General features: G+C 77.2%; 182 protein-coding genes, 3 rRNA genes and 1 pseudogene. 90 read left to right on the top strand and 96 right to left on the bottom strand.

What is annotated here, in order from left to right:
* Positions 1-219: 219 nt before the first annotated feature.
* Positions 220-708 (top strand): DUF6325 family protein, encoded by a 489-nt coding sequence (locus tag ACI79L_RS02565; protein ID WP_456935259.1) that lies wholly within the window; start codon positions 220-222, stop codon positions 706-708.
* A gap of 12 nt (positions 709-720) precedes the next feature.
* Here ACI79L_RS02565 and ACI79L_RS02570 read toward each other — a convergent pair whose 3' ends face one another.
* The 4 genes from ACI79L_RS02570 to ACI79L_RS02585 form a co-directional block, all read right to left on the bottom strand.
* Positions 721-1,314, bottom strand: coding sequence for an Rv1733c family protein (locus ACI79L_RS02570; RefSeq protein ID WP_456935260.1), 594 nt, complete (start codon positions 1,312-1,314; stop codon positions 721-723).
* 15 nt (positions 1,315-1,329) lie between these two features.
* On the bottom strand, positions 1,330-2,748 hold the full coding sequence (locus ACI79L_RS02575) for an MFS transporter (RefSeq protein ID WP_456935261.1): 1,419 nt from the start codon (positions 2,746-2,748) through the stop codon (positions 1,330-1,332).
* Between the two features lie 42 nt (positions 2,749-2,790).
* Positions 2,791-3,153, bottom strand: a complete 363-nt coding sequence (locus ACI79L_RS02580; RefSeq protein WP_456927234.1) for a carboxymuconolactone decarboxylase family protein — start codon at positions 3,151-3,153, stop codon at positions 2,791-2,793.
* A 103-nt stretch (positions 3,154-3,256) separates the two neighbouring features.
* Entirely contained in the window at positions 3,257-5,134 is a 1,878-nt protein-coding gene (locus tag ACI79L_RS02585; protein WP_456935262.1) for a glycoside hydrolase family 15 protein, read from the bottom strand.
* Between the two features lie 133 nt (positions 5,135-5,267).
* Between ACI79L_RS02585 and ACI79L_RS02590 the strand changes: the two genes are divergently transcribed.
* On the top strand, positions 5,268-6,863 hold the full coding sequence (locus ACI79L_RS02590) for a hypothetical protein (RefSeq protein ID WP_456935263.1): 1,596 nt from the start codon (positions 5,268-5,270) through the stop codon (positions 6,861-6,863).
* A gap of 38 nt (positions 6,864-6,901) precedes the next feature.
* On the opposite strand, the gene ACI79L_RS02595 is transcribed toward ACI79L_RS02590, so the two are convergent.
* Both ACI79L_RS02595 and ACI79L_RS02600 read right to left on the bottom strand, forming a co-directional pair.
* On the bottom strand, positions 6,902-7,498 hold the full coding sequence (locus ACI79L_RS02595) for a potassium channel family protein (protein ID WP_456935264.1): 597 nt from the start codon (positions 7,496-7,498) through the stop codon (positions 6,902-6,904).
* 58 nt (positions 7,499-7,556) lie between these two features.
* Positions 7,557-9,104 (bottom strand): DUF2252 domain-containing protein, encoded by a 1,548-nt coding sequence (locus ACI79L_RS02600; RefSeq protein ID WP_456935265.1) that lies wholly within the window; start codon positions 9,102-9,104, stop codon positions 7,557-7,559.
* A gap of 113 nt (positions 9,105-9,217) precedes the next feature.
* Between ACI79L_RS02600 and ACI79L_RS02605 the strand changes: the two genes are divergently transcribed.
* Genes ACI79L_RS02605 through ACI79L_RS02615 form a run of 3 tightly spaced genes read left to right on the top strand, consistent with a single transcriptional unit; the run spans position 9,218 to position 10,683 of the window.
* On the top strand, positions 9,218-9,778 hold the full coding sequence (locus tag ACI79L_RS02605) for an HdeD family acid-resistance protein (protein WP_456935266.1): 561 nt from the start codon (positions 9,218-9,220) through the stop codon (positions 9,776-9,778).
* 56 nt (positions 9,779-9,834) lie between these two features.
* Positions 9,835-10,107 carry an SHOCT domain-containing protein gene (locus tag ACI79L_RS02610; protein WP_456935267.1) on the top strand — a complete coding sequence of 91 codons (273 nt, stop codon included), beginning with the start codon at positions 9,835-9,837 and terminating at the stop codon, positions 10,105-10,107.
* Positions 10,108-10,167: 60 nt separating this feature from the next.
* Positions 10,168-10,683 carry a DUF1269 domain-containing protein gene (locus ACI79L_RS02615; RefSeq protein WP_456935268.1) on the top strand — a complete coding sequence of 172 codons (516 nt, stop codon included), beginning with the start codon at positions 10,168-10,170 and terminating at the stop codon, positions 10,681-10,683.
* Positions 10,684-10,749: 66 nt separating this feature from the next.
* On the opposite strand, the gene ACI79L_RS02620 is transcribed toward ACI79L_RS02615, so the two are convergent.
* The gene (locus tag ACI79L_RS02620; protein ID WP_456935269.1) at positions 10,750-11,241 is read right to left on the bottom strand and encodes a hypothetical protein; all 492 of its coding nucleotides are present in this window, start codon (positions 11,239-11,241) and stop codon (positions 10,750-10,752) included.
* Between the two features lie 111 nt (positions 11,242-11,352).
* Here ACI79L_RS02620 and ACI79L_RS02625 point away from each other — a divergent pair, with 111 nt between their 5' ends.
* From ACI79L_RS02625 to ACI79L_RS02640, 4 genes are all read left to right on the top strand, one after another.
* Positions 11,353-13,083, top strand: a complete 1,731-nt coding sequence (locus tag ACI79L_RS02625) for an alpha/beta hydrolase (protein WP_456935270.1) — start codon at positions 11,353-11,355, stop codon at positions 13,081-13,083.
* Positions 13,084-13,101: 18 nt separating this feature from the next.
* On the top strand, positions 13,102-13,809 hold the full coding sequence (locus tag ACI79L_RS02630; RefSeq protein WP_456935271.1) for a CPBP family intramembrane glutamic endopeptidase: 708 nt from the start codon (positions 13,102-13,104) through the stop codon (positions 13,807-13,809).
* Between the two features lie 74 nt (positions 13,810-13,883).
* Complete coding sequence (locus ACI79L_RS02635) at positions 13,884-14,123, top strand: three-helix bundle dimerization domain-containing protein (RefSeq protein WP_456935272.1); 240 nt, start codon at positions 13,884-13,886, stop codon at positions 14,121-14,123.
* Positions 14,089-15,954, top strand: coding sequence for a SulP family inorganic anion transporter (locus ACI79L_RS02640; RefSeq protein WP_456935273.1), 1,866 nt, complete (start codon positions 14,089-14,091; stop codon positions 15,952-15,954). Before ACI79L_RS02635 ends, ACI79L_RS02640 begins: the two co-directional genes overlap by 35 nt.
* On the opposite strand, the gene ACI79L_RS02645 is transcribed toward ACI79L_RS02640, so the two are convergent.
* On the bottom strand, positions 15,930-17,309 hold the full coding sequence (locus ACI79L_RS02645) for a diacylglycerol/lipid kinase family protein (RefSeq protein WP_456935274.1): 1,380 nt from the start codon (positions 17,307-17,309) through the stop codon (positions 15,930-15,932). The genes ACI79L_RS02640 and ACI79L_RS02645 overlap by 25 nt on opposite strands.
* Positions 17,310-17,514: 205 nt before the next feature.
* On the opposite strand from ACI79L_RS02645, the gene ACI79L_RS02650 reads away from it, so the two are divergent.
* Positions 17,515-18,255, top strand: coding sequence for an HpcH/HpaI aldolase family protein (locus ACI79L_RS02650; RefSeq protein ID WP_456935275.1), 741 nt, complete (start codon positions 17,515-17,517; stop codon positions 18,253-18,255).
* Between the two features lie 78 nt (positions 18,256-18,333).
* The gene (gene serA, locus ACI79L_RS02655; protein WP_456935276.1) at positions 18,334-19,542 is read left to right on the top strand and encodes a phosphoglycerate dehydrogenase; all 1,209 of its coding nucleotides are present in this window, start codon (positions 18,334-18,336) and stop codon (positions 19,540-19,542) included.
* Positions 19,543-19,603: 61 nt separating this feature from the next.
* On the opposite strand, the gene ACI79L_RS02660 is transcribed toward serA, so the two are convergent.
* A complete protein-coding gene (locus ACI79L_RS02660) occupies positions 19,604-21,874 on the bottom strand; it encodes an immune inhibitor A domain-containing protein (protein ID WP_456935277.1) in 2,271 nt (756 codons plus the stop codon).
* A gap of 355 nt (positions 21,875-22,229) precedes the next feature.
* Here ACI79L_RS02660 and ACI79L_RS02665 point away from each other — a divergent pair, with 355 nt between their 5' ends.
* Complete coding sequence (locus ACI79L_RS02665) at positions 22,230-23,183, top strand: sugar phosphate isomerase/epimerase family protein (protein ID WP_456935278.1); 954 nt, start codon at positions 22,230-22,232, stop codon at positions 23,181-23,183.
* Between the two features lies 1 nt (position 23,184).
* Here ACI79L_RS02665 and ACI79L_RS02670 read toward each other — a convergent pair whose 3' ends face one another.
* Positions 23,185-24,588: an MFS transporter gene (locus ACI79L_RS02670; RefSeq protein ID WP_456935279.1), complete on the bottom strand. Its 1,404-nt coding sequence runs from the start codon at positions 24,586-24,588 to the stop codon at positions 23,185-23,187.
* A gap of 147 nt (positions 24,589-24,735) precedes the next feature.
* Between ACI79L_RS02670 and ACI79L_RS02675 the strand changes: the two genes are divergently transcribed.
* From ACI79L_RS02675 to ACI79L_RS02700, 6 genes are all read left to right on the top strand, one after another.
* Complete coding sequence (locus tag ACI79L_RS02675) at positions 24,736-25,887, top strand: beta-propeller fold lactonase family protein (protein ID WP_456935280.1); 1,152 nt, start codon at positions 24,736-24,738, stop codon at positions 25,885-25,887.
* Between the two features lie 159 nt (positions 25,888-26,046).
* Positions 26,047-26,838, top strand: a complete 792-nt coding sequence (locus ACI79L_RS02680; protein WP_456935281.1) for an ABC transporter ATP-binding protein — start codon at positions 26,047-26,049, stop codon at positions 26,836-26,838.
* Positions 26,826-27,779, top strand: a complete 954-nt coding sequence (locus ACI79L_RS02685; protein WP_456935282.1) for an ABC transporter ATP-binding protein — start codon at positions 26,826-26,828, stop codon at positions 27,777-27,779. Before ACI79L_RS02680 ends, ACI79L_RS02685 begins: the two co-directional genes overlap by 13 nt.
* On the top strand, positions 27,776-28,666 hold the full coding sequence (locus ACI79L_RS02690) for a branched-chain amino acid ABC transporter permease (RefSeq protein ID WP_456935283.1): 891 nt from the start codon (positions 27,776-27,778) through the stop codon (positions 28,664-28,666). The genes ACI79L_RS02685 and ACI79L_RS02690 overlap by 4 nt, the downstream gene beginning before the upstream one ends.
* Complete coding sequence (locus tag ACI79L_RS02695; RefSeq protein ID WP_456935284.1) at positions 28,659-29,897, top strand: branched-chain amino acid ABC transporter permease; 1,239 nt, start codon at positions 28,659-28,661, stop codon at positions 29,895-29,897. The genes ACI79L_RS02690 and ACI79L_RS02695 overlap by 8 nt, the downstream gene beginning before the upstream one ends.
* 8 nt (positions 29,898-29,905) lie before the next feature.
* Positions 29,906-31,135 (top strand): ABC transporter substrate-binding protein, encoded by a 1,230-nt coding sequence (locus tag ACI79L_RS02700; RefSeq protein WP_456935285.1) that lies wholly within the window; start codon positions 29,906-29,908, stop codon positions 31,133-31,135.
* A 54-nt stretch (positions 31,136-31,189) separates the two neighbouring features.
* Here ACI79L_RS02700 and ACI79L_RS02705 read toward each other — a convergent pair whose 3' ends face one another.
* Together ACI79L_RS02705 and ACI79L_RS02710 are read right to left on the bottom strand one after the other, a co-directional pair.
* Entirely contained in the window at positions 31,190-32,350 is a 1,161-nt protein-coding gene (locus ACI79L_RS02705; RefSeq protein WP_456935286.1) for an acyl-CoA dehydrogenase family protein, read from the bottom strand.
* Positions 32,347-33,894 (bottom strand): acyl-CoA synthetase, encoded by a 1,548-nt coding sequence (locus ACI79L_RS02710; protein ID WP_456935287.1) that lies wholly within the window; start codon positions 33,892-33,894, stop codon positions 32,347-32,349. The genes ACI79L_RS02705 and ACI79L_RS02710 overlap by 4 nt, the downstream gene beginning before the upstream one ends.
* Before the next feature lie 121 nt (positions 33,895-34,015).
* On the opposite strand from ACI79L_RS02710, the gene ACI79L_RS02715 reads away from it, so the two are divergent.
* On the top strand, positions 34,016-34,678 hold the full coding sequence (locus ACI79L_RS02715) for a TetR/AcrR family transcriptional regulator (RefSeq protein ID WP_456935288.1): 663 nt from the start codon (positions 34,016-34,018) through the stop codon (positions 34,676-34,678).
* Here the strand turns inward: ACI79L_RS02715 and ACI79L_RS02720 are convergent.
* From ACI79L_RS02720 to ACI79L_RS02750, 7 genes are read right to left on the bottom strand one after another with little or no spacing between them, the layout of a single operon-like run.
* A complete protein-coding gene (locus ACI79L_RS02720; protein WP_456935289.1) occupies positions 34,675-35,445 on the bottom strand; it encodes an enoyl-CoA hydratase-related protein in 771 nt (256 codons plus the stop codon). The genes ACI79L_RS02715 and ACI79L_RS02720 overlap by 4 nt on opposite strands.
* Complete coding sequence (locus tag ACI79L_RS02725) at positions 35,438-37,036, bottom strand: AMP-binding protein (RefSeq protein WP_456935290.1); 1,599 nt, start codon at positions 37,034-37,036, stop codon at positions 35,438-35,440. Before ACI79L_RS02725 ends, ACI79L_RS02720 begins: the two co-directional genes overlap by 8 nt.
* The gene (locus ACI79L_RS02730; protein ID WP_456935291.1) at positions 37,026-39,065 is read right to left on the bottom strand and encodes an ATP-binding protein; all 2,040 of its coding nucleotides are present in this window, start codon (positions 39,063-39,065) and stop codon (positions 37,026-37,028) included. The genes ACI79L_RS02725 and ACI79L_RS02730 overlap by 11 nt, the downstream gene beginning before the upstream one ends.
* The gene (locus ACI79L_RS02735; RefSeq protein WP_456935292.1) at positions 39,062-40,642 is read right to left on the bottom strand and encodes an acyl-CoA carboxylase subunit beta; all 1,581 of its coding nucleotides are present in this window, start codon (positions 40,640-40,642) and stop codon (positions 39,062-39,064) included. Before ACI79L_RS02735 ends, ACI79L_RS02730 begins: the two co-directional genes overlap by 4 nt.
* Complete coding sequence (locus ACI79L_RS02740; protein ID WP_456935293.1) at positions 40,639-42,423, bottom strand: acyclic terpene utilization AtuA family protein; 1,785 nt, start codon at positions 42,421-42,423, stop codon at positions 40,639-40,641. Before ACI79L_RS02740 ends, ACI79L_RS02735 begins: the two co-directional genes overlap by 4 nt.
* The gene (locus tag ACI79L_RS02745) at positions 42,420-43,214 is read right to left on the bottom strand and encodes a TIGR03084 family metal-binding protein (RefSeq protein ID WP_456935294.1); all 795 of its coding nucleotides are present in this window, start codon (positions 43,212-43,214) and stop codon (positions 42,420-42,422) included. Before ACI79L_RS02745 ends, ACI79L_RS02740 begins: the two co-directional genes overlap by 4 nt.
* A complete protein-coding gene (locus tag ACI79L_RS02750) occupies positions 43,211-44,356 on the bottom strand; it encodes an acyl-CoA dehydrogenase family protein (RefSeq protein WP_456935295.1) in 1,146 nt (381 codons plus the stop codon). Before ACI79L_RS02750 ends, ACI79L_RS02745 begins: the two co-directional genes overlap by 4 nt.
* A gap of 103 nt (positions 44,357-44,459) precedes the next feature.
* Here ACI79L_RS02750 and ACI79L_RS02755 point away from each other — a divergent pair, with 103 nt between their 5' ends.
* From ACI79L_RS02755 to ACI79L_RS02770, 4 genes are all read left to right on the top strand, one after another.
* Positions 44,460-45,482, top strand: coding sequence for an LLM class F420-dependent oxidoreductase (locus tag ACI79L_RS02755; protein ID WP_456935296.1), 1,023 nt, complete (start codon positions 44,460-44,462; stop codon positions 45,480-45,482).
* Between the two features lie 35 nt (positions 45,483-45,517).
* Positions 45,518-46,369 (top strand): patatin-like phospholipase family protein, encoded by an 852-nt coding sequence (locus ACI79L_RS02760; protein WP_456935297.1) that lies wholly within the window; start codon positions 45,518-45,520, stop codon positions 46,367-46,369.
* A 1-nt stretch (position 46,370) separates the two neighbouring features.
* Positions 46,371-47,399, top strand: a complete 1,029-nt coding sequence (locus tag ACI79L_RS02765; RefSeq protein ID WP_456935298.1) for a lysophospholipid acyltransferase family protein — start codon at positions 46,371-46,373, stop codon at positions 47,397-47,399.
* A 67-nt stretch (positions 47,400-47,466) separates the two neighbouring features.
* A complete protein-coding gene (locus tag ACI79L_RS02770) occupies positions 47,467-48,222 on the top strand; it encodes an alpha/beta fold hydrolase (RefSeq protein WP_456935299.1) in 756 nt (251 codons plus the stop codon).
* A 24-nt stretch (positions 48,223-48,246) separates the two neighbouring features.
* Here the strand turns inward: ACI79L_RS02770 and ACI79L_RS02775 are convergent, their stop codons facing one another.
* From ACI79L_RS02775 to ACI79L_RS02785, 3 genes are all read right to left on the bottom strand, one after another.
* On the bottom strand, positions 48,247-48,984 hold the full coding sequence (locus tag ACI79L_RS02775) for a ferredoxin reductase (protein ID WP_456935300.1): 738 nt from the start codon (positions 48,982-48,984) through the stop codon (positions 48,247-48,249).
* Positions 48,954-49,562, bottom strand: a complete 609-nt coding sequence (locus ACI79L_RS02780) for a molybdopterin-dependent oxidoreductase (RefSeq protein WP_456935301.1) — start codon at positions 49,560-49,562, stop codon at positions 48,954-48,956. Before ACI79L_RS02780 ends, ACI79L_RS02775 begins: the two co-directional genes overlap by 31 nt.
* Before the next feature lie 71 nt (positions 49,563-49,633).
* Positions 49,634-52,408, bottom strand: coding sequence for an AAA family ATPase (locus tag ACI79L_RS02785; RefSeq protein ID WP_456935302.1), 2,775 nt, complete (start codon positions 52,406-52,408; stop codon positions 49,634-49,636).
* A 187-nt stretch (positions 52,409-52,595) separates the two neighbouring features.
* Here ACI79L_RS02785 and ACI79L_RS02790 point away from each other — a divergent pair, with 187 nt between their 5' ends.
* The 5 genes from ACI79L_RS02790 (at position 52,596) to ACI79L_RS02810 (ending at position 57,401) form a co-directional block, all read left to right on the top strand.
* Positions 52,596-52,958: a DUF6510 family protein gene (locus ACI79L_RS02790; protein ID WP_456935303.1), complete on the top strand. Its 363-nt coding sequence runs from the start codon at positions 52,596-52,598 to the stop codon at positions 52,956-52,958.
* A 24-nt stretch (positions 52,959-52,982) separates the two neighbouring features.
* Positions 52,983-53,969 carry a thioredoxin gene (locus ACI79L_RS02795; protein ID WP_456935304.1) on the top strand — a complete coding sequence of 329 codons (987 nt, stop codon included), beginning with the start codon at positions 52,983-52,985 and terminating at the stop codon, positions 53,967-53,969.
* Positions 53,970-53,998: 29 nt separating this feature from the next.
* Positions 53,999-55,267, top strand: coding sequence for an epoxide hydrolase family protein (locus ACI79L_RS02800; protein ID WP_456935305.1), 1,269 nt, complete (start codon positions 53,999-54,001; stop codon positions 55,265-55,267).
* Between the two features lie 111 nt (positions 55,268-55,378).
* On the top strand, positions 55,379-55,846 hold the full coding sequence (locus ACI79L_RS02805) for a hypothetical protein (protein ID WP_456935306.1): 468 nt from the start codon (positions 55,379-55,381) through the stop codon (positions 55,844-55,846).
* Between the two features lie 85 nt (positions 55,847-55,931).
* Positions 55,932-57,401 carry a peptide ligase PGM1-related protein gene (locus ACI79L_RS02810; RefSeq protein WP_456935307.1) on the top strand — a complete coding sequence of 490 codons (1,470 nt, stop codon included), beginning with the start codon at positions 55,932-55,934 and terminating at the stop codon, positions 57,399-57,401.
* A 7-nt stretch (positions 57,402-57,408) separates the two neighbouring features.
* Here ACI79L_RS02810 and ACI79L_RS02815 read toward each other — a convergent pair whose 3' ends face one another.
* From ACI79L_RS02815 to ACI79L_RS02840, 6 genes are all read right to left on the bottom strand, one after another.
* Positions 57,409-58,029, bottom strand: coding sequence for a hypothetical protein (locus ACI79L_RS02815; RefSeq protein WP_456935308.1), 621 nt, complete (start codon positions 58,027-58,029; stop codon positions 57,409-57,411).
* Between the two features lie 108 nt (positions 58,030-58,137).
* Positions 58,138-58,950 carry a succinate dehydrogenase/fumarate reductase iron-sulfur subunit gene (locus ACI79L_RS02820; RefSeq protein ID WP_456935309.1) on the bottom strand — a complete coding sequence of 271 codons (813 nt, stop codon included), beginning with the start codon at positions 58,948-58,950 and terminating at the stop codon, positions 58,138-58,140.
* Positions 58,947-60,743: a fumarate reductase/succinate dehydrogenase flavoprotein subunit gene (locus ACI79L_RS02825; RefSeq protein WP_456935310.1), complete on the bottom strand. Its 1,797-nt coding sequence runs from the start codon at positions 60,741-60,743 to the stop codon at positions 58,947-58,949. The genes ACI79L_RS02820 and ACI79L_RS02825 overlap by 4 nt, the downstream gene beginning before the upstream one ends.
* A complete protein-coding gene (locus tag ACI79L_RS02830; protein ID WP_456935311.1) occupies positions 60,743-61,573 on the bottom strand; it encodes a hypothetical protein in 831 nt (276 codons plus the stop codon). The genes ACI79L_RS02825 and ACI79L_RS02830 overlap by 1 nt, the downstream gene beginning before the upstream one ends.
* Positions 61,570-61,821, bottom strand: a complete 252-nt coding sequence (locus ACI79L_RS02835) for a hypothetical protein (RefSeq protein ID WP_456935312.1) — start codon at positions 61,819-61,821, stop codon at positions 61,570-61,572. The genes ACI79L_RS02830 and ACI79L_RS02835 overlap by 4 nt, the downstream gene beginning before the upstream one ends.
* Before the next feature lie 96 nt (positions 61,822-61,917).
* Positions 61,918-62,862 carry a hypothetical protein gene (locus ACI79L_RS02840; RefSeq protein ID WP_456935313.1) on the bottom strand — a complete coding sequence of 315 codons (945 nt, stop codon included), beginning with the start codon at positions 62,860-62,862 and terminating at the stop codon, positions 61,918-61,920.
* A gap of 220 nt (positions 62,863-63,082) precedes the next feature.
* Here ACI79L_RS02840 and ACI79L_RS02845 point away from each other — a divergent pair, with 220 nt between their 5' ends.
* Positions 63,083-63,322 carry a hypothetical protein gene (locus ACI79L_RS02845; protein ID WP_456935314.1) on the top strand — a complete coding sequence of 80 codons (240 nt, stop codon included), beginning with the start codon at positions 63,083-63,085 and terminating at the stop codon, positions 63,320-63,322.
* Positions 63,323-65,970: 2,648 nt separating this feature from the next.
* Here ACI79L_RS02845 and ACI79L_RS02850 read toward each other — a convergent pair.
* The 8 genes from ACI79L_RS02850 to ACI79L_RS02885 all read right to left on the bottom strand — a co-directional run bounded on the left by ACI79L_RS02850 (position 65,971) and on the right by ACI79L_RS02885 (position 74,685).
* Positions 65,971-66,945: a zinc-binding dehydrogenase gene (locus tag ACI79L_RS02850; RefSeq protein WP_456935315.1), complete on the bottom strand. Its 975-nt coding sequence runs from the start codon at positions 66,943-66,945 to the stop codon at positions 65,971-65,973.
* A gap of 89 nt (positions 66,946-67,034) precedes the next feature.
* A complete protein-coding gene (locus ACI79L_RS02855) occupies positions 67,035-69,458 on the bottom strand; it encodes a glycoside hydrolase family 65 protein (RefSeq protein WP_456935316.1) in 2,424 nt (807 codons plus the stop codon).
* Positions 69,455-69,820 carry a DUF5655 domain-containing protein gene (locus ACI79L_RS02860; RefSeq protein WP_456935317.1) on the bottom strand — a complete coding sequence of 122 codons (366 nt, stop codon included), beginning with the start codon at positions 69,818-69,820 and terminating at the stop codon, positions 69,455-69,457. The genes ACI79L_RS02855 and ACI79L_RS02860 overlap by 4 nt, the downstream gene beginning before the upstream one ends.
* Before the next feature lie 28 nt (positions 69,821-69,848).
* Positions 69,849-70,043 (bottom strand): hypothetical protein, encoded by a 195-nt coding sequence (locus ACI79L_RS02865; RefSeq protein WP_456935318.1) that lies wholly within the window; start codon positions 70,041-70,043, stop codon positions 69,849-69,851.
* Positions 70,044-70,088: 45 nt separating this feature from the next.
* Positions 70,089-71,453, bottom strand: coding sequence for a WS/DGAT domain-containing protein (locus tag ACI79L_RS02870; protein ID WP_456935319.1), 1,365 nt, complete (start codon positions 71,451-71,453; stop codon positions 70,089-70,091).
* On the bottom strand, positions 71,446-72,879 hold the full coding sequence (locus ACI79L_RS02875) for a WS/DGAT/MGAT family O-acyltransferase (RefSeq protein ID WP_456935320.1): 1,434 nt from the start codon (positions 72,877-72,879) through the stop codon (positions 71,446-71,448). The genes ACI79L_RS02870 and ACI79L_RS02875 overlap by 8 nt, the downstream gene beginning before the upstream one ends.
* Complete coding sequence (locus ACI79L_RS02880; RefSeq protein WP_456935321.1) at positions 72,879-74,405, bottom strand: long-chain-fatty-acid--CoA ligase; 1,527 nt, start codon at positions 74,403-74,405, stop codon at positions 72,879-72,881. The genes ACI79L_RS02875 and ACI79L_RS02880 overlap by 1 nt, the downstream gene beginning before the upstream one ends.
* Positions 74,406-74,415: 10 nt before the next feature.
* Entirely contained in the window at positions 74,416-74,685 is a 270-nt protein-coding gene (locus tag ACI79L_RS02885) for a DUF1876 domain-containing protein (RefSeq protein WP_456935322.1), read from the bottom strand.
* 155 nt (positions 74,686-74,840) lie between these two features.
* On the opposite strand from ACI79L_RS02885, the gene ACI79L_RS02890 reads away from it, so the two are divergent.
* On the top strand, positions 74,841-76,361 hold the full coding sequence (locus ACI79L_RS02890) for a carboxylesterase/lipase family protein (protein ID WP_456935323.1): 1,521 nt from the start codon (positions 74,841-74,843) through the stop codon (positions 76,359-76,361).
* Here ACI79L_RS02890 and ACI79L_RS02895 read toward each other — a convergent pair.
* Positions 76,322-78,919 carry a cation-translocating P-type ATPase gene (locus ACI79L_RS02895; protein WP_456935324.1) on the bottom strand — a complete coding sequence of 866 codons (2,598 nt, stop codon included), beginning with the start codon at positions 78,917-78,919 and terminating at the stop codon, positions 76,322-76,324. The genes ACI79L_RS02890 and ACI79L_RS02895 overlap by 40 nt on opposite strands.
* Positions 78,920-79,026: 107 nt before the next feature.
* Here ACI79L_RS02895 and ACI79L_RS02900 point away from each other — a divergent pair, with 107 nt between their 5' ends.
* From ACI79L_RS02900 to ACI79L_RS02915, 4 genes and pseudogenes are all read left to right on the top strand, one after another.
* A complete protein-coding gene (locus ACI79L_RS02900; protein ID WP_456935325.1) occupies positions 79,027-79,455 on the top strand; it encodes a hypothetical protein in 429 nt (142 codons plus the stop codon).
* Between the two features lie 36 nt (positions 79,456-79,491).
* A complete protein-coding gene (locus ACI79L_RS02905; RefSeq protein ID WP_456935326.1) occupies positions 79,492-80,985 on the top strand; it encodes a pyridoxal phosphate-dependent decarboxylase family protein in 1,494 nt (497 codons plus the stop codon).
* Between the two features lie 34 nt (positions 80,986-81,019).
* The gene (locus tag ACI79L_RS02910; RefSeq protein WP_456935327.1) at positions 81,020-81,514 is read left to right on the top strand and encodes a hypothetical protein; all 495 of its coding nucleotides are present in this window, start codon (positions 81,020-81,022) and stop codon (positions 81,512-81,514) included.
* 40 nt (positions 81,515-81,554) lie between these two features.
* Positions 81,555-81,794: pseudogene (locus ACI79L_RS02915) on the top strand (nitroreductase/quinone reductase family protein); the annotation flags it as partial.
* 240 nt (positions 81,795-82,034) lie between these two features.
* On the opposite strand, the gene ACI79L_RS02920 reads toward ACI79L_RS02915, so the two are convergent.
* Complete coding sequence (locus tag ACI79L_RS02920; protein ID WP_456935328.1) at positions 82,035-83,246, bottom strand: metallophosphoesterase; 1,212 nt, start codon at positions 83,244-83,246, stop codon at positions 82,035-82,037.
* Between the two features lie 179 nt (positions 83,247-83,425).
* On the opposite strand from ACI79L_RS02920, the gene ACI79L_RS02925 reads away from it, so the two are divergent.
* The 3 genes from ACI79L_RS02925 to ACI79L_RS02935 are packed head-to-tail and all read left to right on the top strand — an operon-like array spanning position 83,426 to position 88,595.
* The gene (locus tag ACI79L_RS02925) at positions 83,426-84,610 is read left to right on the top strand and encodes a hypothetical protein (RefSeq protein ID WP_456935329.1); all 1,185 of its coding nucleotides are present in this window, start codon (positions 83,426-83,428) and stop codon (positions 84,608-84,610) included.
* Positions 84,607-87,246 carry a GNAT family N-acetyltransferase gene (locus ACI79L_RS02930; protein ID WP_456935330.1) on the top strand — a complete coding sequence of 880 codons (2,640 nt, stop codon included), beginning with the start codon at positions 84,607-84,609 and terminating at the stop codon, positions 87,244-87,246. Before ACI79L_RS02925 ends, ACI79L_RS02930 begins: the two co-directional genes overlap by 4 nt.
* A complete protein-coding gene (locus ACI79L_RS02935; RefSeq protein ID WP_456935331.1) occupies positions 87,243-88,595 on the top strand; it encodes a wax ester/triacylglycerol synthase domain-containing protein in 1,353 nt (450 codons plus the stop codon). Before ACI79L_RS02930 ends, ACI79L_RS02935 begins: the two co-directional genes overlap by 4 nt.
* Here ACI79L_RS02935 and ACI79L_RS02940 read toward each other — a convergent pair.
* Genes ACI79L_RS02940 through ACI79L_RS02950 form a run of 3 tightly spaced genes read right to left on the bottom strand, consistent with a single transcriptional unit; the run spans position 88,567 to position 94,078 of the window.
* On the bottom strand, positions 88,567-91,416 hold the full coding sequence (locus tag ACI79L_RS02940; RefSeq protein ID WP_456935332.1) for an alkaline phosphatase D family protein: 2,850 nt from the start codon (positions 91,414-91,416) through the stop codon (positions 88,567-88,569). The genes ACI79L_RS02935 and ACI79L_RS02940 overlap by 29 nt on opposite strands.
* On the bottom strand, positions 91,413-93,782 hold the full coding sequence (locus tag ACI79L_RS02945; protein WP_456935333.1) for a PEP/pyruvate-binding domain-containing protein: 2,370 nt from the start codon (positions 93,780-93,782) through the stop codon (positions 91,413-91,415). The genes ACI79L_RS02940 and ACI79L_RS02945 overlap by 4 nt, the downstream gene beginning before the upstream one ends.
* The gene (locus ACI79L_RS02950; RefSeq protein ID WP_456935334.1) at positions 93,779-94,078 is read right to left on the bottom strand and encodes a hypothetical protein; all 300 of its coding nucleotides are present in this window, start codon (positions 94,076-94,078) and stop codon (positions 93,779-93,781) included. The genes ACI79L_RS02945 and ACI79L_RS02950 overlap by 4 nt, the downstream gene beginning before the upstream one ends.
* 131 nt (positions 94,079-94,209) lie before the next feature.
* Between ACI79L_RS02950 and ACI79L_RS02955 the strand changes: the two genes are divergently transcribed.
* Positions 94,210-94,929 (top strand): ANTAR domain-containing protein, encoded by a 720-nt coding sequence (locus ACI79L_RS02955; RefSeq protein WP_456935335.1) that lies wholly within the window; start codon positions 94,210-94,212, stop codon positions 94,927-94,929.
* A 14-nt stretch (positions 94,930-94,943) separates the two neighbouring features.
* Here the strand turns inward: ACI79L_RS02955 and ACI79L_RS02960 are convergent, their stop codons facing one another.
* Positions 94,944-95,885 carry a universal stress protein gene (locus ACI79L_RS02960; protein ID WP_456935336.1) on the bottom strand — a complete coding sequence of 314 codons (942 nt, stop codon included), beginning with the start codon at positions 95,883-95,885 and terminating at the stop codon, positions 94,944-94,946.
* Positions 95,882-97,792, bottom strand: a complete 1,911-nt coding sequence (locus ACI79L_RS02965) for a PEP/pyruvate-binding domain-containing protein (RefSeq protein WP_456935337.1) — start codon at positions 97,790-97,792, stop codon at positions 95,882-95,884. Before ACI79L_RS02965 ends, ACI79L_RS02960 begins: the two co-directional genes overlap by 4 nt.
* A 187-nt stretch (positions 97,793-97,979) precedes the next feature.
* Here ACI79L_RS02965 and ACI79L_RS02970 point away from each other — a divergent pair, with 187 nt between their 5' ends.
* Entirely contained in the window at positions 97,980-100,514 is a 2,535-nt protein-coding gene (locus ACI79L_RS02970) for a cation-translocating P-type ATPase (protein WP_456935338.1), read from the top strand.
* 48 nt (positions 100,515-100,562) lie between these two features.
* Here ACI79L_RS02970 and ACI79L_RS02975 read toward each other — a convergent pair whose 3' ends face one another.
* Both ACI79L_RS02975 and ACI79L_RS02980 read right to left on the bottom strand, forming a co-directional pair.
* Positions 100,563-102,062 carry a DUF222 domain-containing protein gene (locus tag ACI79L_RS02975; RefSeq protein WP_456935339.1) on the bottom strand — a complete coding sequence of 500 codons (1,500 nt, stop codon included), beginning with the start codon at positions 102,060-102,062 and terminating at the stop codon, positions 100,563-100,565.
* A 73-nt stretch (positions 102,063-102,135) separates the two neighbouring features.
* Positions 102,136-104,547 carry a phosphoketolase family protein gene (locus ACI79L_RS02980; RefSeq protein ID WP_456935340.1) on the bottom strand — a complete coding sequence of 804 codons (2,412 nt, stop codon included), beginning with the start codon at positions 104,545-104,547 and terminating at the stop codon, positions 102,136-102,138.
* A gap of 181 nt (positions 104,548-104,728) precedes the next feature.
* Here ACI79L_RS02980 and ACI79L_RS02985 point away from each other — a divergent pair, with 181 nt between their 5' ends.
* Genes ACI79L_RS02985 through ACI79L_RS02995 form a run of 3 tightly spaced genes read left to right on the top strand, consistent with a single transcriptional unit; the run spans position 104,729 to position 107,125 of the window.
* Positions 104,729-105,646, top strand: coding sequence for a hypothetical protein (locus ACI79L_RS02985; protein WP_456935341.1), 918 nt, complete (start codon positions 104,729-104,731; stop codon positions 105,644-105,646).
* Positions 105,627-106,445: a DUF6544 family protein gene (locus ACI79L_RS02990; protein WP_456935342.1), complete on the top strand. Its 819-nt coding sequence runs from the start codon at positions 105,627-105,629 to the stop codon at positions 106,443-106,445. Before ACI79L_RS02985 ends, ACI79L_RS02990 begins: the two co-directional genes overlap by 20 nt.
* 5 nt (positions 106,446-106,450) lie before the next feature.
* Entirely contained in the window at positions 106,451-107,125 is a 675-nt protein-coding gene (locus ACI79L_RS02995; protein ID WP_456935343.1) for a hypothetical protein, read from the top strand.
* 203 nt (positions 107,126-107,328) lie between these two features.
* Here ACI79L_RS02995 and ACI79L_RS03000 read toward each other — a convergent pair whose 3' ends face one another.
* A complete protein-coding gene (locus ACI79L_RS03000) occupies positions 107,329-107,970 on the bottom strand; it encodes a CPBP family intramembrane glutamic endopeptidase (RefSeq protein ID WP_456935344.1) in 642 nt (213 codons plus the stop codon).
* The gene (locus ACI79L_RS03005; RefSeq protein WP_456935345.1) at positions 107,967-108,638 is read right to left on the bottom strand and encodes an SRPBCC family protein; all 672 of its coding nucleotides are present in this window, start codon (positions 108,636-108,638) and stop codon (positions 107,967-107,969) included. The genes ACI79L_RS03000 and ACI79L_RS03005 overlap by 4 nt, the downstream gene beginning before the upstream one ends.
* A 187-nt stretch (positions 108,639-108,825) precedes the next feature.
* Here ACI79L_RS03005 and ACI79L_RS03010 point away from each other — a divergent pair, with 187 nt between their 5' ends.
* The gene (locus tag ACI79L_RS03010) at positions 108,826-109,806 is read left to right on the top strand and encodes a universal stress protein (RefSeq protein WP_456935346.1); all 981 of its coding nucleotides are present in this window, start codon (positions 108,826-108,828) and stop codon (positions 109,804-109,806) included.
* Positions 109,807-110,044: 238 nt separating this feature from the next.
* The gene (locus tag ACI79L_RS03015; RefSeq protein ID WP_456935347.1) at positions 110,045-110,344 is read left to right on the top strand and encodes a hypothetical protein; all 300 of its coding nucleotides are present in this window, start codon (positions 110,045-110,047) and stop codon (positions 110,342-110,344) included.
* Positions 110,345-110,435: 91 nt separating this feature from the next.
* Here the strand turns inward: ACI79L_RS03015 and ACI79L_RS03020 are convergent, their stop codons facing one another.
* Both ACI79L_RS03020 and ACI79L_RS03025 read right to left on the bottom strand, forming a co-directional pair.
* Positions 110,436-111,965, bottom strand: a complete 1,530-nt coding sequence (locus ACI79L_RS03020) for a DUF222 domain-containing protein (RefSeq protein WP_456935348.1) — start codon at positions 111,963-111,965, stop codon at positions 110,436-110,438.
* Between the two features lie 73 nt (positions 111,966-112,038).
* Positions 112,039-114,444, bottom strand: coding sequence for a phosphatase PAP2 family protein (locus tag ACI79L_RS03025; RefSeq protein ID WP_456935349.1), 2,406 nt, complete (start codon positions 114,442-114,444; stop codon positions 112,039-112,041).
* A 257-nt stretch (positions 114,445-114,701) separates the two neighbouring features.
* Between ACI79L_RS03025 and ACI79L_RS03030 the strand changes: the two genes are divergently transcribed.
* Entirely contained in the window at positions 114,702-116,252 is a 1,551-nt protein-coding gene (locus tag ACI79L_RS03030; RefSeq protein WP_456935350.1) for an RIO1 family regulatory kinase/ATPase domain-containing protein, read from the top strand.
* The gene (locus tag ACI79L_RS03035) at positions 116,249-118,684 is read left to right on the top strand and encodes an HAD-IC family P-type ATPase (protein ID WP_456935351.1); all 2,436 of its coding nucleotides are present in this window, start codon (positions 116,249-116,251) and stop codon (positions 118,682-118,684) included. The genes ACI79L_RS03030 and ACI79L_RS03035 overlap by 4 nt, the downstream gene beginning before the upstream one ends.
* 90 nt (positions 118,685-118,774) lie before the next feature.
* Here the strand turns inward: ACI79L_RS03035 and ACI79L_RS03040 are convergent, their stop codons facing one another.
* The gene (locus ACI79L_RS03040) at positions 118,775-119,797 is read right to left on the bottom strand and encodes an Acg family FMN-binding oxidoreductase (RefSeq protein ID WP_456935352.1); all 1,023 of its coding nucleotides are present in this window, start codon (positions 119,795-119,797) and stop codon (positions 118,775-118,777) included.
* Complete coding sequence (locus tag ACI79L_RS03045) at positions 119,794-120,378, bottom strand: flavodoxin domain-containing protein (RefSeq protein ID WP_456935353.1); 585 nt, start codon at positions 120,376-120,378, stop codon at positions 119,794-119,796. Before ACI79L_RS03045 ends, ACI79L_RS03040 begins: the two co-directional genes overlap by 4 nt.
* A gap of 179 nt (positions 120,379-120,557) precedes the next feature.
* Between ACI79L_RS03045 and ACI79L_RS03050 the strand changes: the two genes are divergently transcribed.
* A complete protein-coding gene (locus ACI79L_RS03050; RefSeq protein WP_456935354.1) occupies positions 120,558-121,229 on the top strand; it encodes a response regulator in 672 nt (223 codons plus the stop codon).
* 4 nt (positions 121,230-121,233) lie between these two features.
* On the opposite strand, the gene ACI79L_RS03055 is transcribed toward ACI79L_RS03050, so the two are convergent.
* The 5 genes from ACI79L_RS03055 to ACI79L_RS03075 form a co-directional block, all read right to left on the bottom strand.
* Positions 121,234-122,961: a GAF domain-containing protein gene (locus ACI79L_RS03055; protein ID WP_456935355.1), complete on the bottom strand. Its 1,728-nt coding sequence runs from the start codon at positions 122,959-122,961 to the stop codon at positions 121,234-121,236.
* Positions 122,962-123,068: 107 nt separating this feature from the next.
* Complete coding sequence (locus tag ACI79L_RS03060; protein ID WP_456935356.1) at positions 123,069-123,482, bottom strand: pyridoxamine 5'-phosphate oxidase family protein; 414 nt, start codon at positions 123,480-123,482, stop codon at positions 123,069-123,071.
* Between the two features lie 190 nt (positions 123,483-123,672).
* Positions 123,673-124,227 carry a flavodoxin domain-containing protein gene (locus ACI79L_RS03065; protein WP_456935357.1) on the bottom strand — a complete coding sequence of 185 codons (555 nt, stop codon included), beginning with the start codon at positions 124,225-124,227 and terminating at the stop codon, positions 123,673-123,675.
* Complete coding sequence (locus tag ACI79L_RS03070) at positions 124,224-125,141, bottom strand: universal stress protein (RefSeq protein WP_456935358.1); 918 nt, start codon at positions 125,139-125,141, stop codon at positions 124,224-124,226. Before ACI79L_RS03070 ends, ACI79L_RS03065 begins: the two co-directional genes overlap by 4 nt.
* A complete protein-coding gene (locus tag ACI79L_RS03075) occupies positions 125,138-125,821 on the bottom strand; it encodes a CBS domain-containing protein (protein WP_456935359.1) in 684 nt (227 codons plus the stop codon). Before ACI79L_RS03075 ends, ACI79L_RS03070 begins: the two co-directional genes overlap by 4 nt.
* A 192-nt stretch (positions 125,822-126,013) precedes the next feature.
* On the opposite strand from ACI79L_RS03075, the gene ACI79L_RS03080 reads away from it, so the two are divergent.
* Positions 126,014-126,997: a universal stress protein gene (locus ACI79L_RS03080; RefSeq protein WP_456935360.1), complete on the top strand. Its 984-nt coding sequence runs from the start codon at positions 126,014-126,016 to the stop codon at positions 126,995-126,997.
* Between the two features lie 22 nt (positions 126,998-127,019).
* Here ACI79L_RS03080 and ACI79L_RS03085 read toward each other — a convergent pair whose 3' ends face one another.
* Positions 127,020-128,081, bottom strand: coding sequence for a TerC family protein (locus ACI79L_RS03085; RefSeq protein ID WP_456935361.1), 1,062 nt, complete (start codon positions 128,079-128,081; stop codon positions 127,020-127,022).
* Positions 128,082-128,356: 275 nt separating this feature from the next.
* On the opposite strand from ACI79L_RS03085, the gene ACI79L_RS03090 reads away from it, so the two are divergent.
* From ACI79L_RS03090 to ACI79L_RS03100, 3 genes are all read left to right on the top strand, one after another.
* Complete coding sequence (locus tag ACI79L_RS03090) at positions 128,357-129,247, top strand: universal stress protein (protein ID WP_456935362.1); 891 nt, start codon at positions 128,357-128,359, stop codon at positions 129,245-129,247.
* 10 nt (positions 129,248-129,257) lie between these two features.
* The gene (locus ACI79L_RS03095) at positions 129,258-130,256 is read left to right on the top strand and encodes a zinc-dependent alcohol dehydrogenase family protein (RefSeq protein ID WP_456935363.1); all 999 of its coding nucleotides are present in this window, start codon (positions 129,258-129,260) and stop codon (positions 130,254-130,256) included.
* A gap of 103 nt (positions 130,257-130,359) precedes the next feature.
* Entirely contained in the window at positions 130,360-130,647 is a 288-nt protein-coding gene (locus ACI79L_RS03100; protein ID WP_456935364.1) for a hypothetical protein, read from the top strand.
* A 15-nt stretch (positions 130,648-130,662) separates the two neighbouring features.
* On the opposite strand, the gene ACI79L_RS03105 is transcribed toward ACI79L_RS03100, so the two are convergent.
* Genes ACI79L_RS03105 through ACI79L_RS03115 form a run of 3 tightly spaced genes read right to left on the bottom strand, consistent with a single transcriptional unit; the run spans position 130,663 to position 133,241 of the window.
* A complete protein-coding gene (locus ACI79L_RS03105; RefSeq protein WP_456935365.1) occupies positions 130,663-131,265 on the bottom strand; it encodes an Rv1733c family protein in 603 nt (200 codons plus the stop codon).
* Positions 131,266-131,268: 3 nt separating this feature from the next.
* Complete coding sequence (locus ACI79L_RS03110) at positions 131,269-132,132, bottom strand: universal stress protein (RefSeq protein ID WP_456935366.1); 864 nt, start codon at positions 132,130-132,132, stop codon at positions 131,269-131,271.
* Positions 132,129-133,241: an Acg family FMN-binding oxidoreductase gene (locus ACI79L_RS03115; protein WP_456935367.1), complete on the bottom strand. Its 1,113-nt coding sequence runs from the start codon at positions 133,239-133,241 to the stop codon at positions 132,129-132,131. The genes ACI79L_RS03110 and ACI79L_RS03115 overlap by 4 nt, the downstream gene beginning before the upstream one ends.
* 212 nt (positions 133,242-133,453) lie before the next feature.
* Here ACI79L_RS03115 and ACI79L_RS03120 point away from each other — a divergent pair, with 212 nt between their 5' ends.
* Both ACI79L_RS03120 and trxA read left to right on the top strand, forming a co-directional pair.
* Complete coding sequence (locus tag ACI79L_RS03120; RefSeq protein WP_456935368.1) at positions 133,454-135,037, top strand: DUF4389 domain-containing protein; 1,584 nt, start codon at positions 133,454-133,456, stop codon at positions 135,035-135,037.
* Positions 135,038-135,118: 81 nt separating this feature from the next.
* Positions 135,119-135,571, top strand: a complete 453-nt coding sequence (trxA, locus tag ACI79L_RS03125; protein ID WP_456935369.1) for a thioredoxin — start codon at positions 135,119-135,121, stop codon at positions 135,569-135,571.
* Positions 135,572-135,601: 30 nt separating this feature from the next.
* On the opposite strand, the gene ACI79L_RS03130 is transcribed toward trxA, so the two are convergent.
* From ACI79L_RS03130 to ACI79L_RS03140, 3 genes are all read right to left on the bottom strand, one after another.
* Positions 135,602-136,288, bottom strand: coding sequence for a hypothetical protein (locus tag ACI79L_RS03130; protein WP_456935370.1), 687 nt, complete (start codon positions 136,286-136,288; stop codon positions 135,602-135,604).
* A gap of 27 nt (positions 136,289-136,315) precedes the next feature.
* On the bottom strand, positions 136,316-136,849 hold the full coding sequence (locus tag ACI79L_RS03135) for a hypothetical protein (RefSeq protein ID WP_456935371.1): 534 nt from the start codon (positions 136,847-136,849) through the stop codon (positions 136,316-136,318).
* Positions 136,850-136,964: 115 nt separating this feature from the next.
* The gene (locus ACI79L_RS03140) at positions 136,965-137,213 is read right to left on the bottom strand and encodes a PLD nuclease N-terminal domain-containing protein (protein ID WP_456935372.1); all 249 of its coding nucleotides are present in this window, start codon (positions 137,211-137,213) and stop codon (positions 136,965-136,967) included.
* 162 nt (positions 137,214-137,375) lie between these two features.
* Between ACI79L_RS03140 and ACI79L_RS03145 the strand changes: the two genes are divergently transcribed.
* From ACI79L_RS03145 to ACI79L_RS03155, 3 genes are read left to right on the top strand one after another with little or no spacing between them, the layout of a single operon-like run.
* Positions 137,376-138,413, top strand: a complete 1,038-nt coding sequence (locus ACI79L_RS03145; RefSeq protein ID WP_456935373.1) for an alcohol dehydrogenase catalytic domain-containing protein — start codon at positions 137,376-137,378, stop codon at positions 138,411-138,413.
* 16 nt (positions 138,414-138,429) lie between these two features.
* Positions 138,430-138,867, top strand: coding sequence for a DUF302 domain-containing protein (locus tag ACI79L_RS03150; protein WP_456935374.1), 438 nt, complete (start codon positions 138,430-138,432; stop codon positions 138,865-138,867).
* 10 nt (positions 138,868-138,877) lie between these two features.
* Entirely contained in the window at positions 138,878-139,537 is a 660-nt protein-coding gene (locus ACI79L_RS03155; protein ID WP_456935375.1) for a dihydrofolate reductase family protein, read from the top strand.
* A 10-nt stretch (positions 139,538-139,547) separates the two neighbouring features.
* On the opposite strand, the gene ACI79L_RS03160 is transcribed toward ACI79L_RS03155, so the two are convergent.
* The 3 genes from ACI79L_RS03160 to ACI79L_RS03170 form a co-directional block, all read right to left on the bottom strand.
* Entirely contained in the window at positions 139,548-139,853 is a 306-nt protein-coding gene (locus tag ACI79L_RS03160) for a zf-HC2 domain-containing protein (protein ID WP_456935376.1), read from the bottom strand.
* On the bottom strand, positions 139,846-140,562 hold the full coding sequence (locus ACI79L_RS03165) for an RNA polymerase sigma factor (RefSeq protein WP_456935377.1): 717 nt from the start codon (positions 140,560-140,562) through the stop codon (positions 139,846-139,848). The genes ACI79L_RS03160 and ACI79L_RS03165 overlap by 8 nt, the downstream gene beginning before the upstream one ends.
* A gap of 103 nt (positions 140,563-140,665) precedes the next feature.
* The gene (locus tag ACI79L_RS03170) at positions 140,666-142,495 is read right to left on the bottom strand and encodes a glycoside hydrolase family 15 protein (RefSeq protein ID WP_456935378.1); all 1,830 of its coding nucleotides are present in this window, start codon (positions 142,493-142,495) and stop codon (positions 140,666-140,668) included.
* Between the two features lie 116 nt (positions 142,496-142,611).
* Here ACI79L_RS03170 and ACI79L_RS03175 point away from each other — a divergent pair, with 116 nt between their 5' ends.
* From ACI79L_RS03175 to ACI79L_RS03185, 3 genes are all read left to right on the top strand, one after another.
* Entirely contained in the window at positions 142,612-144,015 is a 1,404-nt protein-coding gene (locus ACI79L_RS03175) for a dihydrolipoyl dehydrogenase family protein (RefSeq protein ID WP_456935379.1), read from the top strand.
* A gap of 11 nt (positions 144,016-144,026) precedes the next feature.
* On the top strand, positions 144,027-145,253 hold the full coding sequence (locus tag ACI79L_RS03180) for a cation:proton antiporter (RefSeq protein WP_456935380.1): 1,227 nt from the start codon (positions 144,027-144,029) through the stop codon (positions 145,251-145,253).
* A gap of 197 nt (positions 145,254-145,450) precedes the next feature.
* Positions 145,451-146,770, top strand: a complete 1,320-nt coding sequence (locus ACI79L_RS03185; RefSeq protein ID WP_456935381.1) for an NERD domain-containing protein — start codon at positions 145,451-145,453, stop codon at positions 146,768-146,770.
* Between the two features lie 430 nt (positions 146,771-147,200).
* Here the strand turns inward: ACI79L_RS03185 and ACI79L_RS03190 are convergent, their stop codons facing one another.
* The 4 genes from ACI79L_RS03190 to ACI79L_RS03205 are packed head-to-tail and all read right to left on the bottom strand — an operon-like array spanning position 147,201 to position 151,246.
* Positions 147,201-148,808, bottom strand: coding sequence for an FAD-dependent oxidoreductase (locus ACI79L_RS03190; RefSeq protein ID WP_456935382.1), 1,608 nt, complete (start codon positions 148,806-148,808; stop codon positions 147,201-147,203).
* 10 nt (positions 148,809-148,818) lie between these two features.
* Complete coding sequence (locus tag ACI79L_RS03195) at positions 148,819-149,754, bottom strand: cyclase family protein (RefSeq protein ID WP_456935383.1); 936 nt, start codon at positions 149,752-149,754, stop codon at positions 148,819-148,821.
* Positions 149,751-150,572: a glucose 1-dehydrogenase gene (locus ACI79L_RS03200; protein ID WP_456927122.1), complete on the bottom strand. Its 822-nt coding sequence runs from the start codon at positions 150,570-150,572 to the stop codon at positions 149,751-149,753. The genes ACI79L_RS03195 and ACI79L_RS03200 overlap by 4 nt, the downstream gene beginning before the upstream one ends.
* Entirely contained in the window at positions 150,569-151,246 is a 678-nt protein-coding gene (locus ACI79L_RS03205; protein WP_456935384.1) for a hypothetical protein, read from the bottom strand. Before ACI79L_RS03205 ends, ACI79L_RS03200 begins: the two co-directional genes overlap by 4 nt.
* Positions 151,247-151,461: 215 nt before the next feature.
* Here ACI79L_RS03205 and ACI79L_RS03210 point away from each other — a divergent pair, with 215 nt between their 5' ends.
* Complete coding sequence (locus ACI79L_RS03210) at positions 151,462-152,058, top strand: sensor histidine kinase (RefSeq protein ID WP_456935385.1); 597 nt, start codon at positions 151,462-151,464, stop codon at positions 152,056-152,058.
* A gap of 18 nt (positions 152,059-152,076) precedes the next feature.
* Here ACI79L_RS03210 and ACI79L_RS03215 read toward each other — a convergent pair whose 3' ends face one another.
* The 6 genes from ACI79L_RS03215 to ACI79L_RS03240 are packed head-to-tail and all read right to left on the bottom strand — an operon-like array spanning position 152,077 to position 157,193.
* Positions 152,077-153,642, bottom strand: coding sequence for an FAD-binding oxidoreductase (locus ACI79L_RS03215; RefSeq protein ID WP_456935386.1), 1,566 nt, complete (start codon positions 153,640-153,642; stop codon positions 152,077-152,079).
* A complete protein-coding gene (locus ACI79L_RS03220; RefSeq protein ID WP_456935387.1) occupies positions 153,639-154,544 on the bottom strand; it encodes an FAD:protein FMN transferase in 906 nt (301 codons plus the stop codon). The genes ACI79L_RS03215 and ACI79L_RS03220 overlap by 4 nt, the downstream gene beginning before the upstream one ends.
* Positions 154,534-154,758, bottom strand: a complete 225-nt coding sequence (locus ACI79L_RS03225) for a hypothetical protein (RefSeq protein ID WP_456935388.1) — start codon at positions 154,756-154,758, stop codon at positions 154,534-154,536. The genes ACI79L_RS03220 and ACI79L_RS03225 overlap by 11 nt, the downstream gene beginning before the upstream one ends.
* Complete coding sequence (locus ACI79L_RS03230; protein WP_456935389.1) at positions 154,751-155,065, bottom strand: hypothetical protein; 315 nt, start codon at positions 155,063-155,065, stop codon at positions 154,751-154,753. The genes ACI79L_RS03225 and ACI79L_RS03230 overlap by 8 nt, the downstream gene beginning before the upstream one ends.
* A gap of 56 nt (positions 155,066-155,121) precedes the next feature.
* The gene (locus ACI79L_RS03235; RefSeq protein WP_456935390.1) at positions 155,122-156,552 is read right to left on the bottom strand and encodes an ATP-binding protein; all 1,431 of its coding nucleotides are present in this window, start codon (positions 156,550-156,552) and stop codon (positions 155,122-155,124) included.
* Positions 156,549-157,193, bottom strand: coding sequence for a response regulator transcription factor (locus ACI79L_RS03240; protein ID WP_456935391.1), 645 nt, complete (start codon positions 157,191-157,193; stop codon positions 156,549-156,551). Before ACI79L_RS03240 ends, ACI79L_RS03235 begins: the two co-directional genes overlap by 4 nt.
* Positions 157,194-157,519: 326 nt before the next feature.
* Here ACI79L_RS03240 and ACI79L_RS03245 point away from each other — a divergent pair, with 326 nt between their 5' ends.
* Positions 157,520-158,269 (top strand): hypothetical protein, encoded by a 750-nt coding sequence (locus tag ACI79L_RS03245; RefSeq protein ID WP_456935392.1) that lies wholly within the window; start codon positions 157,520-157,522, stop codon positions 158,267-158,269.
* A gap of 45 nt (positions 158,270-158,314) precedes the next feature.
* On the opposite strand, the gene ACI79L_RS03250 is transcribed toward ACI79L_RS03245, so the two are convergent.
* Positions 158,315-159,238, bottom strand: coding sequence for an alpha/beta fold hydrolase (locus ACI79L_RS03250; protein WP_456935393.1), 924 nt, complete (start codon positions 159,236-159,238; stop codon positions 158,315-158,317).
* Positions 159,239-159,286: 48 nt separating this feature from the next.
* A complete protein-coding gene (locus ACI79L_RS03255) occupies positions 159,287-161,620 on the bottom strand; it encodes a heavy metal translocating P-type ATPase (RefSeq protein ID WP_456935394.1) in 2,334 nt (777 codons plus the stop codon).
* A gap of 148 nt (positions 161,621-161,768) precedes the next feature.
* Here ACI79L_RS03255 and ACI79L_RS03260 point away from each other — a divergent pair, with 148 nt between their 5' ends.
* The gene (locus ACI79L_RS03260; RefSeq protein WP_456935395.1) at positions 161,769-164,153 is read left to right on the top strand and encodes a phosphatase PAP2 family protein; all 2,385 of its coding nucleotides are present in this window, start codon (positions 161,769-161,771) and stop codon (positions 164,151-164,153) included.
* 56 nt (positions 164,154-164,209) lie between these two features.
* On the opposite strand, the gene ACI79L_RS03265 is transcribed toward ACI79L_RS03260, so the two are convergent.
* Positions 164,210-164,653 carry a DUF4383 domain-containing protein gene (locus tag ACI79L_RS03265; protein WP_456935396.1) on the bottom strand — a complete coding sequence of 148 codons (444 nt, stop codon included), beginning with the start codon at positions 164,651-164,653 and terminating at the stop codon, positions 164,210-164,212.
* Positions 164,654-164,891: 238 nt separating this feature from the next.
* Between ACI79L_RS03265 and ACI79L_RS03270 the strand changes: the two genes are divergently transcribed.
* Positions 164,892-165,587, top strand: coding sequence for an AMIN-like domain-containing (lipo)protein (locus tag ACI79L_RS03270; RefSeq protein ID WP_456935397.1), 696 nt, complete (start codon positions 164,892-164,894; stop codon positions 165,585-165,587).
* 932 nt (positions 165,588-166,519) lie between these two features.
* Here ACI79L_RS03270 and ACI79L_RS03275 read toward each other — a convergent pair.
* The 7 genes from ACI79L_RS03275 to ACI79L_RS03305 form a co-directional block, all read right to left on the bottom strand.
* Positions 166,520-167,284: an SDR family NAD(P)-dependent oxidoreductase gene (locus ACI79L_RS03275; protein WP_456935398.1), complete on the bottom strand. Its 765-nt coding sequence runs from the start codon at positions 167,282-167,284 to the stop codon at positions 166,520-166,522.
* 24 nt (positions 167,285-167,308) lie between these two features.
* On the bottom strand, positions 167,309-167,551 hold the full coding sequence (locus ACI79L_RS03280; protein ID WP_456935399.1) for an acyl carrier protein: 243 nt from the start codon (positions 167,549-167,551) through the stop codon (positions 167,309-167,311).
* Positions 167,548-169,023, bottom strand: coding sequence for a dihydrolipoamide acetyltransferase family protein (locus ACI79L_RS03285; protein ID WP_456935400.1), 1,476 nt, complete (start codon positions 169,021-169,023; stop codon positions 167,548-167,550). Before ACI79L_RS03285 ends, ACI79L_RS03280 begins: the two co-directional genes overlap by 4 nt.
* A complete protein-coding gene (locus ACI79L_RS03290) occupies positions 169,016-169,996 on the bottom strand; it encodes an alpha-ketoacid dehydrogenase subunit beta (protein ID WP_456935401.1) in 981 nt (326 codons plus the stop codon). Before ACI79L_RS03290 ends, ACI79L_RS03285 begins: the two co-directional genes overlap by 8 nt.
* A complete protein-coding gene (gene pdhA, locus ACI79L_RS03295; protein ID WP_456935402.1) occupies positions 169,993-170,970 on the bottom strand; it encodes a pyruvate dehydrogenase (acetyl-transferring) E1 component subunit alpha in 978 nt (325 codons plus the stop codon). Before pdhA ends, ACI79L_RS03290 begins: the two co-directional genes overlap by 4 nt.
* Entirely contained in the window at positions 170,967-172,769 is a 1,803-nt protein-coding gene (gene acsA, locus ACI79L_RS03300) for an acetate--CoA ligase (protein WP_456935403.1), read from the bottom strand. The genes pdhA and acsA overlap by 4 nt, the downstream gene beginning before the upstream one ends.
* An 84-nt stretch (positions 172,770-172,853) precedes the next feature.
* Complete coding sequence (locus ACI79L_RS03305) at positions 172,854-173,069, bottom strand: DUF1918 domain-containing protein (RefSeq protein WP_456935404.1); 216 nt, start codon at positions 173,067-173,069, stop codon at positions 172,854-172,856.
* Between the two features lie 218 nt (positions 173,070-173,287).
* On the opposite strand from ACI79L_RS03305, the gene ACI79L_RS03310 reads away from it, so the two are divergent.
* The 3 genes from ACI79L_RS03310 (at position 173,288) to ACI79L_RS03320 (ending at position 177,303) form a co-directional block, all read left to right on the top strand.
* A complete protein-coding gene (locus ACI79L_RS03310) occupies positions 173,288-174,694 on the top strand; it encodes a nicotinate phosphoribosyltransferase (RefSeq protein WP_456935405.1) in 1,407 nt (468 codons plus the stop codon).
* A 257-nt stretch (positions 174,695-174,951) separates the two neighbouring features.
* Entirely contained in the window at positions 174,952-175,992 is a 1,041-nt protein-coding gene (locus ACI79L_RS03315; RefSeq protein WP_456935406.1) for a class I fructose-bisphosphate aldolase, read from the top strand.
* 12 nt (positions 175,993-176,004) lie between these two features.
* On the top strand, positions 176,005-177,303 hold the full coding sequence (locus ACI79L_RS03320) for a phosphoribosyltransferase family protein (RefSeq protein WP_456935407.1): 1,299 nt from the start codon (positions 176,005-176,007) through the stop codon (positions 177,301-177,303).
* An 86-nt stretch (positions 177,304-177,389) separates the two neighbouring features.
* Here the strand turns inward: ACI79L_RS03320 and ACI79L_RS03325 are convergent, their stop codons facing one another.
* Positions 177,390-177,854, bottom strand: coding sequence for an Hsp20/alpha crystallin family protein (locus tag ACI79L_RS03325; protein ID WP_456935408.1), 465 nt, complete (start codon positions 177,852-177,854; stop codon positions 177,390-177,392).
* Between the two features lie 226 nt (positions 177,855-178,080).
* Here ACI79L_RS03325 and ACI79L_RS03330 point away from each other — a divergent pair, with 226 nt between their 5' ends.
* A complete protein-coding gene (locus ACI79L_RS03330; RefSeq protein ID WP_456935409.1) occupies positions 178,081-179,613 on the top strand; it encodes a serine hydrolase domain-containing protein in 1,533 nt (510 codons plus the stop codon).
* Between the two features lie 26 nt (positions 179,614-179,639).
* Here ACI79L_RS03330 and ACI79L_RS03335 read toward each other — a convergent pair whose 3' ends face one another.
* Positions 179,640-179,891, bottom strand: a complete 252-nt coding sequence (locus ACI79L_RS03335) for a hypothetical protein (protein ID WP_456935410.1) — start codon at positions 179,889-179,891, stop codon at positions 179,640-179,642.
* A gap of 305 nt (positions 179,892-180,196) precedes the next feature.
* On the opposite strand from ACI79L_RS03335, the gene ACI79L_RS03340 reads away from it, so the two are divergent.
* The 3 genes from ACI79L_RS03340 (at position 180,197) to ACI79L_RS03350 (ending at position 184,856) form a co-directional block, all read left to right on the top strand.
* On the top strand, positions 180,197-180,460 hold the full coding sequence (locus ACI79L_RS03340) for an SHOCT domain-containing protein (RefSeq protein WP_456935411.1): 264 nt from the start codon (positions 180,197-180,199) through the stop codon (positions 180,458-180,460).
* A 182-nt stretch (positions 180,461-180,642) separates the two neighbouring features.
* Entirely contained in the window at positions 180,643-181,785 is a 1,143-nt protein-coding gene (locus ACI79L_RS03345) for a hypothetical protein (protein ID WP_456935412.1), read from the top strand.
* Between the two features lie 17 nt (positions 181,786-181,802).
* The gene (locus ACI79L_RS03350) at positions 181,803-184,856 is read left to right on the top strand and encodes an FtsW/RodA/SpoVE family cell cycle protein (protein WP_456935413.1); all 3,054 of its coding nucleotides are present in this window, start codon (positions 181,803-181,805) and stop codon (positions 184,854-184,856) included.
* A gap of 21 nt (positions 184,857-184,877) precedes the next feature.
* Here the strand turns inward: ACI79L_RS03350 and ACI79L_RS03355 are convergent, their stop codons facing one another.
* Positions 184,878-185,867, bottom strand: a complete 990-nt coding sequence (locus ACI79L_RS03355; RefSeq protein WP_456935414.1) for a rod shape-determining protein — start codon at positions 185,865-185,867, stop codon at positions 184,878-184,880.
* A gap of 147 nt (positions 185,868-186,014) precedes the next feature.
* Between ACI79L_RS03355 and ACI79L_RS03360 the strand changes: the two genes are divergently transcribed.
* The gene (locus tag ACI79L_RS03360) at positions 186,015-187,277 is read left to right on the top strand and encodes an AI-2E family transporter (protein WP_456935415.1); all 1,263 of its coding nucleotides are present in this window, start codon (positions 186,015-186,017) and stop codon (positions 187,275-187,277) included.
* Positions 187,278-187,298: 21 nt separating this feature from the next.
* Here ACI79L_RS03360 and ACI79L_RS03365 read toward each other — a convergent pair whose 3' ends face one another.
* From ACI79L_RS03365 to ACI79L_RS03380, 4 genes are all read right to left on the bottom strand, one after another.
* Entirely contained in the window at positions 187,299-188,054 is a 756-nt protein-coding gene (locus tag ACI79L_RS03365) for a hypothetical protein (protein ID WP_456935416.1), read from the bottom strand.
* 125 nt (positions 188,055-188,179) lie between these two features.
* Positions 188,180-190,225, bottom strand: a complete 2,046-nt coding sequence (locus tag ACI79L_RS03370) for a SpoIIE family protein phosphatase (protein ID WP_456935417.1) — start codon at positions 190,223-190,225, stop codon at positions 188,180-188,182.
* 210 nt (positions 190,226-190,435) lie between these two features.
* Positions 190,436-191,515: a hypothetical protein gene (locus tag ACI79L_RS03375; protein ID WP_456935418.1), complete on the bottom strand. Its 1,080-nt coding sequence runs from the start codon at positions 191,513-191,515 to the stop codon at positions 190,436-190,438.
* Positions 191,516-191,638: 123 nt separating this feature from the next.
* A complete protein-coding gene (locus ACI79L_RS03380) occupies positions 191,639-193,759 on the bottom strand; it encodes an MMPL family transporter (protein ID WP_456935419.1) in 2,121 nt (706 codons plus the stop codon).
* Between the two features lie 242 nt (positions 193,760-194,001).
* Here ACI79L_RS03380 and ACI79L_RS03385 point away from each other — a divergent pair, with 242 nt between their 5' ends.
* The 6 genes from ACI79L_RS03385 (at position 194,002) to ACI79L_RS03410 (ending at position 202,075) form a co-directional block, all read left to right on the top strand.
* Positions 194,002-194,139: a hypothetical protein gene (locus ACI79L_RS03385; RefSeq protein WP_456935420.1), complete on the top strand. Its 138-nt coding sequence runs from the start codon at positions 194,002-194,004 to the stop codon at positions 194,137-194,139.
* Between the two features lie 361 nt (positions 194,140-194,500).
* Positions 194,501-196,024 (top strand): 16S ribosomal RNA (locus ACI79L_RS03390).
* A 426-nt stretch (positions 196,025-196,450) separates the two neighbouring features.
* Positions 196,451-199,592 (top strand): 23S ribosomal RNA (locus ACI79L_RS03395).
* A gap of 108 nt (positions 199,593-199,700) precedes the next feature.
* Positions 199,701-199,817: ribosomal RNA gene (gene rrf / locus ACI79L_RS03400) — 5S ribosomal RNA — on the top strand.
* The 16S, 23S and 5S rRNA genes sit together here, the layout of an rRNA operon.
* A gap of 926 nt (positions 199,818-200,743) precedes the next feature.
* Complete coding sequence (locus ACI79L_RS03405; protein ID WP_456935421.1) at positions 200,744-201,616, top strand: tetratricopeptide repeat protein; 873 nt, start codon at positions 200,744-200,746, stop codon at positions 201,614-201,616.
* Positions 201,617-201,715: 99 nt separating this feature from the next.
* Positions 201,716-202,075 carry a single-stranded DNA-binding protein gene (locus ACI79L_RS03410; protein WP_456935422.1) on the top strand — a complete coding sequence of 120 codons (360 nt, stop codon included), beginning with the start codon at positions 201,716-201,718 and terminating at the stop codon, positions 202,073-202,075.
* Positions 202,076-202,104: 29 nt separating this feature from the next.
* On the opposite strand, the gene ACI79L_RS03415 is transcribed toward ACI79L_RS03410, so the two are convergent.
* The gene (locus tag ACI79L_RS03415) at positions 202,105-203,430 is read right to left on the bottom strand and encodes a DUF1015 domain-containing protein (protein WP_456935423.1); all 1,326 of its coding nucleotides are present in this window, start codon (positions 203,428-203,430) and stop codon (positions 202,105-202,107) included.
* Between the two features lie 114 nt (positions 203,431-203,544).
* On the opposite strand from ACI79L_RS03415, the gene ACI79L_RS03420 reads away from it, so the two are divergent.
* From ACI79L_RS03420 to ACI79L_RS03450, 7 genes are all read left to right on the top strand, one after another.
* A complete protein-coding gene (locus tag ACI79L_RS03420; RefSeq protein ID WP_456935424.1) occupies positions 203,545-203,976 on the top strand; it encodes a tetratricopeptide repeat protein in 432 nt (143 codons plus the stop codon).
* Positions 203,973-205,049 carry an HAD-IIA family hydrolase gene (locus ACI79L_RS03425; RefSeq protein WP_456935425.1) on the top strand — a complete coding sequence of 359 codons (1,077 nt, stop codon included), beginning with the start codon at positions 203,973-203,975 and terminating at the stop codon, positions 205,047-205,049. The genes ACI79L_RS03420 and ACI79L_RS03425 overlap by 4 nt, the downstream gene beginning before the upstream one ends.
* Before the next feature lie 175 nt (positions 205,050-205,224).
* Complete coding sequence (locus tag ACI79L_RS03430) at positions 205,225-205,476, top strand: hypothetical protein (protein ID WP_456935426.1); 252 nt, start codon at positions 205,225-205,227, stop codon at positions 205,474-205,476.
* On the top strand, positions 205,476-206,273 hold the full coding sequence (locus ACI79L_RS03435; protein WP_456935427.1) for a TlyA family RNA methyltransferase: 798 nt from the start codon (positions 205,476-205,478) through the stop codon (positions 206,271-206,273). The genes ACI79L_RS03430 and ACI79L_RS03435 overlap by 1 nt, the downstream gene beginning before the upstream one ends.
* A gap of 112 nt (positions 206,274-206,385) precedes the next feature.
* Entirely contained in the window at positions 206,386-207,438 is a 1,053-nt protein-coding gene (locus ACI79L_RS03440; protein ID WP_456935428.1) for an NAD kinase, read from the top strand.
* Positions 207,413-209,287, top strand: coding sequence for a DNA repair protein RecN (gene recN / locus ACI79L_RS03445; protein WP_456935429.1), 1,875 nt, complete (start codon positions 207,413-207,415; stop codon positions 209,285-209,287). The genes ACI79L_RS03440 and recN overlap by 26 nt, the downstream gene beginning before the upstream one ends.
* 149 nt (positions 209,288-209,436) lie before the next feature.
* A complete protein-coding gene (locus ACI79L_RS03450) occupies positions 209,437-210,153 on the top strand; it encodes a methylase (protein ID WP_456935430.1) in 717 nt (238 codons plus the stop codon).
* A gap of 10 nt (positions 210,154-210,163) precedes the next feature.
* Here the strand turns inward: ACI79L_RS03450 and ACI79L_RS03455 are convergent, their stop codons facing one another.
* Together ACI79L_RS03455 and ACI79L_RS03460 are read right to left on the bottom strand one after the other, a co-directional pair.
* Positions 210,164-210,880, bottom strand: coding sequence for a hypothetical protein (locus ACI79L_RS03455; protein ID WP_456935431.1), 717 nt, complete (start codon positions 210,878-210,880; stop codon positions 210,164-210,166).
* A 45-nt stretch (positions 210,881-210,925) separates the two neighbouring features.
* On the bottom strand, positions 210,926-211,546 hold the full coding sequence (locus ACI79L_RS03460) for a TetR/AcrR family transcriptional regulator (protein WP_456902372.1): 621 nt from the start codon (positions 211,544-211,546) through the stop codon (positions 210,926-210,928).
* A gap of 441 nt (positions 211,547-211,987) precedes the next feature.
* On the opposite strand from ACI79L_RS03460, the gene steA reads away from it, so the two are divergent.
* The 6 genes from steA to ACI79L_RS03490 are packed head-to-tail and all read left to right on the top strand — an operon-like array spanning position 211,988 to position 219,136.
* Positions 211,988-213,124, top strand: coding sequence for a putative cytokinetic ring protein SteA (steA, locus tag ACI79L_RS03465; RefSeq protein ID WP_456935432.1), 1,137 nt, complete (start codon positions 211,988-211,990; stop codon positions 213,122-213,124).
* Positions 213,121-214,071, top strand: a complete 951-nt coding sequence (locus ACI79L_RS03470; protein WP_456935433.1) for a copper transporter — start codon at positions 213,121-213,123, stop codon at positions 214,069-214,071. Before steA ends, ACI79L_RS03470 begins: the two co-directional genes overlap by 4 nt.
* Complete coding sequence (locus ACI79L_RS03475) at positions 214,068-214,886, top strand: hypothetical protein (RefSeq protein ID WP_456935434.1); 819 nt, start codon at positions 214,068-214,070, stop codon at positions 214,884-214,886. Before ACI79L_RS03470 ends, ACI79L_RS03475 begins: the two co-directional genes overlap by 4 nt.
* Positions 214,883-216,529: a murein biosynthesis integral membrane protein MurJ gene (gene murJ / locus ACI79L_RS03480; protein ID WP_456935435.1), complete on the top strand. Its 1,647-nt coding sequence runs from the start codon at positions 214,883-214,885 to the stop codon at positions 216,527-216,529. Before ACI79L_RS03475 ends, murJ begins: the two co-directional genes overlap by 4 nt.
* Positions 216,522-217,649, top strand: a complete 1,128-nt coding sequence (locus ACI79L_RS03485) for a glycosyltransferase family 4 protein (RefSeq protein ID WP_456935436.1) — start codon at positions 216,522-216,524, stop codon at positions 217,647-217,649. Before murJ ends, ACI79L_RS03485 begins: the two co-directional genes overlap by 8 nt.
* On the top strand, positions 217,646-219,136 hold the full coding sequence (locus tag ACI79L_RS03490; RefSeq protein ID WP_456935437.1) for a hypothetical protein: 1,491 nt from the start codon (positions 217,646-217,648) through the stop codon (positions 219,134-219,136). The genes ACI79L_RS03485 and ACI79L_RS03490 overlap by 4 nt, the downstream gene beginning before the upstream one ends.
* The last annotated feature ends 23 nt before the right edge of the window (positions 219,137-219,159 follow it).

A 219,159-nucleotide genomic window follows, 5' to 3' on the forward strand; every position in this document is an offset into this window, starting at 1 on the left:
GGAGGGGCGGCGGGGGCGCCCCCCCCCCCCACCCGCCCTCCCCCCCCCCCCCCCGCACCCCCCCCCCCCCCCCCCCCGCCCCCCCGCCCGCCCCCCCCCCCCCCCCCCCCCCCCCCCCCCCCCGCCGTCGTGCGGATCGTCCGCGCGGGAGGACGTGGATCGGCGGCCCCCGCACCGACGCTGGGTCGACCGACGTCCACCCGCACCCCTGGGGCAGAGATGACCACGGACCTCCAGCAGCCGACCGACGCCGACCTCGACCAGATGGGACCGGTCGACTACCTCGTCGTCGCCTTCCCGGCCGACCGCATGACCGGCGAGGCCCTCCCGCTGCTGGTCGACCTCGTCGACCGCGGCGTCATCCGCATCCTGGACCTCGTGTTCCTGCGCAAGGACGCCGACGGCTCCGTCACGGCCCTCGAGCAGGCCGACCTCCGGCGGATGCAGGTCCTCGAGGCGGCGCTGTTCGACGGCGCGCGCTCCGGCCTCCTCGGCGACGACGACCTCGCCGAGGCCGCCGCGGCGCTGGACCCGGGCACCGCGGCGGGCATCCTCGTCTACGAGAACGTCTGGGCGGCGCCGTTCGCCCGCGCGCTGCGGCGCTCCGGCGGCCAGCTGGTCGCCTCCGGCCACGTCCCGGTCCAGGCGATCCTCGCGGCGCTCGACGCCCTCGAGGCGGAGCAGCCGGCCCCCGCCGAGGGGACCTGAGCACGCGGCCGCTCAGGGTCGGGTGCTCCACTCCCGCTCGGCGGCGGTCCAGCCCTCCGTCCACTGACGGTCCCGGCGGGCGTCCAGGGACCAGCACAGGACCACGTACAGCACCCCCGTCACGAGCGGCACGCCGACGAGGACCAGGCCCCCCGTCGCCACCGCCGACCCCGGGATGGTGGCGGGGTCGAGCGGTTCCCGGGTGACCCTGCCGCCGGCGTCCACCCACACGGACACCCCCGTCCCGGCCGGGGCGCCGGGGCGCACGTGCAGGACGCCCTCGCGCGGCTCCCCGTACGGCCCCGGCCAGGTGGCGCGCGCCGGCGCCGCCCCGGCCACGCGGTCCCCGGGTTCCTCCGGGTGGTCCACGCCGGGGGCGTCCTCGAGCAGCACGGCGCGCACGCGGTGCCGCTCGGCGGCCTGCGCCTCGGCCTGCGCCTCGAGGGAGTGCCGCGTGGCGGTCGTGGCGGCCACCGCCAGGGGTGCGGCGGCCAGCAGGGCGAGGACGACGGCGAGCCGGCCGAGCACCTGCAGCCGGTCGGTGCCGCGCTTGAGCGGCCCCGAGCCCAGGGTGAACCACCTGACGGGGTGCAGCGGGCCGTTCACGGCGGGTCCCGGGGATCACGCGGGCGGCGCGGGCGCCCGGCGCGGCGGGCGGGGGAGCAGGAAGGCGGCCAGCCACCCCACGACGGCGAACCCGCCGACCACCACGATCGCGGTGAGGAACGGGGGGTTGCCCGCGGCAGCCGCGCCCACGAGCACCGAGCCGGCGATCGCGACGCCGAGCGAGGACCCGAGGTTGGAGACGCTGCGCGAGACCCCGGAGATGTCGCCCTGGACGTGCTCCGGCCACGCCGACTGCACCACGTTGACCGACGCGGTCAGCATCGCGCCGACGCCGAAGCCCATGAGGAACAGTCCGGGCCAGAACGTCCAGATCGCGGAGTCCTGGCGGGCCAGCGCCAGCAGCAGCGCGAGCCCCGCGACGGTGAGCGTGAAGCCGGCCCGGATCAGCAGGCGCTGCGGGTGCCGGCTGGCCATCCGCTGCGCCGCGCCGGAGGACAGCAGGATGCCCACGGTGGCCGGCACCAGCATGAGCCCGGTCTGCACGGCCGAGTAGCCCCGCTCCTGCTGCAGGAAGACCGAGATCACGAAGAACGAGCCCTGCATGACCAGCCACTGCACGGTCTGGGTGGTCAGCCCCAGGTTCGACGTGCGGTTGCGGAACAGCGACGGCGAGACCAGCGGCGTGCGGCCGTGCCGCTCGCGGTTCTGCGCGTGGAGGAGGAAGACGGCCAGGAACACGCCGCCGAGGGCGACCAGGACCCACACCCGGGACGAGGTCCAGCCCTGGGTCCCGGTCTGCAGGATCCCGAAGACGACGAGGAACAGCCCGGCGGCCGACAGGACGGCACCCAGCAGGTCGAAGCGCGGGCGCTGCGCCGGCAGCGGCGGGTCGTCGATCCGGCGGGCCAGCAGCACGATCAGGGCCACGACGACGGCCTGCAGCACGAACGACGCCCGCCAGCTCACGTAGCTGGTGATCAGGCCGCCGATCAGCGGCCCGGCGGCGGCACCCAGCCCCGCGGCGCCGCTGACGACGCCGAACCACTTGGCGCGGGTCTTCACGTCGTCGAACACGACGGTGATGAGGATGTAGATCGGCGGGATGAGCAGCGCCGACCCGATCCCCTCGAGGAGCGAGTAGCCGACGGTCAGCAGGAGCAGCCCCGGCGCGAGCGCGGCCAGCAGGGCGCCGGCGCCGTAGACCGCCAGGCCGAGGACGAAGCAGCGCTTGCGCCCCCAGATGTCGGTGAGCTTGCTGCCGGGGATCATCAGCGCCGCCATCGTCAGCGTGAACAGCGTGATGGTGGTCTGGATCCCCGCGACGTCGGTGTCGAGGTCGTCGGCGATCGTGCTGATCGCGACGTTCATGTTCGACGCCGCGTAGCTGGCGATGAACTGCGCGAGGGCGAGCGGCAGGACGACCGCCCCGGCCGTCGCGGTGGCCGCCGCGCCCGCGGCGCCGGTCCTGGTCACGGGAGGACCTCCGGGTGGGGATCGGCGCCGCGGCGGACGGGGTCAGGACGTGCGCTGCTCGGGGATGGCGTCGGCCAGGGCCTCGGCACCCAGGACGGCGCGCAGGATGTTGCCGGCGGCCGCGGTGATGCGCGGGGTGCCCACCAGCGGGGCGATGGCGACGAGCACGGCCTGCGCCTGCTCGACGGTGACGCCCGAGTCCTGGGCCATGCCGAGGGTGACCGCGTAGGACGCCGGCGGCGCGCCGACGGCCACGAGCACGGCCAGGCGGACGAGCAGGTAGGTGTCGGGGTCCAGGCCGGAGCGCTCGAGCGCGTCGAGGTTCATGGCGAGGACGGTCTCGATGACCGGGGCGTCTCCCCGGGCGAGGCCGTCGAGGGTGTCGTCGGGGACGGTCTGGGTCATGGCTCCTCCTGGGGTGGGCCGACGGCGGGGGTGGACCGGCGGTGCCCAGCCTCGGCAGCGCGGGCGCCGCCGGACCTCCCCCTGCGCGGACGACCCGGCCGGCTCAGCCGGCGCCGACGACGTGCGGCGCGCGCCCGTCGAGAGCCGCGTCGAGGGTGACGGCCGCGTCGATGAGGGCCAGGTGGGTGAACGCCTGCGGGAAGTTGCCGATCTGCTCGCCGGTGAGGGCGATCTCCTCGGAGTACAGGCCCACGTGGTTGCCGTAGGTCAGCATCTTCTCGAAGGCGGTGCGGGCGTCCTCGAGCCGGCCGGCGCGGGTGAGCGCGTCGACGTAGGCGAACGTGCACAGCGAGAACGTCCCCTCCGACCCGCGCAGCCCGTCGGGGGAGGCCTCGGGGTCGTAGCGGTAGACCAGGCTGTCGGTCACCAGCTCGCGGTCCATCGCCCGCAGGGTCGACTCCCACATCGGGTCGCGGCCGTCGATGAACCCGACGGTGGGCATCCGCAGCAGCGCGGAGTCCAGGACGTCGGTGTCGTAGTGCTGGACGAAGGCGTTGCGGGTGCGGTGGAAGCCGCGGTCGAGCACCTGGCGGTAGACGGCGTCCCGCTCGGCGGTCCAGCGCCCGAGGGAGGCGGGCCGGCCGTGCTCGGTCGCCAGCCGGATGCCGCGGTCGAAGGCCACCCAGCTCATGACCCGCCCGTAGGTGAACGGCTCCCGCCCGCCGCGGGTCTCCCAGATGCCCTCCTCCGGCTGGTCCCAGTTGTCGGCCAGCCAGTCGAGCACCCGGGTGACCGCCGCCCAGCCCTGCGCGGGCAGCGGCAGGCCGGCCCGGATGCCGCTGTAGAGGCTGTCCAGCGCCTCGCCGTAGATGTCGAGCTGCAGCTGCTCGGCCGCGCCGTTGCCGATGCGCACCGGGGCCGAGCCCCGGTAGCCGCGCCAGTGCTCGAGCACGTCCTCCTTGAGGTCGGAGGAGCCGTCGATCCGGTACATGATGTTGAGCGGCCCGCTGTCGCTGCCCGCCCGCTCGCGGATCCGGTCGCCGAGCCAGCGCCCGAAGTGCCCCGCCTCCTCGCGCATCCCCAGCCGCAGCAGCGCGTGCACGGAGAACGACGCGTCCCGCACCCAGGTGAAGCGGTAGTCCCAGTTGCGCTCCCCGCCGACCTGCTCGGGCAGGGCCGCCGTCGGTGCGGCCACGATGCCGCCGCTGGGCGCGTAGGTCATGAGCTTCAGCGTGATCGCCGACCGCTGGACGTCCTCGCGCCAGCGGCCGCGGTAGGTGGACCGGTCCACCCAGGACCGCCAGCCGGCGATCGTCTCGGCGAGCAGCGCCCGGATCTCGGAGGGGCGGACCTCCCGCGGCCGGGCCTCCGCGCCGGTCTGCAGCACGACGCCGCGGAGCTGCCCCGCCTCCAGCGTGAGCGTGGCGTGCACGTCGGTGCCGTCCAGCCGGGCCTGCCCCAGCCGCTCGTCGTCGGGCTCGCGGACCAGGTGCAGCGTCATCCGGGCGCTGTCGGACGTGAAGACGGCGCCGCCGGAGGAGGCCTCCACCCGGTGGGCCTGCCGGCCGTAGTCGAAGCGCGGGGCGACGTCGATCTCGAAGTCCACCCGCCCCCGGACGCACTGGACCACGCGCACGATGCGGTGGTCGTCGGTGGCTGCGGTGCCGGCCATCGGCATGAAGTCGAGGACCTGCCCCATGCCGCCCGGGGTGAAGAAGCGGGTCACCAGGACGGCGGTGTCGGGCAGGTACATCTGCGAGGACGTGTACTCGGTGCCGGCCGGGCGGATGCGGAAGTGCCCGCCGCGCTCGTCGTCCAGGATCGCGCCGAAGACGCTCGGCGAGTCGAACCGGGGGGAGCAGAACCAGTCGATCGACCCGTCGGTGGTGACCAGCGCGGCGGTCTGCAGGTCGCCGATGATCCCGTGGTCGGCGATGGCCGTCTCGGGCCGGGCGGTCGCGGGCGGGAGGGTGTCGGTCATGGCGGCGACCGTGCTGCCGGGGACGGGCGGTCGCCTCATCCCCGGTGGGTGATGAACCCCGGACCCCCTGCCCCCCAGGGTGGGACGCCGTCGGCGGGCGCCCCGCCTCTGCCGCGGCAGGGAGGTGGGTCCCGTGCGCCGCTTCGCCACCGGTCTGCTGCTGCTCGTCAGCACCGTCGCCCTCGTCCTGGCGAGCACGTCGCTGTGGCTGCGCCAGAACGTGGTCGACACGCAGGCGTTCGTGACCAACGTGGAGACGGTCGTGGACCTCCCGGAGGTGGAGGCCCGCGTCACCGAGCAGGTCACGACGACGGTGATGGCCACCAGCGAGGTGCAGACCGCCATCGACGACGTCGTCGCGGCGCTGCCCGAGCGGCTGCAGACGTACCGGTCGACGGTGGAGGGCGGCGTCAGCTCGCTCGTGTCGGCCGGCGTGAGCCGGCTGCTGGCCTCCGACCCGTTCCGCCCGCTGACCGAGGCCGCGCTCACCTCCGCGCACGACCAGCTGGTCGCCGGCGAGGCGGTGCGGTTCACGCTCGGGCAGGCGAAGGACCGCATCCCCGCCTCGCTCCGGGACGGCCTCGCCGGCCAGGTCCTCGACCTCGTGCCCGACGACGTCGGCGTCACCCTGCTGACCCCGGCGCAGAACCCGGAGGTCTACAACGCCGTCGACCTGCTCCGGTCGGTCTGGTGGTGGCTGGGCCTGGTGTCGCTCGGCACGCTCGCGGGCGCGCTCGCCGTCTCCCGGCACCGGCGCGGCACCCTGCGGGCCTGGGCGGTGACCACGGCGGTCCTCGCCCTGCTGGTCCTGCTTGCCCTGCGGATCGGCCGCGGTCTGGTGGTCCAGGGAGCCCGGCCGGACAACCGGGACGCCGTGGGCGCGGTGTACGACGTCTTCGCCGGCGACCTGCGGTCCTGGACGCTGTGGCTGCTGGTCGGCGCCGTGCTCCTCGGCGTGCTGACCGTCGCGTGGGGGCGGCTCGGCCTCGTCGCCGGCGTGCGGCGGGGCGCGGCGTCGGCCCGGGACGAGCTGCGGCGCCGCCGGGAGCGGGCGCGGGCGGCGCGGGCGGCCACCGCCGGGGAGGCGGCCGACGGCACCGGGCCCGGGGCCGTGGTCACCGCCCGGGAGCCCTGGACGCGGCGGACCGTCGTCTGGGCGCGCGCGTTCGCCGACGGCCTGGACCTGCCCGGCCGGACCGCCCGGTGGGGCGCGGCGGTGCGCGACCACCTCGGCCCGGCGCGGTGGGCCGGGATCGCGCTCGGTGCCGTGGTGCTGCTGCTCTGGCCGTCGCCGACCCTGTCGGTGCTGATCTGGGTCGGCGCCCTGGTGGCGCTGTGGATCGGTGCCCTGGAGTGGCTGAGCGGCCGCGCGCCGGCCGCGGCCCCGGCCGCGCCGGGACCGGGCGTCCCCGCCGCGGACGGGGTGCCGGCCGGGGTGCCCGCCCCCCGCCCGGGGCCGGAGGTGGGCGGCGTGCTGGTCGGTGCCGCCGCCACGGCCCCCGGGACGGCGGCGGCGGGGACGGCCGGAGGGCCGGCGGGAGCCGGGCCGCTGCCCGCGCCCGCGCCGGTCCCCGAGGCCGAGCGGCTGGTCCCGGCGCTGCCCCCGGAGGCGATCTCCACCCTCGAGGACCGGCTCGACCTGCTGCTGCGCCTGGGCGCCGCCCGTGACGCCGGCGTGCTGTCCGAGGAGGAGTTCCTCCGGGTGAAGGGCCGGCTGCTGGCCTCGTGAGCGTGGCCTCGTGAGCGTGGCCTCGTGAGCGGGCCGGGTCAGCCGTCACCGCCGGGCGCGGCGGCACCCGTCTGGGCCGCCCGGCGGCGGTCCACGGCGCCGAGGAACAGCTTGAGCACGAGCCCGATGAGCACCAGGTCGCCGACCATCAGCAGCGTGGTGAGGACCCGGGCGACGGTGCTGACCGCGGTGATGTCGCCGAAGCCCACCGTGGTGAACACGGTGACCACGAAGTAGACGCCGTCGACGCGGTCCAGCGGCTCGCTGAACGCCCGCGGGTCGGTGCCGGACAGCTGCACGAACACGGTCGCGAACAGCAGCAGGAACAGCGGCAGCGACAGCGCGATGCCCTCGACCGCCTGCAGCCCCGGGTGCCGCGAACGCAGGATCGCCCGCACCTGCACGACGACCAGCACGCCGACGGCGAGGACCCCGGCACCGAGCGCGAGGACCGTGCCCGCGGTGAACGCCCGGTCGAGGGGGAGCAGGGCGTAGACGACGAGCAGCCCCGCCGTCGTGAGCAGCGTCCGCGCGACGCCCCGCAGCAGCGGGCCGCGCCCGGGCAGGCCGTGCGGCAGCTCCGCCGGCCCGGCGGTGGCGCCGGGTGGCCGGTCGGTGCTCGCCGGGCCTCCCACGCGCGCAGCGTCCCGGTGCCCGTCCGCGCCGCGGATCACCCGGCCCGGGTGACCCGGGTCAGACGTCGCGCTGCACGGGCACCCGGCCCGCGGCGGCCGCCTCGGCCAGCTGGCGGTGGTCGCCCTCGGTGACGTCGGCGCACGCCTCCGCGTAGTCGGCGAGCGCGTGCTCGAACGCCGGCGAGGAGCCCAGGTAGCCGGTGATCGCGATGCGGTCGCCGGTGCGGGCGTGCGCCCGGGCGAGGCACCAGGCGCACACCGTGCCGAGGGTCTGCAGCCCGTCGGGGCGCAGGTCGCCGAGCTCGATCGACCCCTTCCAGTCCCGCAGCTGCCGGAGGTAGAAGTCCCGCTCCACGCCGTCGACGCCGGCGGTCCGCTCCCAGCCGAGGAACACGTCGCTGGCCTGCTGCATGAGGCGCTGGCCGGCCACCACCCGCTCGCCCTGGTGGGTGTAGCGGCTGGGCCCGACGAACTCGGCGTGCACCGAGGGGCCGGCCTCCTTGACCTGGAGCAGCAGCGGGTCGTCGTCGTCGCGCCCGACGAGCAGGACCACCCAGCAGCGGGTGCCCACGCTGCCCACCCCGACGACCTTGCGGGCCATGTCGACGTACGCGTACCGCTCCAGCAGGGTGCGGCGGTCCACCTGCAGCGAGCTCCGGTACTGCCGGATCAGGCCGTGGAAGGCGCCGGCCGGGTCCGGTCCCTCCGCCCCGGGCACGAGGTCGCGCAACGGCGTCAGCAGCGGGGGCTCGGCCTTGATCCGCAGCCGGCCGTCGACCACCTCGGTGAGCTTGCCGAACGCCTGGAGGCTGTCGCGGGTCCGCGCCCGCTCCAGCGCGCGGGTCAGCCGCTTGCGCGCGCCCGGTCCCAGCTGCGGGGCCAGGTCCCGCTGCAGCGCCTCGGCGTCGAGGCCGGCGTACCAGACCTCGATGTCCCGCTGGGCGGCGAACTCCGCCATCGCCGTCCGGTAGCGCGCGCCGGCGGCGACGGTGACCGCCCGCCGCTGCTTGCGGGGGAGGCCGTTCTCCCGGGCGGCCAGCTCCAGGCTGGCGACCAGCCGCCGGACGTCGTGCTCGAACGGGCCGGGCAGGGTCTCGTCGAAGTCGTTGGTGTCGAACACCAGCCGCCGCTCGGGGGAGCCGAACAGCCCGAAGTTGGCCGCGTGCGCGTCCCCGCACATCTGCACGGTCAGCCCCGAGCGGGACGCCCCGGCCTGGTCGGAGGCCATGACGCGGGCGGCGCCGCGGTAGTAGGCGAAGGGGGACGCCAGCATCCGCCCCCAGCGGATGGGCACCAGCTCGGGCACCCGGCCGGCCGTCTGCTCCTCGAGCAGGGTGAGCGGGTCGCGGGTGCGGGTGGCCCGCGGGGACTCGGCGAGCGCGTCGAGCGGGGCGCCGGCGCGCAGCGCCTTCCCGGCGGCCCGCCGCTGCTGCGGCGTGGGCCGCGGCGGCCGCCCGGCCCCGTGCGGCGGCCGGTCCTCGACGACGACCGCCGTCCCGGTCAGCACCTCGTTGCCGTCCAGCACGGTGCCGCCGCCCCCGCGGCGCGCGTCCCGGGTCGTGGTGGTGGTCCGGGCCGTCCGGCGTCCGGCTGCGCCTGCGCTCATGGCCCGACGGTGCCGGGACGGGCGGCGCGGTGGCCTCATCCGGTGGGGATGAGGCCGTCCCGCTCCCGGACGGCGACCCTCGGCGCCGGAACTCAGCCCGTGAGGAGACCGCGATGAGCACCGACCTGTCCCGTCCCTCCGTGACCGCCCCGCCCCGGCGCAGCGGCGCGCGCGTGGTGGTCGGGCTGCTCGGCCTGGCCGTCGTGGTCCTCGGGGTCGTGCTGCTGGCCAACCCGGTGGCCGCCGCGCGCAGCCTCGCCCTGCTCGTCGGGATCTCGTTCATCGCCGGGGGGCTCCTGGAGATCGCCGTCGGGTGGGACTCGGGGCGCTCCCGCGGGGCGTCGGTGCTGCTGGGCGCCGTCCTCGTGGTCGGCGGCGTGCTGGCCGCGGTCTGGCCCGGCGTGACGCTGTGGACGCTCGTGCTGGTCACCGGGCTGTCGCTGATCGTCCACGGCGCCGGCCGGATCGCGCTGGCCGCCGTCGGGCGGGACCGGGTCGACGGGCGGGGCTGGCTGGCCGCGCTCGGCGTCGTCGACGTGGTCGTCGGCGTGCTGGCCCTCACCTGGCCGGAGGCCACGGTCCTGGTGCTGTGCGTCCTGTTCGGCATCCAGGTGCTGTTCCTCGGCCTGGCGCTGGTGGTCGTCGGCTTCCTGCGCCCCGCCGGCAGCCAGTGACGGGGCCCCGGGGACACCCGGGACGACGAGGACGGACGAGGAGGACGGGAGCCGACATGCCAGGACTGCTCCGCGGCGTCGCACGGACCGCCGCCATCGCCGGCACGGCCACCGCCGTGTCCAACCGCGTCTCCCGGCGCCAGGCCCACCGGTGGGCCGAGCAGCAGGCCCCGGAGGCGCCGCCGCAGGCGCCCGCGCCGGTGCCCCCGCCGCGCGTGGACACCGACACCAAGCTCGCCCAGCTGCGCGAGCTGGGCCGGCTGCACGAGTCCGGAGTCCTGGACGACGCCGAGTTCGCACTGCAGAAGAGCCGGGTCCTCGACTCCTGACCCTCTCCTCCTGACCCCGGGCCGCCGGCCCGGTGCACCCATCCCCGAGGGAGCAAGTACATGGCCACCATGACCGTCTGGACGTTCCCCACCGCCGACGGCGCCGAGCGGGCCCAGGCCACGCTCGGCGACCTGCAGCGGCGGGGCCTGATCAAGATCCACGACGCGGCGATCGTCACCTACCCGGAGGGGGCGCGGAAGCCGAAGACGCGTCAGCTGAACAACCTGGCCGGGGCCGGCGCCCTGGGCGGCGCGTTCTGGGGGATGCTGTTCGGCCTGATCTTCCTCGTCCCGCTGCTCGGCATGGCGGTCGGCGCGGCGATGGGTGCCCTCACCGGCAGCATGACCGACGTCGGCATCGACGACGCCTTCATCCGCCGGATGCGCGAGGAGATCCGGCCGGGGACCTCGGCGCTGTTCGTCCTCTCCTCGGACGCGGTCGTGGACCGGGTCCGGGAGGCGTTCGAGGGCCAGGACATGACCCTGGTGGAGAGCAACCTGAGCAACGACCAGGAGGCCAAGCTGCGCGAGGTCTTCGCCGACACGGAGGCGCCGGCGCCCGCGACGGCGGGCTGAGCTCTCCCTGGACGGGGCCCGGCCGCAGCCGCGTGCGGCCGGGCCCCTCCGCGTGCCGTCGGCCGGTCAGTGCACGAGCGCCTTGAGCACGACCAGCCCGGTGCCGACGAGGGCCACGAGCGCGCCCCGGAGAGCCGCGGAGCCGGGGGGCGACCCGGCGAAGCGGGCGGCCCAGTAGCCGTAGAACCCGATCAGGCCCACCCCGGACCACTTGGCGACGGTGAACGCGGTGCCGGTCGTGAGCACGCCGAGCGCGGCCAGCAGGAAGAACACGGCGGGGAACACCACGCCGAACCCGACCGCCCCGGCGTCCTCGGTCATGTGCACCACTTCGGTGCGGGTGACCCGCCGCCGCGTGCTGGTCTCGGTGCCCACCACGCCGCTGTAGACCTCGGCGAGCCCCACGGCCGCGGCGGTCCCGAGCAGCCACACGGCCATCACCCACGGCGACGGCGGGTGCTGCTCGACCGCGACCACCAGCGCCAGGCCGATGATCGAGCCGTAGACGACCCGGCCGACCTGCCGGGAGCCCAGGTGCGCCTCGAGTCCGGCTCGCATGGGCCGCAGCGTGGGGGGCCGCCCGCGGGCCGCACATCGTCCGCCCGGTGCGATCCCGGCGGCCCCGGGCGTCCGTAGCGTCGGCGCCCCCACGTGCGTGTGGAGCCGTCCATGACGACCGAACCGGTGACCCGAGACGCCTCGGTGGCGCCCGCCGTCCCCGCGCCGCGCCGGGCGCCGGAGGAGGGGCCCCCGCGCCGGCCGGGCCGCCGGTGGCTGCGCCGGCTGCCGCGGTACCGCTGGAGCGGGCTGGCCGGGGCCGTGCTGCTCGGCTGCCTGTCCCTGACGCCGTCGCTGCTGCCCCGCGGCTGGGTGGTCCAGGGCCTGGTCGCGGGGATCACCGCGGCGATCGGCTACGGGCTGGGGACCGGCCTCGCCTGGTTCGTCGCGGAGGCCACCGACCGCCGGATGTCCGCGCGCTTCCGGCGCCGCGCGTGGCAGGTGCTGGCCGTGGCCGGGACGGCGCTGGTCGTGGTCTCGCTGTGGCTCGGCGCGCGCTGGCAGCGCGAGGTCCACCTGCTCATGGGGCTCGACCCGCCGCGCGGGTACTCCTCCGCCGGCATCGTCGTCGTGGCGGTGCTGCTCTTCGTGGTCCTGGTCGCCCTGGGCCGGGGCGTCCGGTGGCTGGGCCGCGGGCTGGTGCGGCTGCTGGCCCGCGTGCTGCCGCGGCGGCTGGCCCGGCCGCTCGGCGTCGTGGGGATCGGGGCGCTGGTGCTGTTCCTGGTCAACGGCGTGCTGTTCCAGGGGCTGGTCGAGGCCGCGAACTCCGCGTTCAGCGTGCAGGACGACAGCACGGGGGAGGGCGCCGTCCGGCCCACCGGCGCCGAGCGGTCCGGTGGGCCGGGCTCGCTGCTGCGGTGGGAGGAGCTCGGCCGGCAGGGGCGGATCTTCGTGGGCACCGGCCCGACGCCGGAGGACCTCGCCGCGTTCTCGGGGCGGCCGGCGCTCCCGCCGGTGCGCGTGTACGCCGGGCTGGCGTCGGCCGAGGACGTCGAGGAGCGCGCGGACCTCGCCGTCCGCGACCTGGAGCGGGCCGGCGGCTTCGACCGGGCGGTGCTCGCCGTGGTCACCACCACCGGGACCGGCTGGGTCGACCCGGCGGCCGGCGCGGCGCTGGAGCACGTGTTCAACGGGGACACCGCGATGGTGTCCATGCAGTACTCCTACCTGCCCAGCTGGCTGTCCTTCCTCGTCGACCAGGCCAAGGCGCGGGACGCCGGGCGGGCGCTGTTCGACGCGGTGTACGGCACCTGGTCCCGGCTGCCGGTGGCCGAGCGGCCGGACCTGCTGGTGCTCGGCGAGAGCCTCGGCAGCTTCGGCGGGGAGGCCGCGTTCAGCGGCCTGGCCGACATCCAGAACCGGGCCTCCGGGGTCGTCTGGGCGGGGCCGCCGAACTTCAACGCGCTGTGGCGGGACCTGGTCGCCGACCGGGACGAGGGGTCGCCGGAGTGGCGCCCGGTGCTCGACGGCGGGCGGACCGCGCGGTTCGCCGACGAGGCCGCCGACCTGGCCGCGCCGCCCGCGCCGTGGGGGGACTCCCGGGTCGTCTACCTGCAGAACGCCTCGGACCCCATCGTCTGGTGGTCCCCCCAGCTGCTGCTGACCCGGCCGAGCTGGCTCGAGGGGCCGCGCGCGCCGGACGTGTCCGAGGCCATGACGTGGCTGCCGTTCGTCACCTTCTGGCAGGTCACCGCCGACATGGCGTTCTCCACGAGCGCCCCGGACGGGCACGGCCACCGGTACACGGCCGACTACGCCGACGCGTGGGCCGCGGTCGCGCAGCCGCCCGGGTGGACCGATGCCGACACCGCGCGGCTGCGGCCGCTGCTCGGCCGGTACTGACGCGGCCGGCGCGGGCACGTGACGGCGTCGGCCCGCGCCCGGCTGCGCAGCGGGACCGTCGTCGCGGCGATCGCCGTGCTGGCCGTGGCCGGCCCGCTGGTGCGCCCGCCGTGGTGGGTGCGCGGCCTCACCGGCGCCGCCCTGCTCGCGGGGGCGCGCCTGTCCGGGCTCGGCTGGACGGAGCTGGGCCTGGGCCGCGACCGGCTGGCGGCGGGCTGCCGGTGGGCGCTCGGGGCGGTGGGCGTCGTCGGCGCCGTCTACCTCGTGGGGGTCCTGGTCCCGCCGACCCGGCCGGCCTTCCTGGACGACCGCTACGACCTCCCGCTCCCCGGCGTGCTGGCGAAGGTGCTCCTCAGCATCCCGCTGGGCACGGTGGTCCTCGAGGAGGTCGCGTTCCGCTCGGTGCTCTGGGCGGCGCTGGCCCGGCACTGCCGGCCGTGGCCGGTGCTGGTCACCACCGCGGTGGCGTTCGGCCTGTGGCACGTCCCGACCGTGCTGGTCGCCGAGGGCGGCGACCGCGGCCTCCCCGCCGGCGTGGTCGCGGGCACCGTCGCGGTGACCACCGCGGGCGGCCTGGTGTTCGGCGGGCTGCGCCGGCGCAGCGGCAGCGTCGTCGCCGCGGCCGGCGCGCACTGGGCGACCAACGCGCTCGGCGTCCTCGCCGGGCCCCTGGCGCGGCGGCTGGACGCGGCGGGCGGGTCCCCGGGCCTCGTCCTCGGCGGGTGAGGCCCGGGACCGCCCCGTCCCGGGACCGTGGCACGGTCCCGGGAACGTCCGTCCCCCGGGGCGAGGAGGCGGAGATGAGCGTGGCCGTCGAGCCGGTCCCGGCGGACGGCGACGCCGTCCCCGGCGCGGACGCGGTCCTCGGGCCGCTCGTGGCCCGGCTGTCGCAGGAGTACGGCGCGGACCCGGTGGAGGTCCGGGCGCGGGCGGTGGCCGCGTTCGCGGCGTTCGCCGGCGCCCGCGTGCAGGTGTTCGTCCCGATCCTGGTGGAGAAGCGGCTCCGTGAGCGCTACCGCGTCCGGCGGACGGCCGGCTGACCCGGCCGGCTCCCGCCGGCCGGGGAGGGCCGGGACGCCGGTCCCGCCCGGGCTCCGGGCGCTGCGCGGCTACCGCCGGTCCTGGCTGCCCCGCGACGTCGCCGCCGGGGTGGTCCTGACCACGCTGCTCGTGCCGCAGGGCATGGCGTACGCCGAGCTGGCGGGGCTGCCGGCGATCACCGGCCTCTACACGACCATCACCTGCCTGCTGGCGTACGCCGTGTTCGGCCCGTCCCGCATCCTGGTGCTCGGCCCCGACTCCTCGCTCGGCCCGATGATCGCGGCGACCGTCCTCCCGCTGGTGGTCGCGGGCGGGGACCCGGAGCGGGCGGTCGCGCTGGCGTCGGTGCTCGCCCTGATGGTCGGGGTGGTGATGGTCGTGGCCGGCTGGACCGGCCTCGGCTTCGTCGCCGACCTGCTGTCGAAGCCGACCATGATCGGCTACATGAACGGGCTGGCCCTGACCATCCTGGTCGGCCAGCTGCCCAAGCTGCTCGGGTTCTCGGTGGACGCCGACGGGGTGGTCGGCGAGGCGGCCGGCTTCGCGGAGGGCGTGGCGCAGGGGCAGGCGGTGCCGGCCGCGGCGGCGGTCGGGCTGGGCGGGGTCGTGCTGGTCCTCGTGCTGCAGCGGTGGTGGCCGAAGGTGCCGGCGGTGCTGGTCATGGTCGTGCTGGCCATCGCCGGCAGCGCGGCGTTCGACCTCGGGGAGCGGGGGGTCGACCTGGTCGGGGAGCTGCCGCAGGGCTTCCCGCCGCTGACGATCCCGTCGGTCGGCTGGTCCGACCTCGGCGTGCTCGTCGCCGGCGCGCTGGCGATCGCGCTGGTCTCCCTGGCCGACACCATCTCGACGGCGTCGTCGTTCGCGCAGCGCACCGGCCAGGAGGTGCACGGCGGGCAGGAGATGGTCGGCATCGGGACGGCGAACCTGGCCGCCGGGCTGTTCCAGGGCTTCCCCGTGAGCACCAGCGCCTCGCGCACCGCCGTCGCCGAGCGGGCCGGCGCCCGCACCCAGCTGACCGGGGTCACCGGCGCCGCGCTGGTGCTCGTGATGATCGTCTTCCTGCCCGGCCTCTTCCGCGACCTGCCGCAGGCGGCGCTGGCGGCGGTCGTCATCACCGCGTCCCTGTCGCTGGCCGACCTGCCGGGCACCGTCCGGCTGTGGCGCCAGCGCCGCGTCGAGTTCACCCTCTCGCTGGCCGCCTTCGCCGGCGTGGCGCTGCTCGGGGTGCTGCCGGGCATCGCGGTCGCCGTCGGCCTGTCGATCCTCAACGTGTTCCGCCGGGCCTGGCACCCCTACGAGACCGAGCTGGGCCGGGTCGCCGGCCTGCCCGGCTACCACGACGTGCACTCCTACCCGGACGCCGGCCGTCTCCCGGGCCTGGTCATCTACCGGTTCGACGCGCCGCTGTTCTTCGCCAACGCCAAGACCTTCCGGGACGAGGTGACCGCGCTGGCCCGCAGCGAGCCCGCGCCCCGGTGGGTCGTCGTCGCGGCCGAGCCGGTCACCGACGTCGACACCACCGCCGCCGACGTGCTGTTCGAGCTGGACCGGACCCTCGCCGGCCGCGGGCAGAGCCTGGTGTTCGCCGAGCTCAAGGACCCGGTGCGCCGCAAGATCGAGCGCTACGGCCTCGCCCGCGAGATCGGCGCGCGGGACTTCTTCCCCACGATCGGGGCCGCGGTCCGGGCCTTCCAGCAGGAGACCGGCGCCGACTGGCCGGACGCCGGCCCGTCCGCCGCCTCCCCGCCGTCGCGCGTCCCCGGCCCGCGGGACGCGCCGCCGGACGCGGGCCGGGGCAGCGGCGCTCAGCCGTCCGTGCCGGGCGCCTGAGCGGTCCGGTCCGCGCCGACCGGTGCCGGCCGGGCCGGGGGAGCAGCCGGTTCCACCCGGGGCGGCCGGCCCCGCGCCAGGGACCACAGCGACGACCACTGCACCCGGGCCCGCGGCGCGCGGACGCCGGGGCGGTCCCGCGGCAACCGGACCCGCAGCACCCCCGGGCGGACCGTGCACCGCACCGGCGTGGCCAGCCGCACCGTCTCGCCGTCGATGCCGACGGGGACCTCGGGCACGTCGGCGGTGACCAGCACCTCCCGTGCCTCCGCCGTCCGGATGCCCCGCTGGTGGGCGCCGCGCAGCAGATCGACGGCCTGCCGCGCGCTGTCGACCCGGATCGCGATGACGCCGAGCACGCCGCGGTCCAGGCGGGACCGGCGGCCGATCCCGGCGAGGTCGGACTCGTCGTAGGAGCCGTTGCTGACCAGCACCGCCTGCGGCCCGTCGACCACCAGCGACCCCGCCTGGGCGCGCAGGTGCGCCCCGCGCCGCCGGCTGAGGAGGTCGGGCAGCGCCGCGAGGGTGGTGCCGGCCTTGTCCTCCCGGTACCCGGGGTCCTCGACGATCTCGGCGTACGCGCCGAAGGAGGCGTTGTTCACGAACGGCCGCCCGTTGACCGCGCCCAGGTCGATCCGCGCCTCCACGCCGTCGCGCAGCGCGTCGAGGCAGCGGGACGGGTCCTCCCGGTCCAGGCCGAGGTCGAGCGCGAAGTGGTTGCGGGTGCCGGCGCTGATCACCAGGAACGGCACGCCGTGCTCGGCGGCGACGTCGGCCACCAGCGCCTGCGTGCCGTCGCCGCCGGCCACGCCCAGCAGGTCCGCGCCGCGGGCGAGCGCGTCGCGGGCGAGCTGCTGCACGTCGGTCCCCGGCCGGTCCAGCAGCGCCACCTCCGCGCCGAGCTCCTCCGCCCGCTCCCGCAGCGCGAACCGGCCGACCTTGCCGCCCCCGGACCGCGGGTTCATCACGAGGAACGGGTGGCGGGGCGGCGGCACCTCGGTGACCGGCAGCGCCCACGCCGACGGGTCCGGCCGCAGCGCGGCGCGCGCGGTGCCCAGCGCGGCGGCCCAGAGCAGCGCGGCCAGGACGGCGGACAGCACCAGGTCCTCGGCCAGGAAGACGACGACGAGCGCGAGCGGGGCCGCCACCACCAGCGCGAGGGCGAACCACCGCTTGACGCGGCCGTGGCGCAGGAACCAGAAGACCCCGGCGACGACGGCGACGGCGGTCCCCACCACGACTGCCGTCAGCCAGAGGCCGCGTCCGTTGGCGGACTCCAGCAGCACGAGCAGGGCGGCGGCGGCCAGCGCCAGCGCGCCGCGGGCCTCCCACCGTCGGGTCCGCGAGGTCTCCACGGCGCACCTCCTCCGGCCGGCGGAGGGGATGCTGCCCGGCGCCGGGGCGGTCCGGGCTCACCCTCCGGGGACGGTTCCCCGGCCAGGGGTGGCGCTGCGAGCCCGGTTTACCGAAACTGGAACGGCCCCGCCGGGCCGGCGACGGAGGGCCTCCGGTCCGTGGCGCGCCGGCCCGGCGGCGGTCTGCGGGGAAGGACGGGGTGGCGTGGCGGCGAGCGCGGCGGACCTGCGGCGGCGGTGGGCGGCGGGGGAGCCCGCGCACGGGCTGTGGAGCCTGCTGCCCGGCGCGGTCACCGGCGAACTGCTGGCGCGCACCGGCGCCGCCTACGTCGTCGTGGACCTGCAGCACGGCGCCACCGCCGAGGCCGACCTGCCGGGGACCGCGGCGGCCATCGCCGCCGCGGGCGCGGTGCCGCTGGTCCGGACCCGCAGCCCTGCCTTCGCCGACGTCGGCCGCCCGCTCGACCTCGGCGCCCGCGGCGTGATCGTGCCCAACGTCCGCGACGCCGCGCACGCCCGCGAGGTGGTGGTGGCCACCCGCTACGCGCCGGCCGGGACCCGGTCGATCGGGCGGCTGTCCGGCGGCGCGGACGAGCCCCTGGTCGTGCTCATGGTGGAGGCCGCCGGCGCGCTCGAGGACCTCGACGCCCTGCTCGCCGTCGAGGGGCTGGACGGCGTGTACGTCGGCCCCGGCGACCTGTCCCTGTCGCTCGGGCTGACGGGGGAGGAGCACCGCGGGGAGCTGCGCGGCGTGCTGTCCTCGATCGTCGCGCGGGCGGTCGCCGCCGGCGTGCCCGTGGGCGTGCACGCCTACAGCGGGCAGGAGGCCGCGGGGTTCGCCGCCGAGGGCGCCACGATCGTCACGGTGGCCGTCGACGCCGCCGTGCTCGGCGAGGCGGCGGCGGGCCACCTCGGGGCCGCCCGCCGGGGGGCCGACCCCCGCTGACCGGGCCGCCCCCGCCGCGACGGGATACTCGTCCCGGCGGGGTCCGGCGGGCGGTCCCCGGTCGAGGAGGTCCCCGGAGTGCCCAGAGCCCTGCTGCTGGAGAACATCGACCCGGTGGCGGCCGACCTGCTGCGGGAGGCCGGTTACCAGGTGGAGTCCCTCCGGGGAGCGCTGGACGAGGCCGACCTGGTCGACGCGCTGGACGGCGTCGACCTGCTCGGGATCCGGTCAAAGACCCAGGTGACCGCCGAGGTCGTGCGCGCCCGGCCCGGCCTCGCGGCGGTCGGCGCCTTCTGCATCGGCACCAACCAGATCGACCTCGCGGCGGCCGCGGCCGCGGGGATCGCAGTGTTCAACGCGCCGTACTCCAACACCCGCAGCGTGGTGGAGATGGCGATCGCGGAGATCGTCATCCTGGCGCGGCGGCTGGTCGACCGGGACCGCGCGCTGCACGCCGGCACCTGGGACAAGTCGGCCGCCGGCAGCCACGAGATCCGCGGCCGCACGCTCGGCATCGTCGGCTACGGCAACATCGGCAGCCAGCTGTCGGTGCTCGCCGAGGCGCTGGGCATGCGGGTGCTGTTCTACGACCTCGAGGACAAGCTGGCGCTGGGCAACGCGGAGCGCTGCGACAGCCTGGAGGAGCTGCTCGAGCGGGCGGAGACGGTGACGCTGCACGTCGACGGGCGGGCCGGCAACGCCGGGCTGTTCGGCGCCGAGCAGTTCGCCCGGATGCGCCGGCGCAGCCTGTTCCTCAACCTCTCCCGCGGGTTCGTCGTCGACCACGAGGCGCTGCGCGAGCACGTCCTGTCCGGCCACATCGCCGGGGCCGCGGTCGACGTGTTCCCCCAGGAGCCGCGCGAGCAGGGCGACCCGTTCGACTCGGTGCTGCGCGGCCTGCCCAACGTCATCCTCACCCCGCACGTCGGCGGGTCGACGCAGGAGGCGCAGCACGACATCGGTCGGTTCGTCGCCGGCAAGCTCGTCGACTACACCACCACCGGGACGACGACGCTGAGCGTCAACCTGCCGACGGTGGCCCTGCACGGGTCGTCGGCGGCCCGGTTCGCGCTGCTGCACCGCAACGTGCCCGGCGTCCTCGCCCGCGTCGACGCGCTGGTCGGCGAGCACGGCCTCAACGTCGACGGCCAGGTCCTGGCCACCCGCGGCGAGCTCGGGTACGCGGTCACCGACGTGAGCGCCGAGCTGCCGGCGGACCTGCTGGCCGCGCTGCGCGCCCTGCCGGAGACCGTCCGGCTCACCACCGTGGGGCGCCGCCCCCGCTGAGCCCCTGTGAACACGGAACGGCCCCCCGGCTGACGCCGGGGGGCCGTCCTCGTGCGGCAGGTCAGCCGTTGACGCGGACCTGCATGAACCCGTCGTGGGCGCTGGTGCTCACCACGGTGATGCGGGTGCCGGTCTTCGGCACGTCCACGCCGGTCCAGCCGGTGGCGTCCGGCTGCTCACCCACCGCCACGTACCAGTCCTTCGTGTCGTCGAAGGTCGGCACGGCGGGCAGCCCGCCGTAGGTGCCGGCCACGCCGCTGTCCGGGTCGTGCAGCGTGATCCGGTCCGTCGCCTGCCGCCCGAAGGTGGAGTCGTAGGACTGGATGCGCGACCGGAAGGCCTCGCCGGCGATCCCGTTGTCCTCGTCGTCCGTCGGCTCGTAGAGCAGGCCCGGGTGGGCGTCGACCGGCAGGATCAGCCCGCCACCCGGGTGGGCGCCGACGTTGTTGTCCGCGTACTGGGTGTTCCAGTAGCTGATCAGCAGGCCGTCCTGGTACGGCAGCCGCTCGGCCCAGTCCGGACGAGTCGGGAAGCCGAAGTTGTACGGGCCGGTCTGCAGGCCGGCGTCGTAGCCGGTGTAGGCGCGGTTCTCGGCGATGTAGGCGTTGAAGAACGACTGCGTCGCCGAGCCCGTGGTGGTGGTGAACCCGTTCAGGGTCCAGGCCGTCACCGGGGTGCCGTCGATCGCCACGGCGTCGACCAGGAAGCCGGGCTCGGTGGCGGCGCCGTCGGTCCAGTAGCGGAAGCCCACCTGGGCGCCCGCCGGGACGCCGGCCAGGCTCGCCGACAGGTCGACCCACTGGCCACCGGTGCTGCCGGTGATGCCGTGACCGAAGTTCTGGCCGTTGGGATCGGTCGTGACCGACCGGTTGGTCGGCAGCGGGGTGAAGGTGCGGCCACCGTCGGTGGTGTAGACGGCGTAGGCGTAGTCCCAGTCCTGCTCGATCTGGTAGTTCACCTTGGCGGTGAGCGTCCCCGCGCCGGCGGGCAGCGCGGTCAGCATCGAGTGGTCGAGGTCGTCACCCTGGCCCGAGTACCAGAAGTCGGAGCCCTCGAAGGGAGTGCCGACGGTCGTGGTGACCTCGCGCTCCGGCAGCACGACGATCAGCGCCTGCGCCTGCTTGGTGGTGGATGTCGACGGGCCGAGGCGGGTGTCGGCCCGGGCGCCCGGCGCCACGACCTCGTAGTCCAGCCAGCCGAGCTGCAGCTTCTCCCACGCGCCCATGTGGATCGGCTTGGTGCCGATGCCGTCGGCCGGCTGGCCGCTGTTGCCGTAGGAGCCCGACGACATCAGCGTCCAGAAGGCGGTGCTGTTCTCCGCGCCGCCGCTGTTGCCGGAGGTGTCGTAGAGGTCCGGCAGGCCGAGGTCGTGGCCGAACTCGTGCGCGAACACACCGACGCCGCCGTTCTCCGGCTCGACCGTGTAGTCGCCGATCCAGTACTTCGACTGGCCGACCCGCGTGCCGCCGAGCGGGTTCACCGCGCCGTCGACGGTCGGGCCGCCGGCGCCGACGCGGGTGGTCTGGTTGTACCAGCGGTGCGACCAGATCGCGTCCTCGCCGAGCGCGCCGCCGCCGACCTCCTCGCCCATGCCGGAGTGCACGGCCTGGAAGTGGTCGATGTAGCCGTCGGCCTCGTCGAAGTCGCCGTCGCCGTCGTGGTCGTACCGGTCCCAGACGTCGAACTGCGAGAGGTACCCGTCGATCTCCGCGGCCGTCCTGCCCGAGGCCAGCTGGTCGGCGTACCAGGTGTTGACGGTCTCGTTGACGAACTCCCACGGCCGCCGGCCGTCGTCACCCTCGCCGTAGTAGGTGGCGGGGTGGTCGTCCAGGGTCACCCAGTCCTCGACCTCGCCGGTGACGGTGTACCGGCCCGAGGACAGCTCCTCGTAGAAGTTCGCGACCGAGTTGACCCCGTCCGCGGAGCTGTAGAGCAGCTGGTCGAAGTAGGGCTGAGAGAAGTCCTCGGCCCAGATCGTGGTGTTGTCCACGCTCCGGTCCGGCCGGGGGATCTCGTTGTGCGGCAGGTCGCCGAACTCGCCGAGAACCGTCCAGATCGCGTCGCTGTCCTCCTGGGCCAGCTCCACGTACTGGCCCTTGGCGACCTCGACGACCTTGTTGTCGCCGGTCGGCGTGGCCTGGCCGGAGACGACCTGCTCGAGGGCCTCCTGCCGCAGCTCGCGCTGCTTGTCACCCAGGGGGTTGGGCAGGTCGTGCGCCCGGGCGGGGGCCGCGCCGGGGTCCTCCTGTGGTGGTGCCGCGTACGCGGTCGTGGGCAGGGCGACCGCGACCAGCGCGGCACCCACGACCAGGGGAAGAGCTCTCTTCTTCAAGGACCGTCTCCCATGTCGGACGAGGACCGCCGACCACCGGTGGGGAACCACCGGCGATCACTCTGGGGCAGCCCGCGAAGACGTTAGGTAGCGGGAGTAAATATGTCGACAATCCGTGACCAAACAGTGACGAACGAGACCGCTCAGTCCGTGCGACACGCTCTTGACCTGCGGTGATGGCCACGCTACGGCGTGTCACTGGTTGCGCTCAGTGCTGCGCGAACTTCCGCTTTGCGGAGAGCGGAAGTCTCGCTAGGTTGTGGCACACGGCACAGAGCACCGCGGATCGCCGGCCTCGTTCGGTCGCTCCTGGGTGCGACGTGCGCCGTCACTCCCGAGAGGACCGACCGACCCCGTGAGAGACCTGCGTTACCTGACGCGAGCCGTGCTCTTGGCCGCCCTGTCCGCACTCGTGTTCGTGGGCCTCGTCGGCCCCGCGAACGCGGCCCCCTCCACCCAGCCCACGAGCAGCGCCGATTGCGCCCGGGTGCCGCTGAACAAGATCTCCATCCAGCTCTACACCTTCGCGGGCTACATCGGCTCCGGCTCCGGGGCGCAGGCGCGCCACGAGGAGGTCCTGCGTGAGCTGAGCGAGATGGGCTACCGCAACGTCGAGCCGTACACCCTGAGCGGCTGGACCGCCGAGCAGTACGCGGCCCTCCTGGACCAGTACGGGCTCAAGGCGTCGGCCCGCCACGTCGACGTGGGCTCGCAGGAGAGCCCTGCGGACATCGACCGGATCCTCGAGGAGAACCGCGTCCTCGGCATCAAGTACTTCGGCTCCGGCAGCACCGCGGGCGCCCCGTGGGTCGGGCAGCTCAAGACCGAGGCCGACTGGGTCGCCTACGCCGAGTACCTGGACGCCGTCGGCGAGCAGGCCCGCAAGGCCGGCCAGACGCTGATGATCCACAACCACGACTTCGAGTTCACGACCGTCTTCGGCGACCGCACCGCGTTCGACATCCTGATGCAGCACACCCAGGCCAAGAACGTCGTCTCCCAGCTCGACCTGTACTGGGTGACCTACGCCGGCCGGGTCTCCGGGACCGGCCTCGACCCGGTCGACGTCATCGAGGAGTACGGCAACCGGATCCAGCTGTTCCACGTCAAGGACCTCAACCCGGCGCTGAACAACCGGATCGAGATCGTGGGTCGCGGCACCATCGACTTCCCGGAGATCTTCGCCGCCGCCGGCGGGAGCACGAAGTACTACGTCGTCGAGCACGACCCGCGCTTCACCGACCCGACGTTCGACCCGTTCAAGGCCGCCGAGGAGGGCTTCGCCTACCTCACCTGCACGAACGGCTGAGCTACGCCGCAGGCGCTCGACGAGGGGCGGTCCCGGACTCCCGGGGCCGCCCCTCCGCGCGTCCCAGCGCGAGCCAGGAGAGAACGGCGGTCGTGACACACACCGCCAGCCCGAGGACCGCGATCGTCGCGTACCCGCCGGCGTCCGGCGCGGCGCCGAGCAGGGTCGCGGTCAGCGCGCTGCCGAGCGCGAAGCCGACGTAGCGCAGGACCTGGTTGAGGCTCGTGGCGCTGCCGGTCTCCGACGGCGGCACCGCGGCGACCACGAGGGCGGGGAACGCCGCGAAGGACGCGCCCACCCCGAGCCCGGCGACGGCCATGACGGCGAACAGCTGCCACAGGTCCGTGCGGGTCAGCCCGAACAGCACGAACGCGCCGGCCTGCACGAGCGCGGCGACCGGGAGCACCAGGTGCTGCCGCCCGCGGTCGGCCAGGACCCGGGCGAGCCGGCCCCCGAGCACGCTGGCCGCCGAGAACGGCAGCAGCACCAGACCGGCCACCAGCAGCGAGGCGCCGAAGCCCGGGCCGGGGGTGGCCGGCGTCTGGGCGAGGACGGGCACCGAGGACAGCAGCAGGTAGTTGGACAGGCCGACCAGCAGCGCCGCGACGTGGGCGGTGAGCGCGAGCCGCCCGCGGGCCAGCCGCAGGTCGACCAGCGGCGCCGGCGTCCGCGCCTCCCAGAGCACCCAGCAGGCGAGTGCCGCGACCGCACCGCCGGCCGGCAGCCACGGCGCCGGGGCGGTCCAGCCCTCCGTCTCGGCCTCGCCGAGCGCGACGAGCAGCCCGGTCAGCCCGGCGCCCAGCAGGAGCGCGCCGACGACGTCGAGCGGCCGCCGGGTCGTGGTCGCGGCCGGCGGCAGGACCGCGGCCGCGGCCAGCAGTGCGGCGAGGCTGACCGCGGCGCCGGCCCAGAACGCGGCGTGCACCCCGCCGAGTTCGGCCACCAGCCCGGCCAGCGGGTAGCCGAGGCCGACCCCGGCGACGACGGTGAGCGACAGCGCCGCGATCGTCGAGCGGGAGCGCTCGCCGGTCAGCGCCTCGCGGGCGGTGGCGATGGCCAGCGGCGTCAGCCCGAGCCCGAGGCCCTGCAGCGCGCGCCCGGCGACCAGCCACCCCAGGCCCAGGGGGAGGGCCGCCAGCACCCCGCCGGCGGTCACCACGCCCAGCACGGCGAGGACGACGCGGCGCCGGTGCGGCCCGTCGCCGAGCCGGCCCACCACAGGCGTGGCCACCGCGCCGACCAGCAGCGTGGCGGTCAGCGACCACTGGGCGTCGGGCAGGTCGGCGTCCATCGTGGCGGCGACCGCGGGGACCAGCGGCGCGCCCAGGCTGCTGATGACGGCGACGACCGTCCCCACGAAGACCAGGACGGGCACGAGGGCGCGCGGCGGGCGCGGCGGCGTCATGACCTCCAGGGTCCCAGGTCGTTGCTCTCCGCAACGGGTGGTGCCGGTCGCGCTGCCGGCGCCGTCCCCCTTGTCCCGGGCGGGGCGGGCCCCGACCATCCATCCCCTGCGACACGCACACCCGGACGGCCGACGGGGCGATGAGCCATGGACCTGCACCACACGGTCACGCACGGGAAGCACTACCGGCGCCGGACGCGCCGGCGCGGGATCGCGCTGGGCCTGGGGGCGGCGGTCCTCGCCGCGGTCGTGGTCGGCGCGCTCCTGTGGTCCGGGGGCTCCGGGTCCCCCGAGCCGCAGGCGGGCGCGGCGGCGACGTCGGCCGGTGCGGGCGAGCACGCACCCGGCGCGCACGCCGGGGACGCCGCCGCGCCGGCGGCGAGCGCCGCCGAGCCCGGGGTCGGCCCCGCGGTCCCGGTCGGCTCGTCGCCGCACCACCTCGCGGTCACCCCCGACGGCCGCTCCGCCTACGTCGCCGACCCCGTCCTCGGTGCCGTCCTCCGCATCGACCCCACCACAGCCGAGGTGAGGGCGACCGTCCCCGTGCCCCAGGCGCCGCCGCAGATGGTCGCCACCTCCCCGGACGGGAGCCGCGTCTTCGTCTCGGCCTACGACGAGGAGTTCTCCGCCGACGTCGTGGTCACCATCGACACCGCCACCGACACGGTGATCAGCGCCGTGCCGGTGGGTCGCGGCCCGTACGCCATGGCCACCGACCCCGACGGCCGGCTGCTCTACGTGTCCTACTACGACGAGGGCCACCTCGACGTCCTCGACGCCGCCACCGGGGCGCTGGTGGACCGGGTCGACGTCGCGCGGTCCCCGCACGGGGTCGCCATCGCGCCCGAGCGCGGGGCCGTCTACGTCACCAGCCACTTCGCCGACGTCGTGACCGCGCTGTCCCTCGGGGACCACCGGGTCCTGGCCACCGTCCCCGTCGGCGACGGGCCGCACGGACTGGAGACCTCGCCGGACGGGACGCGGATCGCGGTGGTCGGCTACATCAGCGACGACGTCACGATCATCGACGCGGCGACGGACGCCGTGGTGGCCACCGTGCCCGGCGTGGGCGCGGGGCCCCAGGACGTCACCTGGGCCCCGGACGGCCGCCACCTCTACACCGCCAACGTGGGGGACGGCACCGTGGCGGTGGTCGACGCCGGCACCGGCGCCGTCACCGCGCGGATCCCCACGGGGACCGACCCGACGAGCGTCACGGTGACCCCGGACGGGCGCCGGCTGCTCGTCACCAACTCCGGCGACGGCACGGTCCGCGTCCTCGACGTCGCCGGCGCCTGACCGCGCCCGGCACCGGCGGTGGCAGGCGGCACCGGACAGTGCCGTATCACCGGCAGGTCACGGTCCCGGCCCTGCCGGGGCCGCGATCTTGACGTTCCCCCTATCGTCCGTGCGCATGTGGCACACATCACACGGGGTGCTCCGGGAGCCGGTGGCGCCGTGCTGACCGTCGACCGGCTGCAGGTGAGCTACGGCGGCGTCGTCCAGGCCGTCCGGGGCGTGTCGATGGAGGTCCCCGACGGCTCGGTCGTGGCCGTGCTCGGGAGCAACGGCGCCGGCAAGACCACGCTGCTGCGCACCGTCTCCGGGACGCTGCGGCTGCACCGCGGCCGGGTCGACGCCGGCGCGGTGCGCTTCGAGGACACCGACCTCACCCGCCGCGACCCGGGCCAGATCGTCCGCCGGGGCGTGGTCCAGGTGCCGGAGGGGCGGCGGATCTTCGGCCGGCTCACCGTCGAGGAGAACCTGCGCGCCGGCGGCATGGGCAACCGCGACCGCGCCGCCAAGGCACGGGCCGTCACCCGCGTGCACGACCTGTTCCCGGTGCTGCGCGACCGCGCCGGGCAGCGGGCCGGGCTGCTGTCCGGCGGGGAGCAGCAGATGCTCGCCATCGGCCGCGCGCTCATGGCCAGCCCGCGGCTGCTGCTGCTCGACGAGCCGTCCCTGGGCCTGGCGCCCCGCGTCATCGGCCAGATCGGCGAGGTGATCGCCGAGATCAACCGGCAGGGGACGTCGGTGCTGCTGGTCGAGCAGAACGCGACGATGGCCCTCGGCGTCGCCGACCGCGCCTACGTCCTGGACGTCGGCGAGGTGTCCCTGTCCGGCGACGCCCGCGAGCTCGCCGCCACCGACGAGGTGCAGCGGCTCTACCTCGGGCACGCCGGCGCCGAACCGGCCGCCGAGCGCGTCGAGCGGGCTCCCCGCCGCACCCTCTCGCGGTGGACGGCGTGACCGCGGCGACCACCCGGGACGACGTCCCGCCGGTCGAGGTCGACGGCGTCAGCGTCGCCTTCGGCGCGATCAAGGCGCTCAACGACGTCTCGTTCACCGTCGCCCCGGGCGCCATCCACGCCGTCATCGGGCCCAACGGCGCCGGCAAGTCGACGCTGTTCAACGTCCTCTCCGGGGTCTACCGGGCCAGCGCCGGGGAGGTCCGGTTCGGCGAGGCCCGCCTGAGCGCGATGCGGCCGTTCCAGATCGCCGGCGTCGGCGTGGCCCGCGCGTTCCAGAACATCGCGCTGTCGGGCACGCAGACGGTGGCCGAGAACCTCATGCTCGGCCGCCACCACCTCACGAAGGCGGGCTTCCTCTCCTCCGGGCTGCGGCTGCCGCGGGCCACCCGGGAGGGGCGGGTCCACGGCGAGCGGATCCGCGAGATCGCCGAGTTCCTGGACCTGGGTGCCAAGCTGCACACCCCCGTCGGGGTGCTGTCCTACGGCGACCAGAAGCGGGTCGAGGTGGCCCGGGCGCTGTGCATCGAGCCCCGGCTGCTGCTGCTCGACGAGCCGGTCGCCGGGATGAACGCGCAGGAGACCGACCGGATGGCCGACGCGATCCGGGAGATCCGCTCGGCGCTGGGGATCTCGGTCATCCTCGTCGAGCACGACATGGGGATGGTCATGTCGCTGGCCGACCGGGTGACCGTCCTCGACTTCGGCCGCCGCATCGCCGACGGCACCCCGGCGCAGGTCCAGTCCGACCCCGAGGTCATCCGCGCCTACCTCGGCTCGGGCACCGAGGTCGGCCCCGCCGAGGCCGCCGGCCACCACGCCGCCGGCCGGCCCGCCGACCCCCGGCCCACCGACGCCCGGCCCACCGACGCCCAGCCCACCGCCGAGCAGTCCACCGCCCACGGCGCCACCGCCACCGACGCCCCGGGGAGCCGGCCGTGACCCAGTTCCTGTCCCTGCTGCTGAACGGCATCTCGCTGGGCGCCATCTACGCGCTCATCGCGCTCGGCTTCGTGATCATCTTCAAGGCCAGCGAGGTGGTCAGCTTCACCCACGGTTCGCTGCTGCTGCTCGGCGCCTACACGATCGCCCGGCTGTCGGACCCGATCGGCTTCCTGCCCGCGGTGCTCGTCGGCGTCGGCTTCACGGCGCTGGCGGCGTTCCTCGTCGAGCGGCTGGTCATCAACCAGCTCCGCGGGGCCCCGGTGATCAGCCTGGCGATCGTCACCATCGGCGTCGACATCATCATCCTGACCGAGCTCATCCGGCAGATCGGCCCGGACATCCTCAACGTCCCGCACCCGTGGGGCGGCGACTCGGTCCGCATCGGCAGCGTCGGCATCAGCGAGAACCGGCTGATCGCCATGGGCGTCGCCGGCGTCCTCATCGTCGCGTTCTTCGTCGCCTTCAAGTACTCCAGCTGGGGCGTGGCGATGCGGGCCTCGGCCGAGGACGGCGAGGCGGCCGCGCTCATGGGCATCCGGCAGGGCCGGGTGTCGGCGCTGGCCTGGATCGTCGCGGGGGTCCTCGCCGCGGTGGCGGCGCTGTTCCTCGTCGGCGCCCCGACCCCGGGGGTGAGCGCGGCGGCCTACACGGTCGCGCTGCGCGCGTTCCCCGCGGCGATCCTCGGCGGCCTGGACTCCACCGGCGGCGCGCTGGTCGGCGGGCTGCTCATCGGGATCACCGAGGCGCTGGTGGCCGGATACCAGGAGGAGCTGTCGTTCCTCGGCCGCGGCTTCGGCGAGGTCGCGCCCTACGTCGTGATGATCATCGTGCTGCTGGTCCGCCCCTCCGGCCTGTTCGGGACCAAGGAGCTGACACGTGTCTGACACCCTCTCCGCCCCCACCGGGGCGCGCGGCCGGACGACGGCGGCGGACGCCTCCGGGCCCGGCCGCTCCCCGCTGCTGCGCTGGCTCCGGCCGGTGCTGCTCGTGGCCGCCCTCGTCGTGCTGCTGGTGCTCCCGCTGTACGTCGAGGAGTTCTGGCTGCGCACCGGCTTCGCCGTCGCCGGCGCGATCGTCGGCGCGATCGGGCTGAACCTGCTGGTCGGCACCAGCGGCCAGCTGTCGCTGGCGCACGCGTTCTTCCTCGCCGTCGGCGCGACCACCTACACCTACGTCTCCGGCGAGTCCGGCGGCCTGGGCACCCGGGCGGCGCTGCGCGGCCTGGAGCTGCCACCGATCGTCGGCATGGTGCTCGGCGTGCTGCTCGCCGGCCTCGCCGGCCTGCTGTTCAGCCCGATCGCGGCCCGGCTGCGCGGCATCTACCTCGGCGTCGCCTCGCTCGGGCTGGTGTTCATCGGCGTCCACGTGCTCAACACCTGGACGCCGGTCACCGGCGGGTTCAACGGCCGCTCGGTGCCGGAGTTCTCGCTGTTCGGGTTCAGCTTCGGCAACAGCGACCCGACGCTGTTCGTCCTCGGCGTGCCCTACCGGGAGGCCGAGCGGCTCTGGTACCTCGGCATCGTCCTGGCGCTGGCCGCCTACGTCTTCGCCCGCAACCTGCTGCGCAGCCGGCCCGGCCGGGCGCTGGAGACGCTCCGCGACAGCGAGGTCGCCGCCTCGGTCATGGGCGTCAACGTGCAGGCCTACAAGGCGCGGGTGTTCATGGTCAGCTCCATGTACGCCGGGCTGTCCGGGGTGATGTACGCGCTGTCGATCGGCAGCATCGCGCCGGAGTCCTTCGGCCTGACCGTCTCGGTGCTGTACCTGGCGATGATCGTGCTCGGCGGGCTCGGCTCGGTGGGCGGCGCGGCGCTGGGCGCGGTGTTCGTCACCGCCCTGCCGCTGGTCTTCCAGCAGTTCGCCGACGTGCTGCCGCTCGTCAGCGCGCCCGGCGAGGGCGGCATCGCCGCCGGCACCGCCGCCCGCTACCTGTTCGGCCTGGCGATCGTGCTCGTCGTGCTCTTCGAACCCGGCGGCCTGGTCGGGATCGCCCACCGCTTCCGCCGCCGGGGACGCAGACCCGGCCGCGGATCCCCGAGCGCCACACCGGGCTCGGGTGCGCCCAGCACCGTCCCCGAACAGTCCGATCCACCAGCGCAAGGGAGCGCCAGATGAGAGCAGCAGTGCGTCTGCGGGGGGCCACCGTCCTGGCCGCCGTCACCGTCGTCGTCGTCAGCGGCTGCAGCACCCGGGCCGAGGACAGCGGCGGCGGCGGGGGAGGCGAGGGCGGCGGCGACGTCGCCACCGACGTCGGCGTGGAGGACACCACCATCCGGCTCGGGGTGCTCACCGACCTGACCGGCGTCTTCGCCGCGCTCGGCCAGGACATCACCAACGGCAACACCCTGTACTGGGAGGACAACCAGGTCTGCGACACCTACGACGTCGAGCTCGACGTCCAGGACACCGGCTACGTGCCGCAGACCGGCGTGCAGCTCTACAGCGCGATGGAGCCCAACGTGCTGGCGATGCAGCAGACGATCGGGTCGCCGATCAACACCGCGCTGGCCGGGGACTACGAGAGCGACCAGATCGTCAACTTCCCGTCGGCCTGGGCGCGCACGCTCACCGAGATCCCCGGCACCGGCGTCCTCGGCGCGACCTACGACGTCGAGATCGCCAACGGCTACCAGTACCTGTTCGACCAGGGGCTGCTGCAGGACGGCGCCACCGTCGGGCACATCTACTTCGAGGGCGAGTACGGGGAGAACGGCCTGGCCGGCACCGAGGCCGTCGCGGAGGCCCGCGGCCTGGAGGTGATCCCGGCGCAGATCAAGTCCACCGACCAGGACATGTCCGCGCAGGTCACCCAGTTCGCCTCGGCCGGCGTCGACGCGATCGTGCTGACCGTCGCGCCCACGCAGACCGCCTCGGTGGCCGCGGTGGCGCAGGCCCAGGGCCTCGACGTCCCGATCCTGGGCAGCAACCCGGTGTTCGCGCCGGGCCTGCTGCAGGGCGCGTCGGCGCAGTGGCTCAAGGACCACCTCTACGTGGCCTCGCCGGTCACCGCGTGGGACGCCCAGCCCGAGCTGCTCGAGCAGTACGAGGCGGCCTACCCGAACGTCACGCCGAGCCTCGGCGCGATCTTCGGCTACGCGATGGGCGACGTGATGAACCAGGTGCTCGACGCCGCCTGCGAGAGCGGCGACCTGACCCGCGAGGGCGTCGTCGCGGCGTTCGGCGAGCTGGAGGACGTCGACACCGGCGGCCTGCTGGTGCCGATCAACGGGTTCGAGACCGGCGTCTCGCCGAGCACGCAGAGCCTCATCCTGCGGCCGGCCGACGTCCCCGGCGGCGCCGAGGTCGTCCAGGAGGCGTTCGAGGGCGAGCTCGCCGCCCAGCTGGCCGGCTGAACCGGCGGAGCCGCACCCGGCGCCCGTCCCTCCCGGGGCGGGCGCCGGTGGCGTCTACAGGCCCAGCCGCTTGGCGATGACCTCGTTCATGATCTCGGTGGTCCCGCCGCCGATGCCGAGGATGCGGGCGTCGCGGTAGTGCCGCTCCACCTCCGACTCCCGCATGTAGCCCAGCCCGCCGAACACCTGCACCGCCTGGTCGACGACGGAGTCGCAGGCGGCCACGGCGGTGTTCTTGGCCATCGACACCTCGGTCACGACGTCCTCGCCGGCGAGCCAGCGCTGCATCACCGCGCGCGTGTAGGTCCGGGCGACGTCGACCTCCCGGGCCATCTCGGCGAGCTTGTGCCGGATCACCTGGCGGGAGGACAGCGGCCGGCCGAACGTCTCCCGCTGCCGCACCCACGCCAGCGCCAGGTCCAGGCAGCGCGCCGCGGTGGCGTAGGCCTGCACCGCCAGGCTCAGCCGCTCGGACTGGAACTGCCGCATGATCTGCCCGAAGCCGCTGTTCTCCGGCCCGACCAGGTTCGCCGCCGGCACCCGGACGCCGGTGAAGGACAGCTCGGCGGTGTCCGAGCAGCGCCAGCCCATCTTGTCCAGCCGCCGGCCGACGGTGAACCCCGGCGTGCCCTTGTCGATCACCAGCAGCGAGATGCCGGCGTGGCCCGGGCCGCCGGTGCGGACGGCCGTGGTGACGAAGTCCGCCCGCACGCCGCTGGTGATGTAGGTCTTCGCGCCGTCGACCACGTACTCGTCGCCGTCGCGGACCGCCCGCGTCCGCAGCGCCGCGACGTCGGAGCCGGCGTCGGGCTCGGTGACGCCGAGGGACCCGATGAGCTCGCCGGCCAGGGTCGGGCGGACGTACCGGTCGACCAGCGCGGGGGAGCCGTCGGCCACCACGTGCGGCAGCGCGATCCCGTGGGTGAACAGGCTCGCCGCGACGCCGGTCGACCCGCCGCCGAGCAGCAGCTCCTCGGTGACGATCGCCGAGTCGATCGCGTCGCCGCCCCCGCCGCCGACCTCCTTCGGGAACGCGACGCCGAGCAGCCCGGCGGCGGCCGCCCGGCGGTGCAGCTCCCGCGGCAGCTCGCCGGCGGTCTCCCACTCGTCGACGTGCGGCGCGACCTCGCGGGCGACGAAGTCCCGGGCCAGCCGCCGCAGCGCGACCCGCTCGGGGGTGGTCCACGGGTCGGCGGCGAGCGCGGCCGTCGTCACCGCTGCACGGCCTCCTCGGCGCCGCCGTACTCCTTGCGCAGCGTCGTCTTGAGCACCTTGCCCGTGGCGTTGCGCGGCAGCTCGGGCACGAACTCCACCCGGGTGGGGCACTTGAAGTGGGCCAGCCGCTCCCGTGCGTAGCCCAGCAGGTCCTCGGCCGTGGCGTCGGCGCCCGCGCCCAGGGCGACGACGGCGACCGGCGTCTCGCCCCAGCGCGGGTCGGGCACCCCGACGACGGCGACCTCGCGCACCGCCGGGTGCCGGTAGAGCACCTGCTCGACCTCGATCGGGTACACGTTCTCGCCGCCCGAGATGATCATGTCCTTCTTGCGGTCGACCAGGGTGACGAAGCCCTCGGCGTCCATCCGGCCGAGGTCGCCGGTGTGGAACCAGCCGTTGCGGAACGCCTCCGCCGTCGCCTCGGGCAGCCCCCAGTAGCCGGCGAACACGTTGGGCCCGCGCACCACCAGCTCGCCGACGACGTCGGTGGCGACGTCCCGGTCGTCCTCGTCGACGATCCGCGCCTCGACGTGCATGAGCGCCCGGCCGATCGACCCGGCCTTCTCCTTGACGTGGTCGGCGTCGAGGATCGACACCGCCGGTGCGGTCTCGGTCATGCCGAAGCCCTCCTGGAAGGGCAGGCCCTTGCCCTGGAAGAACTCGATGACCGGCAGCGGGCACGGCGCGCCGCCGGTGACGGCCAGCTCCAGCGCCGACAGGTCGTGCCGGTCGAAGTCGGGGACCGCGGTCAGCGCGGCCCACATCGCCGGGACGAGGAACTGCACGGTCGCCCGCGACCGCGCCATCGCCTCGAGGGTCTGCGCCGGGTCGAACGACGGCAGCACCACGTTGGTGCCGCCCAGGTACAGCAGCGGCAGCGTGTGCACGCCGAGCCCGCCGATGTGGAACATCGGCGCGACCGTCACGGTCACGTCGCTCTCCCTCAGCCCGCGGCCGAAGGACAGGACGTTGACGACGTTCCAGAAGTGGTTGTCGTGGGTGAGCATCGCGCCCTTGGGGCGGCCGGTCGTGCCGGAGGTGTACATCAGGCAGGACAGGTCGCTGCCGGCGACGTCGGTGCCCAGCGCCCGCGGCTCGCCGGAGGCCAGCAGCGGCTCGAAGGCGAGCTCGCCGTCGCCGGCCTCGCCGTCGGCCACCACCCGGTGCCGCACGCGGACGCCCTCGGCGCCCAGCGCGGCGCGGGCGACCGGCGCCAGCGGACCGGACCAGACGAAGACGTCGGCACCGGAGTCGGCGAGCAGGTAGCTGACCTCCGGCGGTGCCAGGCGGAGGTTCATCGGCACGAAGACCGCGCCGAGCTTGGCGGTGGCGAACATGGTCTCGAGGAACGCGGGGCTGTTGAGCAGGAGCCCGGCCACCCGGTCGCCCTGGCGGACGCCGAGGTCGCGCAGCGCGCGGGCGAGGGAGTCGGTGCGCCGGTCGAAGTCGGTGTAGGTGAGCCGCCGGTCCCCGAACACCAGGGCGGTGCGGTCCCCGGAGAGGAACGCCCGCCGCGTCGGCCAGCTGCCGATGCCCCTGTCCATGTCTGCCCTCTCCCGCGCTGCTGTGGCCTGGGTCACGGAGTCTGTCGAGGACCTGACGCGGTCGTCAACTGCCCGCGGCGTGTGTCAGGCTGCCGGGGCCCGAGGACGCGGAGGTGGGGCGATGACCGGCACGCAGGCCGGCGCGGGGCAGGACCAGCTCCCCGTGACCGACCGGGGACGGCGCACCCGGGCCGCGCTGCTGCAGGCCGGCCGGGAGCTGTTCGAGGAGCGCGGGTTCGCCGACGTCCGGATCGACGCGGTGTCCGAGCGGGCCGGCGTCTCGCACGGCACCTTCTACACCTGGTTCGACTCCAAGGAGTCGCTGCTGCGGGCGATCGTCGCGGTCGTGGTGGAGGACCTGTTCACCGCCACCGCGGTGGGCCCGCGGCTGCCGGCCGACGCCCCGTACGAGCGGATCGAGGCGGCCAACCGGCTGTACCTGACCGCGGTCACCCGGCACGCCCGGATCCTGCGCGTCCTGGACTCGCTGGCCGACACCCGCGAGGAGTTCCGGCGGCTGCGGGTCGACGTCCGGGAGGCCTTCGTGCGGCGCGGCATGGAGGGCCTGGAGCGGCTGCAGGAGCTGGGCCTGGCCGACGCCTCGCTGCCGCCGCGCGCCACGGCCAGCGCGCTCGGCGCGATGGTCGAGTCGTTCGCGCACCTGTGGCAGGACCCGGTGGAGGACCTCGACGAGGACGCCGCCGTCGAGGTGCTCACCCGGCTGTGGGCCGGCGCCATCGGCCTGCCCCGCTCGGCCTGGCCCGACGGCGGCCGGCCCGCCTAGCTGCTGGCGACCCAGGAGGGGCGGCGCTTCTCCAGCAGCGCGGCGATGCCCTCGCGCGCCTCGGCCGAGCCGAACCGCTCCGCCGACAGCGCGGCCATCCGGTCCAGGTCCTCCTGCAGGTCGGCGCCGGGCAGCTCGCGCAGCAGCCGCTTGGTGACGGCGAGCGCCTCCGGTGCGCCGAGTGCCAGCTGCGCCACCAGGGCGTCGACCGTGGCGTCGAGCTCGCCGTCGGCCACCGCGCGGTCGAGCAGGCCGGCCTCGCGGGCGCGGGCGCCGTCGAAGGGCTCGCCGGTGAGGAACAGCTCGCGCGCCGCCCGCGGGTCCATCCGGCGCAGGCAGGGGACGGCGATGACCGCCGGCGCAACGCCGATGCGGACCTCGCTGAAGCCGAACGTCGCCCCGGCGAGGCCGACGGCGAGGTCGCAGGCCGCGACCAGCCCGAGGCCCCCGGCGCGGGCGGCGCCGTTGACCCGCGCCACCACGGGCTTCGGGCCCTCCATCAGCAGGGTGAGGACCTCCGGCAGGCCGACCGGCCCGGGACCGCCGCCGGCGCGCTGCTCCTTGAGGTCAGCGCCGGAGCAGAACACCGGCCCGGCGCCGGTCAGCACCAGAACCCGCACCGCGTCGTCGGCGAGCGCCTCCCGCAGCGCGGCGTGCAGCTGCCCGAGCAGGGCGCGGGACAGCGCGTTGCGGTTGGTGGGCGAGTCCAGCGTCACCACCGCCGCCGGTCCGCGGCGGGCGACGGTGACCAGGGGCGCGTCAGCCACGGAACTCGTCGCGCAGCTCGTGCTTCTGGATCTTGCCGGTGGCGGTCTTCGGCAGCCCGGTGCGGACCTCGATCCGCTTGGGCACCTGGAAGCCGGCCAGGTGCGCCCGGCAGTGGGCGAGCAGCCGTTCCGCCAGCGCGGCGGGGTCGGCGTCCGGGTCGGCCGGCACGACGACGCCGGTGACCGCCTCGCCCCAGCGGTCGTCCGGGACGCCGATCACCGCGGCCTCGACGATCTCCGGGGACGCCAGCAGCACCCGCTCCACCTCGACGGAGGAGACGTTCTCCCCGCCGGTCTTGACCATGTCCTTGACCCGGTCGGTGAACCACACGACGCCCTCGTCGTCGAGGTGGCCGACGTCGCCGGAGTGGAACCAGCCGTGCGCGAACGCGGCGGTGTTCGCGGCCGGGTTGTTCCAGTAGCCGCTCATCACGTGCGGGCCGCGGTAGACGATCTCCCCGGTCTCGCCCGGCGGCAGCAGCCGGCCCGCCGGGTCCACGACCCGGGTGTCGACGGTGACCGTCGACGGCCCCCACGACGCCGCCTTCGTCTCCTGGTGCGAGGGCCACTGGAACACCGTCGCCGGTACGCACTCGGTCTGCCCCGAGCCCAGCAGCACCCTCGCGTTCGGGAACGCGGCGGCGATCGCGGTGATCCGCTCCTGCGGCATCGGGGCCATCGCGTAGATGCACAGCTGCACCGACGACAGGTCCCGCGTCCGGATGCCCGGAGCGGCGAGCAGCGCGGCGTACATCATCGGCAGCAGCATCAGGTGGGTCGCCCGGCGGCGCTCGACCACCTCGAGGAAGGCCTCGGGGTCGAAGCCGCCGGGCAGGACCGCGGTGCCGCCGGTGAGCAGGACCGGCAGCAGCAGGGTGTCCAGCGCGGTGGTGTGGAACAGCGGCAGCACGATCGGCAGCACGGAGAACTCGTCGCCGCGCCGGTGGCCGACCTGCAGCGCGTTGCTCAGCACGCCGACGTGCACCGCCAGGTGGCTGGTCAGCACGCCCTTGGGCCGCGCGGTGGTGCCCGAGGTGTACAGGCAGTGCACGGTGTCGCGGTCGTCGACGAGCACCTGCACCGGCGTCGGGTCGGCGGCGACGTCGTCCCAGCGCAGCACGTCCCGACCGGCGACCTGCGCGGGCGCGTCCCCGGTGACGACGACCCGGGTGACCGCGGGCAGCCCGGGCAGCACGGCCTCGAGCAGCGGCAGGAACACCGGGTCGGCGACGACGGTCCCCGTGCCGGAGTCGGCGAGGATCCACCCGACGTCCTCCGGCGCCAGCATCAGGTTGACCGGCAGCGCGACCAGCCCGGCCTTGGCGCAGCCGAAGAAGCTCGCGGCGAACCGCCACGAGTTGCCGAGCAGGAAGGCGACCGGCTCCTGGTGCCGCACGCCGGCGTCGAGCAGGCCGCGGCCGAACGCCTCGGCGGCGGCGTCGAGGCGGGCGTAGGTGACCTCCTCCTCGCCGTCGACGATCGCGGTGCGGCCGGCGAACAGCTGCGCGGAGCGGGTCAGCATGTCGCCGACCGAGAACCGGGTGGCGAGGTTCAGCTCCAGGGGGTCGATCCCGGACAGGTCAGGACGCACCGCGGTCTCCTCCGCTCTCGGGGGCTGTCGGGGTGACGACCGCGAGCACCGCGCCCGTCTCCACCTGCGCGCCCACGTCGGCGTGCAGGGAGGTGACCACCCCGTCGGCCGGTGCGACCACGGGGTGCTCCATCTTCATGGCCTCGAGGACCAGCACCAGCTGCCCGGCGCGGACCTCGTCGCCCTCGGCCACGGCCACCCGCGTGACCGCGCCGGGCATGCCGGCGGTGAGCGAGCCGGGCGCCACCGCGGCGGACGGCTCGGGGAACCGCGGCAGCTCGGTGAGGGTCGTGGCGCCGTCCGGACCGTCGACGAAGCTGCGGTCGCCGTCGACGTGCACCTCGTAGGTGCCGCGCAGTCCGCCGGTCTCGACGGCGAGCCGGACCCGGCCGGGCCCGGTCACCTCCGTGCCGAGGACGACGAGGTCCACCGGCCCGCCGTCGACGTCGGCGGTGACGCCGTCGCGGTGGAGCCGGTAGTGCACGGTGCCGGCGTCGAAGGCGGTGGTCTGCGGCACCGTCGGGTTGTTGCGCCAGCCCGAGGGCAGGCCGGCCAGCACCGGCGCGGCCGCCCGCCGCAGCGCCGCCCCGGCGAGCGCGGCGGCGACGGCGTGCACGCGGCGGCCGGCGTCGTCGACCAGCGGGGCGGCGAGGACGTCGAGGCCGTGCCGGTCGAGGAAGCCGGTGTCGGTCTCCCCGGCGAGGAAGGCCCCCGACCGCAGCACCCGCACGAGCAGGTCGCGGTTGGTCGTCAGCCCGTGCAGCCGGGCCCGGGCGAGCGCGCCGGCCAGCGCCAGCGCCGCCGAGGTGCGGTCCGGCGCCCAGGCGACGACCTTGGCGAGCATCGGGTCGTAGTGCACGCCGACCTCGTCGCCCGTCCGGACGCCGCTGTCCAGCCGGGTGCCCGGCCCGGTCGGCGTGCGGAACTCCGCGTCGGCGGCGAGCGCGAACTCGGCCAGCCGGCCCGACTGCGGCAGCCAGTCGCGCGCCGGGTCCTCGGCGTACAGGCGCACCTCGACCGCGGCGCCGGACAGCGTGGGGGAGACCGCCTCCGGGGGCAGCGGGCGGCCGGCGGCGACGTCGAACTGCAGCCGGACCAGGTCCAGGCCGGTGACCGCCTCGGTGACCGGGTGCTCGACCTGCAGCCGGGTGTTCATCTCGAGGAACCAGAAGTCGCCGCCCTCGTCGAGCAGGAACTCCACGGTGCCCGCGCCGACGTAGCCGATCGCCCGCGCGGCGGCCACCGCAGCGTCCTGCAGCCGCTGCCGCAGCTCCGGCCCGACGGCGGGGGAGGGCGCCTCCTCGACCACCTTCTGGTGCCGGCGCTGGATGGAGCACTCCCGCTCGAACAGCGCCACGGTGGTGCCGTGCCGGTCGCCGAAGACCTGCACCTCGACGTGCCGCGGCCGCTCGACCAGCCGCTCGAGGAACACCGTGCCGTCGCCGAACGCCGACGCCGCCTCGCGGCCGGCGCCCTCGACCGCCTCGGCGAGCTCCGCGGGCCCGCGGACGGTCCGCATGCCGCGCCCGCCGCCGCCGAAGGACGCCTTCACCAGCAGCGGGTAGCCGACCTCCCCGGCGGCCTTCTCCAGGGTGTCGCCGGACAGGCCGGTGGCGTCGACGCTCGGCAGCACCGGCACCCCGGCCCGGCCCATGAGCTCCTTGGCGGCGAGCTTGCTGCCCATCGCCTCCACCGCGCCGGGGTCCGGCCCGACGAACACCAGCCCGGCGTCCTGCACCGCCCGGGCGAAGTCCGCGTTCTCGGAGAGGAAGCCGTAGCCGGGGTGCACGCAGTCCGCGCCGGCACGCAGCGCCGCGGCCACCACGAGGTCGGCGCGCAGGTAGGTCTCGGCGGGCGTGTTCCCGGGCAGCCGGACCGCGACGTCGGCCTCGGCCACGAACGGCGCCCCGGCGTCGGCGTCGGAGTGGACGGCGACCGTGCGCAGGCCCATCGCCCGGGCGGTGCGGAACACCCGCCGGGCGATCTCGCCGCGGTTGGCGACCAGCACGCTGGTGAGCGGGCGGCTCACAGCCGGAACACCCCCCATCCGTCGTGCAGTCCTCTCACCGGGGCGTTGTGGACGGCCGAGAGGGCGAGGCCGAGGACGGTGCGGGTGTCGCGGGGGTCGATGATCCCGTCGTCGTAGAGCCGGCCGGAGAGGAACAGCGCCAGCGACTCGGCCTCGATCTGCTGCTCCACCGCCGCGCGCATCGCGGCCGCGGCCTCCTCGTCGTAGTCGCGGCCGCGGGCCCGGGCGCTGGCCCGGCCGACGATGTCGAGCACGCCGGCCAGCTGCGCCGGGCCCATGACCGCGCTCTTGGCGTTGGGCCAGGTGAACAGGAACCGGGGCTCGTAGGCCCGGCCGCACATGCCGTAGTTGCCGGCGCCGTAGGAGGCGCCGATGTTCACGGTGAGGTGCGGGACGGTGCTGTTGGAGACCGCGTTGATCATCTGCGAGCCGGCCTTGATGATCCCGTCCTGCTCGTACTCGGTGCCGACCATGTAGCCGGTGGTGTTCTGCAGGAACAGCAGCGGGGTGTCGGTCTGGTTGGCCAGCTGGATGAACTGCGCGGCCTTCTCGGCGTCCTGCCGGAACAGCACGCCGCGGGCGTTGGCCAGCACCCCGACCGGGTAGCCGTGGATGCTCGCCCACCCGGTGACCAGCGAGGTGCCGTAGAGCGGCTTGTGCTCGTCGAACCGGCTGCCGTCGACGACGCGGGCGAGGACGTCGCGCGGGTCCAGCGGCTGCCGGAGGTCGGCGGGGGCGAGGTCGAGCAGCTCCTCGGGGTCGTGCAGCGGCGGGTCGGCCGGCCGGGAGGGGCCGGGGCCCTGTTTGCGCCAGTTGAGGTTCCGCACGATCCGCCGGCCGATCCGGATGGCGTCGACCTCGTCGACGGCGAGGTGGTCGGCGCTGCCGGAGACCCGGGCGTGCATCGCCGCGCCGCCGAGGGACTCCTCGTCGGCCTCCTCGCCGGTGGCCATCTTGACCAGCGGGGGTCCGGCGAGGAACACCTTGCTGCGGTCCTCGATCATCACGACGTGGTCGCTCATCCCGGGCACGTACGCGCCGCCGGCGGTGCTGTTGCCGAAGACCAGTGCGATGGTCGGGATGCCCGCGGCCGACAGGCGGGTGAGGTCGCGGAAGCCGCGGCCGCCGGGGATGAAGATCTCCGACTGGGTGGGCAGGTCGGCACCGCCGGACTCCACCAGGCTGACGAACGGCAGCCGGTTGGTGCGCGCGATGTCGTGCGCCCGGGCGGACTTGCGCAGCGTGTACGGGTTGGACGTGCCGCCCCGGACCGTCGGGTCGTTGGCCGACACCACGACCTCGACGCCCTCGACGACGCCGATGCCGGTGACCGTGCTCGCCCCGACCGGGAAGTCGGTGCCCCACGCGGCGTAGGGGGACAACTCGAGGAACGGGCTGTCGCGGTCCAGCAGCAGCTCGATCCGCTCGCGCGCGGTGAGCTTGCCGCGCTGCCGGTGCCGGGCCAGCGCCTTCTCGCCGCCGCCGGCGGTGGCCAGGCGGAGCTGCTCCTCCAGCTCGGCCAGCCGCTCGAGCATCGCGGCGCGGTTGCCCGCGGCGCGCTCGTCCAGGACCGTCATCCGTCTCCCTCCGGGGGCAGCAGGCGCTCGGGGACGTCGACCACGCGGGAGCGCAGCCACTCGCCCACGGCCTTGGCCTGCGGGTCGAACCGGGTCCCCGCGGCGACGCCGTCGCCGAGCAGCCCGGGCAGCTGGAACAGCAGCGCCCGCAGCCCGGGCAGCAGCTCGCGGGTGACCGGCAGCGCGGCGGCCTCGGGCAGCAGCGCGCGCAGCCGGTCGGGGGTGAGGAAGGCGGCCAGCCAGGCGAAGCCGTCGTCGTCGCGGGCCCAGACGCCGAGGGTGGCCGCGCCGCCCTTGTCGCCGCTGCGCGCGCCGGCGACCCGGCCCAGCGGCACCGGGCGGGTCGGGCCGCCGTCGGTCCAGGCGGGTGGGCCGGCCGGCTCCGGGACGTCGGCGGCCGCCGCGGCGGGGACGGCCGACGGCAGCGTCTCGGTGGTGCCGTCGGGCAGCCCGACCACCTGCGGGACCTCGCCGGCCGGCACCCAGGCGGCGGAGTAGACGCCGTACGGGGACGGGCTCGGCGGCGCCGAGGTGGCGTGGAAGCCGGGGATGCTGGCCAGGCCCAGCTCGATGACCGGCACGGTGAACGCCTTGCCGACGCGGCGGCGGTCGCGGTCCTTGACCGTGACGTGCAGCAGCGCCGCGGCCTCCTCCTGCACGCCGGCGTCGGGGGAGTCGGTGCGGGCCAGGGTGACGGTGACGTCCTCGATGCCCTCGAGCGCCGGGGCGAGCTGGCGGCGCAGCAGCTCCGCCTTGCGCTCGACCTCCAGCCCGGTCAGCGGCAGCGTCATCGCGTTGCGGAAGCCGCCGAGCCGGTTGACCGCGACCTTGAGCACCCCCTCCGGCGGCAGCCCGCGCGCGCCGGAGACCTCCACCCGGTCGGGGCCGGCCTGCCGCAGCCGCAGCGTGTCGAAGCGGGTGACGACGTCGGGCCCGCCGTAGCGGCTGCCGGTGAGCTCGTAGAGCAGCTGCTCGGTGACCGTCCCGACCGTCACCGCGCCGCCGGTGCCGGGGTGCTTGGTGATCACCGACGTGCCGTCGGCGGCGATCTCGGCGAGCGGGAAGCCGACGTGGTCGAGTGCCGCGGGGTCGGCGTCGAGCAGCTCGGCGAAGAAGCTGTAGTTGCCGCCGGTGGCCTGCGCGCCGCACTCGAGCACGTGCCCGGCCACGGTGGCGCCGGCCAGCGCGTCGAGGTCGGCGGTGCCCCGGCCGTCGCTGCCCCAGCCGTGGTGCCAGGCGGCCGGGCCGACGACGAGGCTCGCGTCGGTCACCCGGCCGGTGACGACGACGTCGGCGCCGGCCTGCAGCGCCCGCACGATGCCGCGGCAGCCGAGGTAGGCGTTGGCGGTGAGCACGTCGTCGACGTCGCGGTCGCCGGGCGGGCGGTCGCCGGCACGCAGCCGGCCGCGCAGCTCGCCGAGGCGGGGGAGCAGGTCGTCCCCGCTCACGGTCGCGACCCGCACCGGGAGCCCGAGCCGCTCCCCGAGCGCCGTGACCGCGGCGGCCAGGCCCTGCGGGTTGAGCCCGCCGGCGTTGCTGACGATCCGGACGCCGCGCTCCAGCGCGGTGCCCAGGCACTCCTCCAGCTGGGACAGGAAGCTGCGCGCCCAGCCCGCCGCGGGGTCCTCGGCCTTCTGCCGGCCGAGGATGAGCATGGTCAGCTCGGCCAGGTAGTCGCCGGTGAGGACGTCGACCTGCCCGCCGTCGAGCACCTCCCGCATCGCCGCGTGCCGGTCGCCGTAGAAGCCCGACACGTTGGCCACCCGCAGCGGCGCCGTCACCGCAGCGGCTCCCGCCCGGCGCCGGGCGGGCCGGCGAAGGCCTGCGCGATGCCCGCCCACTCCTGCGCGGCCGGCCCGGTGACCTCGAGGTCCAGGTCGTCGCGGTGGCGGCGCTGGGTGACCAGCAGGCAGAAGTGCAGCGCGGTCCCGCGGACGACGTCGGCGGCGTCGTCGGGCCCCCAGGTCCACGCCTCGCCGCCGGGGCCGGTCAGCTCGACCCGCACCGGGCGGTCAGGCACCGGCAGGCCGCGGACGGCGTAGGCGAACGGCCGGGCGCGCACGCCGATCTCGGCGACCGACCGCAGCCGGGCGGTCGGCGCGCGGTCCTGCCCGAGCGCGTCGACGACGTCCTGCCCGTGCGCCCAGGTCTCCATCAGCCGGGCGGTGACGAACGACGCCGGGCTCATCGGCGGCCCGAACCACGGCACCCGCACGCCGGGGTCGGCCGCGCGCAGGGCGCCGGCGAGCGCCACCCGGCCGGACCGCCAGGCGGCCAGCACGTCGGCCGGGGCATCGGCGCGGCCCTCGCGGGTCAGCCACTCCACGTAGTCGCCCGCGCCCTCCCCGAGTCCGGCCACCAGCGCGCGGAAGCCCTCCGGGTCGGTGACGGCGAGCAGCGCGTCCCGGTCGAAGAACCGCAGGTGGTTGACCGTGTCACGGACGTCCCAGCCGGCCGCCGGGGTGGGGGTGAGCCAGGCGGCGTCGTCGAGCGGGGCGACGCGCGCGTCGAGGTCGGCGGACTCCGCCTCGAGGTCGTCGACCAGCGCCTGCAGCAGCGGGGCGCCGCTCACGCGTCGAACCCGTCCATCCGGGCGAGCACCTGCAGCATGACCTCGTCGGCGCCGCCGCCGATCGAGGCCAGCCGGCTGTCCCGGAAGAACCGGGAGGTCCAGGTCTCCTCCATGTAGCCCATGCCGCCGTGGAACTGCAGGCACGCGTCGGCCACCTCGCGCAGCAGCCGGCCGGCGGTCAGCTTGGCCACCGTGGCCGCCCGGGTGGTGTCCTCGCCGTCCACGTACGCCTGCGCGCACGCGTAGTTGTGCGACTGCAGCAGGTCGACCTGCGCCGAGAGCTCGGTCAGCCGGAAGACGACGTACTGGTTGGCCGCGAGCGGCCGGCCGAACGCCTGCCGCTGCCGCAGGTACTCGCGGGTGCGCTCCAGCGCGTGCCGGCAGCTGCCCACCGCGCCGTAGGCGGCGAACATCCGCTCGACGACGAACTGCGCCATCTGCTGCTGGAAGCCGCGGCCGACGGTGCCGATGGTGTTCGACACCGGCACGCGCACGTCGTCGAAGAACAGCTCGGCGGTGTCGGAGGAGCGGTTGCCGAGCTTGTCCAGCTTCCGGGAGACGGAGAACCCCGGGATGTCGGTGGGGACGACGATCTGGCTCATCCCGCGGTGGCCGCCCTCGTCGGAGGTGCGGGCCAGCAGGCACAGCCAGTCGGCCTGGGTGCCGTTGGTGATGTAGAGCTTGCTGCCGTTGATCACCCACTCGTCGCCGTCCTGCACCGCGCGGGTGCGCAGCCCGGCGACGTCGGAGCCGGCGCCGGGCTCGGTCACGGCGATCGAGCAGACCGCGGTGCCGCGGATGGCCGGCTCCAGGTAGCGGCGCTTGAGCTCCTCGCTGCCGAACTCGTGCAGCGACGGAGTGGCCATCATCGTCTGCACGCCGATCGCCATCGGGACGCCGGCGCAGCCGGACCGGTGCAGCTCCTCGCAGAGGATGACGCTGAACAGGTGGTCGGCGCCCTGCCCGCCGTACTCGGGGTCGTACTCCAGGCCCAGCAGCCCGAGCTCGCCGAGCTTGGGGAACAGCTCGTGCGCCGGGAAGGTGCCGGCCCGCTCCCACTCGTCGACGTGCGGGGCGATCTCCCGCTCGACGACGTCGCGCACCGTCTTCCGGAACGCGGTGTGCTCGCTGGTGAAGCGCATGGGGACCCCCGGCGGAGGCGGCGCGGCGCGGGCCGCGGCCGGACTTGACGTTGGCGTCAGGTCTATCAGGATGGTGTGACCTGCACAACGATCGGAGGGTGCCGTGAGGCTGGGGCTGTCGCTGGGCTACTGGGGCGCCGGCCCGCCGCCGGGTCAGGCGGAGCTGGTCGCGCTCGCCGAGGACCTCGGCTTCGACTCGGTGTGGACGGCGGAGGCCTACGGGTCCGACGCGCTCACCCCGCTGGCGTGGCTGGGCAGCCGGACGACGCGGCTGCGGCTGGGCACCGGCGTCGTCCAGGTGTCGGCGCGCACGCCGACCGCCACCGCCATGGCCGCCCTGACGCTGGACCACCTCTCCGGCGGCCGCTTCGTGCTCGGCCTCGGCGTCTCCGGCCCCCAGGTGGTCGAGGGCTGGTACGGCCAGCCCTATCCGCGGCCGCTGGCCCGGACCCGCGAGTACGTGGCGGTCCTGCGGCAGGCCTTCGCCCGCGAGGTGGTCCGCCTCGACGGCGAGCAGTACCGGATCCCGTTCCCCGGCGGCACCGGCCTGGGCAAGGCGCTGCGGCCGACCGTCCACCCGCTGCGGGCCGACCTCCCGGTGCTGCTCGCCGCGGAGGGCCCGAAGAACGTCGCGCTGGCCGCGGAGGTCGCCGACGGCTGGATCCCGCTGTTCTACTCACCGCACGACGACGCCCACTACCGCGCGGCGCTCGCCGAGGGCTTCGCCCGGCCGGGCGCCCGCCGCACCGCGGACGACTTCGAGGTGGCCTGCACCGTGCCGGTGGAGGTCGACGCCGACGTCGACGCCGCCGCCGACCGGGTGCGCCCGATGCTCGCCCTCTACGTCGGCGGGATGGGCGCGCGCGGGGTGAACTTCCACTACGAGGTCTTCGCCCGGATGGGGTTCGAGGCCGAGTGCGCCCGCATCCAGGAGCTCTACCTGTCCGGCGCGAAGGCCGAGGCGGTCGCGGCCGTGCCGCTGGCGATGGTCGAGAAGGTGGCCCTCGTCGGGCCGCGCGCCAAGATCGCCGACGACCTCGCGGCGTGGGAGGCGTCGCTGGTCACCACGATGCTGCTCTCCGGGTCGCCGGAGACGCTGCGGACGATGGCCGAGCTGGCCGGCTGAGTGGCGGTCCGCCGTCCGGTGCCACGATGCGGGGCGTGGCAGCGACCGGCGGCACCGCGTTCGTCCTCGGCGGCGGGGGAGTGCTCGGCGCGGCCGAGGTCGGCATGCTGCAGGCGCTGCTCGAGCGCGGCGTCCGGCCCGACCTGGTCGTGGGCACCTCGGTGGGCGCGATCAACGGCGCGGTCGTCGCCGCCGACCCGACGCCGGCCGCGGTGGACCGGCTGCGCGGGGTGTGGCAGGAGCTGGCCTCCCGGCGGGTGTTCGCGGGGTCGGTGCTCGGCCGGGTCGGCACGCTGGTCCGGACCCGCACGCACCTGCACCCGCGCGAGCCGCTGCGCGAGATGCTCGAGGACGCCCTGCCGGTCCGGACGTTCGGGGAGCTGCGCGTCCCGTTCCAGTGCGTGGCGGCGAGCATCGAGCGGGCGGCCGAGCACTGGTTCACCGACGGCGACCTGGTCGACGCGGTGCTCGCCTCCTGCGCCGTCCCCGGGCTGCTGCCGCCGGTGGAGATCGACGGCGAGCACTACCTCGACGGCGGCCTGGTGCACAGCATCCCGGTCGGCCGCGCGGTGACGCTGGGCGCCGCGACCGTCCACGTGCTGCACGTCGGGCGGATCGACCGGCCGCTGTCCCCGCCGTCCCGGCCGTGGGAGGTCGCCACGGTCGCCTTCGAGATCGCCCGCCGGCACCGGTTCACCGCCGACCTCGCCTCGCTGCCGGAGGGGGTCACGGTGCACGTGCTGCCCGCCGGGGACCCGGACCCGCCGGGGGCGGCCAACCTGCGCTACCGCGACTTCTCCGGCGTGCCGGCCCGCATCGAGCGGGCCCGCGTCGCGGCGGGGGAGTACCTGGACCGGGTCGCCGCCGGCCGGGGCGGGGTGGTCTGAGGTGCTGCCCCCGCGCCGCGTCCGCCGGGTCGCCGGCCCCCTGCTGGTCGGGGTGCTCGCGGTCGCCGTCCTGCTGCTGCCGGTGCTCGTCGTCGCGGCGGTGCTCGTCTCGTTCTTCCTGCCCGGGCGGCTGCGCGCGCTGCGGCTGCTGTGCTTCGGGCTGGTGTACCTCGGCCTGGAGGTGGCGGGGCTGGCCGCCGCGGCGGTGCTGTGGGTGGCGAGCGGCTTCGGCCGCCGGCTGGACTCCCCGCGCTCCCGGGCGGCGCACTACACGGTGCTGCGGGTGCTGCTCGACGTCCTCATGCGGTCCGCGCAGCGGCTGTTCGCGCTGCGGCTGGTCACCGACGGCGACTCGTGGTCGCCGCTGGACGACGGCGTGCCCGGCTCGACCAACGCCATGGTGGTGCTCTCCCGGCACGCCGGCCCCGGCGACTCGTTCCTGCTGGTGCACACGCTGATGAACCGCGACCACCTGCGCCAGCCGCGGATCGTGCTCAAGGACGTGCTGCAGCTGGACCCGCTGGTCGACGTCTACCTCAACCGGCTGCCCAACTCCTTCGTCTCCGGCGACCCGGCGGCCGGGCGGAGCCCGGAGGAGGCCATCGCCGACCTCGCCCGCGACCTCGGCGAGGAGGACGCGCTGCTGATCTTCCCCGAGGGCGCGAACTACACCCCGCGGCGCAGGGTGCGGGCGCTCCAGCGGCTGCGCGAGCGCGGGCTGCTGGCGGCGGTGCGGCGGGCCGAGGCGATGCGCAACGTGCTGCCCCCGCGCCCGGGCGGCGTCGTCGCGGCGCTGCAGGCCGCCCCGCACGCCGACGTCGTCCTCGTCGCGCACACCGGGCTGGAGCACCTGAGCACGGTGCGGGACGTGTGGCGGGGGCTGCCCATCGACAAGACGCTGCACCTGCGGTGGTGGTTCATCCCGGCCGCGGAGGTGCCGCGCGGCGAGGCGGAGCTGACCGACTGGCTCTACCGCTGGTGGGAGACCATCGACGACTGGATCAGCACGACCTCGGCGACGGTCAGATGACCGATGCCCCGCCGGGCGCGGGGCAACGAGCGTGGAGGGCGGAGCCCGCACTCCCGAGGAGGTCGTCGTGACCGGTGCCCCTCCCGTCCCCACCGTCGTGCTGGTGCACGGCGCGTTCGCCGACAGCTCCGGGTGGAACGGCGTGCTCGCGCGCCTGTTCGCGGCCGGCGTCCGCGCGCAGGCGGTGCCCAACCCCCTGCGCGGGATCCCCGCCGACACCGAGTACGTCGCCGCCGCGCTGGAGCAGGTCCCGGGCCCGGTGCTCGCCGTCGGGCACTCCTACGGGGGCGCGGTCGTCACCAACGCCGCCGCCCGCGCCGGCAACGTCGTCGGCCTCGTCTACGTCGCGGGGTTCGCGCCCGACGAGGGCGAGCTCATCGCCGACGTCGAGGGCGGGTCGGTCGACAGCGTCCTGATGAGCGCGCTCGAGGAGCGCTCCTACCCGACCCCGGAGGGGCCGCAGACCGAGTGGGCGATCCGCGCCGACCGCTTCCACGAGGCCTTCGCCGCGGACCTGCCCTCCCAGATGACCGCCGTCATGGCCGCGACCCAGCGACCGGTGTCGGTGCTCGGCTTCACCGTGCCGAACGGCACCCCCGCCTGGCGCACCCTGCCGTCGTGGGCCGTCATCCCGACCGGCGACCGGGCCGCCGGCACCGACGTGCTGCGCGCCATGGCCCGGCGGGCCGGCGCGGACGTCGTCGAGACCGAGGGCTCGCACGCGATCATGATCTCGCAGCCCCAGGTGGTGGCCGACGTGATCCTGCGGGCGCTGGACAGCCTCGCCCGCGGCGTGCCCACGCCGGTCCCGGCCGGCGTCTGAGCGCGGCGGCCGGCTCCCCGCCGGTCAGCCGCCGAAGCGCTCGAGCCGGATCGCGGACGGGTCGTGGCCGAGGTCGACCAGCGCCGTGGCGACGTCCTCGACGAAGTACGTCGGGCCGCAGACGAACGTGCGCGGCCGCGCCTCCGGGCCGAACGCCCGCTCCGCCAGCAGCGCGCGGTCGACCCGGCCGGTCGGGCCCGTCCACCCGGCCGGCGCGGCGCGGGTGAGGGTCACCGTGGTCTCCGGCCCGAGCGACCCGCGGCCGAGGAGGTCGTCGGCGCTGCGCGCGGAGTACAGGAGGCGGACCGGCGTCGTCCCGCCGGTGCGCCGCCGGTGCTCGAGCATCGACAGGAACGGCGCGACACCCGCGCCCCCGGCCACCAGCTGCACCGGCCGGCGCTCGCCGCGCGCGGAGTCCGCGCGCGCCGACCACACGAAGTACCCGCCGATGGGGCCGCGCAGCTCCAGCACGTCGCCCGCGCGCAGCTCGTCGGTCAGGTAGGGGGACACCTCGCCGTCGGGCAGCCGCTCCACGAGCAGGGAGACCTCCTGCTCCTCGGGTGCCGAGGCGATCGAGTAGCTGCGCTGCACCGTGTAGCCGTCCTCCGCGGTGAGGCGGAGGTCGACGTGCTGGCCCGGGAGGTGCCCGGTCCAGCCGGGCACCTCGAAGGACAGCCGCCGCACCCGGGCCGTCTCGGCGACGCCGCCGGTCAGCGTCGCCGGCAGCCAGGTCAGTCGCCGCTGTACCGCTGTTCCAGCCACGGGTCACCGCGGTCGTGGTAGCCGAACGTCTCCCAGAAGCCGGGCTCGTCCACCCGGCTCAGCGCGAACCCGCGCAGCCACTTGGCGCTCTTCCAGAAGTACAGGTGGGGCACCAGCAGCCGGGCCGGCCCGCCGTGCTCCGGGGGCAGCGGCTCGCCCTCGTAGGTGTCGACCACCCAGGCCCGGCCGCCGGTGACGTCGGCGAGCGGCAGGTTCGTCGTGTACCCGCCGTCGCAGAACGCCAGCACGAACGCGGCCGCGGGCGGCAGGTCGGCCAGCAGCGTGTCGACGGCGACGCCCTCCCACCGGGTGCCGAACTTCGACCACTTGGTGACGCAGTGGATGTCGACCGAGACCGACTCGCGCGGCAGCGCCCGGAACTCCTCCCAGGTCCACCGGCGCACGCCGTCCACCTCGCCCTGGACGGTGAGGTCCCACTCGGCCAGGGGCGTGCGCGGGGTCGGCCCGGCGGAGAGCACGGGGAAGGCGTCGCCGACGTCGTACTGCCCGGGGGGCAGCCGGTCGGTCGGGGTCGCGGCCGAGGCGCGGTGGCCGAACCCGCGGGAGATCAGGGACATGGCGGCTCCTCCCGACGACGTCCCGACTGTGCCGGGGCGGCCGCCCGGCGGCATCGGTCGATCGACCGCCGTCACCGCTCGGACGGCGGGCGCGGGGTCGGCACCCCGGCCAGCGCGTCGCGCAGCGCGGCGCGGGCGGTGACGCCGAGCTTGGGGAACGCGCGGTAGAGGTGCGCCCCCACGGTGCGCGGGGAGAGGAACAGGCGGTTGCCGATCTGCTTGTTCGACAGCCCGGACGCGGCGAGCATCGCGATCTCGTACTCCTGAGCGGTCAGCGAGGCCGGGCGCCCCTCGCCGTCCGCCCGGCGCGCGGACGGCCCGGTGGCCCGCAGCTCCGCCGCCGCGCGCGCCGCCCACGGGGCCGCGCCGAGCCGCTCGAGGACCTCCAGCGCCGCGGCCAGCTGCCCCCGGGCGGCGCCGGTCGCCCGCGCCCGGCGCAGGTGCTCCCCGTAGGCGAGCCGCACCCGGGCGAGCACGAACGGGTGCTCCTGCGCCCCGGGGACGGTGAGGGCGGCCTCGAAGCACCCCGGCGCCTCCCCCTCCGGCGCGGCCAGCGCGGCCGCCCCGGCCAGCAGCAGCGCGGGCCCCGGCGCCGCGCCGGAGACGGGCGCCCGCCGCAGGGCGGCGACGTGGGCGGCGGCCTCCGCCCGCCGGCCGGTCCGCACCGCCGCCTCGACCACGTCCAGCGCGGCGGGCAGCGCGACCGGCGCATGCGGCGGGAGCCGGCCGGCCGGCCCGATCGCGGCGAGGTGGCGGGCGGCGTCGTCGTGCTCGCCGCGGCCGAGGGCGGCCAGGCCGCGGGCGTGGGCGGCGAGGTGCGCGGCGAGCCCGGCCCCGTGCGCGGCCGCCGCCGCGGTCAGGTCGCCGGTGCGGGACCGGACGGCCTCCTCGTCGCCGCGCGCGGCCGCGAGCAGGGCCAGGACGTGGACGGCGGGCAGGGCGAGCAGCCGGTACCCCAGCTCCCCGGCCTCGCGGACCGCCTCGGCGGCGCCGCCCGCGGCCTCGTCCCAGCGGCCGGCCGCGAGCGCGTCCTGCGCCAGCAGCACCCGGGCGCCGAGGACGGCGGCGCGGCTCCGGCCTCCCGCGGCCACGACCCGCTCGAGGGCCGGGCGGCAGGCGGCGAGCCGGCCCGCGGGCGCGGCGGCGGCCGCGACCCGGACGACGGAGGCCGGGTCGGCATCGGTCTGGACCGCGGTCAGCAGGTCCCCGAGCCGGTCGAGGTCGGCGCGGGTGGCCCGGGCGGGGTCCGCGACCGTGCGGGCGGCCACCGACAGCACGGGCGGGACGTCGGCCCCCAGCCGGGCGAGGGCGTCGTCGAACGGGTGCCAGAGGTCCTCCCGGCCGGCGAGGTGGCAGGCGAGCAGCAGGACCGGGAGGGCGTCCGCGACGGCGGCCGCGCCGGCTCCCTCGTCGAGCGCGGCCCCGACGGCGCGGGCGAGCACGAGGTGCGCGGTGCCGACGTCGCCCGCGGCGTGCAGCAGGTGCGCGCCGGCGGCCGCGGCGACCGCCGGGGAGCGGCCGGCGCGCGGGTCGGCCGCCCGCGCCCGCGCGAGCAGCCCCGGCACGGCCGGCAGGTCGCCGGTGCTGTCCACCGTCGCGGCGGCGGCCGCGGCCAGCCGGCGGGCGCGGGCGGGCCCGGGCGGGGTGAGGTCCGCGGCGCGGAGCAGGAGGGCGACCGCGCCGGGCCCGTCCCCGCGCTGCCGCGCCCGGCCGGCCGCCCGCTCGAGCAGGCCGGCGGCCTCCCCGTCCGGCCCGAGCGCGGCCCGCGCCAGGTGCGCGGCGCCGCGCTCCGGGTCCCCGGCCAGCGCCCGCCCCAGCGCGGCGTGCGCCCGCCGCCGGTCGCCGCTGGTCGCGAGCTCCACGGCGGCCGCGCCGGTGAGCGGGTGCCGCAGCGTCACGCGTCCGGCGGCCAGGTCGACGCGGACCAGCCGCGCGCGCTCGGCCGGGGCGAGGTCGTCCAGCCAGCCGTCGTCGCGGTCCCGGCCGCCGGCCAGGGCGGCCGCGCGGAGTGCGCGGAGGTCCCCGGTGCCCTCCAGCGCGGCGAGCAGGAGCAGCGCGCGGGTGGGGGCCGGCAGCGCGCCGACCGGCCGGGCGAAGGCGGCGTGCAGCCGCGTCCCGGGCGGGAGGGGCACCGGCCCGCCGTCGTGGCCGGCCAGGACGGCGGGCAGCTCCACCAGCGCCAGCGGGTTGCCCCGTGCCGCGTCGAGGACGCGCCGGCGCACGTCCCGGGCCAGCCCGGGGGAACGGGTGCGCAGCAGCTCCGCCGCCGCGGCGTCGTCGAGCGGGCCGAGCTCCAGGCGGGGCAGCCCGGCGTCGAGCAGGAGCGAGCCGCCGCCGGCCCGCGCGGCGGCCAGGACGCCGCAGCGGCGGCCGGCGAGCCGGCGGGCGACGAGGCCGAGCACCCGCGCGCTGGACCGGTCCAGCTCCGGCAGGTCGTCGACGACCAGGAGGACGGGCCGCCCCCGGGCCGCGCGGTCGAGCAGGGCCAGGACCGCCGTCGCCACCGCCAGCGGGCCGGGCGGCCCCGGCCGGGCGCCGAGGGCGGCGGCCAGGGCGGTGCCGGGCGGGCCCTCGGACCCGTCGAGCAGCGGCAGGAGGAGCTGGGACAGGCCCGCGGAGCCGACCTCCGTCTCGGACCCCACCCCCGCGGCGCGCAGCACCAGCGCCCCCGCCGCGGCCGCCGTCCCCGCCGCCGCGTCGAGCACCGCGGTCTTCCCGACGCCGGGGTCGCCGGTCACCACCAGCGCGTCGCCCCGGGAGGCGGCCCGGTCGAGGAACGCCCGGACGGCGCCGCCCTCGGCGTCCCGGCCGACCAGCCCGGTGCCTCCGGTCGTGGTGTCGTCCACGGGGGCCTCCCTCGACTCACCGCCCGGACGGTCGCTCGCCCCGTGGAGGTGCGAGTCTCCCGCAGCGGACGCGGCGGCGGCAGGGGTGCGCGGCCGCCGGGGACGGTCGGATGACCGATGCGCGGCCCGGCGCCCGGCGCGACAGTGGCCGCCACGGCGGCGCCCGCGGCCGGGGGAGGGGACGGCGATGGACCTGTCCGAGCACCCGCCCGGCGGGACCGGCGCGGTGCCCTCCGGGGCCGACGAGCGCCGGCTGGACGGCAACGCGGCGGCCGGCGTCCTGGCCGAGGTGCTCACCGCCGAGGCGACCGCGGCCGTGTCCACCTGCACGTACTGCGGCGGCCGCGCCCCGCTGGGGGCGCACCTGGTCTACGCCGACGCGCCCGCCCTCGTGCTCCGCTGCCCCACCTGCATGCAGGTCGTGCTGCGCTGCGGCTCGGACGCCTCCGGCACCCGGCTGGAGATGAGCGGCATCCGGCTCCTGTGGTGGTCCCCGGAGCCGGCCGGCGGGACCGGCACCGGCACCGGCACCGGAGCCCCGTCGACCTGAGCCACGTCGAGGAGGTCCGGGGAGATGGCGACTCCCGCGCTGCTGCCCACCGAGGGCCGGATGCCGGCGCTTGACGGGGCGACCGGGTGGCTGAACACCGAGCCGCTGACGACCGAGGCGCTGCGCGGCCGCGTCGTCCTGGTCGACTTCTGCACCTTCACGTGCATCAACTGGCTGCGGACCCTGCCGTACGTGCGGGCGTGGGCCGACCGGTACCGGGAGGAGGGGCTGGTGGTCCTCGGCGTGCACACGCCGGAGTTCTCCTTCGAGCGGGACGCCGGTGCCGTGCGCCGGGCGCTCGAGGGCCTGCACGTCACCCACCCGGTCGCGCTGGACAGCGGGTACGCGATCTGGCGCGCCTTCGCCAACCGCTACTGGCCGGCGCTGTACTTCGTCGACGTCACCGGCCGCATCCGGCACCACTGGTTCGGGGAGGGCGACGAGACGCGGTCGGAGACGGTGGTCCAGCAGCTGCTGGCCGAGGCCGGCGCCGACGTCCTCGGCCGCGACCCGGTCACGGTCGTCGGTGAGGGCGTCGAGGCCCCCGCCGACTGGGACGCCCTGGGCTCGCCGGAGGAGTACCTCGGCTACGGCCGGTCCTCCGCCTTCGCCTCCCCGCAGGGCACGGCCCCCGAGCGGTCGCACGAGTACGAGCTCCCGGCGCGGCTGCGGCCCGGCTCCTGGGCGGCGGCCGGGCGGTGGACCGTCGGCGTCGAGGCCGCGGTGCTCGACGAGCCGGGCGGGCGGCTGGCCTGCCGCTTCCGCGCCCGCGACCTGCACCTGGTGATGGGGCCGGTCGCCCCGGGGGTCTCCGTGCCCTTCCGGGTGCGCCTGGACGGGCGGCCGCCGGGGGAGGCGGCCGGCGGCGACGTGGACGCGCGGGGCCACGGCGTGGCCACCGGGCGGCGGCTGTACCAGCTGGTGCGGCAGCCGGGCCCGGTCACCGACCGGCTGTTCGAGGTCGAGTTCACCGCCCCGGGCGTCGCCGCGTACGTCCTCACCTTCGGCTAGACCGACGCACCCCCGGGAGGGACCCGGCCATGACGACCGCGGCAGCAGGGACCGTTCGACCGTTCCGCGTGGAGGTGCCCGAGGAGGCGCTCACCGAGCTGCGGCGGCGCGTCGCGGCGACGGTCTGGCCGGAGCGGGAGACGGTCCCGGACACCTCCCAGGGCGTCCCGCTCGCCACGATGCGGGCCCTCGCGGACCACTGGGCCACCGCCTACGACTGGCGCGCCTGCGAGGCGCGGCTCAACGCCCTGCCGCAGTTCCTCACCGAGATCGACGGGCTGGAGATCCACTTCCTGCACGTCCGCTCCCGGCACGAGGACGCCCTGCCGCTGGTCGTCAACCACGGGTGGCCCGGCTCGGTGATCGAGCAGCTCAAGATCATCGGCCCGCTCGTGGACCCGACGGCGCACGGCGGGGACCCCTCCGACGCCTTCGACGTCGTCGTCCCCTCGATGCCCGGCTACGGCTTCTCCGGCAAGCCGGCGAGCACCGGCTGGGGCCCCGAGCGCATGGCCCGCGCCTGGGCCGCGCTCATGGAGCGCCTGGGCTACGAGCGCTGGGTCGCGCAGGGCGGCGACTGGGGCGCGTTCGTCGTCGACCAGATGGGCCTGCAGGCGCCGCCGGGGCTGCTCGCCGTCCACACCAACATGCCGGCCACCGTGCCGGCCGACGTCAACGCGGCCGCCCTGGCCGGCGGGCCGCCGCCGCCCGGCCTCTCCGACGAGGAGCGGCGCGCCTACGGGCAGCTGCTCCGCACGTTCGGGCAGGTCGAGTACGCCCGCTACATGGCCGCCCGCCCGCAGACCCTCTACGGCATCGCGGACTCACCCGTCGGCCTGGCCGCCTGGCTGCTCGACCACAACGACGCCGACGGCCAGCCCGCCGCGGCCGTCATGGCCGCTCTCGACCGGACGGCGAGCAGCACCGGGGAGCTCACCCGCGACGAGGTCCTCGACAACGTGACGCTGTACTGGCTGACCGGCACCGGCGTCTCCGCCTCCCGGCTGTACTGGGAGTACCGCGGCGGCTTCTTCGACGCGAAGGGCGTGCAGGTCCCCGTCGCCGTCAGCGTCTTCCCGGGCGAGCAGTACGAGGCGCCGCTGAGCTGGGCCCAGCGCGCCTATCCCCGCCTGATCCACTACAACCGGCTGCCCCGCGGCGGGCACTTCGCCGCGTGGGAGGAGCCGCACCTGCTCGTCGACGAGCTGCGGACCGCGTTCCGGCCGCTGCGCCGGCCCCCGGTGCCCGGCCCGCGCGCGTCGGCCGCCGACGCCGCGGCGCCGCGGACCCCCGCCTGACCGTGGGTCCGCGGGCACCGACCGTCCGGACGCGCCCGCTCCGCACCGCGGCGGCCCCGCGGCGGCCCGCACCCCCTGCCCGGCGCGCCGCCGGACCGCCACGGTGGCGCCATGACGGGTAGCCGCAGCTCGCTCTGGACCGGGGCGCTGGCCGGGTACGCGGCCAGCCGCACCATGGACGCCGCCACCGGCTGGTTCCACGGCCGGCAGAGCGTGGAGTCCCGGCGGCGGGAGGAGGAGATCGCGCCGGGCGGCGCGCTCGTGCAGCTGGGCAAGCAGCTCGGCGCCGTCGCGGGCCGCGACCTCGACGACGCCGCGGCCGGCCGGGTCGGGCTCGCCGTGCACCGCACCCTCGGCGTGACCTACGGGGTGCTCGCCGCGACGCTGGTCCGCCGCGGCTGGTCGCCGCTGGCCGCCGGGCCGGCCGTCGGCGCCGCCGCCCTCCTGCTGGTCGACGAGGGCACCGCGCTGCCGACGATGACCGCCTACCCGCTGGTCAGCCACGCCCGCGGCGTGGTCGGCCACTCGACGGTCGGGCTGGTCATCGGCCTCCTGCTCTGGCTGACCGGACGGTCCTGACACCGCGCGCCCGACGGCCTCCTCCGGCCGCCGGTCCCGCGGGAGGATGGTCCCCGCGCGGGGGCCGAGTGCGCCGGGGGGCGCCGTGCGGGAGTTCGCCGAGCTGCAGCGGGACCTGGCGCCGGCCTGCGCGGCGAACGCGCCGGGCTCCTCGACGCCGCACGTGCTGGTGACCCTGCCCTCGTTCAGCATCGGTGAGTCGCTGCTGTCGCACTACGCCGACCGGCTGCCGGCCCTGGAGCACCGGTACCTGGTCACCGTCCTCCTGCTGCCCCGCGTCCCCGGCTGCGAGCTGGTCTTCGTCAGCAGCGCCCCGCCGCCGCAGGCGCTGGTCGACCACTACCTCTCCCTGGTGCCGCCCGCCGACCGCGCCTCGGTGCGCCGGCGGCTGCGGGTGCTCGTCGTCCCGGACGCCTCCTACCGCCCGGTCGCCGCGAAGCTGCGGGACCGGCCGGACCTGGTCGAGGACCTGCGCCGGCACATCGGCGGCCGGCCGGCGTTCCTCGAGCCGTGGAACGTCACCGCCGACGAGGTGGAGATCGCCCGGCGGCTGGACGTGCCCGTCGACGGCACCGCGCCCGAGCTGTGGCCGCTGGGGTTCAAGAGCGCCGGCCGGCGGCTGCTCGCCGACGCCGGCGTGCCGGTGCCGGCCGGGTGCGAGGACGTGCACACCGTCGACGACGTCGACCGCGCCGTCGACGACGTGCTGCGGCGCCGGCCGGCCGCGGCGGGCGTGGTGCTCAAGCTGGACGACAGCGGCGCCGGCGACGGCAACGTGGTGCTGCGCCGGGAGGGCCTGCCCGGCTCCGCGGGCCACCTGCGCGACGCCGTCCGCCGGCTGCCCGACTGGTACCTCACCGCACTCACCCTGGGCGGCGTCGTCGAGGAGTTCGTGACCGGGGACCGGTTCGCCAGCCCCAGCGTGCAGGGCGAGATCACCCCGGACGGGCGCGTCACCGTGCTGTCCACGCACGAGCAGGTGCTCGGCGGGGACAGCGGCCAGGTGTACCTCGGCTGCCGGTTCCCGGCCGAGCCGCACTACGCCGCGGAGCTGGGGAGGTACGGGCGGGCGGCGGGGGAGGCGCTGGCCCGGTGCGGCGCCCGCGGCCGCTACGGCGTGGACTTCGTCGCCACGTCCGGTCCGGGCGGGTGGACGCTGCAGGGGCTGGAGATCAACCTCCGCAAGGGCGGCACGACCCACCCGTACACGGTGCTGCGCAACCTCGTGCCCGGCCGCTACGACCCGGAGGCCGGCCGGTGGACCGCCGACGACGGCACCGTCCACTGCTACTGCGCCACCGACAACCTCGTCGACCCCGCCTGGACCGGGCTGCCGCCGCGGGAGGTCGTCGACGCGGTGGACCGCGAGGGGCTGCGCTTCGACCGGCGCACCCGCACCGGCGTCGTCCTGCACATGCTGTCCGGGCTGGCGGTCGACGGCCGGTTCGGGCTGACCGCCATCGCGCCGACCCCCGCCGCGGCGCACGGGCTGCTCGAGCGCACCCACGCGTGCGTCGACCGGCTGGCCCGGCAGCCGGTGGCCGCCGGGCCGTGACGGACGCTCAGACGGTCTCGGGTACCCGGAGGTGGGCCAGGACCAGCTCGAACTCGGCGACGTCGGTGATCTCGGCCCCGCTCTCCCGGCTCGCCCGCTCCCGGATGGCCGTACCGGCCTCCCGGTTGCGCTCCAGGGACGCGCGGTCCGCGTAGGTCACGGTGGCGGCGGCCGCGCCCTCCCCGCGGTCGACCAGCAGGCTCGCGCTGCAGAAGCCGTCCAGTTCCTCGACCCTCGGCAGCACGCCCATCCGGAAGGTGTCCAGGAGCTCGTCCACCCGGGCGGGGTCCGAACGCAGCCAGGTGACCCGCGCGCAGGCCCCGGCCGGCGCCTCGTGCAGCCGGTGGAGCGCCGCGATCTCCCAGGTCCGCACCTCCGCCCCGCCGCCGAGGAGCTCCGCGACCCGGTCGCGCATCGGCCGCACCCGGTCGGCCGTGGCGCTCATCGCCTCCTCGGTCTGCCAGGCGGTCGCGATGATGCAGCGGCCGGTGTCGCGGTCGGCGAGGAAGGACAGGCCGACGAAGCCGTCCATCTCCTGGACCGCCGGCATCACCTCGTCGCGCATGTAGGTGACCGCGTCGTCGATCGCCTGCGCCGTGCCGTGGATGGTGGTCGTCCGTGCGTACACGTCACCGCTCCTCTCGTGCGTGCGGCGACGCCCGGTGCGGCACCGCCGCACCAGCGAGCGTTCCCGCGGTCGCCGCGCGTGGCAACGGGCCCGTGCGCGTTCCCCGCGTCAGCGCCGCGGGCGCCGCCCGATCCGCGACCCCAGCCAGGTCAGCGGGTCGTACCGGCGGTCCACCACCCGCTCCTTGAGCGGGATGATGCCGTTGTCGGTGAGGTGGATGCCCTCGGGGCAGACCTCCGAGCAGCACTTGGTGATGTTGCAGTAGCCCAGGCCGAACTCCTCCCGGGCGGCGTCCCGGCGGTCGACGACGTCGAGCGGGTGCATGTCCAGCTCGGCCAGCCGGATGAGGAAGCGCGGCCCGGCGAAGGCCGCCTTGTTGTCCTCGTGGTCGCGGATGACGTGGCAGGTGTCCTGGCACAGCCAGCACTCGATGCACTTGCGGAACTCCTGCGGCCGCTCGACGTCGACCTGCTGCATCCGGTGGTTGCCGTCCGGGTCGCGCGGGCGCGGGGTGAACGCCGGGACCTGCGCGGCCTTCTCGTAGTTGTAGGAGACGTCGGTGACCAGGTCGCGGATCACCGGGAAGGTGCGCAGCGGGGTGACGGTCACCGGCTCGTCCTGGGCGAACGTGCTCATCCGGGTCAGGCACATCAGCCGCGGCCGGCCGTTGACCTCCGCGCTGCACGAGCCGCACTTGCCCGCCTTGCAGTTCCACCGGACGGCCAGGTCGCCGGCCTGCGTGGCCTGCAGCCGGTGGATGACGTCGAGGACCACCTCGCCCTCGTGCACCGGCACGGTGAAGGTCTGCAGCTCCCCGCCGGAGGCGTCGCCCCGCCAGACCCGGAAGGTGGCGTCGTAGCCGCCGTCCCCGTCCCCGCCGCCGTCGGTCCCCCCGATGCTCGGCTCCCCAGGCTCGGTCATGCGCCCTCCTCGAAGACCTCCGCCAGCTCCGGCGGCATCTGCGGCAGCGGCTGCCGGGCCACGGTCACCGCGCCGTCCCCCGTCCGGGTGCAGACCAGGTTGGTGCGGCCCCACTCCGGGTCGGTCGCGGGGAAGTCGTCGCGGGTGTGCCCGCCGCGGCTCTCCTCGCGGGCGAGCGCGGCGCGGGCGACGCACTCGCCGACCAGCAGCAGGTGCGGCAGGTCCAGCGCCAGGTGCCACCCGGGGTTGTACTGCCGGTGCCCCTCGACCGACAGCGCCGCGACCCGCTCCCGCAGGGCGGCGATGCGGGCCAGCGCCTGCTCCATCTCCGGCGCGGTGCGGATGATCCCGACCAGGTCGTGCATCGTCTGCTGCAGGTCCTGCTGCACGGTGTAGGGGTTCTCGCCGCCCTCCCGCTCGAACGGCGCCAGCGCCGCCCGCGCGGCGTCGGCCAGCGCCTCCTCGGCGAGCGCGACCACGCCGGCCCGCTTGGCCGCGTGCTCGGCCGCGGCGGCGCCGGCGCGGCGGCCGAACACCAGCAGGTCCGACAGCGAGTTGCCGCCCAGCCGGTTGGACCCGTGCATCCCGCCGGCGACCTCACCGGCGGCGAACAGCCCCGGCACGGACGCCGCGGCGGTGTCCGGGTCCACCTCGACGCCGCCCATCACGTAGTGGCAGGTGGGCCCGACCTCCATCGCCTCGGCGGTGATGTCGACGTCGGCCAGCTCCTTGAACTGGTGGTACATCGACGGCAGCCGGCGGCGGACGTACTCGGCCGGGCGGCGGGTGGCGATGTCGAGGAAGACGCCGCCGTGGGGGGAGCCGCGGCCGGCCTTGACCTCGCTGTTGATGGCGCGGGCGACCTCGTCGCGGGGCAGCAGCTCGGGCGGGCGCCGGTTGTTCTTCTTGTCGTCGTACCAGCGGTCGGCCTCGTCCTCGGTCTCCGCCGTCTCCTTGCGGAAGTAGTCCGGGATGTAGTCGAACATGAACCGGTTGCCGGCCGAGTTGCGCAGCACGCCGCCGTCGCCGCGGACGCTCTCGGTGACCAGGATGCCGCGCACCGACGGCGGCCAGACCATCCCGGTCGGGTGGAACTGGACGAACTCCATGTTCACCAGCCCGGCACCGGCCTGCAGCGCCAGCGAGTGCCCGTCGCCGGTGTACTCCCACGAGTTCGAGGTGACCTTCCAGGCCTTGCCGATGCCGCCGGTGGCCAGCACCACCGACGGCGCCTCCCAGGCCACGAACCGGCCCGACTCCCGCCAGTAGCCGAACGCCCCGGTGACGCCCTCGTCGTCGGTCAGCAGCCGGGTGACCGTGCACTCCATGAACACGTCGACGCCGAGGGCGACGGTGCGCTGCTGCAGCGTGCGGATGAGCTCCAGGCCGGTGCGGTCGCCGACGTGCGCGAGCCGGGCGTAGCGGTGACCGCCGAAGTCGCGCTGGCTGATCAGCCCGTCGGGGGTGCGGTCGAACAGCGCGCCCCAGTCCTCGAGCTCGCGCACCCGGTCGGGCGCCTCCTGCGCGTGGATCTGCGCCATGCGCCAGTGGTTGAGCATCTTCCCGCCGCGCATGGTGTCCCGGAAGTGCACCCGCCAGCCGTCCTCCGGCCAGGTGTTGCCCATCGCCGCGGCGATGCCGCCCTCGGCCATGACCGTGTGCGCCTTGCCGAGCAGGGACTTGCAGACGACGGCGGTGCGCGCCCCGGCCTCGTGCGCCGCGATCGCCGCGCGCAGTCCGGCGCCGCCGGCCCCCACCACCACGACGTCGTAGGCGTGCCGCTCGAGCTCCATCAGAAGAACCTCACGTCCCGGATCGTGTCGGTGGCGAGCAGGAGGACGTAGAGGTCGGCCAGCGCGACGCTGGCCATCGACGCCCACGCCCACTGCATGTGGCGGGCGTTGAGCCGGGAGACCAGCGTCCAGGCGCGGTAGCGCAGCGGGTGCCGGGAGAAGTTGTTGAGGCGCCCGCCGACGACGTGCCGGCAGGAGTGGCAGGACAGCGAGTAGAGGGCCAGAAGCGTCGCGTTGACCAGCAGCACGAGCGTGCCCAGGCCCATGTGGCCCCACTCGCCGGTCTCGTCGCGGAAGGCGAGGACGGCGTCGTAGAAGAGGACGACGTTGATGAGCAGCGCCGCGTAGAGGAAGTAGCGGTGCACGTTCTGCCCGACCAGCGGGAACCGCGTCTCACCGGTGTAGCGCAGGTGCGGCTCGGCCACCGCGCAGGCCGGCGGCGACAGCCAGAACGACCGGTAGTAGGCCTTCCGGTAGTAGTAGCAGGTCAGCCGGATGCCCAGCGGGAAGACCAGGATGTAGATCGCCGGGGAGATCCACGTCGGGCCGGTGAACAGCTCCGGGAAGGTGTCGCCCTCGCACCGGGTCGACAGGCACGGCGAGTAGAACGGCGAGATGTAGGGCTCGGAGAAGTAGTAGGCGTTCTGGAACGCCCGGACCGTCGCGTAGACGACGAACGCGAGCAGCGCCGCGGCGGTGAGCGCCGGCTGCAGCCACCAGCGGTCGGTGCGCAGCGTGCGCGCCGCGATCGTCGCGCGGCGCGGGGCCGGCCCGCCGTCGCCCCGTCCGGGCGAGGTCGCCCCCGTCCCGCGCGGCGCGGTGGCGGTCACCGGCGGGTGCGGCCGGACCCGCCCAGGCCCTCGTCGTCGCCGTCGCCGTAGACGGCCGCGAACGGCTCCCAGGCCGTGCGGACCCGGGTGCCGCAGAGCAGGGCCAGGTCGTCGCGCAGCCGGGCGACGTCGACCCTGAGCCGGCGGGCGTCCACGGTGTCACCGAAGTGCCCCGTCAGCGGTGCGCACGCCTCTTCGAGCGCGTCCACCGCGCGGCGGGCCGCCGCCACGTCCTGCTCCAAGGACATCGCCGCCTCCAGACCCTGCTGGCGTCGCCGGGAAGCCGAGGGGGGAAGTGCACCACCGACGCCGGGGCCGGGGAAGGGGGCGCTGCGCCGTCCGGGTCAGGACGCGCGGTCGCGCACCCCGCGCAGGAGGACCGCCCACCGCCGGAGGACGTCCAGCCGGCCGGGCGGCGGCGGGGGCGCCGGGCGGGCGAGCAGGTCGAGCTCCGCCCGGAGCGCGGCCCGCTGCCGCCGGAGGTCCGCCAGCTCGGCCAGGAGCGCGGCGCGGCGCGTGACCGCCTCCCGGTCCAGGCGCTCGCGGGTCGCGGCCGCCTCCGCGTCGGCGCGCCGCCGCTCCTCGCGCCCGGTGGCCAGCATCGCGACGATGTCGGCCCGCGCGCGGGCCCGGGCGGCGGCCGCGTCCTCCTCGGCGCGCTGCCGCACCCGGTCGGCGTCCGCGGCGGCGCGGCGCTCGGCCGCCCGGACGTCGTCCAGCCGCGCCGCGGCCTCGGCCCGGGTGGCGGCGGCCGACCGTTCGGCGTCGTCGAGGAGCCGGGCGGCCCGCGCGGCGCACTCCGCCCCGTGCGCGGCCGCCGCGGCCGCCGTCCGGTCGGCCTCGGCCTCGGCGTCGGCGAGGGTCCGCTGCGCGCGGGCGACGACCCGCTCCGCCTGCTCCGAGGCGGCGGCCCAGGCGGCCTCGGCCTCGGCGCGCATGCCCTCGGCCTCGTCGGCCGCCGCGGCGAGCATCGACCCGATGCGCCGGGACAGCTGGAGGAACTCCCCGCCCCCGGACGAGTGGCCGAGCAGCGCCCGGGCCTGGTCGAGCGCGGCGCGGGTGCTCAGCAGGCGGGTGACCAGGTGCTCGCGCTCGCGGTCGGCGGTGGCGAGCTGGTCCTCGGCCCACTGCACGTAGGTGTCGACCTGGAAGCGGTCGTAGCCGGCCACGGCGCGGCCGAACATCGGGCCGGCCTCGAGGACCGTGGGCAGGTCCCCGGAGACGTTGGGCCGAGGCCGCTCCGGGCCCGTCGGGCGGAGCTCCTCGTCGACCTGCAGCTCGGCGGTCATCCCGCTGCCTCCCTCCGCCCGGGTCCGTTCCGGTTCCCGGGACGTTAGAGCTGCCCGGCGGGGCGCCGTCCCTGCGTCCGGGGTCCATCACCCGGGAGGGACGCCGCCGCGCCTGATCGGGTGCCCCCGGCCCCGGGGGTCTCTCTGCGTGACGTCGCCCGCGCGGGTGGAAGACCGCCGCCGGGCGCCGCCGGGGCGCGCGGTCGGGCACCCTCGGCCCATGGCAGACGTCCCGACCCCGCCGGACCCGGGGAGCATGACCGTTCCGCCGCTGTTCGGCTGGGAGTCCATCGCCGTCGGCCTGCTGCTGCTCGTGGCCGTCGTCGCGGTCCTGGCCGTGGTCGGCGCGGCGCGGGCGGGCGCCGGCGGCCGGACGGAGTTCCAGGCGTGGCTCGACGCCCGGTCCGCGCGGTCCGCCGGCCCGCACGACGGCACCCCGGGAGCAGTCCGGCGCGGCTGACCGCGCCGCGCCGCTCACGGCGCCGGGGGCGCCTCCTCCGCGGGCTCAGGTGCCGGCGCGGGCGCTGGTTCAGGCATCGGCGCCGGTTCAACGGCCGGCTCAGGTGCTGGTGCCGGTTCGGGTGCTGGCGCCGGAGCAGGCTCTGGCGCTGGCTGCGGCTCCGGCTGTGGTGCGGGCTCGGGCTGCGGCGCCGGTTCGGGTGCGGGCGCCGGCGCGGGCGCTGGTTCAGGCGTCGGCACTGGTTCGACGGCCGGCTCAGGTGCGGGAGCCGGCTCAGGGGCGGGTGCCGGTTCGGGTGCGGGTGTCGGTGCGGGCTCGGGCTCCGGCTCCGGCTCCGGCTCCGGCTGTGGTGGGGGCTCGGGCTGCGGCGCCGGTTCGGGTGCGGGCGTCGGGGCCGGTTGTGGCGCTGACCCGGGAGTGGGCGCCGGCTCGGGAGCCGGAGGAGCCTCCGGGTGGGGCGCCGGCGCGGGCGGGACCTCGGGCTGCGGTGCCGGTGGCTGGTCGTCCGCCGGTGCCGGCGGCTCCTCGGACCCAGGTGGGGGCACCGGCTGCGGCTCGGGCTGGGGAGCCTCCTCGGACGGAACTCCTGGCGCCGGCGGTGCCGCATCCGGCTGCGGTGCCGATTCCGGGGCAGGTGCCGGCGCAGGCGCGACCTCGGACTGGGGTGCCGCCTCCGGCGCGGGTGCCGGTGCGAGCGGGGGAGCGGGCTGGTGTCCCGCGTCCGGCCGGGCCGGTGCCTCGGTCTGCGGTGCCTCTGGCTCCGGTGGGGGCGCCGACTCGGGTGCCGGTGCGGGCGGGGGAGCAGGCTGGTGTCCCGGCTCCGGTTCGGCCGGTGCCTCCGCCCGCGGTGCCTCCGGCTGCGGGGCGGGCGCCGACTCGGGTGCCGGTTCGGGCGCGGGTGGGGGCGCCGACTCCGGTGCCGGTGCGGGCACAGGCTCCGGCTGGGGTGCGGGCTCGGGTGCCGGTACGGGCTCCGGCTGCGGTACGGGCTCGGGTGCCGGTGCAGGCTCCGGCTGGGGCCCGGGCTCCGGCTCGGGCGCAGGAGTGGGCGCTGGCGCCGGCGCGGGATCCGGCTGGGGTGCGGCCTCGGGACCAGGGGCCGGCTCGGGTGCGGGCTCCGGTTCCGGGGCGACGGAGGTCCCCGGTGCGGGCTCCGGCTCGGGCTGCGTCTCCGGTGCGGCCAGGGGCTCCGGCTGAGGCGCCGGCGCAGGCACCTGCTCGGGTGGCGTCTCGGGCTCACCTGTCGAGTCCGCTCCCGGCTCCGTCCCGGTCGCCTCGTCGGGTGCCGGCACCGTCTCGGGCGGCGTCTCCGGCTCGGGGGCCGGTCCGAACTCGGTCGACGTCTCCGGCGCGGACGGGACGTCCGGCGCGGTCGCGGTCCCGGAATCCGAGGGCGTCTCGGGCTCGGACGGCGTCTCGGGCTCGGACGGGATCCCGGACTCGGACGGCGTCTCCAACCCGGGCGCCGGCTCGTCCTCGGTCGACGACCCGGTGTCGGTCGACGGCCCGGACCCCGTGCCGGGCGCCGGCGGCGACGGGACGGACTCCGGAGCCGGCTCGGTGTCCGGCACAGGCACCTCGTCGGCCGCGGTCGGAGGTTCGGCGTCGATCTCGCTCCCGAACCCGGTCCCGGCCTCGGCCCCGGTCCCGGCCTCGACGTCGGGCCGCGGCGCGGCCGGCGGTGCGGACTCGTGGACAGTCGGGGGAGCGGGTGCCGGCTCGACACCGGCGTCGGGCGCGTCGGCCTCGGGCGGCGGGGCGGGCGCCGGCGGGGGCCCGGCCTCGGTGGTGGGAGCGGCCACGCTCGGCGGCGGCGCCTCGACGCCACCCGCCGCGGGCGGCGCCTCACCGGTGGCGGCCGGGACGTCCGGGGCCTGCGGGGTGCCGGCGTCCGCGTCCTCCGGCGCGGCCTCGTCCGACGGCGCCGCGGCGGCCGGCGGAGGCGGGTCCGACGGGGCGGGCGGGCTCTCCCAGATCTGGCTGAAGGCGCGGACGATCCCTCCCGTGGCGGGGGTGCCCTGCAGGGCCTGGGCCAGCGAGGCGACGCCCGTCGTGACGAGCAGGACGGCCGCCCCCGTCGCGGTGCGCGCCGCACGACCGGGGAGCCGGGCCCACCACACCGTCCGCTCGGGGGACCGCACGCCGGCCGGCCGGACCGCCGCCGGGCGCCGGCCGCTGACCCACCGCGCGACCAGCGCCGACAGCACCCCGCCCAGGAGCAGCAGGGCGACGCCGAGGACCAGCCACACCGTCCCCGAGGACGCGGGGTCGGCGGCGGTCTCCGAGCCGGCGACCCTCCCCGTCGTGAGGTCGGCGGTGCCGGCCACGACCGCGGAGAACAGCAGCGCCCCCGCGACGGTGACGGCGTCCTCGGCCCGGCGCGAGAGGCGGCGGGACGCCACCCGGGACGCGTCGGGGTCGTGGCTGACGACGGGGCGGCGCCGGGGCCGGCGGGGGCGGACGAGGTCCGGCCGCGCGCCGCCGCCCCGGGTACCGGCGGGACGCCGTCGTCGTGCACGCATGGAGCCTCCAGGTGGTGGTGGCGGTGCGTGGTCGTCCGGAACCCCGTGCCGCGCCAGCATGCTGGGGCCCGCGCGGGGGGCGCAACACGTCTCCGACCTCCGACGGGGGGGTCGGGACGGCGCCCGTCAGGTCATGTCGACCGCGATCTTGAGCTGCCCCGGCCGGGGCGCGACCGCGGCGCCGAAGGCCGCCTCCACGTCGGCGACCGGGTGGACGTGCGTGACGTAGCAGTCGCGCAGCTCCGGGTGCGCGGCCAGGTAGGCGCCGGCGTCCGCCAGCACGCGACGGCGCTCCAGGGTGACGCCCGAGCGGAGGGTCAGGTTCTTCCGCAGGAAGGTCATCATGTCGAAGGGGTAGACCGGGTCGTCGGGGACGCCGAAGTAGAAGACCTGGCCGCCGGGCGCGACGGCGTCCAGCGCGGGCTTGAGCGTCGTCACCTGGTGGCCCACGGCCTCGACGACGACGGCGGGCCGGTCGGCGTCGGACAGCGTGCCCGCCCAGCGCTCGGCGCGCGCCGTCACCGTCTCGTCCACGCCGAAGGCGGACGCGGCGTCGCGGCGGTCCACCGGGTCGACGCCGGTCACCCGCGCCGCGCCGCGCGCCTTGAGCACGTGGCTGAACAGCAGCCCGATCGGGCCCTGGCCGATCACGGCCACCGACTGCCCGGACACGTCGCCGAGCTGCTCGGCGGCGTAGAGCACGCAGGCCAGCGGCTGCAGCATGACCGCGGTCGTGGGCGGCAGCGCGGTGTCGTAGCCGGCCACGCCCTCGCCGTCGGTGACGACGAGCTCGGCGATGCCGTCGAACATCGACGCCCAGCCGACGACGAGGTCGCCCGGGGCGTGGTCGGGGTGCCGGCTGGCGACCACCTCCCCGACGATCTCGTGCATCGGGAAGCCCGGCGCCCGGGTGGCGCCCCAGCCGTCCTCGGCGGCCGGGTGCGGCCACACGCCGCCGCGGAAGTTGGGCAGGTCGCTGCCGCAGATGGCGCCGGCGCGGGTGGCCAGCAGCACGTGCCCGGGCGCCAGCGCGCCGGCGTCCGGGGCCGGGACCTCCACCTCCTCGAACCGGAAGGGACCGCGCAGCGTCTGTGCCCACATGGGTGTCCTCCGTCCAGCCGGGCGCCCCGGTACCCGGGGCGGCGCCCTCAGCCTGCAGGACCGCCGCGGTGCCGCGCCCGGCGGACCGGTCAGCGGTCCCGCCCGTTCCGCCGCCGGGACAGCGGCACGCGCAGGCTGCCGCGGGGGTCCAGCCGGAACTCCTGGTCCCGCACCCGCAGCGGCAGCTCCGCCGCCCGCCCCGGGTCGCCCCCGACGACGACCTCGCCGTGGGTGATCGCCACCTCGACCTCCGGGTGGTCCCGGTAGCGCAGCCGGAACCGCATGCCGGCGAGCGCGTCCGGCAGGTACGGGTCCAGGCCCAGCGCCCCGCCCCGCGTCTCCAGGCCGGTGAAGGCCCGCTGCAGCAGGTCGACCGTGCCGGCCATGGCGCCGAGGTGGACGCCCTCCCCGGTGGTGCCGCCCTGCACGTCGGAGACGTCGCTCTCCAGCGCCACGAGCCAGTCGTCCCAGGCGCGACGGCGGTTGCTGCGGGCCTGCACCCAGGCGTGCACCACCCGCGACAGCGTCGAGCCGTGGCACGTGCGGTCGAGGTAGTAGCGCACGGTCCGCGGGATCGTCTGCCGGTCGTGCGGGTAGCCCAGCCGGTCCAGGACGGCGTAGAACTCCTCGGCCGTCAGCAGCTGGAACAGCATGAGGACGTCGGCCTGCTTGGACAGCTTGTAGCGGTTGGTCGAGTCGCCCTCGGCCTCGAGGATGCGGTCGAGCCGGCTGACGTCGCCGTAGCGGCGGCGGTAGCCCGCCCAGTCGAACTCCTCCAGCCGGTCGTAGCCGCGGAACTGGCTGAGCACCCCGTCGTCGTGCCAGCACAGCCGCAGCTTGCGGGAGACGTGCTCCCACCGCTCCAGGTCCGCCCGGCCGAGGCCCAGCTGGTCCAGCAGCTCCGCCTCCCGCCGCGGGCCGAGCAGGGCCAGGCAGTCCTGCGCCCGCGCCAGCGTCCAGGCGGTCATCACGTTGGTGTAGGCGTTGTCGTCGAGCCCGGGCCGGTCCCGCCACGGGAGCGCGTCGTGGTACTCGTCGGGACCCATGACGCCGCAGACGTCGAAGCGGTCGTCGCTGCGGTCGTAGGTGGCCAGGTCGGCGAAGAAGGCCGCGACCTCCAGCAGCACCTCCGCGCCGTGCGCGTCGAGGAAGGCGGTGTCCCCGGTCGCCTCGTGGAACCGCCAGGTGTTGTACGCGACGGCCAGGCCGATGTGCCGCTGCAGCGCCGAGTTGTCGGGCAGCCAGTGACCCGACCGCGGGTTGAGGTGCAGCGTCTGCGACTCCTCGCGGCCGGTCGACCCGCTCTGCCACGGGAACATCGCCCCGCGGTGCCCGGCGGCCCGCGCGGCGGCGCGCGCGGCCGGGAGCCGGCGCCAGCGGTACAGCAGCATCGCGCGGGCCACCTCGGGCAGCCGCAGGGTGAGGAAGGGCAGCACGAACAGCTCGTCCCAGAACACGTGGCCGCGGTAGGCCTCGCCGTGCAGGCCGCGCGCGGGGATGCCGACGTCGAGGTCGACGCTGTGCGGGGAGACCGTCTGCAGCAGGTGGAACACGTGCAGCCGCAGGACCAGGGAGGCGTGCGCGGGCCCGTCGATCACGACGTCGCACCGGTCCCACAGCCGCCGCCAGGCGCGCTCGTGCCGGGCCAGGACGTCGTCGAACGCGGGGGCGCGGGCCACCTCGTCCCGCGCCGCGGCGCCCGGCTCGTCGACCGCCCGGTCGCGGGAGGTGCACAGCGCCACGACCTTCTCGACCGTCACGACCCGGCCCGGGACGACGTCGAGGGTGAGCTCCGCGCCGGCGTAGACGTCGCCGTCCACCACGGGGACGGCCGGCACCCCGCACGGCCGGCCGTCGACCAGCACCCGGTGCCGCGCCGCCAGCCCGACCCGGAGGCGGGACGTGCACGTCTCGGCGGTCAGGTGCAGCGCGCCGTCCTCCCCGGCGACCGCCTCGCCCGGGACCAGGTGCCGCCCGCTCAGGTGCCGGTAGCGCGCCACCCCGGCGTTCTCCACCCGGCCGTCGAGGCCGGAGCGCACGACGACCCGCCCCGTCCAGTTCTCGGCCACCACGGTGGTGTCGAGCGCGGCCAGGAAGGGGTCGGCCATCGAGACGAGCCGCCGCTGGGCGACCCGGGTGGACCGCCCGGCGGCGTCGGTGACCCGGTACCGGCGGGTGAGCACGCCCCGGCGCAGGTCCAGTTCCTGGACGTACGCGGACACCGTGCCGGCCTCCGGGCCGAGGTCCGCGCCGTCGGCGGCGCGCAGGGTGAGCGACTGCCAGTCGGGCAGGTTGACGATGCTCTCGTTCTCCACGCGCCGGCCGTCGACCTCGTCGGTCAGCCGGTTGAAGACCCCCGCCGCGTACGTGCCCGGGTAGTGGCAGCCGCCCGCGCGTGACTCCGGTGCCGCGCCGCGGGTGGCGAACCGGCCGTTGCCGAGGGTGCACAGCGCCTCGCGCAGCGGTTCGTGCCCGGGGTCGAGGCCCTCGTAGCGCAGCAGCCACCCCGTCACCGGGAGACCCCGGGGGCGCCGGCGCGGGCGGCCGCCTCGTGCAGCCACGCGGCGACCTCGTCGTCGACCTCGGCCGGGTCCCGCACCTCCAGGTGGTGCATCCAGACGCGTGGTGCGGGGTGCGCGACCTGCTTCCACCGCGGGGAGGGGTCCCGCCGCTCCAGGGCGACCGACAGCACGACCTCCGCCGCGGGGTCCCGCAGGTACCGGCCGGGCCGCCACAGCCAGGCGAACGCGCGCGGTCCCCGGAAGGCCACCTGGCTGCGCGACACGCACACCTCGCAGTCCGGCAGCAGGGTGCGCACCCGGTCGTGGACGGCGGCTCCCGTGGGCGAGCCGGCGAAGAACTCCTCCGGCGTCACGGCGGCGGCCCGCCCGGCTGCCCGCCGGTCAGGCGGGGGTCCGGGCGCGGTCGTTCCACCGGTCGAGCAGCAGGTCGATGCGGCCCAGCGCCAGGACCACCCGCGCCCGGGCGGCGGGCGTGTCCTTCACCTGCCGCGCCCGCCGTGCCTCGCCGAGCTCGAGACGCGCCAGGTCCAGCTGGAGCTGCAGGTCCTCCGCGGGGTGGGGGGACAGGACGGCCATGGTGACCTCCTCCTGCGTTCCGGACCGGCGGTCTGCGTCGGGCCCTCATCGTCGACCGGCCGTACGTCCTCCGGAGCGGCCGGAGGACCGGTCACCAGGAGGACCTCCGACCCCGGTGGAACTCATCGCCGCGCCCACCTCCTCCTCGAACGCGGTCACCAGGGCGCCGGCGTCGGGGACGACGGCCGGGTCGGCGCCGAAGCCGACGGTGACCTCCCCGGCGTAGCTGAACACCGTCACGGTCAGCGCCTGCCGCCCGCTGGTGGGGGCCCACCCGACGATCCCGGCCACCGGGGCGCCGGCGAGGGCCATCGGCGCCCGGGGTCCGGGGACGTCGGTCAGCACGCCCACGGCCTTGGCCGCCAGGAACCGGACGGCCGCGGTCCCGACCAGCGGAGGGGCGAGCGCGATGGCGCGGCTCAGCCCGTACGTCAGCCCCGGCTCCCACGAGTCGCGGATGCGGGCGATGCGCCGGTGCACCTCGGCCAGCCGGTCCGGGAAGGCCTGCCGGCCGTGCGGCAGGACGGCCAGGACCAGCGCGAAGTGGTTGCCCAGCCACGGCGGGGGAGGCCGGTCCGGCGGCGCCAGGTTGACCGGCACCATCCAGGCGACCTCGTCGTCGCGGGGCCGGCGGGACCGCCCGGTCCGGTCGAGGTGGCGGGCCATCGCCCCGCACACGAGCGCCGTGCAGACGTCGTTGACCGTCGTCCCGGTCCGCGCGGCGACCCGCTTCACCAGCGCCAGCGGCACCGGGTCGGACCACGCCACGGACTTGGGCACGCCCGGCCGGCCGGCGAGCGCGGTGGGCGGGTCCACCCACAGCAGCACCTCGCCCAGGCCCAGCGCCGTGCGGAGGACCGTGCCGGCGCCGCGGCCCCGGGGGTGGGGACGGCCGACACGGGCGGTGAAGGCGGCGGCCGTGCCGTCCACCGGGTCGAGCAGGCCGAGCATCACCTGCGTCGCCCGGATGCCGTCGGCGATCGAGTGGTGGAAGCGGGTGACCAGGGCGCTGCCGCCCTCGTACCCCTGCAGCAGGTGCATGCGCCACATCGGGTGGGCGGGGTCCAGCGGCGTGCTCCGCTGCTCGCCGACGAACCGGCGCAGGGCGTCGCGGCCGCCGTCCCCGGGCGCGGGCCGGACGACGACGTGCCGGTCGAGGTCGAAGTCGCGGTCCTCGACCCAGGTCCCCCGGCGCAGCAGCGTCCCGCGCAGCTCCGGGCGGCTGCGGAGGACCGGGTACGGCGCCAGCATCCGGTCGCGGACGACCGCCCGGAGCCGGCCGGGGTCGACCTCCTCGGCGGTCCACAGCAGCGACGTGACCACCATGAGGTTGTCCGGTCGGTCCAGCTCCAGCCAGAACGCGTCCTCCGCCGGCATCCGCCGGCGGGCCGCCGTGCCGGCCTCAGGCACGGGCCCGGCGGGTGCGCGCGGCGGGTCCGGCACCGGGGGTGTCCGTGCCGGCCGCGGCGACCAGCTCGGCCAGGCCGGACTCGATGCCGCGGGCGAGGGTCCAGACGTCGGCCGCGCTGTCGTAGTCGCCGGTGATGCCGACGGTCAGCTGCCCGGCGTAGGTGAACATCGAGACCCCGACGCGCAGCCGCGAGGCGATCGGCACGTAGGGGACGATCTCCACGCACCGGCGGCCGAGGGCGTAGAGCGGCTCCCTCGGGCCGGGCACGTTGGTGGTCACCGTCGTGACGTTGCGCTGCGGCAGCCGCCAGACCAGCCGCAGGCCCGACGCGACGGGTGCGAAGGGCTCGGCGCCGGCCAGCCGGACGAGGGCCGCACCGGCGTCGGCCTCGTGCTCGGCCTTGAGCCGGTCGAACAGGCCCCGCACCACGGCCAGGCGCTCGAGGGGGTCGGCGACGTCGACCGGCAGGTCGGCGAGCATCGAGGACACCCGGTTGTCCCGGATGCTCTCCTCTCCCGGCGCCCGGACGCTGACCGGGACCAGCGACCGGATCACGTGCTGCGCCGGGCGCTCGCCGCGGCTGATGAGCAGCTGCCGGAAGCCGGCGGTGACCGCGGCCATCAGCACGTCGTTGAACGTGCCGCCGAACGCGTGCCGCACCGCGGAGACGTCCTCGACGCGGCCGCGCGCGAAGGCGTAGCGCCGGTGCGCGGACAGCGGCCCGGTCAGCGAGGAGGGGCGGGTGGGCACCAGGGCCGTGGCGAGCGCCGCGGTGCCGCGGGCGGTGGTCCGCACCAACTGCCCCAGCGCGCGGGGCGAGCGCGCCGCGCCGGCCAGCGCCCGCGTCGTCCGCCACGGCAGCGCGGCGAGGTCCCGCGCGGCGAGGGCGGTCAGCGTGGCCGTCGACGGCTCCGGCTCCGGGTGCCAGTCGTCGGGCACCGCCGGCCCCGGCTCCGGGGTGGGATCGAGGACGGCGCGGTAGAGGTCGGTGCCGGAGATGCCGTCGACCATGCAGTGGTGGACCTTGCTGATCAGCGCCCACCGGTCCCCGGCCAGCCCCTCCACCAGCCAGTACTCCCAGAGCGGGCGGCTGCGGTCGAGCCGGGCGGACATGACCCGGCCCATGAGCGCGGCGAGCTCGCGGTCGCCCCCCGGGGCCGGCAGCGCCGTGCGCCGCAGGTGGTAGCCGAGGTCGAAGTCCGGGTCGTCGACCCACACCGGCGGGCCGAGGTCGAACGGGACCCGGCGGACCCGCTGCCGGTAGCGCGGGATCAGCGCCAGCCGCCCGGCGAGCGCGGTCGCGAACTCGCCGGGCGACGGCGCCGGACCCTCGAACACCGCGATCGACGAGATCGCCAGCGACGCCCCCGGCTGCTCGTCCTCGATCTCGAGGAACGCGGCGTCGAGCGGGCCCATGCGGTCCATCAGCCGACCAGCTCCCGCTTGAGGACCTTGCCGGTGGCGTTCATCGGCAGATGCTCGCGGAACTCCACCGACCGCGGGTACTTGTACGACGCCACCCGGGCCCGGACGTGCGCGATCAGCTCCTCCTCGGTGGCGCGCTGCCCGGGGCGCAGCACGACGAAGGCCTTCACCTCCTGGCCCAGCCGGTCGTCCGGCACGCCGACGACGGCCGCCACGGCGACCGCCGGGTGGGTGTACAGCACGTCCTCGACCTCGTGCGGGTAGACGTTGTAGCCGCCGCGGATGACCAGGTCCTTCTTGCGGTCGACGATGAAGTAGAAGCCGTCCTCGTCGACGTAGGCCAGGTCGCCGGTGCGGAACCAGCCGTCGGTGAAGGCCGCGGCGGTCGCCTCCGGGTTGCCGTGGTAGCGGGTCATCACGTTGAAGCCGCGCACGACCAGCTCGCCGACGTTGTCGTGCCCGGGCGGCAGCGGCCGGTCCTCGGGATCCCAGATCGCGACCTCGACGCCGTAGATCGGCTTGCCGACGCTGTAGACCCGGCGCTCCTCGGCGCTCACGTTGAAGGTCGTCGTCGAGGCGGTCTCCGACAGCCCGTACCCCTCCAGGACCACGACGCCGGGGAAGGTGCGCTCGAACTCGTCGATGACCTCGGCGGGGATGGGCGCCCCGCCGGACACCGCCACCCGGATCGAGGACAGGTCGTACGCCTCGCGGCCGGAATGGTTGAGCAGGGCGATGAACATGGTGGGCACGCCCTCGAACACGGTCACCCGGTCGCGCTGGATCACCTCGCAGACCTTCGCCGGGTCGAACCGCGGGACCAGCGACAGCGTGCCGCCGAACCGGATGCCGACGTCCAGCACGCTGGAGAGCCCGTAGACGTGGAACAGCGGCAGCATGACCGCGACGACGTCGTCCTCCCGCATCCCGAACAGCCGGCCCGGGGTGTCGGCGTTCATGAACATGCAGAAGTGGCTGAGCTCGGCCCCCTTGGGCCGGCCGGTCGTGCCGCTCGTGTAGATGATCACGGCGGTGTCCCCGGGGCCGGTCTGGTGCATGGGCGGCGCCCCGTGCACCGGCGTGGCCAGCAGCTGCTCGAAGGGCCGGCCGACGGTCACGGTCGGCAGGCCGGGCAGGTCGACGACGACGATCTCGGCCAGGCCGGCGTCGGCGGCGCCCTTGGCGGCCTCCTCCACCGACCCGGCCCAGGTGACGAGCATCCGGGCGCCGGAGTCCTGGAGGACGTAGCCGACCTCCCCGGCCTTGAACAGCACGTTCATCGGCACGACGACGCAGCCGGCCTTGAGGATGCCGAAGTAGGCGACGACGAACTGGGGGACGTTGGGCAGCTGCAGCCCGACCGCGTCGCCGGGCGCGAGGCCGCGCGCCGCCAGGCCGACCGCGAACCGGTCGGAGGCGGCGTCGAGTTCGGCGTAGGTCGTGCGTCCGCCGTCGAACAGCAGCGCGGGCTTGTCGGGGTGCCGGCGCGCGGCCTCGCGCAGGACGGTGGCCAGGTTCAGGCTCACGCCCCGCTCCTCACATCACCAGGTGGGCGGCCTCGCCCGTGGACTGCTCGACGTCCTCCGTCGCGGCCCGCAGCAGCCGGTGGGCCAGGTCGGACAGCGCGCGGGCGGCCGCGATCTCGTCGCCGATCTCGGGCACGTCCCGGTCGGCCGGGTCGAGCCGGGCGAACCCGGTCCCGGTCACCGCCTCGGTGTCGCGGGTCTGCAGGTGGGCGACGGCCCGGGTCCGGCCGTCGTGCTCACCGATGTCGATGCGCACCGTCCAGGTCTTCACCGCGTCCACGTCGGCCTCCTCGTCGCAGGGGTGGGTCTCCCGACCGTGCCGCCGCGGACCGCCGGCCGACGCGGCCGGAAGGCCGCACGGCCCGGGACTTCCGGCCCGGGGGCGCCGGGCCCGGGGGAGCGGGACGATCGCCGTCCCGAGGTGAGGAGGCCGCCGTGGACCCGATCGTCGAGACCCGGTACGGGCGGGTGCGCGGCACCGCGGCCGGCGGGGTGTGCGCCTTCCTCGGCATCTCCTACGCGGCCCCGCCCGTGGGGTCGCTGCGCATGCGGCCGCCGCGGCCGGTGCAGCCGTGGTCCGGCGTCCGCGACGCCACCGTCCTCGGCCCGGAGCCGCCCCAGCCGCGGTTCCCCCGGGACGACCCGACGGGTCTGCTGTACGACCCCGCCGAGATGGGCGACGACTGCCTGAACCTGAACGTCTGGACGCCCGACCCCGGGGCGGCCGGGCTGCCGGTGCTGGTGTGGAGCCCCGGCGGGTCCTTCCACTTCAGCTCCGGTGGCAGCTACGACGGCAGCCGGTTCGCCCGCGACGGCGTCGTCTGCGTGAGCCTCAACTGGCGCACCGGCGCCGACGGCTTCCTGTACCTCGGGGAGGACGACGACGCGGCGGACCTGGGCCTGCTCGACCACGTCGCGGCCCTGCGGTGGGTGCAGGAGGAGATCGCCGCGTTCGGCGGGGACCCGTCCCGCGTCACCGTGGCCGGCGAGTCCGCCGGGGCCATGTGCATCGGCGACCTGCTGTCGATGCCGCGGGCGGAGGGCCTGTTCGGCCGCGCGGTCCTGCAGAGCGGCGCGGCGCACCACGTCGTCCCGGCTGCGGAGGCGGCCCGCGTCGGCGCGCGGCTCGCCGAGGTGCTCGGCGTCCCGGCCACCCGGGACGCCGTGGCCCGGGTCCCGGTGGACCGGCTGCTCGAGGCGCAGGGGCGGGTCGACGCCGAGGTGGCGGCGGATCCCGACCCGGCGCGCTGGGGCAGCGAGGTCGTGGCCAGCACGATGCCGTTCCACCCGGTCGTCGACGGCGACGTCCTCCCCGCGCCGCCGATCGACCGGATCGCCGCCGGGGCCGGTGGCGACGTCGACGTGCTGGTGGGCACGAACGCCGACGACTGGCGGTTCGGCCCCGTGCTCGGCGGCTTCGTCGACCAGGTGACCGACGAGGCCCTCGCCGGGCCGGTGGAGCGCTGGGGCTCCTGGAGCACCGCCGCGTTCGGGCTGGACGCGGAGACGGCGCTGCGGCACTACCGCGCCGCCGACCCCGGCCGCACCCCCGGCGACGTGCTGGCGGCGGTCATGACCGACTGGTGGGTCCGCGTCCCGGCGATCCGGCTGGCCGACGCGCACGCCCCGCGGCCCGGCGCCACCTACGCGTACGAGTTCGCCTGGCCCTCGCCGATCCTGGGCGGCCGGCTCGGGGCCTGCCACGCCCTGGAGATCCCGTTCGTCTTCGACACCCTCGGCGAGCCGCAGATGATGGGCGGGGCGCTCGGCGAGGCCCCGCCGCAGGAGCTCGCCGACACGGTGCACCGGGCGTGGGTCCGCTTCGTCGCGGACGGCGACCCGGGCTGGCCGCGCTACGACCTGGAGCGGCGGGCCGTGATGCGCCTGGACGTCGAGCCGGCCGTCGTCGACGACCCCTACGCCGCCGAGCGCGCCCTCTGGGCCGGCGTGCGCTGAGCCGCCCGCCCGGCCCGCAGGACCTTGTGCGCGGCGTCGGCGAGCAGCACGGCCGGCACGGCGAGCAGGGCGACGCCGAGGCCCAGGAGCGGCGGGAGCGCCTGGCCGAGCAGGTCGGCGACCGGGGGGACGGCGAGCACGGCGGCCAGGAGCAGCAGCTCCACCCCGACGGCCCACCCCAGCAGCGGGTTGCTGCGCGGGTCCAGCCGCCAGAACGGCCGCGTGGTGCTGCGGCAGGCCCAGGCGTTGGCCGCCTGGCCCAGGACGACGGCGGCGAAGGCGGCGCCACTCGCCCCGGCCAGCACGCCGCCCGGGACGTCCTCCCCGTAGGACCAGCCCGCGCTCGTGAGGACCACCAGGAAGGCGAGCATCGAGACCGCCGCCTCCACCGGGCCGAGCACCCCGAAGGCGCGGCGCAGGACCGCCCCGTCCACCAGCCGCCGGCGCGGCGGCGGGCCCTCCAGCACGCCCGCCGAGGCGGGCTCGGCGCCGAGCGCGAGGGCCGGGCCCTGGTCGGTGACGATGTCGAGGCAGAGGATCTGCAGGACCCCCAGCGCCAGGGGGAGGCCGCCGGCGGTGGCGGTGAAGGCGACGAACGGCGTCAGCTCCGCCACGTTGTCGCTGAGGTGGTAGGTCAGGAACCGCCGGATGTTGGCGAAGGTCGCCCGGCCCTGGCGCACCGCGGCCACGATCGTGGCGAAGTGGTCGTCGAGCAGGACCAGGTCGGCGGCCTGGCGGGCGACGTCGGTGCCGCTGGCCCCCATGGCCACCCCGATGTCGGCCGCGCGCAGCGCGGGCCCGTCGTTGACGCCGTCGCCGGTCATGGCCACCACGTGGCCGCGGGCGCGCAGGGCCTGCGCGATGCGCAGCTTGTCCTCGGGCGCGACCCGGCACACCACCGCGCCGTCGGAGTCGAGCAGTTCGCCGAGGGCCGCGGGGTCGGCCGGCAGGTCCTTCCCCTCGACGACGACGCTGCCCGGCCGCGACAGGCCGATCTCCGCGGCGATCGCCGCGGCGGTGACGCCGGAGTCGCCGGTGACCATGGCGACCGCGATCCCGGCCCGGCGGCACTCCGCCAGCGCCTCGCCCACGTCGGGGCGGGGCGGGTCCTCGATGCCGACCAGCCCGAGCAGCTCGAGGTCGCGCTCGGCCGCGTCGGCGTCGGCGTCCGCGGGCAGGTCCACGGTGCGGCGGGCCACGGCCAGCACCCGCAGCCCGCGGCCGGCGAGGGCCTCCGCGGCGGCCGCGGCGTCCCCGGGACGGGTGCTGCGCGGGAGGACGCTGTCCGGTGCGCCCTTGACCGACAGCTCCCCGGAGCTCCAGACCGACATGCGCCGGCGGCGGGGGTCGAAGGAGAACCGCCGCGCACCCCCGGGCACGCCGGTCGTCGCCGCGGCCCCGCCGAGCCGCCGGGCCAGGGCGTCCAGCGCGGCCTCCATGGGGTCGCCGGCCGCCGTCCAGGTCCCCGCGTCCTCCCGCACGTGGCCGGTGGAGCAGCGCACCGCCGTCGTCGCCAGGGCGCGGGCGGCGGCCACCGCGGCCGGTGCGCCGTCGACGTCGGCGGTGGGCTCGTAGCCGACCCCGCGGACGGCGACCGGCCCGTGCGGGGTCCACACCTCGACGACGGCCATCCGGTTCTGGGTGAGGGTGCCGGTCTTGTCGGTGCAGATGAACGTGGTCGAGCCCAGCGTCTCCACCGACTCCAGCCGCCGGACCAGCGCCTTCCGGTGGGCGAGCAGCCGCGCGCTGCGGGCCAGGGAGAGGGTCACGGTGGGCAGCAGCCCCTCGGGGACCAGCGCCACGGTGACGCCGACGGCGAACAGGAACCCCTCGCCGACCGGCAGGCCGATGAGGAACCCGGCGCCGAAGCAGACCGCGCCCAGGCCCAGCGCGGCCACGGTCACCAGCCGCACGACCCGGTTGAGCTCCCGGGTGAGCGGCGTCTTCGCCCGCTCGACGGTCCGGGTCATCGTGGCGATCGAGGCCAGCCGGGTGTCCCCGGCGATCGCGACGACCTCGGCCGACGCCTCGCCCTCGACGACGAAGCAGCCCGCGTACGCGGGGTCCCCGGCCTCCTTGTCGACCGGCACGCTCTCCCCGGTCAGCGTGGCCTCGTCCACCCGCAGGCCGTGGACGTCGACCAGCCGCAGGTCCGCGGCGACCCGGTCCCCGGCCTCCTGCAGCACCAGGTCGCCGACCACCAGGTCGACGGCGTCGACCTCCTGCCGCCGGCCGTCCCGGACGACGGTGACGCGGTGCGGGACCAGGTCGCGCAGCGCCTCGGCCGCCCGGTCGGCGCGGTACTCCTGCACGAACGCGAACACGCCGTTGAGGACGACGACCACCACGATCGCGACGGCGAGCTGCGGCATGCCGCCGACCAGCGCGAGGACCGCGGCCCCCCAGAGCAGCAGCGCGAAGAAGTGCACCATCTGCCCGACCAGCAGCCGCACCGGCGAGGGCGGCCGCTCCACGGGCAGCCGGTTGCCGCCCGGGGGACGCCGGCGCGCGGCCTCGCCGGTCGACAGGCCGGGCGGGGCCGCCGCAGTCGTCGTCACCCGGCCAGCGTCACCGCGCCCGTCCTGCCCGGCGTCGTCCGTACGTCCCGGATCGAGGGCGACCTTCGGCCCTGAGCGCGCGGCGCCGCCGTCCCCAGCATCGGGCCATGACCGAGGTCCGGACCCCCCGCCCGTCGACGGCCGGGCGGCGGGCGAACGCCGTCGCCGCCGTGGTGGCCGACGGGGTCCTCCTGCTGCTGATCCACGTGTGGCCGGGGTGGGAGGTCGTGCCCTTCCTGACCGACGAGACGACGCGGGTGCTGCGGTACGTCGACGCCGCGCTGCTCGCCGGGATCGCGGTCGGCCTGCTGCAGCTGGCGCGTCCCGGGGGCGCGTCGGCGCCGGCGGGGACGCTGGTGACGACGGCCTTCGGACTCGCCGCCACGGTGCGCGTGCTGCAGGTCTTCCCGTTCGACCTGTCCGGGGGCTGGGAGGTCGTCGTCCGCGTCGTCCTGTGGCTCGGCGTCGCCGGCGCGGTGATCGGGATCCTGGTCGCGCTGGTCGCGCTGCTCCGCCTGCGCCGGGCACGGCGGTAGTCCCCGCCGGGGCGGGACCGGTGGCACGATCTCGCGGTGGCCGATCGTGCGATGGCCGACCTGGCGGCGCTGCTCGCCGACGCGGCCGCCCGGGTGGCGGCCTACCGGGCCCGGGTGCCGGACGCGCCGGTGGCGCCGCCGCCCGACGTCGTCCCCGCGGTGCGGGCGGCCCTCGGGTCGCTGCGCGACGGGCCCACCGACCCCGCCCGGGTGGTCGCGGAGCTGGTCGCGGCGGTGGAGCCGGGCCTGGTGGCCACCACCGGCCCGCGCTACTTCGGGTTCGTGGTCGGCGGTGCGCTGCCGGCCGCCACGGCCGCCGACGTGCTGGCCGTCGGCTGGGACCAGCCGGCGTTCAACGCGGTCACCTCGCCGGCGGCCGCGGCGGTGGAGGAGGTGGCCGGCGCCTGGCTCGCGGACCTGCTGGGGCTCCCGGCCGGCGTCTCCACCGGCTTCGTCACCGGCGGGCAGGGCGCCAACACCGTCGCGCTCGCCGCGGCCCGCCACCGGGTCCTGGCCGACGCCGGGTGGGACGTCGAGCGCGACGGGCTGACCGGCGCGCCGGCCGTGCGGGTGGTCGCCTCCGTCGAGCGGCACGCGACGATCGACCGGGCGCTGCGGCTGCTGGGCCTCGGCACGGGCGCGGTGGTCCCGGTGGCCGCCGACGGGCAGGGGCGCATCGACGTCGCCGCGCTCGCCGGCGTGCTGGACGGGCTGCCACCGGGACCCCGGGTGGTCTGCCTGCAGGCCGGCAACGTGAACACCGGGGCCTGCGACGACCTCGCCGGCGCCGTCGAGGTGGCCCACCGCGCCGGCGCCTGGGTGCACGTCGACGGCGCGTTCGGGCTGTGGGCCGCGGCCTCGCCGGCCACGCGGCACCTCGTCGCCGGGCTGGCGGGCGCCGACTCCTGGGCGACCGACGGGCACAAGTGGCTCAACGTCCCCTACGACAGCGGCTACGTGTTCTGCGCCGACCCCGCGGCCCACCGGGCGGCCATGTCGTTCACCGCGGCGTACCTCACCGGGCACGGGCAGGACGGCGTGCGGGCGCCCAGCGACCTGGTGCCGGAGTCCTCCCGGCGCGCCCGCGGCTTCGCCACCTGGGCGGCGCTGCGGGAGCTAGGGCGCAGCGGGGTCGCCGGGCTGGTCGACCGGTGCTGCGCGCTGGCCCGCCGGTTCGCCGAGCGGGCGGCGGCGCTCGACGGGGTCGAGGTGGCCAACGACGTCGTCCTCAACCAGGTGCTGCTCGGCTTCGGCGACGACGCGGTGACCGACGCGGTGGTCGCGGCGGTGCAGCGGTCGGGCGAGGCGTGGATGGGCGCGACGACCTGGCACGGCCGGCGGCTGGTGCGGGTGTCGGTGTCCAACGCGACGACGACGGAGGCCGACGTCGACCGCGCGGTCGCCGCGGTGGCCGCCGCCCGGCACGGGGTGCGGGCGGCGCGGTCGCACGCCGGCCGGGAGCCCGGCAGGGACCGAAGGACGCCGCAGCCGGGACCTCCGGCCCGGGGGGTGACCGGGCCGCGGGTGTGACGGTCGACCCCGACGGGGCGACCAGGGAGGACCGATGACCGAGAGCACCGCACGGGCCGGGGACGGGACGGCGTTCGGGGAGCCGGTGGAGCGCGGCGGCGCCACGGTGATCACCGCGACGCGCTCGACCACCCACACCGCGCGCGCCGGCGACGGCCGCACCGGGCGGGGTCCCGCCGCCGAGATGGCCGGGGCCCGGCCGCTGGGCGCGTTCGAGGTCCGCGACGGTCGGGTGCGCTGGCACCCCGTCGTCGACGTCACCCGCGTGGTCACCACCGCCGAGGTCGTGCTCGGCGCCGTCGCCGTGGCGTCCCGCCTGGCCGGGCGCCCGCCCGCGGCGCGGGCCCGGGTGACCATGGGGCCCGGCGGCTGGGTGAGCCTCAAGAGCGGGACGGTGTCCCTGCGGCCGGCGCGGCGGGCCTGGTGGCCCACCCACCTCCGCGCGCCCGGCTACCGGGGCGCGGCCGTCCGGCGGCCGTGGTGGGCGCGCCTGCTGGCCGCCACCGCACTCGAGCGGCTGGCCGGCTGAGGGCGCCGTGCAGGTCCGCAACCGCTTCGTGAACCCGGTCGTGCGCGCCCTCTCCCGCGGCCCGGGGCACCGCCTGCTCGGCCGGCACCTCGTCGTCCTGTCCTACACCGGCCGGCGCACCGGCCGCCGCCACGAGCTGCCGGTGATGGCCGCGCCCGACGGCGCCGACCTCGTCGTCCTCGTCGGCGGCGCGGCCGGCAAGACGTGGTGGCGGAACCTGGAGGCCGGCCCCCGCGAGGTCACGGTCCGGCGGGACGGGCGGGACCTGCCCTGCCTCGCCCGGCTGCTGCCCCCGGGCGTGCCCGGCCGCGGCGACGCGGCCGCCGCCTACCGGGCCGCGTTCCCCCGGGTGCGCGTCGCCCCGGACGACCCGTTGGTGGTGCTCCGGCCGGCCAGGGCCTCCGGCCGGGCCCCGGTGCGCCTCACGGGTGCGCGGAGCCGCGGTTTAGGACGTGGGGTTCGGCCCCCCGCCCGGGCGCCTTCAGCCGCGCCGCCCGGGCGGGCGGCCGCGAGACCGGCGTCAGGGGGTGCGCAGCTCGACCACCACGACCTCGGGGCGGGCGCCGACCCGCACGGGCGGCCCCCAGTAGCCGACGCCGGAGGTGACGTAGAGCTGGGTCCGGCCGTGCCGGCTGTACCCCTCGACCGCGGGCTGGCTCAGCCGCAGGAACGGGTCGAGCGGCCAGAGCTGACCGCCGTGGGTGTGTCCCGACAGCTGGAGGTCCACCCCGGCGTCCCGGGCCTGGTCGACCATCACGGGCTGGTGGGCCAGCAGGACCACCGGCCGGGACGCGTCCCGGCCGTCGAGGGCGGCGTCCAGCCGGGCGCGGTGCCCGGGGAGCCCCGACTCGGCCGCCGACACGTCGTCGATGCCGGCGAGGTCGACCGCGGCGCCCTCGCGGCCGAGGGCGACCCGCTCGTTGCGCAGCACCCGGACGCCGAGGCGCTCCAGGTGGGCCAGCAGCGGCACGGTGTCGACGTAGTACTCGTGGTTGCCGGTGACGAAGTAGACCCCCTGGGCGCCCACCAGGTCGGCCACGGGAGCCACCTCCTCGCGCAGGCGGGTCAGCTCCCCGTCGACCAGGTCGCCGACGATGGCGACGGCGTCGGGTCGCTGGGCGTTCACCGTCTCCACGACCCGCTCGAAGCGCCGCCCGTGGTAGGTGGAGGAGAGGTGCGCGTCGGAGAAGGTCACCAGCCGCAGCCCGTCCAGCCGCGGGTCGAGCCCGGCCAGCGTGACCGGCACGCGGCGGACGACGGGTGCGCTGTTGGCGTCCCGGGCGCCGTTGCCGGACACCGCCAGGGCGACCGTGCCCGCGGTCGCCGCCAGCCCGCGGGCGAGGAACAGCCGCCGCGGCTCCCCGGCCGGTCCCGGGGCCGTTCCCGGGGTCGCCGGCGCGGCGGGAGCGGCGCGACGGCGACCCCGGCGCCACCACAGGAGGACCGCCGCCCGGACCGGTTCGAGGACCAGCAGCGCGAGCGTCGCGTACAGGACGACGGCCAGCCAGCTGAACCCCGCCCACTGCACCGGGACGAGGAGCACGGGGGGATACGGGACGACGAAGGCGACGGCCAGCAGCAGCGCCAGGGCGACCAGCAGCACGGTGAGCCACCGCCGGACCCGGCCCGGGCGCGTGGTGTCCCGCACCAGCCGCCACCACAGGTAGCCGTGGGCCAGCGCGACGAGGGCGAGGGCGACGGCGTCGGTGCCGCTCAGCCGGAGCTCGGACACACCACCTCCCGGACCGGTGCGGGGCGGGGTCGAGGGGAGCCGCAGGGCGGGACCCTCCCACGGACGGCCCGGCGGCGGTGCCCCCGCCGGCGTGGCCGGCGCCCGGTCGTGACCTCCCGCGTGCCCGCGGGGCCGTTCGGCCCTGCCCCGGCGCGACCGCCCCGCCCGAGCCTGGGACCGTGCCCGCCCACCCCGCGCCGGCCGACCCGCCGGTCGTGCTCTCCCTGGACGTCGGCTCCTCCTCGCTGAAGGCCGCCGTCCGCGACCCCGACCTGCGCATGCGCGTCGACGTCACCGGCCTGGACCGCACCGGACCGGACGCGGCCGCGCACGTGACCATCAGCGGCACCGGCTCCTTCGTCGAGCACGCCCGGCTGCCCGGCGGGTGGGCCGGCGTGCTGCCCGAGGTGGCCGACGCCCTGGCCCGCCGCGCCCTGCACCCGCAGGTGGTGGCGCACCGCGTGGTCCACGGCAGCCGGCTGCTGACCGGGCCCCGCCGCGCCGACGCGTCGCTGCTCGCCCGGCTGCACGCGGAGGCGCACCTCGACCCCCTGCACCTGCCGCGGCAGCTGGCCGTGCTCGAGGAGGCCCGCGCCCTGTGGCCGGAGGCCGAGGCCGTGCTCGTCCCCGACGACGGATTCTTCGCCGCGCTGCCCGACGACGCGGTCACCCTGCCGCTGCCGGCGGACGCCCGGGCCGCCGGCCTGCGCCGCTGGGGCTTCCACGGCCTGGCGGTGCAGAGCGTCGTCGACCTGCTGCCGGGTCTCGGGGGTGCCGTCGTCGTGCACCTCGGCAGCGGCTGCAGCGTCAGCGCGGTGCAGGACGGCCGGCCGCGCTCGACCACCATGGCGGTGAGCCCGGCCGGCGGGATCCCGTCCCTGACCCGCAGCGGCGACCTCGATCCCGAGGTCGTGCTCCGCCTCGTCGAGCTCGCCGGCGGCTCGGTGCCGGCCGTGCGCGAGATGCTGCACTCCCGCTCCGGGATCGCCGGCCTGGCCGGCGGGCGCACCGACGTCCGCGAGCTGCTCGCCGCGCAGGACGGCTCCGCCGACCTCGCGCTGCGGGTGTTCGTCCGCGCGGTGGCGATGGCCGTGGCGGCCGCGGCGACCACGCTGGACGGCTGGGACGCCGTGGTGTTCAGCGGCGGCATCGGCCAGCACTCCGCCGAGCTGCGGGAGCGGGTCTGCGCGCGGCTGCTGCCCCTGCGGTCCGGCCAGGGCGGCGTGCCGAGCGAGCGGCTGGTCGCCGCGGGCGTGCGCGTCCTGGCCGTCCCCGTCGACGAGGAGGCGGTCATGGACCGGCTCGCCCGGCACGTGGTCACCGGCGTCCCCGGCGGGCAGGCGCTCGCCGTCCCCCAGCGGTGACGGCGCCCGTCCGGCCCCGGCCGGCGCGGGCGCTGCTGCGGGACGGCACCCCGGTGGTGCTGACGCGGCTGGCCCCCGCGGACGCGGGCGAGCTGCTGGCCCTGCACGAGGGTCTGGCCGAGCGGGACACGTGGCTGCGGTTCGCCACGATGCACCCGGCCGACCTCGCGGGCTACGTGCGGCGCAGCCTGGACCCGGCCGGGGGGAGCCTCACCGTGGGCGCGCGGGTCCGCGGCCGGCTGGCGGGCGCGGTCCAGCTGTTCCCCCTCGGTGACGGCACCGCCGAGATCGCCGTCGTCGTGGACGGGCACGAGCGGCTGGCGGGCGTGGCGACCGCGCTGCTCGAGCAGGTCGCGGCCGAGGCCACCCGGCTCGGGATCGCCCGGCTGGTCGCCGAGGTGCTCGCCGAGAACGGCCCGATGCTGCGGGTGCTCACCGACCTCGGCCTGGCCGTGCGCCGGCGCAGCGAGGGCCCCGTCGTCCACGTCGAGGTGACGCTGCACGCCGACGCCCGCTACCGCGAGGCGGCCGAGGACCGGCACCGGCAGGCGGCCGCCGCCGGCCTGCGCGCCGTCCTCCGGCCGCGGGCGGTCGCCGTGGTCGGGGCCGGCCGGGCGCCGGGGTCGGTCGGGCGGGCGGTGCTGCGCTCGCTGCGGGAGGGCGGCTTCCCCGGGCCGGTGACGGCGGTCAACCCGGCGGCGCGCGAGCTGGAGGGGGTGCCGTGCGTGCCCTCGGTCGCCGCGCTCCCCGGGCCGGTGGACCTCGCCGTCGTCGCCGTGCCGGCGGACGCCGTGCCCGCCGTCGTGGCCGACTGCGGCGCGCACGGCGTCCGCGCGGTGCTCGTCCTGAGCGGTGGGCTCAGCGCGGTCCCCGGCCTGGCCGGGCAGGTCCTCGACACCGCCGACCGGTACGGGATGCGGCTGGTCGGCCCCAACAGCGTCGGCGTCGCGTGCCCCGGCGCACCGGCCCGGCTGGTGGCGGGCTTCGGCGGTCCCGTCCCGCCCGCCGGTGACGTCGGGCTGGTGGCGCAGTCCGGCGGCGTGGTGATCGCCGGCGGCCAGGTGCTCGCCCGGCTGGGCCTGGGCGTGTCGGCCGCGGTCTCGATCGGCGACGCCTGGGACGTCGGCGCCCGCGACGTCCTGGCGTGGTGCGACGAGGACCCGGGCACGGCCGCGGTCGTGCTCTACGCCGAGTCCGAGCCGGACCTGCGCGGCCTGGTGCGCACCACCGCGCACCTCGCCCGCCGGGTCCCGGTCCTGGCGCTGCGCTCGGCGACGTCGCCGGCCGGCGCCCGGGCGGCCGCCTCGCACACGGCGCGGTCGGCGACACCGGCGCGGGTGCGCGAGGCCGCGTGGGTGGCCGCCGGGGTCCAGGCGGTGCCGGACCTGACCACGCTCGCGACCGCCACCGCGCTCCTGCGCGGGCGCCCGCCGCTGCGCCCGGGCACCGTCGCGGTGCTGACCAACCTCGGGGGCGCCGGGGTGCTCACCGCGGACGCGTGCGCGGCGGCCGGGCTGCCGGTCGACCCCCTGCCCGGGCGGCTGCGCGAGCGGCTGCGGGAGGCGCTCCCGCCCCTGGCCGTCGTCACCAACCCGGTCGACACCGGCGCCGCCGTGTCGCCCGCGCAGTTCGCCGCCGCCCTCAGCTGCCTGCTCGAGGACCCCGCCGTCGCGGCGGTCGTCACCGTCACCGCGCCCACCGGGGTCGGGGACCCCGGACCCGGCGTGACCGCGGCGGTGGCGGCCGCCCGCGACGACGCGGTCCCGGTCGTCGACGTGCGGCCGGGCCGGTCGACGTCGCTGGAGCGCCTGGACCCGCCGGGGACCGGGCGGCCCGCGCTGCTGTCGGTCACCGAGCCGGCCGTCGCGGCCGCGGCGCTGGCGGCCGCCGCCGGGCGGGCCGCCTGGCTGGCCGCGCCGCCGGGGGGATCCGTGCCGGGGGGCGTCGACGTGCGGACGGCCCGGGCGGTGGCCGCCGCGGTCCTGGCCCGCAGCCCGGAGGGGGACTGGCTCGACCCGGACGAGGTCGCCGCCCTCCTCGCCGCCGCGGGCGTGCCGCTGGTGCCGACCCGCGCGGCCGGCACGGCGGAGGACGCGGCCGCGGCCGCCCGCGGGCTGGGCGGACCGGTGGCGGTCAAGGGCCGGGTCCGCGGGGTGCTGCACAAGGCGGACGCCGGCCTGGTGCGGCTGCCGGTGGGCGACCCCGCCGAGGTGGGGCGCATCGTGGCCGGCTGGGTGGCGGACGCCGGCCCGGACTGGCTGGGCGCGGTGCTGCAGCCGGTGGTCCCCCCGGGCGACGAGCTGCTCGTGGGCGCGGTCCGGGACCCCGCCGCGGGGCCGGTGGTCGTCGTCGGCCCGGGCGGCCGGGCCGCGGACGCGCTCGGGGGCCGCGTCCACCGCCTGGCCCCGCTGGACGTCCGCGGCGCCGGGCAGGCGGTCGACGCCACCGGCCTGTTCGCCACCGCGCACGGCCGCACGCTGGACCGCGCGGCCGTCGCCGACCGGCTGCACCGGGTCGCCTGGCTGGCCGACGCCGTCCCGGAGGTGGCCGAGCTGGACGTCAACCCGCTGGTGGTGGGTCGCTCGGGGGCCCGGGCGCTGGACGTGCGGGTGCGCGTCGCGCCGGTGGCGCCGTGACGGGCACCGTGGCCCGCGCGAGCGCGGAGGACCTGGGGATGCGCGCGCTCGGCCGCGGCGGCGCGCCGATGCAGTTCGGCGCGGTGCTCGTCCTCGGCCCGGGGGACGGGAACCGGGACGACGGGAACCGGGACGACGGGAACGGGGATCTCGCCGGCGTCGTCGCCGCGCGGCTGGGCGGGGTCCGGCGGCTGCGGCAGCGGCTGGTGCGGGTGCCCCCCGGCGCCGGCCGGCCGGTCTGGGCGGACGAGCCGCGCCCGGACCCGGCGGCGCACGTCCGCACCGTGCCGTGCCCCGGGGACGACCAGGACCTGCTCGACCTCGCCACCGGGCTGGTGGCCACCCCGCTGCCGGCGGACCGGCCGGGCTGGGCGGCCGTCGTCGTCCCGGACCTGCCCGGCGGGCGCAGCGCGGTGGTGGTCGTGCTCTCGCACGTGCTCGCCGACGGGATCGGAGGACTGGCGCTGCTGGCCTCCCTCGCCGACGGCGGCCCGCCGCCCGACCGCACGCCGCCCCGGCCGCTGCCGCCCTACCGGTCCCTCGCGGCCGACGCCTGGCGCCGCCGCGCCCGGGCCGTGGCCCGGCTGCGCGAGGGGGTCCGGCTGGCGCGGGACGCGGGCCGGTCGGCCGGCGGCCTGCGCCCGGCCCGGGCGGCACCGTGCAGCCTGCTGGCGCGCACCGGGTCCCGGCGGCGCACGGCGGCGGTGCAGGTGCCGCTCGAGCCGCTGCGGGCGGCGGCGCACCGGGCCGGGGGCACGGTGAACGACGCGCTGCTCGTCGCCGTCGCCGGCGCGCTCGGCGCGCTGCTGGCCGGCCGCGGCGAGTCGGTGGACCCGGTGGCGGTCACCGTCGTCGTCACCGGCCGGCGGGCGGCCGGGCTCACCGACCTCGGCAACGCCACCACCCCCCTCGTGGTCGCCGTCCCCTCCCGGGGGGAGCCGCAGGAGCGGCTGCACCGGTTCGCGGGCACGGTCCGGCGGGCCCGGGACGCGGCCACCGGCCCGCCGCTGACCGCGCTCATGGGGTCGCTGTTCGGGCTGCTCGCGGCGAGCGGCGCCTACCGCTGGTGGCTGCGCCACCAGCACCGCTTCCACACCCTGGTCAGCAACGTGCCCGGACCGCCCACCCCGCTGGCCCTCGCCGGGCGGCCGGTCGAGCAGGTGCTGCCGGTGGCCTCCGGCGAGGCCGGGAACGTCACCGTCTCCTTCGACGCGCTGTCCTACGCCGGCACCCTGACCGTCACCGCGGTGGTCGACCCCGACCGGGTGCCCGACCTGCCGGTCCTCACCGCGGCGCTGCGCGACCAGCTCGCCGCGCTGGTCACCCCGGCGCCGGCACGGTCACGCTGAGGGACACCAGCACGTCCCCGCGCCAGTCCCGGCCGGCGAGCTCGACGCCGACGGTGTCGCCGCCGTCGTCGGTGACGGTCACGGTCCCGAACTGCCCGGCGCCGGGGAACGCGCCCTCGCTGTAGGGGCCGCCCTTGACGCTGCCCGGCGAGTCCAGCGCCGCCGCGTGCAGCAGCGGGAACCCGGCGCCGCCGGCGGTGCTGAAGTCGGTGTTCGTGCCGTCGTCGACGGCCACCATGTGCGCGTCCCCGCTGACCATGACGAGGTTCGCGACGCCCGCCGCGGCGAGCGTGTCGGCGATGCGCCGGCGCTCGGCGGCGTACCCGCCCCAGTCGTCGCGGCCGGGCTCGTCCGGGGCCACCCACGGCTCCGGGTTCACCCAGACGACGGCGGCGTGGGTGCGGGCGGCGGTCACCAGCTCCTCCTCGAGCCAGGCCAGCTGCCGCGCACCCAGCATCGACGTGGCCGTCCGCTCCGACCGGGTGTCGGTCACCACGACCCGCACCCGCCCGACGGTGAACGCGTGCGCGATCGACCCGCCGCCGCCCTCGGCGAGGACGTGGTGCGGGACGTACGCGCGGTACGCGGCGCGCGCGGCGTCCCGGACGGGGGAGCCGGCGCCCGAGGACTCGCCGGCGTAGTCGTGGTCGCTCCACACGTAGTCCACGGGCACCGCCCGGTACAGCGCCGCCTGGGCGGGCGCGGTGAGGACCTCGGTGTAGCGCTCCCCGAACGCGGCCGCGTCGGCGTCCGCGGGGACGTCGGAGTAGTGCAGGTCGCCCGTGTGCAGGAACAGCAGCGGGTCGACGGCGCGGATCGCGTCGAACACCGCCCCGCTGGAGCCGGTGCGCGCGCACGAGGCGACCGCGAGCGTGAACGAGGCCGGCCCCTCCGGCATCGTGGTGAACCGCCCGGTGCCGCGGGAGCCGTCGGGGTCGCCGTCCACCTCGACGGTCCAGCGGTAGGCCGTGGCCGGCGTCAGCCCGCCGACGGCGAGCCGCACGACGCCGTCGGCCGAGGGGACCACCGCGGCGGAGCGGACCGCCGGCCCGCCGTCCTCGGGGACGACGACCAGCCGGGCCTCCCGCGCGTCCGTCCGGTCCAGCAGGGCCACGACCTGCGCGCCGCGCCCGGTGACCCCGCCCGACCAGGCCCACTCCACGGACTCGACCGGCAGCGCGAGCTCCGCCGAGCGCGGGTGCAGCGGCCCGAAGAGCCGGTCCCGGACCTCCGCGGCCGCCCCGGTGGTGCCGGCGAGCAGCAGCCCGGTGACCATCGCCAGGGTCACCACCGAGCGCATCGTGCGGCGGTGCTGCCACGCCAGCCACAGGCCGACCGCCGGCAGGAGGAACGCCGCGCCGATCAGCACGCTGACCCACGGCTGGTAGGTGGTCGCGGCGAAGACGGCCAGCCCGGTGCCCGCGACGGCGGCCATCGCCGCGCCGGCGGCCTGCCACCGCAGCGACACCAGCAGCGCGAGGGCGGCGAGCCCGAGCAGCGCCAGCTGCAGCGACCGGCTCAGGGAGGGCCCGATCGTGGCGCCCTCGGGGCTGGTCGGCAGGCCCTCGACGAGCGCCAGCGTGGTGAACAGCGTCAGCATGCCGAGCAGCCAGCCGCGCGCCAGCCGCCGGACGGCGGTCTCCTCGTCCGGCCGCAGCGGGAGCAGGCCCGGCCCCGCGGCGGTGTCGGCCGGGGCCTCCCACGGGCAGCCGGAGCACCCGCGGTGCAGGCGCGGCCGTTCCAGTGCCCACCAGGACGCCAGCACGACGGCGGCGCCGGCCAGCAGCCCGGCCACGGCGTCGGAGGGCCACGCGGAGCGGCTGCGCACCACGTCGACGGTGACGACCGCCAGCGCGGCGGCGGTCAGGGCGAGCGTCGCCAGGGCCGGCCCGCGGCGGCGGGTGCCGGCGTACACGGCCAGCGGCAGGAAGCCGGCGAGGAGGGTGGCCTGCACGACCGGCGCGCTGGGCAGCGACCCGGTCAGCCCGGCCAGGGGACCGTCCGGGGGGTAGGCCCGCTCCAGGCGGTCGGCCACCACGGCCTGCGCGACCAGGACGGCGGCCGTGACGGCCAGCAGGCCGAGCGCGAACACCGCGCAGCGCCGGCCGACGAGGCCGACGAGCACCGCCAGGCCCACCGCGACCGGCACGCTGCCCAGCAGGTCCCACGGCAGCAGGGCGTCGCTGCGGCGGCCGACCTCGTCGTCGATCTCGGCCAGCAGCTGCGGCGCGCCCGCGGTGGTGAAGACGAACTGCACCGCGGCGGCGGCGGTGAGCACCGCGGCCCAGCCCAGCAGCAGCACACCGCGGCGGGTGCGGTCCCCGGGCCGCTGCCCCAGCGGCGTGCCGGCCAGCAGCGGGCGCAGCCGGGCCGGCGGGTCGGGCCAGGTGACCAGCGCGACGGCGGCGCAGGTGGCGACCGCGCCGAGCCCGGCGACGAGGAGGAGCAGCAGCGCGTACAGCCACGCCGTCCCGGCGAACATCCCGACCTCGGGTGCGTAGTTCTTGGTCGCGCCGCGGGCGCCGTAGACGGCGAGGCCGCTCGCGGTGAGGGTCAGGAGCAGGTAGTGCACCCGCGGCCGCAGCCCGGCGGCGAGGGCGGTGTGCGGCGGGGCCCCGGTCCGCACGAAGGCCGCGGCGGCGCGGGCGTGCAGCTCGGTCTCGCGGTCGCGGCCGCGCCGGTGCCGCCCGTGCAGCGCGTCCCGGAGCAGGGTGACGCCGGAGACGAGCAGCCCGGCGCCCATGATCGCCGGGACGAAGATCTGGGCGCGGTCGACGTCGGCGTCGTCCCACCAGTCCTCGCGGACCCGGCGGGCGGTCACGCCGGCTCCCCGTCGGGGTGCAGCAGCACGGTGCCGGTGTCGCCGTCGACGGTGACCGTGCGCCCGTCCAGCACCGCCGTGGCGCCGGGCAGGTTGAGCACGGCCGGCAGCCCGAGCTCGCGGGCGACGATCGCCGCGTGCGACAGGGGCCCGCCGCGCTCGACGACGATCGCGCCCGCGCGCAGGAACACCGGGGACCACCCGGCGTCGGTGGCGGCGGCCACGAGCACCTCGCCCTCGGCCAGCAGCTCCGGGCGCGGCTCGGTGAGCACGCGGGCCCGGCCGGTGTGCCGTCCCGGGCTGGCCGCCCAGCCGGACAGCCGGTCGCCGCGGGGCACCGCGGCCGGGGCGGGCGCGGGCACGCCGGTCCACCGCAGCGGCGGGGGCGGGTCCGCGGCGCGCTGGTCCAGCCACCGGCGGCGGCGGGCCAGCTCGGCCGGCGGCGGGGGAGCGCCGTCCAGGGCCCGGCCCAGCTCGCGGTCGCGCAGCAGGTCGACGTCCTCCGGCCGGGCCAGGACCCCGGCGGCGGTCAGCCGGCGTCCGGCCTCCAGGTGCACCCGGCGGACCTCGCCGCCGACGGCGAGGACGGCGGCCTTGACGGCCTCGCGCCGGGCCAGCCCCGCGGTGGCGTCGCCGACCTCCCGGCGCAGCACGTGCATGCGGACGTCGACCAGCTGGCCGGTGAGCACGCGCACCCGCCGCCAGCGCGGGCGGCTGCGTAGGTCCTCCTCGAGCTCGGCGCGGGCGGCGTCCCGCTCCTCCCGGCGCGAGGGCGGGGCGGGGACGGCCGTCTGCCCGGCCTCCGCCCACGTCGGGCCGGCGAACACCGACCGGGACGCCGCCGGTGAGCGGTCGCGGCGGGTCGCCCCGCCCGCGGTCACCCGCTGGGCCCAGGCCGCCGCGGCCTGCTCGCCGAGGTGCCCGGCGAGGCGGGCCTCCAGCTCCCGGTAGGCGGCGACGGCGGCGGAGGCGACGGCGAGCTCGACGGTCGTCGCGCGGGCGCCGAGGTCGACCAGCCGCCGGCGGTAGGCGAGCAGCGCGCCGTCGTCGAGGTCCTCGAGCGCGGGTGGGTCGGCGAGGGCCTCGTCGGCGGCGCCCAGGACGACGCCGGCCTCCACGGCCGCGCGGCGGCGGGCGGTGCCGGCGCGCAGCTGCAGCCGGGCGGTGCGCCACCACGGGGCCCGCTTCCCCTCCTCGGCGCCGGAGACCGGCGCGCCGAGGTACTGCCGCTCCAGCTCGGCCTCGGAGCCGCCGGGCACCGCCCGGGCCGCGGCCCGCATCAGGTCCAGGTCGAGGGCGGCCCGGCCGCGGACCCGGCGCACCAGCTCGTGCGGGCCGGTCCGGTCCGCCGGCAGCCCCCACAGCCGGCCGAGGACCTCGCGCAGCGCCTCCTCGACGAGGAACGAGGCGACGTCCCACACGAGTGGCGGCAGCAGGCCCGGCAGCGTCTCGCCGATGCCCTCGGTGGTGAGCTCGTCGTCGTCGGGCGGGGTGTCGCAGCCGTCGTCGGTGCGCGCGGGCCCGGTGGTGATCGGGCGGGCCTGGACCACCCAGGTCCGGGTGCCGTCCCACGCCCACTCGACGTCCTGGGGCCGGCCCTCGTCCCGCTCCACCCGCAGGGCCAGCGCGGCCGCCTCGCGCACCGCGACGGGGAGGCCGGGGTCCGGGTCGCCGCCGCGCGGCAGCAGGAACACCTCCGGGGTGCGCGCGCCGGAGACCAGCGCCTCGCCGAGCCCCTGCACCGCCTCCACCCGCACCCGGTCGGCGGCGCCGCCGGGGTCGACGGTGAACACGACGCCGGCCGAGCGGGCGGGCACCATCCGCATGAGCACCGCGGGCATCGCGACGTCCTCGTCGGGGATGCCCCACGCCCGCCGGTAGGCGACCGGGGCGGGGTGCCACAGCGAGGCCCAGGTGAGCCGGACGGCGTCGAGGACCGCCTCCGGGTCGACGTCGAGCGACGAGCGGTACTGGCCGGCGAACGACGCCGCGGCCATGTCCTCGACCGTCGCCGACGAGCGCACCGCCAGGGGCCGCCCGGCCGCGACCTCGCGGGCGGCGGCGACGACGGCGCGGGCCAGCGCGGGCGGGACCGGCACGGCGCGGAAGGCAGCGTCGACCTCGTCGGCCGGCACCGGCGGCCCGGAGCGCAGGGCGTCCAGGAACGCGGCCAGGCGGGGGTCGGCGGCCACGGTGCGATAGGCGTCCGCGGTCACCACCGCGGTGGGCGGGACCGGGGTGCCGCGCTGCACGAGGCGGTCCAGCGACGCCCCCTTGCCGCCGAGCTGCCCGGGCGGGGCGGGCGTGCCCGCGGTGAGCCGGAGGACGGCGGTCGCGGCCGGCGCCCGGCCCGTCGCGGTGGTCACGACCGCTCGGCCGGCGTCCCGGTCAGGCCGGCCCGGTAGGCGGCGACGCACCGGTCGGCCAGGCGCTCCACCGGCTCACCGGTCGCCGCCGCCTGCTGGTGCAGCCACCCGGCGAGGTCCGGCCGCAGGGCGACCGCCGAGCGGCCGCGGGCGCGGGCCGCGAGCGCGGCCAGCTGCACGAGCGCCACGGCGCCCAGCAGCAGGAGGAGGTCGCCGTCGGAGCCGCGCAGCGCGTCGACGATCGCGACGGCGACGCCGAGCAGCGCGACGAGCTGGAGGACGACGGTCCGGGGCACGCGCCGAGCGTGCGCCCCGCCGCACCGGGCGCGCGGCGGCTGACCGGCCCTGGCGCGCGGGACGTTCGGCACTGCGGCCGCGACCGCCGGGCGCGTGGACTGGGGCGCCTCCGACGGACGGAGTGACCGGGATGCCCGCCGACGCCCCGCGCGCGCGGCTCGACCTCCAGGACGCCCTGCTGGAGCTCAGCCGCGTCGAGCTGGAGCCCTCGTCGCTGACCGCGACGCTGACCCGGGTCGCGGAGCTGGCCGTCGCGAGCCTCGCCGGGACCGCGGAGGCGTCGGTGACGCTGGTGCGCTCGGCCGGTGCGGTCACCGTCGGCGTGACCGGACCGGTGGCGGCCGAGCTGGACGAGCGGCAGTACGACGCGGGCTTCGGTCCCTGCACGGACGCGGCCGTGAGCGGGTCCACGGTCACGATCCCGGACACCGCCACCGAGGCGGGCTACCGCGACTTCGCGGCGCTGGCCCGCCGCCACGGCGTCACGGGGGTCCTGTCGGTCGGCATGCCGATCGACCACCGGGTGGTCGGCTCCCTCAACCTGTACCGCACCGACGGCGGGACCTGCGACGACGCGGCGCTCGAGACGGCGCGCACGTTCGCGCGGTTCGCCGCGGGCGCCGTCGTCCACGCCGCGACCCGCGCCGGGGCCGAGGAGCTCAGCCGCCACCTGCGCCGGGCGATGCAGTCGCGGGCGGTCATCGAGCAGGCGAAGGGCGTGCTCATGGGCCGGCACGGCTGCACCGCGGACGAGGCGTTCGCGATGCTGGCGAGCCAGTCGCAGCGCCGGAACCGCAAGCTGCGCGAGGTGGCCGCCGAGCTGGTCGCCGCCGTCCAGCGGGGCCAGTGAGGCCCGGGGGGCGGTCAGCCGGCGACGACGTCCGCCCCGGCCGGCGGGGGCAGCGGCACCACCAGCACCGGGCAGCCGGCGGAGTGCACCACCGCGGAGGTGACCGAGCGCAGCGGCCGCCCCAGCAGCCCGTGCCGGCGGTGCCCCACCACCAGCAGCTCGGCGGGGAGCGCGGCGGCCAGCAGGGTCTCCGCGGCCCGGCCCTGGCGCACGACCCTGCGCACGGGCACGTCCGGCCACCGCTCGCGGACCGCTCCCGCGCGGGCCAGCAGGTCGTCGAGGAGGACCTCGGCCCGGCGCTGCGCGGCCTCGTCGTGGACCAGGCGGTCGGCGGCGGACAGGGGGAGCACCGACCCGCGCGCCCACGCGTGCACGGCCAGCACGCCGGTGCCGCGCAGGGCCGCCGCGTGCAGGGCCTCGGCGAGCACCGCGGCGGACCCGGGGCCGCCGTCGAGGCCGGCCACCACGCCGCTGCGGCCGCCGCCGGACCAGCGGCTGCGCAGCGGGACGACGGCGACCGGGCAGGGGGCCGCGCGGAGGACGGCGGCCGCGGTGGAGCCCAGCAGCAGGTCGCGCGCGCTGCCCGAGCCGGAGGTGCCCAGGCACAGCAGCTGGGCGCCGGCCGCGGCGTCGCACAGGACCTGGACCGCGTCGCCGTCGACGAGCCGGGGGGTGACCGTGAGGCCGGGGCAGGAGCGGCGCAGCTCCGCCGCGGTGGCGTCGAGCACCAGGCCGCACGCGGTGCGGAGCACCTCGATCGCGTCGAGCACCCGGTCCGGCGGGCGGGTCCCCCCGTCGGGGCCGGGGACGGCGAGCACCAGCTGCAGCGTCGTCCCGCGTTCGTGTGCCTCGCGCGCGGCCAGCCGGGCCGCGGCGAGCGCGTCCCGCGACCCGTCGACGCCGGCCACCACGGGGCGCAGGTCCACCGCGGCGGCCGCCGCCGGGTCGGCGGTCACCGGGGCTCCCCGTCGCGCGGGGCCAGCGCCGCCTCCAGCAGCACCCGGCGCTCGGCCCGGGCCAGCCCGCGACGGGTGGCCGCGACGGCGGCCGGTGCGACGGCGACCGAGGTGACGCCGGCGCGGACCAGGGAGTCGAGGAGGCCGGGGTGCTCCGTGGGGTCCCGGCCGCAGAACGAGGACGGGATCCCGAGCCGGCGGGCGGTGCCGGCGACCTCCGCGACCGCGGCCAGCACGGCGGGGTCGGTGACGCCGGCCGGGTCGCGGTCGTCCCCGAGCACCAGCCGGGTCAGCTCGTCGCCGTCGACGGCCACGCCGCCGATCCCCATCGCGACGTAGGCCGGCAGCCAGTGCGCGGCCGACGGGACGGCGGCCGTCACCCACCGGGCCATCCCGTGCCGGCGGCCGAGCGGGCCGGCGTCGACCAGGGCCAGGGTGCGCTCCAGCTCGGCGCCGGTGCGGACGAACGGCAGCAGGAGGCCGAGCGCGGGGCACTCCTCGTGCACCCGCGCCAGCGCGGCGAGCTCGAGCCGGAACAGCGCCGGGTCGGCGAGGTACCGGGCGCAGCCGCGCAGGCCGAGCACCGGGTTCGCCTCGACCGGCTCGTGCGCCTCCCCGCCGGCGAGCCGGCGCAGCTCGTCGCTGCGCAGGTCCGCGGTCCGGTAGAGGACCGGCCGGGGGGCGAGGGCCCGGGCGACGCGGCCGATGCCGTCGGCGAGCGCGTCCACCACCTCCTCCGGACGGCCCCGCGCCAGGGCCTCGGCCGGATGGGTGCCGCCGAGCGCGCGGACCAGCAGCGGCTCGGCGCGCAGCAGGCCGACGCCGTCGACCGGCAGCGCCGCCACCTCCCCGGCCCGGCCCGGGTCGTCGAGGACCACGGTCAGCCCGGTCGCGGTGGGCTCGGCCGCACCCTCCCCGGCGGGGGCGGCCGCGGGCACGGGCGGCGGCCCGTGGCCGGCCGGCCGGGTCCGGAGCAGCCAGAGGCCCTCGTCGTCGGCGGCCCACTCGACGCGCTGCGGCATCCCGGTGAGCCGGTGCACCCGAAGCGCGAGCGCGGCCACCTCCTGCGCCTCGGCGGGGGTGAGCACCGGCTGCGCGCCGCGGGGTGCGGGGCCGCTGCCGTGCCCGCCGTGCTGCACGCTGAGCAGCCGGCGGCCCTCCGCGTCGAGGACGTAGGTGTCGGGCCCGGCCCCGCCGCCGGCCGTCCCGCCCGGGACCCGCGCCGCCTCCACGACCACCCGGTCGCGGCGGCCGCTCAGGGGGTCGGCGGTGCAGGCCACGCCCGAGCGGCGGGCGGGGACCGTGCGCTGCACGACGACGGCCGGTGCGGGCACCCCGTCGATGCCGCACCGGGCGCGGGCGGCGACCGGCCGCGGGCCGAACAGCGAGGCCCAGGACTCGACGACGGCCGACACGACCGCTGCGGCGCCCCGCACGGCGGAGGGGCCGGCGCCCGGTCCCGCGGAGGCCTGCTCCCCGCCGTCCTCGCCCACGGCGGAGGAGCGCACCGTGACCGGGACGTCGTCCCCGAGGGCGGCGTAGGCGGCGGCGACGGCGTCGGCCAGGCCGGGGGCGGTCCCGGCCCGGCGGACGAGGTCCTGCAGCCGCGCGCACGCGGCGGCGAGCCGGTCGCCGAGCCAGGGCGCGGCCTGCGCCCGGACCGCGCCGAGGGCCTGGCCGTGCAGCAGGGTCACGTCGCGGTCGAGGCCCGCGGCCACCAGCGACGCGTGCAGCCCCCCGGCGAGGACGACGAAGCCGCCGGGGACGGGCAGGCCGGCGCGGAGGAGCCAGCCGAGGGCGGCGCCCTCGGTGCCGGCGCGGTCGACGTCGCGGGCGTCCAGGTCCGCCAGGGACGCCACGGCGGCGGTCCCGGCCGTGGCGGGCCGGGGCTCGGTCACGGAGGTCACGGTTCCTCCCCGTCGTCGGCGGCGTGGGACCGTTCCCACCCTCGACCGGCGGGACCCGGGGGCACCGGGGCCGCAGGTCCTCCTCCCGCGGGACCTGCGGCACGAGGTGGGCGCGGGGGACGGACGGCACCGGCCGCGGGACCTCCGCCCCTGGGGAGTCCGTCCCCGCCGCACGGAGGCTCCCCCGGTGAGGACCCCGACGCCGGCCGCGGCGGCCCCCACCCGCACGCGGCCCCCCGCGACCGGCTCCGGCTGGGACGGTCCCGGGCCGTGGACCCTGCCGGCGGAGGAGGTCGCCGCCCGCGCCGGCGTCGACCCGGCGACCGGCCTGCCCGACGCGGAGGCGGCGGCGCGGCTGGGCGCCGACGGGCCCAACGAGGTGGCGGCCGAGCCGCCGGTGTCCCTGCTGCGCTCGGTGCTCGCCCAGCTGCGCGACACGCTGATCCTGGTCCTGCTCGCCGCCGCGGTGCTGACCGCGGCCGTCGGCGACCTCGTCGACACGGCGGTCATCGGGCTGGTGGTCGTCGTCAACACCACCCTCGGGGTGGTGCAGGAGCGGCGGGCGCTGCGCGCGGTGGCCGCGCTGTCGGAGCTGGTCGCGCCGTCGGCCCGGGTGGTGCGCGGCGGGCGGGACGTGTGGGTGCCGACCCGGGACCTCGTGCGCGGGGACGTGCTGCGGCTGGCCGCGGGGGACGTCGTCGGCGCCGACGCGCGCCTGCTGCGGAGCACCCGGCTGCAGGTCGACGAGTCCCCGCTGACCGGGGAGTCGCTGCCGGCGGACCGGACCGCCGACGCCGTCTCGCCCGCCGACGCCCCGCTGGGGGACCGGTCGGGGATGGTGCACGCCGGCACGACCGTCGTCCGCGGCACCGGCGAGGCCGTCGTCGTCGCCACGGGGGCGGCGAGCGCGGTCGGCCGGGTCGCCGCCCTCGTCGACCGCCGGTCGCCGCTGACCCCGCTGCAGCGGCGGCTGTCCCGGCTGGGCCGGCAGATCTCGCTGGCGGTGGCCGTCGCCTGCCTGCTGTTCGTGGCCTCGGGGCTGCTCCGCGGCCAGCCGTGGGAGACGACGGTCGTCGCGGCGGTCGCGCTGGCCGTCGCCGCGGTGCCGGAGTCGCTGCCCGCCGTCGTGGCGCTGGCCCTGGCCGGCGGGGCGACGCGCATGAGCCGGCGGGGCGCGGTGGTGCGGTCGCTGCCCGCCGTCGAGACCCTCGGCTCGGTCACCCTGCTGGCCACGGACAAGACCGGCACCCTCACCGCCGGGGCGATGGTGGCCGAGCGGGTCTGGACCCCGGCCGACGGGCCGTGCCCGCTCCCCGGCGGCCCGCTGCCGCGGTCGGTCCGCGCGCTGCTGGAGGCCGCCGCCCTGTGCAACGACGCCGACCCGACCGGCGCCGGTGCGGCGGGCACCGCGGGGACCGCGGACACCGAGACCGCCCTGGTCCGCGCGGCGGTGGCCGCCGGGGTCGACGTCGCGGCGGTCCGCGCGGCGCACCCGCGGCTGGCGGAGGAGCCCTTCGACGCGGTCACCCGCCGGATGACCACCACGCACCGCACGCCCGGCGGCGGGACCACGGTGGTGGTCAAGGGCGCGCCGGAGGCGGTGCTGCCCGGCCTGCCCGGCGCCGCGGCCGCCCACGAGGTGGCGGCGGCGTGGGCGGCGGAGGGCGCCCGGCTGCTGGCGGTCGCGCGGGACGGTGTCCACCTGGGGCTGGTGGCCCTCGCCGACCCGGTCCGCCCGGAGGCGGCGGCCGCGATCGCGTCCTGCCACCGCGCCGGCATCCGCCCCGTGCTGGTGACCGGGGACCACGCCGGCACCGCGGAGGCGGTCGCCCGCGCGGTCGGGCTGGTCGACGACGCCCACCCGGCCGGGACCGCCGTGCTCGCCCGGGTCGAGCCCGAGGGGAAGCTGCGGCACGTCACCGGGTGGCAGGCCGAGGGCCACGTGGTGGCCATGACCGGCGACGGCGTCAACGACGCGCCGGCGCTGCGGGCGGCCGACATCGGCGTCGCCATGGGCCGGCGGGGCACCGAGGTCGCCAAGCAGGCCGCCGACCTCGTGCTCGCCGACGACAGCCTGGCCACGGTCACGGCGGCCGTCGCCGAGGGACGGCGGGTCTACGACGACGTGCGCCGCTTCGTGGGCTTCGGGCTGGCCGGCGGGCTCGGCGAGGTGCTGGTCATGCTGCTCGGCCCGTTCGTCGGCCTCGCGCTGCCGCTGCTGCCGGCCCAGGTGCTGTGGGTCAACCTGCTCACCCACGGCCCGGTCGGGGTGGCCATGGGCAGCGAGCCGGCCGCGCCCGACGTGCTCGCCCGCCCGCCGCGCCGGCCGTCGGCGGGGGTGCTCGACCGGGTGCTGGGCGTCCGGGTGGCCGTCGTCGGGGCGGCGGTGGCGGCGAGCAGCCTGCTGGTGGCCGTGGTCGCGCGCGCCGGCGGTGGCCCGTGGCAGACCGAGCTGTTCGTCTGCCTGACCGCCGGGCAGCTGGCCGTCGCCCTGGTGACGCGGCCGGCCGGGGCCTGGCGGTCCGGCCGCGCGGGCCGCTGGCTGCCGGTGGCGGTCGCGGGCAGCGCGGTGCTGCTGGTGGCGGCCGTGTACGCGCCGCCGCTGCAGCAGCTCCTGGGCACCGAGGCGCTCGCCCTGCCCGAGGTCGCCGCGGCCCTCGCCGGCGCGCTCGTGCCGGTCCTCGCCGTGCTGGGTCTCCGCCTCCTCGGGCGCCGGGACTGACCGCGGGCGGGCACCCCGCCGCGTCACCGGTCCGGCCTCGGGCGGGGCTCAGAACGGTGGCGGGTCTGCGCTCGGGTCGACGGGGTCCGGCCCGGCGGCGTCCGGCGGTGGGTCGGGTTCGGCCGGTGGTGGCCGCATCCCGGATGGCCGGGTCGTCCGGGTGATGCCCGAGGGGGTCGTCACCGTCAGCACCCCATCCGGGGTCATCTGGAAGCGCCACCCCTTGGCGAGGGTCTTGAGGCGGTGGTGGCTGCGGCACAGGCAGCACAGGTTGGCGCAGTTGGTGGGGCCGCCGTGGGCGTGGGGGATGACGTGGTCGGCGTCGGCCCACCCGACGCGCTGGCCGCAGGTGGGGAAGCGGCAGGTGCGGTCGCGGGTGTGCACGAACCGCTGCTGCGGCGCGGAGGGCGCGTAGCGGTCGGTCGGCTCGGGCCGGCCCAGCACCGCGCAGTCACAGTCGGTGTCCGAGTGGTCGGGGCAGCCGCGTCCGGCGAGCCGGCGGAGCTGGTCGAGGGTGGTGGTGGCGCGCAGCGTGCCGTCGTCGTCGACCAGGGCGAGGGTCACCGAGCCACCCCCCGGCACCCGCAGCCCCAGGGCGTCGAGCCGGATGAGCAGTTCGCGGAGGTGGGCGGCGGTGATCGGCAGCCCGTTGACCTGGCCGGCTTCCTGGGAGCGGCCGGTCAGGGCGCTGAGGGTGGCGATGACCTGCAGATGGGCCGTCACTGATGGCCGGCCGGTCTCCCACGGGCGCTGCAGCAGGTCGGCGTAGACCAGGGTGCGCAGCTGCCCGATCGGGCGGGGATCCCCGTCGGCCTTCAGCATCCGGGCCAGCGCATCGACGACGGCGTAGCCGGCGGCGGCGACGTCGGCGGGCAGGTCGGCGGCGAGGGTGGCCATGCCGTCGAACGGGCAGTCGTAGAGCCGCACGTCGGCGTGCCGTTCGGCCTGCGTGCGGCGGCCGTCGATGGCGTCGGCGTCGGCCTCCTGCAGCAGTGCCAGCGCGCGGGCCTTCAATCTGCGCACGGTCAGGTCGGTGGCCTCCGGCAGGAGCTGGGACTCCAGGCGGCGGGCGGTGGCCGCGGTGGTGTGCTCGAGCACGTCGACCAGCGCCTTGGCACGCGCCTCGTCCAGCGTGCCGGCGGCCAGCGCCGCCCAGGTCGCGGGCAGGTGGCTGCGGTAGGTCCAGGCGCGGTGCGCCAGGTGGGAGGCGGTGCCGCGGCCGGTGTTCAGGATCAGCGCGAGCTCGGCGGTGAAGAACTCCGACACCCCGGGCAGCTCGGGATCCGGCGCCCACGAACCACCCCTCGCACCGGGCGTGCCGGGTGCGAGGTCGCCGTCATCGGGGGAGTCGTCGGCCAGGCCGAGCACGAGTTCGGCCTTGTACGCGGCGGTCATCGCCTCCATCGCCGCGACGCGCGCCAGTTCGGCGGCCTTCTGCTCCCGCGACAGCAGCGCCACCGGCAGCCGGGGGATCGACACCGGCCGCTGGAGCAGCCAGCCGGCGAGCGCGCGCTCGACCGGCGAGACGTAGCCGGCGACCTCCTCCACACCCCGCACGCTACGACCGGGGTACGACAGTTCCCGCAGGTCAGACGCGTCGGAGGAGAATCGTGTCCGCCGGTCAGCCCGGGCCGGGGGACCAGGTCCAGTCGCGCACCTCGGGCAGGTCCTCGAGCGCCTCGACGACGTACTCGCGGTGCCGGCGCAGCTGCTCGTGGCACAGCCGGGCGAGCGTGTCGCCGCCCTCGGGCACCCGGCGCGAGCGGCGCAGCGCCTCGAGCACGAGGTCGTAGCGGCTCATGCGGTTGAGCACGACCATGTCGAACGGCGTCGTCGTGGTGCCGTGCTCGGTGAAGCCGCGGACGTGGAACCGGTCGATGTCGGGCCGGCCGTGCAGCAGCGGGTGGATCGCCCGCGGGTGGCCGTGGAAGGCGACGACGACGTCGACGGTGTCGGTGAACAGGTCGGCGAACCGCTGGGAGGTGAGGGCCGCGGGGTGCTCGCCGGGCGGGAGCAGGCCGAGCAGGTCCACCACGTTCACCACGCGCACCCGCAGGTGCGGCACGTGCTCGCGCAGCAGCTGGGCGGCGGCCAGGACCTCCTGCGTCGGCACGTCACCGATGGCGCAGAGGACGACGTCGGGCAGGTCGGTGCGGGCCCGGTCGGGCTCCTCGGTGCCGGCCCACTCCCACACCGCGCCGCCGGCGGAGACGAGCGTCCGCGCCTGCTCCAGGTCGAGGTACTGCAGGTGCCGCTGCTTGTCGACGACGACCAGGTTCACCCGGTTCCGGCTGGTCAGGCACTCCTCGGCGACGACCAGCGTGCTGTTGGCGTCCGGCGGGAACCAGATGCGGGTGACCTCGGGCGCCAGCGGCGCGACGGTGTCGATGAGGCCGGGCCCCTGGTGGGAGAAGCCGTTGTGGTCGTTGCGCCACGTCGTGCTGGTCAGCAGCACGTTGAGCGAGGGCACCGGCGGGCGGCCGGGCTCCAGCGCCGACTGCTGCAGCCACTTCGCGTGCTGCACGACCATCGAGGCGCTGACCATCGCGAACGCCTCGTAGGTCGCGAACAGGCCGTGCCGCCCGGTCAGCGTGTAGCCCTCCAGCCAGCCCTCGCACAGGTGCTCGCTGAGCACCTCCATGACCCGCCCGTGCGGGCCCAGCGCCTCGTCGCCGGGCAGCACCGGCAGCTGGGTGCAGCGCTCGGTGACCTCGAGGACGGCGCCCAGCCGGTTGCTCACCGTCTCGTCGGGCGAGAACAGCCGGAAGTCGCCGCCGCCGTCGGCCCGGGCGGTGCGGACGAACAGATCCCGCAGGTACGTGCCGAGCGGGCGGGTCGTCTCGTGGTGCAGCACGCCGGGGGAGGGGACGGGCAGCGCGTGGTCGGCGAGGGCGGGCAGCGGCAGCGGCCGGACCCGGAACCGCGGCCCGCCGGCGCGCGGCGAGGCGGAGATCCGCAGGTCCCCGGGCGGGGTCAGCGCGGCGAGCTCGGGCACCAGCCGGCCGTCGGCGTCGAAGTCCTCGTCGGCGCGGTAGGACCGCAGCCACGCCTCCAGCTGGGCGAGGTGCTCGGCGTTGTCCCGCACGCCGGCCAGCGGCACCTGGTGGGAGCGCCACGTGCCCTCGACCGGCACGCCGTCGACCGCGCGCGGCCCGGTCCAGCCCTTGGGGGTCCGCAGGACGACGGCCGGCCAGCGCGGCGTCCCCTGCTCCTGCCCGGAGCGGGCGGCGTCCTGGACCGCGCGGATGCGGGCGTGCGCGTCGGCCAGGGCGGCGTCGAGGTCGGCGAAGACGCGGGCCGGGTCGTCCCCGGCGACGACGACCGGGTCCCAGCCCTGGCTGCGCAGGTAGCCGCACACGTCCTCGTCGGACGAGCGGCCGAGGACGGTCGGCCCGGAGATCTTGTAGCCGTTGACGTGCAGCACCGGCAGCACGGCGCCGTCGCGGCGCGGGTCGAGGAAGGCCGGCAGCCGCCAGGACGCCGCCAGCGGCCCGGTCTCGGCCTCGCCGTCGCCGATCACGCAGGCCACCAGCAGGTCGGGGTCGTCGAAGGCGGCGCCGGCGGCGTGCAGCAGCGCGTACCCCAGCTCCCCGCCCTCGTGGATGCTGCCCGGGATGTGCGGCCCGGCGTGGCTGCTCACCCCGCCGGGCGTGGAGAACTGCCGCACCAGCCGGGTGAGCCCGGCGAGGTCCCGCGACACCTCGGGGTGGACCTCGCTGTAGGTGCCGTCGAGGTAGGCGCCGGCGAGCACGGCCGGGCCGCCGTGCCCGGGGCCGGTGACCACCAGGACCTGCTGCCCGGTGCGCCGGATCAGCCGGTTGAGCAGCGCGTGCAGCATGGTCAGGCCCGGGCTCGTGCCCCAGTGGCCCAGCAGCCGCGGCTTGACGTGCTCGGGCCGCAGCGGCTCGCGCAGCAGCGGGTTGGCCCGCAGGTAGATCTGCGCGGCGGTCAGGTGGTTGGCCGCCGCCCACCAGCGCAGGTCGAGGGCCAGGTCCTCCGCGGAGGCGGGAGCCGGGGTGTCGAGCGCGGTCATGGGGAGCCTCTCCGGAGGGACGCGGGTCCCCCCGATCCTCGGGACCGCCGGCCGACGGCGCGGGGGACCTAGGTCCCGACTCCGGGTGCCCTTCGCTCCGACCCGCCCCGGTCCGCGCCTCCCTAGCGTCGGCCTCCTGCACCCGGCGTCCGGACGCCGGCAGGACGACGAGGAGCGGACCGTGACGACCAGACTGCGCCGGCTGCCCGGGCTGGTCGCGGCCCTCGCCGCCGTGACCGCCGCGACCGGGCTGGTCCGGCGCCCCACCGGGGAACCGGTGCGGGTGGTCACCCCGCGGGGGCAGCCCGCCGAGCTGGCGGGCAGCGGGCTGTACGCCCACGACACCGTCTTCACCGCGGCCGGCAACACCGCCGTCGACGCCGTCGTGCTGGCGTTCGGGGTGCCGCTGGTGCTCACCGCCTGGTTCGAGCACCGGAAGGGGTCGCCGCGGGGGTCCCTCCTGCTCACCGGCGCCCTCGGCTTCCTGCTCTACGTCTACGCCAACTACGCCCTGGGCGTCGCCTACAACCCCCTGTTCCTGGCCTACGTGACGCTGGTGGCGACGGGGCTGGCCGGCTTCCTGTCCGCCCTCGCGGGCACCGACCGGGTGGCGCTGCGCGCGCTGGCCGCGGACCCCCGGGTGCCGCACCGCGCCCTGTCGCGGTTCCTGCTGACCGCGGCCGCGGTGACCGCCGTCGTCTGGACTTCGCCGCTGGTGACCGCGCTGCTGACCGGCGGGCCGCCGGAGCTGCTCGACGTCTACACGACGCCGGTGACCTCCGCGCTCGACCTGGCGGTCGTCGCGCCGGCCGCGGCGCTGGCCGGCCTGCTGGTCCGCCGCCGCGACCCGCGCGGCCACCTGCTGGCCGTCCCCCTGCTGGTGCTGATCGTGCTGCTGCTGCCCACGATCGCGCTGAGCACCGCCCTGCAGGCCGCGGCCGGGGTCGCCTTCACCCCGCCGCAGGTCGTCGGCCCGATCGCGGGCTTCGGCGTCCTCGGCGCCGTCGGGGCGTGGCTGCTCACCCGGCTGCTGCGGGCCGTGCCCGCCGCCCGTCCCGTCCCCCCGAGCGAGGTGCCGCATGAGCACGTCCACGTCTGACCGGCCGCGCACGACGGCCCGGCCGCCGTCCGCCTTCACCCGGCGGGTCGCCGCCGCGGGCCTGCGCGCCGGGCCGGTGGATCCCGCGCCGGTGACCGAGGACGACCTCGCCGGCCTGCCGTCCGCCGCGGTCCGCTACCTGGAGGCGATGGGCGTGCTCGGCCGGCCGCGCCCCCGGTCGTTGCGGGCCCACTTCACCGGCAGGTTCCGGCTGCGGCCCGGGGGGTCGTGGATGCCCGCCGACTCGTGGCAGGTCAACACGGCGGCCGAGGTGGCGCGCCTCTACCGGATGCGGCTGCTGGTCGGCGGTGTCCTGCCGATGTGGGGCTGGGACACCTATCGCGCGGGCCACGGGCGGATGCTCGGCAAGGCGCTCGGCCTGGTGACCGTGGCCGACGGGTCGGGGCCGGCGTTCGACGCCGGGGAGCTCGTCACCTGGCTGAACGACGCCGTCCTGCTGGCCCCGGCGATGCTGCTGCACCCCCGCACCGGGTGGGAGGACCGCGGCGAGGACCGGTTCGCCGTCTCGGTGACCGACGCCGGGCGCACCGTCAGCGCGGTGGTGGCCCTCGACGGCTCGGGCCGGCCCCTGGACTTCTGGACCGGGGACCGCTGGGCGGACCTGCCCGGCGGTCCGGTGCGGACGCCGTGGAGCACCCCGGTGGCCGGGTGGACGGTCCGGGGCGGCCGGCCCGCCCCGACCGCGGTCTCGGCCGTCTGGCACCTGCCCGAGGGGGACGACCGCTACGGCGAGATGGCCCTCGCCGACCTCGACCTCGATCTCCTGCCGGGGAGGTGAGGGCCGTGCTGCGCGGCCTCCTGCTGGCCGCCGCCGGGGCCGCCGGCCTGGACCACGTGCACCGCCACCGCGACTGGGGTGCCAGGCCCGGCGAGGTGGCCGGCGTCCTGCCCGGCGACGAGCTCGTCCCGGAGCCGGCCGAGCAGACCACCCTGGGGGTGTCCGTCGCCGCGCCCGCCGAGGAGGTCTGGGCGTGGCTGGTCCAGATGGGGCAGGGCCGCGGCGGCATGTACAGCTACGACTGGCTCGAGAACCTGGTCGGCCTGGACATCCACAGCGCCGACGAGGTCCGCGAGGAGTGGCAGCACCTCGCCGTCGGCGACCGGGTCGTCGTCGTCCCCGAGGGCTGGGGGCCGCTGCGGGACGGCTACGCCTTCCGGGTGGCGCGGGTCGACCCGCCGCGGGCGCTGGTGCTGCGCCAGGCGCCGCCGGAGCACCCCTGGGACGGCGTGTGGTCCTTCCACGTGGTGCGGGAGGCGGCGGGCGGCTGCCGGCTGCTGGCCCGGTCCCGCACGGTGGTCGACCCCCGGCTGGGCGCCCGGCTCGCCGGGCGGGTGATGGAGCCGGTGACACTGGTGATGACCCGGCGGATGCTGCACGGCATCCGCGACCGGGCCGAGCGCCGCTCGCACCGTCCCGTCGCGGCACTGCCCGCCGGGGAGGGCACGGCTGCGCCGTGACGACGCCCCGGGGGCGCCGCAAGCCCCTCACCTGCCTGGTGGGCCTGCACGACTGGACGCGCCGCCACCCGCCCGACGAGCGCTCCGAGGGCCCTGACCAGCAGGTGTGCCGTCGCTGCGGCCGCCTGAGGGGCCCGTGGGACGTGCCGCCGGCCGCCTTCGGCCCACCCGGGAGCGGCGGCACGGTCTGAGCCCCGGGCGCCTCAGCGGCCGAGCCAGACGCGGGCGGCGCGCACGCCGCAGGCGTCGGTGAGCAGGTGCGGCAGCACGACGCCGCGCAGGCCGCCGGTCCGCCACGCGACGGCGGTCGAGACGGCGCCGACCACCCCGGCGCCGGCGAGGAAGGGCAGCCGTCCCCGGGCGGAGGGGTGGACCAGCTGGGGTGCCAGGTGCCAGAGGGTGAAGCCGGCCAGCGGCCACAGGGCACCGCGGACGACGTCGTCCCGGACGACGCCCAGGAACGTCCCCCGCCACAGCAGCTCCTCGCCGATGGCGTTGACCGTCGCCGTCGTGACCATGACCGCCGCCACCTCCCGGTCGACGAGGTGCCGGTGCGGCCACAGCTCGGCGCCCACCGCACCGGCCACGGGGACCGCGAGGAGGGCGACGCCGAGCGGTCCGGGACGCCGGCCGCTGCGCAGGGCACGGACGGCGCCACGGGGGCCGAGCACCCAGAGCGGGAAGGCGCCGCACCAGCCGATCCAGTACACGGCGAACCCGGCGGCGTAGGCCGCGCGCGGCGGCAGCCGGCGGCGCAGGACCGAGAAGACGGCCGCCATCGTCGACGGCACCGCCACCGGCACCGCCAGCGTGGCGGTGCGGCGCAGCGCCTGCCCCGTCCTCACCGGGGGTCCGGGTGGTGCCCGGCCTCCGCCCGGTCGCGGATGCCGCGCAGCATCCGCCGCATCATCGGGAAGTCGCCCAGCTCCATGAGCAGGACGCCGACGACGGTGTCCGGCCGGTGCCAGTCGTAGCGGGTCCGCAACCGGGTCACCAGGCGCGTGCGCCCGCCCTCCAGCGGGACCAGCCGCCAGGACCAGGTGCTCGTCGGCGTCCGCCAGAGCATCTCCCGGGGAGCGTCGAACGACTCGACGACGAACGCCGTCCGCTCGGTGGGGCGCGGCGACATCGGCAGCCACAGGCCCCGGTGCAGGTCCTGCAGCTCCGGCACGACCTGCCGCGCGCTCGGGTGGCCGAGGTGGTCGAGGAGGTCGTCGGCGTACCAGCCGGCGCGCAGGCACCCGACCTGCACCAGCCAGGGCCACACCTCCTCCGGCGGCGCGGCGACGGTGATGGCCCGCGTGCAGCGGTACTGCGCCCGGGGCTCCAGGTCGTCCCCGGGCATCGGCGCGGCCACCTCCGCCGCGGTGGCGCCCCAGTGCCGGTGCCACGGGCGCAGCAGGGGAGCGGCGACGAAGAGGGGCAGGTCGGTGACGACGTCGCGCACCTCCCGGGCCAGGTCGGCGGCGGTCGGCCGGGAGGGACGCGGGCGAGGGGGCAGCAGCGAGGTCACGCGGCCAGCGTCGACCGCTGCCGCCGCCGCGGTCAGGGCCCGTCGGCGTCGTCCGGCAGGGCCGGTGGACCCGGCCGGGACGAAGGTCCCCGGACGCGGGGACGTCGGCCCGCGGCCTCCCGCGGGCGGACGGCGCAGGGTCGGAACGGGCCCGGCGCGTGACCGGGCAGGGAGCGGAGGCGGACCGGTGACGACACAGCAGGGGACCAGCGACGCGACGAGGCCGGGCCGCGTGGTCGTCGGCGTGGACGGCTCGCCGGGGGCGCGCACCGCGCTCGGCTGGGGCCTGGCGGTGGCCGCCCGCACCGGGGCGCGGCTCGAGGTGGCCAGCGCCTACCCGGTCGACTTCTACTGGACCGACCCGTTCCTGCTCGACACCCGGCGGCTGGACGCCATCCGCACGGACACCGAGGAGCGGGCCCGCGCGCTGGTGGAGGAGGTCCGCCGCGACCCGGCCGTGGCGGCCGTGCCCGGCACCGCCGAGGTGCAGGCCGACGTCGTGGTGGCCGCGGGTGCGCCGTCCGAGCACCTGGTCGCCCTGGCGGAGGGCGCGGACCTCCTCGTGCTCGGCAGCCGCGGCCGGGGCGGCGTCCGCAGCACGCTGCTGGGCTCGGTGGCCCTGCACTGCGTCGCCCACGCGCCGTGCCCGGTCGTCGTCGTGCACCCGGGCGCGGTCGAGCCCCCGCCGCGCGTCGTCGTCGGCGTGGACGACTCGGCGACGTCCCGTGCCGCCCTCGCCCGCGCCGCGGAGGAGGCCGGGCGCCTCGGCGCGCGGCTCGAGGTGGTCGCCGCCTACCAGCCGGCGGCCTACTGGAGCGACCTGTACGCGATCACCGCGCCGCCGGTCTCCGAGACCGAGGAGCACGCCCGCGGCCGTGTCACGGCGTTCGTCGCCGACGTGCTCGGGTCGGTGGCGGGCACCGACATCCGGGTGGTGCAGGGGTCCCCGGGGGACGCGTTGGTGCAGCACGCGGACGGCGCCGCGCTGCTCGTCGTCGGCAGCCGCAGCCGCAGCCGGGTCGCCGGGATGGTCCTCGGCTCGGTGGCCCTGCACTGCGCGGTGCACGCGCCCTGCCCGGTCATGGTGGTGCACCCCGAGCCGGTCCCGCAGCGGGCGGCCGTCACGGAGCCCGCCGTCACGGGGGCGGTGCCGGAGCCGTCGGTCTGACCGTCGTCGCCCGTGCCCTTGGTCCCACCGTCCCCGGGGCCTTGCGCCCCTCCGCCTCCCCGGCCCGGGGGTGCAGGGTCCGGGGCGGATCCGTGCGACGGAGGGAGCAGCCATGCAGACGCGAGAGATGACGCGGGTGCGCCGAGGGGTGGTCGGTGGGCAGGCGGCCCGCGGACGCCGGGCCGGTCGCTACGCGGCCCGCGGACGCCGGGCCGGCGGGCGGGCGGCCCGTGGGCGCGTGATCGGCCCCGTGGCGGTGCGGGCCTTGGCGGTGCGCGCGCTGGCGGTCGGCGCGGTGGCCCTCGGCTCGGCGGCGGTGGGTGGCCTCGCGGTCGGCTCGCTCACCGTGGGACGCCTGGCCGCGGGACGGGTGGCCGTGGCGCGCACGGACCTGCGCACCGTGCGCGTGGCGCGGCTCGAGATCGACGAGTTCGTGGTCGGCCGCACCTCGGGACTGCCGACGACGCCGGGCGCGGCCGAGGCGAGCCCGGTCGAGGCGGACGCGGCCGGCAACGGCGCCGGACGGCTCGCGACCTGACCCCGCTCGCAGCCGGGGCGCGCAGGCACGACCGTCCCGGGCGTCGGCTCACCTCGTCCGGTGGTGAGCCGACGCCCCGCGGACGGGTGTCTCAGAACGGCGGCGGGTCGTCGCCCGGGCCGGGCGGTGGTGGTGCCGTGTCGGGTGGCGGGTCGGGTTCCGCCGGTGGCGGGCTCATCCCGGGTGGCCGGGTCGTCCTGGTGATCCCCGAGGGCGTGGTGACGGTGAGGGTGCCGTCGGCGGTCATGTGGAAGCGCCAGCCGCGGGCGAAGGTCTTCACGCGGTGGTGGCTGCGGCACAGGCAGCAGAGGTTGGCGCAGTCGGTGGGGCCGCCGTGGGCGTGGGGGATGACGTGGTCGGCGTCGGCCCACCCGACGCGCTGACCACAGGTGGGGAACCGGCAGGTGCGGTCGCGGGTGTGCACGAACCGCTGCTGCGGCGCGGAGGGCGCGTAGCTCTCCGTCTCGGCCGGCCGGTCGAGCACCGCGCACTCGCAGTCGTCGCCGGCGCCAGCCGACTGCTCGACGTCAGCGTCGGCCGGGTGGTCGGGGCAGCCGCGGCCGGCCAGGCGGCGGAGCTGGTCGAGGGTGGTGGTGGCGCGGAGGGTGCCGTCGTCGTCGACCAGGGCGAGGGTCACTGATCCGCCCTCCGGAACGCGCAGGCCCAGGGCGTCGAGCCGGATGAGCAGTTCGCGGAGGTGGGCGGCGGTGATCGGCAACCCGTTCACCGCACCGGCCTCGGCGCTGCGCCCGGCCAGCGCGCTGAGGGTGGCGATGACCTGCAGGTGCGCGGTGACCGGCGGGTGGCCGGTCTCCCACGGGCGCTGCAGCAGATCGGCGTAGACCAGGGTGCGCAGCTGCCCGATCGGGCGGGGGTCGCCGTCGGCCTTGAGCATCCGGGCGAGGGCGTCGACGACGGCGTGGCAGGCGGCGGCGACGTCGGCCGGGAGGTCGGCGGCGAGGGTGGCCATGCCGTCGAACGGGCCGTCGAACAGCCGCACGTCGGCGTGCCGTTCGGCCTGCGTGCGGCGGGCGTCGATGGCGTCGGCGTCGGCGGCATGCAGCAGCGCCAGCGCCTTCTTCTTCAGCTTGCCGACCGTCAGGCTCGTGGCCTCGGGCAGCAGCCGCGCCTCGATCATCCGGGCGGTCACCGGGCCGGTGTGCTCGAGCACGTCGACCAGCGCCCTGGCACGCGCCTCGTCGAGGGTGCCGGCGGCCAGCGCCGCCCACGTCGCGGGCAGGTGCGAGCGGTAGGTCCAGGCGCGGTGCGCCAGGTGCGAGGCGGTGCCGCGGCCGACGTTGAGGACCACCGCGAGCTCGGCGGTGAAGAACTCGGAGACCCCGGGTAGTTCGGGATCCGGCTGCCAGGTCCCGGAGCGGGCGCCGGGGCTGCCCCATGCGGGGTCGTCGTCATCGGGGGAGTCGTCGGCCAGGCCGAGCACGAGTTCGGCCTTGTACGCGGCGGTCATCGCCTCCATGGCCGCGACGCGCGCCAGCTCGGCGGCCTTCTGCTCCCGCGACAGCAGCGCCACCGGCAGCCGGGGGATCGACACCGGCCGCTGGAGCAGCCAGCCGGCGAGCGCGCGCTCCAGCGGCGACACGTCCCCGGCGACCTCCTGCACACCCCGCACGCTACGACCGGGGTACGACAGTTCCCGCAGGTCAGCGGCGTCAGGTCGCTGACGGTCCGGCCGGTCAGACCGACGCGCGGACGGTGGCCGGGTGGGAGCGCCGGTCCATCGCGACCCCGACGGCGGAGGGGATCCAGACGGTCAGCGACCGGGTGACGAGGACGGCGGCGCACGCGGCGGCCACGGACGTCCCGAGCGCGCCGAGCACCAGGAGCAGCATGGCCTCGGGCGCGCCGGGCAGGGCGGACGGGGGCAGCGCGATCCACACCAGGCGGAGGACGGCGTAGCCGCCGGCGACGGCGAGCACGGGCACCCCGCCGCCGGCCGCCTCGACCGCGGCCGAGAGGACCGCGGCCTCGAGCGCGACGGCGAGCGCGACCCAGCCCAGGATGGCCGCCTGCTGCTGCCGCGGGACCGGGCGGCGCGCAGCGGCGGGCGGGACCGGCTCGTCGGTGCCGCGACGGGCCGTCAGCTGTCCGGCACCCGCCAGCACCCAGGCGGCCAGGCCGGCGGCGGCCGCGGGGAGGACGGCGGACGGGGACCGCCAGTCCGGGATCGAGCCGTCCACGGCGGCGAGGGCGACGATCGCGGCCGCCGCGACGGCCGCCCCGATCAGACCGGCCAGCGCGAACCGCACGGTCGCCGCGTGTGCGGTCGCCGGCAGCAGCCCGGCCCGCTCGAACAGCCGGGCGCGGGCGCGCCGCTCGCCTTCCCGGCCGTGGACCAGTCCCACGTTCCGGGCGACCAGCGTGACGACGAGCGCCCGGCCCACCGACACCCGCCGGTCGGCGGCCCGGGCGACGGCGGTCGCGCGGGCCAGGGCCGCCGCGGCGGCCAGCAGCACGGCCCCGCCCAGCCACCGCCACCCCTGGGCCCCCACGCTGTCGACCGTGGCGGCGACCCCGGCGACGACCACCGGTCCGGCGAACGCGACCGCGCAGCCGAGGGTCACCAGCACCCGCGCCACCGTTCCCGCGGGCGGGAACACCGGGCGGTCGGGGTCCGGGAGGTCCAGCCGGGCGTGGACGGCGGCCCGCAGGGCGGCCAGGCGGGACGGCTCGGCGCGCAGCCGCTCCCGGGTCTCCGACGACAGCGCCAGCGGCGTCAGCGACGGCAGCGCCGCCGCGACGGCCGGCTCCCCGAGGACGTCGACCGCCGCGGCCACCAGCGCAACCGGGTCGCAGGAAGTCGCGGGCGCGGCAACCAGCGAGGCCAGCAGCTCGGCGACGTCGACGGCCTCCTCGTCGTCGGTGGCGCCGGTCCGGGCGTTGCCGAAGTCGACCAGCCACGGCCGGCCCGCCGGGTCGACCAGCACGCTGGCGGCCACGAGGTCGCGGTGCGCCACGTTCGCGGCGTGCATCCGGGCCACCTCGCTCCACACCTCGCGCAGCAGGCCGGGGGTCCGCTCCGCCGGGTCCAGCTCGTCGAGCGGGCGGCCCTCGACGTACTCCTGCACGACGACGGCGTCCCCGGACCCGCCGCGGGCCAGCAGCACCGACGGCACCCGCACACCGCGCCGCTCGACGGTCAGGGCGGCCACCGCCTCGTGTTCCGCCTGGTGCCCCAGCGGGGCCAGCGCGTCGGCGTCCTTCACGTCGCCGACGGCGAACACCCGCCACATCCGGTGCAGCCGGTCGCGCTCGTGCCGGTCGGGCTCGAGGTACTTCACGTACAGCCGCCGGCCGCCGTCGTCGACCGCCGTGAACGGCTGCGAGCTGCGCGCCCGCACCGCGGCCGGCACCACCTCGGTGACCGGCAGCCCGAAGCGCCGCAGCACGGCCTCGACCCGGCCGGGCGGCACCTCCCGCGACGGCACCCCGAACACCCAGTGCACGAGCGAGCCGATCGCCCAGCCCAGCGCCACGCCCCCGACGACGTCGAGGGGCAGGTGGGCGCCCACGTACACGCGGGCGAGCGCGACCGACCACGCCAGCGCCCACGCGACGCGGCGTCCCCGCCGCGTCAGGTACGGGGCGGCGGCGGTGGCGAGGGCCGCGGCGACGGCCGAGTGGCCGGAGACGAAGCCCGCCCCGCCGATCGGGCCCTCGTGCAGCACCGAACCGACCGGCAGGCCCGCGGGCCGCTCCCGGCCGACCAGCGACTTCACGAGGTCGGCCGACACGTAGGCGAGCAGGCCGGACAGCAGAAGGTCGCGCGCCGCCCGGAAGCGGCGGGTCAGGGCGGCGACGAGCGCGAGCGCCGGGACGGCGAGCACGTTGCCCAGCTGCATGACCACCCAGACGGCCGGCAGGATGCCGGCCGGGAGGTCGTTGAACAGCCGGAACAGGTCCCGCTCGAGGGCGGACAGCTGGCCTCTCTGGGCGATCAGCACGCCGGTACCCAGGACTACCAGGCCGAGCGCCACGCGGACCAGGTCGGTCGTCAGGCGCTCCGGGCGTGCTCGCCCGCCGGCGGCGGGACGGCGGGGAGCGGAGGCGGTCGCCTTGTCGAGCGCGGTGCGGACGGTCACCAGGCCAGTGCAGCCCGGACGCGCGCAGCCGGGCAGGGTCCTCCGGCCCTGCCGGTCGTGCCGCCGGGCCCACGCGCAGCAGGGACCTGGGACGCGAGCCTGGACCGGTGATCGAGACCACACGGGGGGCAGCTGTGCTCGAGGGGCACCGGCGGGCGGGACCGCACGCCGACCCGGCCGTCCGGCCCCGGCGACCGTCCTGGCCGGCCGGCCCCGGCCGACGGCGTCCCTCGGGCCGGGAGCGGCTCCCGCGCGAGGTGCCGGCCGCGGTCTGGGGGTGGACGGCGACCCTGGTCGTCGCGGCCGCACTGCTGGTCCTCGCCGACCGGCCCGGCGGCCTCCTGGGGCTGGACCGGGCCGTCGCCGACCTCGCGGGCCCGCCGGAGGTCCACGTGGGGGCCGCCGAGCTCGCGCATCTCGGCGCGGTGCTCGGCTACCGCGTCCTGTGGGTGCCCGCGGTCGCGGTGCTGGTGTGGACGGCGCGGTGGCGGCACCTGCTCGTGTACGCGGCCACGATCTCGGTCGTCGCCGCCGTGGCGCAGCTCGCCGTCGGGGAGGGCGTGCTCGTGCGGGCCGTCCGCGACGAGGTCATCGGGACCCCCGACGCCGTCGAGCTCTCCGCCTGGCCGGTCCTGGTCCTCGCCACGGTGTCGGTGGCGACCCTGTACGTGCTGGCGCCGCCGGGCCGGGCCCGCCGGTGGGGCTGGCTCGCCGTCGTGGCCCTGCTGATGACGGCCGTCGTGCCGCGCGTCGCCCTGGGCCTGGAGGGCCCCTCCGTCGCCGTCCCCGCGGCGCTCGTCGGCGCCTCGGCCGCGGCGCTGGTGTGCACGGTCCTCGCGCCCGAGGACGCGTTCCCCGTGACCTGGCACCGCCGCGTGGCCGCCCACCTCGCGCTCGACGGGGACCGCGCCGCCCGGATCCGCGCCGCCGTGCTCGACCAGCTCGGGGTGGAGGTGACCGCCGTCGAGCCGTTCCGCCTCGACGGGTCGGCCGGGTCCACCCCGTGCCGGCTCGTGACCCCCGCGGGGACGCCCCTGTTCGGGAAGCTCTACTCGGCGACCCACCTGCGGTCGGACCGCTGGTACAAGGTGCTGCGCGTGCTCCGGTACGGCCGGCTGGAGGACGAGGCGCCGTTCGCGTCGGTGCGCCGGCTGGTCGAGCACGAGGACTACCTGCTGCGGCTGCTCCGCGACGGCGGCGTCCGGGTGCCGGCGCCGATGGGCGTGGTCGAGGTGCTGCCCGGCCGCGAGTACCTGCTGGTGACCGAGCTCGTGCCGCGCACCGTCGAGATCCGCCGCTCGCGGGTGGACGACACCGTCGTCGACGACCTGCTGCGCCAGGTGCGGATGCTGTGGTCGGCCGGCGCGGCGCACCGGGACCTCAAGCCCTCCAACGTCCTCGTCCAGGACGAGGCGCGGGTGGTGCTGGTCGACGTCTCCTTCGGGGAGCTGCGGCCCAGCCGCTGGCGGCAGGCCGCCGACCTCGGCAACGCGCTGCTCACCTGCGCGCTGGTCGCGGGCCCCGAGCGGGTGCTCGCCCGCGCCCGCCTGCAGTTCACCGACGAGGAGCTGGCCGAGGCGATGGCCGCGACCTCGTCGCTCACCCTGCCCACGCAGCTGCGGCGGCTGCTGGCCGCCGACGGCCGGGACCTGGTCGGGCGCCTCCGCGACCTGCTGCCGCCGCACCCGCGGATCCGGGTGCAGCGGTGGAGCGCCCGGCGCGTCCTGCTGGCGCTGGCGACCGGCGGCGGGGCGGTGCTCACCCTGGTGCTGGCCGCGCTCAACCTGCGGGCGGGGGGCCTGCTGTGACCGCCCCCCCGGCCGCCCGGGCGGAGGTCGCCCACCCCACGGCGGCGACCGGCCTGACCGGCGCCCAGGTGGCCGAGCGGGTGGCGGCCGGCCGGGTCAACGCGGTCACGACGCGGACCAGCCGCACCGTGGGCCAGATCGTCCGGGCCAACGTGTTCACGTTCTTCAACGGCCTGCTCGCCACGCTGTGGGTGCTGACGCTGCTGACCGGGCGCTGGCAGAACGCCCTGTTCGGCGGGGTCGTGGTGGTCAACTCGGTCATCGGGATCGTGCAGGAGCTGCGCGCCAAGCGGACCCTCGACCGGCTGGCCGTGCTGCAGACGCCGCGCGCCCGTCCGGTCCGCGACGGGGCCGAGCGCGAGGTCCCGGTGGCCGAGGTGGTCCTCGACGACCTGCTCGTCCTGCGGGCCGGCGACCAGGTGCCGGTCGACGCCGTCGTGCGGGTGGCCCGCGGGCTCGCCGTCGACGAGTCGCTGCTCACCGGCGAGGCCGACGCCGTCCCCAAGGAGGCCGGCGACCCGGTGCTGTCCGGCTCGATCGTGGTGGCCGGCAGCGGCCGCGCGCAGGCCACCGCGGTCGGCGACGACTCCTACGCGGCCCGGCTGGCCGCCCAGGCGAAGGCGTTCACCCGGACCCGCTCGGAGCTGGTCGAGGGGACGACGCGGCTGCTGCGCTGGATCGCCCTCGGCCTGCTCGTGGTCGGCCCGGCGGTGCTGTGGAGCCAGTTCCGGACCGACGAGAACGCCGACTGGCGCGACGCCGTCACCGGCACGGTCGGCGCGCTGGTCGGCATGATCCCCGAGGGCCTGGTCCTGCTCACCACGCTGGCCTTCCTCCTCGGCGCCGCCGGCCTGGCCCGCAGGCGGACCCTCGTGCGGGAGCTGCCCGCCGTCGAGGGACTGGCCCGGGTCGACGTCGTGTGCCTGGACAAGACCGGGACGCTCACGTACGGCGACGTCGGCTTCGACCGGCTGGAGGAGCTGGCGCCCGGCCCGCCCGCCGCACCCGCGCTCGCGCTGCTGGCCGCCTCGGACGGCGGCAACGCCACCGCCCGGGCGCTGGCCGCGGCGTTCCCCGACGCCGCCGGGGAGCGGGCGGCCGACGCCGTGCCGTTCGACTCGGCGCGCAAGTGGTCGGCGGTGCGCACCGCGGCCGGCACCACCTGGGTGCTCGGGGCGCCCGAGCTGGTCCTGCCGGTCCCCGCGGGGCCGGCGCAGGCCGCGGCGCGGGACCGCGCCGACGCGCTGGCCGCCGAGGGGCGGCGGGTGCTGCTTCTGGCCTGCACGCCGGCGCCGTGGACCGTCCGCGCCGGGGTGCCGGGGCTGCCCGCCGGGCTGGTCCCGGTGACGCTGGTGCTGCTCGCCGAGCGGCTCCGCGAGGACGCGCCGGACGTGCTGCGCTACTTCGCCGAGCAGGGCGTGGCGCTGAAGGTGCTCTCCGGCGACAACCCGCGCACCGTCGGTGCGGTCGCCGCCGCGGTCGGCCTCCCCGGGGTGTCCGGCGCGGCGGACGCCGTGGACGCCCGCACGCTGCCCGAGGACCCCGACGCGCTCGCCGACGTCCTCGAGTCGGCGTCCGTCGTCGGCCGGGTGACCCCGCACCAGAAGCGGGCCGTGGTGCAGGCGCTGCAGCGGCGCGGGCACGTGGTGGCCATGACCGGCGACGGCGTCAACGACGCCCTGGCGCTCAAGGACGCCGACGTCGGGGTGGCGATGGGCAACGGCTCCCCGGCCACCCGCGCGGTCGCCCAGCTGGTGCTGCTCGACGGCCGGTTCGCGGCCCTGCCGCAGGCCGTCGCCGAGGGGCGCCGGGTGATCGCGAACATCGAGCGGGCGGCCAACCTGTTCCTGGTCAAGAACGTGTACAGCCTGGTGCTGTCGCTGGTCACGGTGGTGACGCTGGTCGCCTACCCGCTGGCGCCGGTGCAGCTGACGCTGGTCTCGGCGGTGACGATCGGCGCGCCCGGCCTCGTGCTCGCCCTCGCCCCCAACCGGCGCCGCTACCGGCCGGGCTTCCTGCGCCGCGTGCTCGCCTTCTCCGTGCCGGCGGGCGTGGTCACCGGCGGGGTCACCTACGCCGCGTACGCGCTGACCCGGCAGCTGCAGCCGGACGGCGGGGTGCCCGCGGCCCGGACGGCGGCGCTGCTCACGGTGCTCGTCGTCGCGTTGTGGACGGTGCTCGTCCTCGCCCGGCCGCTCACCCCCGGACGGGTGGCCCTGCTGGCCGGGATGGCCGCGGTGGTCGTGCTCGTGCTGGCCGTGCCGGTGCTGCGCGAGGACGTGCTGCTGCTGGACCTCACCGCGACCACGCTCCTGCTCGGTGCGGGGCTCGGCGCCCTGGGGGCGCTGCTGGTGGAGCTGGTGTCGCGGACGCCGGGGGCACGGCTGCCGCGGGCGGCGACGGAGGAGCGGGCGACGGGACAGCGGCGGTGAGCGCGCCGCGTGCACGTCCGCGGAGACGCACCGGGCAGGACCGCGGAGGTGCACGGGGCACCTCCGCGGATCTGCCCGGCGGGGTCCCGGTCAGGACCAGGGGGCGTCGAGCGGGTCGATGGTGTCGTCCACGGGGCGGCGCCCGGTCGGGGGGACCGGGTCGGCGCTGACCGGCGCCCAGCCCAGCCGCACGAGGGCCTGCGGCATCCCGGGCGCCTCGGGGGAGACGCCGGCGCACAGCGCGGCCAGCCGCGCCCGGGTGCCCGGGACCTCGAGCGGCTGGCTCACCGGGTCGGTGGCCAGGCCGATCGCGGTCGCGGTGAGGAGCACCGCGCTGAGCGCCTCGCCCGCCCGCAGCTCGTCGGCCGGGCCGTCCCCGGGAGTGGTGAGGACGGCGAGGACGGTGCCGTCGGACTCGTCCCTGCCGAGCTGGTTCTCACCGAGCGCGCCGCCGGCGAAGTCCCGCACCGGGACGACCGCCTCCGGTCCGCCGGCGCCGGCGTGCACCGGGACGTTGGCCGCCGGGACGCCCTCCACCGCGCCGCGGGACCGCCCGGTCCAGGCGGCGACCTCCTGCGCCAGGCCCGGCGTGAGCGACTGCTCCACGGCCGCCTCCTCGACCAGCCGCACCACCTGCGCCTGGGCGCGGGGGCCGAGGACGGCCAGCCGGGCTCCCTCCTCGGCCGCGGCGCGCGCGAGGTCGGCGAGCAGCTCGGCCGGGACGGGCCAGGTGGAGAAGACGCGCCGGTCGCTGCGGCGGTGCTCGATCGCCTGCGCGAGGACGAGGTCGTCGGGGCGCGGTTCGGCGGGGGACACCTCGACCGCGGCGAGGTGCGCCAGGTGCGCGGGGTCGGGGAGCCGGTGAACGCGCGAGGACAGGCCGGCGGCCCGCAGGGCCACGCGGAGGTGGTGCAGCGCGGCTCCGCAGCCGATCAGCAGGTCCCGGCTCTGCGGGTCGGTGGCCGGCAGCCAGCGGGACGGGTCGGCGAACAGGTGGACCGACGTGCGCCCGATCCGCCAGCGCCAGGGCTGGGTGTTGTGCAGCGACGGCGCGCGGTTGGCCAGCGCGAGGGCCGCGCGGGCGGTGGTGCGGTCGAGCACGAACGGGGTCACGGCTCCTCCTGGGTGGCGGCGGGGACGGTCGGGGGGTGGGGCGCCGGCAGGCGCCGCCGGGTCCCGGCGAGGTCGCCGGCCACCTGGCGGGCCCAGCCGTCGATCGCCGCCCAGTCGCGGTTGTCACCGGGGCGCTGGCCGACCGCGCGGTAGAACAGCCGGCCCCACAGGGGGACGCCGCGGGTCTGCACCACGCCGGCGAACAGGCGGTGCGACCAGGGGCGGAGACCGGGGGGGAGGTCCCGCTCGAGCCGGGCCGCCTCCTGCCGGGCGAGCCACCGGGTCACGCGGCCGCGGGGGTCGATGCCCGCGACGCTGAACAGCCAGACCGGCGGTGCGTCGTCCGCCGCGGCGAGCCGGGCGAGCAGGTCGCGGGCACCGGCCAGCCAGCGCATCGAGTGCACGGCGCTGCCGACGACCGCGGCGTTGTACCCCGAGGGGTCGACCTCCTGACCGGCCGGCCGCAGGTCCACGACGTACCCGGCGTCGGTCAGCCGCGCGGCCACCCGCTCGGCCACACCGCGCGTGGAGCCGGCGGCGGTGGCGTAGCCGACCAGGACCCGGAGGGGGATGTCGTCCATGCACCGACGCTCGCGCCACCGGCCGGGCGGCGGTGAGGGCCGGACGTCCCCGCCCGGCGGGCCGGAGGTCGCCGCCGGGCGGAGGACCCGCAGGCCGGGACCTCCGACCCTGAGCACCGGGTGGTCCCGAGGCCCTAGCCTCGGACGGCGACAGCGACGGGCGGGACGAGGGGACACCGGTGGACACGGACACGCAGCAGGCGCCGATCGGGGTCTTCCTCCTCGACGACCACGAGGTGGTGCGCCGCGGCGTCGCCGACGTCCTGGAGAGCGACCCCGGCATCCGGGTCGTCGGGGAGGCGAAGAACGCCTCCGAGGCCCTGGCCCGCGTGCCCGCGCTCAAGCCGGACGTCGCGGTGCTCGACGTCCGGCTGCCCGACGGCGACGGCGTCTCGGTGTGCCGCGAGCTCCGCAGCCGGATGCCGGAGCTGCGGGTGATCATGCTGACCAGCTACAGCGACGACGAGGCGCTGTTCGAGGCGATCATGGCCGGCGCCTCGGGCTACCTGCTCAAGCAGATCCTCGGCGCCGACCTGGTCAGCGCGGTGCGCACGGTCGCCGCCGGCGGCTCGCTGCTCGACCCCGCGGCCACCACAGCGGTGCTCGAGCGGATGCGGCGGGCCGCGGAGCCGGCCGGGCCGCTGGCCCGGCTCAGCGAGCAGGAGCGCACGGTGCTGGAGCTCATCGGCGAGGGGCTCACCAACCGGCAGATCGGCGAGCGGATGTTCCTGGCCGAGAAGACGGTCAAGAACTACGTGTCCCACCTGCTGGCCAAGCTGGGGCTCGAGCGGCGCACCCAGGCCGCGGTCCTGGCGACCGAGCTGCGCGGCGGGGTCCCCCGCCAGAACTGACCGGTCAGGACAGCGGCGCCCACCACCGCAGCCGGGTCCCGCCGTCCGCGACCGCGCCGACCTCGAGGCCGCCGCCGCGCGCGGCCGCCCGCTGCTCCAGGTTGCGCAGCCCGCTGCGCGCCGCGCGGGCGTCGATGCCCCGGCCGTCGTCGACCACCTCGAGCACCAGCCCGTCGCCGGCGTCGACGGTCACGGTCACGTGCCGGGCGCCCGAGTGCCGGGCGGCGTTGCTCACCGCCTCCCGGACGACGGCCACGACGTCGGTGGCCAGGTCGCCGGTGACGAGGGTGTCGACCGCGCCGGAGGTGCGCACGGTGGTCTCCAGGTCGCCCGCCGTGTCGGCGACCGTGTCGAGCACGCGCCGGCGGAGGCCGTCGTCGGCCTGGTCGACGGTGTGCAGGTCGAAGATGCTGGTCCGGATGTCGCGGACGGTCTCGTCGAGCTGCCCGACGACGTCCCGGATCCGGCGCTGCGCCTGTGGGTCGGGGATCCGGGGCAGGACCGACTGCAGGCTCAGCCCGGCCGCGAAGACCCGCTGGATGACGTGGTCGTGCAGGTCCCGCGCGATGCGGTCCCGGTCCTCGTAGACGTCGAGCTGGCGGGCCACGCGCTGCTGGGCGGCCAGGTCCAGGGCCACGGCGGCCTGGTCGGCGAAGGCGCTGACCAGGGGGATCACCGCCGGGTCGAAGGAGGGCCTGCCGGCCCGCCGGGCGGCGATGATGACCACCGACTCGGTGTGCGTCCCGCGCAGCGGCACCGCCAGGCAGGGGCCCCAGTCGACGTGCGCGTTGGGCCCCTCGTAGGCCAGTCCCGTCATGTCGAGGGTCACGATCCCGCCGCCGTCGTCCTCGACGGCCTGCAGCACCGGGCTGTCGCACAGGGGCAGCGTCGTCCCGGTCAGGTCGGTGAGCCCCTCGCCGACCTGGACCCGGACCTCGTAGCAGCTCCGGGTGTCCGGGCCGACCATGATCCAGGCGGCGTCGGCGCCGGTGAGGGCGGCCACCCGGTCGGCGACGAGGGACAGCGCGCGCCCGGTCGAGTCGGGGTCGAGCAGGGCGGCCCGGACGTCGGAGAGCGCGGTGGCCCAGCGGCGGCGCTCCTCGGCCTCCTCGTAGAGCCGCGCGTTGTCCACGGCGACGCCCGCCGCGCCCGCGAGCGCGGTCAGCACGGCCTCGTCCTCGGCGGTGAACTCCCCGTGCCGCTTCTCGGTCATGTACAGGTTGCCGAAGACCGTGCCGCGCACGAGCACGGGCACCCCGAGGAAGGTGTGCATCTCCGGGTGGCCCGGGGGGAAGCCGACCGAGGCCGGGTGCCTGCCCAGGTCGGCGATCCGCAGCGGGTACGGCTCGGTGATCAGCTGCCCGAGCACGCCCTTGCCCTCGGGCAGGGAGCCCAGCGCGGCCGCCGTCTCGTCGTCGATGCCGACGTGGATGAACGCCGCCAGGCCGCCCTGCGGTGCCAGGACGCCCAGGGCGCCGTAGCGGGCGTCGACCAGGTCGGTGGCGCTCTCGACGATCCGCCGCAGCGTCGTCTCCAGGTCCAGCCCGGAGGAGACGGACAGGAAGGCGTCGAGCAGCTGCTGGACGCGGGCCTGGCTGCGGGCGACCGCGGTCAGGCGGTCCTGCACCTCGTCGATGAGCTCGGTCAGCCGCATGCCCGCCAGCGACGGGGTGCCGGAGGGGTCGTGGACGGATCGGGGGTCGGGGCCGGTCCTGGGCCCGGGCACGGTCATCTCGGGGCTCCCCCCTCGGGCGGAACGGGGCCGTCCCTGGAGCCTGGCACGGAACGCCCCGGAGGAGTAGGCACCCGGGGCGCCGTCCCCGTTCTCCTCCACCGTGGTCACGCGGAGCGTCGCGGCGCCGTGGCCCGTGCGGTCGTCCGCCAGCCGCGCAGGACGCCGACCTGCAGCACGACGTAGCAGTGCCCGTCCCCCGGGGTCGGGGGTACCGGCCAGGCGAGGGCGTCGAGGGTCAGGAGGGCCCCGGGGTCGGTCACCGTCCGGGCGGGGCCCACGACGGTGACGGCCCACCCGTCCCGCTCGTCGGGGTCGTCGACGCCGAGGGCGACGACGGCGCCGCCGGCCGGCGGCAGGTGGTCGCTGTCCTCGCGGGCGGCGATCACGACCCGGTCCCGGTCGAGCGCGAAGCGCACGGGGGAGACCGCCGGCAGCGCGTCCCGGGTGAAGCCCAGGTGCCCGCGGGAGGTGGTGCCGAGCAACCGCCGGCACTCCTCGTCGGTCAGCACGGTGCGCATGACATGCACGTCGTCCACGTCCGTCCCCGTCCGGCGTCCCCGGTCGGCGCCGACCCGGGTGCGCCCGCACGGGCGCCACGAGCGTCGAGCCTGCGCCCCGCGGCCCCGCAGCGCACAGGGACCTCCGTCCCACCCCGGGAGGACCGGAGCCCCGGGAGGCCGCCCGGGGCGGGCGTCCACGCGCCCACGGTCACGTCCCCGGGGACGGGCCGGGCGCCGCGGGCGCCGGCGCCGGGACCAGCGCCGCGGCGATCTCGTCGGCCCAGGACCGGACGCCGTCCCAGTCCCGGAAGTCGCCGACCGGGGCGCGCATCGCGGTGACCATCGCGCGCTCGCCGAAGCCGAGCAGGGACCGGTCCAGCCGGCCGGGAAGGACGCGGTGGCCGCGCGGGGCGAGCAGGGCGGCCAGCGCGGCGGCGTCCTGCGGCTCGTCCGGCGGGTACGGCGGGTCGCCGATCGGCCCGCTGGAGAACAGCCACACCGGCCGCCGGCGGAGCACCCCCGCGCAGCGGACGGCCAGCTCCTGGGCCGGGGGGAGCCACCGGCCGGCGTAGACGGCGCTGCCCAGCACCACCGCGTCCCAGGCGGCGGGGTCGGGCCGCGACTCGGCCGGCAGCGCCGCCGCGTAGAGGCCGACCGGGCGCCCGGCCGGGGCCTCGCCCAGGTCGCGGGCCAGGGCCTCGGCGATCTCGCGGGTGGACCCGTGCCGGCTGGCGTAGGCGACCAGGACCCGGGGCCGGCTCACCGTCCGCCTCCCCCTGCGTCGTCGTCGACGGGGACGACCGCGACCGGGCAGGTCGCGCGGTGCACGACCCCGTGCGTGGTCGAGCCGAGCCGGGCCAGGCCGCGGTGCCGGCGGACGCCCACGACGAGCAGCTCGGCCGGGAGCGCGGCCGCCACCAGGGCGCGCGCCGGCCGCTCCCGGACGACGGCCTCGCGGATCGTCACGTCGGGCTCCTTGTCGCGCCAGCCGGCCAGCGCCTCGGCCAGCACCCGCTGCTCGTCGGCCAGCACACCGGCCCAGTCCACGAGGGGGCCGGCCTGGAGCAGGGCGGTCTCCAGGGCCACGTCCTGCCAGGCGTGCAGGGCGAGGAGGTCGGTGCCGCGCGTCGCGGCCTCGGCCAGGGCGAAGGCGAGGACGGCGTCGTCGCCGGGCCGTCCGGCGACCGCCGCGACGACACCGGACCGGGGGCGGACGACCGCCGTCGCCGGGTCGGGGAGGAGGAGCACCGGGCACGGCGGGGCGAGGAGGACCGCGGCCGCGGTCGAGCCGAGGAGCAGGCCGGCGAGCCCGCCGGCGCCCCGGCTGCCGAGCACGAGCAGCTCGGCGTCGCGGGCGGCCTCCGCGAGCGCGGGCGCCGGGGCGCCGGACTCCACCGACCAGTGCACCCGGTCGGGTCCGAGGGCGTCCGCGGCCTCGCCGGCGGCCGTGCGCAGGGCGCTCTCGGCCGCGGCGTGCAGGAGCGTGCCCAGCTGCGGCACGTCCGCCGCCCGGGTGCCGCGCACCGGCGCGGCGGTGGAGGGCCAGGACAGCGCGTGCACGAGGTGCAGGGCGCAGCCGCGCCGGGTGGCCTCCTCGACGGCGGCCGCGGTGACCTCGCGCGCCGCCGCGGACCCGTCGACCCCCGCGACGACGAACCGCCCCGCCGGCCGGGTCACGGCCGGCTCCCCGGCGCCGGGACCGACAGGGGGCGGACCGGCTCGGCGTCCGCCGCGGCCTCCCCGGCGGGCAGCACGCGGACGTCGGTGATCCCGCCGACCGTGCGGGCCAGCGCGGTCAGCGCCCGGCGCTCGACCTCCTCCGAGCCCTGCGGACCGCCGCGCAGCCGCCGGATCGTCGCGGTGCCGTCGCGCACGTCCACGGCCCAGGCGTCGAGCTCACCGGTGTAGCCCTCGACGAGGCGCAGCAGCTGCTGCCGGACGTCGTCGTCGGGGCGCGCCAGCAGGTGCAGCAGGTCGCGGCGGCTGACGATGCCGACGAGCCGGCCGCCGTCGGTCACCGGCACGCTGCGCAGGCCGGCGTCGACGAACAGGCGGGCGACGTCGGCGACGTCCGCGGTGACGTCGACCGCCCGCACGTCCCGGGTCATGACGTCGTGCACGAGGGCCGGCGGGGGACCGCCGTCCGCCTCGTCGCGGCGCAGGTGCAGGCGGGGGTCCTGGGGGAGGCGGTGCCGGAGCAGGTCGGCCTCGGCGACGATGCCCACCAGCCGGTCCTCGTCGTCGACCACCGGCAGGGCCGCGAAGCCCCGCGCGGCCATCACCTCCGCGGCGTAGTGCACCGCGGTGTGCGGGCCCACCGTCACCACGTCGCGCGTCATGACGTCCCTGGTCTGCACGGCTCCTCCTCGCGGTCGGTGCCCCGGACGCTAGGGAGACCGGCGCGTCCGCCCCCAGGGTCGGCAGCCGCCGTGCGCAGGGACGGAGGTCCCGGGACCCGGGGCCCCTCGCCCCGGGCCGGGCGGCGGCCGCCCGGCGCATCGTCGGGGCGCCCGCCCGGGACGGCCCGGGCCCGGACGTGAGGACCCCCGATGGACGCCATCCCCCAGCAGCAGTCCCGCGGCGGCGCGCCGGTCGTCGTCGCGCCGGTCGTCGTCGGGGTGGACGGGTCGGTCCCGGCCCGCGCCGCCCTGCGCGCGGCGCTGCGCGCCGCCGCGGAGCGCTCCGCCGGGCTCGTGGTGGTCAGCAGCTTCGCGTCCGACCTGTACTGGTTCGGCCACGACGGGGTCCTGGTGCCCGCGGTCGACGACGTCCGGCGCGCGACCCGGGAGCTGACCGACGACCTGGTCGCGGAGGTCCGCGCCGACGTCCCGGAGGCGACCGGGGTGCCGGTGACCGTGGAGGTCACCGCGGACGCGCCCGCGGCCGCCCTGGTGGGCCGGTCGGCCGACGCGCAGCTCGTCGTCGTCGGCAACCGCGGGCGGGGCGCGGTGCGCAGCGCGCTGCTCGGCTCGGTCGCGCTGCACACGGTCACCCACGCCCGCTGCCCGGTGCTCGTGGTGCACCCGCGGACCGACGAGCCGGCCGCCCCGCCGCGGGTGGTCGCCGGCTTCGACGGCTCCGCGACGGCGCGCGCGGCCCTCGCCGCGGCGGTCGAGGAGGCCGCGCGGACCGGTGCGGAGCTGCACGTGCTGGCCACGTACGTGCTCACCGACTACTGGGTGGACCTGAGCTCGGTCGTCGTCCCCTCGCGGGACGAGATCCGCGGCGAGCTGCGCAAGCGCGTGGACGAGGCCGTCGACGGCGTGCTCGCCGGCCGGCCCGCGGACGCGCCGGTCCCGCGGATCGACGTCGACGTGGTCGAGGGTGCCGCCTCCGACGTGCTGGTCGACCGGGCGCGCGACGCCGCGCTGCTGGTCGTGGGCGGCCGCGGGCGCGGGGCGGTGCGCGGGCTGCTGGTCGGGTCGGTGGCCCTGCACTGCGCGATGCACGCCGCCTGCCCGGTCCTGGTCGTCCACCCCGCCGGCCGGCGCACCGAGGTCGCGGTGGACACGGCCGAGCCGGCCCGGGCCTGACCGGGCGCCCCCGGGGCGGGGCTCACGGCCGCTCCCCGGAGGACGGGCCGGCCGCCGCCGCGGCCGGCTCCTCGGCGCGGCGGCGGCCCCACAGCGGCTCCAGGGCCGCGAGCTCCTCGGCGGTGGCGGTCCGGAATGGCGGGGCCGACGGGGTCTGCACCGCGCGCCGGCCCTCGCCGCGGGTGGCCCGCAGGCTGGCGGCGACCGAGACGCCGAGGATCGTGGCGATGACCGCGAGGCTGACCGCGGTCGGCACGTAGAACAGGTCGACCTTCAGCAGCATCTTGACGCCCACCCAGATCAGCACGAGGGCCAGCCCGGTCTTCAGGTAGACGAAGCGGTGGATCAGGTCGGCGAGCAGGAAGTACATCGCCCGCAGGCCCAGGATCGCGAAGGCGTTGGCGGTGAAGACGAGGAACGGCTCGTCGGTCACGGCGAAGATCGCCGGGATCGAGTCGACGGCGAAGACGACGTCGGTGACCTCGACGAGGACGAGGACCGCCAGCAGCGGGGTGGCCAGCAGGACGCCGCCGCGGCGGATCAGCAGCCGCTGGCCGTGGTAGGCGTCGGTCATCGGCACGTACCGGCGGAAGAGGCGCAGCGTCCGGGACCGCTCCGGGTCGATGTGCTCCTCGCGCTGCCGGATCATCCGCCAGCCGGTCCACAGCAGGAACGCGGCGAACAGGTAGAGCACCCAGCCGAAGCTCGCGATGAGCACCGAGCCGCCGGCGATGAACAGCCCGCGGAAGACCAGGGCGCCCAGGACACCGAGGAAGAGCACCCGGTGCTGGTACTCCCGCGGCACCGCGAAGAACGTGAAGACGATCGCCCAGACGAAGACGTTGTCCACGGCCAGGGACTTCTCGATCAGGTAACCGGCGAAGTACTGCTGGCCGTACCCGGCGCCGTGCGCCCACCACACCCAGGCGCCGAAGGCGATCCCGAGCGCCACCCAGGTCCCCGACCACACCGCGGCCTCCCGGACCCCGATCACGTGGGCCCGGCGGTGGGCGAACAGGTCCACCGCGAGCATCCCCACGATCACGCCGAGAACGGCCGCCCACACCCACAGCGAGACGTCCATGCGTCCCTCCCTCCGGTCGACGTCCATCAACCGGAGGTCTCTCCCGGCGCCGCTGCCGGGCGCCCGCCCCGCCGGGCGCCGGAGCGCCGTCCTGACGACGGGACGTGGGGGGATACTCCCCTCCGCGAGAACAAGTGAAGCAGAGTTCGCCTGTCCGTGCCACCGGGACCAAGGTCCGCCGCCGGGGGGACGTCCGGCGGCGGCCCCGCCCCCGGGGCCCGGCGGAGGGTGACCGGGGTGCCCGGCGACGGCGGGGCGGGTCGCGGGGGGCGTGCATGACGGAGCGGACGACGGAGGAGCCCGGCGGCCGGGTGGTCGTGGGCTTCGACGGGTCGCCGGCCGGCCGCGCGGCCGTCGTCTGGGCCCTGGCCGCGGCGGAGCGGGCCCGCACCGGCCTCGAGGTGCTCACCGTGCTCCCGGTCGGGGACGCGTGGGAGGACGCCGAGCTGCTCGACCCCGCGCGCGTGGACCTGGTGCGCTCCGACGTCGCGGCGCACGTGCGCGACCTGCTCGACGAGCGGCACGCGGAGGTGCCGGTCACCACGACCGTGCTCCCCGGCCGCCCGGTCGAGGAGCTGGTCGCGCGCTCGGCCGACGCCGGGCTGCTCGTGGTCGGCAGCCGGGGCCGCGGGGCCACGCGCAGCACGCTGCTCGGCTCGGTCGCCCTGGGCTGCGTGCCCAGCGCCCGGTGCCCGGTCGTCGTGGTGCACCCGGCCGTGCCCGCTCCCGGCCGGCCGCGGGTGGTCGTCGGGCTCGACGACACCGACGGGGCCCGCGAGGTGCTGTGGCGGGCGGCGGCCGAGGCCGGCCGGATGGGCGCCGACCTCGACGTCGTCGTCGCCCGCCGCCCGCCCGAGCCCTGGGCGGCCGCCCTCGTCCCCGAGGGGCCGCCGGCGGGCGGGGACGCCGGTACGCGCGCCGCGGCCCTCGTGCGCGAGGAGCTCGGCGCGCGGCCGGGCGTGCGGGTGTCCGTGGAGACCGGACCGCCCGCGCAGGTGCTGGTCCGCTCCGCGGAGGGCGCCGCGCTGCTCGTCGTCGGCAGCCGCAGCCGCAGCCGCCTGGGCGGGATGCTGCTCGGCTCCACGGCGCTGCACTGCGTGGTGGCCGCGCCCTGCCCCGTCCTCGTCCTGCACCCCCGGCCGGCGCCGGCCGGGACGACGGTCTGAGGCGGCGCGCGTGCGGGCGTGGGTGGTCGGGACGCCGGCACCGGCCGACGCGGGACCGCTGCGCCTCGTCGAGCGCGAGCCGCCCGTCCCCGGCCCGGGCCAGGTGCGGGTCGCGGTCACCTGCTGCGGCGTGTGCCGCACCGACCTGCACCTGGCCGAGGGCGACCTCCCGCCGCGGCGGCCGGGCGTCGTCCCCGGGCACGAGGTGGTCGGCCGCGTCGACGCGCTCGGGCCCGGGGCGGCCCGCTTCGCGCCCGGCGACCGGGTCGGCGTCCCGTGGCTCGGCCGCACCGACGGCAGCTGCCGGTTCTGCCGCCGCGGCGACGAGAACCTGTGCATCGACCCGCGGTTCACCGGCTGGGACCTCGACGGCGGCTACGCCGAGGCCTGCCTGGTCGACGAGCGCTTCGCCCACCGGCTGCCCGAGGGCCTCGACGACGAGGCGGCCGCGCCGCTGCTGTGCGCCGGGATCATCGGCTGGCGCGCGCTGCGCTGCGCCGCGGTCCCGCCCGGCGGCCGGCTGGGGGTCTACGGCTTCGGCGGCAGCGCCCACCTCACCGCGCAGGTCGCGCTGGCGCAGGGCATGCGGGTGCACGTGCTCACCCGCGGCGCCGCCAACCGGGCGCTCGCGCGCGAGCTCGGGGTGGACTCCGTCGGGGGGCCGGCCGACCCGCCGCCGGAGCCGCTGGACGGCGCGGTGCTGTTCGCGCCGGCCGGGGAGCTGGTGCCGGTCGCGCTGCGCGCCCTGGACCGCGGCGGCACGCTCGCGGTCGCCGGCATCTGGCTGTCCGACGTCCCCGCGCTGTCCTACGCCGGCGAGCTGTTCCAGGAGCGCCGGCTGCGCAGCGTCACCGCCAACACCCGCCGCGACGCCGAGGAGTTCCTCGTCCTCGCCGCCCGGCTGGGGGTGCGCGCGACGACGACCGCCTACCCCCTCGACGACGCCCCGCGCGCGCTGGCCGACCTCGCGCACGGCCGCTTCGCCGGCGCCGCGGTGCTGCACACGTGAGGTGCCGTAGGTCCCGCTGCCCGGGACCGTCGCCCCCTGCCGGGCCGGTCCCGCACCGGCGAGCGTGGGGACGGACGGACCGCACCGCGCAGGAGGCCCCGAGATGACCGCGACCGGCACCCCCACCCCCGAGGACCGCCCCCGCCGGGAGATGTCCGAGGACGAGAAGCTCATCGCGCAGTGGGAGGCGCGCCACGACGTGGCCGCCCGCGGTTCGCACGCCGACCCCCTGGCCGTCCAGCACTACCTGAGCCGGGCGCACGCCGACGAGCGCGGGCACGGGCAGCCGGTCCGCCCGGCGGCGCCCCCGGCCGCGGACGCCCCGGCGCCCCGTCCGGCCCGGCCGGAGCCCCGGCGGCCGTGGTGGCGGCGCCTGCTCGGCCGTCCGTGAGGGCCGGCGGGGCGCTCAGCGCAGCCGGAACCGGTGCGCCCAGAGCGGCTCGACCTCGGCCCACTCGCGGGCCCAGGCGCGGTCGCGCGCCCGGCCGGCCCAGGCGCAGACGCCGGCGTGGCCGACCGCCGCCGTCGCCAGCCCCAGCAGCAGGGTCAGCACGCCGCTGGTCACGCTGACCACCGCGACGTCGCCGCCGTCGATCGGCGGGCCGGCGCGCCCGCCGTCGGGACCGGTCCACACCGGGACCGTGGCCCCGGCCGGGGTGCCCGGCTCGACCGGGACGGTGTCCTCGCGGGTGCCGCCGTCCGGGGCCTCCCACCGCGCCGGCGCGGTCGCCCGCAGCGACGTCGGGGAGCCGGGCAGCACCTCCGCGTCCTCGAGGACCACGGCCGGGACCTGCTGCCGCTGCGCGGCCTGGCGCTCGGCCAGCGCGCCGGTGTCGGCCGCGACCACGCTGGCCACCGCCAGCGCCACAGGCACGACCGCGACGGCGAGCAGGACGCTCGCGAGCCAGGAGACCAGCTCCACCCGGTCGGTCGTACGGGCACCGGGGCGCAGGCCGCGCCGCACCAGCGTGCGCAGGTACCCCGGCGACGGGGCGGGCCCGGGGGTCACGGGTCACCTCGCCGGCGCGACGGCGGTGCGGCGCCGCCGGGCCTCGTCGGGGCGCGGCGGGGGAGGGGGCGGCACGACGAGGACGGGGCAGTGCGCGTGGCCCGCGACCGCCTCGGCGAGGGCGGGGCCGGCCGTGGTGCGCGCCCGCCCGAGGACCAGCAGCCCGGCGTCCCGGGACAGGCCGATCAGCGCCGGGGCGGGGTCCCCCTCGCGGACGTCCACCGTGACGGGCACCGCCGGCCAGCCCTCGTGCACCCGGGCGGCCTGCGTCTCGACGAGCCGGCGCTCGGCCTCGGCGACCGCCTCGGGGACCGCCGCCCCGCGGAGGGCGGCGCCGCCGGGCCACGCGTGCACCACGTGCAGCGGGCAGCCGCGCGTGCCGGCCTCGAGGGCCGCGGCGGCCAGCACCGCCGTCGTCCCGGCCGTGCCCCCCACGCCGGCCACGACCTCGTCGCCCCCGGTGGCGCCCGGCGGGACGGCGAGCACGGGGCAGGCCGCCGACCCGAGCAGGTCCCGGGCGACCGGGCCGAGCGCGCCGGCCGTGGTCCCGGTGCCGAGGACCAGCACCTCCGCCCCGGCGGACTCCTCGCGCAGCACCTCGGCGGCGGGTCCGGTGTGCACGACGGTCCGCACCGGGATGGCGGGGGCGCGGGCGGTGAGGTCCCGGCGCAGCGCGTCCAGCCGCGCGAGCGCCCGGTGCCACGGCCCGTCGTGGGCGCGGCCGGGGTCGCGCGCGCCCTCCACCGCGGCCACCAGCAGCAGGGGGCGCAGCTCGCGGTGCGCCCGCTCGGCGGCGGCGGCCGCCACCGCCGGCGCGGAACGGTCGGGGGCGATCCCGGCCACGACCGGCGCCAGCCGGGAGGTCACACCCACGTCGTCCCCCCGCGGCCGTCGGAGACCGGGCGGGGGCCCGGTCCGGGCCGGCCGCTCCTCGACGGGGAGCCGGGGAGCTGGCGCTGGGCGGGGGCGGCGCTGTTCTCGACGACGGTGCCGCGCGGACGGCGGGGCGTCGGCGAGGTGACCGGCGCCCGGCCGATGCGCAGCACCGACTGCGGGTGCGCGTCCCAGGTGAGCGCCGAGCGCAGCTGGGTGCGGGTCACCGGCACCTCGACGGCCTGGGTGAGCGGCCCGGCCACCCAGCCGCGGACGGTGAGCTCCAGCAGCACCCGCTCGAGGGCCTCGCCGCAGCGCAGCCACGCGAGCAGGTCGTCGCGGTGCGTGGCGAGCAGCACGAGGGTCTGGTCGGTGCCCGAGCCGGTGCCGGCCGGGAGCAGCCCGGCGCCGGTGGTGTCGAAGTCGCGGACGGGCAGCTCGTCGTGCTGGAGCCCGTCGACGTGCGGGACGACGCTCACCGGCACGCCGTCCCCGGCGCCGGGCTCGCGGGTGGTCCAGCGGCGCAGCTCGGCCCGGTAGGCCGGGTCGGCGTTCTGCACGCGGTCGGCCTGCTGGGTGAGCCGGGCGAGCAGCCGCACGTGCTCCTCGCGGGTCACCGGGACCAGCACCGTCTCCTCCGCGGCCGCCGCGGCGGTCAGGACCCGCAGCACGTCCTCGGGGACGCGGTCGGCGCCGAACCGCCGCCGGTTGGTCCGCCGCCGGCGCACGGCGGGCGCGAGGGCGGCCAGCGCCGGGTCCGGGGGCCCGTCGACCGGGCGGAGGACGGCCATCAGCCCCGGGTCGGCGGGGTCGGGCAACCGGTCGACGCGGACGGCGCGGCCCGCCGCGGCCAGCGCGACGCGGGCGTTGAACAGCGCCGCGCCCACGCTCTGCGCGAGGGCCCGGCCGACGGGGTCCAGCACCACCAGCTGCCGGGTGCGGTCGGCGAACAGCTCCAGCCGGTCGGGGTGCAGCGCGATCCGCCACGGCTGCGTGTTGTGCACGGAGGGGGCGCGCACCGCGGCGTCCGCGGCCGCCTCCAGCGGTGCGCGCCGCGGGATCCGGGTGGGCTGCAGGTCCGGTGGGGTGGTGCGGCGGGCCATGGGAGGACTCCTCGGGAGGGTGCGTCCCCCGAGCGTCGTCCGCCCGGGCGCCGGCGTCCGGGGCCCGCGGTCCCCGGGACCAGCGACCAACGTCCCCGGGGGGACCCGCCTTCGCCCGTGTCGCCGCGGCGGTGCGGGCGCCGAGGCTCGGGAGGGCCGCCTGCGCCGGGGAGACGACCCCGGGTCGCCGCGGTGGCCGGAGGAGGTGCGCCGTGAGCGAGCACGTGTCCCCGGTGGCGGCACCGCCGCCCCCCGCCTACCCGGTGCGGGTCGACGGAGCCCTGGACCCACGCCTGTCCCGCGGGCTCTGGCTGGTCAAGTGGCTGCTGCTGGTGCCGCACGTCGTGGTGCTGGCGTTCCTGTGGACCGCGGTGGCCGTGGTCACCGTCGTCGCGTTCTTCGCCGTGCTGGTGACCGCGCGCTACCCGCGGCCGCTGTTCGACTTCACCGTGGGTGTGCTGCGGTGGACCTGGCGGGTCCAGCACTACGGCTACTCCGCGCTCGGCACCGACCGGTACCCGCCGTTCACCCTGGCCGACGTGCCCGGCTACCCCGCGCGGCTCGACGTCGCGTACCCGGAGCGGCTGTCCCGCGGCCTGGTGCTGGTCAAGTGGCTGCTGGCGCTGCCGCACTACCTCGTGCTGGCGGTGTTCGTCGGCGGCGGGCTCTGGTTCGGCACGGGCGACTGGGACGGCGACGGCGTCTGGAGCGAGGGGTGGGCGGCCGGCGGCCTGGTCGCGCTGCTGGTCCTCGTGGCCGGCGTCGTCCTCCTGTTCACAGGCCGTTATCCCCAACCACTGTACGACTTCGTCCTCGGCATGGACCGCTGGGCCCTGCGGGTGTCGGGCTACGTGCTGCTGCTGACCGACGCCTATCCGCCCTTCCGGTTCGACATGGGCGGCCCGGACCCGGCCGCGCTCCCGGCACCCGCGGCGGCGCCGCCGGTCCCCGCCGGGCAGCCGGCTCCCGCGGTCGTGACGGCGGCACCGGTGGCCGCGCCGGCGACCAGCCGCTGGACCGCCGGGCCGGTCGCGGCCGTGGTCGCCGGGGCGCTGCTCGTCACCGCCGCGACCGGCCTGCTCGCCGCGGGCGGCAGCCTGCTGTGGGCCGACACGACGCAGCGCGCCGGCGGCTTCGTGACCTCCGAGGCCGCCGGGGTCGACACCGCCGGCCACGCCGCCGTCAGCCAGGGGCTCCTGCTGCAGGGCGACGGGACCGACTGGGTGGTCGACGAGCTGCTGGGCACCGCGCGGGTGGAGGCCACCGCCACCGGACCCGACGACGAGCTGTTCCTGGGGCTGGCCCGCACCGCCGACGTCGACCGCTACCTGGGCGGTGTCGCCCGGGCGGAGGTCGAGCCGGCCGAGGGGGGCTGGTGGTCCGGGGACGAGTGGGCGTGGGCCGTGGACGAGGAGGCCGGCGGGCCGCCGCGGGTCGCGCCGGAGGAGGCCGGCATCTGGACCGCCTCGGCCGTCGGCACCGGGACGGTGACGCTGGACTGGCGGCCGGACGAGGGCGACTGGACCGTCGTGCTCATGCGGGCCGACGGCGGCGCCGGCATCGAGGCCGACGTCCGGGTCGGCGCGACCCTGCCCGGGCTGACCTGGGTGTCCGTGTCGCTGCTGGCGGCGGGGGCGCTGCTGCTCGCCGGCGGCGTGCTGCTCGTCGCGCTGGGGGCGCACCGGGCCCGGCCGCTGCCGCCGTCCGGCCCGGTCCCGGCCGCGGGTCCTCCGGTCCTGCCCCGCCCGCGCGGTGTCGCGCCGGAGCCGTCGCCGACCCGCACCCCGCAGCCCTGACCGCGCGCGGTGCCCCGCCGGTGGGCGGGGCACCGCGGCGCCGGGCTCGACGGTCCACCCACGGGGCGGGAGGAGGACGGCATGGGATCGGACGGCGGAGGAGCGGGCGTCGTCGCGTGCCCGCGCTGCGGACGGCGCAACCGGGTGCCCGCCACCGCCCGGGGACGGGCGCGCTGCGCCGCGTGCGGCGCCGACCTGCCGTGGCTGGTGGCCGCCGACGACACGGACTTCGCCGCCGTCGTCGAGGACAGCCGGCTGCCGGTGCTCGTCGACGTGTGGGCGGCCTGGTGCGCCCCGTGCCGCGCGGTCGCCCCCGTCGTGGAGGAGATCGCCCGGGAGAGGGCCGGCCGGCTGAAGGTGGTGCAGGTGGACGCCGACGCCGCGCCGCGGGTGAGCAGCCGGCTCGGGGTGCGCGGCATCCCCACGCTGCTGCTGTTCACCGACGGCCGGGAGCGGGCCCGCGTCACCGGGGCGCTCCCGGCACCGGCGCTGCGCCGCTGGCTCGACGACGCCCTGGCCGCCGCCGGTCGCTGAGCCGCCGATCGCTGGCCGCCGGCGCGCGGGTCAGCGCGCCGTGGCGGGCGGCGCCCCCGGGGGAGCCGGGTGCCCCTGCCGGCGGCCCAGCCGGACGGCGGTCCGCGCGCGCCCGCCGGCGGGCGGGGAGGGGACCGCGGTGCAGCCGAGGGCCACGGCGGTGCGGGCCACGCGCTGCAGCGCCTCTCCCGTCCGCAGCCACGCGGCGGCGTCGTCGGTGCGCCAGTCGAGGACGAGGACCGGCGGCCGCCTCCCGACCGACACGACCGGCGCCCCCTCCGCGGCGGCCGCGGCCGCGAGGCGCGCGACCACGCCGGCGGGGACGTCGTCCCCGCCGGGCTCCCCGGCCGGCGCGACCGGCGGGAGGGCGGCGAGGTCGGGGTCCGGCAGGCCGGGCGCGGGGTGCAGGACGGCCAGCGGGCCGCCGGGCCCGGAGGGCAGGCGGTCGACGGTGGCGGCCCAGCCCGCGGCCGCCAGCGCCGCGCGGAGGTCGAGCACCAGGCCGCCGGCGGCGAGCAGGGAGGCCGGCGCGGCAGTCCCGCACGGCCCCTCGACCTCGAGCCGGTCGGGGTGCAGGACCACGCAGGCGGACCGTCCCGGCAGGCCCGCCCGGCCGCGGACGACGGCGGTCGCCACGTCCTCGAGCACGGCCATCAGCGGGGTCAGCCGCGGTCCGGTGTCCTCCGGCGGCCTCACCGGCGCGGTCGTGGGCCTCACGGTCTCCACCTCCGGTCGCGTCCCCGGCTACCGGCCGGCCGCGGCGGAGGTCGTGCGGACGCCGAGGTCACGGCCCCACGCCCGGGCCCGCTCCTCCTCGCCCTCGACGAGCGGCCCCGTGGTGCCGACGACGGAGAAGTGCTCGGCCGGCGCGACGACGCGGGCGCCCAGCCGGCCGAGGAGCTTCTCCTCGGTGCGGGACGCGTGGTCCATCCGCGTGATGACGGAGTGGCCGCTGCCGCGGGTGTCGAACGCCGCCGCGAACACCCCCTCGGGCGCGTGCGCGGACTCCAGCCACTCGTGCAGGCCGGTGCCGGGATCGGGCACCGCGGCGCCGTACTGGTCCACCGCGCTGCGCCGGGTGGAGGGCCGCGGCATGCCGAAGGCGTGGTTGGGCCCGCCGACGACCAGCAGGGTGACGTCGGGGCCGATCTCGGCCGGCGCGTCGGCCGCGGCCACGACGTCGGCCGGCATCGACTCCGCGAGGCCCGCGGCGACCGCGCGGGCGATCGCGGCGGCGTCGCCGAACAGGGACTCGTAGACCACCAGTGCACGGCTCACGGCGACGTCCTCCCTCGGGTTCCGGTCGCTGCCGATGCTGCGCGGCGCCGGCGTCCGGCGGTCACGGGCGGAGGGCCCGGACGCGCGGGCCGGAGGTCGCTGGCGGGAGGGCCGCTCAGCGGCGGCGGCCCCACAGGAACCAGGCGGCGGGACCCACCCAGTTGACGGCGATGACCGCCGCCCACACGGCCCGGCGGCCGTTGACCTGGTCGGGACGGCGGCGCGCCAGGTCGGTCCACGCGGCGACCGCCAGGGACACCTGCACCGCGCCGAGGGCGAGGAGCACGCCGCGCTCCCGCGGTGTCAGCTCCGCCCAGCGGCGTGCCCGGTCCCGGCTCGCGGACGTCGTGCTCGCGGACGTCATGGCGGCCTCCTCGGCACCGGTGCGGGTCCCGTCCCGTCGAGCCTCCGGCGCCGGCCGGCCGGGCGCGAGGGGCGGTGCGTCCCTGCCGTGCGGGACGTTCGGCACTCCGGGCGCCGGTCGCCGCCGCGCTGGACTGGACGCTCCGACATCGGGAGGAGAGTCATGCAGGCGCTCGTCTACCACGGTCCCGGCAAGCGGTCCTGGGAGGTCGTCCCCGACGCGCGCGTCGAGGACCCCGAGGACGCCGTCGTCCGGGTCGACGGCTTCACCATCTGCGGCACCGACCTGCACATCCTCAAGGGGGACGTCCCCGAGGTGACCCCGGGGACGATCCTCGGGCACGAGGCCGTCGGCACCGTCACCGAGGTGGGCCCCGGCGTCCGGACCGTCCAGCCCGGCGACCGGGTGCTGATCTCCTGCATCACCGCGTGCGGCCGGTGCCGGTACTGCCGGGAGGGCCGGTACGGCCAGTGCCTGGGCGGGGGCGGCTGGATCCTCGGGCACACCACCCACGGCGTGCAGGCCGAGGCGGTGCGCGTCCCGTACGCCGACGGCTCGGTCCACCGGCTGCCGGAGGGCGTGTCCGACGAGGCGGCGCTGATGCTCGCCGACATCCTGCCCACCTCCTACGAGGTCGGGGCGCTCAACGGCGGGGTGCGGCCGGGCGACACCGTGGTGATCGTCGGCGCGGGGCCGATCGGGCTCGCCGCGGTGATGACCGCCGGGCTCTACACGCCGGAGCGGATCGTCGTCGTCGACCCGGTGGAGGCGCGGCGGACCGCGGCCACCGAGCTCGGCGCCGACCTCGTGCTCGCGCCCGACGAGGACGTCGTCGGCAGGGTGCGGGAGCTCACCGGCGGGCTCGGCGCCGACGTCGGGATCGAGGCCGTCGGCATCCCGGCGACGTTCGACCTCGACGTCGACGTGGTCCGGCCGGGCGGCCGGGTGGCCAACATCGGCGTGCACGGCAAGCCGACGACGCTGCACCTCGAGGACCTGTGGATCCGCGACGTCACCATCACCACCGGCCTGGTGGACACGTGGACGACGCCGATGCTGCTGCGGATGCTGCAGGCCGGGAAGCTCGACGCCGGCCGCATCGTCACCCACCGGTTCGGCTTCTCCGAGGTGCCGGCCGCCTACGACCTGTTCTCCGACCCGGTCGCGTCCGGCGCGCTCAAGGTCGTGGTCCACCGGTGAGCGGGAGGACACCACGGTGACGGCAGGGGAGCAGGGAGAGGACGGCCGGTCCTACGGGATGGCGGTCGAGGTCGGCCTCCCGTACGACGAGGCGGTGACGCGGGTCCGCGACGCGCTGGCGGCGCGGGGCTTCGGCGTGCTGACCGAGATCGACGTCGCGGCCACCCTGCGGGCGAAGCTCGGCGTCGAGGTGCCGCCGCAGGTGATCCTGGGCGCCTGCAACCCGCCGCTGGCGCACCGGGCGCTGCAGGCGGAGCCCGACGTCGGGCTGCTGCTGCCGTGCAACGTCGTCGTCCGGGTCGGCGAGGACGGCGTCACCCGGGTCGCGGCGATGGACCCCGACGTGATGGTCGAGGTGACCGGCCGGGCCGCGCTGGCGCCGGTCGCCGCCGAGGCGCGCGACCGGCTCGCCGACGCGCTGGGTGAGGTGGCCGACGCCGCGCCGGTCGGCTGAGGGCGCCGGGGTGGACGCGGCCCGCCGCCCGCACGTGGTGGTGCACGCCGCGGTCTCCCTGGACGGCGCCAGCACCGGGTTCCCGGTCGACGTCGGACGCTTCTACGCCCTGGCCGGGACCTGGCACGAGGACGTCACGCTGACCGGGGCCGACACCGTCCTCGCCCAGGAGGCCGACCTGGCCGGCGCCCCGCAGCCGGGACCGGCGGCCGACGGGCCCCTGCTCGCGGTCGTCGACGGCCGCCGGCGGGTCACGGCGTGGCAGGCGCTCGCCCGGGCCGGCTACTGGTCCGGGGTCCTCGCCCTGCGGGCCGGCGACGTCCCGCCGGGCGCCGCGACCGACGTCGAGGAGCTCTCCACCGCAGGGGACCGCGTCGACCTGGCCGCGGCGCTGGCCGAGCTCGGTCGCCGCGGCCTGCGGCGGGTGCGGGTGGACAGCGGCGGGAGGCTGACCGGCGCGCTGCTGGCCGCCGGCCTGGTCGACGAGGTCAGCCTGCTGGTCCACCCCGTCCTCGTCGGTGCCGGTCCCCGCTGGCACGGTGCGGCGCCGCTGCCGCTGGTGCCGCTGGAGCTGACCGACTGCGGGAGCCCGGACGGGGGCGGCGGACTCGTGTGGCTGCGCTACCGCGTGCGGCGCGGCCAGGACACGAGGTCCACGCCGGGCGGGTGAGCGGCACCGGTCAGGCGGGCGGGGCGTCGCGGCCCGCACGGCCCGCGTGGAGGGCGCCGTACACGTCGAGCAGCCGCTCGCGGGCCGCGTCGGGCAGCGTCGGCACCGGCAGCGCCCGCAGCGCGGCGGCCGTGCCGCGGACCTGCTCGAGGTAGACGACGCACGGGTCGCACAGCTCCAGGTGCGCGCGGACCGCCCGGTCGACCGGCTCGGGCAGCGCGCCCTCGAGGTGCTCGGTGACCAGCTCGACGAACTCCTGGCAGGCGACCTCCAGGACGTCGTCGGCGGAGGGGCGGGGCGCCGGCAGCTCAGCCACGGCCCTCTCCTTCCCCCGGTGCACCGCGGTACACGTCCTCGAGCCGGGCGCGCAGCCGCGCGCGGCCCCGGTGCAGCAGGATCCGCTGGTTGCCGGCGCTGATGCCCAGCCGCTCGCAGACCTCCTCCGACGTCAGGCCGTGCACGTCGCGCAGCTCGACCACGGTGCGCTGCCGCTCGGGCAGCTCGGCCAGCGCCGTACGCAGCTCCCGGCGGACCTCGCCGGCCTCCACGGCCTCCTCCGGCGGGGGGTGCCAGGGGCGTGGCGCGCCGGCGTCGGTCCAGTGCCGGGGCCACCGGTCCGCGCTGCCGCGGAAGCGGGCCGGGTCGACGGTGGGGCCGCCGTCCGGGCCGTCCTCGTCGGGGAAGGCGGAGGACCACGGCAGCACGCGGACCTCCCGGGCGCCCCGGGAGCGGGCCTGGTTCTCGAGGATCCGGAACACCCAGGTGCGCAGCGAGGACCGGCCCTCGAACCGGTCCAGCTGCCGGATCACGGCCAGCCACGTGTCCTGCACGACCTCCTCGGCGGAGGCGCGCGTCGACACGTGCAGCAGGGCCACGCGCAGCAGCGCACCCGACCAGGCGTCCACCAGGTCCCCGAAGGCGCCGCGGTCCCCGGCGCGCAGCCGCCCGAGCAGCTCGGCCTGGGCCTCGCTCCCGCCCTCCCGGACGGCGGCGGCGACCGCCGAGGAGCCCGACTCCTGTGGCATGGACCTGCTCCTCGCGCCGCGACGACCGGGGACGGGGAACCGCTGCGGCCATCCTGCGGAGCCGGGACCGGGGGCGTCAGGGGAGGAGGTCCCGCCGGGACGCTCACCTCCGGGCCCGCTCGGCCTGGTCGATCGCCCACGCCGCGTTGACCAGGCCGATGTGGCTGAACGCCTGCGGCACGTTCCCGAGCAGCTCGCCGGTGGCCGGGTCGACCTCCTCGGCCAGCAGGCCCAGGTCGCTGACGAAGCCGGCCGCCCGCTCGAACACCGCGCGGGCCCGCTCCACCTGACCGGCCAGCGCGAGGGCCTCGGCCAGCCAGAAGGTGCACAGCAGGAAGGTGCCCTCCTCGCCGGCCAGCCCGTCGACCCCCTCCTCGGTGCGGTAGCGGTAGACCAGGCCCCGCTCGTCGGTGAGCCGGTCGGCGATCGCGTCGATCGTCGCGAGCATCCGCGGGTCGTCGGCGGGCAGGAAGCCGACGATGGGCAGCACCAGGTTCGAGGCGTCCAGCGCGGTGGACCCGAAGGACTGGGTGAAGGCGCCGGCCTCCTCGTTCCACCCCTGCTGCAGCACGGTGTCGCGGATCTCCTCGCACGTCTTCGCCCACTCGTCGACCCGGTCCTCGCAGCCGAGCCGGGGGGCCAGCTCGATGGCCCGGTGCAGCGCCACCCAGCACATGACCTTCGAGTACAGGAAGTGCCGCGGCTCGCCGCGGACCTCCCAGATGCCCTGGTCGGGGTCCCGCCAGCGGACCGCGGCGGTGTCGGCGCAGGAGGCGAGGAACCAGCGGGTCTCCTCGTCGAGCCCGGCCAGCTGGTCGCGCAGCCGCGCGGCCGCGCCGAGCAGCTCCCCGTAGACGTCGACCTGGCGCTGGTCCCACGCGCCGTTGCCGACCCGCACCGGGCGGCTGTCCCGCCACCCGCGCAGGTGGCCCAGCGTCCGCTCGCTGAGGTCGTGCTCCCCGGCGACGCCGAACATGATCTGCAGCGACACGTCCGGGCCGATGCCCCCGGCGCCGGCGGTGGTCATGAAGGCGAAGAAGTCCTCGGCCTCGTCGGGGCAGGCCGCCACCCACAGCGCCTCCATCGTGAAGCTGGCGTCGCGCACCCACGAGTAGCGGTAGTCCCAGTTCCGCTCGCCGCCCACGCCCTCGGGCAGCGACGTCGTCCCGGCGGCGACGACCGCGCCGCTGGGCTGGTACGACAGCCCCTGCAGCACCCGCCCGGAGAGGTGGACCAGGTCCGCCCAGGGGCCGTCGTAGGACTGGTGCAGGGCGCACCAGGACTCCCAGGCCTCCAGCGTGCGGTCGAGCAGCCCGGCCAGTTCCGGCTGGGACCACACGTGCGCGGGCACGGGGTCGCCGAGGGTGCTGCGCTGCAGCGCCAGGTGGACGACGTCGCCGGCGCGCAGCCGCAGCCGCGCCCTGGCCCGGCCCTCGTCGAGCTCCGCCGGCGCCGGGAGGGTGAGCACCAGCCAGTCCGCCCCGCCGCGCGCGGCGACCCCGCCGTCGAGGTGGGACAGCAGCGGCACGATGAGCCCGTACTCCGGCCGCGGCCGGTAGTCGACGAGCACCTCCACCTCGCCGGCGGTGCAGGCCAGCCGGCGCACCAGCACGTGCGGGGCGTCGACGCCGATGCGGTGCCCGCCGTTGTCCGGCCCGAGCCCGAGCGCGTCGGTGAGCACGAGCTCGCCGCCCGCGGTGCGGAACGTCGTCTCCAGCGCCAGCGAGCGGCCGGCGTACCGGCGGGTGGCCGTGAACTCGCCGTCCGGGTGCACCGACCAGTGGCCGGCGTCGTCGTCGAGCAGGTGGGCGAACACCGCCGGGCCGTCGAAGCGCGGGAAGCACAGCCACTCCACGGTGCCGCCGCGGTCGACCAGCGCGCAGGAGTGCCGGTCGGAGAGGAAGGCGAGGTCGGCGATGGGGGTGGAGCTCATGGCGGTCTCCCGGGGTCGAGCGGTCGTGCCTGTGCAGTCGCGCCGCCGCCGGTGCCGTTACGCGTAACGCCCGGCCGGGGGGTGGGGACGGGGACGGCGAGAGCGAGGAGGTCGCCGTGTCCGAGTCCCGTGTGTCCGAGGTGCTCGAGGTGGACGTCGTCGTCGTGGGTGGTGGCCCGGCGGGGGAGGTGGCGGCGGGCCGCTGCGCCGACCGCGGCCTGGAGACCGCCCTGGTCGAGAGCGAGCTGGTCGGCGGCGAGTGCTCCTACTGGGGGTGCATCCCCAGCAAGACGCTGCTGCGTCCGGGGGACGTGCGGGCCGCGGCGGCGCGGGTGCCGGGCGCCGGCGCCGTGCTCGACGTCCCGGTCGACGCCGCCGCGGCGTTCGCCCGCCGGGACTACATGACCGCCTCGTGGGACGACCGCGGTCAGCAGGAGTGGCTCGCCGACCACGGCATCCGCCTGCTGCGCGGGACCGGCCGGCTCGCCGGGCCCCGGTGCGTGCAGGTGGCGGGCGGGCCGCTGGTGACCGCCCGGCGGGCGGTCGTGCTCGCGACCGGGTCGGTGCCGGTGCTGCCCCCGGTGCCCGGGCTGGCCGACGTGCGGCCCTGGGACAACCGGTCGGCGACGTCGGCGAAGGAGGTGCCCCGGCGGCTGCTCGTCCTCGGCGGCGGCGCCGTCGGGCTGGAGATGGCGCAGGCGTTCCGGCGGCTGGGCGCGGCCGAGGTCACCGTCGTCGAGGGGATGGACCGCCTGCTGCCGCGGGAGGAGCCCTTCGCCGGCGAGCAGGTGCGGGAGGCCCTCGAGCGGGAGGGGGTCGCTGTGCGGCTGGGCACCCTGCTGACCGGCATCCGCCGCGAGGGGTCCGACGGGCCGGTGCGGGCCGCCCTGCACACCGGTGACGAGGTGACCGCCGACGAGGTGCTGGTCGCCGTGGGCCGGCGGCCCCGCACCGGCGACGTCGGGCTGGAGACCGCCGGGCTGACGCCGGGACGGCCGGTCCCGGTGGACGACCGGCTGCGCGCCGTCGGCGTCGCGGGGGAGTGGCTGTACGCGGTCGGCGACTGCACCGGGCTGGCCCCGTTCACGCACATGGGCAAGTACCAGGCGCGGGTCGCCGCGGACGTGGTCACCGGCCGGGACGCCCGGGACCGCGCCAGCCGCGACGCCGTCCCCCGGGTCACCTTCACCGACCCGCAGGTGTGCGCGGTCGGGCTCACCGCCGCCCAGGCGCGGGAGCGCGGCCTCGCCGTCCGCGTGGTCGACGTGGGCACCGGCGAGGTGCCCGGGTCCTACGTCTCCGGCGAGGGGCTCGGCGGGACGACGCGGCTGGTCGTGGACGAGGCGGCCGGCGTCCTCGTCGGCGTGACCATCACCGGCAGCGGCGTGCAGGAGCTCCTGCACTCGGCGACGGTCGCGGTGGCCGCCCGGGTGCCGCTGGCCGACCTCGCGCACGCCGTCCCCGCCTTCCCGACGGTCGCCGAGGTGTGGCTGCACGCCCTCGAGGCGGCGGGGACCTGACGGGGTGCGCCGTGCCCGAGGTCTCGTTCACGAACCTGCTGGTGGTCGCGGCGGTCGCCGCGGCGGTGCCGCTGGCGCTGGGCTGGGCGCCACGGCTGCGCGTCCCGTCGGTGGTCCTGGAGATCGTCGCCGGGGTGGTGCTCGGCCCGTCGGTGCTGGGCTGGGTCGAGGTGGACCTGCCGGTGCAGGTGCTGGCCCTGGTCGGGCTGGCCTTCCTGCTGCTGCTCGCGGGCCTGGAGATCGACCTGCGCGGGCTGCGGGGGCGGTCCCTGGGGACGGCGGGGCTGGGCTACGCGGTCAGCCTCGGGCTGGCCGCGCTGGTGGGGCTGGGCGCCGACGCGCTGGGCTGGACCGCGAGCCCGCTGTTCCTCGCCGTCGCGCTGACCGCCACCGCGCTGGGGCTGGTGGTCCCGGTGCTCAAGGACGCCGGGCAGGTGGCCTCCCCGGTGGGGCAGACCACGATCGCCGGCGCGTCGGTGGCCGACTTCTCCGCCATCGTCCTGCTCACGCTGCTGTTCTCGGCCTCCGGCGGGGGCGCGGGTACGACGGCGGCCGTCCTCGCGGGCCTCGGCGTGCTGGTCGCGGTCCTGGCCGTCGTGCTGGGCCGGATCGGGATGTCGATGCGCCTGGGGGACGTGCTCGTCCGGCTGCAGGACACGACGGCGGAGATCCGGGTGCGGCTCGTGGTGGTGCTGCTGTTCGCGTTCGTGGTCCTCGCCGAGCGGCTCGGTCTGGAGCTGCTGCTCGGCGCGTTCCTGGCCGGCGCCCTGGTCGGCGTGCTCGACCGCGACTCGGCCACGCACCCGCACTTCCGCCTCAAGCTGGAGGCGATCGGGTTCGGCTTCCTGATCCCGGTGTTCTTCGTGGCCAGCGGGGTGCGGCTGGACCTGCGGGGGCTGGTCGAGGAGCCGGGCGCGCTGCTGCGGGTCCCGGTGTTCCTCGCCGTCCTGCTCCTCGTGCGCGGCCTGCCGGCGGTGCTGCACGTCCCGGCGCTGGGCCGGCGGGGCGCGGCCGCGGTCGGGCTGCTGCAGGCGACCTCGCTGCCGTTCCTGGTGACCGCGGTGCAGATCGGGGAGGCCACCGGCCGGCTGGACCCGGTGACCGGGGCGGCGCTGGTCTGCGCCGGGCTGCTGTCGGTGCTGGTGTACCCGGCGGTGGCGCTCGGGCTGCTGGGCCGACAGCCCCCGTCCGACCCGGTCCCCGAAGTGCCGGCACCGGAACCCGCGCGTGCCGGCTGATCCCTCGGACACGGGGCTCCGGCGGTGCCGCCGCCGGACTCCCCGTGTGAGTGAGTCCGGGCCATCGTGACGCCCGCACGCCCCGATCCCCCTGGTTGGCTGCGACACGGCGGCCGTCGTGGTCGGGGTGCCCGGGCCGCCTCACCAGGCTCGTCAGCGAGGTAGCGGAGCCGCGAGGCTCGGTCAGAGGAGCGTCTGTGCACGTCATCGAGGCCAACCAGCCGAACCGCACGGAACGGGAGTTCGGCCCGGCGCTGGCCCGTCAGCAGGGCATCCTCGTGCTCTGCCCGTTCGTGGCGCACGGCAACCGGACCCGGGAGCTGGACGCGGTCACGATCACCCCGCACCGCATCACGGTGGTGGAGGGGAAGGGCACCAGGCTGACCGGGCAGCTCGTGCCGGCGCTCAACGGGCCGTGGACGGTCGGTGGGACCGCGGCGGACTTCGCGGGGAACAAGAACCCGTACGCCCAGGCCCGGCAGGCCGCACAAGTCCTCCGCGGCGCGGCGCGGGACGCGGCGGTGCCCGGGATGCCCTTCGTCCACTTCGGCGTGGCGGTCGCCGGTGAGGGCGTGACGACCGAGACCCCGGCGTTGCGACTGGGCGACGGCCACGTCTGCGTGATGGAGGACCTCCCGCACGTGACGACCCTGCCGGCCGACCGGCCGGCGGAGGTCACCCTCGAGACGGCCGCCGCGCTGCTGCAGATGCTGGGCGTGCAGGTGGACGGGGCGACGCTCCGCCGGCAGGGCTTCACGTCCCGGGCCGACGTCCCCGCGCCGCGCCGGGCCGCCCCCACCGGCCGTCCTTCGGGGGGATACGGGGGCACCGCACCGCTCCCCACCGCCGGGTTGCAGCGGTCCGGCTCCGCCGGAGGAGAGGTGGTAGCCACCGTGGCCGCGTACCTCGGCGGGGCGACCGCCGTCGAGGCGGTGCTGTACTGGGCCTACAACTCGGTGGACTCGGGGCTCCCCGGAGACCTGCTGCGCACCTCCATCGGCATCGCCGTGCCGGTGGTGGCGCTGTTCGCCCTCTTCCGGGTGAACGCGCTCCTGCGTGGGGCGATCAAGGCGGGGCGGCGTGCGCGCGTCCTCGACCCGGAGCTGCGGGCGGCCTTCGCCCGCAGCCAGGAGACCGTCGACAGGCTGAACCGGAACGCCGCCGCTCGGCGGCGCGCCGAGCTGCGTTCGAGGCTCCGCCCGGTTCGCCTCCTGCGCAGCAAGGGAGTCCTGGGCGCGTTGGCGCTGGCCCTCGGGATCGGCCTGTGGGAGCTGGGCTCAGCGCTGCAGCCCTCGGCGTTCGGCTACGAGCTCACCACCGGCGGGCAGTTCCTCACCGCCGTCTCCGCCGTGTTCCTGCTCGGCTACGGATACGTCGCGTGGGACCGCCGGAGCAACGCCAAGAGCCTCGCCTGCTTCCGCGAGCAGGGCGAGCGGGAGCGGGAGTTCTACAGTCGCCCCGAGGTCATCGAGCAGGCGCGCATCAACCGCACCAAGCGGGACTACCTCCGGGGCTGACCGGCCTGCTCGGGCGGGCCGCCCGGGAACCGCGTCCGGATGGTCCGGGACCGGACGAGGTGGCCGCGCGGGGGGACGGTCGCGACCTCCCGCGGGACACTCGTGCTCTGCCCCGCGGGAGTGGGCAGAGCACGAGCGGCCGGGCGGTGGAGGCCGGGCCGCGCCGGCCGCCGTAGCCCCAGCGGGCTGCATACCGGCCGCGGCTGAACGTGCCGCGTTAAGTGATCTCGCCCGACCGGGGCACCGCGAGGGTGCTCGACTCACGTCGGCTGACGACGAGGCCGGCGGGGTAGACGTCCGGTGCCCCCCGCGACCCACGCTCCAGCCGCGCTCGTCGGGGTGGAGGACGTCCGGTGGTCCGCCCCCGCCGGCAGCGCGGTGCCCAGCACGGCGACCGAGGACGAGGGGTTCCGGAGCGGGACGGTCGGCGTCAGCGCACGGTGGTGGCCTGCGGTGAGGTCCGCGGCCGCGGCACGGCGGCGGCCGTGCCGGGCACACCGAGGCGCTCGGCGATCCGGTCGGCGACCCGCAGCGCGTTGGCGACGATGGTCAGCGTCGGGTTCACCGCGGTGCTCGACACGAAGAACGACGCGTCGGCCACGTACAGGTTCTCGACCTCGTGCATGCGGCAGTCCAGGTCCAGCGGCGCGGTCGCCGGGTCCGGCCCGAAGCGGATCGTCCCGTTCTGGTGCGCCACCCCGCCGATGCCCAGCTGCCCGCCGGCGTACTGGCGGTTCTCGTACACGTCCTGCTCGCAGCGGATGGAGTCCAGCAGGCCCATCAGGCGCATCCGCAGCCGGGCGACCTCGGCGGCGTTGGTGCGGCGGTAGAACAGCCGGATCCCGCCGTCGGCGTCCACGGTCACCCGGTTCTCGTCGAGCGGCAGGTCCTCGGTGGTGAGCCAGAAGTCGATCGAGTGGCGGGCGAGGTCGGCGGGGTCCCGGGCGTCGGGGACGTCGAAGCCGATGAGCACCGCGTCGCTCTTGCCGTTCATCTGGATCGAGCCGACCGGGTACTCCCAGTCCGGGTCGAACGGGTCGGACCAGTAGAGGTCGTTCACGCCGATCGTCTTCTGGAAGCGCGTCGGGTTCGGCGTCTTCGAGAACGCCACCAGGCCGGAGTTGTTGTGCAGCATGAGGTGCCGGCCCACGTGCCCGGAACCGTTGCCCAGCCCGGCCGGGTGCCGGTCGGACGCCGAGGCCAGCAGCAGCGCGGCGGAGTTGATCGCGCCGGCGGCCAGGACGACGACGTCGGCGGTGTACTCCTCGCGCTCGCCGTCGCGGTCGACGACGACCCGCGAGACCCGGTGGCCGGAGGCGTCGGTCTCCAGCCGGACCACCCGCGCCCGGGTCCGCAGCTCGACGTTCGGCGACCGCAGCGCCGGCCGGACGGTCATCACCTCGGCGTCCGCCTTGCCCTGCACCAGGCACGGGAAGCCGTCGCAGGTGGCGCAGCGGATGCACGCCGACAGGTGCGGCTGCGCCTCGTCGCGCAGGATGCCGTTCGGCAGGGAGAACGGGTGCAGGCCCGCGGCGGTCAGGTCGGCGCGCAGCTGGGCGATCCGCGGCTCGTCGCTGATCGCCGGCCACGGGTACGGGCCGGACGCCGGCGGGTCGTCGGGGTCCTCGCCGCGGGTGCCGTGCACCTGGTAGAGCTGCTCGGCCCGGTCGTACCACGGCGCCAGGTCGGCGTAGGTGACCGGCCACGCCGGCGAGACGCCGTCCACGTGCTGCACGGGCCCGAAGTCCCGCTCGCGGAAGCGGTAGAGGACCGCGCCGTAGAACTTGGTGTTGCCGCCGACGTAGTAGTGCTGCTTGGGCGTGAACCGCCGCCCGTCGGCGCCGTCGGTCCACTGGCCGCTGTTGGCGTAGCGCTTGTCGGCCCACAGCGCCCGCGGGTCCCAGTTCTCGACCTCCCGCGGCAGCCAGTCGCCGCGCTCGAGGACCAGCACCCGCTTCCCGGTAGGGGCCAGCGCCCAGGCGACGGCGCCGCCGCCGGCTCCCGACCCGATGACGACGACGTCGGCGTGCTCGGCCATGGGGTCCTCCTCAGGTGATGGCGAGCGGGGTGACCCAGGCGCCGGTGGCGCCGCGCAGCTTGGCGTGGCTGACGACGAGGCAGAACTCGCGCAGCCCGGCCGCGGCCGCCTCGGCCAGCCGCAGGTTCTCCAGCACGACGACGCCGTGCCGGACGTTGAGCGTCTGCGGGACGACGAACGGCTCGTCGGGGTCCTCGGCCGGCACCGGGCCGTGGCTCCAGGTGTCGCAGCCGGTCAGGGCGATCCGCCGCTCCGCCAGCCACCCGGCCAGCTCCAGTCCCGGGCCGGGCTCGCCGGAGGAGTACCGCCCGGGGTCCTCGCTCCAGAACCGGCCCCAGCCGGTGTGGAACAGGACGGCGTCCCCGGGGCGCGGCGTCCGCCCGCCGAGCGCGGCCCGGGCGTCGTCGACCGTGACGACGTCGCCGGGGCCCAGGGCGTCGACCCCGCGGACGGCGGCGACGTCGAGCAGCAGGCCGCGGGTGACCACCTGCGGCAGCGTCTCCGCGCCGAGCCGGGCGGTGCCCCACTCCTCGGCGATGTCGGCCAGCCGGTGGCCGTTGTAGGTGCGGTCACCGACCTGCAGGTGGTTGAGCGCGTCCAGGTGGGTGCCCATCTGCTGGGTGGCGGTGATCTGCTCGACCACCCAGTTCACCCCGTTGCGGCCCCAGCCCTCGGGGCCGCCGCCGTCCGGCCGGCGGCGGTTGACGAAGTGGGCGTTGGTCGTCAGGTAGGAGCGGAACGTCCGCCCGGGGAAGGCCGGGACGTCGGCGTGCAGCACGTGCGCCAGGTCCAGCACCCGCCCGGTGCGCACCAGGGCGACCGCCGCGAGGACGACCTCGGGCGTGATCTCGTTGAGCGCGCCGGCGGCGTCGTCCGGGCCCCAGCGGGAGGGGAACCAGCCCGCCGTCCGCTCGTCGGCGGAGGGCGGGCGGTCCAGCGCCGTCACTCCGAGGACCAGGTGGTCTCGAACGACGGGTAGAGGGTGAGCCCGCCGTCGACGAACAGGGTCTGGCCGGTGACGTAGGCGGCCTCGTCCGAGCAGAGGAACGCGGTGATCGCGGCCATCTCCTCGGCGTCCCCGGCGCGGCGCATCGGGATGTGGCTCTCCACCATCTGCCGCTTGACGGGGTCGTCGATCCAGGACCGGTTGATCGGGGTGACCGTCGCGCCCGGGCCGATGCCGTTGACCCGGATGCCGCGGGCGGCGTACTCGAGGGCGAGGGTGCGGGTGAGGTTCTGCATGCCGCCCTTGGAGACCGAGTAGCCGAGGAAGCGGGGCTTCGGGATCACCTGGTGGACGCTGGAGACGTTGACGATGCAGCCCGGCGAGCCGGTGCCCAGCCACGTGCGGACGGCCTGCCGGCTGCACAGGAACGCGCCGCGCAGGTTGACCGCGAGCACCCGGTCGAAGGCGGCGGCGTCGAGCGCGTCGCTGTCGGCGGCGACCTGGATGCCGGCGTTGTTGACCAGCAGGTCGATCCGGCCGTACTCGCCGAGCGCCTGCTCGAACATCGCGCCGACCTGCCCCTCGGAGGACACGTCGGCGGCCACCAGGATCGGGTGCGTGCCGGCCGCGGACATCTCCTTCATGCAGATCTCCACGCCGTGCTCGATCGCCTCCCGGGTCTCCTCGGCGCCCTCGGGCGCGCCGACGTAGTTGATGGCGACGTCGACGCCCTCCTGACCGAGGCGGATGGCGATCGCCTGCCCGATGCCGGAGCTGCCGCCGGTGACCAGCGCCTTCTTGCCCTGCAGACCCTTCACGTCCTGCTCCTGTCGGTGAGTGCCCGTGCCCGTCCCTCGGTGAAGGAGGCGACGGCGTCGTCGGGCGTGCGGATGCGGCCGGCGCCGACCAGGGCGCCGAAGGGGGCGTTCCAGAACGGGTCGTCCGACGTCGGCCCCTCGTGCGGGCCGACGTAGAGGTAGGGCTCCGGCGTCGCGTCGTCGCCGGGCGAGACCCCGTAGTTGACGGCGTCGAGGGTGATCGCCAGGTCCAGGTGCTCGGGCCACAGCACCGGCTCGGCCGGCGTGCCGAGCCCGGCGGCGAGGCGGCGCAGCGCGGCGTCGCCGAGGGCCCACCACGCGGCCAGCCGGTGCGCGGCGGCGGCGTCGACCGGCAGCGGCGCGTCCGGGTGGGGGACGGTGGCGGGGGAGTAGCTGCCGCGCAGGCCGAGTTCGACGCCGGCGGCGTCGGCCGCGGCCCCGAGCGTGGTGAGCGGGTGCTGGTGCCGGGCGTCCCCGTCGACGACCACCAGCCGGTCGGCGACGACGGCGAGCTGCCGGCCGCCGACGCCGCGGGTGGTGGCGTAGCCGCCCGGGAACGGGCGCAGCCGGATGGTCCCGGAGGCGGCGTACTGCCCGGCGGCGAGGACGTGCTCGGCGAGCAGGTGCCAGCTGTGCCGGGTCGTGGCCAGCGCCGGCGGCGAGGTGCGGGTCATGCACCCGTCGTCCCTCGCCGGCGCCGTTCGTTACGCGGGCCGGCCGGCTTCCCGGAGCCACCGGGAGCGGCACCCCGACCGCCCGCGGCGGGTCCGGCCGCGCCGTCCCCCGTCATCAGGAACCGCCCGGGGGGTTACCGTCCCCTGCGGACTGACGGGTTGCGGGCCCCCACGGTGCCGGGGCGCCCGCGGAGGCTGAGCCGAGGCGAGTGGACATGTGGCCGTCCGAGTACGACGACGCCGCGGCGGGCCTCTACGACGAGATCGTCCGCGACCTGTACTCGGCCGGGCTGACCGTCTACGGCGTCGCCGCCGGCCTGGGGCCCGGACCGTTCGCCGAGCGCCTGCGGGCGGCCACCGCCCAGCTGGACGACGCCATCAAGCGGATCCGGCTGGCGGTCCTCGCGCTCGCCGACCGGCCGGCGACCGACACCGGCAGGTACGCGTCCCGGCTGTTCGACACGATCACCGCGGCCACCCCGGGGCCGGCCGCCGCGCCGACGACCAGCGTCGCCGGGCCCCTCGGCGACCTGCCCGAGCCCGTCGTCGGCGAGCTGCTCGACGTCGTCCGCGCGGTCCTGACCCACCTCGGCGGGCACGCCGGTGCCGGTGCCGTCGAGGTCGTGGTCACCGTCGCCGACGGCGGCGTCACCCTGCGGGTCGTCGACGGCGGCGGCGGACCGGCGGCCCTCCCCGACGACGGCAGCCTGGCCGAGCTGCACCGGCGGGCGAGCGCGCGAGGGGGGTCCTGCGTCGTCGAGCCGGGACCCGCCGGTGGCACCTGGCTGACCTGGGCGGTCCCGCTGCGGTAGCCCCCGCGTCCGGCTGTGTCACCGGCGACCGGTCGTCGCCGGGTCCGCGACGGCGTCGAAGTCGACGACCGCGCCGTCGGCCGGGGTCGTCCGGCACGCGAGGACGACCCCGGCGCCCGGGCCCGATCGGGCGCGGCAGGTCCCGCACGCACCGGCCCGGCAGCCGTACGGGAGGTCCAGGCCCGCGCGCAGCCCCGCGTCGAGGACCGACTCCCCGGCGGCGACGGGCACCGCGTGCTCGGCGCCGCGGTGCCGGACGCGGACGGTGCCCCCTCCGGCGTCCGCGGTCACCGGTGGTGCGGCGGCGAAGGTCTCGGTGTGCACCCGCCCGGGCGGCAGGCCCAGGTCGCCGGCCAGCGCCCGCCGGACCTCGGCCGTCATGGCGCCCGGTCCGCAGACGAACGCCTCCTCGACGCCGGCGAGGTCGCCGCGGTCGGCGAGCAGGCGCAGCACCTCCCGGTCGATGCGCCCGGGCAGCACCGGGGGACGGACCGGCTCGCGGCTGCGCAGGTGCACGACGCGCAGCCGGTCCGGGTACCGCTCCTGCAGCAGGGCCAGGCGCCCGGCGAACAGGGTGTCCGCCGCGGTGCGGTTGCCGTAGACCAGCGTGCAGCGGCTGCCCGGCTCGACGGCGAGCACGCTGGCGAGGACGGAGACCACCGGCGTGATGCCGCTGCCGGCGGCCACGCCGAGGACGTGGCGGGCGGCGAGGCGGGAGACGTCGGTGCCGAAGGTCCCGGCAGGCGGGGCGACGTCGACGACGTCCCCGGGGCGCAGGGCGGTGGTCACCCAGGTGGACGTGCGGCCGCCCGGCAGCCGGCGCACGGCGATGCGCAGCTCGCCGTCGGTGACGCCGCTGCAGACGGAGTACGGCCGGGTCACGACGGCACCGCCGACCCGTGCCCGCAGCAGCACGTGCTGACCGGGCCGGAAGCGGAACACCGGCACGAGGTCCGCGGGGAGGGCGAAGCGCACGGAGACGGCGTCCGGGGTCTCCCGGCGCACCTCCGCCACCCGCAGGCGGTGGAAGGCCGGCGCCTCCGGCCGCGCCGTCGCTCCCGCGGGGCGGGCGATGCGGACGAGGGTCAGCAGCAGCACCACGGTCACCGTGCCCGCCACGACGGCGCGCGCGACGCCGGTCCCGGCGTCGGTGCCGGCGGTGACCAGGTGCACGGTGGCCGACCAGAACAGCAGGTAGCTGGTCAGGTGGACGCGCTTCCACCAGCGCCGCGGCAGCCGGGACGCGAGCAGCGAGGTGCCCAGGACGGCCAGCAGCAGGTGGCCGGCGACCACGCCGAGGGCCACCGGCACCGGCCGCCAGTCGCTGGCCAGGGGCACGAGCAGGTCCGGGAGGCCCATCTGCACGTAGCCGTCGAGCAGCAGCCCGGTCAGGTGCAGGCCGGTGAAGAGCACCGCGAGCACGCCGAGGAAGCGGTGGACCGCGGCCGTCCACGCCCCCGGTACCCGGCGTCCCAGCAGGCCGCCGTGCAGCAGCAGCCCCCACACGACCGTGGCGGACAGCAGGGCCCAGGCGACCAGGCCGCTGGACCGGGCGAGCCACCACCAGAACTGCGGGTCGCTCACCGCAGCACCCCCGCGGGCACGCCGGCGGTGAGCCGGGCACCTGACGCGGTCACGGCGACCGCCGCGGCGCCGTCGAGCAGGCCGAAGCCGGCCGGGCCGCCGACGGTGACGGCCGTGGCCAGCACCTCGGCCTCCCACGCCTGCTCCGCGACGACGGTCGCGGCGACGACCCCACCGTCGGCCGGCGTGCCGGTGGACGGGTCGACGAGGTGGTGCGCCTGGGTGCCGCCGGCGCGCCACCGGCGTTCCAGCCGGCTGCTGGTGGCCACCGCGCCCTCGGGCAGGGCCGCGCGCAGCAGCTCCCCACCCGGGCGGAGCGGGTCGGGCACGGTCACGACCCAGCCGGCCGGGGTCGGGGCCTCGCCCGCGGCACGGAGGTCGCCGCCGACGTTGACCAGGCAGCCGGCGGCGCCGGCGGCGCGGAGCTCGGCGGTGACGAGGTCGGCCGCCAGGCCCTTGCCGATGCCCCCGGGGTCGACGGCGACACCGGGCGGCAGCCGCACGACCGAGGCGACCGGGTCGACGTCGATGCCCGCGCAACCCGGTGCCGGGCCGGGGGAGGCGATCGTCGCGGCGGGCACCGCCTGCACGAGGGCCAGGTCGCGGTCGTAGCCGAGCCCGAGCAGCGCGGCGTGCACGGTCGGGTCGAACAGTCCGCCGGTCCGGCGCCACCCGTCGAGCGAGCGGCCCACCAGGACGGCGGTGTCGGCCGAGACGGGGACCGGCCGGCCGGCCGCGGCGTTCAGCGCGCTGACCTCGCTGTCCGGGCGGAACCGGCTCCAGCGGGCCTCCAGCTCGTCCAGCCTCCGCCGGGCGTGGGCCAGCAGCGGCGCCGGGTCGTCGGCGACGACGACCACGTGAGCGGTGGAGCCCATGACGGGGAAGACGGCCTCAGCTGGCATGGCTGCTGGTGGTCGGCGGAGCGGTCGTCGGGGCCGGCCGGGACGCGGCCGGCTGCTGCGGGTCCACCGTGGTCGACGTCCCCGGCGCGGTCGTCGCGGTGCGGGCGTCGTCGGCTGCCGCGGCCATGCCACCCATCAGGGCGAGGGTCGCGCCGACGCTGGCGCCGAGGGCCAGCACGCGCGCGCCGACGGCGGTCCGGGCGCGGTCAGTCATCGCGCTCGCCCTCCCCGTCCTCGGAGCCCTCGTCCCCGTCCTCGTCCTCGGGGGACCCGTCCTCGTCCCGGTCGTCGTCCTCCGGGGACCCGTCCTCGTACGCGTCGCCGTGGTCGGCCGGCGGCGGGGCGACGTCCGTCGCCGGTCCGGAGGGCGTGCCGTCGTCGGGGGTGGTGACGGCCGGCAGGGTGCCGGCCCCGTCGGGCCGGTCCCCGTCGAACAGGCCGGCGTTGGCGGCCAGCGCGGAGCCGCCGCCCAGCAGGGTCAGGGCGGTCGCGACCGCCGCGATCGTGGTCCGTCGGTACACCGGAGCCTCCTCGCGGGAACTGCTGCCGGACCCGGTGGACCGGCACGCCAGCCACGCTAGGAACGGCCGGGGAAGGGGGAGGCGGGGCGGAGGTGAGCCGCAGGTAAAGGACCCGCCGGTGCCGTCGGGAGGCCGACCACGGCCTGCAGGCCCCGGCCGGCCGGCCCCGGCCGCAGCTCGACGGTCCCGCCGCCGGCCTCGGCCAGCCGGCGGGCGATCGGGAGCCCGAGCCCGGAGCCCGCGCGCGGTGCGTCCGGCGCCCGCCAGAAGCGGTCGAAGGCCCGCTCCCGCTGCTCCGGGCCCAGGCCGGGTCCCTCGTCGGTGACGGTCACCTCGACGCGGCCCGGCGGCCGTGCGGCGACGGCGACCCGCACCGTCCCGGCCGGCGGGGAGGCGGTGACGGCGTTGGAGATCAGGTTGTCCAGGACCTGCTCGAGCGCGCCGGGCACGGCCGTTCCCGTGGCGTCCACACCGGGCCCGGCGGTCAGCCGGACGCCGCGCCGCCCGGCCGCGGACCGCCACGCCTCGAGCCGGCCGGCGACGACGTCGGCGACGTCGACGGGGACGGGGACGACCGCGCCGGCGTCGGCCCGGGCCAGGACGAGGAGGGACTCCACCAGCCGCGCCAGCCGGTCGGTCTCGGCGACCGCGGCCTGCAGCTTCGGTTCCTGGTCCGGGGGCAGGTGCCGCTCGAGGTTCTCCAGCCGCAGCCGCAGCGCCGTCAGCGGGGTGCGGAGCTGGTGGGCGGCGTCGGCGACGAACTGCCGCTGGGAGTCCAGCAGCCGCTCCAGCTGGTCGGCCGTGCGGTTGAAGGTCCCGGCCAGGGACCGCAGCTCCGGCGGGCCGGCGGTCGCCGGGACCCGGGTGCCGAGCCGGCCGTCGGCCAGGTCCCGGGCGGCGTCCTCCAGCAGCCGGACCGGGCGGGTGACCTGCCGGGCCAGCACCGCCCCGACGACGGCCACGACCAGCAGCACCACCAGCGACAGCAGGCCCAGCCGCAGCCAGTTCTCCCGGATCCGCTCGTCGAGCTCGGCGATCGGGTAGCTGACCCGGACCGCGCCGTGGACCTGCCCGCCGGAGGTGACCGGGACCGCCACGTAGACCAGGTCGCCGCCGAGGGTCTGCGAGCCGCGGGTGCCGGTGGCCCGCTCCCCGGACAGCGCGGCGGCGACCTCCGGCCGGTTGGTGAAGTCCTCGCCGCCCGTGCCGGGGTCCGCGGAGTCGGCCCGGGCGATCCCGGCGCGGTCGACGACGACGATCCGCCCGCCGCCGGCGGCGTACCCGGCCAGCAGGGTGTCGATCCGCGGCGAGGCGCCGGCCTCGAGGTCGTCCTCCACGACCGCTGCGACCGAGGTGGCGTCGCGCTCCAGGGCGGCGTACAGCGCGTCGCTCCCGTGGTCGGCGAAGACCAGGCCGAGCGGCACCACCAGGACCGCCAGCACCAGCGCGGTGATCGTCAGGTAGGAGGCCAGCAGGCGGCGGGTCATGGCGGGACGTCGAGGCGGTACCCCACGCCGCGGAGGGTGGCGATCCAGCGGGGGTCGCCGAGCTTCCTGCGCAGGGACGCGACGTGCACGTCGAGGGTCTTGGTCGATCCCCACCAGTTCTCGTCCCAGACCCGGGCGATGATCTCCTCGCGGCGGCGCACCGTCCCGGGTTCCTCGGCCAGCAGGGCGAGCAGGTCGAACTCCTTGCCGGTGAGCTCCAGAGGGCGCCCGGACAGCAGGACCTGCCGGCCGCGCCGGTCGACGGTCAGCGCCCCGAGCTCCTGCCGCCCGCCGGCCGCCGGGGTCCGGGCGCCGCGCCGGAGCACCGCGCGGATCCGGGCCACCAGCTCGCGGAAGCCGAACGGCTTGACCACGTAGTCGTCCGCGCCGAGCTCGAGCAGGAGGACCCGGTCGAACTCGTCGCCGCGCGCGGTGACCACGACGACCGGCGTGGCGGACCGGGCGGTCAGCGTCCGGCAGACCTCGCGCCCGTCGACGTCGGGCAGGCCGAGGTCGAGCAGCACCAGGTCGGCGTCGGGGTCGGCGAGGGCCGCCTGCCCGGTCCGGACCCACCGCACCCCGAAGCCCTCGTACTCCAGGCCCTCGATGAGCGGCTCGGCGATCGTCGGGTCGTCCTCCACCAGGAGGAGCCGGGGACCCCGCGGCCTCGGGAGGGAGCCGGCCCGGGGCGCCGCACCCGGGTCCGCGCCGACCGACGTGCGCACACCGACCTCCCTGCGGTCCCCGGGACACCACGGTGCCCACCGGCGTCACCGGGCGTGCAGGGCCGAAGGTCGCCCGGTCCCGGGTCCCTCGGCGGCCCGCCGTGCCGGGCTCCCGCCGGGCCGCGAAGGCCCGGGCGCCGCGGGACGAACGGCACTGACCCGCGCGCGGCGGCGTGGACCAGGGTGGTCGCATGGCGTCGAGAGGAACGGCGGGAGGAGCCGGTGCAGCTGCCCTGTCGCCCTTGCTGGAGGCGATCCTGAACCAGGCGCGGGTCCACCGGGAGCACGAGCGGTTCTACTCGTCCTCCCCTCTGGAGACGGCGTTGCGGCTGCAGCGGCACGCCCGCACGCTGCAGGCGCTGGCCGACCGGTGGGCCACCGTCGTGCCCACGCCGCGGCGGGAGGTGATCAGCCCCTACATGGGCGCCGACGACCTCAACAGCGAGGCGGCGATCGCGCTGGACGGGGCGCTGTTCCTCGAGGGGGAGGGGCGGCCGGCGGAGATCACCGCGATGATCGCCGAGCTCCGCGCCGACGCCGAGGGCTTCGTCGCCGGCGGGCGCTGGCTGGCCACCGCGATGGAGGCCGCCTGGCAGGGGGCCGCGGCGCTGCTGGACGTGGACGGACTGGCCGACGTGCTGGGCGAGCGGCACCGGATCATCAGCAACGACTGGCTCGCTGCGCACATGCAGTCGCTGCTCGGGCAGATGCTGGCCCGTGCGGCGGACATGCTGGAGCGTCTCGACCTCACCCCCGGCGCGCTGCGCGCCGACCTGGCCGGCGCCCGGGTCGCCCCCCGCCGGGTGCACTCGGTGGCCGAGGTGCTCTCCCGGGCGGCCGACCTGTGCTGTGAGTCCTCCCGGCTGGTGCACGACAACGAGCGTCGTTGGCGCGTCTTCCGGCACCGGGTGGCGGAGGCGGCGCGGGCGATGGACGCCAGTGCCGCTCCGGCAGCGCAGGTGCCCCCGGACGACACGCCACGGGACGGGTAGTCCGGCGGCGCGGCCGCGGCCGGGTGACGGGACACGGACCGTCGGTCAGCGCGGCGGAGCCACCGGGGAGAGACGTGCCAGCCGGTCGAGCACCGCTGGGAGGACGGCGTCGAGGGCCTCGGTGAACAGCAGGTGGACGTCGGAGTCGACGACGAGCAGTTCCCTGCGCGGCGCGACGATCCGGTCGTAGACCAGCCGGGTGTAGGACAGCGGGAACAGCGGGTCGCCGCGACCGGCGACGACGGTGACCGGGCAGCGGATGCTCCCGTCGGCCAGGCCGGACAGGTCCGCGGCGACCAGGCTGGCCAGGAACCGCAGCGGATAGGCGCGCAGGCCCAGCGGGTCGGTGTGGAAGTAGTCGGCGTTCGCCGGGTCGCGTGTCACGCGGGCCATGTCGAGGTAGGCGTCGAACGGGACGGGCACCCGGGGCAGCAGCCGGCCACCGGTCCGGACCGCCGCGACCACCGCCGGGTACACCCGTGCCAGCCACCCGGGGAACCGGGTGATCCCGACCGTCGACGGCAACGACGGGTCCAGCACGTTGTGGGCGAACACCGCGTCGAGCCGCTCCCCGGCGGCGGCCAGCGCCATCGCCACGAGGCCGCCCTGGCTGGAGCCGATCACCGCGACCGGCCTGCCGGGGAACGCGGCACGGGTCCAGGCCACCGCGTCGCGGGCGTTGGTCACCAGGGTGGGGAACACGAGGGGCCGGCGCACCCGGGGGCTCTTGCCGTGGCCCTGGGAGTGGACGCCGACCGCGGCGATGCCGGCGCGGTCGAGCGCGTCGAGGAACTCCTCGTAGAACAGCGGGTGGGTCATGGTGCCGGGCAGGAAGACGACGGCCGGCCGGTCCGGCCGCCCGTTCCACACCGACAGCACCATCGGTGCCTCCGCCGACCGGAGGAGGACCTCCCGGTAGGCGTCGGGACGCTGGACGGCGTTGAGCCGGCGCTGGGCGGCCGTGCGCATCGGCGGATCCTCTCGGGGCTGCTGCGGCCGTGCCGGTGGCCGCCCGGGTCATCCCGTGGCGACGGCGAACCAGGTCTCCTCCTCGGCGAGGTGGAGCTGCAGCAGGGTGTGCAGCGCCGACAGGGTGGCCAGGAGGTCGCCCCGGCGCGCGGCGTCCATCCCGCCGCCCTCCTCCAGCGCACGGAGGTGGGCCTGCAGCCGGTCGGTCAGGCGGCCGATCTCGGCGTGCGACCGCTCCATGGAGGCCACCGCCTCGCCGGCCCCCCGGACCGCGGCCAGCTCCGGGACGAGCTCGGTCTGCTCGGCCTGCTCGTGCGGCAGGACCCGGTCGACGAGCGCGGTGCGGGCCCGGTGCAGCGCCCCGACGGCGTCCCGGGACGGCCCTTCCGCGAGGGCGTCGGCGGCGGACCGCAGCAACGGCAGGACCTCCCGGACCTCGTCGTGCTCGCCGGCGAAGCGGCGCACCAGCGCCCGGGTGCCCGGCTGCACGGCCCCGCCGCGGTCCCGCCTGCCGCGGAGGGCGCGCAGCGCGTTGAGGATGACCGCGACGTCGATGGCCTCCTGCAGCAGCGCCCCGAACGTGGGCGGGAGCAGCCCGACGGCGGCGAACGCCATGGCCACCAGGGACAGGCCCATCCCGGCGACCGCGCTCTGCACGGCGATCCGGCGGGCGCGGCGGGCGATCTCCATGGCGTCGGCGACCCGGTCGAGCCGGTCGGTGGTGAGCACCACGTCGGCGGCCTCGGAGGAGGCGGTGGCCCCGCGGGCGCCCATGGCGATCCCGACGGTCGCCGCCGCGAGCGCGGGGGCGTCGTTGAGCCCGTCGCCGACCATCACGGTCACGGCCCGCTCCTGCTCGGCGCGGACCGCGGCGACCTTGCTCGCCGGCGTCTGCTGGGCGCGCACCTCGTCGAGTCCGAGCACGGTGCCGACCTCCCGGGCCGGCTCGGGCCGGTCGCCGGTCAGCAGCACGAGCCGGCCGATCCCGGCGGAGCGCAGCCGCTGCAGGGTCAGCGCGGCGTCGGCCCGCAACGGATCCTTGAGCAGGAGCGCCCCGGCCGGTGCGCCGTCGACCTCCACCCAGACCAGCGCGCAGTTGTCGAGCCCGGCGCGGGCGACCGCCGTGCGACCCCAGGGGGCGTCCGGCTCGGCCTCCCGCTTGCCGACCCGCACGCGGCGGCCCTCGACGGTGGCGACGACACCGCGGCCGGGCTCCTCGTGCACGTCCCGGGGCAGTGCCGGCGCCAGGCCGCGCGCCCGGGCCTCGGCCACCACGGCCTCGGCGAGGACGTGCGGGGAGAGCTGGTCGGCCGAGGCGGCCAACCGCAGCACCTCCGGGGCCGGCCAGCCCGGCGCGGTCAGCACCTCGGTCACCGCCGGGCGGCCGGCGGTCAGCGTGCCGGTCTTGTCCAGCAGCATCGTCTCGGCCAGCCCCAGGTTCTCCAGCGCGCCGCCGCTGCGGACCACGACGCCGAGGCGGGAGGTCCGCGACAGGCCGGAGACGATGGCGACCGGCGCCGCCAGCAGCAGCGGGCAGGGCGTGGCGACCACGAGCACCGCGACGGCGCGCTCGATCGACGCGCTCACCAGCCAGGCCAGTCCGGCGACGGCGAGCGACAGCGGCAGGAACCAGGCGGCGAACCGGTCGGCCAGCCGGACGACCGGGGCGTTCCCGGCACCGGCCTGCTGGACCAGCGCGACGATGCCGGCGTAGGTGCTCTGCGCCGCCGGCACCGTGCAGCGCACCTCGAAGGCGCCGCCGGCGTCGAGCGTGCCGCTGCGCACGGTGTCCCCGACGGCCCGTTCGACCAGCTCGGGCTCTCCGGTCAGCGCCGACTCGTCCAGCACCGCCGGGCCGCCCTCCACCAGCCCGTCGACCGGGACCACCTCGCCAGGGCCGACCACCACGAGGTCCCCGACCGCGACCTCGTCGACGGGGACCTCCGTGACGACGTCGCCGACCCGGCGGCGCGCCGTCCGCGGCGCCCGCTCCAGCAGCGCCCGCAGGTCCCGGGTCGCCCGCCGCTGCGCGGCGGCGTCCAGCGCCCGCCCGGTCGCGAGCATCACCGCGATGAGCGCGCCGGCCAGGTACTCGCCCACGACCAGGGTGCCGAGGAGCGCGAGCAGGGCGATCAGGTCCACCCCGAGGGTCCGCCGCAGCAGCGCGGCCACCATCCACCCGGCCGCCGGGACCAGCGCGACCAGCGTGGCAGCGGCCCACAGCGCGTCGTCCCACCCGTCGGCGCCGACCGCCCAGGCCAGGCCGCCCGCCGCGAGCAACCCCAGCGTCACCACCAGCAGCGCCGGCTCCAGCCACCGCCGCAGCCGCGACAGCGGCCCGGGGCGGCGGGAACGGCGGGACGGGACCTCGACGACGGACACGCGCGTCACCCTCCCGGTGGCGGCCGGCGGGTCCCGGCCGGTACCGACACTCGCCGTCCCGGGTGGCGGGGACCATCGGCGCGGGACCCGGACCAGGAGGGCCCAACGGCTCTCCCTGACGGCGACCGGGGACCGGTGCACTGCTCGGATGACGACCGGCGCCACGGCCGGAGCCGGCGTCCGGGGTCTCCGGCTGCCCCGGACGGCCGGCCGGGCGCCCGTCTACCGGCACCCGGGGGACCTGCTGCGCGTCGGGCTGGGGCTCGCGCTGCTGGGGCTCACGGTCCTGGTCGCCCGCCGGGGCGAGCTGAGCGTCTTCGAGGCCGACGTCTTCCGGCTGGTCAACGACCTGCCCGCGCTGGTGCACGGGCCGGTGTGGGTGGTGATGCAGCTCGGCAACGGGCTGGCGGCGGTGGTGACGGCCGCCGTCGCGGCCCTGCTGCGGCAGGTCCGGATGGCCCGGGACCTGCTGGTGTCCGCCGTCCTCGCCGGGCAGGCCGCGACCCTGCTCAAGGACGTCGTCGGCCGGGAGCGGCCCGGGGGTCTGGCGGTGGGCGAGGTGCTGCACGGCGGCGCGCTCGGCGGCCACGGGTTCGTCTCGGGGCACTCGGCGGTCGCCGCGGCCCTCGCCACCGCCGTGGCGCCGTACCTGTCCCGGCGGTGGCGGCGGGCCGCCTGGGCGCTGGCGCTGGCGGTCGCGCTGGCCCGCCTCTACGTCGGGGCGCACCTGCCGCTCGACGTCGTCGGCGGCCTGCTCGTGGGGTGGGTCAGCGGCTCGCTGGTGCACTACGCCTTCGGCGTGCCGCGGCGGCGGCCCGAGACCGCCCGGGTGGCCCGGCTCCTCGACCGGTTCGGCCTGCCGGTGCGCGACCTGCGGCCCGCGGAGGTGGCGGCCCGGAGCTCGCACCCCTTCACCGCCACCGGCCCCGGGGACCGGCCGCTGTTCGTCAAGGTGCTCGACCCCGATCCCCTCGACCGCGACTGGCTGTACCGGGCGGCCCGGCTGCTCGTCGTCGGGGACGTCCGGGACGCCGATGCCCTCGCCCCGCTGGCGCAGCAGGCGGCCGACGAGGGCGTCGCCATGATGAGCGCCCGCGAGCGGGGGGTCCGGGTCCCCGGCATGGTGCTGGCCCGCGGCACCGGCGGCTGGGCCCTCGTCGTGCAGGACCGGGTCGACGCCCGCCCCCTGGAGGGCCTCCCGCCCGGGGAGGTCACCGCCGGGCTGCTGGAGCGCGTGTGGGCCCAGGTCGCCCTGCTCCACGCGGCGCGCCTCGCGCACCGCGACCTCGTGGCCTCCAGCGTGCTCGTCGCCGCCTCCGGCGAGGTGTGGGTCGTGGACTTCGGCAACGCCGTCACCGGCGCCGACGACGAGACCCTCGGCCGGGACGTCGCCGAGCTGATGGCCTCCCTGGCACTGCGCGTGGACCCCGGCACGGTCGTGGACACCGCGATCGGGACGCTCGGGCCCGGCGTCGTCGCGGCCGCACTCCCCGGCCTGGAGCCCCTCGCCCTCTCCGCGGCCACCCGTGCCGGACTGCGCGCCGACCCGGCCCGCCTCCCGCGGCTGCGCCGCGTGGCCCACTCCCGGCTGGGCCTGCCCGACCCCGACCGCCCCCGCCTGCCACCCGCGGGCCCCCTGGCGTGGGTGCTCGTCGCCGCCGGCACCGCCACCGTCTTCGTCGGGCTGGAGTGGGTCGCCGGGGTCACCGGGGTGCTCGCCGAGGTGGAGCTCCAGGGCTGGCGCTGGCTCGGCGGCGCGCTCGCGCTCGCCGTCGCCGCCCGCGCGGCGGCGGCGGCCGCGGCCCGGGCCGCGGTCGACCGCCGGCTGGCCGTCGGCCGCAGCTACGTCGCCGCGCTGGTCACCGACGGGGCGGCGTTGGTCCACGGCCGTGCCGGAGCCCGGGTCGTCGCCGGCCGGTACCTGGAGCGGGCCGGCATCCCGCCCGGGACCGCCGCCCGGGCGCCCGACCGCGTCCGGGCCGGCGCCGTGCTCGGCGCGGCGGTCGTGGCGACCGCGGCGGTCGCCGGCGCAGTCGCCGACGGGCGGCTCACGAGCTGGCGGACGCCCCCCTCCTGGCTCCCGCTGCTCCTCGTCGGCGCGGCGGCCTGCCTGGCGACCTGGACCGGTCAGGCGCTCGCCCGGCATCCCGGTCCACTGCCCGTCGGGGCGGAGCAGTCCCCGGACCTGCGGCCGGGCGCCGCGCGAGCGGCGACGGTCGTCGGCTGGTCCGCCGCGGCGGTCGCGCTCGAGACCGCCGCCCTCGTCGCCGCGCTGCACGGCGTCGGCGGGCACGTGCCGATCCTGGTGACCGCAGCCGTGTACGCGGCGCTCCGCCTCGGCTGGGCCGTGCTGCCGTGGCTCGGCGCTCCCGGCATCGCCGAGGTCTCCCTGGTCCTGGCGCTCACCGCGTCCGGCGAGCGGCTCGCGCAGGCCTGTGCGGGCGTCCTGTTCTTCCGCCTGCTGACCTGCTGGGTCCCGGCGCTGACCGGGTCGTTCGCCGCCGCGCGCTTCGAGCAGCGGCTGTTCCTGTGATCGCGCGGTCCCGCGGCTCGCGCCCGGGGCCGGAGCCGGCCCCGGGCGGGGGTGCCTCAGACCCGCGTCGTCCGGCGGCCCACGGTGGCCTGCACCGGGCCGAGGGCGATGGCCAGGCCGATCGCGGCGCTGATCGCGTGCAGCCAGTTGTCCGCCGCGTTGATCCCCAGGAAGTCCCACGTCTCCCCGACGGCGAACAGCCCGTACACGAAGGCGGCGCCGTAGCCGACGGCGAGCAGCCAGCCGTAGGTGCGCGCGAGGGCGAGGGAGCGGGCCAGGGCGAGTCCGGCGACGCCGATGGCCAGGTGGACCAGGTTGTGCAGCGGGTTGACCTCGAAGCCGAGCAGCTCGTCGCCGGTGTGGGCGGCGAAGTCCTCGAAGCCGGTGACGAAGTAGCCGGCGACGCCGGCGACCGTGTAGACGGCACCGACGACCAGGGCGGTGACCTGCGGCCACGTCCAGGCCCCGGGGGTGCCGACGGTGCGGTCTCGTGCGGACATGGGGTGCCTCCTCGGGGAACGTCCGCGGTGAGGGCCCCAGTGCGCCGCCGTGCGCGGGAGTGCGCCAGAGCAGCAGGTCACCGAGGGGCGGGACCTGGGTCGGCGGACGGTGGTGCCGGAGGTCCCCGTCGTCCGACGGAGGTGACCGACGGCCCCGGTCCCCGGTGCCGTCCGGCAGCGGCCGGAGGTGTTCCGGTTCGCCATCGTCGGCAGCGGAACCCGGCGAGAGGAGCCGACCATGCACCGCACCGGGCCCGAGAGGACGGCGTCCGCACGGGGCCCCCGGACCCTGGCCGCCGTGCTGCTCCTCGGGGGACTGCTCGCCGGCTGCGGCGGGGGTGACGGGGACGGCGACGGCGGCGCCACCGCGACGGCGTCGCCGTCCCCCACCTCGCCGTCGCCCTCGCCCTCGCCGGACGGTGCCGACGGCGAGCAGGACGACGGTGGTCAGGACGACGGTGGTCAGGACGACGGGGCGCCGCAGCCGCCGTTCCCCGCGGACACCGCACCGGACACGGAGGAGGCGTCGGCCGACGCCTCCGGCAACGTCACCGCGATCCGCATCGGCCGCCACGACGGCTTCGACCGGGTCGTGTTCGAGTTCGGCGGCACCGGGACGCCCGGGTGGGACGTGCGCTACACCGACGACCCGTCCCGGCAGGGCAGCGGCGAGCCCGTCGAGCTGGCGGGGGACGCCACGCTCCAGGTCACGGTGACCGGGGTCGGGTACCCGCCCGACACCGGGGTCGACGAGTACGCGGGACCGCGGCGCCTCGCCGCCCGGGACACGGAGGTCGTCACGGAGGTGTACTTCGACGGGACCTTCGAGGGCGTCACGGCGGCCCTGGTGGGCACGGAGTCGGAGGCGCCGTTCCGCGTCCACCTGCTCGAGGACCCGGCGCGGATCGTCCTCGAGGTCGCCGACGCGCCCTGACCGCCGGGCGCGGTCAGGGCGGTGACGTCGACGCCGGCGGCGTCGCCGGCCGGCCCGTCGCAGGCGGTGAGGACCCCGAGCGCGCGGGCGGTCGCGCACGCCGACTGCTGCCGCTTCTGCCCGGCCGACAGGAACGTCAGCCCGTGGCGGACCGACCGGGGGGTGACCCGGCCGTGGTCACCGACGGCGGAGGCGGCCAGGCAGGCCGGCAGCTCCGCGAGCGCCCGGCGGTCCGGGTCGCCGGCCGGCGCGCCGCGCCACAGGGCCGGGCAGCCGGCCAGGGCGTCGAGCACGGTGAGCGCGCTGTACCAGGTCGGAGGCCGGCTGCCGGTCGTGAACCGGCGGCCGAGCCCGGCCCTGCGGGGTGTCGGCGAGGTCCCGGCCCATCCGGCCCGCCCGTCGTCCCCCCGCCCGGAGCGGACCAGCACCTCGGTGACGGCGTGGCTGTCGCACAGCAGCTCCCCCCGGACGGGCGGGTCGCCGTGCCGGAGGGCGGTGTACGACGGGAAGCGGCCGCTGGGCTCCTGGTGGGCGAGCATCCGGTCGAGCAGGTGCTCCACCCGTGGGTCGTCGCGGGCGCCCACGCCCCGCTCGGCGAGCAGCAGCCGGTCGGGGGCGAACCGGGGGCTGTCGTGACCGGAGAACGACTCGCCGGCCTCCCAGTCGGGCTGCCGGTCCAGCAGGTCCCGCGTCGCCGGGTCGGTCAGGGACGCGTCGTGCGCCGCCCGCACCTGCGGGTCCTCCGGCGGGGGCCCGAGCACGGCGGTGAGCACGTGCCGGCGGGCGGCGGGGTCGTCCGAGGTGAGCAGCCACGGGAGCGGGTCCCCATCGAGCAGCGCCGTCCACGGCGTCGGGTCCACCCGGCCGGTCCACGGACCCCGGGGACCCACGACGAGAGGCGCAGGTCCCCGTCCGGCGGGGCCGGCCGGCGGTCAGCCGGGCGGCAGCTGCCCGGTGACCGTGCCCCCGTCCACGACGAACTCCGACCCGGTGGAGAAGCTGCTGTCGTCGCAGGCGAGGAAGACCACGAGCGCGGCGACCTCCGCGGGCTCACCCATGCGCGGGATCGGCATGACGGCGAGCATCCGGTCGCGCATGGCCTCCTGCACCGGGTCGAGCGACTCGGTCATCGGCGTGCGGATGGGACCGGGGTGCACCGAGTTGACCCGGATGCCGTCCCGGGCGAGCTCCAGCGCCGCGGCCTTGGTCAGGCCGCGCACGCCCCACTTGCTGGCCACGTAGGCGGACAGCGCGGCGTAGGCCTCCAGCCCGGCGGTGGAGGAGATGTTGACGATCGAGCCGCCGCCGGCCCGCCGCAGGGACGGGATCGCCGCCTGCGTGCCCAGGAAGACGCCGGTCAGGTTCACGTCCAGCACGGTCTGCCAGACCGCCGGGTCGAGGTCGGCGATCGCGCCCCAGCGCACGATGCCGGCGTTGTTGACCAGCACCCCCACCGGCCCGAAGGCGGACTCCGCCGCGGCGACCGCCGCCCGCCACTGGCCGGCGTCGGTCACGTCCAGGTGCACCGCGCGCGCCCGGTCCTCGCCCAGCTCGGAGACGACCTTGGCCGCGTCGTCGTCGAGGACGTCTCCGACGACCACACGGCCGCCCTCGGCCACGACCGCCCGGGCGACGGCCGCGCCGATGCCCCGCGCGCCGCCGCTGACCAGCGCCGTCCTGTCGTCGAGCCTCCCCATGACCCCTCCTCGGTCCGGATCGCGTCAGCCGTGCGCCACCAGGTGCCCCACCAGCCCCCCGACGGTGGCCACCTCGTCGTAGGCGTCCTCGGGGACGTCGACCCCCGTGCGCCGGGCGATGGTCTCGAGCACCCGCAGGAAGTCCATCGAGTCCAGCTCCAGGTCCTGCCGGAGCCGGGCCCCTCCCGCGAGGTCCGCGGGGTCGACGTCGGGGGCGATCTCCCCGACGGCGGCGCGGACGGCGTCCCACGCGTCCTGCTCGGTCACAGTTCCTCCGGTCGCTGCAGCAGCTCGGCGATGCGGTCGAGGAAGCGGCCGCCGCGCAGCCCGTCGCTCACCCGGTGGTCGGCCGACAGGGTGGCGGTGACCGCCGGCCGGACACCGAGCAGCCCGTTCTCGGCGAACGGCTGCTCGACCACCCGGCCGAGGCCGACCAGCGCCACCTGCGGCGGGTGGATGACCCCGAAGACGCTCTCGACGCCGAGCTCGCCCAGGTTGGTCACCGTGAGCGTCGCCTCGGTCATCTCCGCGCGGGTCAGCCGCCCGGACCGGGCCCGGGTGACGAGGTCCCGCAGCCGTTCCATGACCTCGTCGACCGGCAGGGTGCCGGCGTCGTGGAGGGCGGGCGCGACCAGACCGCCCCCGCGGAGGGCCACCGCGACGGCCAGGTGGACGGCGGCGCTCGGACGGAACTCGCCGTCCTCGTGGAAGCCGTTCACCTCCGGGACGTCCCGCGCGGCCCGCGCGGTGGCCGTCAGCAGGACGGCGGCGGGGACCAGCCGTCGGGTCACCGGCCGGCCGGCGTTGACCGACTGCAGCCACGCCGTCGCCCGGCGCAGGTCGATCGTCGTGCTCAGGTAGTAGTGCGGGATCGTCTGCTTCGACCGGGTCATCAGGGCGCCGATGGCCCGGCGCATGCCGGCGGTCCGCTCCGCCGCGCCCGCCGGCGCCGCCGCGGGGCCGGTCTCCGCCGCAGCGGCGGGGGGGACGGTCGTCGGGGCAGCCGCGCGGCGCACGTCGGCCTCGGTGACCGCGCCGCCGGGGCCTGTCCCCGGGACCGCGGCCGTGTCGATCCCCGCCTCGGCGGCGAGCCGGCGGGCCCGGGGCGAGGAGCGGACGCGGGAGGGCCCCGGGGTCGGCGCGGGGACCGGCTCCGGCGCAGGGACCGGCTCCGGCGCGGGGTGGGCCGGCGCCGCGGCCGCGGCCGCTCGCTCGACGTCGGCTCGGGTGAGCGCCCCGCCGCGACCCGTGCCGTGCAGCTCCGTCAGGTCCACCCCGAGCCGGTGGGCGAGGTGGCGGACCGGCGGCGTCGCGAACCGCGGCTCCCCGGCGGGGGTGAGCGGTGGTGCCGGGGCGGGGAACGGCTCGGGGGCCGGGGTGGGCTCCGGCGGCGGCACGGGCTGCGGCGGAGGTGTGGGCTCGGGCGGCGGGGCCGGCTCGGGGGGCGGCGTGGGTACCGGCGGCGGGACCGGTGACGGCGGGACGGGTGGGACCGTCGCCGCCGGGGCCTCGGAGATCACTGCCAGCGGGGTGCCGACCGGGACGTCGGCGCCGACGTCGACGAGCAGCTCGGCGACGACGCCGTCGGTGAAGGACTCGACGTCCATCAGCGCCTTGTCGGTGTCGACGGTGGCCAGGACGTCCCCGCGGTGCACGACGTCACCGGGCTTGACCAGCCACTCGACGACCCGGCCGTGGTCCATGTCGGCGCCGAGGGAGGGCATGCGGAACTCAGCCATCGCCGCGCACCACCTGCCGGGCGGCGGTCACCACGCGTTCCGCGGAGGGCAGCGCGGCCAGCTCCAGGTGCCGCGCGTAGGGCATCGGCACCTCGGCGCTGCACACCCGGGCGACCGGGGCGTCGAGGTCGTAGAAGTGCTCCTCGGTGATCCGCGCGCTGACCTCGGCGGAGAGGCTGCCGCTGCGCCAGCCCTCGTCGACGACGACCGCCCGGTGGGTGCGGGCCACGGTGGCCGCGAGGGCGGCGTCGTCGAGGGGGCGCAGCGTGCGCAGGTCGAGCACCTCCGCGTCGATGCCCTCGGCGGCGAGCCGGTCGGCGGCCTCCAGCACCAGCGGCAGCGTGCCGCCGTAGGTGACCAGCGAGACGTCCGTGCCGGGACGGCGGACCGCGGCGGTGTCGATGTCGACCGGTCCGGCGTCGTCGTCGAGCTCTCCCTGGGTGTTGTAGAGGGCGGCGTGCTCGAAGACCAGCACGGGGTCGGGGTCCTGCAGCGCGGTCCACAGCATGCCGCGGGCGTCCTCGAGGGTGGCGGGGGCGACGATGCGCAGGCCGGGGACGTGCGCGTACCAGCCCTCCAGGCTGTGCGAGTGCTGGGCCGCCAGCTGCCGGCCGGCTCCCGTGGTCATCCGGATGACGAGCGGCACGTTGTACTGCCCGCCGGACATGTGCAGCAGGGTCGCGGCGTTGTTCACGATCTGGTCCAGCGCCAGCAGGCTGAAGTTGACCGTCATGATCTCGACGACCGGCCGCATGCCGCCCAGCGCGGCGCCGATGCCGGCCCCGGTGAACGCCGACTCCGACAGCGGCGTGTCGCGGATCCGCTCGGGCCCGAACTCCTCGAGCAGGCCCAGGCTGACGGCGAAGCAGCCGCCGTAGCGCCCGACGTCCTCGCCCATGAGGAACACGCGGTCGTCGCGCTGCAGGGCCTCCCGCAGCGCCGCCCGCACCGCCTCGCGGTAGCTGGTCTTCACCCCGCACCCCGCTCGCTGTAGACGAACCGGGTGAGCTCCTCCACCGCCTCGGGCGTCCCCGCTTCGGCGGCGGCCACGGCGTCGGCGATCTCCGCGTCGACCTCCCGCTGCACCGCCGTCCACGCCTCGTCCGGGAGCCGGCCGTCGGCCTGCAGGGCGGCGCGCAGCGCCGGGATCGGGTCCCGCTCGACCCACCGCGCGACCTCCGCCCGGTCGCGGTACCGCTCGGGGTCGAACATCGAGTGCGCCCTGAAGCGGTAGGTGCGCAGCTCCAGGAAGTGCGGCCCGCCGCCGGAGCGGACGGCGTCGACCGCGCGCCGGGCGGCCTCGGCGACGGCCAGGGCGTCCATGCCGTCGACGCCCCACGCCGGGATCTCGTAGCCGGCCGCCTTGAGGGCGATGTCGGTCTGCGACTCGGTCAGCGCCAGCGCCGAGCCCATCGCGTAGAGGTTGTTCTCGCAGCAGAACAGCACCGGCAGCTGCCACAGCGCGGCGAGGTTGAGGCTCTCGTGGAACTCGCCCTCGGCCGCCGCGCCCTCCCCGAAGAAGCAGGCGGTGACCCGGCGCCGGCCCTGCATCCGGTCGGCCAGGGCCAGCCCGACGGCCAGCGGCAGGCCGCCGGCCACGATCGCGTTGCCGCCGTAGAAGCGGGTGGCGGCGTGGAACAGGTGCATCGACCCGCCCCGGCCGCGGCAGCAGCCCTCCTGGACGCCGAACATCTCGGCGAGGATCGAGGCCGCCGGCACCCCGCGCAGCAGGGCGTGGCCGTGCTCCCGGTAGGTGGCGACCACGGCGTCGTCGGGCCCGAGGGCGGCCATGACCCCGGCGGCGACGGCCTCCTCGCCGATCTGCACGTGCAGGAAGCCGCGGATGCGGCCGGCGCTGTAGAGCTCGACGCAGGTCTCCTCCAGCCGCCGGACCCGCAGCATCTGCCGGAGCAGGGTCGCGGCCGGGTCGGGCCGCTGCCCGGTCACCGGCCGGTCTCCAGGGTGGACAGGTCACCCTCGGGCAGCCCGAGCTCGCGGGCCCGGAGCAGGCGACGGAGGACCTTGCCGCTCCTGGTCCGGGGGAGGGTCGTGGTGAAGGTGATCTGCCGCGGCGCGACCGCCGGTCCCAGCCGCCGGCGGGCGAAGGCGAGGACGTCCAGGCGCAGTCCCTCGCTCGGCTCGTGCCCGGGCCGGAGCAGCACGAACGCCTTGACCAGCTGGCCGGCCACCGGGTCGGGCACGCCGATGACCCCGGCCTCGGCGACCGCGGGGTGCTCCATGAGCAGGCTCTCGACCTCGAACGGGCCGATGAGGTGTCCGGAGGACTTGATGACGTCGTCGCCGCGGCCGACGAACCAGTAGTAGCCGTCGGCGTCCCGGCGGACCAGGTCCCCGGTGAGGTACCAGCCGCCGGCGAAGCACCGCCGGTAGCGCTCCTGCTCGTGCAGGTAGCCGCGGAACATCGACGGCCAGCCCGGCCGCAGCGCCAGCTCGCCCTCGACGTCGGGGTCGGTGACCAGCACCGCGGCGCCGTCCCGCACGACGGGCCGGTCCTCGTCGTCCCGGGCCACGACCGCCGCCTGCACCCCGGGGAGCGGGCGGCCCATGGAGCCGGGCCGGATCTCGGTGGCGGCCAGGTTGGCGATCATGATCCCGCCGGTCTCGGTCTGCCACCAGGTGTCGTGCACCGGCAGGCCCCACGCCTCCTGGCCCCACACCACCACCTCGGGGTTCAGTGGCTCCCCGACGCTGGCGACCAGGCGCAGCGCCGACAGGTCGTGCCGCCGGGCGCGCGCGGAGCCGGCCCGCATGAGCATGCGCAGGGCGGTCGGGGCGGTGTACCAGACGGTGACCCGCTGCTCGGCGAGGATGCGGTACCAGCGGTCGGGGTCCATCTCCTCCTCGTCGACCACCACGGTGACGCCGTGCACCAGCGGGGCGACGACCCCGTAGGACATCCCGGTCACCCAGCCCGGGTCGGCGGTGCACCAGAAGACGTCGCCCGGGTGCAGGTCCAGGGCGTACAGGCCGGTCGCGTGGTGCGCGACCACGGCCTCGTGCACGTGCACCGCGCCCTTGGGGGCGCCGGTCGTCCCGCTGGTGAAGTGCAGCAGCGCCATGTCCTCCGGCTGCGTGGGCTCGACCCCGGGGGTGGGCCGGGCCCGGTCGAGCAGCGCGGCGAGGTCCAGCGTGCCGGGCTCGGGCCGGCCACCGGCGTCGACGAGCAGGACCGAGCGCAGCTCGGTCAGCGCGCCGCGGACGGGGGCCACCTTGCGGAGGTACAGCGCCCGCGTGGTGACCAGCACCCGCCCCTGCGCGAGGTGCAGCCGCTGGCGCACCGGCTCGGGACCGAACGCGGAGAACAGCGCGCAGAAGACGCTGCCGGCGCGCAGCGTGCCGAGCGCGCCCACGTACAGCTCCGGGCACCGGCCGAGGAGCGAGAAGACCCGGTCCCCGCGCCCGACGCCGAGGTCCCGCAGCACCGTGGCGAAGCGCGCGGACCGGTCGTCGAGCTGCGCGTAGGTCCACGACCGCGTGCTGCCGTCGGCGGCGACGAAGCGCAGCGCCTCGGTGTGCGCCCGCGGTCCGGCCGCGTGCCGGACCACCGCCTCGTGGGCGATGTTGAGGCGACCCCCGGGCAGCCCGTCCAGCGCCTGCCGGGCCCGGTCCCAGGTGAAGGCGGCGCAGGTCGCGTCGTAGTCGAGGAGGTTCGGCGGCACCGCCGCGTGCGCGGGGTCCTTGGTGATCACGGGCCAGCGGGTCGTGATCCCGGCATCGGTGGTCACCGCCCCATCGGACTCCCGGCGCCGGGACCGTCGACAGGGTCGGAGGTCGGGGGAGGGGACGGTCGTGCGGCCCTCCGCGACGGGTCACACCCCCGCGGACTCCCCGGTGTGCTGCCGGCCGGGCTGCAGCGTCGCGTCGGGTCCGGGGTGGACCAGACCGGTGCGGCCGTCGTCGAGCCAGCGGACCAGGTAGGGCGGGCTGCCGTCGGCGTGGGGGACCGCGAGGACCAGGCCCCGGCGGTGGCCGTCGTCCAGCCGCCGGCCGTGCACGACCAGCCAGTCGCCCACCTGCGCTCGCACGGTCGCCTCCCCGGTGCCCGGCCGGGCGGCCCGTGGCTCGGGTCCGGCGGACCGCCCGGGACGTCAGCGTGGACCCGGGGGGACGGCGACGGCCACGGCCGCCCGGCCCCCGTGGGCACGGACCTCCGTCCCGGCGACCGCCGCCCTCGGTCACTGTCCGGCGCACCCGGCGGCCGGGACCCTGCTGGGCACCCGGGGGGCCTGCGGCGGGAGCGGGGATGCTGGTCACCGACCTCTACGAGCTGACCATGGCCGCCGGCTACCTGCGCCGGCGGATGACCGCGACGGCGACGTTCCGGCTGTTCGTCCGGCGGCTGCCGCCCGGCCGCGGCTTCCTGGTGGCCGCCGGTGTCGAGGACGCGGTCGCCCGCCTCCTCGGGTTCGAGGTGACCGGGGAGGACGTCGACTGGCTGCGCGGCCGCGGGTGGCCGCCGGAGCTGGCCGGGCCACTGCAGGGGCTGCGCTTCACCGGCGACGTCGACGCCGTCCCGGAGGGCACCGTGGTGCTGGCCGGGGAACCGCTGCTCGAGGTGACCGCGCCGCTCCCCGAGGCGCAGGTGCTCGAGACGACGCTGCTCAACGCCGTCACCTACCAGACCGCGCTGACCGCCGCCGCGGCGCGCTGCGTGCTGGCCGCCCGGGGGCGCCCGGTCGTCGACTTCGCGCTGCGGCGCACCCACGGCGTCGAGGCCGGACTGGCCGCGGCCCGCGCCGGCGCCGTCGCCGGCTTCGCCGCGACCAGCGACGTCGCGGCCGCGCAGCGGTACGGGCTCGCCGCGACCGGCACCATGGCCCACTCCTTCGTCCAGGCCTTCCCCGACGAGCGGACCGCGTTCACCGCCTTCGCCGAGGACTTCCCGGCCGCGCCGACCTTCCTCGTCGACACCTACGACCCGGTCCGCGGTCTGGGGGCGGCGATCGAGGTCGTGCGGCAGCGGGGCCTGGGCGAGGTCGCCGCCGTCCGCCTGGACAGCGGCGACCTGGGCGCGGAGGCACGGCGGGCCCGCGCGCTGCTCGACGCGGCCGGGTTGCCCCGGGTGCGGATCGTGGTGAGCGGCGGGCTCGACGCCGAGGGGATCGACGCGCTCGAGCGCGCGGGCGCACCGGTCGACGTCTACGCCGTCGGCACGCGCGTCGGGACGTCGGCCGACGCCCCGCTGCTGGACTCGGCGTACAAGCTGGTCGAGCACGACGGCCGGCCGGTCACCAAGCTGTCCCCGGGCAAGGGGTACGCGCCGGGGCGCACCCAGGTGTGGCGGCTGCCCGACGGGTCGGGAGTCCTCACGGCACGCGACGAGGACGGCCCGCCCGGCGGCCGTCCCCTCCTGGTGCCCGTGGTCCGGGACGGGCTGCCGATCGAGCCGGCCGGCGGCCTCGCCGCCGCGCGCCGGCGCTGCGCGGCCGGGTTGATGGCGCTGCCCGCCGCCGCCCGCCGGATCGACGCGCCCCGGGCCCCGGTCAGCGTGCCCGGGCCCCGGCTGCTGGCCCTGCACGAGGCGACCGTGGCCGGGCTGTCCGGGGACCCGGCGGCCGGGGCTCCGGCGCAGCGGGTCGGCGCGGGAGCAGGGCCGCCCCGGGCGCGACCGGCGGGGCCGCGAACGGCGACCGCTCGATCGCCCGGGTGACGCCCAGGGGCGAGACCACGCCGCCGAGGAGACCACGCCGCCGAGGAGACCACGCCGACGAGGTGTCCCTGACGGGCCCCTGCGGGGACCCTGCCCGCGGGGCGCGCCCGGCAGCGGGGTCGACGGGGCCGGGGACCGCGCCGGGGAGCCGCCGGAGGGCACGGCAGGCCGTTCGCAGCCGCCGGGCGGGACGAAGGCCCGTGGGCGCCGCCTGCCCGGCGCACCCACCCTCGACGGAGGACGGCCGACGAGGGGCGGTGCCGGCGGTGGACCTGGAGACGATGGCCCGGACGGCGCGGACGCTGGTGGCCCCCGGCAGGGGCATCCTCGCCGCGGACGAGAGCACGCCCACGATGGCGCGGCGCCTGGCCGCGGTCGGCGTCGCGTCCACCGAGGAGCGGCGCCGGGGGTACCGGCAGCTGCTGTTCACGACCGAGGGGATCGCCGAGGCGATCAGCGGGGTGATCCTGTTCGACGAGACGATCCGCCAGCGCGCCGACGACGGCACCCCGCTGGTCGAGGTCCTGCGCCGGGCCGGCGTGGTCCCCGGCATCAAGGTCGACCGCGGGACGGTGCCGCTGGCCGGCTTCCCCGGCGAGGTGGTCACCGAGGGGCTGGACGGGCTGCGGGTCCGGCTGGACGAGTACGCCGAGCTCGGCGCGCGGTTCGCCAAGTGGCGGGCGGTGGTCCGGATCGGGGAGGGCCGGCCGACGGCGACCTGCCTGGAGGCGAACGCCGCCGCCCTGGCCCGGTACGCGGCGCTGGCCCAGGAGGCCGGCCTGGTGCCGATCGTCGAGCCCGAGGTGCTCATGGACGGCGGGCACGACCTCGAGTGCTGCGCGGAGGTCACGGTCGCCGCCCTGCGGGCGGTGTACGACCAGCTGGCCCGCCACCGCGTGGTCCTGGAGGCGAGCCTGCTCAAGCCGAACATGGTGCTGCCGGGGGAGGACTGCCCGTACCGGGCCGGCCCGGAGGAGGTCGCCGACGCCACGATCGGCGCGCTGCGGCAGGCCGTCCCCGCGGCGGTGCCCGGGATCGTCTTCCTCTCCGGCGGCCAGTCCGAGGAGCAGGCGACCCTCCACCTGGACGCGATCAACCGGCGCGCGCCGCAGCCGTGGGAGCTGTCCTTCTCCTTCGGCCGGGCGCTGCAGGCCCCGGTGCTGCGCGCCTGGGCCGGCGACGACGCCCACCGCGACGCCGCCCAGGCCGCCCTCCGGCACCGCGCGGCGATGAACGGCGCCGCCCGCCGCGGCGGTTACCGCCCCGAGCTCGAACAGCCCGTGCCCGCGGGCGCCTGACCCCTCCCGGCCATGCGGTGGCAGCGCGCTCCCTTCGCCGACCGGACCGACGCCGGCCGGCGGCTCGCACCGCGGCTGGAGCACCTGCGCGGCCGGGACGTCGTGGTGCTGGGCCTGCCCCGGGGCGGGGTGCCGGTCGCCGCGGAGGTGGCCCGGCACCTGCACGCGCCGCTCGACGTGCTCGTCGTCCGCAAGCTCGGCGTGCCCGCCCGGCCCGAGCTGGCGATGGGCGCCGTGGGGGAGGGCGGCGTGGAGGTGCTCAACGACGACGTCCTCGCCCGCGCCGGGGTGGGCCCGGCGGAGCTGGCGGCGGTCGAGCGGCGGGAGCGCGCGGAGGTCGGGCAGCGCGCGGTGCGGTTCCGCGGGGACCGGTCGCCGGTGCCGCTCACCGGCCGGACCGCGGTCGTGGTGGACGACGGCGTCGCCACCGGCGCCACCGCGCGGGCCGCCTGCCGGATCGCCCGCGCGCACGGCGCGGCGCGGGTGGTGCTCGCGGTGCCGGCGTGCTCCCCGTCCACCGCCGAGCGGCTGCGCCGGGAGGTGGACGAGCTGGTGGTCCTGACGACCCCGGCGGACTTCGTCGCGGTCGGGCAGGTCTACGACGACTTCCGGGCCGTTCCCGACGACGAGGTGGTGGCCCTGCTGCGCCGGATCGCCCTGCGGGACGAGGAGGTCGAGGTGGCCGCGGGGACCGTCCGGCTGGCCGGCCGGCTCTCCGTCCCCGAGCACCCGCTCGGCCTGGTCGTGTTCGTGCACGGCAGCGGCAGCAGCCGGCACAGTCCCCGGAACCGGTACGTCGCCGGGGTGCTGCAGGAGGCCGGCCTGGCGACCCTGCTGTTCGACCTGCTCACCCCCGCCGAGGAGGCGCACCGGGCGAACGTCTTCGACGTCGGCCTGCTCGCCGGGCGGCTGGCGCAGGTCCTCGCCTGGCTGCGCGAGCGGCCGGGGTCCCGGTCGCTGCCGGTGGGCCTGTTCGGCGCCAGCACCGGCGCCGCGGCGGCACTGTGGGCGGCCGCGGACCCCGGCGTCGACGTCGCCGCGGTGGTGTCGCGCGGCGGGCGGCCCGACCTGGCCGGCCCGCGGCTGGGCGAGGTCCGGGCCCCCACGCTGCTCGTCGTCGGGAGCCGGGACACCGTCGTGCTCGAGCTGAACGCGCGGGCGGCGCGCCGGCTGCGCTGCGAGCACCACCTCGCCGTCGTGCCCGGCGCGACCCACCTGTTCGAGGAGCCGGGCACGCTCGAGGCCGCGGCGCACCTGGCGCGCGAGTGGTTCGTCGCCCACCTCGCCCGTGCCGCGCAGCCCAGCGGGTGAGCGGCGGTCCGGGAGGGGCGCCGCCCGTGACGGGCAGCCGGCGTCGCCGGGAGGGGACGGGCCCCTCCCGGCGACGCCCGTGCGGGTCAGCCGTGCGAGACCGGGATCTTCTTCGGGCCGGTCTCCACCGGCCGCCGGGCGACCGGCACCCGGATCTCGAGGACGCCGTCCTTGTACTCGGCGTGGATGTCGTCCTCGGTCGCGCCCTCGGCGAGGGGGAGGGTGCGGGTGAAGCTGCCGTAGCGCATCTCGTGCCGGGTGAAGCCCTTCTGCTGGGTCTCCTCCTCGATCCGGCGCTCGGCGTCGATGCGGAGCATCCCGTTCGAGATGGTGAGCTGGACGTCCCGGTCGGGGTCGATGCCGGGCAGCTCGGCGCGGATGACCTGGGTGTCGTCGTCGCGGTACTCGTCGACGCGGATGACCTCCTCGCCGGGGCCCTCGCCCAGCAGCCGGCGCATCGGCATGGTCCGCATCCACTCGTCGAACAGGCGGTCCAGCCGGCTCCACGGCGACTCGAGGGTGCGCTTGTCCCGTTCCTGCAGGGTGGTCATGAGGTCGTCTCCTCGGTGGTGGATCGGACGGGGACCCCACCACCGTGCCGAGGGCCCGGTTCCGGCGAGCAGGGGCGGAGGTCCCGCACCGCGGGTCCGTCGACCCCGCCCCGCCCGGCCGGGACCGACGGCGGTGTCCCCCGGGGACGTCCGGTCCTCGCCCGCGGCGCCGGCGCCGCCGACGCTGGGGACGCAGACCTGCTCGTCTCCCGACGGGAGCAGTCCGATGACCACCCTGCACGTGGACCCCGGCACGACGGCCGTGGCGGAGCCCGACCTCCGCCGCACCGTGGCGCGGACGCTCGGCCGCTGGCCCTCGGCCGGGCTCGCGGTCGCGCTCGTGCGCGGGGACGGGGCCCCGCGGTTCCTCCGCTCCGGCGTCGCCGACGTCGCCTCCGGCCGGCCGGTCGGGGAGGACACCGTGTTCCGGATCGGCTCGCTGACCAAGACGATGACGGCGGTCGCGGTGGTGCAGCTGGCCGAGCGGGGCCTGGTGGACCTGGACGCACCGGCCGCGGACCACCTGCGGGCCGTCCGCCTCGTCCCCGCCCGGGCCGGCATCGCCCAGCCCACGGTGCGCCACCTGCTGACCCACACCGGCGGGATCGGCTACTGGCGGCGGGGCTCGGACCTGCTGCTCCACCCCGGCGCCGGCTCGGGCCTCGTCGCCCGGGGCGTCGTCCCGCTCGCCGACTACTACCGCGGCGGGCTGCCCGTCGACGTGCAGCCGGGGACGCGATGGGCCTACAGCAACCACGGCTTCGCCGTCCTGGGGCAGCTGGTGGAGGACGTCTCCGGGGAGGCGCTCGACCGGTACCTGCGCGAGCACGTCTTCCGCCCGCTGGGCATGACCGACACCGCCCTCGTCCTCGACGGCCGGCTGCGCTCGGCCCTGGCCACCGGGTACGTGCTGCGCCGGCGCGGGCCGGAGGCGGTCCGGCACCGGGAGGTGCCGACACCCGGGGGCGGCGGGGCGTACTCCACCGCGAGGGACCTGGCCCGCTACGTCGCGGCGGTGCTGCACGGCGGGGCGAACGAGCACGGCCGCGTGCTGAGCGCGGAGTCGGTCGCGTCGATGGTCCGGCCGCACTTCCGGCCCGACCCGCGGGCGGCGGGCATGGGCCTGGGTTTCGAGCCGCACGAGGAGGGGGGCCGCGCGCTCGTCGGCAAGGGCGGCATCGTCGCGGGGTTCCTGTCCGCCATCGACATGGCACCGGACGGGGGCACCGGCGTCGTCGTGCTCACCAACACCGGCGCGCTCGACGGCCGCGGCGCCGCGGAGCCGCTCGCCGGCGCGCTGCTCCGCCTCCTGCTCGGGCTGCCGGAGGACCGGGCCCGGGACGACGTCGTCCCCCACCCGGAGGTGTGGCCGGACCTGTGCGGCTGGTACGCGCCCGACGCCGGTCCGGTGACGGACGTCTTCCCGCATCTGCTCGCGGGCGCGGGGTTCGGGGTGTCCGTCCGCCGCGGCCGCCTGGTGCTGGTCCCGCTGACGCCGGCCCGCGTCCTGCCCCGCGCGATGGTGCTCCACCCCGACGACCCCGGCGACCCGCGCGTGTTCCGGGTCGAGACCCCGGAGTACGGGCGGACCGCCCGGGTGGTGTTCACCGAGGAGGACCCGCCGCGGCTGGTCTTCGACCTGATGTCGTTCGCGAGGCGGCCGGACCGGCAGGACCCGCGCCGGTGGCTCGGGGCCGCCGCGGCCACCGGGGCGGCGCTCGCCGTCGGCCGGTCGTGGCCGCGGCACCGGGGAGGCTGAGCCCGGCGCAGCAGGGACGGACCGGGTCACCCCGCCGCTGCGTCGAGGGCGCGCACGCGGTCGAGCAGCCGGTCGCGGCGGCGGGTCAGGACGCCGAGCAGCGCCTCCTGCAGCTCCGCCTCCGCGATGGCGGCGCTCCTGTCCTCGGGATCGGTGGCCCCCTCGGTGCGCTGCCCCACCCAGGCGCGGCTCTCCTGCGCGGACCGCCGGGTCCGCTCGATCTCCGCCTCCACCTGGCGCAGCTCGTCCCGCAGTCGCGACGTGCTCCCGTCCTGCATCGCGGTCTCCTCCCGCTCCGACGGCCTCGCCCTGCAGGGTCACGGTGACCCCGGAGGGGAGGCCGCGGGCAGGGGCGGAAGACCCTCCGGCCGGCCGGACGGTCCCCGGCGGGAGCGGTGGCCCCGGGGACGCGCGGCCCCCCGGCGGGCCGCCCGGCGTCGCCGTGCGGTCCGCGGCCCGCGGTGGACAGGGCACTCCGCCCGCGGCCGGGAGGGGCCACCGCCCCTGGAGCGGACCGCACCCGGCCCGGCACGGTGACGTCGCGGGGCGGGAGCAGGACGCGCCGGCGAGGAGGCGGACGGCCATGGGCTGGTACGGCTGGGACCACATGAGCGGCTGGGGCTGGTTCACCCTGACCGCCAGCGCCGTGCTGCTCATCGCCGTGGTGGTGGGCCTGTTCCGGGCGCTCATGCGGACGGGCGGGCAGCCGCCGCCCGCCCCGCCGCGGCCGACGGCCGAGGAACTGCTGGCCGAGCGTCTCGCGCGCGGGGAGATCGGCGAGGACGAGTACCGCAGCCGGCTGGCGGCGCTGCGCGGTTCGAGCTCCGCCCCGCGGACCCCCGGCTGAGACCGGCGCACCACCCCGGGACCGGGCGACGCGGCCTCGACGCGCCGGTCTTCCAGCGCGACGCGCCGGTTCCGGTGCGACGCCGTGCGGCGACCCGGTGACAGCCGGGGGCTCCGTGCACCAGCCTGGGCGGGCCGGACCCGGGGGACATCCTGAGCACGCGGATGGGCGGGTGACAGTCAGTGGCAGACCTGACGATCGAACGGGCGTCCGGGGGCCTCGACGACGGCTCCACGCCTCCCCCTCCGGCCCAGCAGCGGCCGTCCGCCCCACCCCCGGCACCCCCCGGCAGCGTCGCGCTCAGCCGCCTGCTCGCCCTCGCCCGGCTCACCGCGCCGCAGGCCCTCGAGCTGTCCGCCGGCGTGCTGGAGCAGGCGGCGCAGCTGCCGGTGCCGGACACCGGGACCGCCGGCCGCGGGCTCCTGGACCGGCTCGCGGTGGGGACCGACGGGCACGTGGTCCTCCACCCCTCCGCCACGCCGGCCGGTCCCGCCGTCGCCGCGGTCCTCGCCGACGTCGCGGCCACCGCCCGGTCCCGTCCCGGGGCGGCGGAGGCGGAGGACCCGCTGCTGGACGCGGTCGACGACGCGGTGGTGGCCCTGCCGGACGCCGGCGTCCCTCCCGTCGCGCGGCGGGTCGCCGAGGCCGCCGCGGCGATCGACCGCGGCGCCGTCCGCGCCGAGCTGGGCGCGCTGGTGCGGTCCATCGCGGCGGGCGGGCCGGTCGGGGCGGCCGCGTCGGCCGCCGCCCGCGGCACCGTCTCGCGCCCGGTCCGGCGCGAGACCTCCCGCACCGCACGGCGGGTCGGGGCGTGGCTGCTCTCGGTCGTGGTGCTGGCCGCGGCGGTCACGACGGAGGTGGTCCTGCTGCGGGACGAGATCGCCGCCGACGTCGACGTGCTCCTGGACGCCGGGCGCAGCGGTGTCGAGCCGACCGCGGAGCCGACGCCCGACGGCGTGCCGGTCACCCCGCCGGCCCCGGCGTCGGCCGGCCGCGTGGCCGCGGTCGACCTGCGCGGCCTGGACGCGTGCGAGCCGGGGCAGCCGTGCACCGTGCGGGTGCAGGTGCGGCTGGTCCCCGACGCCGCGGAGCAGCGGGTGACCTGGTCCTACCTGCTCGTCGACCGCTGCACCGGCGACACCTCCACCGCGCCGGGCGGCACGGTCGCCGTCCCGCCGGGAGGGGAGCGGGCCGAGGCCGTCGGCGTCGTCGCGCTGCCGCCCCTGCCGGCCGTGGCGGTCCTGGCCGTCACCGACCAGCCTGCGACCGCGGCCTCCGCGCCGCTGTCCGTGGGCTCCTGCCCGCCCGAGCTCCGCACCCGCTGACCCGACGGGAGACCCGCATGCCGTACTCGGTGCCCCCCGGCCGGCCGGACGACGACGCGGGGGACCGCCGGGCGGGCCGGCGGTGGAGCCGCCGCCAGCGCCGCGTGCTGTGGGCCGTCCCGGAGGACTCCCCGCTGGAGCCGGGCGGGCTGCCGGCCGCCGAGGGCGGGCGGGGCCGGACCCGGGAGGAGCGCCGGGAGCGCCGCAGCGCGGTGTTCGACCTGCTCGCCGTGGTCGCCGCCCTCGCCCTGGTCGGGCTGGGGCTGGCCAACCTGTACCTGATCGGCGCGCACGACCTCGCGCTGCGCCAGGGCCTGATCGCCGCCGGGGGCATCCTCGCCCTCGCGGCCTTCTGGCGGGTCCGCGTCCGGTACCTCGGCGTGCTGGGCTGGGTGTCCTACGTCGCGGCCGTCGTCTTCCTCGTCGGCGTCCTCACGGTCGGGGTGACGGTCAAGGGCGCCACCCGCTGGTTCGTCCTGGGTGCGGTCACCTTCCAGCCCTCCGAGCTGGCCAAGCTCGGGCTGCTGCTGGTGCTCGCCGCCGTCCTCGGCTCCGCCCGGCCGGCGTGGCGGCGCTTCGGCCTCGCCGTGCTGCTGGCGGTCGTGCCCATCGCGCTCACCCTGCTCCAGCCGGACCTGAGCACCACCATGCTGCTGGTCGTCCTCACCGCCTCGATGCTCGTCCTCGGCCGGGTGCCCGCGCGCTTCCTGCTGCCGCTGGGCGCCGCGGCCGTGGTCTCCGCGCCGCTGATGATCAGCCTGCTGCAGCCCTACCAGCTGCAGCGGCTGGGCACCTTCCTGGTCGGCGCGCACGAGTCGCCGACCGGCTCGGGCTGGGCGCTGCGGCAGGCGCACATCGCCGTCGCCTCCGGCGGGCTGACCGGGCGGGCCGGCGACCCGCTGCGCGAGCTGCGCGCCGAGTACCTGCCCGAGGGGCAGACCGACCTCGCGCCGGCCAGCCTGGTCGGGCAGTGGGGCCTGGTCGCGGGCGCCGCCGTGGTGCTCGCCGTCGTCGTCCTCGTGTGGCGGCTCGCGCTGGCCAGTCGCCGGGCGCGCACGCCGCAGGCCGCGCTGGTCGGCGGCGGGCTGGCGATCCTCATGGGCGTCGAGACCGTCGTCTCGATCGGGGCCAACCTCGGGCTGCTGCCCCTGGCCGGCGTGCCGTTCCCGCTGCTCAGCTACGGCGGGACGGCGCTGGTCGTGCACCTGGCCGCGATCGGCGTCGTGCTGGGCGTCCGCCGGGACAGCGCCCGCCGGCGGCTGTGGGCGCCGCCGGGCCGGCGCAACCCGCGTCCGCGGCTGCTCCGGCTGGCCGCGGCCGCCCTCTCCGTGCTGCTCGTCGCCTTCGGGCTCTACGGCTGGCGGATGCAGGTCACCCGGGGCGAGGAGCTCACGCTCGCCGGCGAGGAGCAGATGACCCGCTGCATCCGGCTGCCCGCGCCCCGCGGCGCCATCACCGACCGGCACGACGCCCCGCTGGCCGTCGACGCCGCGGCCGCCGGCACCGGCGTCGACCGGGTGCTCGCGGTGCCCGCTCTCGTGCGCGACGACGCCGCGGCCGTCGAGCGGCTCGCCGTCCTGACCGCCCGCCCGCCCGCCGAGCTGCAGGCCCAGCTCGACGCGGCGGAGGCCACCACGCTGTCGCTGCCGGTGGCCGAGGTGCCCCGGGCCGTCGGCGACACGATCGCCGCCGCCGGGATCACCGGCGTGCTCGTCGTGCAGGAGCCCCGCCGCTGGTACCCGGAGGGCGCGCTGCTCGGCCCGGTCCTCGGCTTCGTCGGCGTGGCCACCCCCGAGGCGGAGGAGCGCTGGGCCGGCCTGCCCAACGGCGAGATCGTCGGCCGGGCCGGCCTGGAGCTGGAGTACGACGCCGTGCTGCGCGGCACCAACGGGCAGCAGTGCGTGTACGTGGACCCGGCGGGCGTGCCCGTCGCACTGGCCGGCCGCGTCGAGCCCGTGCCCGGCGCCGACCTGCGGCTGGCGCTCGACCTGGGCCTGCAGCGGCAGCTCGCGGCCGGCCTGGCCGCCGCGCTGCGCGCCCAGCCCCGGCCGCAGGGCAAGATCGGCGCCGCCGTCGCGATGGACCCCCGCACCGGGCACGTGCTCGCCATCGCCAGCGCCCCGTCGTTCGACAACAACGTCTACGGCCCGCCGGCCGACCGCGGCGCGCTGGACGCGCTCGCCTCGGCGCCGGGGTCACCGACGCTCGAGCACGTCACGCAGGCGGTCGCGCCGCCCGGGTCGACGTTCAAGCTCGTCGTCGCCGCGGCCAACCAGGCCCACCGGGTGTGGGACCCCGGCCAGGTGATCCCGACCGGGGGCAGCTTCACCTACGGCGGGCACACCTTCGGCAACTGGCGGCCGATGGGGCCGATGGACCTGCGCGAGTCGATCGCCATCTCCAACGACGTCTACTTCTACAAGCTCGCCGTCGCGCTCGGCCCCGAGGCGATGATCGACACCGCGCAGTCGCTCGGCGTCGGGCAGCGCACCGGCATCGACCTGCCCGGCGAGTCCGCCGGGTACCTCGGCACGCCGGAGTCCGTGGAGGCCGACGGCGGCACCTGGTACGGCGGGTCCACCGTCATCCTCGGCATCGGCCAGGGCGAGATCACGGTGACGCCGCTGCAGAACGCCCGGTGGACCGCTGCGCTCAGCACCGGGTCCCTGGTCACCCCGCGGCTGGGCATGTCGATCGGGACGCAGGGGTCCCACACCGCCGTCCCCACGCCGGCCCCCGCGCCGCTGCCCTACGCCGCCGAGCTGGGTCCGGTCCGCGAGGGTATGCGTGACGCCGTCACCAGCGGGACGGCCGTCCGGCTCGCCGGCCTTCCGGCCCCGGTCGGCGGCAAGACCGGTACGGCCCAGGACGGCGGCCTGCGCGACGACGAGTACGACAACTGGCTGACCGTCGCCGCCCCGATGGACGCCCCGGAGATCGTCGTGACGGCGATGGTGCAGGGGCCGGGGACGGGGGCCAACAACGCCAAGGACGTCGTGTCCGCGGGCCTGCGCCACTACCTGGACCACCGGGCCGACGTCCTCGCGACCGAGCCGGTGCAGGCCCCCTGACGGTCGGCGGCGCCCGGCGGGTCAGCGGCGGCCGTAGGCCGACAGCAGCGCCCGGTTGCGCAGCGCCCGGGCGGCGCCGTCGGCGACGCAGGTCAGCGGCTCCTCGGCCGGCTTGACCGGCAGGCCGAGCACCCGCTCGAGCTCCTGCGGGAGGCCGGGGATCAGGGAGGACCCGCCGAAGACGAGCACACCCTCGCCCATCACGTCGGCGATCGCCTGCGGCGGGAGGTCGTCCAGGCAGGGCGCCAGGGTCCGCACGATGTCGTCGACGACCGGGCGCAGCGCCTCGGCCACCTCCGCCGCCGGGACGGTGGCCAGCCGCGGCCGGCCGCTGACGCCGTCCCGCCCCTGGACGACGAGCGGCTCGTCCCCGGCCGAGGAGAGCCGGACCTTGAGCGCCTCCGCCTCCAGGTCGCCGACCAGCAGCTGGTGCTGCTCGCGCAGGAACCGGGCGACGGCCAGCGTCATCTCCTCGCCGCCGGTCTTGCTGGTCCGGGAGGCGAGCACGCCGCCGTAGCAGAACGCGACCGCCTCGGCCCGCCCGCCGCCGACGTCGACGACCATGTGCACCCGCCGCTCCAGCGGGTCGAGGCCGCAGCCGACGGCGCCGGCGACCGCCTCGTCCAGCGCGGTCACCGGACGGATGCCCGCCTCCTCGGCGGCCTCCAGCAGCGCCCGGTGCTCCAGCGCGCTGGACCCGACCGGCACCGTGACCACCGCGCGGACGGGCATCCGCCACAGCCGCTGGCCCGCCGCCCGCAGCACCGCGCGCAGGTAGGTCCGGGTGGTCTCGAGGTCGGTGACCACGCCGTCGTCGAGGGGGCGCACCGCGGCGTACCGGGACGGCGCGCGGCCGAGCAGGTCGGCGGCCTCCCGGCCGACGGCCAGCACCCGGTCGCGGCGGCCGCTGCCGCGGCGCACGAGCATGACGGTCGGTTCGTCGTAGAGGATCCCGCGGCGCACGTCGCTCACGACGGTGGTGGCGGTGCCGAGATCGATCCCGAGCTCCACGCGGTGCCTCCTGACCCCCGGGTGCCCGGACAGTCTGGCGGCGGGCCCGGGTCCGGTCCAGATGCCCCGGCGCGCCCCGACGGAGGTCCTGCCGACCGCGGACCTCCGGCCTGTGCCGGAGGTCCCGGTCCCCTCTACCGTGCGAGCGTGCCGGGGAGTGGGGAGCCCGACGGGACCGCCGGGCGCGAGGTGCCGGCCGCCCCGCCGCCCGCTGCCGCGCCCCCGGTGACGCCGCCGGTCACGCCACCTGTGACGCCGGCTGCCACGCCCCCCGTCCCGGCCGACGGCGCGTCCCCCGGCCGCTGGGGTGCCGAGCCGCCGTGGCTGCGCCGGGTCCTGCTCCTGGTGCTGCTCGCCGTCGCCGCCTACCAGGTGGCGGCCTGGTCGTTCACCCACCTGCGGAGCTTCCTCGGCCTGGTGTTCCTCGCCTGGATGTTCTCGATCAGCATCGAACCGGCCGTGCACGCCCTCACCCGCCGGGGACTGCGCCGCGGGGCCGCCACCGGCCTGGTGATGCTCGCGGTGGTGCTCCTCGCGATCGGCCTGGTCGCCGCGTTCGGCACCCTGCTGGTCGACCAGCTCGCCGGGCTGGTCACCTCGCTGCCCGACGTCGTCCGCAGCCTGGTGGACGCGGTCAACCGCACCTTCGGCACCCAGCTGCAGGCCGCCGACGTCGTCGACTCCCTCCAGCTCACCCCCGAGCGGGTCCAGCAGGTCGTCGAGGACCTCACCCCGGGCGTCCTCGGGTTCGTGACGACGGTGATCGGCGCGATCTTCCAGACGCTGACGTTCCTGCTGTTCGCCTTCTACATGTCCGCGCAGGCCCCCGCGCTGCGGGACACCGTCTCCCGCCGCTTCCCGCCCCGCCAGCAGCGGGTGATCGCCACCGTCTGGGAGATCGCGGTGGAGAAGACCGGCGGCTTCGTGTTCTCCCGGTTCCTGCTGGCCCTGCTCAGCGCGTTCGTCACCGCGGTGTTCCTGGCGGTGCTCGGCGTGCCGTTCTGGCTGCCGCTCGCGCTGTGGACCGGCCTGGTGTCGCAGTTCATCCCCACCGTGGGGACCTACCTCGCGATCGGCCTGCCGGCGGTCGTGGCGCTGGCCGGGCAGCCGTCGGACGCGCTGTGGGTCGTGGTCTTCGGCACCGTCTACCAGCAGGTGGAGAACTACCTCGTCGGGCCGCGGATCACCGCGCGCACGGTGCACGTGCACCCGGCGGTCGCCCTCGGCTCGGTGATCGTCGGGGTGAGCCTGCTCGGGCCGATGGGCGCGCTGGTGGCCATCCCGGTCGTCGCCGCCGTCGAGTCGGTGGTGGAGACCTACGGGCGGCGCTACGAGCTGGTCGTGGACGACGTCCCGGCCGCGCCCCGCCCCCGGCCGCACCGGTGGCGGCTGCGGAGGCCGCCGCACTGACGCGGGACGGCCCGCCGCCGGTCAGCCGGCGGCGGGGGTGCCCGGGGCCGCCGCGGCCGGCGTGGACCGCGGCACGGCGGTGAACAGGTCGACCAGGCCGTCCCAGCGGTTGCGCCGGCCCGGCGGGAACCGGCGCAGCGCGCGCTCGGCGCGGGGGCTGCCCGGCGCGTAGCGGCGCCGGGCCCACGGGGACGCCGGCCTGGCCAGCCGCACCGCGCCGACGAGCGCGAGCAGCGGCACGAACACCCCCACCACGCCGAGCACGACACGGCCCTTGAGGACGGCGACCAGCGCGAACACCAGGTTGACCGCCACGGTCAGCGCGAGCGCGGCCTCGCTGTCGGCGTCGTCGGCGTCGAACGGGTTGGCGCCGGCCAGCAGCAGGACGCCGACGACCAGCGCGATGAGCACCGCGTCCACGGAGCTGCGGCCCTCCCGGGACCAGTACACGTCCTCCAGGTGCAGCCACAGGGCGAACTCGTCGAGGGTCAGGGCCGCGCCGGCGCCGAAGAGCACCGCGACCAGGACGGCGCCGGCCCCCTCGGGGCGGTAGGTGAACTCGACGGTCCCGGTGACCAGCAGCAGGAAGATCCCGTAGACCTCGTGGTGCAGGTGCACCCCGCCGACGCTGGCGTCCCGGAACGGCCCGCGGCCGAGGCGGATGGCGTGCGTGACGAACCGGGTGACGAGGAAGGTCACGAGGAAGCCGAGCACCAGCCAGGCGACGAGCTCGCGCCGCCCGCTGACCACGGGCAGGACCTCCAGCTCCAGCTCCACGGCACCTCCCGCGCGCGTGGCTGCGACCGCCTCCCGCGATCGTGCCGTGCCCGCCGCCGCCACGGGGGCGCCGTGGCCGCGGCGGGGCGCCCCGGGCCGGTCCCCGGCGGCCCCCGGGCCGCGGGTCAGCCGGTGGCGGGCAGGTGCACGAGGTCGAGGACGGCGCGGGCGGTGCTGCCGGGCGGCGCGACGAGGGTCAGCGCGTGGCCGTGCCCGGCGAGCTGGTCGCGCATCCGGTGCAGCACCTGCACGCCGGCGCTGGCGAGCAGCGTCACCTCGCTGAGGTCGACGGTCAGCGGCAGCACCCCGCCGCGGGAGGCCGCGGCCAGCTGCCGGGACAGCGCCTCGACCGAGGTGACGTCCACCGGCCCGGACACCCGCAGCCGCACGTCGCGGGAGGCCGGCCCGCCGTCCCCACCGCCCGGGGCCACGTCGACGGCGAACGGCGCGCGGACGACGGGCGCGGCGTCGCGGCCGATGTCGTTGCCGAGCATCGCCGGCCGGTGCAGCCGGTGCCGCAGCGTGACCACCGTGCCGGCGTCGGCCGGGCCGCCGGCGCCGCGCAGCACGTGCAGGGAGTCGGTGAGCTGCTGGGCCATGAGCAGCCCCCGGCCGCGGTGGGTGGCCCCGGGGTCCGGGTCGCGCCAGCTGCCCTCGTCGGTGACGCGGCACTCCAGCACGCCGTCGGGCAGCAGGGCGGCGTCCACCCGGACCGGCCCGGGCAGCCCCGGCGGGTAGGCGTGGTCGACGGCGTTGGCGATCGCCTCCCACATCGCCAGCTCGACGGCGTCGCGGTCGTCGTCGGCCGGGTCGAGCCCGTCCAGCCACGCGTCGACGGTGCGCCGCAGCCCGCGGATGCCGCCGTGGTCGGTGGTCGTCCCGGCGTGCAGCGCGGGCACCGGCTCGGGCAGGCGGTGGGCGGCGAGGGTGGTGACGTCGTCGTCGTAGCCGGTGCGGGTGAGCAGCTCGACGGTCAGCCGGCAGACCCGCTCGGCCGGGCCGCCCCGGGCGCCGAGGGGCGCCTGCCCGGTCGCGGCGTCGGCGGCGACCTTCGCCAGCTCCGCCATGCCGTCGGCGATGCTGCGGTGCGGCCGCTCGACCAGCCCGTCGCTGTAGAGCAGCACCAGCTCCCCGGGCGCCAGGGTGTCGCGTGACAGCGCCGGCGCGGTGCCGGGGACGCCGGTGCCCAGCGGCTCGCCGCCGAGGTCGGCGAGGAAGCGGGTGGACCCGTCGGGGGCGACGACCACCGGCGGGGGCTGCCCGCAGCAGGCGTAGGTGAGGTCGCCGGTGGCCGGGTCGAGCACGACCAGCGCCACGGTCGTGGCCCGCAGCCGCGGGCTGCGCGCGGCGAACGCGTCCGCGCGGGCCAGCGCCCGGGCCGGCCCGGCGCCGGTGACCAGCGCGTCGGAGAGCACCGCCCGCAGCTGCCCCATCGCCGCCGACGCCGCGACCCCGTGCCCGACGACGTCGCCGACGACGAGCGCGACGCTGCCGCCGGGCAGCGGGATCGCGTCGAACCAGTCCCCGCCGGCCACCTGGTCGCGCTCGGCGACCAGGTACCGGGCGGCGATCCGGGCGCCGGGCAGCACCGGCAGGTCGGTGGGCAGCAGGGCCTCCTGCAGCGCGGTGACCACGTCGCGCGCGTCGCGCGCCCGCCGCTCGGCGTCGGCGGCCTGCTCCTGGGCGGCCTGCCGCGCCCGCACGGACTCGGTGACGTCGTAGGCGTAGGTGGCCACGCCGCTCACCCGCCCGTCGGCGGCGCGCGTCGGCGCCATGTGGAAGTCGAGGTAGACCTCCTGCAGCTCGCCGGTGCCGCCGAGGTCGACCTGCAGCCGCCACTCCCGCGCCACCCGGCTGCGACCGGTGGCGTACACCTCGTCGATCAGCTCGAACACGTGCTGCCCCGCCAGCTCCGGCAGCGCCGACCGGATCGGCGCCCCGACCAGCTCGTCGCGGCCGAAGAACGACCGCATCGCCGCGTTGGCCGCCACCACGGTGTGCTCGGGTCCGGCGTAGACGGCGAGGATCAGCGGCACCTGGTCGAACGCGGCGCGGACGACGCCGGCGTCCCCGACCGTGCGCGCCAGCCGCTCCTCGGCGTCCGGCCCGGGAACGCCGTCCGCGGGCGCCCTGCCGGTCGCGTCGGCGTCCGCTCCGCCGTGGTCGGTCACACCGTCACCCATCGCAGTTCCGACCCGGGGCGGTCGCACCGCGGGCCCCGCGCTTACCCGGGCCGCGGCCCGGTTCACGCATCGGCCGGGTCCGTTCCGCGACGGGTGTGGCCGAGCACACAGCGGCGGTGCCTCCCGGGCCGCCGGGATCGCCCGCCAGGGGTGAGGCGGGACACCGCCGCGTCCCGACCATGGGCGCATGACCAGCGGTCACCGCCCCGGCCCACCCGTGCACGGCCGCGTCGAGCGGTCCCCGTCCTGAGCCGCCCGGACGACGGGACCGTGGAGGCCGCCGTGGGCTGGGTGGTGCTCACCGTGCTGGGCCTGGTGCTGGAGCTGACCCTGGTCGTCGCGCTGGCCCGTGCGGTGACCCGCCGCGACGAGGAGCTCGCGGCCCTCGACGGCACGCGCCCGCCGGTCGCGGGCTCCCCGGACCCGGCGCGGACCTCGGGAGGCTGACGACCCCGGTCCGCGCGCCGGCCCCCCGGCGGCCGCCCGCCGGGGGGCCGGCTGCGGACCCGCACCGCCGCGGTCGTGGGCACCCTGCCCGCGGTCAGCGTGCCCGGGATCGCGATGGTCGGCCGGGCCCTCGGCCGGCGGGCCACGGCCGTCGGTCCGGGTGCTGGACTCGTCGTCGAGCGCGGTGACCAGCACCGGCGGGCTGTCGCCGAGGGGCCAGACGCCGCCGAGCCGGATCCAGTCGGGCAGCGCGAGCTCGAGGAAGCGGGTCCACAGCCACCGGCCGACCCGGCCGCTGCCGGCGAGGTCGCGCTCGAGCTCGGCGACCGAGTAGGCGCAGCGCCGGTAGGTCTCCAGCGGGAACTGCCGGATCGCCGGCTCCGGCCGGGCGAGGACGACCCAGACCAGGGTCAGCCGGGTCGGGATGTCGGGCGCCTGCTGCAGCGCGGCCGCGACGTCGGTCAGCGGGCCGGCGCAGACGAGGAACAGCGGCAGGTCGTCGTCCCGCCGCGCCTCGGCCACGATCGCTGCCGACGCCGCCGACGCCGACGCGCCGTCGAAGGGGCCCTCCGCGCCGGTGTGCACCGGCGGCCGGGCGGGGCCGCCGACCAGGTCGACCAGCTCCCGGGCCAGCGCCGAGCCCCGCTCCGCCGTCGACCCCAGCGGGCCGAACAGCGGGTTGAGGAGGGAGCTGGTGACGGCGACCACCCGGTTGGTCGGGGACAGCAGGTGGTGGGCCAGGGCGACGAGGCCGTCGGGGTCCCCGGCCCAGTCGTCGTCGACGACGACCCGGCACTGCTCGGCGAGGCGCAGCCGTCCTCCGTGCTCCACCCGGGGCTCCTCCGGTCCGCCGCGGCGGGTCCCACGAGCCGCTCCACCCTGCCCGCGGGCCCGCGGGAACCCCAGGCCCGTGCCGTCGAGCGGGACGCCGCCGTACCGGGACGTCCGCCGGCGTCAGGTCCGGGCCGGCGCCTCGGACGGCGACGCCGCCGGCGTGGGCGGCGCCTCCGGCTCGTCGAGACGGTGCGCCAGCCGGCCGGGCCACCACATCCACCGGCCGACGTCGAGGGTCAGCGCGGTCACCAGCACCGACCGCACGACGATCGTGTCGAGCAGCACCCCGAGCGCCACCGCGATGCCCAGCTGGGTCAGGAAGGTCAGCGGCAGGGTGCCGAGCACCGCGAACGTCGCCGCGAGCACCAGGCCCGCCGAGGTGATCACGCCGCCGGTGGCGGCCAGACCGATCAGGGCGGCCCGCCGGGTGCCGTGGTCGGCGGACTCCTCCCGCACCCGGGTCATCAGGAAGATGTTGTAGTCGATCCCGAGGGCGACGAGGAACACGAAGACGAACAGCGGGAACGAGCTGTCGGTCGCGGTCACCCCGAGCACCCAGTCGAAGACCAGGGCGCTCAGGCCGAGCGCGGCGCCGAAGGACAGCACCACCGTCGCGATGAGGATCAACGGTGCGACCAGCGCCCGCAGCAGCAGGCCCAGGACGACGAGCACCACCAGCATGATCAGCGGGATCACGACGCGGTTGTCCCGCTGCGAGGCGGTCTGGACGTCGAGGTTGAGCGCCGTCGTCCCGCCGACCAGCGCCTGCCCGTCGCCGACGTCGTCGAGCGAGGTGCGCAGCTGCTCGACGGTGGCGGCGGCCGCCGCGCTGTCGAACGGGTCGGCCAGCGAGGCCTCGAGCAGCGCGCCGTCCCCGACGACCTGCGGGGGAGCGACGGCGGCGATGCCGTCGTCCCCGGCCACGGCGGCGGCGACCGCCTCGGCGTCGCCGGCCGTCGTCACCACGACCACCGGGTTCCCGGCGACGGCGGGGAAGTGCTCCGCGGCGACCTCCTCGCCGGCGATCGACTCCGGCGTCCCGCGGAAGCCCTCGGCCTGGGTGAGGCCGCTCGGGTCCAGCCGGAGGACGCCGAGGCAGGCGATCAGCAGCAGCGCGCTGGTGACCATCCAGGTGGCCCGGGGGCGCGGCCGGATCCAGGCCCCGACGCGCGCCCACCACCCGGTGGCGCTCGGCTCGGCGCTGCCGAAGGCGGGCCGGACCGGCCAGAAGACCCACCGGCCGCAGATCACCAGCAGCGCCGGCAGCAGCGTCATCAGCACGACCAGGGTGACGGCGACGCCGATCGCGGCCACCGGCCCGAGACCCGCGGTCGAGTTCATCTCCGCGGCGACCAGGCACAGCATGCCGAGGACCACCGTGCCCGCGCTGGCCACCACCGCCGGGCCGGCCCGGTGCACGGCCTCGGTCATCGCCTCGTGCCGGTCGGTGTGCAGCCGCAGCTCCTCCCGGTACCGGGCCACCAGCAGGAGGGCGTAGTCGGTCCCCGCGCCGACGACCAGGACGGTGAGGATGCTCGCGCTCTGGGCGTTGACGGTGAGGTCCGCGTACCGGGCCAGCAGGTAGACGACCGCCTGGGCGCAGACCAGCGCGATGACCGCCGAGAAGATCGGCAGGACCCAGAGGACCGGGCTGCGGTAGGTCAGCAGCAGGATGACGATGACGACGCCGAGGGCGGCGAACAGCAGCGTGCCGTCGATCCCCGCGAAGGCCTCCGAGGAGTCGGCCGCGTTGCCCGCGGGACCGGTCACCCACGTCCCGAGCCCGTCGGGCGCCTGCGACGCCTCGGCGCGGATGTCGTCGACGATCGGGGCGATGGCCTCCCAGCCGTCCGGCCCGACGTCCAGGGGGACGACGAGCTGCACGGCCTGACCGTCCTCGGCCGGGATCGGACCGACCACGCTGCCGGAGAGCGCGTCGAGCTCCCCGAAGGCGCCCACGTCCTCCTGGACGGCGGCGAGGTCTCCCTCGGTCAGGCCGGACGTCCGTTCGTAGACGACCACGGCGGGGATGAGGTCGGGGTTCGCGCCGAGCCCGCGCTGCAGCTCCAGCACGCGGGTGGACTCCGCGTCCTGCGGCAGCCAGGCGGCGATGTCGTTCTCCTGCTCGCCGGTGAGCCCGCCGGCCAGGGGAGCGGCCGCCGCGGCCAGCGCCAGCCAGACGACGAGGATGACCCACTTCAGCCGTGGGGAACTGACACGGGACGCGTACGACCTGCCCATGACCGGGCCCTCCGGGACACCGGGCCGGCGGACCCGGACGGGGACTGTCGGGCCGGACGCTAGCGACGGGCCCGGCGGTCCGTCACCGACCTTGGTCCCCGGTGATCGCCCCGGGCCGCCCCAACCGGGCGTGGGCCTCGCCCTCGTGACCGGCCCCTCGCCCGCCGTGACCGGCGCCGATCCCCGCGCGGGGCGCACGGGACGGGCTGCGGGGCCGGGAGTGGGGGAGGACAGTCCCCCGCATGACGAAGCCGGAGCAGACCCCCGACGTGGAGCAGCGGTTGGCGAGCGAGACCGATCCGCAGCGGCACCGCGCGCCGTCCGAGGGGGTGCCGCAGGACCTGTCCGACGACGACGCGGAGGACGCCCCGCCCTCCTGACCGACCCCGGTGAGGGGTGTGGCCCAGACCTCGGGGGTCCCCCTGCAGAGCCCCTTGGGGGGCGTGTATGGTTCTTCCTGCACCGAGCGAGAACGGACCGGGCCGGAAGGCGCGGGAAACCGCCGGGCCGGCCTGGGGGCCGGACTGTTGCGGAGCCGGTGCTAGAGTGGGGTCACCGCCTCGAACGAGGGCCTGGAAAGGGCCGGAGTACGAGCGCGTCCGCTCCTTGAGAACTCAACAGCGTGCCGAAAGTCAGTGCCAAGTAACAAACCCCTGTCCGCGTCTTCGGGCGCGGGGGGATTCCTTTGGTTGATGGATATCGCGATCTGTCAGGTCGCGGTTCTCAGCCGGTTTCAAATCATCTACGGAGAGTTTGATCCTGGCTCAGGACGAACGCTGGCGGCGTGCTTAACACATGCAAGTCGAACGCTGAACCCCGCTTGCGGGGGGATGAGTGGCGAACGGGTGAGTAACACGTGGGCAACCTGCCCCCGGCTTCGGGATAACTCCAAGAAATTGGGGCTAATACCGGATGTGACCGCTGGCCGCATGGTCTGGTGGTGGAAAGGGTTTCCGGCTGGGGATGGGCCCGCGGCCTATCAGCTTGTTGGTGGGGTAGTGGCCTACCAAGGCGACGACGGGTAGCCGGCCTGAGAGGGTGACCGGCCACACTGGGACTGAGACACGGCCCAGACTCCTACGGGAGGCAGCAGTGGGGAATATTGCGCAATGGGCGAAAGCCTGACGCAGCGACGCCGCGTGGGGGATGACGGCCTTCGGGTTGTAAACCTCTTTCAGCAGGGACGAAGCCGCGAGGTGACGGTACCTGCAGAAGAAGCACCGGCCAACTACGTGCCAGCAGCCGCGGTAATACGTAGGGTGCGAGCGTTGTCCGGAATTATTGGGCGTAAAGAGCTCGTAGGCGGTTCGTCGCGTCGGCTGTGAAAACCCGGAGCTCAACTCCGGGCCTGCAGTCGATACGGGCGGACTCGAGTTCGGCAGGGGAGACTGGAATTCCTGGTGTAGCGGTGAAATGCGCAGATATCAGGAGGAACACCGGTGGCGAAGGCGGGTCTCTGGGCCGATACTGACGCTGAGGAGCGAAAGCGTGGGGAGCGAACAGGATTAGATACCCTGGTAGTCCACGCCGTAAACGTTGGGCGCTAGGTGTGGGGGCCATTCCACGGTCTCCGTGCCGCAGCTAACGCATTAAGCGCCCCGCCTGGGGAGTACGGCCGCAAGGCTAAAACTCAAAGGAATTGACGGGGGCCCGCACAAGCGGCGGAGCATGTTGCTTAATTCGATGCAACGCGAAGAACCTTACCTAGGCTTGACATGCACGGAAAAGCCGTAGAGATACGGTGTCCTTTTAGGGTCGTGCACAGGTGGTGCATGGTTGTCGTCAGCTCGTGTCGTGAGATGTTGGGTTAAGTCCCGCAACGAGCGCAACCCTCGTTCCATGTTGCCAGCACGTGATGGTGGGGACTCATGGGAGACTGCCGGGGTCAACTCGGAGGAAGGTGGGGATGACGTCAAATCATCATGCCCCTTATGTCTAGGGCTGCAAACATGCTACAATGGCCGGTACAAAGGGCTGCGATACCGCGAGGTGGAGCGAATCCCAAAAAGCCGGTCTCAGTTCGGATTGGGGTCTGCAACTCGACCCCATGAAGTTGGAGTCGCTAGTAATCGCAGATCAGCAACGCTGCGGTGAATACGTTCCCGGGCCTTGTACACACCGCCCGTCACGTCACGAAAGTCGGTAACGCCCGAAGCCGGTGGCCCAACCCCTCGTGGGAGGGAGCCGTCGAAGGCGGGATCGGCGATTGGGACGAAGTCGTAACAAGGTAGCCGTACCGGAAGGTGCGGCTGGATCACCTCCTTTCTAAGGAGCACCGACCGGCCAGCCCTGCTGCGCCGGTCCAAGCCATGCCCGGACCGAGGACCCGGTGCCCAGCAGGGGCGCCGGGCGGGTGTTCGGGATGGTGCTCGAGGGTGGAACGCTGACCAGTTCGGCCGCCGGCTCGCCGCCGGCTCCCAGTACGGCTCCCCGCGAGGGGGGCGTGGACCGGAGTCGCGGATGGGCCGGGGGGTCGTAGGCACGCTGTTGGGTCCTGAGGGAGCGGACTACCGCTGCTTCTGTCCGGGCCTGTCCCGATGCCACATCGCCGCACCGTGTGCGGGCCGGTGGGATCAGCGGGGGCGGGTGACGGGTCGGTCGTTGAGAACTGCACAGTGGACGCGAGCATCTTCGAGCTCCGACTCCGTCCGGGGTCGGAGTTCTCAGTTCGATGGTTTGTGGGTTGTGTGTGGTCAAGATGTTGAGGGCACACGGTGGATGCCTGGGCACCAGGAGCCGATGAAGGACGTGGGAGGCTGCGATAAGCCTCGGGGAGCTGCCAACCGAGCGTTGATCCGAGGGTGTCCGAATGGGGAAACCCCGCACCAGTCATGTGGTGTGACCCGCGCCTGAACACATAGGGCGTGTGGAGGGAACGTGGGGAAGTGAAACATCTCAGTACCCACAGGAGAAGAAAACAACCGTGATTCCGTGAGTAGTGGCGAGCGAAAGCGGAGGAGGCTAAACCGTTTCCATGTGATACCCGGCAGGGGTTGTGGGGACGGGGTCGTGGGACGCGTGTGTGCCGGTGCTGCCGCGCCGGCGGGAAGTCAGAAAAGATCGTGGTTAGGGGAAGGCCTCTGGAAGGGGTCGCCGTAGAGGGTGAGAGCCCCGTACCCGAAAGCCCGGTCTCTTCCTGGCACGTGTTCCCAAGTAGCACCGAGCCCGTGGAATTCGGTGTGAATCGGGCGGGACCACCCGCTAAGCCTGAATACTCCCTGGTGACCGATAGCGGACGAGTACCGTGAGGGAAAGGTGAAAAGTACCCCGGGAGGGGAGTGAAATAGTTCCTGAAACCGTGTGCCTACAAGCCGTCAGGGCCGTGAATTCCGTTCTTCGGGGCGGAGCGGTGATGGCGTGCCTTTTGAAGAATGAGCCTGCGAGTTAGCGGTACGTGGCGAGGTTAACCCGTGAGGGGCAGCCGTAGCGAAAGCGAGTCCGAACAGGGCGATCGTCAGTCGCGTGCTCTAGACCCGAAGCCGGGTGATCTACCCATGGCCAGGTTGAAGCGCGGGTAAGACCGCGTGGAGGACCGAACCCACCAGGGTTGAAAACCTGGGGGATGAGCTGTGGGTAGGGGTGAAAGGCCAATCAAACCCGGTGATAGCTGGTTCTCCCCGAAATGCATTTAGGTGCAGCGTCGCGTGTTTCTTGCCGGAGGTAGAGCACTGGATGGCCGATGGGCCCCACAAGGTTACTGACGTCAACCAAACTCCGAATGCCGGTAAGTGAGAGCGCGGCAGTGAGACTGCGGGCGATAAGGTTCGTAGTCGAGAGGGAAACAGCCCAGATCATCGGCTAAGGCCCCTAAGCGTGTGCTAAGTGGAAAAGGATGTGGGATCGCAGTGACAACCAGGAGGTTGGCTTAGAAGCAGCCATCCTTGAAAGAGTGCGTAATAGCTCACTGGTCAAGTGGTTCCGCGCCGACAATGTAGCGGGGCTCAAGCACACCGCCGAAGCCGTGGCACTCACGCGACAGCCCGTCGGTTCTTCTTCGGAAGGGCCGGCCAGGTGCGTGGGTGGGTAGGGGAGCGTCGTGTGGCGGGAGAAGCGGCGGCGGAAGCCAGCCGTGGACGCCACGCGAGTGAGAATGCAGGCATGAGTAGCGAGAGGGGAGTGAGAACCTCCCCCGCCGGAAGACCAAGGGTTCCTGGGCCAGGCTAATCCGCCCAGGGTGAGTCGGGACCTAAGGCGAGGCCGACAGGCGTAGTCGATGGACAACGGGTTGATATTCCCGTACCCGCGAAGGAGCGCCCATGCCCAGGCCAGTGATGCTGACCCACCGAAACCGCTCCGCCCCTTCGGGGTCGGGGTGGGAGTAGCTGGGGACCCGAGCTGGTAGTAGGCAAGCGATGGGGTGACGCAGGAAGGTAGTCGGGCCGGTGAGTGGTGGTACCGGTGCAAGGGTGTGGCCCGCGCCATAGGCAAATCCGTGGCGCACGAGGGTGAGGCCTGACGCGTAGCCGAATGAGGCGAATCCGATGATCCTATGCTGCCGAGAAAAGCCTCTAGCGAGTTCCGAGCGGCCCGTACCCCAAACCAACTCAGGTGGTCAGGTAGAGAATACCGAGGCGATCGAGCGAACTGTGGTTAAGGAACTCGGCAAAATGCCCCCGTAACTTCGGGAGAAGGGGGGCCTCCGTTCGTGAACCGCCTCGCGCGGGGCAGCGGGTGGAGGCCGCAGAGACCAGTGAGAAGCGACTGTTTACTAAAAACACAGGTCCGTGCGAAGTCGTAAGACGAGGTATACGGACTGACGCCTGCCCGGTGCTGGAACGTTAAGGGGACGGGTTAGCCTCTCGGGGCGAAGCTCAGAACTCAAGCGCCAGTAAACGGCGGTGGTAACTATAACCATCCTAAGGTAGCGAAATTCCTTGTCGGGTAAGTTCCGACCTGCACGAATGGCGTAACGACTTCTCAGCTGTCTCAACCACAGGCTCGGCGAAATTGCACTACGAGTAAAGATGCTCGTTACGCGCGGCAGGACGGAAAGACCCCGGGACCTTCACTACAGCTTGATATTGGTGTTCGGTTCGGCTTGTGTAGGATAGGTGGGAGACCGGGAAGCCGGCACGCCAGTGTCGGTGGAGTCGCCGTTGAAATACCACTCTGGTCGAATTGGATGTCTAACCTCGGTCCGTGATCCGGATCAGGAACAGTGTCAGGTGGGTAGTTTAACTGGGGCGGTTGCCTCCCAAAATGTAACGGAGGCGCCCAAAGGTTCCCTCAGCCTGGTTGGCAATCAGGTGTCGAGTGCAAGTGCACAAGGGAGCTTGACTGTGAGACCGACGGGTCGAGCAGGAGCGAAAGCTGGGACTAGTGACCCGGCACCGGCAGGTGGAAGCGGTGTCGCTCAACGGATAAAAGGTACCCCGGGGATAACAGGCTGATCTTCCCCAAGAGTCCATATCGACGGGATGGTTTGGCACCTCGATGTCGGCTCGTCGCATCCTGGGGCTGGAGTAGGTCCCAAGGGTTGGGCTGTTCGCCCATTAAAGCGGTACGCGAGCTGGGTTTAGAACGTCGTGAGACAGTTCGGTCCCTATCCGCCGCGCGCGTAAGAGACTTGCGAAGAGCTGTCCCTAGTACGAGAGGACCGGGACGGACGAACCTCTGGTGTGCCAGTTGTACCGCCAGGTGCACTGCTGGTTGGCTACGTTCGGCAGGGATAACCGCTGAAAGCATCTAAGCGGGAAGCTCGCTTCAAGATGAGGTCTCTCACCGGGTCAACCGGGTAAGGCCCCCGCCCAGACCAGCGGGTTGATAGGCCGGAAGTGGAAGCGCCGCAAGGCGTGCGAGCTGACCGGTACTAACAGGCCGAGGGCTTGACCACACACCTACACACTTCTGTCGTGTCTCGCGTCCACTGTGCGGTTCTGAACGCATCCGACCCCCCACCCCCCACGACCGCGGGGTGGGGCCGGAACAACGTTCACAGTGTTACGGCGGCCATGGCGAGAGGGAAACGCCCGGCACCATTCCGAACCCGGAAGCTAAGCCTCTCAGCGCCGATGGTACTGCCCCGGAGACGGGGTGGGAGAGTAGGACGCCGCCGGACAACCATTCAGGAACGGGGGTCGGAGCCATTGGCTCCGGCCCCCGTTTCGCGTGTCCGGCACACCGTTCCGGTGCTCCGAGGAGTGCCGCCCTTTCGACCGAGGTACTGACGACGACATGACTGCTCCTCGACGAGGCTCCGCCGGACGTGGCCGCCCCGACGGCCAGGACCCGCGTGGCGGTGCCCGCCCGCGGCGGGACGACCGGGCGGGTGGCTCCTCCAGCGGTGGGGCGACCGGTCAGCGCGGGTCCGGCTCCGGCCGGCAGGGCGCCCAGGGGCGCCGCGACGGCGCCGCCTCGGGCGAGCGCGGCGGTCGACCGCTGGCCGGTGGCCGCCGGGCCGGAGGCCAGCAGGAGCGGCGTCCGGGTGGGGACCGCGGTGACACGGGATGGCAGGACCGCCGCCCGGTCGCCGGCGGACGGTCCGAGGGCTCGTGGCGGGACCGCCGTCCGACCGGTGACCGGGCCGAGCGCTCCTGGCAGGACCGCCGTCCCGGTGCGGATCGCACCGAGCGGACCGGTCAGGACCGCCGTCCCGCCGGCGACCGCCCGCAGCGGTCCTGGCAGGACCGGCGTCCCGGGACCGACCGGACCGAGGGCTCCTGGCGCGATCGTCGGAGCAGTGGCGGCGACCGGCCGGAGGGCTCGTGGCGGGACCGCCGTCCCACCGGGGACCGTCCCGGCAGCGACCGTGGCCGCGACGGCCGCGGAGCGGGCCCGCAGGGCGGTGGCCGCTCCTGGGAGGACCGCCGGTCGGGTCGCCCGGCGGACCGCGGCGAGCGCCCGACCGGTCGGGACCGGGACCGGGCCGCCGGCCGCCCGGGCCGCCCGGCGGGCGCGGGGCGTCCCGACCGGTCCGGTGCGGGCAACTGGCGCGAGCGCCGGCCGGGCGAGGACCGTCGCGGCCGCGCCGGTGGACCGGCCAGGGTGGACCGCACGCCTCCGGCGCCCGCCGGCCCCCCGCTGCCCGACTGGGCCGACGCGCGGGACCTCGACCCGGCCGTCCGCGCCGGTCTCCGGGGGCTCGACTTCCGCAACGCGGAGACCGTCGCGCGGCACCTGGTGGTCACCGGTGCGCTCGTCGACGAGGACCCCGAGCAGGCGCTCGCGCACGCCCGGGCGGCGCGCGACCGGGCGTCCCGGATCGCCCTCGTGCGGGAGGCCGTCGGGGTCGCCGCCTACCACGCCGGGGACTACGCCGAGGCCTCGCGCGAGCTGCGCGCCTACCGGCGGATGAGCGGTGACCAGGGCTACCGGGCCGTGCTGGCCGACTGCGAGCGGGCGCAGGGACGTCCCGAGGTGGCGCTGCGACTGGTCCGCGAGGCGCTGGCCGAGCAGCCCGACCGGGAGGAGACCGTGGAGCTGCAGCTCGTCGAGGCAGGCGCCCGCCAGGACCTCGGCGAGGTGCCCGCGGCCCGCCTGGTGCTCGAGGGCGCGCTCGGCGGGCGACCGCAGCCCGACCGGGTGAAGTGGGACGACGAGCCCACCCGCCGGCTGGCCATCGCCTACGCCGGCCTGCTCACCGCCGTCGACGACCCGGCCGCCGCGGCCTGGCAGGAGGCCGTGGCCGCTGCCGAGCCCGAGGACGACGACGTCGCCTTCGGTGAGGAGGAGCTGCCGGAGGTCCCCGACGTCGAGCCGGTCGTGGACGACGACGCGGTGGTGGCGGACGACGTCGACGTCGACGCGGTCGACGGTGTGGGCGAGGACGAGCTGGACTTCGACGCCGACGTGGAGCGCGAGGTGGCCGAGCTGCTCGGTGAGGTCGAGCCGCCCGCCGAGGACGAGCCCGGGCACTGACCACCGACGATCGGGTCCCTGTCGTCCACACCGCGGCCGCCGGTCCACAGGCGTGCCGGCGCGCCTCCTGGGGGGCCGGGGCCGGGTGAGGCTGCCGCCATGAGCGTGGCAGTCATCGACCGGAACGACGTGGTGCTCCGCGGGCGGCTCTCGGCCCCCGCGGAGCTCAAGACCCTTCCCAGCGGGGACCCCATGGTGAGCTTCCGCCTGGTGGTGCGCCGGCCCGAGCCGCGGGCCCGCGGGCAGTCGGTGGACGTGCTGACCTGCATCACCTACGACCGCGCGCTGCAGCGGCGGGTCGCGGCCTGGGAGGCCGGGGACGTCGTCGAGGTCGAGGGCGCGCTGCAGCGGCGGTTCTGGCGGACGCCGGGCGGCACGGCCTCGGTGTGCGAGGTCAACTGCCGGCGCGGCCGCAAGGTACCGCGCACCAGTGCCGGGGGGACGGTGCGGACGGCGTGATGCTCGGCGGCCCGGGCCGCCGCGGCCGGTCAGTCCCCGTGGGGGCGCAGGACCAGCCCGGTCCGCGGCTTGGGTACGAACAGCGTCGACTTCCTCGGCATGCGGGCCCCCGCCCGCGCCACCGCGGCGACGTCCGTGGGGGAGGGCGGCCGCAGCAGCAGCGCCACGCCGTGGCGCCGGTCGGCCAGGCCCAGCGCCTCGGGGACGTCGTGGGCCACGAGCACCGACCCGGGGTCGTCGGGCCGGCCCCACAGGTGCCCGATCAGCCCGGTCGTGGCCAGCACGACGTCGAGGCCGCGCCAGGCCGGCGGCGCCTCGGCGGGCACGGTCGCCCGGACCTCGGCCGACGGCTCGGACAGCCGCAGCAGCCGGCGGCCGTCGCTGAGCAGGAAGAGGCTCTCGGCGGAGGCGTGCGCGTGGCGCACGGCGGCCTCGACGTCGTCGGGGTCCGGGCCGGCGGGGACCTCGGTGACGGTGAACCCGCGGGCGGCGGCCTCCGCGGCCGCGTCGAGGGAGAGGTCGGGCACGACCCGGTGGATCGCCTCGACCCGCAGCCCGCCGGCGCCCATCGGCGTGAGCAGCGCGAGCACCCGGCAGTCGCCGTCGGGGCGGGTCCGGTGCAGCGCGCGGGCAGCGGCGAAGCGGTGGTGGCCGTCGGCGATCACCGCGCCGGTGCGGGCGAGGGCCTCGGACAGGCGGCGCAGCACCTCCGGGTCGGCGACCCGCCAGAGCCGGTGCCGGACACCGTCGGGGTCGGTGACGTCCATCGTGGGCGGGCCGGCCGGCGCCGCCTGCGTCAGCGCGGCGACCTCCGGCTCCGGGTCGTGGGCCAGGACGATCGGCTCGAGGTCGGTGGCCGTGGCCGCGAGCAGTGCGCGGCGGCCCTCGACGGCGGCCGGGAAGGTGTCCTCGTGCGGCAGCACCGCGCGGCCACCCCCGGCGGCGACCGCGACCGCGCCCAGCCAGCCGACCGTGGCCGCGCCCTCGACGGGCTGCATCTCGTACAGCCACAGGGCCGGCCCACCGTCCCGGACGAGCACCCCGGCGTCCTCCCACTCGCGCAGCGTGCGGGCCGCACGGGCCGCGGTGCCCTCGCCGGCGCTGCCGCCGCAGGGGCCGGTGGCCCCGGCCGTGCCGGGTCCGGACGTGCCGCCGGGCAGGATGAGGCGGACGATGTTGTGCGGATCGGCGGCGGCCAGCCGCTCGCGGCCGTCCGGCGTCACCAGGTCGTAGGCTGGCGAGCTCACGCGGGCCAGGTGCCCGGGGTCGTGTCGCCGGTAGGTCAGGGCCCGGAACGGACGGACGTCCAGTCCCGCCACAGCGTGGGGCAGGGGGCCTGCCGACGACGAGTGCACGACGGGATCGTAGGAGCCGTCGGCCGCGCACTGCCGCGGCGGCCGGGTCCCCGGTCCCTTCCGGGCCTCGCACCGCCCGGCGCGCACGCGAGCGGCAGGAGCGGGAGGACAGCGGTGTCGACAGCAGGCTCACCCGAGGACGACCTCCCGGGCGGGGGAGTGCCCGAGGGCGGGGTCTACGAGTGGTACCGGCGCGGCCTGGACCTGCTCAGCGGCGGCGACCCGGCGGCCGCGGCGACCCTGCTCGCCCGGGCGGCGGAGGCCGAGCCCGGCTCGCGCAGCATCCTCGAGGCGCTGGCCCGCGCGCAGTACGACGCCGGGCGTTACCGCGACGCCATCGACAGCTTCGCCGAGCTGGCGGCGGTCAACCCCACCGACGACTACGCCCAGTTCGGCCTCGGCATGGCCGCCAGCCGGGCCGGCGAGCTGGGCCTGGCCGCCGAGCACCTCGCGCTGGCGGTCGCCATGCGCCCGGACCAGGCGCACTACGTCCGTGCCCTGCGCGGCGTGCGGGCCCGGCGGGCGTCGGGAGGGGGAGCGGCGTGAGCGACCCGTCCGCGCGGCCGGCTCTCGCGGCCGGCAGCCCCCGGCCGCCGGCCGAGGTGCACGACGTCGCGCTGCTCGACCTCGACGGCGTCGTCTACGTCGGGCCGGACGCGGTGCCCGGCGTGCCGCAGGCCCTCGCCACCGCGCGCGAGCGGGGGATGCGGCTGGGCTTCGTCACCAACAACGCCGCTCGCCCGCCGGAGGAGGTGGCCCGCCACCTGACCGACCTCGGCGTGCCGGCCGGCGCGGAGGAGGTCATCACCAGCTCCCAGGCGGCGGCCTCGGTCGTGGCCGGGATGCTCGGGCCGGGCGCGCGGGTGCTGCCCGTCGGTGGCCCCGGTGTCGCGGCGGCGCTGCGGGCGGCCGGGCTCACCGTCGTCGAGCGCGCCGAGGACGAGCCGGCGGCGGTGGTGCAGGGCTACGGCCGCGAGGTGGGCTGGGCGCAGCTGGCCGAGGCGGTGGTCGCCGTCCGCAACGGCGCCCGCCACGTGGCCACCAACGCCGACGCGACCATCCCCTCGCCGCGGGGCCCGCTGCCCGGCAACGGGGCCATGGTGGGCGTGGTCCGCGACGTGACCGGCCGCGAGCCGCTGGTCACCGGCAAGCCGGACCCCGCCATGCACGCCGAGTGCGTCCGCCGCACCGGGGCCGAGCGCCCGCTGGTCGTCGGCGACCGGCTGGACACCGACGTCGAGGGCAGCCACCGGGCCGGCGCGGCCAGCCTGCTGGTCCTCAGCGGGGTCACCGTCCCCGCCACCCTGCTGGCCGCCGGCCCGCTGCACCGCCCCGACCTGCTGGCCGCCGACGCCGGCGGGCTGCTGGTGCCGCACCCGCCGGTCACCGCCGAGGACGGCGGCTGGCGCTGCGGGGGCTGGCTGGCCACCGCGGACGGCGCCGGCCTCCTGGAGCTGCACACCGGGGACGGGGACGGCGCCGGCGACGGCCTGGACGGGCTCCGCGCGCTGTGCCTCGCCGCCTGGACCGGGACGCCCGAGGGCGCTCCGGTGCGGGTGAGCGCCGCGGACGGCGAGGCGCGCCGGGTGCTCGCCGCGTGGGGCCTGGCGGAGCGGTGAGACGGCCCGCCGGCACCCCGGGGCAGGAGACCGCGCGGGGCGCCCGCGGCCCTCTCGGGCGGCCCGTGCCGTCGTCCCCTGCCGGTACCCTCGCAGGCCAGGGGTGCGGCACCGCGCCGCCCCGTGCCCGCCGTCCGGCGACCCCGTTCCCCATCCCGTCCGAGAGGCCAGCGCCATGACCGAGCCGACCCGGCCGCGACCGGTGCCCGGCCCGCCGCGGCCCGGTCCCGCGGGCGTCCCGGCCCGGCCCGTCGCCGCGGGGCCCGCCGTCGACGCGGCGGCCGCCGGTCCGGGCAGCGACGCGCCCGGGCAGCCGGGTGCGCGGTTCGCCGACCTGGCGCAGCGCCCGGTGGGGGAGCACGTCGCCGTCTTCGAGGCCGAGCACGACCGCCTGAAGGCCGAGCTCGGCACGATCGACCAGCTCTGATGCCGCGCCGCAGCCGACTCGACGCCGAGCTGGTCCGCCGGGGCCTGGCCCGCTCCCGCGAGCACGCCGTCGAGCTGATCACCGAGGGGCGGGTCGCCGTCGCCGGGCGCGCCGCCACCAAGCCGGCCACCGGCGTGGAGGCCGGCACCCCCGTCGTCGTCCGCACCGACCCCGACGAGCACCGCTGGGTCTCCCGCGGCGCGCACAAGCTGATCGGCGCCCTGGACGCCTTCGCCGTGCCGGTCGGAGGCCGCCGCGCCCTGGACGCCGGCGCCTCCACCGGGGGCTTCACCGAGGTGCTGCTGACCCGGGGCGCCCGCGAGGTGGTCGCCGTCGACGTCGGCTACGGCGAGCTGGCCTGGGCGCTGCGCACCGACGACCGGGTGCGGGTGCACGAGCGCACCAACGTCCGCACGCTGACACCCGAGCAGATCGACGGCCCGGCCGACCTCGTGGTGGCCGACCTGTCGTTCATCTCGCTGCGGCTGGTGCTGCCCGCGCTCACCGCCTGCGCCACCGACGACGCCGACCTGCTGCCCATGGTGAAGCCGCAGTTCGAGGTGGGCCGCGAGCGGCTGGGCTCGGGCGGGGTGGTGCGGGACCCGGCGGCGCGCGCGGCGGCCGTGCTCGAGGTCGCCGAGGCCGCGGCCGCGCTGGGCTGGGGCACCGCCGGCGTCGTCGCCAGCCCGCTGCCCGGCCCGGCCGGCAACGTCGAGTTCTTCCTGCGGCTGCGCCGCGACGCCGGCGCGCCGGCCGAGGAGGACGTGCGCCGCGCCGTCGAGGAGGGGCCACGGTGACGCGGGGGACCGGCCGGGCGGGGACGCCCGTCCGGGGGGACGCTGGGGACCGGCGGCGGACGCCGCGGCACAGGGCACGGGCGGGCAGAGCAGCCCGGATCGAGGAGGACCGATGAGCGAGGCCGGCCAGGGCGGATGGCGCCCGGGAGGCGGGCGGCACGTGCTGCTGGCCGTGCACACCGGGCGGCAGGACATCACCGAGCTGGCCCGCAGCTCCGCCGCGCGGCTGGCGCGCGCCGGCATCACCGTGCGCGTGCTCGACGACGAGGCCGAGGCGCTGGGCATCGAGGGCGCGGAGGTGGTCGCCGCCGACGCCGAGGCCGCCCGCGGCGCCGAGATCGTCATGGTCTTCGGCGGCGACGGCACCTTCCTGCGCGCCGCGGAGCTCGCCCGCTACAGCCACGCCGCGCTCATGGGCGTCAACCTCGGCCGCGTCGGCTTCCTCGCCGAGACCGAGCCCGAGGCGGTCGAGGAGACGCTGACGGCCATCGAGCAGTGCGAGTACTCGGTGGAGAAGCGGCTCGCCATCGAGGTCGACGTCCTGGACGCGGCGGGCAACGTCGTCGCCGGCACGTGGGGGCTCAACGAGGTGTCGGTGGAGAAGGCCGAGCGCTCGCGGGTGCTCGACGTCGTGGTCTCCATCGACGGGCGGCCGCTGACCAGCTTCGGCTGCGACGGCGTCCTGTTCGCCACCCCCACCGGCTCCACCGCCTACGCGTTCTCCGCCGGCGGCCCGGTGGTGTGGCCCGACGTCGAGGCGATGCTGATGGTCCCCAGCAACGCGCACGCGCTGTTCTCCCGGCCGCTGGTCACCTCGCCCGACGCCGTGCTCTCGGTCGCGATCCCGCCCGACGGCAACCGCGCCCGCGTCTCCGCCGACGGCCGGCGCGCGCTCGACGTGCCCGACGGCGGCCGCGTCGACGTGCGGCGCGCGGCCCGGCCGGTGCGCATCGCGCGGGTGCACACGACGACGTTCGGGGACCGGCTGGTCGCCAAGTTCGGGCTGCCGGTGCGCGGCTTCCGCGAGGCCCGCCGGCACGACCCCGGCCACGAGCTGCGGCCCTCGCGCAACGTCCTCGCCCGCGACGTCGTGGCCTACCCGGGCAACGGCGACGGGGGCGTCCGGGAGGAGGTGCGCGGTGGCACCGCGGACCCCGACGCGTGAGCGCACCGGCCGCGCGCGCACCGCGCCGGCCGCCGGCGCCGCCGTCCCGGCCGACGCCGACGGCGCCCGCCCGCCCGCCCGCGGGGAGGGCGCCGCGCCGCCCGCCGCGCACGGCCTCGGCCGGCTGACCGAGCTGCGCATCCGCGGCCTGGGCGCGATCGACGACGTCACCCTCGAGCTCGGCCGCGGCCTGACCGTGGTCACCGGCGAGACCGGCGCCGGCAAGACGATGGTCGTCACCGGCCTGACGCTGCTGTTCGGCGGCCGCGCCGACCCCGGCCGGGTGCGCGCCACCGGGCGGGCCGGCGTCGAGGGCCGGCTGGAGCTGCCCCCGGACTCCCCGGTGTGGGAGCGGGCCGCCGACGCCGGCGCCGAGCCCGACGACGACGGCAGCCTGATCCTCGCCCGCACGGTCAACGCCGAGGGCCGCTCGCGGGCGCACCTGGGCGGGCGCAGCGTGCCGGTCGGCGTGGTCTCCGAGCTCGCCGAGGGCCTGCTGGCCGTGCACGGGCAGAGCGACCAGCTGCGGCTGTCCCGCCCGGCCGAGCAGCGGCACGCCCTCGACCGCTACGCCGGGCCGGCGCACCTGCAGCTGCTGGAGACCTACCGGGCCGCCTACGCGCGGTGGCGGGAGCTCGCCGCCGACCTCGACCGCCGCCGCGGCCAGGCCCGCGAGCTGGCCCAGGCCGCCGAGGTGCTGCGGCACGGCCTGGAGGAGATCGAGGGGCTGGCGCCCGAGCCGGGCGAGGACGAGGCGCTCGACGCGCAGGCCAAGCGGCTCGGTGACGCCGACGCGCTGCGCGCCGCGGTCGACGAGGCGCGCATGGCGCTGGTCGGCGACGTCACCGGCGACCTCGGCGCCGAGGGGCTGCCGCAGGACGCCACCGCGGCGCTGGCCACCGCCGAGCGCGCGCTGGCCGGCACCGACGACCCCGCGCTGGTCCTGCTCGCCCGCGACCTCGCCGACGCCGTCGCGGTCGTGTCCGACGTGAGCGTGCAGCTGGCCGGCTACGTCGCCGACCTCGACGCCGACCCCGCGCGGCTGGCCGAGGTGCTCGACCGGCGGGCGGCGATCACCGCGCTGGTGCGCAAGTACGCCGACCCGGGGGAGGGGCTGGCCGGCGTGCTGGGCTGGGCCGAGGACGCGCGCGCCAAGCTCGACGCGCTCGACGTCTCCGACGAGGCCCTCGAGGCCCTGGAGGCCGCCCGCGACACCGCCCGGGCCGAGGTCGACGACCTCGCCGCCCGGATCTCGGCCGGCCGCCGCGCCGCCGCCGAGGGGTTCGCCGCCGAGGTGGGCCGGGAGCTGGCGGGCCTGGCGATGAAGAGCGCGCGGGTCTCCTTCTCGATCGACAGCCACCCCGACCAGCCCGGGCCCGACGGCGTCGACGAGGTCGCGCTGCTCATGGCCGCCCACCCCGGCGCCCCGCCGCGGCCGGTGCACCGCGGCGCCTCCGGCGGTGAGCTGTCCCGGGTGATGCTCGCGATCGAGGTGGTCTTCGCCGGCGCCGACCCGGTGCCGGTGATGGTCTTCGACGAGGTCGACGCCGGCGTCGGCGGGCAGGCCGCCGGCGAGATCGGGCGGCGGCTGGCCCGGCTGGCCCGCGACCACCAGGTCGTCGTCGTCACCCACCTCGCGCAGGTGGCCGCCTTCGCCGACACGCACCTCGTGGTGGACAAGTCCCCGGACACCGCCGCGGGCGTCACCGCCACCGACATCCGCGCCGTCGACGGCGAGGACCGGGTCCGGGAGCTGGCGCGCATGCTGTCCGGCCTGACCGACAGCGACACCGGGCAGGCGCACGCCCGCGAGCTGCTCGCCGTCGCCGCCGCGGCACGGACCGCGTAGGAGCCCGCCACCCGGTCGCACACGACCGGGTGGCGGGACGCAGGAGTGTCGATCGCGGAACGCGGGTAGGCCGACACCGTGCGCGCCGATGCCCCGCCCCCGTTCCCCCTCGCCGCGGCCCGCGCCGCCCGGACCGCCGGCGGCGACCGGTGAGCTGCTTCAGCTCCGCCGACGAGTCGGCGCACTACGGCTTCTCGGTCTGCATGCTGCTGCAGCAGTACCGCGAGCAGCTGGGCTGGGAGTCCGCGCCGCTGGTCGAGCTGGGCACCGGGGACGCCTCGGCGATCGCCGACGTCGTGCGGGGCCTGCCCGGCCTGCGCATCCGCAGCTACGACATCAGCGAGGACTCGGTGCGCAAGGCGCAGGCGAACGTCGCCGAGCGCGGGGTCGCCGACCGCTACACCGTCGAGCTCGGCGACTTCTTCGACCAGGCCGACGCCGCCGGCGGGGAGCCGGTGACCACCGCGATCGCCAACCCGCCCTACATCCCGGCGCCCGACCGCGGCATCCTCATGCCCGAGCTGTGGGGCGGCGTCCACGGCAACGACCTCACGCTGCAGCTGCTCAAGGCCGGCTACGAGCACGTGATCACCGCGGTCGCGAGCTACGCCGACCCGGTCACCACCGTCAGCACCGCCGCCGACCTCGGCTACCGGGTGGTCAACTTCCTCGCCATGGGCCTGGACTACGGGCCCTACAGCAGCGAGCCGAAGGTGCGCGAGCAGATCCGCCGGATCGTCGCCGAGGGCCGCGGCTGGGCCGGCGACGACGAGTACATGGTCGCCGTCGCGCTGTTCACGAAGGACCCGGAGATCCCCGGCGACCGCGCCGACCAGCTGCTGCGGGCGCTGCAGCTGCCGGCCTGAGCCCGGGCGCTCAGCCCAGCGGCACGCACAGCGCGGCCGGGTCGTCGGCGCACGCCCCGGCCGTCACGGCCACCTCGTCCCAGGGGCCGGTGGCGTTCGACCCGGCCTCGTTGCGGAGCCCGGAGATCCGCAGCACCAGGTCGCTGGTGGGGGCGGCGTCGCGCGCGACGACGTGGACGGTCGCCGCGGCGCCGTACCCGGCCGCGGCGGCCAGGCCGAAGCCGTCGCGGGTGGGCGCGGTGTCCCCGTCCCGGCACCAGCGGGCCGCCGGCGACGACGACGCGACGAACACCGCGGTGCCCGCCCGCGGGGCGCCGCCGTCCGCGGTGGTGAGCTCCACGGTCGCGGCGAGCCCGGCCGCGGCGAACGTGTCGTTGGCGAACTCGACGTCGACGGCGAGCGTCCGCACGGAGCCGTCGTCGGGCAGCGCGCAGTCCTGCGGGAAGGGCGGCGGCACCGGCGGCAGCCCGACCGCCACCGCGGACCGGGTGGCCCGTACCGACCCGGTGAAGGCCAGCTGCCCGGAGGAGTCGGCCAGCTCCGCCGCGGCCACCTCGACCGGCGCGGGCGGCGGCGGGAGGGAGGGGGCGGGCTCCGGGCTGCCCACCGCGACCGGCCGCTCCTCGTCCGGCGCCGCGACGGCGGCCAGCAGGCCGCACCCGGCGGTGGCGAGGACGGCGAGGACCGCCCCGGACAGGACGGCGGCCGGTCGCCGCGGCGCGCGCACGGCGCGCAGCCTGGCAGACGCCGGCCGGTTCCGGAACTCCGGCGGTCAGCGGCGCTTGGCGTAGCCGGCGAGGCCGAACTGCAGCAGCGACAGCCCGCGGCGGCCGGCGGTGCGCAGTTCCTCGGCCAGCTCGGGGCCGGTGACGCCGGCCAGCACCCGGTCGCGGGCGAGCTCCAGCAGCCGCCCGTAGAGCGCGGTGACCGCCGCGGCGGTGAGCTCGGGCTCGACCGCGCCGTCGCCGGCGCCGGTCTCGGCGCGGATCTGCGCGGCGAGCGCCGCGGTGAGCTCGCCGAGGATCTCCCGCTCGCGGGCCTGCAGCGTCCGCGAGCCCCGGACCACCTGGGCCATCGCGGCCACGCCCTCGGCGGCCTCGGGCGTGCCGAGCATGGACATCGCCCGGACGACGAACGTCCCCGCCGCCGCGGCCACCGACTCCCCGGCCGGGCGGGTGGCGACGGCGTCGAGCAGCGCGGCGCGCATCGGCGGGTCGGCGGCGAGGACCAGGCCCTCCTTGACCGGGAAGTGGTTGAAGACCGTCTTCTCCACCACGCCCGCGCGCTGCGCGATCTCCACGACGCTCACCGCGTCGAAGCCGCGCTCGGCGAACAGCTCGGCGGCGGCGTCGACGATCCGGTCGTGGGTCTCCCGCCGGCGGCGCTCGCGCACGCCCGAGCCGCGCCGCTCCCGCCGGCGCGCGGCCCGGCGCTCCCCGGCGGGCGCGTCCCCGGGCCGCCCCGCGGGGGCGGGCGGCGGGCCGCCCACGGGAGCCGGCGCGGGCGCCGGGCCCCCGGGCACCGCGCGGATGTGCGGGGGAGCCGTCGTCTCCGGCCCTTCCTCCGCGGCCCCGGGACGGGTCGCCGGGATGCTGGCAGCAGGAGCCGAACGTGTCACAGCGGGCAACGCTAGACAGCCCCGCGGGGGGATGGAGCGGTGCTGGTGGGGCGTGCGTGCCGGGCGTGTCGCGTCGGCCGTGGTGTCGGACACCCTGCGTGACCAGGCCGTTGCAGTTGCGCGTCGGAGGAGAGCCGCCGAGGGCGTGCGTGGGACCATCGGCCAATGCGCATCGGCACCCTGCGACGGAGCCGGGCCCAGGAGGCGGCACCCGGGGTGAGCGGCACCGTCCGGCTGGACCGTCGCACCAAGAACCTCACCAAGCGCCTGCGGCCCGGCGACATCGCCGTCATCGACCACGTGGACATCGACCGGGTCAGCGCCGACTCCCTCGTCGCGGCCCGGGTCGGCGCCGTCGTCAACGCCGCCCCCAGCATCTCCGGCCGCTACCCGAACCTGGGCCCGGAGATCATCACCGCGGCCGGCATCCCCCTCGTCGACGGCGTCGGCAAGGACGTGTTCGCCGCGCTCAAGGAGGGCGCGCAGGTCCGCGTCGAGGGCGACACGCTCTACGGCCCCGGCGGCGCCGCCGTCGCGAAGGGCACCGAGCAGACGCCGGAGACCGTGGCCACCGCGATGGCCGAGGCCAAGGCCGGGCTGTCCACGCAGTTGGAGGCGTTCGCCACCAACACGATGGAGTACATGAAGCGCGAGCGCGCACTGCTGCTCGACGGCGTCGGCGTGCCCGACGTGCAGACCGCCATCGAGGGCCGGCACGTGCTCGTCGTCGTCCGCGGCTACGACTACAAGGAGGACCTGCAGGCGCTGCGGTCCTACATCCGCGACTACCGGCCGGTCCTCATCGGCGTCGACGGCGGCGCGGACGCGCTCATCGAGGCCGGCTACTCGCCGGACATGATCATCGGCGACATGGACTCGGTCAGCGACCACGTCCTCAAGAGCGGCGCCGAGGTCGTCGTGCACGCCTACGTCGACGGCCGCGCCCCCGGCCTCAAGCGGGTGCAGGACCTCGGCGTCGACGCGATCACCTTCCCGGCCGCGGCGACCAGCGAGGACATCGCGATGCTGCTGGCCGACGAGAAGGGCGCCAAGCTCATCGTCGCCGTCGGCACCCACGCCACGCTGGTGGAGTTCCTCGACAAGGGCCGCGGCGGCATGGCCTCCACCTTCCTCACCCGGCTGCGGCTGGGCGGCAAGCTGGTCGACGCCAAGGGCGTGAGCCGGCTCTACCGCAGCCGCATCTCGACCGCCGCGCTGGTCGTGCTCGTGCTCGCCGCGCTCGTCGCCATCGTCGCCGCCCTGGCCGTCACCACCGCCGGGCGGATCTACTTCGACCTGCTGGTCGACCAGTGGGACAGCTTCGTGTTCTGGTTGGAGAACCTCTTCTCGTGATCGACTTCCGGTACCACCTGGTCTCCCTGATCGCGGTGTTCCTCGCGATCGCCCTGGGGCTGGTGATCGGCGCGACCCAGCTGTCGGGCCCGCTGCTGGACAACCTGCAGGGCCAGGTCACCTCGCTGCAGGAGGACAAGCGCGCGCTGGAGGACGCCACCCAGCAGCTGCAGGCGCAGGTCGACACCGACCAGGCCTTCGAGTCCGCCGTCGCCCCCGCCCTGGTGCAGGGCGCCCTGACCGGCCGCAGCGTGCTGCTGGTGCAGGCCTCCGAGGAGGTCACCACCGACACCGTCGAGGAGGTCACCGCGCTGGTCACCGAGGCCGGCGGCACGATCACCGGGCAGCTCTCGCTGGCGCCGGAGTACACCGACCCGGCCAGCGAGGCGGGCCTGCAGAGCTACGTGACCGGCCCGGGCCGCCCGGCCGGCGTCACGCTGCCCGAGACCGACGACACCGGCCAGCTGGTCGGCGCGCTGCTCGCCCAGGTCCTCATGGTCCCGGCCGACGGCACCCCGGCCCCCGACACCGCCGCGGTGTCCACCGTGCTGGCCGGGCTGTCGGCGCTCGAGGTCCTCTCCCAGGACTCCGCGTCGGTCACCCCGGCCGACTTCGCCGTGGTGCTCACCGCCGGGGCGCTCACCGGCGACGACGCCGCCGACCGCAACGACGTGCTGCTCGACCTGGTCACCGCCCTCGACGCCGAGGGCTCGGGCGCGGTCGTGGCCGGCGACGCCGACGCGGCGGGGGAGAACGGCCTGGTGGGCGTCGTGCGCGCCGACCCGGAGGTCTCCGCGGCGGTCTCCTCGGTGGACAACGTGACCAGCCCCTCGGGCCAGATCAGCACCGTGCTGGCGCTGGGCCGCGAGCGCGAGGGCACCTCCGGCAAGTACGGCACCGGGGAGGACACCCAGCCGGTCCCGCCGGTGCCGGCCACCACGCCGTGACCCGGCTCCTGCCCGCCCTCGCGGGGGCGGCCGCGGTCCGGGCCGGCCTGGCCGCGGCGGCCGCGCTCGACGCCCGCTCCGCGGGCGCCCCGTGGCGGCGGACCAACTACGCCGGGCGCCCGGTGACCCTGCTCGGCGGGCCCGCGCTGGCCGCGGCCGCCACCGCCGGCGCCGCGCTCGGCGCCCCGGCCGGCACCCGCGGCGCCGCCGTCGTCGCCGGGGCGGTGTCCGGGCTGGTCGGCGGCTACGACGACCTCGCCGGCGCCCGCCCCGAGCAGGCGCGGGACAAGGGCCTCGCCGGGCACCTGGCCGCGCTCCGCGCCGGCCGGGTGTCGGCCGGCGCGGTCAAGGTCGCCGGCATCGGCGCGGCCGCCGCGGTGACTGCGGTGCTCACCCGCCGGGACCGGGGGCTCGCCGACGCCGTGCTCACCACCGGCCTGGTCGCCGGCACCGCCAACCTGGTCAACCTGCTCGACCTGCGCCCCGGCCGCGCGGCCAAGGCCGGCGCGCTCGCCGCCGCGGCGGGCCTGCGCGGCCCGGCCGGCGGCCTGGCCGCCGGCCCGCTCGGGGCGGCGCTGGCGGTGCTGCCCGCCGACCTCGGGGAGCGGGTGATGCTGGGCGACGCCGGCGCCAACGCCCTCGGCGCGCTGCTCGGCCTGCGGGCCGCCGCCGTCCCCTCGCGCCCGGCGCGCGCGGGCCTGCTGGCCGCTGTCACCGCGCTCACCCTCGCCAGCGAGCGGGTCAGCTTCACCCGGGTCATCGAGGCCACGCCGGGCCTGCGCGAGCTCGACCGGCTCGGCCGCCGCCCGGCGTGAGCGCGGGACCGGCGGTGCGCCCGCCCGGCCGCCGCGTCGCGCAGGGGGTCGCCGGCGCCGCCGCGCTCATCGCCGTCCTCACCGTGCTGGCCCGCCTCGCCGGGTTCGGGCGCACGCTGGTGTTCACCAACGCCGTCGGCGCGGACAGCACGGGCGACACCTACACCGCGGCCAACACCGTCCCGAACATCGTCTTCGAGGTGGTGGCGGGCGGGGCGCTGGCCTCCCTCGTCGTCCCGATGCTGGCCGGGGGCATCGCCGCCGGGGACCGCGAGCAGGTCCGCCGGACCGCCTCGGCGCTGCTGGGCTGGACGCTGCTGGTGCTCACGCCGCTGGCCGCGCTGCTCGCCCTCCTCGCGCACCCGGTCGCCGAGCTGCTGCTCGGCGGCGGCACCCCCGCCGAGGTCGACCTCGCCGCCCGCTTCCTGGTCGTCTTCGCGCCGCAGGTGGTGCTCTACGGCCTCGCCGTCGTCGCCACCGGCGTGCTGCAGGCCCACCGCCGCTTCGCCTGGCCGGCACTGGCGCCGCTGCTGTCCAGCGTCGTCGTCGCCGCCGCCTACGCCGCCTTCGCCTGGACCGACGGCGGCCGCGAGGTGCAGGACCTGACGACGACGGGCGAGCTGGTCCTCGGGGTCGGGACGACGCTCGGCGTGCTGGCGCTGGCCCTGGCGGTGCTGGTGCCGGTGCGGGGGCTGCACCTGGGGCTGCGGCCCGCGCTGCGCTTCCCGGTGGGCGCGGCGCCGCAGGTGCGCCGGCTGGCGGTCGCCGGGGTGCTCACCCTGGCCGGGCAGCAGCTGGTGGCCGCGGTCGCCATCCGGCTGGCCGGCGACGGGCCCGACGGCACCCAGGTCGCCTACACCGCCGGGCTCACGCTGTTCCTCGTGCCGTGGGCCGCGGTCGCGGTGCCGCTGGCCACCTCCGCCTACCCGCTCCTGGCCGAGCGCGCCGCCGTCGGGGACCTGCCCGGCTACCGCCGCGCGCTGGCGCCGGTCACCGCCCTGGTCGTGGTCGCCAGCGCCGGGGCCGCCGCGGTGCTGGCCGCCGTCGCCGGGCCTATGGCGCGGGTGTTCCTCGTCGACGGCGGCGACGACCGGGTGGCCGCGCTGCGCGACGCCGTCGTCGCCTTCGCCCCGGGCCTGGTCGGCTACGGCCTGGTCGCCGTCCTCACCCGGGCGCTGTACGCCCGCGGGCTGTGGAAGGCGCCGACGGCGTGCGTGCTCGGCGGGTGGCTGCTCGCCGTGGCCGCCGACGTCGTCCTGTCCGCCGCGCTGCCGGCCGCCGACCGGGCGCTGGCGCTGGCCGCCGGGCACAGCGTCGGCGTGACCGCGGCGGGCGTCGGCCTGCTCGCCGTCACCGCGCGGACGGCGGGGTCGGGGGGGCTGTCCGGGCTGGCCCGCCTGGGGCTGCCCGCGCTGCTCGCCGCCGGGGCGGGCGCGGCCGCGGGCCTCGCGGTCGCCCGGGCGCTGGGCGCCGACCCGGTGCCCGGCGGGTCCCTGTTCGGTGCGGTGGGCGCGGGGCTGCTGGCGGCGGCGACCGTGACCGCGGTGGCGGCGGCGGTCATGATGGGGACGGCGCGCCGCCCGCTGACCGCGGCGGTGCGCGCGCTGCGGACGCCCGGGGGGACGGAGGTGCACGGTGGCTGAGGCCCGACCGCTGGCCGGCCGCCGGGTCGCCGAGGTGCTCGCCACCAGCACCGGCGGTGTGGGCACCCACCTGCGCTCGGTGCTGCCCGCGCTGGCCGCCGCCGGCGCGCAGGTCACCGTCTGCGGGCCCGCGGCCACCGACGCGCTGTTCGGCTTCTCCGCCGCCGCCGGGTTCACCCCGGTGGAGATCTCCGCCGGGCTCGACCCGCTCGCCGACACCCGCGCGGTGCTCGCGCTGCGCCGCGCCACCGCCGGGGCCGACCTCGTGCACGCCCACGGGCTGCGCGCCGGCCTGGTCGCCGCCGCCGCGGTGCGCACCGGCCCGCGCCCGCTGGTGGTGACCCTGCACAACGCGCTGCCCGAGCGCTCCGGCCCGCTGCGCCGGGTGCTGGCCGCCGCCGAGCGGGCCACCGTCCGCGCCGCCGACGTCGTGCTGGCCGCCTCCGGCGACCTCGCCGACAACGCCCGCCGCCTCGGCGCCCGCGACGTCCGGGTGGCGCCGGTGTCGGCGCCCGCGCTGCCGCCGGCACGGAGGACCCGCGACGAGGTCCGCGCCGGCCTGGGCCTGGCCGACGGCCGGCCGCTGGTGCTCGCCGTCGGCCGGCTGCACCCGCAGAAGGGCTACGACGTCCTCCTCGACGCCGCCGCGGCCCTGACCCGGGGAGCGGCCGGCGGCCCCGCGCCGCTGGTCGCGATCGCCGGCGACGGCCCGCTGCAGGCCGAGCTGTCCGCCCGGATCGCCGCGCAGCGGCTGCCGGTGGCCCTGCTCGGCCGCCGCGACGACGTCGCCGACCTGCTGGCCGCCGCCGACCTGGTGGTGCTGCCCTCCCGCTGGGAGGCGCGCTCGCTCACCGCGCAGGAGGCGCTGCGGGCCGGCACGCCGCTGGTCGCCACCCGCACCGGCGGGCTGCCGGAGCTGCTCGGCGACGGCGCGGTGCTGGTGCCCCCCGGTGACGCCGCCGCGCTGGCCGGCGCGGTCGCCGACCTGCTGGCCGACCCCGCCCGCGCCGCCGCGCTGGCGGAGGCCGGGCGGGCGCAGGCGGCGGGCTGGCCGGACGAGGCCGCCACCGCCCGCACCCTCACCGCCGTCTACCGCGAGCTGCTGGGGCCCCCGCGGTGAGGCGCGCCGCCGTCCTGCTGTCCGTGCTCCTGGCGCTGCTCGCCCTCGGGCTGCCCGGGGCAGCGGTGGCGGACGACGGCCGGCGCGCCGACCGGGTGCTCGTCGTCGGCGTGCCCGGGCTCGTGTGGGACGACGTCGACCCCGGGCGGACCCCGGCCCTGTGGGAGCTGGCCGACAGCTCGCCGGTCGGGGCGGTGTCGGTGCGCGCGGCCCGCTCCACCACCTGCCTGCTCGACGGCTGGGCCACCCTCGGCGCGGGCAACCGGGCCCGCTTCCCGGCGCCGGACGAGATGCTGCCGATGGTCCCGCTGCCCACCGTGCCGCTGCCCGGGGCGACGCCGGACGTCCCCGGCCAGCCCGGCGCGGCTCCCTCGCAGGAGCCGGTGCCGGCCGGGCCGCCGGCCAGCCCCGAGCTGTCGCACTGCGGGCTGCAGGAGCGGCTGGCGGAGGTGGGGCTGGCCGATCCGCTCAGCGCCGTCCGCGCGGTCGCCGAGGACGACGCCAGCGCCCGCTTCGGCGCCGAGCCCGGTGCGCTGGGTGCCGCGGTCGGCTGCGCGACGGTCGCCGGGCGGGCGGCGGCGCTGGCCGTGGCCGCGCCCGGGGTCGGGCTGACCCGCGAGGACGCGCTGCCGGCCGACCCGGCGGCGCTGGCCGCGCTGCTGGAGCCCTGCCCGCTCACCCTGGTCTCCCTCGACCGCCTGGTCGACGCCGGCGTGCCCGCGCCCGAGGGCAGCGAGACCGGCACCGACCCGGTCTCCCGCGAGGCCGCGCTGGCCGCCGTCGACGAGCAGGTGGCCCGGTTGCGCGCCGCCGTGGACACGCTGCCCGGCGAGACGCTGCTGCTGGTGCAGGGCGTCTCGGAGGTCAACGACGGCCGGCCGCAGCTGCACGTGGGCATCGCCTCGGGCCCCGGGTTCACCGGCCCGGGGTGGCTCACCTCGGCGAGCACCGGCCGGGCGCCGTTCACCCAGCTCATCGACGTCGCCCCGACCGTGCTGCGCGCGCTGGGCCTCGAGCAGCCGGCGTCGGTCAACGGCCAGCCGCTCACCGTCGCCGGGGGCCACCCGGCCACCGCGGAGGCGGTCGCGCAGCTGGAGCGGGCCAACACCGCCGCGGTCACCCACCACCGCAGCACCGGCACGTTCTTCACGGCGCTGGTGGCGGTGCAGGCCGCGGTCGTCGTCCTCGGCGTGCTGGTGCTCGGCCTCACCCGGGCCGCGCGGCCGAGCGCCCGGCTGCGGCCGGTGCTGGCGCTCGCGGCGCTGGCGGCCGCGGCGCTGCCGGTGGCCACCTACCTGGCCGGGCTGCTGCCCTGGGAGCGCGCCGGCTCGCCGCGGTGGGCCCTGGCGGGGGCGCTGCTGGTGGCCGACGCCGCGGTGGTCGCCGTCGCCCTGCTGGGGCCGGGGGGGGGGGGGCCCGGCGGGCCGCCCCCCGCCGGCCTCGCGCGCACCCACGGCACCCTGCTCGCCCAACACCTCACCCGATAGTAGCAGGAGCTCGAAGGGCTGCT

Source organism: Geodermatophilus sp. SYSU D00684, assembly GCF_054050455.1.

What these genes read in the sequence shown, in the direction of transcription:
- ACI79L_RS02805 (WP_456935306.1), top strand. Translation starts at nt 55,379, where the DNA reads ATGACGGGTAGCCGCAGCTCGCTCTGGACCGGGGCGCTGGCCGGGTAC.
- ACI79L_RS02735 (WP_456935292.1), bottom strand. Translation starts at nt 40,642, where the DNA reads ATGACGGTCCTGGACGAGCGCGCCGCGGGCAACCGCGCCGCGATGCTC.
- ACI79L_RS03430 (WP_456935426.1), top strand. Translation starts at nt 205,225, where the DNA reads ATGACCGAGCCGACCCGGCCGCGACCGGTGCCCGGCCCGCCGCGGCCC.
- ACI79L_RS02980 (WP_456935340.1), bottom strand. Translation starts at nt 104,547, where the DNA reads ATGACCGCGCTCGACACCCCGGCTCCCGCCTCCGCGGAGGACCTGGCC.
- ACI79L_RS02840 (WP_456935313.1), bottom strand. Translation starts at nt 62,862, where the DNA reads ATGACCGCCGAGCTGCAGGTCGACGAGGAGCTCCGCCCGACGGGCCCG.
- ACI79L_RS02585 (WP_456935262.1), bottom strand. Translation starts at nt 5,134, where the DNA reads ATGACCGACACCCTCCCGCCCGCGACCGCCCGGCCCGAGACGGCCATC.
- ACI79L_RS03060 (WP_456935356.1), bottom strand. Translation starts at nt 123,482, where the DNA reads ATGCGCACCGTGCTGACCGACGAGGAGTGCCGGCGGTTGCTCGGCACC.
- ACI79L_RS03310 (WP_456935405.1), top strand. Translation starts at nt 173,288, where the DNA reads ATGCTGGTCACCGACCTCTACGAGCTGACCATGGCCGCCGGCTACCTG.
- ACI79L_RS03165 (WP_456935377.1), bottom strand. Translation starts at nt 140,562, where the DNA reads ATGCCACAGGAGTCGGGCTCCTCGGCGGTCGCCGCCGCCGTCCGGGAG.
- ACI79L_RS03145 (WP_456935373.1), top strand. Translation starts at nt 137,376, where the DNA reads ATGCAGGCGCTCGTCTACCACGGTCCCGGCAAGCGGTCCTGGGAGGTC.
- ACI79L_RS03435 (WP_456935427.1), top strand. Translation starts at nt 205,476, where the DNA reads ATGCCGCGCCGCAGCCGACTCGACGCCGAGCTGGTCCGCCGGGGCCTG.
- ACI79L_RS02780 (WP_456935301.1), bottom strand. Translation starts at nt 49,562, where the DNA reads ATGTCCCTGATCTCCCGCGGGTTCGGCCACCGCGCCTCGGCCGCGACC.
- ACI79L_RS03205 (WP_456935384.1), bottom strand. Translation starts at nt 151,246, where the DNA reads ATGACCCGCACCTCGCCGCCGGCGCTGGCCACGACCCGGCACAGCTGG.
- ACI79L_RS02820 (WP_456935309.1), bottom strand. Translation starts at nt 58,950, where the DNA reads ATGACCGAGCCTGGGGAGCCGAGCATCGGGGGGACCGACGGCGGCGGG.
- ACI79L_RS02875 (WP_456935320.1), bottom strand. Translation starts at nt 72,879, where the DNA reads ATGGACCGCATGGGCCCGCTCGACGCCGCGTTCCTCGAGATCGAGGAC.
- ACI79L_RS02750 (WP_456935295.1), bottom strand. Translation starts at nt 44,356, where the DNA reads ATGCGCTTCACCAGCGAGCACACCGCGTTCCGGAAGACGGTGCGCGAC.
- ACI79L_RS03325 (WP_456935408.1), bottom strand. Translation starts at nt 177,854, where the DNA reads ATGACCACCCTGCAGGAACGGGACAAGCGCACCCTCGAGTCGCCGTGG.
- ACI79L_RS02715 (WP_456935288.1), top strand. Translation starts at nt 34,016, where the DNA reads ATGACCGGCACGCAGGCCGGCGCGGGGCAGGACCAGCTCCCCGTGACC.
- ACI79L_RS02790 (WP_456935303.1), top strand. Translation starts at nt 52,596, where the DNA reads ATGGACCTGTCCGAGCACCCGCCCGGCGGGACCGGCGCGGTGCCCTCC.
- ACI79L_RS02795 (WP_456935304.1), top strand. Translation starts at nt 52,983, where the DNA reads ATGGCGACTCCCGCGCTGCTGCCCACCGAGGGCCGGATGCCGGCGCTT.
- ACI79L_RS02910 (WP_456935327.1), top strand. Translation starts at nt 81,020, where the DNA reads ATGACCGAGAGCACCGCACGGGCCGGGGACGGGACGGCGTTCGGGGAG.
- ACI79L_RS03275 (WP_456935398.1), bottom strand. Translation starts at nt 167,284, where the DNA reads ATGGGGAGGCTCGACGACAGGACGGCGCTGGTCAGCGGCGGCGCGCGG.
- ACI79L_RS03100 (WP_456935364.1), top strand. Translation starts at nt 130,360, where the DNA reads ATGACCGCGACCGGCACCCCCACCCCCGAGGACCGCCCCCGCCGGGAG.
- ACI79L_RS03440 (WP_456935428.1), top strand. Translation starts at nt 206,386, where the DNA reads ATGAGCGAGGCCGGCCAGGGCGGATGGCGCCCGGGAGGCGGGCGGCAC.
- ACI79L_RS03140 (WP_456935372.1), bottom strand. Translation starts at nt 137,213, where the DNA reads ATGACGTCCGCGAGCACGACGTCCGCGAGCCGGGACCGGGCACGCCGC.
- ACI79L_RS02600 (WP_456935265.1), bottom strand. Translation starts at nt 9,104, where the DNA reads ATGAGCGCAGGCGCAGCCGGACGCCGGACGGCCCGGACCACCACCACG.
- ACI79L_RS03340 (WP_456935411.1), top strand. Translation starts at nt 180,197, where the DNA reads ATGGGCTGGTACGGCTGGGACCACATGAGCGGCTGGGGCTGGTTCACC.
- ACI79L_RS03330 (WP_456935409.1), top strand. Translation starts at nt 178,081, where the DNA reads ATGACCACCCTGCACGTGGACCCCGGCACGACGGCCGTGGCGGAGCCC.
- ACI79L_RS03115 (WP_456935367.1), bottom strand. Translation starts at nt 133,241, where the DNA reads ATGGCCCGCCGCACCACCCCACCGGACCTGCAGCCCACCCGGATCCCG.
- ACI79L_RS02670 (WP_456935279.1), bottom strand. Translation starts at nt 24,588, where the DNA reads ATGACGCCGCCGCGCCCGCCGCGCGCCCTCGTGCCCGTCCTGGTCTTC.
- ACI79L_RS02865 (WP_456935318.1), bottom strand. Translation starts at nt 70,043, where the DNA reads ATGGCCGTCCTGTCCCCCCACCCCGCGGAGGACCTGCAGCTCCAGCTG.
- ACI79L_RS02610 (WP_456935267.1), top strand. Translation starts at nt 9,835, where the DNA reads ATGCCAGGACTGCTCCGCGGCGTCGCACGGACCGCCGCCATCGCCGGC.
- ACI79L_RS03260 (WP_456935395.1), top strand. Translation starts at nt 161,769, where the DNA reads ATGACGACCGGCGCCACGGCCGGAGCCGGCGTCCGGGGTCTCCGGCTG.
- ACI79L_RS03335 (WP_456935410.1), bottom strand. Translation starts at nt 179,891, where the DNA reads ATGCAGGACGGGAGCACGTCGCGACTGCGGGACGAGCTGCGCCAGGTG.
- ACI79L_RS03385 (WP_456935420.1), top strand. Translation starts at nt 194,002, where the DNA reads ATGACGAAGCCGGAGCAGACCCCCGACGTGGAGCAGCGGTTGGCGAGC.
- ACI79L_RS02605 (WP_456935266.1), top strand. Translation starts at nt 9,218, where the DNA reads ATGAGCACCGACCTGTCCCGTCCCTCCGTGACCGCCCCGCCCCGGCGC.
- ACI79L_RS02900 (WP_456935325.1), top strand. Translation starts at nt 79,027, where the DNA reads ATGACCGAGGTCCGGACCCCCCGCCCGTCGACGGCCGGGCGGCGGGCG.
- ACI79L_RS03210 (WP_456935385.1), top strand. Translation starts at nt 151,462, where the DNA reads ATGTGGCCGTCCGAGTACGACGACGCCGCGGCGGGCCTCTACGACGAG.
- ACI79L_RS02955 (WP_456935335.1), top strand. Translation starts at nt 94,210, where the DNA reads ATGCCCGCCGACGCCCCGCGCGCGCGGCTCGACCTCCAGGACGCCCTG.
- ACI79L_RS02675 (WP_456935280.1), top strand. Translation starts at nt 24,736, where the DNA reads ATGGACCTGCACCACACGGTCACGCACGGGAAGCACTACCGGCGCCGG.
- ACI79L_RS02710 (WP_456935287.1), bottom strand. Translation starts at nt 33,894, where the DNA reads ATGGACAGGGGCATCGGCAGCTGGCCGACGCGGCGGGCGTTCCTCTCC.
- ACI79L_RS03085 (WP_456935361.1), bottom strand. Translation starts at nt 128,081, where the DNA reads ATGGACGTCTCGCTGTGGGTGTGGGCGGCCGTTCTCGGCGTGATCGTG.
- ACI79L_RS02800 (WP_456935305.1), top strand. Translation starts at nt 53,999, where the DNA reads ATGACGACCGCGGCAGCAGGGACCGTTCGACCGTTCCGCGTGGAGGTG.
- ACI79L_RS02580 (WP_456927234.1), bottom strand. Translation starts at nt 3,153, where the DNA reads ATGACCCAGACCGTCCCCGACGACACCCTCGACGGCCTCGCCCGGGGA.
- ACI79L_RS03190 (WP_456935382.1), bottom strand. Translation starts at nt 148,808, where the DNA reads ATGGCCGAGCACGCCGACGTCGTCGTCATCGGGTCGGGAGCCGGCGGC.
- ACI79L_RS02615 (WP_456935268.1), top strand. Translation starts at nt 10,168, where the DNA reads ATGGCCACCATGACCGTCTGGACGTTCCCCACCGCCGACGGCGCCGAG.
- ACI79L_RS02625 (WP_456935270.1), top strand. Translation starts at nt 11,353, where the DNA reads ATGACGACCGAACCGGTGACCCGAGACGCCTCGGTGGCGCCCGCCGTC.
- ACI79L_RS02620 (WP_456935269.1), bottom strand. Translation starts at nt 11,241, where the DNA reads ATGCGAGCCGGACTCGAGGCGCACCTGGGCTCCCGGCAGGTCGGCCGG.
- ACI79L_RS03225 (WP_456935388.1), bottom strand. Translation starts at nt 154,758, where the DNA reads ATGACTGACCGCGCCCGGACCGCCGTCGGCGCGCGCGTGCTGGCCCTC.
- ACI79L_RS02835 (WP_456935312.1), bottom strand. Translation starts at nt 61,821, where the DNA reads ATGTCCTTGGAGCAGGACGTGGCGGCGGCCCGCCGCGCGGTGGACGCG.
- ACI79L_RS03235 (WP_456935390.1), bottom strand. Translation starts at nt 156,552, where the DNA reads ATGACCCGCCGCCTGCTGGCCTCCTACCTGACGATCACCGCGCTGGTG.
- ACI79L_RS03350 (WP_456935413.1), top strand. Translation starts at nt 181,803, where the DNA reads ATGCCGTACTCGGTGCCCCCCGGCCGGCCGGACGACGACGCGGGGGAC.
- ACI79L_RS03170 (WP_456935378.1), bottom strand. Translation starts at nt 142,495, where the DNA reads ATGAGCTCCACCCCCATCGCCGACCTCGCCTTCCTCTCCGACCGGCAC.
- ACI79L_RS03250 (WP_456935393.1), bottom strand. Translation starts at nt 159,238, where the DNA reads ATGCGCACGGCCGCCCAGCGCCGGCTCAACGCCGTCCAGCGTCCCGAC.
- ACI79L_RS03045 (WP_456935353.1), bottom strand. Translation starts at nt 120,378, where the DNA reads ATGGACGACATCCCCCTCCGGGTCCTGGTCGGCTACGCCACCGCCGCC.
- ACI79L_RS02850 (WP_456935315.1), bottom strand. Translation starts at nt 66,945, where the DNA reads ATGTGGGCACAGACGCTGCGCGGTCCCTTCCGGTTCGAGGAGGTGGAG.
- ACI79L_RS02845 (WP_456935314.1), top strand. Translation starts at nt 63,083, where the DNA reads ATGGCAGACGTCCCGACCCCGCCGGACCCGGGGAGCATGACCGTTCCG.
- ACI79L_RS02565 (WP_456935259.1), top strand. Translation starts at nt 220, where the DNA reads ATGACCACGGACCTCCAGCAGCCGACCGACGCCGACCTCGACCAGATG.
- ACI79L_RS03265 (WP_456935396.1), bottom strand. Translation starts at nt 164,653, where the DNA reads ATGTCCGCACGAGACCGCACCGTCGGCACCCCCGGGGCCTGGACGTGG.
- ACI79L_RS02635 (WP_456935272.1), top strand. Translation starts at nt 13,884, where the DNA reads ATGAGCGTGGCCGTCGAGCCGGTCCCGGCGGACGGCGACGCCGTCCCC.
- ACI79L_RS03090 (WP_456935362.1), top strand. Translation starts at nt 128,357, where the DNA reads ATGACGGAGCGGACGACGGAGGAGCCCGGCGGCCGGGTGGTCGTGGGC.
- ACI79L_RS02825 (WP_456935310.1), bottom strand. Translation starts at nt 60,743, where the DNA reads ATGGAGCTCGAGCGGCACGCCTACGACGTCGTGGTGGTGGGGGCCGGC.
- ACI79L_RS03080 (WP_456935360.1), top strand. Translation starts at nt 126,014, where the DNA reads ATGGACGCCATCCCCCAGCAGCAGTCCCGCGGCGGCGCGCCGGTCGTC.
- ACI79L_RS03055 (WP_456935355.1), bottom strand. Translation starts at nt 122,961, where the DNA reads ATGACCGTGCCCGGGCCCAGGACCGGCCCCGACCCCCGATCCGTCCAC.
- ACI79L_RS03270 (WP_456935397.1), top strand. Translation starts at nt 164,892, where the DNA reads ATGCACCGCACCGGGCCCGAGAGGACGGCGTCCGCACGGGGCCCCCGG.
- ACI79L_RS03285 (WP_456935400.1), bottom strand. Translation starts at nt 169,023, where the DNA reads ATGGCTGAGTTCCGCATGCCCTCCCTCGGCGCCGACATGGACCACGGC.
- ACI79L_RS03320 (WP_456935407.1), top strand. Translation starts at nt 176,005, where the DNA reads ATGCGGTGGCAGCGCGCTCCCTTCGCCGACCGGACCGACGCCGGCCGG.
- ACI79L_RS02990 (WP_456935342.1), top strand. Translation starts at nt 105,627, where the DNA reads ATGAGCACGTCCACGTCTGACCGGCCGCGCACGACGGCCCGGCCGCCG.
- ACI79L_RS03380 (WP_456935419.1), bottom strand. Translation starts at nt 193,759, where the DNA reads ATGGGCAGGTCGTACGCGTCCCGTGTCAGTTCCCCACGGCTGAAGTGG.
- ACI79L_RS03220 (WP_456935387.1), bottom strand. Translation starts at nt 154,544, where the DNA reads ATGCCAGCTGAGGCCGTCTTCCCCGTCATGGGCTCCACCGCTCACGTG.
- trxA (WP_456935369.1), top strand. Translation starts at nt 135,119, where the DNA reads ATGGGATCGGACGGCGGAGGAGCGGGCGTCGTCGCGTGCCCGCGCTGC.
- ACI79L_RS03410 (WP_456935422.1), top strand. Translation starts at nt 201,716, where the DNA reads ATGAGCGTGGCAGTCATCGACCGGAACGACGTGGTGCTCCGCGGGCGG.